Source organism: Neolewinella antarctica (genome assembly GCF_011927835.1).
Classification (GTDB): domain Bacteria; phylum Bacteroidota; class Bacteroidia; order Chitinophagales; family Saprospiraceae; genus Neolewinella; species Neolewinella antarctica.
Genome location: NZ_JAATJH010000003.1, coordinates 1 through 230,686, shown reverse-complemented (window position 1 = coordinate 230,686; position 230,686 = coordinate 1). Strand labels below are relative to the sequence as shown.

Sequence of the window (230,686 nt, the reverse complement as noted above, 5' to 3'; positions counted from 1 at the left end):
GGACACGGCAACGTCGGTGCGCCCGCCAGTGGCGGTTCCCCAGCGAACGTAGGACACGATGGCGTCGGAACTTCCAAAACTGTTCGTGGTGTACAGCCCGATTTCCCCCTCGGTAGTACTGTAGTTAAAACCACTGACTGCGAGTACTTCGCCCGGTTGGAGCAGCAGGTCGCCGCAGTCGAGCGTGAGGCTACTTAGTTGCTGGTAGTTCGGGCGGTTACACAACCAGTAGCTAGAAACGTCCACCGCTTCGTCGGTGCCATTGAATAACTCCACCTGACCGTCGGCGGAAAATTCACTGATGATCACGTTCGTCAGCGTAAAGCCAGTAGCGGCTTCCCGAACAACGGTGACAAAGTCAGCGGAAATCGCCTCACAGCTGTCGTCGGTCAGCGAACTGATGTTGGCACCCACGACGGGGTCACCCAGCCCACGGTAACTCCAACCCCAGATCCGGCAGGTGCCGGCGGGCGCGCCACTCAGGTCGAGCGTATCCGTCTCCGCACTGTTGGCAAAGCCGAGAATATTATCATCGCCATCGGTGATGATGTACCAGTAACTCAGTGCGGTAGCCGTTGTCGTGTGGCTCACCCCGAGGAGGATATTACCCGCGGTCGCGGTCGTATCGGTTGCGCCACCAAGTAGGGTGACCGTTCCGCCGTCGGGAGACTGGCGGGTCACGACAACTGGGTTAGAGAAGTCGAAACATCCCGCCAGGTCGCTCACGTTGCTTCCGACCATTAGCCCCTGCAACCCGGTATTGTAGGCGAGGTACCAGATCTGGCAGACGCCGTCACCGGCTCCGTCCAGGTCGAACGGGCCGTTGTTGCCCGGGATACCGAGAACGTTGCCGGCATCGTCCGTAATGACGAAGGTGGTACTGTCACCGACGACATCACCGGTTCGAGTGACTTCCAGCGGATCGGCCACGCCGTCGACGCAGATAGAAGTTTCCGTAGCTCCGTCGGCCAACGCAATGGCACCGGCCCCGGCTGGCTCCTGACGAATCACGGATATGAAATCAGCGGAAATCGCTTCGCAACTGTCGTCATTTAGCGAACTGATGTTTTCACCCATGGCGGGGTCATCCTGCCCACGGTTACTCCAGCCCCAAATGTGGCAGGTGCCAACCGGTGCGCCGCTCAGGTCCAGCGTATTTGTCTCCGTGCTGTTGGCGAAGCCGAGGATGTTGTCGTCGGCGTCGGTAATGACGTACCAATAGCTCAGCGCGGTTGCCGTCGTTACGTGCGCAACCTCGACGATCACATCACCAGCGCAAGCGTAGGCACTCGTGCCACCACCGGCGAGCGTTACCGTTCCCCCGTCGGGAGACTGGCGGGTTACGACGATTGCGTTGGAAAGATCAAAGCAACCCGTCAAAGCACTAACGTTATTACCGGCCGCCAAACCCTGAAGCCCGGTACCGTATGCGAGGTACCAGATTTGGCAAACTCCTTCACCAGCACCGTCTAAGTCGAACGGACCATCGTTGCCCGGGACGCCGAGAATGTTGCCCATATCGTCCGTGATGATAAAAGTGGTACTATCACCGGTAACGTTACCGTCGCGGGTGATTGCTAGCGGGTCACCTACGCCGTCCACGCAGATGGTCGCTTCCGTAGCTCCGTCACCGAGCGCGATCGTGCCCCCGTCCGCCGCACACTGGGCGCGTAGTGAAGGCGAAAAAGATAGCAAAATGATGGTATAAATACTGAGGGAATAAACACACTTTTGAATCCAGTGTCGATGATTAATTGGTACGTATTGGTGCATAAAAGGTGGATTTGGTGCGTACCGGTGTTAGGCCACCGTACGGAAGCAACGGCACACTAAGCGATTAAAAGAAATTAAAAGTTGGTCAGACAGCGAGCTCGTGACCCGCCGATATTTCCCATACTCCCGTTGTTGCCAAAAGGCTGCGTTGGTACGTAAAGAAATAGCTACGTAGGACGAAAGTGTCGTAATGCGACGCCAATCTCAGAAAGCGTCAAAGCTAATTACCTCAACGCGGGATAATTGCCGCCGCCGCACGAGCCTGGCGGCAGGTAACAAGGCAGTTTTTGACGGTAGAATAAGGGCACTTGCGATTGATCTTCCAGTAACGGTCGTATGCAGCTCTTTTACCGTGCCCTGAAGTCAAATTGGTAATTCAACGACACCCCGGTCGTCAGCAGGCGAACGTTCCCGTGGCCAATACCCCGGAGCGGAGCCTGAACGAAGGCTTCCAGCTTGAGCGCGGAGCGGCCCCTGAGCTGGCGCTGGTAGCCCAGGTTAAAGTGACTCATGCCCAGTAAGTGTTGATTTTCCCCGGTAACGGACCAAGCGCTTTTGAGGCCGGCGGAGGGGCCATCGTAGAAGTAAGAAAAGTCTTCCTTGAGCAGGAGGTAAGTAGTGGCTCCAGCGGCTGCGTAGAAGGTGTTGTTTGCACTACCGTTCAGGTAGTATTTTATGGATAGGGGAATCTCTACGACTTCACAATCACCGGCTACTTCAGTCGGCGTGACAAAATTATTTGGTTCCCAAAAACCCTCTTTTGGGGAGTAATTTTCTCCACTGGTCCGGTAACAGACTTCATTGTAGAATGCGCCGGTTGCTACGGCAAATTTCTTACCGATGCGGTATTCCACTTCCAGGCCAACGCGGGGCCGGCGCTGGTCAAAGTTACCCGAACTGACCTCCCCGAGAATAAATCCACCGCTGGCGACGAGGGCGAAGCCGTTGGTAGTAATCGTTTTACCGAAGGGTTCGTCGGTTCGGCGGATGGCGGATTTAAGCTCTTCCTCCGGTATGATAATTGGGTATGGTTTCAGCCCAACCAGAATAGTTGAGGGAAGTAGCTCCGTAACTTTTTGATTGGCCCCGGAAGGCGGTCGTGCGCCCGGTCGGTTTTCCTCGTTGGAAGGGACAAACTTATTCTGCCCACTAATTTTGTCGGTACCAGCGGGCAAATCACTGCTCCCCCGCAAATACTCGGCACCAGCGTCCGCGCCGCTTGCGCTACCCTCATTAATTAATCTGTTGTTTAGCGGGGCGGAGGTAATTATGATTTTATCATCCCGCAAGCCATTTCTCGTGATAACCGGTGCTGTTCTGTTTGTTGAAACCTGGCGTTCAGGCGGAAAATTTTGGTTCAACCTGGTAGCTTCATCGCTCACTTTATCATTCACTCCGCTAGCCGCCGCCGGGAAAGGTTCATCCTCCCCGGTCGTGACGGATTCAGCCTTCTCGGTGGCGTAAGTATTGTTACTTGCGGTGGGTAGGTTATCGGGGGTAACGAGGAAGAACCACGCGGAGAAGGCGAGCAGGATAATGACTAGCAAAACCCCGATGGCCCACTTTCGGCGCGTTTTGCTGATGTCCGCGTCTAGGAGTTTTTCCATCCCCCCCCAGGCAGCCTCGTTGTACTCGAAGCCGTGGCGCTCGGCGCCCGCCTGGAATAACTCGTCCGTTTGTCGGTCGTTTAATTCAGGCATTGTTGATTGATAGTTGTTCCCGTAATAATTCGCGCAGTTTGCGGCGGGCACGAACGAGGTTTGATTTAGAAGTGCTCACCGATATACCCAGCGTTTTTGCAATTTCGTCGTGGGGGAACCCATCGATTACGTACATATTAAAAACGGCGCGGTAGGCGGTGCTGAGCGATTGCACCAGGGCGACGAGTTCCCGATAGTTTATCTGGCTGAGGATATTTTCCCGGTCCGCGATGTCACCCGTCTCGTCCATGCCCGTTTCTAATTGGTACTTCTGTTGTCGCTTCAATTGATTGATGGCGGTATTAACGACAACCCTGCGAAACCAGGGTTTGTAAGCTTGGCTGCGATCGAATGTTTTAAGGCTTTTGTAGACTTTCATGAAAGCATCGTTGACGATGGAAATAGCTTCACTTTCGTCATTGACGTAGCGGATCGCCACGCTCATCCCGTACCCGTAATAGAGTTTGTAGAGCTCGTGTTGGCTTGCCCTACGTCCAGTCAGGCAGCCATCGAGTATCGACGGTAAATGTTCATCGAGGTTGGCGGGCATGGTGCCGGTGGCTGTCGTTTGTGGATCCTATCATTTGCCTTTACACCGATTCGGCGCGTAAAGCTGCGTGGTCGGGTAGTTAATTCTGGGTTACGCCATTAAACTACCACTTTTGGCTGATTCCTTTCCGCAAAGTTCCCGTCAGTTCACCGCAGGCGGGGCCGTGGCCGCGGGTGCAATGCTACTTCGAGGAAGGCGATATTGATTTAACGCTCGTTACCGAATCGATCGCTCGGGCGGGCCGGAATCAGTTATCAGCCACTTGTTGAACCACTTTTGCCAGAGGAATACATTGGACCGACGAGTCAGTTAGAAACACATATTATCTAAACCCAGCCACAATTATCCGCTAAACTCCAAACCACCCGGGCAACTCATCAAACGCTCCAACCATTTTCTCCCACGACGTCACCAATAATTATTTACTCCAGTGACCGCTCCCGCAGCACCGCAGCTAAAAGGCCCGTGTCCTGTGATAACATCTTGGCTCGGGTGCCCCAGGGGGAAACAACATAAACCCCAAATACTACTCGCAACAAGACGTAAACGTACGGGATAGCGTGGTTGAGAAAAACGGGAAGGCCCCGCCATTCGTGCATGTTAAGCTGGGGAATAAGCAAGTCAGGGGGACCAAAGCTAATCCATTCCCCAATGAGAACTAGTGCGTAGAAAGCCGACACAGCGGCCAGTTTCTTGGGGCTCGGCAGGTTAAACCGCGCTGTGATCAACAAGCCAGCCGCCGTTACGAGGCTAGCCACCCCGTGGCCTAAATTTTCCGCTGCAATCAACGTGCTGGCAAAGAGCATCCCCGTAAAAATTAGGTGAGCCAGTGCAGGTATCCGCAAGTTCTGAATGCTCTCCTGAAAATCGTCAACGGCGTACACGACTTGGTTTCTTTTCCTTTCCGCAATTATTTCTGATTGGGGTCTCATCGATACTTTCTTTCCAATCCAAAATAGCGTAGCCGTACAGTGGCACAAAAGATTCTGGTAGTACGGTTTGGCGTCACTCTTTGAAAATTATTACCAGACGTACAGAAGAATTAAAGTATCACTCAACATTCCCGTCAGGAGCCGCCAACTTCCCCTCCCACAAATCCACAATCCGAAAAGCCCCCCCGTCGAACAGCCCCCGGTCACTCAACTTCAGCTCCGGAATAACCAACAAAGCCAGAAAACTCAGGGTCATAAACGGGGATTCTACTCCACAGCGCAGCTTCCGCCGCGCAAACCCCGTCAGTTCCGCATACCGAGCCGCCACTTTTGGGCCAGAATCATTTGACATAATACCCGCCACCGGCAGCGGCAGCACTTGCAACTCTCCCTCCCGGCCCGCCGCAATACCCCCGCGCTCGGCGATAACGGCGTTGGCTACGCGGCAAATGCTTTCGTCGTCAACACCCACCACGACAATGTTGTGGCTATCGTGGGCGACTGAGCTGGCGATCGCACCGCGTTGAAGTTTCATTCCGGTAACGAAACCCACCGCCGGCGGCGCGTCCTCGTAGCGGTTGATGACGGCGATCTTAAGTAGATCCCGCTCGGGGGCGCCGACGGGTTCGCCGGCTTCGTTTAGGGCAGGAGTCATTAGTTTCTTTCCCGTCACCAACTCACCATCGAAAACTTCAATGACGCGTAATTGAGCGCCTTCCGGGCCGGGGGCGACGCGAAAATCTTCCGGTTTCTTAGGGCTGCAGTTGAAGCGGTTAATCGGCTCGGGACGGTAGTCAGGCAAATTGTGGTGACCGGCTTCGGCAACCATTTCGCCCTTGATGTAAGTAGCGTAGACGGCCATGAACCGCAGGTCGTCAACCAGGATGAAGTCCGCCCGGTCCCCCACCCGCAATTTACCGATGTCGAGATTATAGTGCTCCACCGGGTTGCGGCAGGCGGCGGTGAGCACGTTATAAACGTCGTGGCCGTCACGGATCGCCCGCATAACGAGTTGGTTGATGTGGCCGGCCATGAGATCGTCCGGGTGGCTATCGTCGGTACAGAACATGACGCGGTCGGAGAACTCGTCAATGAGACCGTGCAGAGCTTGGTAATTTTTGGCGGCGGAGCCTTCGCGGATGAGGATTTTCATGCCGGCGGCGAGTTTATCACGGGCTTCCTGCTCGGTCGTGCACTCGTGTTCCGTGGAGGGGCCGGCCTTGGCGTAGCGGAAGGCTTCTTCGCCGAGCAGGCCGGGGGCGTGGCCGTCTATGGGTTTATCGCGGTCCACGGCCGCGGAGATCTTGGCGAGCATGTCCAGATCCCCGTTGAGGACGCCGGGGTAATTCATGACTTCGGAGAGGTATTTGATGTCGTCGCGGTCGAGCAGGGCGGCAACTTCCGCGACGTCCAGGATCGCGCCGGCGGTTTCAAAGCTCGTGGCGGGCACGCAGCTGGGAGCACCGAAGTTGATGCTCAGGGAAGTCCGGGCGGCGTTGTCGAGCATGTATTCCACGCCTTCCATCCCCATAACGTTAGCGATCTCGTGGGGGTCGGAGACCGTCGCCACCGTACCGTGGGTGACGGCGAGTTTGGCAAATTCAACCGGCAGGAGCATGGAAGATTCGATGTGGACGTGCGCGTCGACGAAACCGGGGAGTATGTAGTGACCGCGGCGGTTGCGAGTCTCGTCGCGCACAATGGACTCGATGTAGCCGGCGTCGTTAACGGTGATGATGGCGCCGTAGGTTTCGCGGGCGTCCAGGTCCACTAGGCGGCCTTTTATTTCTTGCATGTTTTGGTCTGGTAGGGGTTCGGGATAAAGTTTGCGGACTGGTTTGCGGCGTATGCCCGCGTCACGTCGTACGTAACAACCGGACTACGCGCGGGGGGTTGGCCAAAAGGTAGGAAAGAGGTTTGGTTTCACTACCCACTCACTTGGCCTCCACGTCCGCGCCCGCCGCCTTGCGGTATTTCCCCGGCGTGGTGCCGAACTCATCGCGGAAGGATTTCACGAAATAACTAACGCTGCGGAAGCCGACCGCGTCGGTGATGGCCGCCACGGTGTCCTGGGTTTTGTTCAGGAGATCGGCCGCGCGTTGTAGCCGGATGCCCCGTAAAAATTGATTGCTCGACTGATTGAGCAGGGCCCGAAACTTCCGGTTGAGGTTCGGCCGGCTGACGTTGAGTTCCTGCGCCAGCCGGTCGATCCCAAAATCCACGTCTTCCATGTGGTCCTCCACGGCCTGGATGGCGGCGCGCAAGAATTCTTGATCAATGGAGGTAGCCGCTACTTCCTCGGGCTTCAGTGTGACCGCGCTCGCAAAACGTTGGCGCAACAGTTGCCGCGACTGCACCAGGTTACGCACGCGCGCCCGCAATTCCGGCACTTCGAAGGGCTTCGTCAGGTAGTCGTCCGCCCCCGTATCGAGACCTTGTATCCGGTCCCGCCCGGCGGAACGGGCGGTGAGCAGGATGACGGGAATATGGCTGGTGGTGATGCTTGTTTTCAGGTCTTCGCACAGTTCGAACCCATCCATTTCGGGCATCATCACGTCGCTGACGACCAGGTCCGGCATCAGTTTGCGGGCCTGCGCTACGCCCTCGCGTCCGTCTTTTGCCAGCGCGGTGCGGTAGCTTCCGGCCAGGCCCATCCGGATGTAGCTACGCATGTCGGCGTTGTCTTCCACGATCAAAATGAGGGGTTTCTCGGTGTTTGACGCTTCCCCCGTCTCCTCGTCGTTTGGTGAGTAAATTGACGTGGTTAGTAGTGCACTGGGCGCGGACGCGGGTGCAGTGGTGCACACCAAGACGCCCGGCACGTAGGGCAAACTGACCGTAAAGACGGTTTCTACGTTCGGGACACTCGTTACCCCGATGGCCCCGCCGTGGAGCAGCACTAATTCTTTCGTCAGGGCCAGCCCGATACCGTTTCCGACCGTTCCCTCCCTACCCTTCCGGCCGTCCGAGTAGTACCGGTCAAAAACTTTCTCCGCGGCGTCGGGCGCAATGCCGCCGCCCGTGTCCCGCACGCTGATCAGCGCGGTATCCCGTTGCAAAGCTAACCGCACGGTGATCTCCCCACCGTTGAAGGTGAACTTGAAAGCATTCGTAAGCAGGTTATACATAATGGTTTCCAGCTTTTCCCGGTCAGCCCGGAGCGGCAGTTCCGTCAACTCCGTCACAAAACGCAGGTCGATCCCGTGCTGGTCCGCCAGAGACGCGTACGTGTAGGTGAGCCGGCGCAGAAGCGGGACGACGTCCAGCACCTCGGGGTTCAGGCGGAGCCCCGTGGTGGTCGATTCCGAAAGGTCCAGAATTTGGTTGACCAACTGCAACTGACGCTGGGCGTTGCGGTGCGCAATGTCCAATAGGGCTTTGTCTTCGTGCGACTGAGAACGGTCCAACAACTGCCGAATGGGGCCGAGAATGAGCGTTAGCGGCGTGCGAAACTCGTGGGTGATGTTGGCGAAAAAGCGGGAGCGGAATGCGTACTGGCTCTTCAGCTGCCGGGCTTCGCTACTGACCATGCTTACTTTATCGTAAACACCGTAAAACAGTAGGCTGGTGAAGGCGAGCGTACTCACCCCGAACAACTTTCGAAAAGAGTCGGATTCGTAATCCATAACCACACTTACGATGAAGAACAGACTCGCAAAGGCCAGCAGTACGGTCGACCCCAACAAGACGCGCTCCAGCCGGCCACCATTCCACGCCACAATCCCCACCAAGCCCAGCGTGGCGACGATCCACACTGCGGTCACGAAATTTGCCAGGTAAAAGAGTGGATCGGTTTCCAGCGCGTTGAGCATAAACAGGACACCCACCCCGATGGTGACGCCCGTTAACGCCAAGTACCAGCGGCTGAAGCGCCCAAATCGTTTGGGTAAATCCAGATAGTAGTACAGAAAACCCGTCATCCCGGTGACGGTCAGCGTAGAAGCAAGGTTCACGGCGTTGAGGCCTACCTTACGCAACGCATCGTACTGAGGGAAGATACCGGTCAACTCGCCGTGGTAGAAGAAGGAGCCGCCAAACCCGAGCAGCAACAGCGCGAGGAAGCCCACCTCTTTTTCCCGAAATAGCAGGTAGATGATCAGACTGAAAACAAGTAGGCACGCCAAAAATCCAATTGCGAAATAACCGTTCCGGTACCTAATAATGGCTAATTTGGACAGCTGATTGGCGTCCCTCACGTAAATGGACGAGGCCTGATAGAGCGATAACCGCTTTTCAACCCGCGCCCGGTAGATAACCGTTACCTGCTCGCCCGGTCGCAGGTGAAGTGGTGCAGCGTTTGGTTCACCCATTAAGCCCCGCAGCGCCTCCCCGTGCAGCAGGGCGTCTACTCGGCCGTCGCGCAGTATGGCCACGGCCGCATCCTGACTACAGCAGGTGAAGATGAGGTAATCCGTGCGTGCCCGGGTGCCCGTGTTTTTAAAGACGGTCTTCGTCCAGAGGTAATAATTACCGTCCGGCAACTCGGTGGTAAAATCATTCTTACGCCAGTCAATCGTACTGCCGTCGCCGATTCCCGCGAGAGAGTACTGGCCACCGTAATCCACGAAGTGGACCTGCTTAGAAAAGATTTGCGCGTGGAGATGCCGTAAAGTCTCACTCGTCAGCAGAACGATTTCCGGAGTTGCCCGGGCGGTGACGGCAGCGCAGCCGAGTACGCTGATCAGCAGGCAAAGCAGCCTCATTACGCGGTAATTCATGCTCAGGCTGGTGATGTTAGTCAGTGAGAGAAAGAAGACTTGGCTTCGGCGGTTCAGGCGTCAAGTAGACGTTAGGCCGGAGCTCAAGATAGGGAGTGGGCCGGGAGCAAAAAACGTACGCCCCCGAAAGTCGGAGGCGTACGAACAATTAAAGGTTGTTCAAGCATTCGCACGGTAAGCCGCTTCGGTTGTTGAAGTCCATACGTTCAGGTGCTGTAATAGTACCCCGAAGCGTTTGCCGTGCCTAAAAGAAAATGACCAAAACTTAAATGTAACGGGCGACTACCGCCCGCGCCGCCGTTGCGGTGAAGTGTGTTTTCCGAGTTGCGTTGTTAAATCAAGGGTGAGCCGCGGCCGGAAATTCATTCCGGGTGCCACCCACTAAGCGTAAACTCAGGTGCGCCGCCGGAACAATAGCAAAGATGAGGGCCGGGCAGACCAGTAGGGTAGCAAAATTGGTTGATAAAGTAGCACAATCGGCTCACGGGGCGCACAAACGCTGGGTTAAAGCGAAAACCGCTGAAGTATGGGTGGCTATTTTTGATCACGACTGCCAGCCCCAGTTGCACTCTCAGCGTGAACCGGTACCGCGCTACAAACCTCCCGCCCACTCCGCTTTGGGGTAATCGAGCTTCGTTGTCGGCGGGTAGCAGCTGGGATCAGGTAGGTAGTTGCCGGGGTGGCAACGCCCTAAGAAAGCACCTGATACACCACCATCGCGCTGACGTAAGCCAACACCGTCATGAACGTGAACTGGATGATGGGCCACTTCCACCCGCCCGTCTCCCGCTTGGTCACGGCCGTCGTGGCCATGCACATCATCGCGAAGACGTAGAAAACCAGGAGGCTCCACGCCGTAGCCTGGTTGTACACCGGCTCTCCCGTACGGGGGTTGATCTCTTCGGCCATGCGGTCCTGGATGCGCAACTCGTCGTCGGTGCTGCCGATGGAGTAGATGATGGCCATCGTGCCCACGAAGACTTCCCGGGCGGCAAAGCTGGAGAACAGCGCAATTCCGATCTTCCAGTCGTAGCCAAGGGGCCGAATGGCCGGCTCAATGGCCTTACCGATGTGGCCGGCAAAACTGGCTTCGAGCTGCTCGCTGGCCAGTAGGTCGGCGGCCTGGTCATCGTCCAAACCCTGCGTTTCCACCTGACTTTGCACCTGCGTCCGCGCCGCATCCATTGCCCCCGGAGGACCGTACGTGGACAAGCCCCAAAGCACGACACTGATGAGCAGAATAATTTTACCCGCCTCGACGATGAACGTCTTGACTTTCTGCCAGACCGTGACGCCGACGTTGCGCCACACGGGGCTGCGGTACTCGGGCAGCTCGAGCATCAGGAAGCTGCGCTCCGGTGATTTGAGCACCAATTTAAAGGCCAACGCCGACAGCATGGCCGCCGTAATGCCCAAAAAGTAGAGCCCGGTGAAAGCCAGCCCCTGCGCGCCGAACGGGCCCCAGGAGACGTCCGGCACGGCAAAAGAAATTAGGATAACGTAGACCGGAATCCGCGCCGAGCAGCTCGTAAGCGGCGTCACCAGGATGGTCAGCAGGCGCTCCTTCCAGTTCGCAATCGTCCGCGTACTCATGATGGCCGGGATCGCGCAGGCGTGGCCAGAAATTAGCGCCACCACGGACCGGCCGTTCAGCCCGAACCGTTGCATGATGCTGTCGAACATGTACGCCGCACGGGCGAGGTAGCCGACTTCTTCGAGTAGGGCGATGAAGAAAAACAGGATCGCAATCTGCGGAATAAACACCAGGACGCCCCCGAGCCCGGCAATCACGCCGTCGACCAGTAGGTCCGTCAACCAGCCCGGCCCCAGGATGGCGCGGACGCCGGTGCCGAGGCTCTCGAAAATCCACTCGATGCCGTCCATCGGCCACGCCGACCAGGCGAAGAGCGCCTGAAAGAGGAACACCATGATCACGACAAAAATCAAGGGGCCGAAGATTTGGTGCGTCAGTACGTTGTCGACCTTGTCGGTCAGGCTGGATTGATTGGTCCCCCGACGCACCGTATCGCGCACAATGGGCTCGAAGGTATCGTAGCGCTCCATCGTTTCCTCCACCTGCGCGCGGAGGCTGTGAAATCCGTGTTTCACGCGGCTTTCCTGCACGAGGTGGCGTGTTTTTTCGGGGATGTGCTTGAGCCAACTCGCGTGGTGGGCCAGCAGCAGAGCGTGGTAGTTGTTGCGGGCGGGTAGGACACGGCGGAGCTCGGAAAGGACGTCGCGGGCGCGGGTGCCGGGTTCGTAAAAAGGCTCTTCGGGCCGGTAGGCTTCCGGGTTGCGGAGCAGGTCGGCGATGACTTCTTTTAGCTCGTCTACGCCGGTCCCCTGCCGCGCGGACACCGGAACTACGGGGACGCGCAGCCGCGAACTGAGGCGTTCTACGTCCACCTTCAGGCCAGTTTCTTCGATCAGGTCGGCCATGTTGAGGACGAGGACCATCGGCAGGTCGAGGTCGCGTAATTGCGTGAACAGCAATAAGTGTTTGTCGAGTTTCGTGACGTCGGCTACGTAGACGATCGCGTCAGGGTAGAGGTCGCCGGCGGGGTTGGTGAGTTCCTGAACGACGAGCCGCTCGTCGAGGCTCGTGGGGTAGCAAGAATAGGCGCCGGGGAAGTCGATGATCTCTACTTCCCGCACGCCGCGCACATCTTCGGCGATTTCTCCGTCCATCGTCCCGACGGGTGTACGTATTTCGGCTAATTTGAGCTTACCGGATTTTTTCTCCACCGTCACGCCGGGGAAGTTGCCGATCCGCTGGCGCAGCCCGGTCAGTAGGTTGAATAGCGAAGATTTACCGCTGTTGGGGTTGCCGACGAGGCCGACGACGGCCGTGCGCGCCGGGGCGGTCACTTGATTAGAATGCATGCGAGCTCTTGCTTGCGGAGGGCGAGGCAGTGGCGGTCGATCTTAACGTACCAGCAACTACCGAAGGGAGATTTACGAATAATACTGAGCCGCGAACCGGGGCGGACGCCAATGTCGAGTAGCTTACCAGCGAGGTTTTCGTTGGTGAAGCGATCGATCACGCCGGTCGTGCCGATGGTATAGAGAGCGGCGGTGGTGGTTCTGGGAAAAGGCATGCGGTTAGCGGTTAGTGATAGCCGGCCCGGAATCGGGTGACTCGCTCATCGGGGGCAAAGATAAGACACGAATCCTTATTTGGACGTGGTCTTAATAGATTGTTGCGGTGGCGCGACTGGAAAGGGGGTTTAAGGTCTTTGGTCTTTGGTCTTTGGTCTTTGGTCTTTGGTCTTTGGTCTTTGGTCTTTGGTCTTTAGTCTTTGGTCTTTGGTCTTTAGTCAAGTGTCTGTGGAGCAGAGACTATAGACCACAGACTTTAGACCGGAGACTATAGTCCACAGACCGACCTACCCCCGCAGATCCAACATATTACCCATTCCGTAGCAGCGGCGGCAGCGGGCTTCGTAAGCTTCTTTCTCGCCCAGGACTACGGTGTTCTCGTCCTGCACGAGTCGGTAAGAATGTGTAGCGAGGTTGCCGCAGTGAGAACAGATGGCGTGGACTTTGGTGATGTATTCCGCGACGGCGAGCAAACTACACATCGGCCCGAAGGGTTGGCCGCGGAAATCCATATCCAGCCCGGCGATGATGACGCGGCGGCCCTGGCTGGCTAATATCTGGACGTGGTCGACGACGGTGGCGTCGAAAAACTGAGCTTCGTCGAGCCCGATGACGGTGACGTCCTTCGGCAGGTCAAGCAATTGTTTGGTATTCGTGACGGGGATAGCCGCTAGGGAATTACTGTCGTGGCTAACTACTTCGGCTTCGCCGTAGCGGGTGTCGATGGCCGGTTTGAAAATCTCGACGTGCTGGCCGGCGATGCGGGCACGTTTAATGCGGCGGATGAGTTCTTCCGTCTTGCCGGAGAACATGCTGCCGCAGATGACTTCCAGCCAGCCGCTACGTTGGCCACTAAAATGAGGTTCTAAGAACATGAGGACCCGTGTTTTGCGTTTCCCGCCCGGACGGTGGTTAGGGAGTGAAAGCCGCGAAGATGCCCCTACCCGGGCCGCAATGCCAAGTGTAATTGACCGCGCGGTAATTTCTTACGCGTTATTTACGTTGTGTCCACGCAACGCAAGGTGTGCGACCGCGCCCAAAAGCTCGTCCAAAATTGATGCTTTAACTTTACCGCGGGCCAAGCTAAAAATTGGTCCCCTTCAGCGACCTCAGCCCAACCGACCAGAAACCAAGTTACATGCCACAGACGAACGCCGACCGTCTCCTCAGACGCATCACCGCCCTCCACAAATCGCTCCACCTCGAAGAAGGAGGCCACGTGACCAGCATGGAGCGCGACCTGATGTTGAATTACCTACGTGACCTCCACGAAATTTACGCATCCGGTTCCGTCGCCTCGCCGGTGCCCGGTTCTGACAAACTTACCTTCGCTACGCCACTGACGCCCGCGAAAAACCACCGGGCGGACCAACCGTTACCACCACCGGCTCCGAAACTAGTACCGCAAACGCCAGCCGTCCCGGCTTCGGTTACCGCCCCACCCAAAGTAAGCGTCCCGCCGCAGCCACCACAGATTCAGCACCGGCCAGCGTATAACGTACATACCCAGCCCACGGAGACACCGGCCCCAGCCCCGGCCCCACGCGAAATGGAGCGCGCACCGAGCGCACCGAGTACCACGCCGGTGGTAGCGCAGACCAGTGATGCCTCCGCCCCAAACATTGCGAGCAGCTCTTCCGCACCAGCCGTAGTTTCTTTTGCGAAGGTTGCCGAATCGACTCCGACACCGACCAGGCCCGCGCAGGCTGCCGCTACTACTAAGGATGGCGACAAGAAACTCAAGGTGCTTTTCGAAAGCCGGGGCCCCACCAGCCGTTTCGGCCGCCAACCCATCAGCGACCTCACCCGTGCGTTGAGCATCAACAACCGCATTTTGTTTTCTCGCGACCTATTCGGTAACGATAACGAAATGCTGAACACAACCCTGGCACAACTTAATACCTGCCAGGATTTGGCCGACGCTAAGCCACTCGTCACTAGCCTCGCCCGGCGTTTCAACTGGACGGAAGAGAAAAGGATGGAAACCGCCCAGGAGTTTATTGAGATTGTCCGTCGGCGGTATGTTTAAAAAAATCGCCACCGTCTTAATCGTATTTGCCCTGGTTTTCACCGGCTACTTGTTCCTGCAGGCGAACCAGTCTGCTAAGCCGAGCTTCGCTACGTCTAATCTTCCAGTTTCAACCACCCAAGCTATGCCCCACCAACTCAAGCCCTGCCCCGACAAGCAAAACTGCGTCAGCACCCAGGCCACGGACGATAAAAAGCGCGACCCCATCAGCTACGTCGGTAGCCAGGAAGACGCCAGACAAAAGTTACTGACCGTACTGGACGCCATGCCCCGCACTACCCGCGTTGCCGCCGACGAAGACTACGTCCACTACACCTTCAAAACCTGGCCCATCCCCTTCACCGATGACGTAGAGTTCGTATTCGACGATGCTAAAAAACTGATCCACTACCGCAGCGCTAGTCGCGTTGGGTATTCTGATCTGGGCGTCAACGGTAAGCGTATGGCCAAGATCGTGGCAGCTTACATTAAATAATATGAGCCTGAAATTGCACAATGGGCAACGGCTAAAATCTCGTAAAGAGATCGGCCGCTTGTTCAGTAAAAATGCCAAATCTGCTAATAGTTATCCAGTTCGTGCGGTCTACGCCGAAGTGGAGGAGCCGAGAAACGCCTTTCCCGTACAGGTAACTTTTGTCGTGCCCAAGCGCCGGTTCAAGAAAGCCGTTGATCGCAATCGAATCAAGCGACAGATGCGGGAGGCTTACCGCTTGCATCAGGATATTTTGGCGCGGCCGCCCCGACAAAGTACGGGACTAACTGACGCGTCGCGGGTGCAAGGTGAATCAGGACAATTAGCGATGCTCTTTATGTACACCGGTAAGGAGATGATGGAGTACGGGTATATCGAACGGAAGGTGAAAAAGGTTTTGGAGGCGGTAGGCGCGTAGGCGGTAGGCGGTAGGCGGTAGGCGGTAGGCGGTAGGCGGTAGGCGGTAGGCGGTAGGCGGTAGGCAAGTACGATTTCCATTCACCGTGTTCCCATATTTTGGGTCAAAAATTATGAGATAAATTTACAAATGAATTTATTACTCTACCGCCTACCAGCCTACCGCTTAACAACTTAATCCCTAACCAACGCCACCCGCATCCGCTTAATCCGGTCCTCCAGTTTCTCACTCGTCATTTTCTCCCGGAGGCGATCGACGATGAGGGCGAAGCTGAACGGGGTCGCTTTGGCGGGCTGCTCAAAAAGAATGGTTTGCCGATTAATTCGGTCCAGTGCTTCCCGCAGTCGTGACTCCTGCAGTTGGAAGGTCATGATCTCATCGTAAGCCTGGGTGAGGAGCAGATTGGTGGGCTCGTAGTCAGTGAAGACGTCGAAAAAGAGCTTGCTACTACTCTGTAGGTGTTTCTCTTTTTTCTGCTTACCCGGGTATCCTTTGAAGATCAGTCCGGAGATGGCGGCAATATCCCGGAAGCGGCGGCTGGCCATTTCGGTGGCGTTGATGCCGGCTTCCAGGTCTTCGGTCAGGCCGTTCACGTCGAACAGACCGCTGCCGAGCGCTTCCTCGATCGGGATGGGCTGGTCACTGAGTAGTTCGAAGCCGTAATCGTTGTTCGCAATCGTGAAGGTGAGGGGCGCGAACTGGCCAATCCGGTAGGCAAACAAACTAGCTAATCCTTCGTGAATGCCCCTACCCTCGCACGGGTAGATCAGTAAGTGGTAGCCTTCCCGGTCGAGAAAGTATTCGATCAGCAGTTCGTCCTGGGCGGGGATGGCGGAGCGGCGGGCCTGGATGTCGCGCAAAGGTTTCAGTTTGGCTAATTCGGCATCGTGGTAATTTTCGACTTTTAAAAACTCCATCGACTCACGCAGTCGGTGGGCTAACTGACCGGAAAGCTGCATCCGCCCGCCCCGCCAACTCGGAATTTTGCCGGACTTAGCGTTGCTCTTGCGCACGAGCGCTTCCGTGCCCTTCACCTTAACCAGCTTCAGCGACCGGCCGGCAAACCAGAACGTGTCGCCCGTTTTGAGGCTGGAGACGAAATATTCCTCGATCGTACCAATGTAGCCACCGCGCAGGTACTTGACCATCATTACCTGCTCGCTGACGATGGCGCCGATGCCCATCCGGTGCATCATCGCGACGCGCCGGCTGGTGACTTTGTACAGGCCGTCTTCCACGACAACTTTATGGTATTCATCGTAGGCACCCAGGCTGTTGCCTCCGGTGGTGATGAATTCCAGGCACCAATTCAGTTCTTCCCGGGTGATGGAGGAGAAGCAATAGGTTTTTTTGACCTCTTCGAAAATCTCGTCAGGCCGAAAGCCGTCACTAACCGCCAGGGTAACTAAGTACTGAACGAGCACGTCAAAACTTCGAATATAAGGAATACGCTGCTCGATTTGCTCACTATCGATGCACTGACGGATAGCGGAGGCTTCGAGCAACTCCAAACTGTGCGTCGGCACGAAATGGATAACTGACTTAGCCCCCGGCCGGTGACCGGAGCGACCGGCGCGCTGCATAAATCGAGCGACGCTCTTCGGGCTACCGATCTGTACGATGGTTTCGACCGGTCGGAAGTCCACCCCGAGGTCGAGGCTGGAGGTACAGATGACGGCCTTGAGCGTTCCCTCGTGCAGGGCGTTTTCTACCCAGTCCCGCAACTCCCGGCCAATACTACCGTGGTGCATGGCGATGGCACCTGATAAGTTGGGGTCGGCGTCGAGAATGCGTTGGTACCAGATTTCACACTGGGCGCGGGTGTTGGTAAAGACGAGCGTCGAGCCGGAGCTGTGAATGATGGGGATCACCTTTTCCAGTAGCTTAATACCCAGGTGACCCGCCCAGGGGAAGGTTTCGATCTTGTCGGGCATGACCGTCGTGATTTCGATTTCTTTGGCGGCCGCCGCGCGAATCGTCACGCCCCGGGAGCGACCGTCTTCCAAACTGGTTCCCTTCTTCAAGTCAATTTCGCTCGGGATGCCCTGAAGCACGTCCATCGCTTCGGGTAGGTTACCGATTGTGGCGGAAATGCCCCAGGTGCGGAACTCTTTGCCACGGAAGCCGCGGAGGCGGGACAGGGCGAGTTCCAGCAGTACACCACGTTTGGTGCCGACCAATTCGTGCCATTCGTCGGCAACGAGGACCCGTAGGTTACCAAAATAGTCTTCGTAGCCCTTGCTGGCAATAAGCAAGTGCAGGGATTCGGGGGTGGTAATGAGTATTTCCGGTGGTTTCTTCTTTTGTTTGGCGCGGTCGGAAGTGGAGGTATCTCCGGAGCGGATGGCAACTTGCCAATCGAGGCCGAGATCGTCGACGGCGCGTTGGGCGGCACCCTGGATTTCGCGGGTGAGGGCGCGAATCGGGGTAATCCAGATGGCTCTTAGGCCTGATTTAGATTTTTTGGGTTTGCTCCCGTCTACCTTGCTCCCTTTTTTCTCCTCTGCACCCGCGACCTCGCCCTTATCCAACAAGCCTTCCAGCAGAATAGGGATGATGAGCGAGTACGTCTTGCCACTCCCCGTCGGTGCGTTGACGAGGCCATTGTGGCCGTCGAGGTAGGCGTTCCAGGCGGCAAGCTGAAAGGGAAAGGGAGTCCAGCCCTGGTCGGTGAACCACTTTTTGCCGACGTCAATGAGCGACTTGCGGGAGGGGGAAGTTTTTTTGGTTGCCACTGCTGGATGCAACGGGAGTGAGGCTTAGATGGTTCTTAGGAATTCGTTGTGGGCGGATTTGGTCCAATCTTCCAGAACAAGTGGTGTGATGTTCTTAAAGTCTTTCGTATTGTTCGTGACTAGGGTCAGGTTGTACGAGATGGCGATGGCTGCAATGAAGAGGTCGTTTGAGCCAACCATGGGAATCTTCCGCTTACGCAAAGAAGCTTTTTCTATACCGTAATTTTCCAAGCAATTAGCGATGGGAAGTATTGTAAAGTCGGCTACTGTTTTCTCTATCTGTTTCAGGTTGTGTTCAATTCGAGTACCAAAATACGTACCATAATACAATTCGGCGATGGCAATTTTCGGAACATAACAATTTTCAATCCCTACTTCAAATATCTTATCCGGAACTGACTTATGATCGTGCAAATAAGCCGCAATAATATTAGTGTCGAGCAGATAGCTATTCATGGGGACTAAAATATGGGTGGCTCTCGCTCTGGGCCTGTTCCATCATCAATAATTGCCATCAATTCATTATACGTTTCCCCCTGCCAACTGCCGGCTAAATCTTTCCAGCTATCATCCCTTGGATATTTCTTAGGTGGAAGTTCCTGATGCTTGGGTCTGTTGATGGACTGCCCAGAAGATTCTCCGTTGACCTGTTGCTGTAAGGCAGTCAATACCTCGCTTTTTTCACTGCTACTGTATGCAGAGAAGGCCTCAATAAATTCATCAATGGAGAGCTGGATTCCCATTTTTTTAAGTTTGTTAAACGTAACGAATCAGGATAAACCAAAGTTGCCACCTAATCACACCCCATATCCACCCTACTCTGTGCATCACTATTCGGAAAACACGCACCCGAAAGCACGGCCTCGGGCACGTAACGACTAAGATTAGCATCGTACAGGCCCTCCGCCAAAAACTCCGTTAACTCGTCTATCTCCACCGCCGATAGGTTCAGGGGTTGGAAAAAAGCAGCCACGTTAGCGGCCGGCACCCGCTCGTTTTCGATTACACCGTCGTTGAAATACGCCACCACCTCGCGGAGATTTTGCTTGCTGCTACCGTGAAAGTAGTAGGGCATATCCTTCGTGTTGTACAGCTGCGGCACTTTGAACTTGTACAGATCATCGGCCCGCCGCGTAAAGTCGCCACGGCCCAGGTTACGCGTATCGTTGAGGCCAGTCCGCCGCACGCCGGGCACGTCACAGAGATCGTTGACGCCAAGGGCATAAAAAGCATTACCATTCAGCGCCGGCCCCTGGTGGCAACGGTAGCAGCCCGCCTTTCCGAAGAAAAGTTGGGCACCGCGTTTCTGCGCTTCGGTGAGGGCGTTCCGATCTCCCCTGAGCCACTGCTGCCAGGGGGCTTCGTTGGGAAGGATCGTCCGGATGTAGGCAGACAACGCGAAGCTTAAGGCCACGCGACCGTATTTGGCATCGCCCGTAAATTCCGGAAAAGCGCGGTCGAAAAGTGGTCGGTAACCCAGCGTATCGAGCAAAAATTCGTCCGTGCTCATCCGGTGAGTAACCGTTCCTTCGATGTTCTGGGCTTCCAGTCCGTCCAGCCCCAGGTGGTTGACCTCCGTGGCGGGGTCGAAGACGCCCCAAACCTCCTCGACTTCGGCATTCGCCCCGTGGGCACCGAAACGGCCGGCCCACATGGAGTTGGTGACGTAAGCGACGCCGAGCATGGAAAGCGGTCGTGCGCCCTGGGCGTCGATATCGTTTTCGGCGTAGTCCGGGTTCATCGTGCGGCCCGCGCCAGACACGCCGAAGCCCCGCCCGCCGTCGGCAATCCCCTGCGCGGAGCCGGCGGTGAAGGCTGCCTCGGGAACGTGGCAGGTCGAGCACGAAAAAGTACGTACTTGTTCAGGGTCGATGGCGTCCCGACCCAGCGCCGTCTCGTAGAAAAGTAACTTGCCGAGGGCTACTTTTTCCTGGGTGAGGGGGTTACTGACCCCGGCGGGAATTCCGGATAAATCACTGCCATCTGGCAAAACGAAATCCCGCAAACTTCCGCTAGCGCTCAGTCGAATCAACGTCCGCTCCAACTCGGCGTCGAGCGGAGATAGTGCTTCGTCCCTCACGCACCCGGCCGTTGAGAGCAATAGCACCGCAAGGATAAGTAGGTGATGAAAAGACAAGTGCATAAACAAAAAGTAGGGTAGAAGGGTATTTGTGCGGCACGAACTGCAATAATGCGCTGTGCAAATGGGTACCGTAAATATAGGGCTGGGAGGCCGATAGCTAATTATTGCCGGCATCGCTCGGTTACGCTGCGGATGCCAAAAAGTCAATGCTAGCCGCACATTACAAACAATTTGACAAAACAATGGGCAATACACGACACAAATTGTGCCTTTTACCCTACCTTAGCCGGTAGCTACGCCCGAGGCAGATACTCTAGCAAGAGTACTTGCTTCTTCCCCCCTCCTATTTCTTAGCGCCCCCGCCCGTTTTTCTTCTCCCGTAGTGCTCGTTGACAAATCAAGCATTCCCCCATGCATTCGGACACCCTACCCCGGGTAGCCCTCAGCCGCGTACCCGGCATCGGCGCAAAATTATTCCGTACCCTCCTTCAACATTTCGGCTCCGCGGAAGAAGCGTTGCGGGCGCGGCCGCAGGAGCTGTGTCGTGTGGAAGGCATTGCGGAAAAGACCGCCAAAGCTTTCGCCCGGGAGCGGCACCACCGCGAAGCCGAAAGTATTCTCCACCACGCCGATAAAAGCGACGTTACCATCCTGTGCTGCGCCGACGACGACTACCCCTACCGGCTGGCAAAACACCTGACCGCAGCCCCGGTGCTGTACCATTTCGGCAATACCGACTTACAAAGTTCCCGCTCGGTGGCCATCGTCGGCACCCGGGAGATGAGTAGCCGGGGCAGCCGCCAGGTCGATATGCTGCTCGATCCGTTGGCGGAATACAGCCCCCTCGTCGTTAGCGGCCTGGCCTACGGGGTGGATATTTACGCCCACCGCCGCTGCCTACAGACCGGTATACCAACCCTGGCGGTAATGGGTTCTGGCTTCGGCCACGTCTACCCCGCCGCGCACGCCCGCACGGCCATGCAAATGGCGGATAACGGCGGCGGCGTCCTCACCGAATATCCTTACTGGCTCAAACCGGAGCGGGAGCACTTCCCCGCCCGCAACCGCATCGTTGCCATGCAGAGCGACCTCACCGTCGTCGTAGAGTCCGCCACCCGGGGCGGCTCCATGATTACCGCCAACATGGCCCACGAATACGGTAAGAAGGTGGGTGCCTGCCCGGGGCGCGGGGGTGATCCGCTTTCCGCCGGCTGCAACAAGCTCATCAAAACGGGCAAGGCGCACTTGATCGAACGGGGGCAGGACATTATCGATTTGCTGAAGTGGAAAGGGCTGACCGCCGGCCACCAACGCCGCCTCTTTGACGACCTGGACGCTGGCGAGCAAGCCGTCGTCCACCAACTACGCGACCGGCAGGGGGTCGACATTGACGAACTCCACCTCAGTCTGGGCGAACCGCCGGCCAAGCTCGCCAGCACGCTGCTGATGCTGGAGATGAAGGGAGTGATTGTTTCTTTACCCGGAAGGAGGTACCGTCTGGGGGGAGAGTAGCGGACGATAAATTTAGGGAGTAATGGTTTGAATCATACTATTGGATATTTTCCCCGGACGCTTGGAGGACCTCAACAATTTCGCCTTCGGCTTCACGGCAGAGGATGCTCCAAGGTCCTCAAGTAGAATTTTAGAACCTTGGAGCGTCTCGAAACTAAAGCGTAGCGAAGGGTTTCGAGTCCTCCAAGCGTCCGATTTGAAAATGTCCAGTAGTGTGGGTTTGGATTCAATGGTGCCAGTGGTACTCATTGGTGTAATAATGATTGCCCGCCGGCGTCCTTTTCCAAAGAATCCACCAGTCGATTTACCTTTTTACCCGGCACGTTTAAAATTAATCTTCGCTTAAGCCACCGCATCGGTTCGGCCCCTATCTTCACCCCATGAAGCCACTTACCGTTTTATTCATCAGTCTATCCGTTTTACTCTTTACGGCTTGCCCACCCGCCCCGACCGACACAATCGCGGTTAAGCCACGGGTGAAGGTCAGTAAGGTCGAGAAAGCGGCACCGACGTACGATGGTGTACGGCCAAAGAACATCATCCTGATGATCGGGGACGGAATGGGCATAACTCAGATCAGCGCGGGGATGTACAGCAACGGTAATCGATTGAACTTAGAACGGTTCCGGTCGATCGGCCTGCATAAATCATACAGCGGAGACAATTTGGTCACCGACTCCGCCGCGGGCGCTACGGCCTTCAGCACGGGCGTCAAAACTTATAACGGAGCGATTGGCGTAGATATGGATACACTACCCGTCACGACCATCCTCGAACTGGCGGAAGCGGCGGGGATGCCAACGGGTTTGGTCGCGAGCAGCTCGATCGTCCACGCCACGCCGGCTAGTTTCGTAGCGCACAACTCGGCTCGTAAAAATTACGAGGACATCGCTAGGGGCTTCTTGGATACCGACGTCGACCTCATCATCGGCGGGGGCGCCAAGTTTTTTGAACGCCGCACCCTCGACATCCGAAACCTTTCCGACGAGCTACGCAAAAAAGGCTACACGGTGGATAACTTCGTGACGAAAGATATTAAGGACGTGAAGCCCGACGTAAAGGGAAACTACGCTTACCTGACGGCCGACGCCGAGCCCCTCCCCTTCTCCCAGGGCCGCGACTACCTGGTGGCCGCCGCGGACATCGCGCCGGAATTTCTCAACCAGCGTGACGTAGAAAATAAAGGCTTTTTCCTCATGATCGAAGGCTCCCAGATCGACTGGGGCGGACACTCGAACGACAGTGACTACATCATTTCGGAAGTGATTGAGTTCGACAATGCAATTGGCAAAGTGCTCGAATTTGCTAAGCGGGACGGGGAGACCCTCGTCATCGTCACCGCCGACCACGAGACGGGCGGCTACGCCATCCAGTACGGGTCGGAAATGGGCCGCATCGACGGCGCGTTTACCTCCGACTACCACACGGCCGACCTCATTCCCGTCTTCGCCTTCGGGCCGGGTGAAGAACTATTTCGGGGGATCTACGAGAACACGGCGATTTTTGACCGCATGAAGTCACTGTACGGTTTGTAGAACACGCTCACGATCGCTCTTCGGCCGGTTAGCTCGACCCAACTCACCTTACGCGTGGTTCCTTTCTGGTTTCGCTTAGCTAGTTTGGCCGAACGGGTGCGATGCCACGGTTAAAATTTTAACGAATCCTTATTTAATTGGTGCCCATCATTGTCTTGCCGCGCACTGTTTAATTAAGCACTACGTTGATTGCTGAGTATAAATCTCGTCAATCGCGGGTCAACGTTATTGCGAGGACAAAACTCAATGCAACTACTTACGTTCAGACTTTGCCCCACGCAATCATACTGACTTAAGTATCGTGCGCTATGGGTATATTTTAGTCAGCGGATAAACGTATCCGCCAACCAGCCATAACAAACCGATAGTCCTTATCTTGCGCTCCGGTAATCGATCCGCTAGATACATCTGGGTTCCGTTAGCCATCCATCACTACATTTTAAACTCTCCAGTCTTGAACACCTCCTCCGGTCCTTCCGTCGAAGAAATTAACGACAACCTCCGTCACTGGAAGACCATCGTTGCTAAGTACCAGCAATCGAATACACCACGGGCGATCGGTCAGATCTTTAGCAGCTTCGGACCCTTCATCGCGCTGTGGATAGCGATGTACTTTAGTGTTGACTATTCCATCTGGTTGACGCTGGCGCTAGGTGCGGTCAACGCTTTTTTCCTGGTGCGGATTTTCATCATTCAGCACGATTGCGGCCATTACTCCTTCCTCCAGAAGCGAAAATTTAACGACGTCGTCGGTTTCGTTTGCTCTTTTTTCAGTTCGATCCCCTACACGTACTGGGCGCGGGTACACAGTTACCACCACGGTCATACAGGCCAGCTTGAGCACCGGGACATTGGTGACATCGACTTTCTTACCGTCGGTGAGTACCGGGACCTGACGAAGTGGGGCCGGTTCAAGTACCGTATTTTCCGCAGCCCGGTGGTTCTGTTCGTGATTGTTCCCCTGATCTACATGGGTATCGTGCTCCGTATTCCCCGCATCACTTTCGACGGCTGGGGCAAAGTACACGTCAAGCAACACCTCAACAACATCGCCATCGCGCTGGTGTACGTTGCGATGGGCTTCATCCTGGGTTGGAAGGCATTCTTGATCGTGCAGGGGTCCATCATCTTCTTTTTCGGTATCATTTCTTTTTGGTTCTTTTACGTTCAGCACCAGCACGAGCATACCTTCATGCAGTGGACGAAGAACTGGGACTACCTCACCGCCGCCATCAAAGGTGCTAGCTTCTACAAGCTACCCCGCTGGTTGCACTTCCTGACGGGTAACATCGGCTACCACCACATCCACCACCTGAGCAGCCGCATCCCGAACTACAACCTGCGTCAGTGCGCTAAGGAGAACCCTGTGCTTCAGAAATACGTGACCAAAGTGACCTTCTTCCAGAGCTTGCCCATGATGTTCCATAAGTTATGGGACGAGGAGAAGCAACGCATGATTAGTTTTAAGGAATTCTACCAGAACGAAAGCGGCACCACGGTCGCATAAAATACTGCTCCGTGCCCGCGAACACTGCTATTTATTGGCTCCGTAACGACTTGCGGTTCCACGACAACGAAACCCTGGTGCGTGCCCTGCAAGGCCACACCAGGGTTTTGCTCGTTTACCCCCTCGATCTTCGCCAGTTTGAGCAGCTGCCCGGTCAGGAATTTCGCAAGACGGGCGTCCACCGAGCGGTTTTTTTGTTACGAGCGCTGCAAGATCTTCGTCGGCGTGCACATGATAAGGGGACTGACATTGCCATCATACCAACTTCCGCACCCGCGACCGCGCTAAAAAAGGTGTTTGATCAGATAGAGGCCGCTGCTATCTATACGCAAGCGGAGATCACGAGCGAGGAGACCGATGATGAAAAAAAGGTAGCGGCGGCGCTGGCGCAGGATGCCAGGACCGGGGGAAAAGCAAAGTTAATTAGCGTCTGGGGTAAGTCCTTATACCACCCGGAAGAGCTTTCTTTCGCGCTAAATGAAGCTCCGGAACCCTTCCGAGAATTTCGCCGTGCCGTCGAGAAACTCCCCATCCGCGATGTCCACGGAGAACCCGCCGGCATAGAAAGCCCGCCCTACTATTATCCTCCCACGCCTACCCTCGCCGATCTTGGCTTTACGGAAGCGGGCAATCCGGCCTACCCCGGTGGTGAGTCAGCCGGTCTGGAGCGCCTTAACTATTACCTTGCCGGTAGCCACCTCGTCCAACGCTACCGCTCCACGCGCAACAAAAGCCTGGGGGCGGACTACTCCTCTAAGTTCTCTCCTTATTTAGCGCTCGGCTGTCTTTCCCCCCGCGAAATCTACCGGCAAATCACGGATTACCACCTCAACCACAAGAAAAGCGCAGGTAACGGCATACTTTTCGAAATGCGCTGGCGCGACTTTTTTCTCTACCTCGGCGTCAAGCACGGTAACCGCATTTTCCGGCCCGGAGGTTTCAAGGATAAAGCCCACGACTGGACGGAAGATCATGACCTTTTCGAACGGTGGACGCAGGGACGTACCGGCCTTCCTTTCGTGGACGCTCACTTGCGCGAATTGCGCCAAACCGGCTTCATGAGCAACCGCGGCCGCGTTAACTGCGCTAGTTTCCTCACCCGCGATTATAAAATCGACTGGCGCTGGGGAGCGGCCTGGTTTGAAAGCTGCCTGATTGATTACGAAGTCTGCGCCAACTGGCTCAACTGGCACACCCAGGCACTGGATATCTACTACACCAGTGCGCCGTGGCAGGGCCTCAAGTACGACAAAAAGGGAGAGTACGTAAAAACCTGGTTGCCGGAACTCAAGGAACTACCGGCACCCCTCGTCCACGCCCCGTGGAAAATGGATGCTGAAGGGATGCTAAACGATCTCGATTTTGACCTCGACCGCGACTATTACCGCCCCGGCATCGAAAACACGAAATGGGACTGGGCCTGGAATCGCCTGAAGACCGGGGATAGTTCGAGCCCCCGACGCAAAAAGAAAGCAGCAGCAGCTGTGAAGAAGAAAACGTAATTACTCCTCGTTGATGATCGCCGAAATCCGTGCCGCACGGCGCGCCGGAAGAAGAGATGCGATCAGCCCGATCAGGAGCACGGTAACGGCTACCACCAGGAAGTCGAACCAGCGGAAAGAAATCGGGTAGGCTTCCGTCATCATACCGGGGAGGTTGATCAACCCGTAGTATTTCTGTAGCACGTAGAGGATGCCCGCGATAACGAAACCAACGCACAGCCCGATCGTGCACAGCAGTAGACCGACGCGCAGAAAGATATTCCGCACGTCCGCGCCCGTCATTCCCAGGCTACGGAGAATCGAGATATCTGGTTTTTTTTCCAGGACGATCATCCAAAGCGCACCCACGAGATTGAAACTAATCAGGATCATCATCAGAATGACGATGGCAAAAGCCACAAACTTTTCGATCTGCATCAATTTCAGCAGGCTGTTTTCCTGTTGGAATCGGTTTTTCACTACAAACGCTTCCCCGACGTAATCCTGGATCGCTCGGTAAGTCTTTTCGTTATTTTGCTCCGGGTCGAGTTTCATTTCCAGGGAAGTGACCGTAGCGTCCGTTACACTCATCAGATCGCGCGCGCGCTCGAGTGGGATGAAAACACCCTGGTTCTCCAACGCCTCCTGGCTACGGATGACGCCGGTGGGCTGAAAATCGCGCGTCAGGTACGAAGACCGCCCGGTCGTCAAAAAGCCGCCGCCACGCGGCTTGGGGCGGGCCATGTAAACCCGGAGTGGGGTGAACTGATCGAGGGGGTCGACGCCCAGGGCCAGGGCGAGCTGGTTACCGATGACGGCGCTGGTCGCTTGGTCGTCCGTCGCGTAAAGACCGTAAGTGCCATCCCGCACCATTGTGTCGATGCCATTCATCTTAGCGTATGACTCATCGACGCCCTTGATTCTTCCGGGGCTGCGCTTGTCGTTGTAACTGAACATGGCTGTTTCCTCGAGCGTCTGTGAGACTACCCGCACGCCGGGGATGGCGTACAAACCCGCGAGCGTTTCCGGGTCGACGTCAAACGTCTTACCCTTGCGGGCGGTAATGCGTACGTCGGGGTTGAGGTTGTTGAACAAGTCCACGAACATGTCTTCGAACCCATTGAAGACACTCAGTACCGTAACCAACGCCGCCGCCCCGATCGCCACGCCGAAGGCCGCAATGAAGGTGATGATGTTGATGGCATTGGTAGACTTCCGGGCAAAGAGGTAACGCCAGGATATTTTGTTCGGAAGGTTCATGCTCGGCAAAGGTAGCGGGTCGGGAGGGAATGGGAATAGCTCAGTCAAAAGACGAATATTCTCCCCCCGTATTATCTACCCCCGCTTACTTTAAGCGAGCCAGTAGGCCATTGAGCTGAATAATTTCATCGCTATTCAATCTCTCCGAAATCACGGCTTCGACTTCCAACCGGCTCTTGGCAATGGTGGTCAGCAACTTCAAACCTTTATCCGTTATGCGGGTGCGGTTACTGCGACGATCAAAGTCAGAAGGAAACTTTTCCAGCAGGCCTTTCTTGTCCAGCCGGTCGATGAGCCGACTAGCGTCAGACATCTTGTCGGCCAGGCTGTTCCGCACGTCCTGAATGGACATGGATTCAGGATTTCTAGCCGCTAGCGTTGAGAGAATGTTGTACTGTTTCGGTGTGATCCCAAAAGGGGAGAGGAAGTTGCGCGAGAGATTATTTAGCCAGCTACAGGACTGCAAAAGGTGGTACCGAAGCTTTTTAATGTCATTGCCGCCACTAGCCACAAGGCCAGACTGGCCAGGTTGGTTTGTCATTGGGTCTAATTAAATAGAGGTGAAGTTGCGGTTGTCAATCGTTAAGTAAAGCCCGGAAACAAATTCCGGGAAGTCACATCCGCACGAATTCACTCAAAAGAGGTTGAACACGTATAAATCAAGGAGTAGATAGCCTTGTAAAGGTACTAAACTGCACTACAAGTAAGTCGCATAATGTTAGAAACAAGCAAGATAACCAACACTTTGTTGATGCTTAGACATATGCAGCAAACCCTTGTTCTATCACAACTCACTTTCAGGCTTCAGAGTTTGGCTACCCGCGCAACTAACCCGTTAACGTTAGTTTAACCGCTTACTACCATCAATTTCGCGCCCTTTGGTGTTTATCTAGCAGACTCAACAACCCACGTATGAAACTCGGTTTAACGACTATTTTGCTTCTATTCCTCACCGTTTTCACGCTCCAAGCACAGGATAATCAGTACCGCAGCGCTAAGGACAGCGACCCCCAAGCCGTTAAGCTGCTGGAGAACTTGCGCACGAAGTACGATGCTTTTGCCACCCTACGCGCGGACTTCCAGCTGGACATTGCTTTTCCCGGCCAGCCAATTGAGTCCCAAAAGGGACAGATCAGTCGCCGGGGCGACAACGTTCGCTTTAAGTTGGGGGAGCAGGAGGGTATCATTAATAAGGAGGCCGCTTACATCATCCAGCACGGCAACAAGGAAGTCATGATTAATAACCTTCCGGAGCCGGGGGAATTGTCCGGCGTACTAACACCACAAACCTTGTTCAGCTTCTACGAAGGGGACAAGTACGTGCTGGCCATCACCGGTTCGGAAACCGTAGGCGGGCGTACCGCCAAGGTGATCGAGTTAAAGCCCGTCGACCGCAACGCGAGCGAATTCAGCAAGATGCGTCTGCTGGTGGACGCCACTAAGAACGAGATCGTCAGCATCAAAGCATTCGCGGCGGACGGTAGTCGCTACGCCTTTACGTTGAATAATACCGAAGCAAATCCGGTACTACCCGCCAGTACGTTTAAGTTTGTCCAGAGTGAATTTCCCGGTTACCACGTCGAAGACCTTCGTTACTAACCCTTGTCGCTACGTAGCTTATTACGAGTTTTCAATTTCGGAAGATAACGACAATGCAGGGTACGGATTAATCCGTATCCTGCATTGTCGTTACGGTCCTTCAACTACGTGACTCACGACATTCTCAGCTAGCCCATCAACTTTACCATCGGCGCGGAATGACCCGGCACCCGCGACGCGTCAGTTAGTCCCGTACGTTATCGGGGCGACCGCGCGAATCCCTATTCCGGCACAATTTGAAACACCCACCGTGCCCGTCGGTTACAGCTACATCAACCACCCAAAGACCACCCAGCTATGAGCCTCCCCACCATTGTCATCGCCGGTGCCACGGGCTTCATCGGTCGCTGGTTCATCGAGCGTTTTCACCAGGACTTCAACATCATCGCCCTCAGCCGAAGTGAGATGGAACCGGACCCGACCTACGATCACGTGGACTGGCGGCAGGTAGAACTGTATTCGTTGAGCTCGTCCGAAGAAGCGATGAAGGGGGCAGATTACGCCCTCTACCTCGTCCACTCCATGCACCCCACGACCCGGCTCCACCAGGGGACGTTTGAGGATACCGACCTACTCCTCGCCGATAATTTCGGCCGTGCCGCTAAGGCCAACGGTCTCAAACAGATCATCTTCATGGGTGGCCTGCTGCCCTACAACGAGACAAAAGACCAACTCAGCCGCCACCTGCGTAGCCGGTGGGAAGTAGAGCAAACACTGGGTAACGCCGGCGTCCCCGTCACCACCCTCCGCGCCGGCATCATCGTCGGCCCCGGCGGCTCTTCTTTCGACATGATTAAAAAGCTCGTCGAGCGGCTGCCCGTTATGATCTGCCCCAGTTGGTGCCAGTCCGAGACCCACCCGATCGAGCTGGAGGATGCGCTGAAGATCATCCGCTACTGTGTCGGTCAGGAAGATACCTACGATCAGCATTTCGATATTGGCGGTGGTGGCACGACGACGTACATGGAAATGATGCGGACGGTGGCGGACCTGATGAACAAGAAGCGCACCATCCGGCCGGTCCACTACTTCAGCCCCGGTTTTTCCAAAATGTGGGTAGCGTTGTTTACCAACCAGAGTCGTGAGTTAGTGTCACCCCTGATTGAGAGCCTGCGTCACGACATGGTCGCTACGCCCAACTCATTCCTGGAGCAGTTCCCGGACCGGGCGGATTTTCGCGCCGCGGCACACCGTGCCCTCTACGGCAAGGAAAGGTTGCCGGCGTTACCCAAAAGGATCCCGACCGAGAAGAAAGAAAAGAACACCGTGCGCAGCGTTCAGCGCCTGGCTAACCCGGAAGGGCACACCGCTACTTACGTCGCGAGGATCTACCAAAAGTGGCTCCCAATCTTCTTCCGCACCCTCATCCGTGTACGCACGGAGGGCGACGTGTCGGACTTTACGGTAGCCGGTGTACCGTTGCTGCAACTCACTTTCATCTCCGACCGTAGCGACGAGGAACGTCAGTTGTTTTACATCACGGGTGGCAGGCTGGTAAAGCGCCGCGATTACGGCTGGTTGGAGTTTCGGCGCGTGCTCGGCGGGCGCTACGTGATTTCCGCCATCCACGAGTTCGTCCCGTCGCTACCCTGGTTTTTGTACGTCGGTACCCAGGCCCGCGCCCACTCTTTCGTGATGAATCGCTTCGGCAAGTACCTCGCCGGAGACTAGTTTATAAGTCCAGCACCATTTTCATATTCTTCCCGTCGAACGCCACGGTGCGGAACCCCATGCGCCGGTACCACTGCGCGGCGTGGTTGTCACCGTTTACGGAGAGGGAAACTTGTTCGTCGCCGCGTTGGCGCAGGGCATCGAGGAAATGGTTCATCAGATGATTACCGATTCCTTGGCCCCGGTGGCTTTTCTTAATGGCCAGGCCGAGTTCCGACACCTCCGGGCTAATGAAGCCAAACCCCGGCTCCTCCTCCGTAAAGCGCCTGCTCCAAATGCCTCCCACCTCTTCACCGTCCCGCAGAATAATGAAGCCGAGATCGTACTCCTGCCCCCAGTACTGATAATAGCGGCGCAGTTCCGGCTTACGGATTACTTCAAAGGGAATGGCCGGTTCACCCGGTGGCTTGAACAAGGCGGAATGAAAAAGTTCGTGAAAGAAAGCCGTTGCCGTGTTCTCGAGCGGGCGGAAGGTATAGATCATGGGGGCGAAATCTGTGGTCGGAGTCGGCGAGCAAGGTAAGCTAGTTTACCTGATTTGGCCGTACTTAAAAATCAAAGTCGTGCGGGTCCGGCCCGTACCGGTGGCCACGTTCGAGTTCGTCGATGGCGACCAGGTGCTCTTCCGAGAGTTCGAAACCAAATAGGTCGTTGTTCTCCCGGATGCGCCCCTCGTTCACACTTTTTGGTATGACGATGATGTCATTCTGTAAGCACCAGCGCAGCACGACTTGTGCGGCCGTCTTGTCGTAATCCTTGGCGATCTTCGCAAACAGCGGTTCGTCGAGAAACTTCCCCTGCATGAGCGGACTCCACGCGGTGATGGCGATGTTGTGTTCGTCGCAGGCGCTGATCGTCTCGGCCTGCACTAGGTAAGGATGGTATTCAATTTGGTTGACGGCGGGGACAATGTTGCCCACCCTGAGGATGTCCTGCAGGTGCTCGTCCATAAAGTTACTCAGGCCAATGGATTTCACCTTACCCGCCGCGAGGGCAGTTTCCAGTTCGGCCCAGGCCCGCTCGTAACCGTCGACGGGCCAGTGCAGCAGGATGAGGTCGACGTACTCCACACCAAGCCGGGCGAGGGATTCGTCGAGCGCGGCGGTGGTGCGGCCTTTACGGATATCGTCGTTCCATATTTTGGTCGTCAGCCAAACGTCCGCGCGCGGCACGTCGCTGCTGGCGAGCGCCTTACCGACGGCCTCCTCGTTTTTGTAAATCATGGCCGTGTCCACGTGCCGGTACCCCGCTGCGAGTGCCCAGTGGATGGCGTTGATGACTTCTTCGCCGTTGCCACTTTGCCAGACGCCGAGGCCGACCTGCGGCATCCTCAGGCCATTGTTGAGGGTGATGTGTTTCATGTTGCCGCAACGTCAGTTACGAGCTCCGGGTTCTGCGCGCTTCCGTCGGTTTAGCGGCCCATCACTTTGTGCACATCTTTGGCGCGGTCGCGGGTGCAAACGTAGTTGGGAAAGAAGCCGGGAAGCCGCCCCTCACTACCGAACCTGCCCTTCCCCACGGACGAGCCACTTATAGCTGGTCAGGGCAGCGAGCCCCATGGGGCCACGGGCGTGCAATTTTTGCGTGCTGATGCCGATCTCGGCACCCAATTCGAATTGCCCGCCGTCGGTAAACGCGGTGCTCGCGTTGGCGTACACCACGGCGGCGTCAACCTCCCGCAGGTAGCGCTTGACATTACCCGGCACGTCACTGATTACGGACTCACTGTGCCGACTCCCGTACTTATTGACGTGGGAGATGGCCTCGTCCACGGCGGACACGGTTTTGATGGACAGCTTCATGGACAGAAATTCCGTACCGAAATGCGCTTTCGTAGCGTGGTGCAGCTGATGCTCCGGAAATTTACCTTTTAGAGCGGCATAAGCGGCAGTATCGGCGAACACGTCGCACTGATGTTCATTACCGAGCCTGGCCACAAGATTGGGTAGTACCGGTAATTGAGCCTCGTGCAGGACGATACAATCCAAAGAATTACATACGCTCACCCGCCGGCTTTTGGCGTTGGTGATGATGGCTTCCGCCCATTCAAGGTTGGCCTTTTCGTCCACGTAGGCGTGACAAATACCCGCGCCCGTCTCAATTACCGGTACGGTGGCATTAGCCCGCACGAAATCGATCAAACCCTGGCTCCCACGGGGGATGATGACGTCGACGAGTCCATCGGCCTTTAATAATGGTTGCAATGCTTCCCGCTCGGCGGGGGCTAAGTAGCATGCTCTGGGTAAGCCCGTCTGGAGAAGTGCACGGTCAATCAGGTTTTTGATCGCAATATTACTGTGCCGCGCATCCCGGCTCCCCTTCAGGGCGGAGGCATTACCGCTTTTTAAGTTCAGGGCAAATACGTCGAAAGTAACGTTCGGTCTACTCTCAAAGACAACACCCACCACCCCGATCGGCACACTGACCCGGCTTAAGTCTAAACCATTCACCAGCGTCCGCGCCTCCAGGCAAATCCCCAAAGGACTAGCGAGAGCAGCGACCCGACGCAAGTCGGCAGCAATGCCCAGCAACCGGCTCTCCGTAAGTAAAAGACGATCGTACTTGGGGTCATCCGGATGCATACGCGAAAGATCCTGCGCGTTGGCGGCCAGCAGATCGGGTACGTTAGCTTCGGTCAGGTCAGCCAGCGTAAGTAGGCAGGCGTTGAATCGTTCCGCCGGCTGGCGGTTCAATTCGAGGGCGGCAGCGCGGAGTTGCACCAGGTCGAGCTGCACACGTTCGGATAGCGTGGCGGGGGAGCTTGTCATCCGGCAAAGATAATGACGCAATTTTGTGGAGTGACCACTTTACGGCACGGGCTCCTGCACTAATGTATTGGCCCCGTGAGGAAGCGAGCGGATACGGTATTACGGTGCGGAAGGAACATTGCCCCGCCAGCGCGAGACGTTGGCGAACAGCAACAATGGTAAATGTGCGAATCGGGAAAACCAATAATTCAGGCTCCAAAACGACGGTGCAGTAGACGCAGCGTCTTTAGCTTTTTCCCCCGGTCGTCGTAGATCGAAATGAGGTAAAGCCCGTCCGGTAACTTCTCGATGTCGTAGCCTTCCTTGCCGGAGGGTTTCGGAAAACTCAGCAGACGCTTACCGAGGGTGTTGGCTACGTCGACGCGACCGAGGTTCGTGCCGGCGGGCGACTCCACGAAGAACCGTTCCCGGGCCGGGTTCGGGTAAAGTGCGACGGAAGTAGGGTTTGGGCGGCGCGCAGCCGGGCGGCCGTTCTCCGTACTGGCTGCGTTAGCGCGGCGGACGATGCGGGTCGTAAAGTTACCCGTCCCCAAAATTACCCCGGGCAGATTTGCATCGGTAAATATCACCCCGACGGTACCGGTACCGGTGCTCCCGCCACTGCTGAGCACGACGGAAAAAGTGGCCATCTCGCCCGGGCCCAACCGGACGGGGGCGGCTTCTTGTACTTTGTTGCGGGGGACGATAAAGGGAGCGGTCTCGGTCCGGCGGCTAAACGTGCCGTAAGTCCAGTTGGTCGGCATCGTACCGTCCACTTGTTCCTGCACGAGGTCTATCGTACGGTTCGACCTGTTGGTTACGGTCACGTTCGTAATGTCCTGATACCGTTTGTCAAGGTCGTCCACGGTAACCTCTTTGGTCACGTTCGCCGGTTCGATCAGCAGGTCGATGTCTTGCGCGTGGCAAAACAAACTGAAAAGCGTCAAGAATAGGGTGATGGCGGTGCGCATAAGAGGAAAAAGGTCGTCGGGAGCTGAAGGACTCCAATAAAGATGATCGCCTGAGCACCACCCGGTCAAGGGTACTAACCCAGCGAGGGACGTTAATGTTAACAAATATGCACCATTATCTCCAAGTGTTACGGAAAACTCGGTGCCTTACACAATAATTAACGCGTTGCTGCCGGGCGTGTGGCACGTCTCTCCTGGGGGTTTCCCAGGAATATGGCACCCCCGATAGCTATCGAGGCCGCGCCCTCCACCACAAAAAACCAGGGATATAAGTCGTCTGCGACGAACTCATACCCCTGGTTGGTTAGGATACCCATGAACTTCGCTGCTACCTTAAGCTAGTCAGACCAAGTCGATTACCGCTCAATGACTGGCGGCACGGGTGGTGTAGGCGGAGTAGGCCGTGACGGTTTAGTGGGGTCAGCACTATCCGTCGTTGCTTTGTCCTTATTGAACTTGTCGAGGATGCGTTTCATCTGTTCACCGGCTGCTTCCCGACCACCGAGTCCAAAGGAAAGCGCAACGGCAACCGCAACGGCACCGAGGGTAAGGCCGAAGGCCAGATTAACGATGTCGTCCGCAATGCCCATCGTCCGCAGCGCAATGGCGAGAAAAAGGCCAAGGATCACGACGCGAGAAATGGAGGCAATAAACGTTTCCGTCCGCCCAGCGCTCATCGTGCGGTAAGCGATGTTGGCCAGGTAGTTACCGAGCGCAAGGATGACGAGCCCGAAAGCGATCTGCCCCGTCACTTCAAAGATCTCCGCCAACACGTAGTTGAGCCGTTCGAAACCGAGCCGCTCGACGCCAGTGATGATGCCAATAAACATCAGGAAGAAAAAAGCGACGTTAGCGAGCAACTTACTCAGGGAGGTACCGTGACCGATGACGCCACTGATCTCTAAGCGGTTTGCCAGGTTATCCGTACCCATGCTACGGAGAAGGTTCTCCAGTAGCCCGGTGATGAACTTACCACCAATGTAAAACAAGCCGATGATGAGTGCGGCGGCAAAAATGCGCGGGATGGCTTCCAGGAAGCTTCCCAACATTTCGTTGGCCGGTTGGGTAATCGCGTCGAGGCGCAGGGCGTCGAGGGCGGCAATTAAGAGAGGAATAAACACGAGAATGAATACGACATTCTTAACGATACTCGTCAGGTTGATTTCTTCGCTAAGGCCGGCTTTGTGGCTGATGCCTTCAAAGAACCCGGCGGCCATGCCCACCAAGCCCGAGGCAATCTTGGCCAGCACGTAACCGATAAAACCGATCAGTAGAGCACCGACAATGTTGGGGATGAAGCCTACGAAGCTGTTTACCATGTTGTTCAGCGGTGCCATTACGCTGTCGAAGCCGAGCACGTCCAGGGCGGCCAGTAGTACGATGACCATGACGACGTAGTACACCAGTTTGGCCAACGCGCGTTCCGGTCTTACGGTACCCGTAGTGGAAGCAGCGATGCGATTGTCCAGCCCAGTTTTGCTGAGGAGCTTCAGGACGATACTTTGCAGCAGCTTAGCGATGAAGTAGCCGATAATAAGGATCAGCAGGGCAGCGACGATGTTGGGGACGGCATCGCCGAGGCGGTCGAGCCAAAGCTCAAAGCGTTGAGATAGATTCATAGTAGAATTTTAAATAGTGGATGAAAGAAAGACCCGGTAGCGCTACACCGATTGGTGATGCGCACCGTATCACAAAACGGTGCGGCGGGCGCCGTGTTCGGGTTTTAAACCTTGTGTCACAAAAAGACCATAAATAGTTCGTGGATTTGAGAAAACCGCCGCACAGCAATACACCCCCGTCTCGCCAATTTCACGAGTGCCGGCTACCAACTGACGGCACGCCCCCAACTCCCGCCCAATTACATACCTTTGGCCACCATTTAGCTTACACCCTATGAAAGTTTCCCTCAACTGGCTCCGTCAGTACCTCGCTATCGACCTGGACCCCGCAGCCGTCGGCCAGATCCTAACCGGGACGGGCCTGGAAGTTGAAGGCATGGAGAAAATAGAATCCGTCCCCGGCGGCCTGGCCGGGCTGGTCGTCGGCCACGTAGTGGAGTGCGGCAAGCACCCCGGTGCAGATCGGTTAAGCCTCACTAAGGTGGACATCGGACGCGAGGAACAGGTCACCATCGTCTGCGGCGCACCAAACGTAGCTAAGGGGCAGTACGTAATTGTCGCAACCGTCGGGGCGGAGTTACACCCCACGGCAGGTGAGCCTTTTAAGATCAAAAAGGGTAAGATTCGTGGTGAAGTATCGGAAGGCATGATTTGTGCCGAAGACGAGATCGGCCTCGGCGCGAGCCACGACGGTATTATCGTCCTTGAAAAAAAGTACCAACCCGGTACGCCCGCCAAAGAGGTTTACAACCTTGAAGAAGACCACGTCTACGACATCGGCCTGACGCCCAACCGCTCTGACGCGACCAACCACCTCGGTGTCGCGTTCGATTTGGCCGCTGCACTCAACGTGCTGCACGACAAGCCTGTGCACGTGAAGCGGCCCGACGTTAGTAGCTTCCGGGAAGGCACCGCCACCGCCGTACCCGTCAGTGTTCAAGACCCAACGCAAGCCCCCCGCTACGCCGGCCTGACCATCGAGAACCTGACCGTTGCCCCCAGCCCCGACTGGCTCCGACAGCGGCTGCTGGCCATCGGCGTTCGGCCGATCAACAACGTAGTCGACGTAACCAACTACGTGCTGCACGAACTCGGCCAACCCCTCCACGCCTTCGACCTTGACAAAATCGCCGGTGGCGAGATCAACGTTGAAAAACTTCCGGAGGGCACTAAATTCCTGTCCCTCGATGGAATGGAACGGTCCCTGAGTGATGACGACTTGATGATCTGCGACGGCAACCACGCCCCCATGTGTATCGCCGGGGTCTTCGGCGGTGCTAATTCTGGCGTTACCGACGCCACCACGCGCATTTTTCTGGAGGCCGCCCACTTCGAAGCCGGCACCACCCGCCGCAGCAGCATGCGCCACACCCTGCGCACGGACGCGGCCCGCGTTTTCGAAAAAGGCAGCGACCCGAACGTGACCGTGTACGCCCTTAAGCGTGGGGCGCTTCTGCTCAAAGAACTCGCCGGGGGCAAGGTAACGAGCAAGTTATTCGACCACTACCCCACCCCGGTAAAGCCGCTGGTGATCAAGGTGCGCGATCAAAAAGTGCGCGACGTCATCGGGGCCGATTTGGCGCGGGCGCAGGTGCAAAGTATTCTCGAAAGCATGGACATGACCGTCACGCCGCTTGACGACAATGCCATCGCGGTTTCCGTACCCACCAACAAGACCGACGTCACGCGGGAAATCGACGTGATCGAAGAAATCTTGCGCATCTACGGTTTCGACAACGTGCCCACCCCGCAAGAGATCACGACGGCCATGATCGTAGCCCCGAACCCGGACCCGAACTACATTCGCGAACTCACCGGCGACTTGCTCGTCGCCAACGGCTTCCACGAAATGATGGCCCTTTCCCTCGACGAGAGCCGCCACTACCGGGAGGAAGGCGAAGAAGGCCAACTCCCGGGCGTCGTTTACATCAACAACACGTCCAACGTCCACCTCGACGTCATGCGGCCGGGGATGCTGCAGAGCGCCCTGGAAGCCGTAGCCCACAACCACAACCGGCAACAGCAGGATTTACGCCTCTTTGAATTCGGCCGCACCTACCACCTCGACCGGGAGGCTAAAACGCCCTACCGGGAAGTCAACCACCTCACCCTGACGCTAACCGGGCGCAAGCAAGCGGAGAGCTGGCACGTCGGCGCAAAAGGGGATAACGAAGCTGGCTTCTATACCATAAAGGCTGCCGTGGAACTCGTCCTCCAGCGCTTCGGCGTAGACAACTACCGGACGTCCGAAGTGGACTCAGCGGATTTCCAATTCGGCTTGCGTTACCACAAAGGCCCAATGGTGCTGGCGGACTTTGGCCTCGTGCACGCCAAGCAACTAACGAAGCGGCAGGTCAAAAGCGCCGTGTACTTTGCCGATTTGAACTGGGACAGCATTCTGAAAGTCCTACCGAAAAAACCAGTACGGGTGAAGACGCCGGGTAAGTACCCCTCGCTACGGCGCGATTTGGCGCTGATCGTCAACAAATCCGTTAAGTTCGCCGAGATAGAAAAGGTAGCGCGGAAGGCAGAGAAGAAGATCCTAACCGACGTCAATCTCTTCGACGTCTACGAGAACGACGACCAGCTCGGCGCGGACAAGAAAAGCTACGCGGTTAGTTTTCAACTAGAAAGTGACGATAAGACACTTTCGGAGAAGGAAGTAGATAAGACTATGCGGAGCATTGAGGGGAGTTTGGTGAAGCAATTGGGGGCGGAGGTTAGGCGGTAGAGGTGGTCTGGGGTCTGGGGTCTGGGGTCTGGGGTCTGGGGTCTGGGGAGATAGTGAACCACTTCGAAATTGTCGGGCTGCTGCATTTTTGAAAATTATCAAATAAATAAAGCTTGATAAGTAGCTAATATTCTTCCGAAAGCGTTCTGTGTGATACAACATTGATCACTAATGAAAATTATCGTATTCGCTTTTTTCGCCTGCCTGTTAGCCCTGCCACTTAGCGCGCAGACCTGGACCAAAAGTTTTGCAGAGGCAGAAACGCTCGCGGTCAAAAACGGTAAGAACATCGTCCTCGTTTTTGCCGGCTCGGACTGGTGCGCGCCCTGCATGCGGTTGGACCGGGAGATCTGGTCGGCGGAGGGTTTTGCGGATGCAGCCGGTAAGGACTTTGTCTTTTACAAGGCTGATTTCCCCCGCCGCAAGGCAAATCAACTCCCGCAAGAAATAAGCGACAAAAACGCGCAACTCGCCGAGCGGTACAACACGGTCGGCTCCTTCCCCCTGGTCGTTATCCTCTCGCCAACGGGCAAGGTACTCGGCCAGACCGGCTACAAGGACGTGCCCGCTACGGAGTACCTCGGTTTACTGAAAAGCTTCGGTCGATGAGGTTTATCTCTCTGATCATTCCACTGATTCTGCTCCCATTTCACCTAATCGCGCAATCCGCCAGTTTCCACCGTACGGATAAGCTCATGGGCTGCCGTTTCGACCTGACCGTGGTGGCAGAGGGCGCGGACGCGGGTGCAGGGTTTTTGGCGGAAGCGGTGGCGGAGATTACCCGTATCGAACGGCTTATTTCCAGTTGGAACCCCAACTCGCAGACCTCGGCCATCAATCGGGCGGCGGGCGTTGCACCGGTCGTGGTGGACGCCGAGCTGTTTGACCTCATCGAGCGGTCCATTAGCCTTTCCAAACTAACCGACGGGGCTTTCGACATTTCCTACGCTTCCCTGGACCGCGTGTGGCAGTTCGACGGATCGATGACCGCCAAGCCGAGCCCGGAAAGCATCGCCGCCTCGGTGGCAAAAGTGGGCTGGCAAAAGATCGTTCTCGACCGCGAGCAATCTACGGTCTACTTGCCGGAAACCGGCATGAAAATCGGTTTTGGCGCTATCGGTAAGGGATACGCGGCGGATCGGGCGCGGACGTTGCTGGAAAGTCGCGGTGTGCCGGCCGGCATCATCAATGCCTCCGGAGACTTAACTGCCTGGGGAAAACAACCGAGTGGGGAAGACTGGCGGGTGGCCATCACTAATCCGCTCAACAAAGAAAAAGCATTCGCCTGGTTACCGGTGGACGGCCGTGCGGTCGTTACTTCCGGGAACTACGAGAAGTTCGTGCGGTTCGACGGTGTCCGCTACGCCCACATCATTGACCCGCGCACGGGTTACCCCAGTACGGGGATCGTTAGCGCGACGGTTTTTGCCCCACGGGCGGAACTGGCTGATGCGCTCGCCACGTCTGTTTTCGTGATGGGGACGGAAACGGCCCTCGATTTTATTAATCAACTACCCGGCGTCGACGTAGTCATCGTCGACGAAGCCAACAAAGTCCATTCCTCCGCGGGGCTGGACGTACAAACGAGCAACTGATGAAAAAGCGATTACTTTCCGGATTCCTGATCTGTGGCTTGTTTCTCGGCCTGACCTCTTCCTGCGTTGCCGTCAAGGGTTACGAGCGGGTGAACCTGAACGACCCGGATATGGCCCTCTCGCCTTCCGGGGCGGAGGGGCAGCAGAATACCTTTCAAAGTTACCGGGAAGGAGCCTCGGGGGCGAACGGGGGGCAGACCGGCGGTGGATGTGGGTGTAACTAGCCCAGCATAAAGCTGGTGTGAACTCGGCTTACCCGTTTTGGGGTGACTAATTTATCTGATGCTTTACGTAAAATCTGTTTCGTGCGCTACATTTTCCTTGCTTTTACCGTCCTGCTTTGCATCTGCGTCCGCGCACAAAACGAAGACAACTCGCTCACTTACAAAAAGCGGGTACTCGAGAATACCGAACTCCAAATCCTGACCAGCTACTACCAGCAAAGCGGTGACTTCGCGGCGGTGACCGGCGGCACGGGCACCGAAGAACTGACGGACCTCCACCCGACCGTGATCGTGGCCGTCCCCCTCAACGAGGACGCCGTGCTTACGGCCAGCGTGGGCATTTCCGCCTATTCATCGGCCAGTTCCAGCAACGTGAATCCTTTCGACGGCAGTGGGCGCGCGGACCCGTTTCAGGCCAGCTCGGGCGCTTCGCAGAGTGACGCCTGGAAGAACGTTGCGGTGACGTACACCAAGAGCGCCGACGACCGCAACACCGTTTGGTCCGCCTTCTTCTCCGGCTCGACCGAATACGATTATACGTCGGTGGGTTTTGGTGGCGGCTATACGAAACTCTTCAACGAAAAAAACACCGAGCTGACCCTGAAGGCGAGCGCTTACATCGATGGTTGGAGCGCCATTTACCCCAGCGAACTACGGCCGTTTTTCGGCGACGGGGCCGGGCTCAATGCTTCCCTCTTTGACCGGTACGAAGTGACCGGTAACGCCAATTACGCACCGAACTTCACCCCGTTGGAAGGGACCGGTCGCCAGAGTTACAATGTTGGCGCGAACTTCTCTCAGTTGCTCTCTCGCACACTACAGGGTATGTTATCGTTCGACTTTGTTCAACAAAACGGCCTTCTTTCCACGCCCTTTCAGCGCGTCTACTTTGCGGACGTAGAGAACAGCTTCATCGAAGATTTCGCCCTGGCGGACGACATCGAGCGCTTACCGGACACCCGCACGAAATACGCCATCGGCGGCCGGCTTCACGCTTACCTGAGCGAGCACTTCGTCGTGCGAACGTTCTACCGTTACTTCACCGATGACTGGGGGAATATTTCACACACGCTGAACGTCGAGGTACCCATCAAGCTAGGGACTAAACTTACCCTCCGGCCCGCCTATCGCTTCTACACGCAGACGGCCACGGACTACTTCGCACCCTACGACGCCCATTTATCCACTAGTCAGTACTACACATCGGACTACGACCTGTCCGACTTCAACGCCAACCAGTACACCATGGGACTGTCCTACACAGACGTGCTGACGGGTACGCGGTTACTGGGTTTCGGCCTAAAAAGCATCGAGGTGGACCTGAGTTCCTACGGGCGGGACAACGGCTTCGCGGCTTTCCACGGTAGCCTGGGCGTAAAGTTGGTGCGGGATTAACTTTACGCCATGCAAACCGAAGAACCCCACTACCAAAATCGCAGCGCCTGGTTGCGCGCGGCCGTGCTCGGCGCCAATGACGGCATCCTGTCTACGGCCAGCGTCGCCATTGGCGTAGCGGCGGCAAGTACTACGCGCGACCCAGTCGTGCTGGCTTCAGTGGCGGCCCTGGTGGCGGGTGCCCTTTCAATGGCGGCGGGAGAGTACGTCTCGGTGAGTTCGCAGTCGGACATCGAAAAAGCGGACTTGAAGCGGGAGCAGCAAGAACTGGACGAAACACCGGAAGAAGAATTGCGGGAATTGGCCGCCGTCTACGTCGGGCGGGGACTGCGGACGGATACGGCGCTAGAAGTCGCCCGCCAAATGACGGCACACGACGCGCTGCTGGCCCACGCGCGCGACGAGTTGGGCATCAGTGAATTGACGGAGGCGAAGCCGCTGCAGGCCGCACTCGCTTCGGGGGCGGCGTTTCTGGCGGGCGGCACTTTACCGGTGTTAGTATCGCTTTTCCTGCCATTTAGCTGGTTGGTGCCGGGCCACTACTTTTTCGGGCTGGCGGCCCTGGCGCTCCTGGGCTACTTGGCGGCGGTAACCGGTGGCACCTCTATTTGGCGCCCGATTTTGCGCATCACGTTCTGGGGGACAATGGCGATGGGACTGACGGCGTTGGTGGGGTATCTTTTCGGGGTGCAAGTTGACTGAAGGCGTCCTAATAGCTATCGGGAAAGATACTGGTTAGCCTGGATAAGGCAGGGTTTGTACGACGAGCAATCGGGAGCATCTCCGGATGACTTTTCCGTTCGGGGCATCTCTACTTTTATAAAGCGCCTTCTTCCTCCCCCTCGGCGATGTTGACTATCGTATTGTAGATACAGCGAATGTCGAGCAATAGGCTCCAGTTTTCCAAGTACCACACGTCGTGTTCCACGCGCTTTTCCATTTTCCACAATTCTTCGGTAGGGCCCCGAAAGCCGTTCACCTGGGCCCAGCCCGTTACACCCGGTTTGACCTTATGGCGAATCAAGTAGGGCCTGATCAGCTCCGCGTACTGCTGCGTGTGCGCCACCATGTGGGGGCGTGGTCCGACGACCGACATCTGCCCCTTAAAAACATTGATGAACTGGGGGAATTCATCGAGGCTCGTTCTCCGGAGAAAGGCCCCGATTCTGGTCACCCGCATGTCCCCCTTGGTCGCCTGCCGGGTATCACTGGCGGCATTAACGCCCATGCTGCGGAACTTCTTGACCATAAAAACGCCATTCCGATAACCGGTCCGCTCCTGCTCGAAAATAACCGGCCCCTTACTTTCGAGTTTGATAAGGATGCCGATCACGACGTACATGATCGGATACAAGAAGATAAGGACCATACCGCTGAAGACAATATCGAAGGTGCGCTTGACGACTTTGTTACGCAGCATGACGAGCGGCTCCTCCTTGATGGTGAAGATGACCATTTCACCGTGCCGTTGCGCCTTATATCCCCTGGGAAAAATGGTGGTTTGGCGAGGTGCGATCTCAACGTCGATGTACTGATTTTGGCAAAGACGCATAATTTCTCTTCCCTCCTCTACCGAAAGGTCCGAGTAGAATAATATCAACTTATCGATATCGGGCTGACCCTTGAGAAAAGGTATGAGGTCGACGTACTTACCGATGTTGGTAACGTTCTTGTACGTCGTTTTACCAAAACGACCGACCAGCCGCGCGTTTCCCTGAAAAGAATAATCAAATGCGGTAAAGAGCGCCGAGAACTGAGGGGGGCGCCCACCGACGATCACGTACCGAAACCGCCCGGAATCGCCCGTCTCCCGGGTGCGTCGGTAGATCCGCCCGACGGCCACCAGCATGATGGATAGCGAATAGGCAAGCGTGATGAACAGCGTCGTTGGTGGGTCCCCCAGGACGTAGTAGTAGAACAAGGTGAACAAAGCAGCGTGGAAGAGAAACATTTCCAGCAGGCGCCGGAGCTGCACCTCCATCCGAATTTTTTCGTACCAACGGTAAGCTTCGTAGTAAAACCCCAGGGCGGCCCAAATCACGTTGACGAACACGACAAGTTCTAGTTGCCGAAACCCTACGTCGGGGACGTCTATACTGGGGTAGACGATCTTCGCGGCAATGTAGAAGCCCACGTTGATCAATAAGAAATCAGTAACGATCAAATCGTATCGGTGGGGTGAGCGGCGCAGACGCCGCTGGTAACTCTGTATCTGAGGCACGCTCGACGAGGTTGTTTTGCGGGGCTGCGGTGTTGTGTCCATCGTTATCTAAAGCTAAAAAAATGCCTACTGGCGAGCGCTACCAGTGTGCTTTCGCAAAGCGCTGGCTAAGTTGTCTGGCAAAAACCACCATCAATCACTACTTGATCCAGGACGAATACCATCCGGCGACCAGGCATAATAGCGGACAACTAACAATCTGGCCATGCTTTAAATCGGTACAAAAGGTCTGCGTACATCACCTCGTAAGCTCAATGTTGTTTGGTCTTTCGACGTAGCTACCAGCATAAAGTCAAGTGTCAGTCGAATAGTCTTCGAAAAAATCTGCGTTACAATACTTTATATAAATGCTCTGGGCACCATAAACAGTCGCTCCGGTAGGTAGCGGATCGCTCCGTAAACCAACGCCTAGTGATTAATACCAGGGCTGGGTATTTAACGCTCCATAAACTTTATTGATTCCAGTGCGCAGTTCAGTGGTGTGTGCCCAGCCCATGCTCTTGAGCTTGTCGACGTTCATCAACTTCCGTGGCGTCCCGTCGGGTTTGGTGAGGTCGTGCGTGATTTCCCCTTCGTATCCGACAACTTCCTTGATCGTTTGCGCCAGTTCGAGAATGCTCACGTCAGTGCCCGTCCCAATGTTGACGAAGCCGAAATCGCTGAATGTTTCCATCAGAAACACGCAAGCATCGGCCAAATCATCAGCGTGGAGGAACTCCCGTTTCGGAGACCCCGTACCCCACATGACTACTTCTTTTCCGCCATTCTTCTTGGCTTCGTGGAATTTCCGGACCAACGCCGGTAATACGTGGCTGGACTCCAAGTCGTAGTTATCGTTCGGACCGTACAAGTTGGTCGGCATCACGGAGATGAAGTCACATCCGTACTGACTCCGGTAGGCGTCACACAGTTTAATACCGGTGATCTTGGCGATCGCGTAGGGTTCGTTGGTTGGTTCCAACGGCCCCGTCAGCAGGGCGTCCTCCATCATCGGTTGTTCGGCCAACTTGGGGTAAATGCACGACGAGCCAAGAAACTGAAGTTTCGTGACGTCGTGGACGCGGGCCGCCTCGATCACGTTTGCCTCGATCATCAGGTTATCGTAGAGGAATTCACCCCGGTAGATGTTATTCGCCAGGATGCCGCCGACCTTGGCTGCCGCCAGGAAAACGTAATTCGGTTTTTCCTTAGCGAAAAAATCGTTGACGGCCTGCTGGTTACGCAAGTCGAGCTCCCGGCTCGTCCGGGTCACGATGTTGGTGATTCCCCGTGCGTTTAAGTTGCGAACGATGGCGGACCCGACCATTCCACGGTGGCCGGCTACGTATACTTTATCATTGTTGTTCATGGCAATCAGTTAGCTGATGGCCTCCCGACCGATGCTGTTGTATTTAAAGCCGGCTTCCTTCATGCGCTCGACGTCGTACAGGTTACGCCCGTCAAACACGACCGGCTCGTTGAGCAAGCTGCTCATGTAATTGAAATCCGGCGTGCGGAACATGCTCCACTCGGTCATGATGGCCAGGCAGTCCGCGCCCTTTAGGGCTTCGTACTGGTCTTCGCAGAAAATAACTTTGTCTCCGTAAACGGCCTTAACGTTGTCCATCGCTTCGGGGTCGAAGGCACGGATCGTCGCGCCGGCTTCAATGAGGCGATCGATGGTATAGAGCGCGGGTGCTTCGCGGATGTCGTCCGTATTGGGCTTAAAGGCCAAGCCCCACATGGCGATCGTCTTATTCTTAAGATCGTCTCCGTAAGCTTCTTGTAGCTTATCGGCGATCCGGAACCGCTGCCGCGTGTTGACGTCCATGACGGCATTGAGAATCTTAAATTCGTAGTCGTACTGGTTAGACGTATGTGCCAGGGCCTGCACGTCTTTCGGGAAGCAGCTGCCACCGTACCCGACTCCGGGAAACAGGAAGCGTTTGCCGATCCGAGTATCACTGCCCATACCCTTACGCACGGCATCTACGTCCGCGCCCACCTGCTCGCAAAGATTAGCGACCTCGTTCATGAACGTGATACGGGTTGCGAGGTAGGAGTTGGCCGCGTATTTGGTCATTTCAGCTGAACGCAAGTCCATAAAAATAATGGGGTTGCCAGAACGCACGAAAGGCTCGTAGAGGCGCCGCATCACTTTTTCAGCCCGTTCGGTGTCCGTCCCAATCACTACCCGGTCGGGCTTGAGGAAATCGTTTACGGCTACGCCTTCGCGCAGGAATTCGGGGTTGGAAACAACGTCGAACAGACTTCCGTCGAGGTGCTCCAGCAAAGCGGCGTTTACTTTTTCGGCCGTACCAACCGGGACGGTACTCTTGTCGACGATCACCGTGTATTTGGTGACCATTTTCGAAAGGTCCTTCGCTACGCCAAGAATATACTTTAGGTCAGCCTGGCCATCTTCACCCGGGGGGGTGGGCAGCGCCAGAAAAATGACTTCAGCCATATCGACGGCTTCCTGAAGATCGGTCGTGAATTTAAGGCGACCCTGACGCTGGTTTCGCTCGAAGAGAATTTCAAGATCGGGCTCGTAAATGGGTACCTTGCCGGCACGCAATTGATCGATCTTGTTGGCGTCGATGTCGACACACATGACGTTATTTCCGGTTTCGGCGAAGCACGTTCCGGAAACGAGGCCGACGTAGCCGGTTCCAACTACTGCGATGTTCATAGTGTAAGTTTTTGTAGGTTCTTTGGTTGAGAAATGACAGTTTTTGGCGCGATCGCGGGTGCAATGTTCATGGGTTAGACGCACGACCGTGATGCTCCTTCCGGCCATTAGCAACGTAACATCAAGCGGGGTGCCCTCGGGGGGACACTTAACGGTTTTATGATTTGTTTACGGCCTCGAGGAAGTAAGGAAGCGTCCGACGTAAGCCCTCCTCGCGGGAAACTTTTGGTTCCCACCCCAGTATTTTCTTCGCCAGGGTGATGTCTGGCTGGCGAACCTTGGGGTCGTCGGTTGGCAAGGGGCGCTGGTCGAGGTACGCCTTTTCATTACCTACGAGCGCGAGTATTTCTTTGGCAAAATCCGTCATCGTGATTTCGGCCGTATTTCCGATGTTTACCGGTTGGGAATAGTCGCTCATCAACAAACGATAGATGCCGTCCACTAGGTCGTCGACGTAGCAGAACGACCGCGTCTGAGAGCCGTCACCAAAGACCGTTAAGCCTTCGCCACGGATAGCCTGGCTAATGAATGCCGGCAAAACACGTCCGTCGTTGATGCGCATTCGTGGACCATAGGTGTTGAAAATACGTACGATCCTAGTTTCCAGGCCGTGGTAGGTGTGGTAAGCCATCGTCATTGCTTCCTGAAAGCGCTTCGCCTCATCGTACACGCCCCGTGGGCCGATGGGGTTGACGTTGCCCCAGTAGTCTTCCGTCTGGGGGTGAACGAGGGGGTCGCCGTAAACTTCACTGGTGGAGGCGATAAGCATGCGTGCGTTCTTGGCCTTGGCGAGACCGAGCAGATTGTGGGTCCCTAAGCTACCGACCTTGAGGGTCTGAATGGGCATCTTGAGGTAGTCGATCGGGCTAGCGGGGCTAGCGAAATGTAGTATGTAATCTAGGTTACCGGGCACGTGCACGAACTGACTAACGTCGTGGTGGTAAAAGGAGAAATCTTCCCGTGGCATCAAGTGCGCGATGTTCTCGATATCCCCCGTGATGAGGTTGTCCATACCGATCACCCGAATGCCTTCGGCAATGAAGCGATCGGAAAGGTGAGAACCCAAGAAGCCAGCGGCGCCGGTTATCAGGGCGGTTTTACGTGTACTATCGGCCATAAAGATGATCTTGGGGGGTAGGCAACTTGCCTACGTAGAAAAAGGGTTAACTACAGAGCGTTCGTAGTTGTCGAATTGAGTGCTGAACTAAGGTATGATATCCTAAGCCAGCTATTCGTGCTGCGCCTTGACGGCGAAGCCTTCCCGCTTGAGAACCTGGTCGCGGCGGAAGAGCTCGATGTCCGCCTGCACCATTTCGGCGCACATGGTCGATAAGTCGTATTCGTGTTTCCAACCCATTTTTTCGAATGCTTTACTGGGGTCGCCGAGCAACAACTCTACCTCCGTGGGGCGGAAATAACGCTCGTCTACCGCAACGACCGTAGCGCCAACGGGAAGGGGAAAATCGTCGTTTTTGACGGAGGCAATCTTACCAACCTCCGCTGCACCCTCTCCTTCGAAAGCAAGCTCTACGCCCACTTCACGAAAGCTCATCTTAACGAAGTCCCTTACGCGGGTGGTTTTGCCGGTGGCCAGCACGAAATCTTCGGGCTCGTCCTGCTGTAGCATACGCCACATGCCTTCTACGTAGTCCTTGGCGTGGCCCCAGTCGCGCTGGGCGTCGAGGTTACCTAAGTAGACCATATCCTGAAGACCCATGGAGATTTTGGCCACGGCCCGGGTAATCTTGCGGGTTACGAAAGTTTCTCCCCGCAGTGGGCTTTCGTGGTTGAAAAGAATACCGTTGCAGGCGTACATACCGTAGGCTTCGCGGTAATTGACCGTAATCCAGTAGGCGTACATTTTGGCTACTGCGTACGGGGAGCGGGGGTAGAACGGGGTAGTTTCGGATTGGGGCACCTCCTGTACGAGCCCGTAAAGCTCGGACGTAGATGCCTGGTAGAATTTAGTTTTTTTGGTTAGCCCCAGCAAGCGAATTGCTTCCAGTATTCTGAGGGCGCCAATGCCATCAGCGTCGGCTACGTACTCGGGCATGTCGAAACTTACCTTGACGTGGCTCATGGCGCCGAGGTTATAAATTTCGTCGGGTTGCACCTCCTGCACGATTCTCACCATGTTGGTGGAGTCGGTCAGGTCACCGTAGTGGAGGACGAACTTGCGATCAGAAACGTGGGGGTCCTGGTACAGGTGGTCGATCCGGTCGGTGTTGAATAGGGAAGATCGGCGCTTGATGCCGTGGACCTCGTATCCTTTGTTCAGTAGTAATTCGGCGAGGTAGGTACCGTCCTGACCGGTAATTCCGGTGATGAGTGCTATCTTCTGCATTTTCTTAAATAAAGCTGGTGAACCACTTTCGACGTTTTCCCTACCGGGGTCTAAGGCCAAATATGATTAACGGAGAGAGAATAATTAATTTTCATGACTTCGGCTCGTGCGACTAAGTGACGAATCAATTAACACGAGGTCGAGATAGTGTGTAATCTACGGAAATATGTTAATCTAGCTCGACGCTAAAGACCATAAAGGGCCCACAAAAGTCTACAAATAGTCACTGCCCTGCAAGTTTTCCGTGACATTTGTGGTTCAACCTGAGAAGTTCAGCAGCATTGTTCAAGAACATTCGTACGGGTAAGTTCCTGAATAATGTTTACCGAAAAATCGGGCGGTTATCATTTAGGTACAACGGCAATGTACAACCCGGTGCCATTTTCTTAGTAGGTTTGCCTTTCCTTTCGATTTATTTAACCTCCCACATGATTCTTTTTAGCCACCCCACCGGTAACGCAAACGTACGAGCCGCCCTGGAGGGCATTAATGATGCGAATCTGTTACAGAGTTTCTATACCACCATTGCCACGTACCCGGGCAACACCTTCGATACCATAAGTCGGTTTGGCCCCCTAAGTGAATTTAAGCGCCGGGCCTACCCCCCGGAACTAGAAAAGCTAACGCACATCAGACCGTGGAAGGAGTTGGCCCGTGTCGCCGCAAAAAAGGGAAACCTGAATAACTTAGTCACCCACGAACACGGAAGGTTAAGTGTCGATGCGATCTACCACGACCTAGATCGTCACGTTGCGGCGTCACTCACCAAGGAAGAGCCGCAAGCCGTGTACGCCTACGAAGATGGAGCACTGGAGACATTCAAGGCCGGTGCTAAGCTAAATATGAAATGCCTGTACGATTTGCCAATTGGCTACTGGCGCGCGGCGCGCAGGTTATTACGGGAAGTAGTGGAGGAGCGCCCGGAGTGGGCGGAGACAATCGCCGGTATGAAGGATTCGGAAGCGAAGCTAGCCCGTAAGGACGAAGAGATCAGGCGAGCCGACCGCATCTTCGTGGCGAGTTCCTTTACCAAAACTACGCTGTTGGATTACCCGGGAGAATTGCCCCCAGTGGAGGTCATCCCTTACGGGTTTCCTATTCCCACCACCAATAGGGTGTACGATACCATTTTAAACCGGCCCCTACGGCTACTATTCGTCGGTGGCCTCTCCCAACGAAAGGGAATTGCGGAGATGTTTGAGGCCGTTGCCGCCCTGGGAAAAGAAGTTGAACTTACGGTCGTCGGAGCAAAACCAGCCGGAGTAACTTGCACGGCGCTCGACGAAGCACTGACCAAGCATCGCTATATCCCGAGCCTACCCCACGGGGACATTCTCCGGCTGATGCGTGAGCACGACGTTTTCTTGTTTCCTTCCCATTTTGAGGGGTTTGGTTTGGTCATCACCGAGGCCATGTCTCAGGGCACACCCGTAATCACGACGGACAGAACGGCGGGCCCGGACCTGATTACCCACGGGAGGGATGGATTCCTTATTCCCGCCGGTTCGGCAGCGGCCCTGGAGCAGCAAATTCGGGAGTTGATTGCAAACCCGGCCACGGTTGAAAAAGCCGGTCGCGCAGCCATCGAGCGAGCGGGTCGCAGGCCCTGGGAGGTTTACGGGCGCGAGCTAGCGGGAGCTCTGAACGCTTGTCTGTAGACGTAATCCACGCTTTTCACTGGTAAGGCCTCACTACGTTAGACCAAGCACGTTTGAGGATTTTTGTACGCAAAAGCACACGAAGCGTAGGATAATTAGGGGGCGGTAGCTCACGACATCCACGCCACTAATTAGGCACGGTAGCGGTATCCTTGATTAGTAACGTGCGGCAGTATCAAGCCTTTTACTCCCAGTCTAATTTTAGACCGCTCAAGGACTCCAGCTCCTCCCGTTGGCCCAGAAAATGGTCCCGCAAATAAGCCTCGATCGCTGGCGGGATGGGTTTTTGCGCGCGGGCGTTGACCCTTCTCGTCAGGTTAGGGGGGGTGAAGTGAGCAACGCCGATAAAATCTTGGATGCCGTGCAGTAGCGCTTCCGGCTCGGTGACGATCTGTTCGTAGGCCATGCACTTGATGCGATCCTCGGGAAAGACCGCTTGCCACTTCTTCAGAATCTTGACGTAGCTGGATCGCTCGACCACCGCCGGCAATTCTAACATGGCGATAATCTCTTTTTCCGAAGCATCTTCCAGCGGTCTGCCGTACAGTGTAGTGAAGTCCTTTCTGGCGTGGGACCAGGTGCGGGGGACGGGGTTACGCACGGAAAAAATAATCTTAACGTCGGGCATCCAGCGGGCGACCATTTTGACGTCTTCCAGCGGCATTATGCCGTAGGCTGGCGTGATCTCTCCGATCGTTTCCGCCGTCGAGCGTCCCCAAAAATAATGAGAGTAGGCGGCTTTGCTTAATAAGGGAACACTTCGCAGCAGCGGGCCAACTAACCGTTCATTGAGTTTACGGTCAAAGTAGTGTACCTCTTTTACCGGCGCCATGTGTACATCCGGATGTTGCCGAAGCTGCTCCCAGAGCCAAGTGGAGCCACAGCGGTGGCCACCAATGCCAATGAAATCGGGAAAGTAGGATGAGAACATCTTGTGGAATTGAATAAAGGGTGTATGTCCTTCAGGAAAAACGCATAATTTGGCGCAGACGAAGTCCACTTAGCATTCGATACCAAAGGTTAAATGAGTCATAATCGCCCCATCACGTGGTCAAGTTCACCCGAACTGGCCATCAATTACAAGGCAGTTATACCCTGAAACCAACCTATACCGTTAGTCGAGTTGCTTGACAAATTTAAGCGCCAGCGCAAGCCCTAAAGGTAAGAACTTTAAGACATCGCTTACGAATACTGTGTTCGCGACGGATCGTTCCTACCGTGGCATTTTAGCAATGGATAGGCTACCATTTACTTTTCGTCGCACGGAAAAACTTCCAGCGTGCCTCATCAGCCTACACTTTCACGTTAGTCGTAGGGGTGTGCCTCGGTACACTAAGTGCAACTGCAGCGGCAGTCAAGCTCGGTCAGTCTCGAGTCAGAGGTTTGTATGGGGGACCTGAGGCCGAACACCATCCGTGCCGGGAATACTCGACCAGATGTTTATCCTTATTTTTGTGTCTGAATATGAAGTGGAAGTCGAAGGATTGCGCGCTCACAGACATTTGTTTATGTCCTACTGAAGCCCCGGACTTATTGGAACCTTGACTTATGGTTCATTCGCTGGTGCCCGAGAAGCTCCACTTAAAGTAAATTACTGCATGAAATATCTGATTGCTGGCGCTAAAAGAACCGGCACTACCCTACTCTGCGCGGTGCTGGCAAACGCCGGGGCTAACTTTGGTTTTCCCAGAAATCGGGAATGGTTTCGTGGGTCCGGCGATTACGAGCACCAGTTAATGCTCGACAACTACAAGCACTTGAAGCGCGCCAGGTCGGTAGCGGCCATCTCGGACCGGCTAGCCCGCAGGGAGCACAATACGATCGAAGCGAACCTACGTACGCTGTTGGAACAAGTGGATTACATCAAGTACCCACCACTATCGGAGTACCTGCCCGTGCACGTTAAGCGTACGGGAAACGACCTCAACCTAATCGTGGTCATCCGGAAGTTTAACGACTTCGCGCTCAGCTCGATCAGCAAGGGTGGCGGGGTGGCCAGCGACCTTTCCTCTATTTATCTAGACACCTACCGCACGCATTTGCTCAACCTCCACCTGTACGGCGGCTGTGTATTGTTCTACGAACAGATTGTGGACGCGCGGGAAACGGCCTGGACGGCGCGACTTTCTGAAGTAACCGGCATTGATGCAGCAGCGCTACTGCAGGCCCGGGCTGATATTATCAAGCCTACTACATCGTCTAACAAAATTGGGGAGGTGATCATTAGCGAGGAATGCGACGAACTTTACCGGACCTTTCAGCAAATCGCTACGGAAATATACTCTTCGGATAAGCGTAAGCAACACAAGTCCTAACCACGCGGCGGTGCACCTACTCGCGGTTTTGAGGATGAGAAATGGTGGATCATTTATGGCCGGCAGTACTTAGAAGTAAATAGGTTTGGTGTGTTATTCTTCCGGGAGTGCGACAAATCGTCCTTCTTTTAAGTGGAAAAGCACCGTGTCGGTCGGGTGCACAATCTCCTAACCAGGTAAAGTTTGCTAATTCTTCCACCCATGACCCTGCACCCGCGACAGCGCCCACTACTCCCTATCCGTTGCCATAGTTACACTAAAATTATCCCGCTGCGTCAGCACATTCGTTTGCGGGGGGGGGGGTAGGAACGGTTACTAACTGGACGTAGCAGCGTGAACGCTAGGGTTGAACACTCACAAAATTTTGCTAAACCCAGGTCCGTCCGCGCTACACCTAAAACTAGCCGTTGTGACTGCCCGCGCCAAAACAGCTAGCTAGTATTCTTGTTACCTTTGCCGCGCCAAGCGATAATAGTTGGACGGGTAGCTACGCTAAACGATTGAAATGATTACGTACAGAACTCAACACCGTTAATGATTCCAGCAAGCAAATCGAATGGTGTCATTTGCACACTTTTCGAGAAAACTTATCATTTAGGACTCGCCGTATTCGTCAACTCTTTAGCAAAATGTGGTTTTGAAGGAGACGTCTACGCAGGGTACCGGGGTGAGCTGCCGGACTGGTCGAATGCCCGAGTTACCCAGACCGACAAGCACAGCGTTTATACGGTCAATCCGACCATCCAGCTACACTTCATCAGACTAACGACCGAAGAGCACCTGACGAACATCAAGCCGGACTTCATGCTGGACCTCTGGGAGAATTATTGCCCCGAAGCCGCGTACCTCAGCTATTTTGATCCCGACATCGTACTCAAAACGGCTTGGGTAAACATACTTAGCTGGATGGATTTGGGCGTGGCTATGTGTGAGGACATGAACTCCCCCATCCCCCGAAACCACCCGTTGCGGTTGAAGTGGAAAAAATACTACTCGGGCTTTGGTATTTCCCTGGACGCCAAAGATGACATTTACGTTAACGGAGGCTTCGTCGGCGTAAAGAAGGACCAAATAGAATTTCTCAAAACCTGGTGTCTCATCCAGGAAAAAATGAAGTTGGATACGGGCAACTCCAGCACCATCGGTATCGCCGACCGCTGGAACATGTTTCACTTCACCGACCAGGACGCCGTCAACATTACCAAGGATATTCATCCGGATACCACCGTGATGGAGAAAGGGGCAATGGACTTTGGCCGGGTCGGGTACGTGATGTCCCACGCCGCGGGAAAGGGGAAGCCGTGGAACAAGCAGTACTTGCGGCAGTGCCTCACGCAAGGCTCCGTACCAACCACCACCGACAAAATTTTCTGGAAGACGACCCAGCATCCCATTCAGGTGTATCCGCCGGGCTTAGCGCGACGGAAAAGGATTACGATTAAATTAGCTTCGCTAATCGGCCGGTTTATGCGTAGATCGTAGTCAATAATGGTAGCCAACCCGTCGGAGACTATCGTTTGCTTAACCTTTGCTAGAAACGGTTACCCCATCAATCCGAACCATTCACTAGCCAAGCTTTAGCCACTTAGCTAATTGCGCGCTACGTACCTTCATCCATCATTATGAATAGTTCTCTCAAATACGCCTGTATAGGCTCCATTTACGCTCCCTTCTCAGATGAACAGTGTGCCGAAAAACTAGCAAGACTGGGTTGGCATAAATCCTCCGTACTGGCCGCCGACGTGTTGTTCTTTAGAACGCTGAAGCTAGCCAAAAAAGCTGCGGTGGGTTTTCCCCTGAAGCGATTGGTGGTGTGGACAAACGAGCCCGCTTACGACAACACTTCTACGTTGTTAGTCAAAGGCACCTGGGGCAATAATATCATCGTCCTTAATGTATTCACCGGTAATGTATTCTGGCACAACTACCATTTTTTGGGTAGCTATCATTACTTGGAGACCCAGGACCTTGGTTTAACGAAAGCGGAGTTACTTAGTGAGTCGATTATCGTGGACAGAACGAGCCACGCGAAGAGGAAAACAGCGGTAGCTGTGTTCGCAAAGAAAACCGTGCCGAACGGTACCTACCTCGTTGCGGGTAAAAACGTCGACCTCAATCTTTACCGCCAGGAAGTAGCCACTACTGGCCGGGAAAGGGGCAGTTGTGACATAGCGGGTAAAGATTGGCCAGCGGGAACGGTCGTCGAAGAATCTGGGTACAGTGGCAAGGCCAAAGTACACTGGTGGACGCGAAAGATCGAGTTCATGCGGGAGTATAACTTCAACGTAGCCATGGAGAATAACCTCTGGCCATACTACGTGACCGAAAAGATTTGGCAAGCCATCCGAGCCGGCTGCCTACCGATTTATTACGGTCAGGGTAGTTCTATTTACGAGGCATTCCCGGAGAATTCATTCGTCGATGCTTCACAATTTGACGCCCCCGCCGCACTGTGGGATTTTATCGATGACATGTCCTACGACGAATGGCGCCGCCGCTTGGTGCTTTGCATTCACGCCTACAACCGGGGAATTAAGGAAATGCAAGAAAGGAGGCACCCCTTTTTCGACGAAGTGATTATGAGGACAAGAGAAGTTATCACGAAGAACTAGTTTTGCTTGTTTCTTGCGGCTAATCTCCTGGGGGTAGGTACACGTCGAAAACAAATCACCTAAGTTGCACTTCAAGATGCAATGATTGCAAGGGTAAGCAAGAATTATTAGAGCCCCTAGCGTGCAGTTGCTTAGTGAGATTGATGCTATTTTACGGATTACATTTCAACTATGGCCGTCGATATGACCACAAGTTTGTGCAACAATCACTTAGAACCGCCAATCCAATAACTGACCGATTTAACTACGTTGCTGCTTCGCGGTGCAGCTTGGTCCTGCGGCACTGCTCTTCCTATCCTGAAAACCACCGTCCCGACTAAGTCGGGATGCAGGCATCCAATCGGCTCGATCAGCACCTCAATTCCGGCGCTTCAATCAGGACAATTATTACATCGACGATATCTGAGTGCACTGATCAATTAACTTTCTTGATTTAATTGCTTCCAGAAATAAGCACAGATTAGTTAAAAAGAATAGAAGTAAAACATAGATTTACTGGTCTGGTTTTAACCTGACGTGGGCATTGTTGCCTCACTGCATTAATAATGGAGCCCCGCTAGCAAGATTAGTTGATAGTTTATCTTAATGACTAAGTACGGGTATAAAATCTTCCGATCAACGTTGCCAAGTTAATTGCCGTTCTTTTTCGCCATAAAGTAGTACTAGAATACAGCTTGATGGGTGAGGCGACGTTGGCCCAGTATGCTTTATCCGCATTTCCGGGTCGTAACCCGCCCGTTAGTACCCCTTTCAGGTACTGCTTCGTCCATGGCTTCTTACTTCCCGCAGCGTGGGACATCACGTAGCCGATTTTACCGAAATCCATTGCTTCTTTGCCCATTACGCTTACTTGAGGCGACAAATCCTTTGCGACGTTCAGTGCATCCTGGTCCATCAGGTGAAAAGGATTCCACCGATCCGCAATACCAATTCGGTGTTGCTTTCCAGTGTATTCTACCATGTATTCCTGCAATTGCCCCCACAAATCAGCGAACGATTTATACTTTCTATTGATGCCCACAAACCCTCCGTTCACGTAGGTATCATCCTTCGGTTCGTAATTGACGTCAAAGCCGGCGTAATAAGCCTTCCACTGCATTCTGAGTGGGTGGGTGCGGTGGAAAGGAGAATTGATGTCCTCACAAAGCGCGATACCGAAAGCAGCCCAGGTTTCAAAATGAAGCCACTTACATTTAACAACGATGTCGCAATCAAAATAGAACACGTTGTCGATCTGCTCACCATAACACGCCCAAACCTGATTTATGATTTGTGGCTTGATGTTGGCCAACATTTCGTCAGTGTCCTGCCAGACGAATCGAATGGAAAGATCTTCAGTGACTCGATGGACGAGGGTACCCCCGTCACTTCCACTTTCAATAGTCACCCACGGGGGCAATGCACCACGGTAGGCTGCGTAAACCTCACCTCGGTAGCCACATTTGTGAAGTGAGTTTACGAGTGCACCAACACCAAGGTGATAGGTATTTTCGAAGACGGTACAAACGATACTCCCGTTACTACTATCTAATGCGAGTGCTGATTGGGTCATAGATTGGTTAGGACATGGCTGATACAGTTTATCCTTAGCTACTGTGACTAACGCTACTTATTTCACCATGTTTCAAAGTGTCCGCAGAAAAGGACTCCTCTTCAAGGAGCTAACCGCGATGACTAGTTTAAGCTATGACCTTACACCGCCAGATGACACCGCATAAGCACAGAACCGCAAGAGCTCGGGTAAAATGTGCTGCGGCGTTTCTAAAAAGAGCTTTTCTGTGCTTTTGCGTTTTACTTCGCACTGCTTCTTGCTGTGCAGCCAAAAAATCTGCGTAACGTTGGTTGAACATTAACTAATTACCCGGACCGTATTAAACAGACATTCTGTAACCCTCTCCCCCAACTCCTTTCACTTTGTGGCAGCTTCGCTGCTTCCTGCGGTGGTCCGAAGGCAGAGGGGAGTAAAGGCTGCCTGCTTCGCTCGTCAAAAATGTTATTATAAAATTATCAAAGTCCTTTCAGTGACCAATTCTTATTTAGGAGCGGTATTGACTCAAGAAGAGGTTAACCAAAACAAAGAAGCCTGACGTAAGGAGTCTTACGTCAGGCTTCAACAATTTCAAAACTCTCAGTCACGCATTATTTGGTAAAAATTAACGCCTCGGTTGAGTCTTCCGACTGAGCGTCACTTGACCTTGATAAACAGTTTTCTGTATTGCTTATCTCCCGAGATGAGTTGGATTACGTAAGGCCCAGACTCAAAGTGTGACACCTCAATTACGTCAGACACTCGAGAATCCGTCTTATCATAAATCCGCCTTACCATTACTCGGCCACTCACGTCGGTGATCGTCACTTCGCACTTACCCGTAAATCCACTGGTGAAGCGTAAGTTAACTTCTTCAATCACGGGGTTAGGGAAGACTGTAAACACTGCACTTTCATCGAGGGCAGCCTTAATGCCTTCGTTACGTGCATTCGGCTGCTTGCTTGATGCTCCATTACTATCAGTATCGCATACGTCCCCAATGCCATCTTTGTCCGTGTCGGTAAGATTAGATGACTGAACAGCGGGACAATTGTCTAATCGGTTAATGACATAATTACGGGGTTGCTCGCAAGTTACAATTGAGTCATTTGGATCACCAAAGCCATCTCGGTCAAAATCAGCATAATAGACCGGAGTGAGTTGGTCCGCATTAAATACTGTGGGGCAACTGTCAGCATTGTCGGGGATATTATCACCGTCTGTGTCCACTAAGCTTAGATCACCACAGTTTTCACCGATCGGACCGTCTGCGGCAGGGATGGTACCGTCAGTCGATAAATAAATTTTATCCAAGCGTGCGTTCGGTTCGCGGAAAGCAAACGTGATCGTATTGACACCATCAGGAAGCGTAAAGCTATCTCCAAAAATATCATTCCATGCGTACCTATTAGTATTAACTAGGTCGTTACGCTCGAACCACGGGCCGCCGTTGACCCGGATATAGTAAGAGTCAAACGATGAGTTCTTGCTTTTTACGCGGGCGAAGAGGTAGTAGTCTCCCTGCTGAACGTCCATGATTCTGAAAGTGACGTGGTTGGAAGCCGTATCCGCCGGAACTACTAGCGAAAGTTCACCTTGGTACCTAACGGCACCGTCGTTTGAAGCAGTAAAATCCTCCTCGCTACTCCAGCTCGATCCAACTTGCGCACACTCGCTCTCTAGCCAAAAATCAGTTCGACCGTTGATGGATGCATCACAAACATCTCCTTTTCCATCCTGATCCGAGTCTAACTGGTCACGGTTGTAGATGTTGGGACAATTGTCCCCCCCTACGGTAACGTAATCCATTAGTGGAGTACAACTTACAATAGCCGTAGCATCATCGCCGAACCCGTCGCCGTCCAAATCATCATAGTAGGTTAAAGCTTCGTTTCCGACGTTGTCATTCAATGGCTCGCAATCGTCAACGTCAAGCACTCCGTCATTATCATCATCTTCGTCACACAGATCACCCACGCCGTCACCATCAGTGTCGGTATTGTCAAGGGAAGCTACTTGTGGGCAATTGTCAGTGCTGTCAGCTACGTAACCGTCGGGGGCTACACAAGCCTGTATCCACGTCAATGGATCACCCAGACCGTCTTCGTCTAAGTCAGCGTAGAAGATTGGAATTATTTGATCCGGGTTAGCTACCGCTGGGCAGTTATCAACATCGTCGTTAAATCCATCATTATCCGTATCTGAATCCGGGTTTAGTGCCTGTACGGTGATTATCGTATCGGCAGTTGCCCCCTCATTGTCCGTCACGGTGAGGGTAATGTCGTAAAAACCCGTAGTAAACGTATTGGTTACGGTGATTCCATCAGCGCTACCGCCATTCCAATTCCATGAATAAGATTGAATTGTTCCGTCTGGATCAAAGGAACCACTTGCGTCGAGTTCCGTGAACAACGGTGCTATGCCACGATTGGGGGTAGCGACCGCAGCCAGTACGGGTACTTCATTCGGGCGGTCCACAACCGTGATGGTAATAACATCCTCGTCGACGGCAAGGCCATCGTCAGTTACCGTTAAGGTTACGTCGTATACCCCAGCGGTGAGAAAAGTAACCGCAGGAGTAACGCCCACGGCGGAGCCTCCCGGCCACGTCCAATCATAACTAATGATTGAACCTTTAGCATCTGGATCGTAGGAAGCAGTACCGTCGAGCGTCACTGAAAGTGGCGTAAACCCAAACGTGTCGGAAGATGAAGCAATCGCAATTGGTGCCTGATTAGGCGCCCCACCGCAATTCTCTCCAACTGGACCAGCAGCAGTCGGCACGGTGTTACTAGTTGATAGATAGATTTTATCCAAACGGGCATTAGGTTCGCGGAACGCAAACGTAATCGTGTTGACGCCATCGAGAAGCGAGAAGCTTTCCTGGAAGATATCGTTCCACTCGTAAGTATTCGTGGTGATGAGCGAACTGCGCTCAAACCACAAGCCATCATTGACGCGAACAAAGTAAGAATCAAAGGATGCATTCTTACTCTTCACGCGAGCGAAAAGATGGTAATCTCCCTGCTGAGCGTCAGTGATGTCGAATCGAACGTGATTAGAAGCAGTATCCGCCGGTACGGTCAGCACAAGATCTCCCTGGTACCTTACCGCACCGTCATTCGAGGCGGTGAAATCTCTCTCAGTAGTCCAACTGGACCCAACCAGAGCGCATTCACTCTCTAACCAGAAACTCGTGCGGCCACTAACCGAAGCGTCACACACATCTCCCGTTCCATCTTCGTCCGAATCTGACTGATCCGGATTAGAAACATCGGGGCAGTTGTCTCCCCCCACCAGCACGTAGCCAGTTATTGGGCTACAACTCAAAGTCGCCGAAGCATCATCACCAAAGCCATCGCTATCGATGTCAGCGTAATAGATGGTTGCCCGTCCGACATTTGCATCTAAAGGGTCGCAGTCATCAGCATCAAGTATCCCATCACCGTCATCGTCTTCATCACACTCATTGCCTACACCATCGCTGTCAGTGTCAGTGGTATCTAAAGTAGCAATAGTGGGGCAATTATCCGTGCTGTCAATAACGTATCCATCCGGAATTTCACAGCCGGTTATCCACGTCAGGGGGTCGCCAAGACCGTCGTTATCAAAATCAGCGAAATACTTTGAAGTTATTTGCTCGGGATTGAAGATGGTCGGACAGTTGTCAACAGCATCGTTGACGCCGTCATTGTCCGTGTCTAGGCTTGGGTCAATTGCCTCTACGGTAACGGTAGTGGTTGCCTTGTCTCCGTCGCTATCCGTGACGGTTAGCGTAATCTCGTAGCTACCGACGGGGAACGTAGCGGATATTACGTCGCCAGAATCAATCATTCCGGGTAGGGTCCACTCGTATACCTCGATCGTGCCGTTGGGGTCATACGAACCACGACCATCGAAGACCACCTCTAATGGAGCTGCCCCACGTTCGGGTGACGCGGTAGCCACCGCTACCGGCAGCACATCCGCAGCACCTTGTGCTGTAATGAAAATAGTGTCAGTACCGAAGGCACCTTCATCGTCGGCAACGGTAAGTACTACGGGGTAAGTACCTGGTGTTGTAAACGTCAAATCTATATTCGCACCAACATTGTCACCGACGGGAGATGTCCACGCGTAGCTGACAACTCGACCGGCTACGTCTGGGTCGAACGAGGCGCTGCCGTCAAAGCTGACGGTTAGTGGCGTTTCTCCTGACCTCACCGTTGATTTGGCAATAGCGATTGGGGACTGGTTGTTTCCGTTCGTACAGTTCGCGGCCTGCACGCCCACAACGGTGGGTAGTTCCGAATTAGTAGACAAGAGAATCTTATCCAGGCGCGCATTAATTTCCCTGTACGAAAAGGTGATTGTGTTCTCACCGTTTTCAAGATAGAAACTCTCTTGCAGCATGTCATTCCAAGCGTATTGGTTTGTTGCGGTCAAATCATCCCGCTCAACCCAAGGGCCATCATTAATGCGTACCCAGTAGGAGTTGAATGATGCATTCTTCGCCTTTACGTGGGCGAATAAATGGTAGTCTCCCTCTTCCACATTATTTAGGAAGAATTTGATTTCACTACTAGGATCTCCTCCCGGTGTACTATAAGCAGATGAACCCTTACGAATAGCGTAAGCACTATTTGAAGCTTCGCTTTCTCCTCTTATCTCCCACTGGCTGCCAACAACTGCGCATTCAGCTTCGAGCCAAAAGTCAGTCTTACCGTTAGGGGAAGAATCACAGTAGTCACCCTTACCATCTTGATCGAAATCACTCTGATCAGGATTATAGGCAGTAGGGCAGTTGTCGCCACCGACAGCAACGTAGCCAGTCGGGGGCGTACAAGCGATTAGCTCAGAATCGCTATCCCCTATTCCATCTCCATCCACGTCGGAAAAATATGAAATAGGTCCGCCAACGGCATCATTCAATGGCTCACAGTCCTCTGTATCCAGGATGCCGTCATTGTCATCATCGTCATCGCACGCATCACCCAGGCCGTCACCGTCCGTGTCTCTGTTGGACGACGAAAATACCGTTGGACAGTTATCTTGATTATTCGCTACGTATCTGATCGATGCAACACACCCTGCAATGCTATCAGTGGGGTCGCCAAAACCATCGAGATCGTTATCCGCGTAGAAGAAAGTAAGAGACTGATCCGGGTTGAAGACGGTGGGACAGTTATCTACGTCGTTTTGAATATTGTCATCATCATCATCTGACGAAGCATTCAAAGCAACAATATTTACCGTTGAGGTGGATGAGTCATCATCGTCATCAGTTACCGTAAGCGTTACGGTATAATTACCTTCTGGAAAGGATACGTCAGCGAATTTACCAGTCGTGCTTCCCGTTGACCATGACCATTGATACGATATAATTGACCCATCAATATCGCTCGACAGGCTACCATCTAAAGTTGTACTCAGTGGAGCAATTCCGTAAGTCGGCAAACTACTTGCAATCGCTACCGGTGGGATATTTGGTGGCTCGTTTACTCTGACCCTTACGGTATCGGTATCACGGTCACCAGCATTATCCGTTACGGTTAGGACAATATTGAAAAACCCAGTGTCCGCAATCACTGCGGTGGTCAGGTCACCCACTACTGCGCCAGACTCCCACGTCCAGCCGTAGCTCACGATAGAGCCGTCCGTATCTAGATCGAAAGATGCTCGCCCGTCTAAGTTTACGGTTAGTGGTGCAAAACCTTGCAGTGGGGAGACATCCGCAACGGCAATTGGAAGTTTGTTGGCTGCGCCAGCACAGTTCTGTCCGGTACCGCCAATTGTAGTCGGGACGGTGGGGTCCATTGATAGATAAATTTTATCCAACTTGGTATCACGTTCCCGGTAGGAGAAGTCAATCGTGTTGACCCCATCGTTGAGTGGTACGCTGCCTTCCGCAATGTCGTTCCATTCGAAGGTATCGTTTGCAATCAGAAAGTTCCGTTCAAACCATACTCCCCCGTTGATTCTCACCCAGTATGAGTCTCGTTTGTCATCTCTAGCCGATACTCTGGCAAAAAGATAGTAGTCTCCGGCTTGGACTTTATCAACGGTAAATCTAATTCTGTTAGATGGGACGTCTTCAGGTACGGTAAGCGATTTGGGCTCTACATATACTGCATACTCACCGTTTGAAGCCAGGCTGTCCGTCTGTAATAACCATTCGGAGCCTACGACCGCGCATTCCGCTTCCAGCCAAAATTCAGAAAGACCTGCCGGGGAAGCATCACAGACATCTCCAACGCCGTCGTTGTCAATATCGGTCTGATTCGGATTTGAGATAGAAGGACAGTTATCGGTTGAATTCAATACGTAATCAGCTGGCGGTACACCACAAACTTCAATTCGAGTGTTGTTGTCTCCCAGGCCATCTCGATCAAAATCGGCATAGTATGTTGTCGTTCCTCCAATGTTCTTATTGAAGGGGTCGCAGTCTAAGTCGTCCGGTATCCCATCATTATCGTCGTCATCATCACAGAGATCACCCGTGCCGTCATCATCAAAATCTGCCACGTTAGTAGATCCGTTATTTGGGCAATTATCCAAATCATTGTCTACGTAGCCGTCCGGTGGCGAACAAGAACGAAGTGGTGAGCTAGGATCTCCCAAGCCATCAAAATCTAAATCGGCATAATAGGTAGTCGCTGGATCAATCGTCACAGAGATGATGGCGGTGTCGGAAGAACATCCGTTTGATCCACCAACGACGTACAGGTAATCTCCTGACGGAGCTTCACTAGGATCGATAACCTCGAGGGTAGGCTGGCCATTTATCATCCAAGTTCCAAATTGGTAAGGCTGACCTCCCTGAGCAACTAAGTAGGTATAGAGATTGACGGGATCGGCAGACTCACACAACGTAATGAAACCATCATTACCCGCAAATTGCGGTGATAAATCTAGGTCTATGACAATTGTATCTTCACCAAAGCAGCCAGCATTGTTGGACCCTACTAAGCGGTAAGTACCTGCCGCACGGACGAAGAGTGAAGGACCAACACCAACTAGGTTGTTATTCTCATCATACCAAGTAAAAGTATTGTTTTGATCGTCCGAAGCCGCTGTGAGCTCGAGAGAATCCGCTGAACAGGTCACCGTCCTTCTGGGGGCAATGATTGCCACTTCAGGGTTCAATTGACCCTGCACGATAATCACGTCACTCGTCAGTGGGCAATTGTTTGCCTCATTTGGATCAGATAAAGTATAGGTTCCCGGTAGACTCACGGTTGGATTACTAAGCATGGAGGTGAAGCCACTGGGGCCCGTCCAGAGATAGTCGCCGGAAGAAGTGAAACCGTTTAGCGTGACCGAAGGATTAGCACAATTAATGATCATTATCGCACCGCCTGAATTGGCCTCGACAGTACAGTTTATTGATGTCGGATTGACGATTATTTTGAAAGTGTCCTTGACTTCTAACAGGTTGTAATCAACTGCAGTTATGACCAATTCAAAAGTCTGGTCAGCAACCTCGTACGGCGGATTTACCGTTATCATTCCCGTGAGGGAATCAAGGCTAATCCAAGATGGTGTCAACCCTCCAGTACTTAAAGACTTACTAAACACTAAACGGTTACCCGGGTAACCTTTGTCGAAGTATATTCCGAGTGTATCCCGGAAGCTGGTTAGAATATCAACGGACTTATCTGGAATTCCGAGTGCTTCCGGCTTATTCAGCGGTCGTGCATTGTAGACAATATCGATATTATCGTTAAAATCACAGTTTCCCGCCCCGGTGTCGCATCCGTTACCGACGTAATCTTGAATTAACAGGTAGGCGTTGGGTACGTTATTTCCGGCTCGATCGAGTACTCGATAGATACGCATACCCATAACCGTTTCCTTCAGTTCTTGCCTGGCGTTTCCTCCGGTAGTATGATAGTCAGCAATTTCTACTTGGAAGGGACGTGGTATGAGATCGACGGACTTTCCAGCAATGGTTTGATTCTCAAAGTTTGTTTTTGGAAAAACACTCTGATTTTGATTACCTAAGTGCGTAAAGTTAAGGCCGCCATTAAATTCATCGTTCTCATCAGTGAATCGAGTGCGTGCGCCACCCGGTCCGTGGAAAGCAGCAATTCGCATAGCCTGTACTGGTTTCGTCACGTCAGCCTGCTCAAACAGCTCGGCAAATATGGCATCACCAAAATAACCACTGTTGATATCTTCCGCCGATGGTCGGTTCGAATCAAACTTAACGAACCTACCATCCGGCCGCCGCCCGACTTTGGTCCCAAAGCCAAAATTGGAAAAGATTTGCTCTACGTTTGCTTCGTTAGTTCCTTCCGGTCTCCTGCCAATGATACTACTGAAAGTAGCCTGCACCTGCTTAGAGTTATCCGCATTCGATGAAAACATCAGCTTAGCTACGTCGACACGTGTGTTCCCACCGACGCTAACGGATTTAATTTCTACCTCAACGTAATCACCGGGCGCAATTGAGATTCCATTTCCGGAAACAGTCGGCTTAGTAATTATAAATTTCTTCGTGTCCGACGTCGTTAGCTCGTCAATCACTAGTGTCTCGGTTCCATCATTGTGAATACGCATCAACGTAGTCAGGTGGTTATACACGGTATCACCCCTAAAATCAACCGGCCCCAAAATTTTATTGAAGGAATAAAAATCATCGCTCGGGAACCCGATATCGGTGCCCGGTATTTTTATCATGTTCTCGATTCGAGCTATGGCTCCGGATTGTGGCTCAATACGGATTGTGGATTGGCCATAGCCGGTGTTACCCGAGCCATCAGTCGCATCATACTCAAGCCGGTACTGCGTGAAGCTGTCGCTATCGCCAGTTAGGGTGAAAGGGCCGGTATATAGTTGGTAATTACCACCGTTGATCCGGTATCTTATACCAGCCACTCCTCCACTACCGGAGCGATCGAAGGCATTAAGGGTAACCAGGACTGCACCGTAGTAGCTTCCGCTCAACGATTCGTTTCCAGTGATATCCGCTACGATAGATGGAGCAAAACCGGTGCTGTCAACTGGTACTGCTTCAACAAACAACAGCTTAGTGACTCCGTTGAGCCCATCGTTACCGTCACTCAAGGTTAGCTTACCATCTTGCACACGAATTGTGTCGTAACCAATCTGGAAAAAGTTATCAACCGTAGGGTTGAAGTTACTCACCATCGGTACGCCTTCAGCCTTTATGGCATAGCTTTCCGAGTCTCCCTCGTAATTACCCACAGCCAGCCGAACGGCCCACAAGCCATTTCTGAGATCAACCTCCCAGTCTCTGGACGTAAAGAACCCGGGGATATTGAATCGGTTAGACGATTTAAGCAGCTTCTCCTGTTTAGGACTGTCGTTTGTCAGCCCAGCTTTCACACCTGATCTACCTGAATAATTATTACTTGGCGTCCCGGTAAAGGGGTCAACCCAGCCGTAATTGAACTTACCGGCGCGGTTACCAAAAGCATCTCCGTAATCAGCAAAGTATCCTACCGGAGGGGTGAAGGAGGGGTCCTGAAAATTAACCTTAATGGAACCATCGAGGGTCTCTACTACTGCTAGAGAGACGGTCAACGTATCATTAGTTAGGTCGGTACCACTCGCGACTATGCGTCCGGCGTACATACCAAGCTGTAATCCCGCGGCATCGATTTCCAAGGCGAAAGATTCACCAATTTCTACGGTAACGGGAGCCGCAAGCCAGGCATCAAGTGAAGTTAAAGCAACAGTGCTTTGGTTAGCTGACGCCAAATTATCTACCCGAACAGTGAGGCTATCGGAGATTACGGAGCCATCTTCTGATACAGCCAGCGTAATTTTTGCCGGATCGAAAGCAATTGATGGCATTACCGGAACGTATTCTCTTGCATTTTTTAAGAGAAATACATAATCTTGGTAATCTCCGTTCAGCGCATCTTCAAACGCCACTAGGTATTGATTGCTGATCGTGTTACCAAAAGTGTCTTTAACTGGATAAATCCTTGCTCTCCGGTAAACAGGAGGTGCATTGAGTGAATCCTTAGTATGGATCGTGTGGTTAAAAATATTTGAAGTAATATATATTCCAAAGGGTGTTCCTTCATAATCGAAACTTGAAGAACCAGATGAGATGGAGGGGAATAGCGTTTGACTTTCCGACATTTCGCCCGACATGACACCTACTTCAGTAATGTTAGCTACATCGTTATCATCGGTGTACCATCCGTACTGAATGGACTCGGTTGGGGAGTATCTCGCAACTGGCAATAAAGTAACGGGCCCGGGGCCAGCTGCTTCGAATGAATTGATTAGTACCTCTTCTCCCTTGAGAGTAGGTTCGGTATCACTGCTTACGGTGGTCCAACCTACGTCAATACCTAAACGAAGCACGTCAACTACGGTTTGTAGTGATGGCTCGTTGCCACCGCCGTTACCTCGCTTAGTCAACGCGTCGATTGGGAGGATGAAAGTTCCACCGCTCGTATTAACGTTGAAGATCATCCTTGAAGGCCGGTGGCCAAGGTCATTTGTCTGCATTGACGGCCGGTAGATCACCTCGTAATCAAGCGCGCCGCCGGGCGCAATGCCAACGGTATCCGAGCCACGGTACAGTTCAACTAACTCAGCGTGCTGGCCGGCAAAGGAGATACCTCTGATCTGCAGTTCAGCCGTTCCCGTATTTTGTACGGTAAAACTGACCGTGTCGGGGAAGTAACCCTGTTGACCGTTCCTTCCTTCTGGGTAAAGAACACCTGGGTTTACTACCATGACGGGCCGGAGTGGGGCCGCCACCGTCTCTACGTTACGGACCAACAGGACAATATCCTGATAATCTGCTCCATCGACTTGCCCCTCAAATGCGATGGCAAAAGTATTATCCTGGTTTGGTACTTCGTAGACCCGTGCGTGGTGCGTTAACGTGCCGGGGAATGCATTTAAAAAGTCTTCGGTGTACACGTAAGTGTCCCCTCCGGCGGCCATCGGCCATCGGTTATAAAAGCCAAATTCATTCAAGCCCGGGTCAAAGGATAGTGAACCACTGATGACTGGGTTCAAAGTTTGACCATTACGTACGGTGCTATTATCGACCGTGAATAATTCCTCAGTTGCGTTACTTATGCCACCCTGATACCAGCCAAAACCGACGATCGGGCTGGCATCCTCCGGGCTAAATACGCCAAGGACTTCAATGGTGACTGGGTCGGGGGTTGCACGTTGGAACGTTTGCCCGAATAATTCGTCACCAACTAAGTCAGTATATTCAGTGCCGACTGGCAAATCAAGGATGGTTGAATTCTCATCTTGGTCCGCTACACGGACGTTGAGTTCGTAGACATCCAATACCTGCTGTAGCGAAGGTTCTTGATCACCGCCATAACCTTTCGTACCCATGCCATTGAGAGTAATAGAAGCCTCCGTACTAGAACTTCCGCTCACAATTAACTTTGCCGATTTAGGTCCCACCGTGTCGGGGTTAAATCTAATGGTGATGGACGTTGAGCTGTTAGGGTCCAACGTTTCCGGCATGTTAGATTCATCGAGCTGAAACAATAAGGAGTCTTTCCCGGTGATGAACGCAAGTGGATTCGTGAGGGGCGCGTTACCGGTGTTAACGATAAATATGGGGATCTCGGCACCCGGACCAAACCCTACGACATCCTCCGTTACGATATTTTCAGGAAATATCTCGATACTAGCCTGAGGAGCTGCCTGTGCACTAGGCTTGAGCAAGACAATCGTCTGCTTCGCTAAATCAGAAACGTAGAGATTACCAGTGGCTGGGTCTTCGGTAATATCTAAAGGGTCGCCGAAGCCACGGAAGCCAGGGATTCCAATTTTCGAAGTAAGAATGTCACCATTAGGTCCGTTAGGAATTAATGCAATAATATCACTACCACCGGAATAGCGACAGACCAACAGGGCTCCGCGAAGATTACCTCCTTCAGCGCCACTCTGGTATTCGATTATTCCGTTCGGTGACTTATTAAATTCAAAGTCGAACGCAATACCACGGAAATCAACGTCGGTAGAGACGTTATTATCGTAATTACGCACGTCTACGGGCCCTCGGTTAAGTACATAGTGCCCCAGCAGCGGATTGGGATGACCGTAGTAGCCAGTGGGCTCGTTCGGGTCGACGCGGAACAGAAAGTCACGTTGCGTATTATTACCAAAAGTAGCTGGAATAGGAGGGTACCGTTCGGCGGGGTCATCATGATCGTAAATCACTCCGTCGAGCCGGCGGGTGCCGTCTACCGATGCGGGGGTGTTGCTACCTCCGGCCGTGCCGTTGTTGGGAATGTAAAGCTGGCCATTACTGTGCCAAACTAAATCGTATGCGTTTCTGATGCCCGTCGCAAATATTGTCAGGGGAGCATTAACGTAAAACGGATTGTAGGTACCATCATCGGGGAAGTCCCGGTTACTCTCCCGGTAGGTGCCACTACCGGTACCGAGGGTCGGAGACGCCGGATTAACATTGTTAATGGCGCCTTGGTCCATGGTCGTCTTAGCATCGAGGGGCCACTGAGCTTCAGGAAGCAAGTTTAGATCCAAGCGGAGGGTAGCCGCGGTGAGCAGACGCTCTTTCCGGTTGCCCCAGGAATTATCGGGCGCTCCACCGGCGGAGTTACTACCCTGGTTGAAATATAAGACACTTCCCTCCCCTCTCCGGAAAGCAATTCCGTTCGTGAGGTGATCCCGGCGGGAGCGCGGTAGCCGAGTTACGACTAGATCTTCTACTTGCAAGAAAGGACCGGTGAGGCGGCTGATTTTTCCGTCCCACGGCTCACCGTTGTTCAGTACGCCTTCGGCGTGGCTGACGTAAACGATTAAATTCGATTCCGTGGCCGCGGGATCAAAAGCTAAACCGATAGCGGAACGGGCGCCATAAATGTCGGGGAGCGTAGAGAATTCTTCTTTTTCACCCAGTTTACCGTCGGGTGCGATCGTCCAACGGTCCACGTTACCGGTTAGCTGCAATCCGTACAATTTGCCGTCGGGGCCCACCGAAAGGGAGGAATACAAACCATCCGTGGCAACATCGCCGGCGTTGGTGAAGGACACATTGTCAAGCGCGCTACCCGCACTCGTGTTGTCCGCAGCGGTGGTAAACGTTGCGGTATAAACTTCAAAGGATACACCGGTTAAGTCTTTTACACCGTCAATGACGAAGCGGTAGGTGGTGTTAATCTCCAGTGGTATGGTCGGGGTGAGGTTGATACCATCACCGCCTCCCGTTCCATTGACGGTAGCGGGAATCTCTAAATTATTGGATACTTTAAATAGCTTGACGGTCTGGTTGGTGATCGAAGAATTCTCGACGCCGAAAATACCATTCAGGCCGTTCGGCAGGAAAAGATCATTACCCGAAAGAGACGTGCTGAGGGTTACGTTGATTGCACCGTCCGCCGGCGTACTAGCCAGGACACGAGGAATGTTATCCGCCGATGAAACAACCAAATTGACGACGAGCTCGGCGGCTAGGAAGCCAGGAGAAGTAGCAAAGATGGTCGTGCTGTAGCGGCCCTCCGCGAGTCCTGACTGAATACCGAAGGTAACTTCTCCAGTCGTGGGAGTGCTAGGCAGAATCAACCACGCAGCGGAATGCGGGTCATCGGACAGGGTGATCACCGGGTCCGTACTGTTGTTGGTTATCAAGGTTACGACACTGGTTTCCGGTGCCTCTCCCTCCAGTACGCTGATATTTAATTCGCTCTTGTCAAAAATAAGGGTAGGCGTAAAGGGCTGTACTTCTACGTCGAACGACTTAAACTGAAACAAAGTCGGGTCACTGACCGGCGCAAAAAACTGGGTAGCGAACACACCACCGTAAGAGATGGGAGCGGAGGATGCGTCCAGATCGTGATCTACCCCTAAACCCAGCACCTGCGGCAGCGCCAAACTATCCACAAAGTCTTTCTCAATCACGGCCTCGGTGCCACCATCGAATGCATAATAGCCACGTACACTACGGTAAACCGGGTCAATCTCCAAACGTAAACTGATGGAATTCGGAATGATGGAGTTGAACTTAAAACTATTCAAATTCTCCGTGACAACCCGGGTGGGGTCGTTGGGGTCGGTAGTTTCTACGGTCAGCCTGATGCGCTGGCTATTTTCGGTCGATTTCTCCACCACTAGCTTCACGTAGTTGTCCTCGTCTAAACCATACCACAGACCACCTTCCTGAGAGTCGTTGCCGGCATTCAGCTCAAATTGTGGCTGATCTAATTCCGTTCTCAGCTCAAACACGCTACCGGGGGCTTGAAATCCTGCGCCGAGCATGTTGACTTGATTATTCGTCCCGGGCGTAGTGGCGGGGCTCAACGCCGCGGTGCCTTTCGTCGTAAATAGCTCTAAATTTCCGGACGTGACGCTTAACAAAGACGACTCAAACCCGGGCACCGAAGCGTTGCTCGGCACGGCGGGGTATTCGTTGAAGGAAGGAGCCACGGCCATGGTGAAACCAGTACCCATGTTGAATCGGTCCGTCAGCCCACCTTCGGTGCCATCGAAGACCAGACTGAAGGGTAAAAGCTTAGTAATTTCGCTGCAGGGTAGCGTGCTGATGGGATCACACCCAGCAGTCAATAAATTTGCCTCCTCCTCGCACGCCATTAACTCATTGGGGTCAGTTTCTCCATTCCCGAAGCTAGACCGATCATCATTGTGGGCAACGTCTGCGAGAATGGTGTGAGGGGCGCCGTCGACATCACTGAAAAAGTCGGAAGCCAATAATGGCCCGGTGCACAACATCATCACGAATATCAGTGGCGTGCAGACGGAGACGTCCATCTTTGGGGTGTGAAAAAAGTCCATAACGTGTTGTTTAGGTTGTTGTAGAAAGACAAAAATTGACAGTGAAAGAGGAACAGTGCGAAGCCCGTAGGCTCGTTGTAATGCTGAAGTAGCTATCGCTAAATAGCGTTGTTTCTGAAGTAATCCGTGGGTGTAAATTGTGTGATTAGTGTACTAATCGTTCGTCCCGCAAAGGTAAGATTATGTGCTTGTTCGCCAGCTTCCACGGCCTTAAAAATTGCTTAAAATGCAAGGTGCGGACAATTGAACTGGGTTCATTTATTTTCTAGTTGGAAAGAACTCGTATGCATGAATAATAACATCGGTAAGGCCGCTAAAGTTTCTTGAGTAGCGACTAGCCTCCGGGCGCCACCGAAGCTACGGCCCCTAACACCGTGTTCAGCAATGAACTTTTTGATCAACTAGTCTCTTAAAGCTTATTTGGTGGCTAAACGGATTGATTTATCTGATAAAGATACAAATTGGGGTAGTATTGTACTACGGTCACCTACTACTCAGGCGATTCAGTGCACCGGGTGCGTCATTTTAACATAAACCCAGGCCATGTTGTGAGAGACAATTACCTTTACGTCACCGTGCGGACTGTGCGTCACCACGCAAAAGCTTGTTCTTAACGAACCACTCATTCCAGAATCTTTCCAAAAACCACCACCCTTACGCGCTGAATTTGATCAGAAATCGGGTCATCCACTTTGATTCTCTTTGCCCCGCCATCAGTACGCTCACGGTCGCCCTGGGCTTACCGGAACAGCGCCTGAATGTCAGTGCATCAGCCACACATTTCACCTGTTGTGGGGTGTCCGCGAGCATTTTCAGTAGTGTACAACACGGTCGGCTCACTTGAGCTGATGTTACAGTACTTCAGTACTCCAGTACCCCGAAAAAAAGCTCTTTTAGTACTCCGTAAAGGGGATCACCCCATTCGTCTTTGTGAATAATTTGTTAAATAAATTCGGCGAGAAAGCGCCCATGCTTGCCAAGTGGGGGAAGCTGCTCACCATTACCGGTGGCGCTCAGGTAGCCATTCAGGGTATCGGGTTCGTAAGTGGCATTTTGATTCTCCGCTTTCTATCCGTTGAAGAGTACGCCTATTACACGCTACTCAACAGCATGCTGGGTACCATGACTAACCTAGCGGACGGAGGAATTTCCACGGGCGTCATGTCAGAAAGTGGCAAGTGCTGGCGGGACCGCGAAAAGCTGGGGCGGGTGTTGGCAACGGGAATGAAACTGCGCAAGCAATTTGCCATCGCTAGTCTACTCGTCTCACTACCAATCCTGTACTACTTACTGCAGGACAAGGGCCTACCCTGGTGGCAATCCCTGCTAATGATCCTGAGCGTCGGCCCGGCTTTTTGGGCTGCTTTGTCCGGCTCACTACTGTCGGTAGTACCTAAGCTTCACCAGGACATTGATGACCTCCTAAAAATTAACGTTTCCATCAACGTGGTACGGCTACTGGTGACCATTCCGGCCATTCTCATCTTTCCACTCTCCGGCGTCGCGATTTTGGGGTCAGGCGTTGGCCAGGTGTTCGGCAACTTCAAGTTACGCAAGCTCAGCGCGGAAAAAGCGGACTGGGATAGCCCCTCCGACCCGGAGGCCCGCAAGGCCATCCTGAACACCGTAAAAAGAATTCTACCGGGAACGCTTTACTACTGCATTTCGGGTCAGATCGTAGTTTGGCTGGTGGCGATCTTCAGCACGACCGAGTCTCTGGCCCAGATCGGTGCCCTCTCCAGGCTCGTCATGGTGCTCACGCTGGTGAAAATGGTCGCTAACATGCTCATCCTCCCCAGGTACGCCCGGTTACCGGACGTAAAGCGCCTGGTAGTCCCCCGTTTTTATCAGGTGATGCTGATCCTGGTCACCATCTGTAGTTCAATCGTACTGTTCGCGGGCTTCTTTCCGAACGTATGCCTGTGGATTCTCGGAAAAAACTACGCGGACCTTGAATATGAGTTGGTACTGATGATAACCAGTGGGTGCTTATCCATGCTTAGCGGAATGGCGTACCACCTGACTTCTTCGCGCGGTATTATTCCTAATCCTTACGCCATCATTGCCAGTACCATTGCTATACAGGTAATTACTTTAGCGTTTATCGTAGATTTTACTACGCTTGCCGGGGTAATTAGTTTTTCCATAATTTCTTCCGCCGGGAACCTCATTTACCGCCTCATTCATTTCATTTACTACACTGAATTTAAAAAGGACTGGTCAGCAACCATAGATAACTAGTCCGAGATACCCCCCAGAGCGCTACACTGTTGGCCATTAACCTGAATTAACACCCAAACCTCATGACTGTATTAACCTCCCTTGCGGAAAATGACTACTTTTTAGGACTTGCAGCACTGTTGAATTCCGTAGCGGAGCACGGCAAGTACGTGGACAGAGTGATCGTTGGGTACCGCGGAGAACTACCCTCCTGGCTACCAGAACTCACCGCCACCGAGCACGGATATTCCTTCGTGAGCAAAAGTGGGTTCCAGGTAGATTTGATCCGAATGGAAGGGAAGTACCACATGGTGCACGAAAAACCAAAATGGCTTTGGGAAGTAACTGAGGTGCTCGCACCGGGTGCGGACGAATATTTTTTCTTCGACAGTGATATCGTTATTAACTGCCGGATGGAGTTTTTTGGCGAGTGGGTACGCCTCGGGGTGGCTTTGTGCGGGGACGTCAACTTCGTGTTCGACGCCACCCACCCCCACCGCAGGGTATGGGCGGGGTTTGCCGAGAAGGAGGGGCGGAAAATTCACAACCAATTGAACGGCTACTACAACAGTGGTTTTCTGGGCTGGACGCAAAAAACCAAAAGCTTCGTCTCCGACTGGAACGACGCCTTTCAAATGATGGTCCCCCACAGCGGCAACATGCGGGAGTTCAGGGTGTACGATCGCACGCACCCGGTGCTAACCACCAATCAGGATTCGTTCAACCTAGCGGCAATGATTACCACCCAGCCGCTGTCCCTGGTCGGCCCGGAAGCGATGAGCTTTTCGGATGGGATGAGACTGATGCACCACCCCATCGGGCCAAAACCCTGGCGCAGAAATTACTTTTTGGGGATGCTAAAGGGTAAACCACCCCGCGCCTCGGACGTCGCATTTTGGCGAAGCGTAAACGGCAGTGAATTTTCTCCGGTAAGTCGCCTCAAACAACAGTGGATGATTTTCATTTGCCTCGCATTCCGGTTCCTTGCCCGGTTTTACAAAGCACTGTAGACGGCCGGCTCAGCTAAAGACTCCGCTCATAACAATCACGCTACTGACCGGGGGTGGGGGCGCGTGTCCTTAGCTTCATAAATGGGCTCCCAGGGCACCGTGCCCGGATCCGTGCGTATGTTCTGACCGGTACAGTTCTATAACCCGTGCGGGTTTCTCACTTGACCAATCTGCGTGAAAACCCGAATGACGGCAACATCCACGAACTTTATATCTTTACGGCAACCAGTCCGTGTCTAAGCATTGCCCCGCCACCTCAAGTAACTGAGGCGTACTTACCCAAGACTACCTGAATCTACCTCCATGCAGCTTACCGGTTCAGCGGCTCCCGTTAGCGGCGATCTTAGTTCGGCGACCAGCCGTGACGAGACTACCAGGCGGTTACTCTACTTATACATTGCGCTACTCATTTTTGAGGGTGCCTTGCGGAAATGGTTCCTACCCGCCCTGTCCCAACCCCTTAGCTTGGTCCGGGATCCGATTGCAATCCTCGTGATCATCAATTACTCCATAATGGGGCGGAACGTGCTGAACGCCTACACGATTCCACTGCTGGTCGCTAGCCTGTTTTCGGTCTGCGCTTCGATCGCCTTCGGCCACGGTAGTGTAATCGTAGCCCTTTTCGGCCTGCGAACGATGGCACTGCATTTTTTACTCATCTTCATCATCGGGGCCGTGTTCACGCGCCGGGATTGTGAACGGATTGGCCGCTATATCTTAATCTCGGGCATAGTCGGCGCCGTACTAGTTGCGCTACAGTTTTACAGCCCGCAGTCCGCCTGGGTTAACCGGGGGGTCGGGGGAGACATCGGCGGTGCGGGGTTCAGCGGTGCTATGGGTTACATGCGCCCGTCCGGCTACTTTTCTTTTTCCAACGGTAATACCCTTTATTTTGGCCTGGTGGCCGCCATCGTTGGCTACTTCTGGACGGCCAGGGACCGCTGCCCGAGTTGGTTGCTGTACGCCGCCACGGCAGCGGTTATTATGGTTTTGCCGCTGAGTATTAGTCGGAGTTATGTTTTACGGGTTGGGCTCACACTCGCTTGCGTTCTGGTCGCCAGCTTGCGTAATGGCAAAGCCCTGGTTTCCCTGCTCGTTCCAATCTTTGCACTTCCCTTGGTTGTCGCCGTGCTTAGTCAGTTTGAATTTATGCAGACCGCCATCGAGGTGATGTCCGCTCGGTTCACGACCGCGGCGGCATCGGAGGGTGAATTAAGCGACTCCATATTTGACCGAGTTTTCGGTTCCATCTTTTCCGCGCTGACGGGTCACGACGGTGAGCCCACCCCTTTTTGGGGCCAGGGGATTGGCCTGGGCACCAATACTGCCGCATTTTTCCTCAGTGGCAAGCGCGGGTTTTTGGTTGCCGAAGGAGAGTGGGGAAGAACAATTGGAGAAATGGGCTTTCTGCTGGGCGCGGTCATACTGCTCGTTCGTTTGCTACTTACGGCCCAGATGGCGACGATGTCGGTCGTGGCGCTCCGCCGTGGGAATACCTTTCCTTTACTCCTCCTCAGCACCAGCCTCATCCTCATTCTGCTGGGTGGTTGGGCACAACCTACCTCACTGGGTTTTGGCGTAGTAACGAGTGGGCTGACAATCGCCAGCATGAACGATTACGCCTCGGAGGAGACAACCTAGGGGCGGACCTCGATCTTTTCGGTAGTGAAGGCAGATTAAGAACCGCTAGCCGGGCACCTTCGGGGTTATTGGAAAGGTCCGACAACCCAGTCGAGCAGTGGCATAATTACGGCTTAATTTCCTACTTTTGTGGCGGATGCAATTACTACTCTTTTACCGAAAAAGGTACCCATCGGCGTTTAGCATCGAGCGATTGTTCGAGCAACTCACCGGCGTATTTCGGGGTAGCGGATTGGAGGTGTCTACCGCAGAGTTGCCTCATTACAATAATACGCCCGGTAATGTAGTCAAGAACGGCACCTGGGCGCGGTCGCGGGTGCAGGGTGTGTTGGGGGAGCGGGGCCCGGATGATACCGGAGCGCCACGCAAACTCATTAAGCACATCACGGGAGACGTTACTTCTATCCTTTTTTGGTTCTCCGGGCCGACCGTGATGACGATTCACGATTGTAATCCCCTCCTGCGTTACCCACCATCTCACCCCCGCCACTGGTTTTACCGCTGGATGATCTTTGAATGGCCCGCACGAAAAGCGGATGCCGTCACCGTGATCAGCGAAAAGACAAAGCATGAGCTCCTGAGCCTGACGAACTGCAAGCCGGATAATCTCCACGTGATTCCTAACTTTGTCGACCCCGCCTTCCGGCCCGTAAGCCATACCTTTAATACAGCCCGCCCGGTCATCCTGCAGGTCGGCGTCAAAGAGAACAAGAATATTGCCCGCTTAGCGGAAGCCCTGCGGGGAATTCCCTGTCGGCTAGAAATTATTGGCGAGCCGTCTCCGGCCGATGCTGAATCCCTACGTGTCAATGATGTCGACTACAACTGGTTGTCAGCCCTGACCGACGAAGAGCTACGCCAACGTTACGGTGCGTGTGACCTACTGAGCTTCGTCTCCACCTACGAAGGTTTCGGTCTCCCCATTTTGGAGGCTCAAGTCACTGGCCGGCCCGTCATCACGAGCAATATTTCTCCGCATAAAGATGTCGCGGGCGAGGGTGGCGCGTCATTGGTTGACCCCACCGACGTCAGTGAAATACGCGCGGGCATCCTCCGCATCATCAAAGACGGGGTGTACCGAGACCAATTGACTAAAGCCGGGGCGCAAAACGCGGCTAAGTACGACATCGCCGCCGTCGCCAAAAAGTACCTGGACCTCTACGAAAGTTTACTGTGAAAGACAAACTAAAAATACTCTTCCCGACCGGAAGCTTCTACCCCGCGCAAACGGGCGGGCCGGATAATACCGTTTACTGGTTGACCAAAGCCATGAAGCGCAAGGGGTTCTCCCCCGTAATCTCAACAACCGACGTGGGCCAACCGGCGACTACCCCCATCGGTGCTTGGCTGACCACGGATTACGGCGAGGTCATCTATACGCATAACCTGATTCATTACTTACCCCTGCGGGTATTGGACAAAGCGTTCAGCAGAATCAAAGAGGCGGATATTCTTCATTTATCGATGATCTTTTACCCCGCCTCCTTCCTGTCCGCCATTGTGAACTCTTGGTTCTACGGTAAGCCCATGGTCTGGTCGTCGCGCGGAGACCTTGACCCGCCGATGCTCCTACGGTCCCAGACCAAGAAGAAATTCGTACGGTGGTTGATCAACACATTCGTGAAAAAAGAATTGGTTTCCTTTCACTCTACCTGCGATGCGGAAACCGCCTACATCAAACACAACTTTGGCGCGGAATCGAAGATCATTCAGATTCCTAACTACATGGAGTTACCGGAGCGCGTAATCGTACCCAAACGAAAGAACCTTCTCTACATCGGCCGGATTGACCAAAAAAAGGCCATCGAGAACCTAATCCAGGCCCTCGACGATTCGACCATCTTCCGCGAATCCGAATTCACGCTGCAAATTGTGGGCGGTTACGATAGTCCCTACGGTCGAGGCCTAGTAAAGCAGGTAGCGACGGCGGGGCTCAAGGATAAAGTCGAATTTCTCGGTCACCGTGCCGGCCACGAAAAAGAAGAGATTCTTTCCGGTGCCTGGTTCGCAATCATGCCATCGCACACGGAGAATTTTGGAATCGTAGTGCTCGAAGCGATGGCCCAGGGCACGCCCGCCGTTGCGAGCCTGGGGACGCCCTGGGAAATTCTGCGGGAAAAAGACGCCGGGTACTGGGTAGATAACTCCCCCGCTACGCTGAGGAGCACGGTCGAAGAAATTATCGAGCTCCCCCCGGAGCGGATGGAAGCGTTACAAAACAATGCGTTCGCGCTGGCACGCAGCCGGTTTAGCATTCACGCTAACGCGGAGGAATGGACGACTGCCTACCAGGGCGTAGTCGCCAGTGCCAGCTAGCGAGCTGAAGTCATCTTACCAAAAAGTATTGGGAGCTACCAAGCCTCCAGCGTGACGGAGCTGACTTCACCGTACGGTAAGGCACGCATAGATCTGCCCTCGGTAGGCGATATGAATCGAGGTAATCCTGTGCCGTGAAATCAGAACAGTGGTGGACGAATGTTCCGGTAAACCGAGCTCTGTCACCAATTACTTCCCCGCCTTACCAGCCTTGCCGCTAAAATCTACCGGCGTACTTCAACTAAGCTAAAAAGCGACCATGTCTACTTTTAACATAGTTGAAGTATGCTAGCGTTGACGGCTCGTGGGGGTACCTATTCTAGTGCAGTTTTGATCTGGGTAAATTCCCTACTGCGCAGCAATGATCACGCGCCGGGAAAAATCACCATCACCCTCGGTGCTCAGGGAAAGGTTATACATGCCCACCGGTAAGCGCTGTAGACCGATCCTGATGGCGTTTTCCCGCCCCCCGTAAACGGTGGCGCTGTCGGAGATTACCATCCTGCCGGTAGAATTGTACAGCCTAAAAATGACGCTGCCATCCACGGGAGCGTAACAATCCAGGGTAACGAAACGGCTAGCTGGGTTTGGGTAGGCAGAGCTGAAGCCCCATGCCTTGGAATCTTTACCCGTAATAAACACGGACCGGACTGGTGAGTAGGTTGCCTCCCCGTCGTAAGCGATGGCCTTTACGCGGTAATAGTAGGTTACGCCCACGCTAAGTGGCCCGTCAGTACTCTCATAACTATTGATAGCCGTCTCGGAACGGCTCGTAGAACTTACCCAACTCATGTACGAGTAGTTGATACCGTCCGTACTTCTTTCGATTTCGAATCCTTTGTTGTCTACTTCTTCAGTTGTTCTCCACGATATCTCCGCATTCTTACCTTCAGTTCCTACGACAAAATCAAACATGTCCACCGGGAGCGCTCTCGAGCAGACGCCGGCCAGTGGCAGGTAAGTGTAATTTGGGTAGAGAATATCTCGAATCCTCGCGTCCCTGACGTCAAACCAATCTCGCAGAATGGATCCGTAGATGTCTCGAAAGTCATACTCCATCTTCAGGCTATCCGATTGCAGAACCTGAGTGTCGATTACCGGATTGTTACCGAGAACGGATTGCTGTAGGCAGGGGCCGAACAAGAACATGCTGTTGGCCGCACCGTGGTCAGTTCCCTTACTCGCGTTTGACCGTATCCGGCGCCCGAATTCACTGTAAGTGAGTCCGAGCACGCGATCTTCATTCCCCTGTGATTTCAGGTCAGCGTTAAAGGCGGTGATTGCCTCGCTAACTTGTTTCAGCAACAAGGCTTGTTTACCAACGGTACCGTTACCCTGCACTTGGTCGGCGTGGGTGTCGAAGCCGTTTAGTCTAACGGTGTACACACTGGTCTTCAGGCCTCCATTTATTAATCTGGCAACCGTACTGAGTTGATCGGCCAACACGGAAGATGGGTAGGACGAGCTGTTCTTACCTGCGGCGTAAGCTGTATCGATCGAACTTGCGTAATCATTGGTTTGCTCCGCGATAACGCGCAAATATTCCATTTCCCGGCCGTAGTTATCTCTGGGCAGTTTAGCTCCGTCGTCGCCGGTAAGCGGAATAGAAGTAGGCTTCGTCTCAACGGTCTGACCAAAATTAATGCTGGGCCCTTCGCAAGAGGGGTGAGTTAGCTTACCAATGCTTATTGAAGTTGGGTGGGGATTACTGTCGTTTGGATAATTTGCGGGAAAACCTGGCAGGTCTCCGTGAAAATACCGGCCCAGCCAACCGGTGGGCAGCACGTTAGTGACGTTGGACCCCGTATTCCAAATATCCGTTGACCGGAAGTGACTTTTGCTATGGTTTGCGTACCCCACATTCTGGAGAATGGACAAAGACCCGGCGGTAAACATATCCCTCATGCCACCCATGTTTGGGTGCATAGCAAGCGTATCCGTAATCGGGAGCATGCTCTTTTCCGGCATCAGGATATTACCCCTTACGCTCTTGAGGCTGTCGTACTGATCCAGCGGGATCACCGTATTGAGCCCGTCGTTACCTCCGTTCAATTGAATAAGCACCAAAATTTTGTCCGACGTCTGATCAAGCAGACTAGTCAATTTTGCGTTGGATTCCGCCTTGAGATTGGGAATTGAAAAGACACTGGCAAGACCTAAGGCTCCCGTGTTGCGAATAAAGTTTCTGCGCTTCAAACCGTAAGTGTTTTAGTGTAATTGAAATTCCAACATGCCGAACATGGCTCTAAAAAAGTCGTACAATCTCTGTTCGAATGAAGTGGCCATAGAACTATCGTCATCTTGTACGTACTGATCGTATTCCATCGTCCAAACATCATCATCCGTGCCTTCGCCAAGAATCACGTCCTTCAGTTCAGCAACCTGGCTACTAGTAAGCTTCCTGGACAGGAACTGAATGGAAGCGTCAGAAATAACATCATCTAGAATGCTGGCGTCCGTCAGGGTCTCCAAATAGTTGCGCCAGTTAATTGGGGTGCGGTGCTGGCTGATGTGGTAGTAAGGATTGATGATTTGTAACATCGCGTCCTGACGAAACTTGAGCGAGGCCGGTGAGATCCACAATCTATAGTACGTGGGCGCCTGGTAATAGGCCGCCCAGCCGGCTACTTCGGGGATGCCGTTAAAGTCCATCTCCATGTCCGAGCAAAAATTAGCCTGCTTGACCGACGCGGTGTACTCCTGCTGTAAGGATTCAAACGATACGTGTCGCGGCCATTCGAAAGACCTCAGCATGCCGACAATGAACTCGTTAGGGTTCTTTATTTTGACGCCGCTAACCGAGTGGTGGTAAAAGTGGGAAGAAGAAAGTAACCGCTCGATTACGGGAGACAGTTCGAAATTTGAGGCAATCAGCGTGTCGGTAAGCGGTTCAATAACATTCTTTTCAATGTTCTTGCTGATGTCAGAATGCACGAAAAAGCGATAGATCTGTCGACAAAACGCGCGCGAGGTTTCTCTTTTGGAAAAGATAATGTCGATGATCTCACTGTACTCATTTTTCCCTGAGCCTTTGGATGAAATCACGGCATTATCAAAGTGACGGCTCAACTGTTTGTCGTCGGTGTCGTGTAGGACCGGGTCGAAGTAGCTGGCAACGGGGGTGTCGTCATCCGCGAATTCGAATTTTTCGTTCGTCCACCCCGTCAGTGCCCGGGCAATCTCGATTACGTCCTGTTCCGTGTAGGTAGAGTAATCACCCTCACTCCGCTGTTTTCCTTTTTGTATTGTAAAGAGTTCCAGAAGCTCCCTTCCGTAGTTCTCGTTCGGGCTGCGTTTAGAATTCTCTTCACCGTCAAGGAATTCAAGCATGGCCGGCTCGATGGTCACCACCTTGATCATTTTTTTGACGTTGCCCAAATAATCAGACTGCAACATTTTAATGAACCGGTACATGGAGCGGCCGTCACGCACGCCATCCATACCAAAGTGGTTCAGCCAGAAAAACACCATTTGTGATTGAAGCGAAAAGGGGGCGTCGGTCAGCCAGCCATAAAACCAACCGTCAAGCGACTGCCCTCGGTAAGCTCCGCCACCGGATGGATGTGGCCGGTCCACCCAGGTTTCGCCAACTTTTACGTCGGGCTCCGTTTCCGGGCGGTGCAGTAAGGGCGGCGGGGGTGGGGCCTGGACGTCGAGTAGCCGGGCAACCGTCTTCTGCAGGCCATCATCTACCGCGGATTTGATCTCTGAGAAAGTAGGCCCCAGTATCGTACGGCGTAGAAGATGCGATGCGGCACGCGCATCCCAGGGCCCTGAGTAAGGGGCTAATAAATTTTTCATTAACATTGGTTTCTCGAGTGTAAAAGGCTGTAAGACTCCACAATAAATTACTCCGGTACTCTCCAAAAGTGCAAATTGAGGAGGACCGCAAAAGGGGTGTTAAACGAAGGGGGGCGCCAGGACAAACGTCCAAGACGAAATTATGCATTTCACCAAAAGAGGAAAGTAGGAGTAGGTCTATTCTGAGAGAGAACGAAAAGCAAAAGAGGTAAGAAACCGGACGACAAAGGTCAGTGAAAATAATACGGTTGCAACGTATTATGGACTGTCAAGAAGGTGCCCAATTCGAATAAAGTGGGTCCACCAACCTGCTGCCTCCAAGCATCATACCACCGCAAATATAACCGTTAGTGCTCAAAAACAGGCCAATTCGCTAACATTCCGTTAAGAATGTTACTCCCGATGCGGATGAAACGCGCGAATGTAGCCGGTGCATACGCCTCACATTAGCTCCGCGATCTTGCCCGTAATACTTCCTCAATTAGAGCAACGTACTGGTCGATCAAACGAATTTCGTCAAAGTCCTTCAGGCGTACCGCCGCATTCTTAATCTGCGTGCTCCGGAGGACTTCATCCCCCGCCAAGCGCAGCATGGCCGCAGCCAACTGCTCGACGTCACCATTTTTAAAGGTCAGACCACCGTCCGCCACAATTTCCGACAAGGCACCGTCGGAAGATACAATCATGTTCTTACCGGCGGCCAGCAGCTCAGTCGATGCCCCGCCAAAGGGCTCCTCCCAGGTCGAGGGTAGCACGGCAATTTTACACGACCGAACCTTTTCGATGAGTGCCTGCCCCGTCTGCATGCCGGCAAACGTCACGAATGCTGACTTGCCCGTGCACTGCGCAATACCTTCCAACCGGCCACGATCCGGGCCATCACCGATGATGCACAGGGTGTAAGCGTCCCCCGAAGATTGCTGCACCAGTTTGAAGGCTTCCAGCAAGACATCTACCCCTTTCTCCGTAATCAACCGACCCAGGTAAAAAAAATCGTACTCGTAGTTACCACCGTGGTTGATGGCTTCGACGAATTTTACAATTGGAAAAGGGTTGTGGATTCTCACCTGGTTGGGTAAGGGGTGGCGCTTCATCATCCAGTCGGAGATCGCTACGTTGCGCGCAACAAATTTCTTGGCAAATACCCTCAGTGAAATGACTTTAGCCGCCCCCCGCACCGCGCTACCGAGCTTATTGTGGCGAAAATGGTGGACGATGGACGCCCCGGGGGTCAGCGGCGCGAGCTTACCGTCAAACCAACCCGCCCCGTCCACGGACGAAACGACGTAGTTCGTGTGTCGCATAATCACCGGTTTGCCCGTGAGGATTGCGTAAGGTGCTGCGTACAAACTCGCTCCGTTCGAAAAAATTAAATCAGTCTGCCGGGCTAGTTCGAGGAACACGCTAAAGGATGGAGCTCTGACAATGCGGTAAGGTAACTCGTCGGGTTCTTTTGACCGAATCGGGGTGACGAGGGTCACGTCATAACCCCGCTCGGTAAAGTGAATGGCTAAGTTGTTTGCCATCGTTTCCATCCCACCAACCATGGGCCGGAAGACGGGCGTCGAGAGTAGAATTTTGACCATTTTCCGGGGGTGGTTACCAGTGCTAAAATGAGTAATTGAGTCGGTTTAAATCACCGATTTAACGGCCGGTGACCAGTGCTGGCAGCCCAGGCCTACAGAACCAAACCAACAAGGCGAAAGTGATTACGACTGGACGATTTGGCCCTCCTGGTCCGCCAGCGAATCGCCGGGTAACCGATCGCGAATAACTTTGGCTGGGCTACCGACACAAATTTTACCCGCGGGTAAGTCCTTAAATACGGATGACCGGGCCCCAACAACCGAGCCCCGGCCAATGGTGACGCCGGGCCCGACGTAAACGTCCGTTGCAATCCAGGCTTCGGGCTCAATTAGGATCGGCTCGGCGTAGATGGTAAACGACCGGTCCGTAGCGAGGTGGCTGCCGGTGCAAAGGTAACTTTTCTGGGAGATGACGGCGTGCTCCCCGATGGTGATTGGGCCAAGGCTGTAGAGCACTACGTCGTCACCGATCCAGGCGTAGTCACCGATGCTCACCTTCCAGGGGAACTGCACCCGCATCGTGGGCCGTAGGATGACGCCTTCCCCAATCGTAGCACCGAACAACCGTAGCAACCAGCGCCGCCACGCGTACATAAACTGAGGGGAGGTACTAAACAACAGGGTCTGGACGATCCACCACAACTGCACGGTTACGGCGGAGCGGCCCCGAAACCCCGCGGGCATGGTAAAAGTCGAGAGATCTTGGTAGCGCAACTTCGGCATAGTATCGGGTTTGAGCACGGCGGTTACTCACCGTCGTCCGGTCCGGCGTGATTCAGAAATACGTTTACGTCCAGGCCGTACTTATCCATCACGACCTCCGCCAGGGGTTTGGTCCGCGTCTCCAGCTTGATCTCGTAAATGGTGGAATCCACCAGGAAGCGGAACCAGAAACCCTGCAGGAAATGGAAAATTAGCCCCTCCGTCCCGTCCAAAAACCCGAGCTTGATGAAATAACGGTAGAAAAGGTAGAGGAAACTACGGACGAAAAGCGGGACTTTTTGGAAGACGTTGTTCTTTAACCAACGCGTCCGCTCGATGGGCGTGCCCATAAAGCGAGCCTCCACCTCGCCGCTATCTTCCTCGGAGAGGATGAGCTCTACGGCCTCAAAGACTGCCCAACGGGCGTGCGCTACGGTAAAATCCCGCAGACTGCTCATCACGCCGTCTTCCATGTCGGCACCCTTGGCGGCTATTTTCTTGACGCCATCGACGACGAAGTGCTGATCGTAAACCTTTGCCTCACAGTGGCCGAGCGACCTACGGTACAAACGCAGGTGGTAGATGGGATGATAACCACCGTACTTGATCCACCGCCCGAGAAAGATCGCTCTGCGGGCAAACATGTAACCGTCCACGTCACTGCTTTCGGGTGCGAAGGAGTTGTTGATCCAGTTCACCATGGCGGGGGTCGCCGTCTCGCCGGCGTCCAGGTGAAGCACCCATTCGGTTGGGGACGGGATGTTGGCCTGCGCCCAGTTTCTCTGCGCGGAGTAATTGCTGAATGGGTGCTGGACGTAGTTAATGCCCCGCTGCTCCAGGATGTCCAGCGTCCGGTCCGTGCTGTAGGAATCCACGACGAACACCGGCGCTTGCAACTGTGCAATCGAGTTGAGGCAGTTTTCAATATTTGCCTCCTCGTTGAACGTGAGGATGACGACGGTGTACTTTGACATGAGTAAAATTATTATCACCCCGGTTTACCCACTTTGGCAATTCTGCGGGTGCAGGGGTAATGGGTTGAGCGCCGCGTAACCCACTACTGGAGAGCTAAGTGTACGATCGACCGCAAAAGCAAGTTTTGCAAAACGCTAACAAAGGTAATGACACCCAACGATCACGCAAGCATTTACCGGCCAGGAAATGACGGCGGTAAATTTTACCGCCGTGGCCAAAACACTCCCCGCCAGTCAAATCAACCGGGCTCCCATCACCAAAAAAACACGGCACCGGCGGCCGCGCCCAACTCCCGCTGCCCGTCCCCCACTACGTTCAAATTCAGCGACACAGCGGCATCTGGCTCAATAATCTATTGAAAATAGTACTACGCACTCCCCAAGTATTGCTCCGGGGGCCATCACAAAAAAAGGTCGCCCGTAGACACCCGTACCGAAGTACTGCATCCACGGGCGACCTTGTAAATTAGCATCGTTGGCTACCGGGTGGCGGCGAAAACCGCACCAACGGACGGCCATGACCGATGATTAGCGTGACACCTTGACGAACAGGGACTGCTGAACGGAATGGCCTTCAGCGATGATGCGCATAACGTAAGTACCGGGGGCAAAATCCGCCGTTGGCACCTCGCCAGTCAGTAAGGAACTTTCCTGATTGAACGATAGTCGGCGCAACTCAGCACCCTGCATGTTGATGATCTGCACGGTCACCTGGCCCCGGTGATCGCCCCGCAGGCTAAAGTTCAGCCGATCGACGGTCGGGTTGGGGTACACCTTCAGCGTAGCCTCGTTACGCAGTGAACGACTGACTGGAGAACCGCCCGTAGTAGACGTGCCCGAGTTAAGATCATCGTCATTTGCCGTCCGTATCGTCGACTCAGAGCGTAACGGCTCCTGGTTCGTTGATTCCAAGTGGAGGCCCTGATCGATTACGGATCCGTCTTCACCCGGCGCTTGGCTAAATACTTCTGAATCAGTACATGATTGATCCGTTTCACCCAATCCAACCGGTTCGGCTCCTCCCTTGGTGAGGTAAATTTTGTCAATGATGGCTCCGTTTTCACGGTGCGCAATGTCGATCGTGTTCGACCCTTCGTCTAAGCCGAAGGGGCCGCGTGTCAGTTCGTTCCAGTAGTAGTCATCCCCGTACTGGAATCCACTTTTCCACTTCAACCAGCCCTGACCGTTAACTCTGACCCAAAATGAATCATCACTCGTCGTCGCCGTCAGCATACGCACGTAGAGGTCGAAAGATCCCGACTCCGCGATGTTGATGACAAACCTAATCCGATTAGCCGCAATGTCGGCCGGGGGCGAGGTTAATGATTCGGCGGATCCATCGTACACAAAAGCCTGGCCACCGGATGCGGCGGGGCTGTTGACGGTTTTCCAGGCACTACCCACCGCCGTGCATTCGGCTTCCAGCCAAAATTCCGTCCGGGGGTCGGTATCGTCGCACTGCGCTCCTTCGTCGACCAGATCGTTACAGTTGTTATCGATTCCGTCACAACGCTCTTCGGCGCCCGGGTTTACTAATTCGTTAGTGTCATCACAATCAAAAGCGTTGGTCACGAAGCCCGTGGGCTGCGTGCACGCAACGGTGGCGTTGTTAACGTCGCCGAATCCGTCGCCGTCGGTGTCAGCGTAGTAAGTGTCGCCGACAACTTCTTCACCAAGGCCCTGCGGCAAGTCGCCACTCAGGTTGAGGTGAATTTTATCCAACTGCGCGCCGTCCTCCCGGAAAGCGAAATCGATCGTGTTGACTCCTTCGGTGAGTGAAAAAGTTTTGTTAGTTGCTTGGTTCCACCGGAAATCACTGCCCCGAATCAGGCCGTTTTTCCATTTCCGCCAGCCTTCACCGTTGGTTCTCACCCAGAAGGAATCATCATCGGTCGTGGGCGCTAGTACGCGAGCGAACAGAAAGTAATCGCCGGCGGTGTCGTTGTCTAAGTTGAAGCGAACACGGTTGGCGGGCACGTCGGTGGGGGGCGATTTTTCAGCATTGCCACCCAGGAAAACGACGTACTGCTTGCCCGAGGCATCATCACTACTGGCCGTCGTCCATTTGGACCCGACTTGTGCGCACTCGGCTTCCAACCAGAATTGGGATTCGACGTCGTCGCCCCGGCATTCAATGCCGTCATCGACCTTGCCGTTACAGTTGTTATCGACACCGTCACAGAGCTCCGGGGCTCCCGGGTACACGGTGTCGTCGGAGTCATCACAGTCGTCGGCGTTGGTCACGTGCCCGTCGGGCCGGGTACAGGCAACGACGGCGTCCGTTGGGTCACCAAATCCGTCACCGTCGGCGTCGACGTAAAAGGTTTCCCCCACGGCTGGCTCACCGAAGTTTTTGGGCACTTTTTTGTCCTCGTCGAGGTGGATTTTATCCAGTTGTGTTCCCGCTTCGCGGAAGGCGAAATCGATCGTGTTGATTCCCTTGCTGAGCGGAAAGGTGCTGCCGGTAGTCTGGTTCCAGCGGAAGTCCGTATCGAGGATTATGCCACTTTTCCAGTTCCGCCAGCCCCCACCGTTGGCTCTTACCCAGAAGGAATCGCCGTCGGTGGTTGAAGCTAATACGCGTGAAAACAGGAAGTAGTCACCGGCAGACTCAATGTCGACCGTGAAGCGAACGCGGTTGGCGGCAACGTCGTTGGGTGGGCCGTTAAGCGCATCCGGTCCCTGATAAACGACGTACTGCCTGCTGGAGGCATCGTCGCTGTTGACCGTCGTCCATTTCGACCCGACCTGCGCGCACTCGGCTTCCAACCACACGCCACTCGGCGCATCGGTACCGGAGCCACGGGCCGTCATGACGAACGACGACTTTGTGGTGAGTGAGTTGTCGTCCTTAGCCGTAACTACGATGTCGAATTTTTTGCCGCCCGTAGCTTCCGGAGCGATGATCGTGAACCGACCCGTTTGAGCGTTGATTGTAATCCATCCGGGTAGCGGCCCGCCGTCTAGCGTAGCGGTGTAGTTCAAGCGGTTGCCGGGAAAGCCGCGGCTGAAGGATTTAGACACATCGTACCGTTGCTGACGTTCGGTGGCTACTTGCAGATCATCGATCGACCGGGAGGTAGGTACGCCCGTGGGCCGGGCGTTGATCATGTAGGCGACGTTGTCGTTCCAGTCACAATTATTGGACCCGACGCCACAACCTTTACCAATGTAATCCTGCAGTAAAATGTATTCGTTGGGAACCACGTCACCGTTATGATCGAATACGCGGTAGGTACGAACCGCAAGCAGTTTTTTGTCGCCTTTGCCCTGGAGGCCACCCCCTTTGGTGTAGTAATTGGCCATTGTCACGTAGAAGGAATCAGAAATGATGCCCCTTCCGCTGGCTATCTTAGTGAGGTCGTCCCTTAGTCTTGGGAGCAGTGTCTGGTGACTCAATTTGTTGTGCGAAAAGCCAATGGCGGTGGGGACGTTTCTACGCAATCTGGCGGTTATGCCGGCTCTGCCCGGGCTGTGGAAAGCTGCCAGTTGGAAAATCTGGACGGGTTTGGCTGGATCCGCCGCAGTGTAGTATCCGGACAGGATCAGATCGCCCTCATCTCCGTCGTTAACCTTCTTGTCGGAGGGGATCTTAGAGCCGGGCCGGGTGATTAGTTTTCCACCTTTATCACGGCCCATTTCGGTTTTGAATCCGTAAGAATCCATTATTTGCTGGGCGTTGATCTCGTTTCTGCTCTCCACGCGTAGCATGAAGGCACCCCGCAGGGTGACTTTCACGCTGGCGTTGTTTTGCGCGTCGGACTTGAGGACCAGTTGTTCCGTAATTACGGACCTAGCCGGTGCATCGTCGGTGATGAAGATGACCATAGCGTCCACGAATTTACCCGCCGCGACTTTGAGGCCACCGGAAGGAATATTGACACCGCTGATCTTAAAGTTGGTGGTATTGGTGGTCGTCAGTTTCGTTATGTTCAGGCTAGAGTTTCCATCATTGTGGATTCTGATGACGTTGCGGTCGTTCACCTGAACGACTTCACCTTTGGTGTTGGTAAGTTTCTTCGTGCGGTGGAAAGTTAGGAAGTCATCGGCCGGGAAGCCCCGGTTCGTCCCGGGTACTTTGGTCATATTCTCAACGCGGACGGATGCCGCCATTAGGGTTGCATCGCTGTTTCCGGAACCCGGCACGGAAGATTCCGTAGGGTCGCTTGTCGTGAAAGAGTTGGTGTCGGTGGCGGAGAGAACGAAAGCGGAGAGTAGGCAGACGAGGACCCAGGATAGCTTTGCTACCCAGGTTAGTTTGTAATAATTCATCACTGGTTGAAAAAGTTAGATCCAGTTATCAAAGCAAAATTGCTAAACTGAAAAGCCCAAGCGTGCAACTTAGCTTTTCAGTGGTGGGGCTGGTAGTGGAGGGCTAGTGAGTGCAATTACGCCAGGTACCTCTTCCCCTAATATGGTCGTAAATATAGCCCGAGATTTTTGGGTAGCGCCACGTCTTTGGCGTGCATTCTCCGACCGGAGGGTAATTTCTGTGCGGTAAATACCGCACCAAAAGCTTGGTGGAAGGTGCACGGTGGGTACGTGGGGACGAGGCCAAAATACACGAATCGTATATTTTTTGTGACGTGTCGTCTTTTATGGTCCGTGAAGTCCGTAGCGGTCTAATTAAAATGATACTGGTAACCAGCGGAGGTAGCCAACATTTACGGCGTGTTGGCTCGGCCTTATTTCCACCTTGTAGTCACTTGATCTTCGGCCATTCTAGCGAACATCAGCACCCACGTAGGGGGGCTGCCCCCGGAGCTGACCCATCGTTGCTTACGCACTCACATTTATTACTGATTCTTAACCAAGATTTTTAACCACACAGAATACAAAGATCACAAAGGGTAGCCCTGCTGTGTGTTCCCCGTGTCCCTCGGAAGGAAAAGAAGATGCTACGTAAGATTTAGTGGTTTGTTGGCCATGCAGCTCGTTATCTCGGTACCGTAAGTTGTTCGCGATACCGATTACGCGGCGTCCAGGTCATGCAAAAGCTTGCGCGCAATGAAGGGGAGCGCAATTGAGGCCTTGGACGCTTTTTCCAATTCATCCAGCATGCGCAAAAAGTCAGCCGGGTCGAAAGCAGTCCTGATGAACTTCGCCAAAGTATCGTCGAAAAAGCCAACTTCGGCACGCCCGGACGGCATGGGCGCATAAACCGGCAGCCCGTGAGACAAAAACGCGGCCACCGTACCGCTCTTTCCCAGTACCCAACTCGGCACCGGCGTCAGCGCCAAATGGCACGCGGCAAGGTGCGCCGAGACCTCGCTTGCGGGCAGGTGCCCCGTTACGTTGACTTGCACGCCCGCTACCTCCGTTTCCAGGCGAGCTTTGAGTTCCTTAGCAACCTCTGCGTTGCCGCCAATGAGGTCTACCCTACCCTTGCCGAATTCCCCGATGGACCAATTCAATGCAGCCTTCAGGACATCCATAATCGGTTCCTTAGTGGACAACTTGCTGAATAGCGCGATGCGTAATCCCGCATCTTCAACCTTTGTTTTGACAATAGTATCGTTAACCGGCACAATGTTACTGAACAACGGAAGGGGGCTCGCCGGCACGCCCAAACTCTTGAGCCGCCGTTGGTATTCCGGGATGTGCGTGTGAATGAGGCGCGGCCGCAGGTGCAAAATCAATTTGTGAATAGCGTACTTCTGGGATGCACTGGTTACGTACCTTTTGGGGTCAGCGACGAGGCCTTTTTTCGTCAGCCACAACTCGTGGAACATAATGTGTACCGGAATATCGCTGAAGGCTGCCTTAGCGAACTTAGCTAACCCGAGTGGGATGCCTTTTTTGCTAAATGAGTACGGCACGAACTGCAAACTCACGTACGTTGGCCGCGTAGCTTTCAGGCATTTTTGCAGCGCTGCCATTCGCCGCTCATCGCTTAATTTCCGGGGGATCCGCCAGGTAGCTACCGAGACGGAGGAGTCGGTAGCCTGCGCTTCCCTCGTCACGGCATCGACTGCTTTATCGTGCGTACTGACCAGACTACAAACCCCTCCCCCGCGCAAGATTTCGGCGGCCAGCGCCCGGGCGTAATCCCCGACGCCGTCTTTGCCCGGCTCCAGAGAACCGCAGACGAACAGGATGTTTTTAGAACTCATGGTCTGCTACTTGTAATAACCCTGCGCGTAACCGTGGCCGTAATCCCGTTTGGGCTGGAGCCCGTTAAGCACGATTCCTACGTTCGGCAACTTTTCGTTGTCCGCCACGTCGTTGAGCACTTCAAGACTAGTTTTTGGCGTGTGGCCCAGCCGGACGACGTAAAGGCTGATGTCGATAAAGTTCTTGAGTTGTAGTGCGTCGGTCACCAACCCGACGGGTGGCGCGTCGAGAATGATCACGTCAAAATCTTCCCGGAGTTTCTCAAACAACTGAGCCATTCTGGGCTGCAGCAGTAACTCAGATGGGTCGGGCGGGATGGGGCCGCTCTCGATGATGAATAGATTTTCGTTGATGGTGGGCCGGACGACTTCCCCGTAATCGGCGGTCTCCGTCAGGTAATCGGATAGCCCCGCATTTATGACGGGCTTTTCCTTGCTGGGTGCCGCAAAGATGGCGGCGGACAGCCTCGGTTTGCGCATGTCCGCACCGACGATGACCACCCGGCGGTTACCCAGCGCCATGGTGTAGGCCAAGTTAGAGGCAACAAAGGATTTCCCTTCACCGCTGACGCTGGAGGTCATCAGGATGACGGGCGTTTTGTCCTGCGGAAGTAAGAAGGTCAGATTCGTCCGCAGCAGACGGAACATTTCGGCGACGCCGGAGCGGTTGCCGGGGGAGATAACGATGTTCTGACCCTTTTTGGAGGCCGCGATTCGCCCGATGATCGGTTGGCTCGTGCGTCGCTCGACGTCTTCTTCTAACTGGACTTTCGTGTTGAGTACTTCGCGCAGGAAAAAGAAAAGGCCGGGCAGCAGCAGCGCCAGCCCGATGGCGGCGATGTAGTTCTGCGCGGGCTTGGGATAGATGGACGTCAGGTTCGGCCGCGCCGCGTCCAGAATGCGGGTGTTGGGTACTTGGGCGGCTACGCTGATGGCCGCTTCCTCCAGCTTCTGTTGCAGGTAAATGAAAAGATTCTGCTTGATTTGCTGTTGCCGCTGGACTTTGAGCAAACGCCGCTCGTCTTCCGGGATGCTCTGCATGTTGTTCTCGATCGGCTGGATCCGCTGCTCGACGCGTTCGATGCGCGCGTTTGTCTCCCGGTAGATGGTATTGATGCTCGTGATGAGCGTCCCCTTCAGTTCATCGAGCTGCGCGGATAGCGCAATAACCAGCGGGTGGACCAGGGTCGAGCTCGCCAACTGTTGCTCGCGTTGGATGACCAACTCATTATACCTCGTAACCAACTGTGCGAGCGTGCCGTCAATTATTTCCGAAGCAATGGAGACGCTGCGGTATTCTTCGGTGGCTACCTGGTTGCGGATCTGTTCGATCAACGACTTGCGAACCTGCAATTCCGAAAGTTGTGCGTCCGCGACGTTAAGCTGTGATAAATAATCTGACCCCCGGGTCGAGTTGTCAACGATGAGTCCTTCTTCCTGCCGTAGATTGGATAGGTTAGCTTCTACGTTAAAAAGATCCCGGGTCACGTTATTCAGCCGCTCGCTGATAAAAGCTATCGTCTGCTTCCCCGTCTGGCTACGTTCCTCGATGATTTTGATACTGTAAATGTTGAGTAGCTGGTTAACAACGTCCGCCGCGCGGTAGGGGTTGCTATCCTCGTACCTCACCATGACGGTGTTCGAATTACCGAGTTGGCGCACGGAAAGCCGGCGACCCATCTCTTCGGCGACTAAGCCCGGGTCGACGTTAGCGATGATCAACTTGCGATCTTTTTGATCTTCAGCGCTGTGCTTTGAATAAAAGGTGAAATGCTGGTTCCCGATCTCAATTGGGGACCCCGGAAAGTAGGTAGTCGTGTCCTTCCCCTTAATCAAAAAATTCTTGTTGCTCGACGTCGTTATCAACTCTACGGAACCGTACTCCACCTCGCTTTCGTCGAGCTCGGCGGTGTCCATCCGCATCAGTTCGAACCCATCCTGCTCGTATAAATCCGAATTGCGAATATCACCGACGTAGGTGATCCGTAGGCCCAAGTTCAGCTCCCGGACGACGTCGGTCAGCAGCGACCGGCTCTTCAAAACGTTGAGCTCGTTTTCAATGCTCTGCGTCTCTGCGTAGCCAAACTGCCGGGTAAACTCGCGCGCCGTTACGCCTTCACTCGAAGAAGGATCTTCCAGAATGAAACTTGCGGAGGTGGCGTACTGGGGGGTAGAATACTTTATCCGCAAGTAAGCCGCCGCACCGAACAGCAGCATGGCCAGGACGAACCAGTACCAGTTCTTCTTGTACCGGTACAGCAATGCTCCGTAGTCGATGGAAATAGAAGGCACGAACTCCTGCTTTTTCTCACTCGCCTTCAGTTGATTTATTTGTGTGGACAATGTTGTGTTTTTTGGAAGTCAGTATTCTGGCGATGCGCGATAAGTAGCTACGGGTGAGAGGTAGTATTCTTAAATTCGGAAAATTAAGGGAGCCCCCGGGGTCCAAACCTACCTACCCAAAGTAATGATGAGCGTGATTATTGTCAGCAGGGCCGAACCGTAGCTTACGAGCCGCTGACCGGGGTCGGCGACGGTGGCGACCTTAGCCCGGATGGGCTGGACGTACACCACGTCATTCTGTTTCAGGTAAAAGTATTCGCTGTCGAAAATATCACTGCGCCGCAGGTTGAGCTCCACGAAGGAGCGCTGATTATCTTCCTCCCTGATGATCGATACCGACCGGCGGTCAGCGTAATCGGTCAGGTCGCCCGCTAAACCGAGGGCATCGAGTATGGTGACCCGAGAATTAGTCAGCCTGACTACCCCCGGGGTATTCACTTCCCCCAGCACGGTGACTTTGAAATTGAGAAAGCGCGTGGTCACTACCGGGTTCCGCAAGTAGGTGCCCAACTGAGTTTTGATGAGTTCCTTCACCTGTTCCGTCGTCAGCCCCTCTACCCTAACGCTACCGAGGTAGGGTAGATCGACGTTTCCCGATCCGTCAACTAAATAACCACTGAACAGTTCGAGCGCCGTGACTGAGATTTGACCGTTGCCCTGGCCGGCACTTTGTTCCAAGTTGAACGGGGCGGCGGCCTCTGGGTCCGCACTGGAGACCGTAATCCGTAACAGGTCATTTGGCTGGACGGTAATGTTGAGTGCATTCTCTATCGCACGAGTTTGGCCGAAGGGAAGCGGTTTTTCGTTAAAATTAACGAGCGCTTTATGGGATACGCAGGAACTTAAAGTCACAATAGTCAGGACAAACGAAAGGAGCCGAAAAATCATTCTTGGTGCTTATTTTGTTTTCACGTCACTGAGAGACACTTAGACCGATACTCTTCCGGTACTCCGTTGTTGAGCTCATCCGTGATGAGTCGGTGCGGGCGCGTTGTACAGGACGGTGGCCGCAAAGGTAACCAACCGTACCGCAACTTTGCGTGAGGTTCCCCAACGTCCATACCATACTTAACCTACTTTGGGATGGGCCTGATCACTGAGTTTGCAGCGCCTAACGCCGCCGCCTAAGCGCTGGTAACAAATCGCACAAACATAGCCGAATCGTCATGAATGTGTCAGATATTTGTCTTTGCACCACATTTATCCGTAAATACGGTTACACTTTGTGGCTCCACGTGACAGTCAATTGATTCAGTACGGTGACCTCAAAATGAGTAGCTCCGAAGTTCTCTCTCCTAGGTAATTAGTCTCTCGCTAGCCCTAGCCCCCGGCAATTTGCATAACACCATGATTACCCTCCCGCACGCGCCTATGAAATTACTCATCTACGGCATCAACTACGCGCCCGAACTTACCGGAATTGGAAAGTACACGGGAGAAATGGCTAAGCACTTCGCCAAGCAGGGCCATCAGGTAGAAGTGATTACGGCGCCGCCGTATTACCCGCAGTGGAAGGTTAAAAAAGGCTACGCCAACACCTGGAAAAAGGAAACTATTGATGACGTGACCGTACTGCGTTGTCCGCTGTACGTCCCCCGCAAAATCAACGGCGTCAAGCGGATTCTCCACGAGGTTAGCTTTCTGCTGAGCTCCCTCTGGTACTGGATCCCCCGATATTTCCTTAGCTACGACGCCATTATCTGCGTGAGCCCACCTTTCCATCTGGGCTTCATGGCCCTACCCCACAAGTGGTTCTGGGGCACTACGGTCATTAATCACATTCAAGACCTACAGGTAGACGCGGCGCGCGACCTTAAAATTATTGAGAGTAAATGGTTGCTCTCCGTCCTGGAACGCTCCGAAAAATGGTTGTTGAAACGCTTTACGCGTGTCTCCACCATCAGCAAAGGCATGGAGGCAAAACTGCAGGAAAAATTTAGTGACCCCCTGGAAACGATTATGTTCCCCAACTGGGTGGACAGTAAGATGATCTACCCCGTCAGCAAGGAAGATTCCATGCGGGAAGAGTGGGGCATACTGCCGGCTGATAAGCTGGTCCTGTATTCCGGCAATCTGGGAAAAAAGCAGGGGCTGGAAGTTGTTCTCCACATTGCCAATAACCTACGCGACCGGAAAGGGCTGCACTTCATCATCGTCGGGGAGGGTGTTTCCAAAGAGACCTTGATGGAGCTTAAAGAATCGCTCGACCTCACTAACGTAAGGTTCTTACCGCTCCAGCCCCTCGACCGCCTGTCCGAAATGCTTGCTTCGGCCGACGTGCACCTCGTGCTACAGAAAAAAGCGGCCGCCGACCTGGTCATGCCGTCCAAACTGACCAACATCCTCGCGGTCGGTGGCCACGCGCTGGTCACTGCGGATGCTGGTACTACACTCCACGATGTCGTGTCGGAAAACGATCTGGGCACCCTCGTTCCTGCGGAAAACCAGGCGTTGCTGCAGGACAAAATCGATGCGATCCTCACCGGTGATCTGGACGGTAATATTGCGGGGGCTACCGCGTTCGCCGCTGATCATCTCGACAAGCAAGCCATTCTCTCTACTTTCCTTACCAACATTTCGGACGTTAACAACGGCCAACAACAACCTGATACCCCAACGATCCATCAGGTGACCACCGCTAAAGTCCTTTCACCGTCCACTGAAATGGACGCGTAGATGTTGAGCCTCCAGTAAGCAAAACAGCCAGGTGAAAAACGAATGCGTTGCTTAATTCGTGCTGTGACAGTTGTGCCCAACACTACTCGAGAGTTAGCACCCTAGTCCTCCCTGCGGCGTTGTCTACATTTCCTATGGTAACGGAAATAGTAACGTCAGGTAATGGCTAGTAAATATTTGCGAATTCCGTGGTGGCCGATGCCGCGGTCACTAACAAAACTGCCCCCTCCAACGCACGTCGGAGGGGGCAGTTATTGTCCCAAGAGTTTTGCTTCGCTTAAGCAGAGCAAGCAATACAATCCGGATCGTCCAAAGAACAACTATCACCAACATTCTTCACGTCAGCGGCGCTCAGTTCTTCGAACCCTTTAACATCTGCTTTCGCAGCGGCATTCGCAGTAGCAGTTTGCGCAGTCGCGGGTGCCGGGGAGATGGCAGAAGCAATGGCGGTGGCCGTAGCCACTCCGGCTCCTTCCGTACCCGACCCGGCTTCTACTCCGGTCCCGATAGCTATCGGGATCGGGGCGCCCCCTGGCCGACGCTTACCCTGCACCACCTGACCGGCACCTTCCTCACTCTGCTGTTGCAGTTTTGGCTGCTCCAGTTGCGTCTTATCGACGGTAAACTGAATGGCGTCGCGGGCGGCTTTCGTACGGAGGTAGTACATGCCCGTTTTGAGGCCTTTCGACCAAGCGTAGAAGTGCATGCTCGACAGCTTGGAGAAGTTGACGTTCTCCACGAAGAGGTTCATCGACTGGCTCTGGCAAATGAATGCACCGCGGTCGGCCGCCATGTCGATGACGACTTTCTGGCTGATTTCCCAGACCGTTTTGTAGAGATCGCGCAGGTGCTGTGGTACGTCCTGGAAATCGGCGATGGAACCGTTGCTGGCCATCAGGCGGTTGCGCATGGCGTTGTCCCACAGACCGAGACCAATTAAATCGTGCAGCAAGTGCTGGTTGACCACGACGAACTCTCCGGAGAGCGTACGGCGGGTGTACATGTTGGAGCTGTACGCCTCGAAACACTCATTGTTACCGAGAATCTGGCTGGTGGAAGCCGTCGGCATCGGCGCGACGAGGAGCGAGTTACGCATTCCGTGCTCTGCGAGATCTTCTTTGAGACCGGCCCAATCGTAATTCTCCGATGGCGTAACGCCCCAGAGGTCGTACTGAAGTTTACCCTCGCTCGTTGGCGAACCCGGGTAGGACTGGTAATGCCCTTCCCGCTTGGCAATCGCAATGGATTCCGTACAGGCGGCAAAGTAGATCGCCTCAAAAATGTCCTTGTTCATCTGCCGCGCCTCGGGTGAGTCGAACGGCATCCGCATCATGATGAAAGCGTCGGCCAATCCCTGCACTCCTACACCGATCGGACGGTGGCGCATGTTAGAGTTCCGGGCTTCCTCGATGGGGTAGTAATTCCGGTCGATGACCTTATTGAGGTTGCGCGTCACGACGCGGGTCACCTCGATGAGGCGGTCAAAATCAAAGGTCTTGTCTTCCTTGACGTACTTCGGCAGCGCGAGGCTGGCGAGGTTACAGACGGCCACCTCGTCGGGGCTGGTGTACTCCATGATCTCCGTACAGAGGTTGGAGGAGCGAATCGTACCGAGGTTTTGCTGGTTGGATTTCTTGTTGGCCGCGTCCTTATATAGTATGTACGGCGTGCCGGTTTCGATCTGGCTGTCGAGGATGGCGAACCAGAGGTCCTGGGCCTTGATCGTTTTGCGACCTTTTCCTTCGGCTTCGTACTGGTGGTACAGTGCTTCAAACTCGCCACCGTAAGCGTCAAACAAGCCGGGGGCTTCGTTGGGGTCGAAAAGCGTCCACTGGCCGTCATCCTTGACGCGCTGCATGAACAGGTCGTTCATCCACAAAGCGTAGAAAAGATCGCGGGCGCGCATTTCTTCCTTACCGTGGTTCTTCTTGAGGTCGAGGAAATCAAAGATGTCCGCGTGCCACGGTTCGAGGTAGACGGCGAACGCACCTTTACGCTTACCACCACCCTGGTCGACGTAGCGGGCCGTGTCGTTAAACACCTTCAGCATCGGGACGATACCGTTGGACGTGCCACCCGTGCCTTTGATGTAAGAACCCGTCGCGCGGACGTTGTGGATACTTAGACCAATGCCACCGGCGGCCTGGCTGATGCGGGCGCAGCGGCGGAGGGTTTCGAAAATGCCTTCGATGGAGTCGTCCGTCATGCTGAGCAGGAAGCAGGAGCTCATCTGAGGCTTCGGCGTGCCCGAGTTGAAAAGCGTCGGCGTAGCGTGGATGAACCACTTTTCGCTCATCAGTTGGTACGTCTCGATAGCACTGTCAATATCCTCGTGGTGAATACCGACGGCGACGCGCATCAGCATTTGCTGTGGGCGTTCGACGACGGAACCGTCCATTCTTAGCAAGTACGACCGTTCGAGGGTCTTGTAGCCGAAGTAGTCGAATTCGAAATCGCGGTCGTAGATGATCGCGGCGTCGAGACGGGACTTATTGGCGTTGATGACCTCCATCGTGTCTTCACCGATCAGACCAGCGGCTTCACCGGTTTTCGGGTCGACGTAGTTGAACAGGCCTTCCATCGTGGCGGAAAACGACTTGTCGGTTTCCTTGTGCAGGTTGGAGATGGCGATGCGGGCGGCTAGTTGGGCGTAGTCCGGGTGGACGGTGCTCATGCTGGCGGCTGTTTCGGCGGCTAGGTTGTCTAGTTCTACGGTTGTTACGCCGTCGTACAAGCCTTGAATGACTTTTTTGCTGACGTTGATGTGATCGATGAAGTTTTCATCTAGGCCGTAGCATAGTTTTTTTATGCGGGCGGTTATTTTGTCGAAGGATACCTCCTGGGCGTAGCCGTTGCGTTTTAATACTTTCATCCGTATGCTAATATTTTAATAAACGAAAACGTGGGGAAGCATCCCCACGCTACGGTAGACGACCCTCCGGGCCTAAGAAAGCCTTCACATCAAGGCCCGGAGGGTCGTCTTTTGTTGCGAGGGGATGCTTCCCCTCGTTTGTGATTGATGATTACTGACTAGAAGTCCTCATCCAAGCTAAACATCTGCTTAGATTGATCAGCAGTAACCCCAGCCTTCTGGTACTCTCCCACCCGCTTCTCAAAGAAGTTGGTCTTACCCTGGAGGTTGATCATATCCATCCAAGGGAATGGGTTTTCGACGTTCCATTCTTTCTCCTGGCCCAGCTCGACGAGCAGGCGGTCGGCGACGAATTCGATGTACTGGCACATCATGTCGGAGTTCATGCCGATTAGGTTGACGGGCAGTGAATCGCTGACGAATTCCTTCTCGATCTCAACGGCATCCTTAATGATACCGGTTACGACGCCGGGGGCGAGTTTGTGGACGATGTGGTTGTTGTAGATCATGCAGGCGAAATCGCAGTGCATGCCTTCGTCGCGGCTGATGAGCTCGTTGGAGAAGGTAAGTCCGGGCATCAGGCCACGCTTCTTGAGCCAGAAGATGGAACAGAAACTACCGGAGAAGAAGATACCCTCTACTGCTGCAAAGGCGACGATGCGCTCGGCGAAGGTGCCGTTGTCGATCCAGCGAAGGGCCCAGTTGGCTTTCTTATGGACGCAGGGCATCGTTTCGATGGCGTTGAACAAGTAGTCTTTTTCTTTCGGGTCGCTGATGTAAGTATCGATCAAGAGCGAATAAGTCTCGCTGTGGATATTCTCCATCATGATCTGGAAGCCGTAGAAGAATTTGGCTTCGGTGTACTGGACTTCGGCGACGAAATTCTCGGCGAGGTTCTCGTTCACGATGCCGTCGGAGGCGGCGAAAAAGGCCAGGACGTGCTTGATGAAGTGGCGCTCGTTGTCGTTGAGTTTATTGTTCCAGTCGTTAAGGTCGGCGCTGAGGTCGACTTCTTCGGCGGTCCAGAAGCAGGCTTCGTTGTCCTTGTAGTACTTCCAGATGTCGTCGTGCTCAATGGGGAAGAGGACGAAGCGGCCGTCGTTTTCGGCCAGGATGGGTTCTAATTTTGCGTTCATAATATCTTAGATTAAGGAGAGTAAAAGAAAGGGTAGATACAGTTGCTGATCAACCGGAAAAGGCTCGGAAAAGTCGTAGAGGGTCCGCTCGGTTCGTAGCTACGAGAGCCAGTGGAAGACGAGAAAAACAAGCTAACGGCGTGTGTAATTTTCTGAAGTCTGGTTAACAAGGCGTTGCCGCCCGCGTGCCCCAGGCTTACTAAGGCGGCACCTCCGAAGAGATCCCGCCCTAGCCTAAGTGGTATCAACAAATTGGCGCGGGGTTCATCAACTAAAGAATTGTTGTTTTCTTCCGTGCAGTGGCTAAGGTAAGTGCTCTAATGGCGCGAGAACAGTTTAGTTTTCCACAACGTGTGGAGTAAAAATTACAACTTACTATTAATCAGCTAATTAACAACAATTGCTAAGTTATCCACACTGTGGACAATATGCACACAGATGTTAATAAGTATTATTAGGGTGTGGAGAACCTCAAGTATAGATCGGCGAAACCCCGGTATTCACTGATATTTGAGCGTTACTGTGGACGTGGAAAACGTTTTCCACACAAATAAGAAGGTGCGTGGAAAGAAATAAACCCTTTCTTTGAAGGGAGCGATTCCACTACCTGCCGTACTCGATTGATGTTTACCTACCTCCCCCAACAGATGACAACCAAACACTACACCTGCCCCGCCTGCCACGAAGAAAACCGCTACAAAACGTTCGTGACGGACCGGGTGGAGCTGGAGCGCGCGCAGGGCGAAGCCATCCGCGTGACCTGTAAGCACTGTCACGAGAGCCGGACCATTCACCCCAATGACGTGTTTGCCAAGCCCAGCTTGCTGCCCCCTGTAATCGTGGCCATCGTCGTGGCTATTCCCCTGATCATCCTTTTTCGTCTTGGCTGGATCGTTTTTTCGGTGGCCCTGATCGGTGCGCCGTTTGCCGTTTGGGCGGCGCAGCAGCAGGCCGCCACGAGATTTAACGGCTATCGCATCCGCGAACGGCAGTAGACTGGTCCGCCTCGCTCTTCCCGAAATTACCCCGCACCCGCGACCGCGCCCATTCCTAACGTGGATTGGGTGCTACAACTAGTTAGCGCCAAGTCAGACGCAGCTACGTAGGGCCGGAGCCAGCACGACGGACCATTCTTTAACACTACCCCGCTCGCACAAGCCCTCCCGTTTCCCGGTTTAGCTAACAAACACCCTAAACTATGAGTAAATTTTTCTTTTGCTGCTGCCTCGCCATCACTCTTGCCGCCTGCGGTGACGTGGACGATTCCATCGAAGCCACGGCCGTCCCCGCCGCCGTAATGAGCGCCTTCAACACCGCTTACCCCAACGCAACCGAAGTTCACTGGGAACGCGACGGTGACGGGTACGAAGTCGACTTCGAATACAACGGAGAAGAAATGGAGGTCGATTACGATAGCCAGGGCACGGCGCTGGAAGTAGAAGACTAAACCCACGCGTGAAACGGCGCTTTAGGAGATGACCAGCCCCTTGTTCCGCTGGAAAAACTTAGCGCACGTTCATGAAAATCGCCATCCTCACCCACGCCAACTTCCCGATAGCCGAACCCTTCGCGGGTGGGCTGGAGATGATTACTTTTCATCTCGTACGGGCGTTGCGGGGACGGGGGCACCGGGTTAGCCTGTTCGCGCACGCAGATTCTGATCCGACCTTAAATGTTTGGCCGTTACCCAGCCGTGAGGAGATCCTTAAATCAACCTCGGCTAGTGAACTGACTTCCGAACAGTTGGGCCAAACCGAATTCATTTATCAAGAGCAGTACGCCCGAGCTATGACCAGCATAGTCTCGGGCGATTTTGATGTGGTGCATAACCACACCCTTCATCACTTACCGATTCTGCTCGGGGAGCAACTCGGTAGCCGGTTCATCACGACCATTCACGCGCCGACCGGTCCGCGTTTCAAGTTGGCCTTCCGTGCCCTGCCCCACCCCAAGCAAACCATCACCTGCGTCAGCGCCCACCAGGCGGAATACTGGAAAGCATTTACTCAAGTAGACCACGTCATCCACAATGGTATTCCGGTCGATAATTGGCACCCCGTGGATCGGCCCGAAGATTACGTTTTCTGGATGGGCCGCATTTGTCCCGATAAAGCGCCCGGCGATGCAATTCAGGCTTGCCTAATGACTGGCGACCAACTGCGGTTAGCCGGCCCCATCCACGACCAAGCCTACTTTGACGCGACCGTAGCGCCCTACCTCCACCACGAAAATATCACTTACCTGGGCCACCTCACCCACGCCGAGATCGCGCCGGAACTCGCTTCCGCCCGCGCCTTCTTATTCACCAGTGTTTACGCCGAACCCTACGGCCTAACGCTCGCCGAGGCACTGGCCTCCGGGACGCCGGTAATCGCTTACGCCGCGGGTGCGGCACCGGAAATTCTTAGTAGCGAAGTCGGAATCCTGGTGGACGTCGGAGATGTGGATGGGCTCCGCGCAGCCCTCAGTTCCGTAAAAAAGATAGACCGGACGAAATGCCGTGCTTACGCGATCGAGCATTGTTCCATCACGGCGATGGTAGACAAATACGAGGCGCTTTACGATAGTGCTTTAGCCCGGGAAAATATCCATAGCTGATGGCCACACTCGCCTATTACGCACATTACTACGGTAGTGGGCACTGTCGCTACGCCGATTTTGCCGCTTCGGTTGTTCCCAACGGAATACCCGTTTTTTCTTCCCGCGATTTTGATTTTCGCTACGCCAACCCCGTTATCCGGATTCCCGACGAAGAGTTCGACCACGCGCTCCGGGAGCACCACCTGATCACACTCCCGAATTACCTCCACTATTCGCCCGTTGGGGTAGACAAAGTCCGCCAACGCTCACTGCAAATCCTGCAAACGGTGGAGGAGCTAGACGTTGAGTTAGTCATCGTCGACATCAGCGTGGAGGTGGCCGCGCTGCTGCGCGCCAGCTCCGTACCCTACCTCTACGTGCGCCTGTTCGGCGACCGACGGGACGTGGCGCACGAGGAAGCTTTTCGGGGAGCAATGGGGTTGATCGCTTACTTTCCGGAGGCGCTGGAGTCGGAAAGTACGCCGGACTGGGTACGTAAGAAGACAGTTTATATAGGTTTTAAACCCTCACCCACTAAGCCTTCACAATTAGCTGAAGAGCCGAACTTGCCGGCGGACGCCATTCTGTTCGTGCGCGGTTTCGGTGCGGCGGAGGAACTAGAAGGGGCGCTGGCGCGGGTGCAAAGAATTTTTCCGGAAAGACCGTTGATTGGTATCGGAGACTTTAGTCCTATGGCAACGGCGCTGCTGGATTGGTCTTTGGGTGTCGTCCAAGACATTACGCCGTACCTCCGGCAAGCGTCCGTTGTCGTGGCCGCGTGCGGGAGTAATTTAACGGCCGAAGTTTTGCGGGCGGGCAAGCCTTTCGTGCCCGTTCCCTGCCAGCGCCCCTACCGGGAGCAGGTTGAAATCGCGGAGGCACTTTACCGGGCGGGGCTTTGTGTGTCGTTGGAAGACTTTCTGGCGGGGGCCACCCCTCCCGTGCCTTACTTTGCACGGGTAGCGGAAGAACGGTACGCAGCCTATTTCGGTGGCCTGGCGGCTACGGACGACTGGCGGACTTACCTGGGGGTGGAGCTGAAGTACGTACCGATTCCGGGGCATTCGCTGTAAGCTCCAAGGTTATACCGACCTCGATTACCTCAACCTAGCGGAGCCGCTAAGCACTCAAAGTGCCGCTTACCAACATTTCCCCGTCACAGAAACAACCCGATTACGCCCTCCGCGTTGTCCGTTAATGGAGATGGTACGCCATTCCCCCCAAAGCACAAAAAATAACTACCCATGGAAAATCCCCACGGCGATAAAGGCGCCGAAAACTCCAATGTCTGGAACGTAAATGATTCCACCACCTGCCCTTTCCTGGCCGGTCAACATAACCAAGCCGCCGGCGGCGGTACCACCGTTACCGACTGGTGGCCCAACATGCTCAAAGTGAGCCTGCTCCGCCAGCACGGTATCGAATCCAACCCCATGGGGGAGGAGTTCGACTACGCCGAAGCATTCAAGACCCTCGATTTTGCAGCCGTCAAAAAAGACCTGACGGACCTCATGACCGACAGCCAGGACTGGTGGCCCGCCGACTACGGCCACTACGGCCCCTTTTTCATCCGGATGGCCTGGCACGCAGCCGGTACTTACCGAATCGCGGACGGCCGCGGTGGCGCCGGCTCCGGTGACCAACGCTTCGCTCCCCTCAACAGCTGGCCCGATAACGCCAATCTCGACAAAGCCCGCCTCCTTCTCTGGCCCATCAAGCAGAAGTATGGCAAGAACCTGAGCTGGGCCGACCTCCTCGTCCTGACCGGTAACGTAGCCCTCGAATCCATGGGCTTCCCCACTTTCGGCTTCGGCGGTGGCCGCGCGGACATCTGGGAACCACAAAAAGATGTGTACTGGGGCAGCGAGACCGAATGGCTCGGCAACGAAGAACGCTACGCCGAAGGCACCCTCGAACAGCCCCTCGGCGCGAGTCACATGGGCCTGATTTACGTCAACCCCGAAGGCCCCAACGGCAATCCCGACCCAGAAGCTTCCGCACACAACATCCGCGAAACTTTCGGCCGGATGGCCATGAACGACTACGAAACCGTCGCCCTCATCGCCGGTGGTCACACCTTCGGTAAAACGCACGGCGCAGCTGAAGCCGGCAAGTACGTAGCCGAAGAGCCCGCAGGAGCAGGCATGAACGAAATGAGCCAGGGTTGGATGAACTCTTTCGAGAGCGGCAAAGGTGAGCACACCATTACCTCCGGCCTCGAAGGCGCGTGGACGACCAAGCCCGCCCAGTGGACGCACGACTACTTCACCCACTTGTTCAAATTCGAATGGGAGAAGTACAAATCACCGGGTGGTGCGTGGCAGTGGCGCCCAGTCGATAACGGCGGTGCGGGAACAGTCCCCGACGCCCACGTCGAAGGCAAAACCCACCAACCTTTCATGCTCACGACGGACATGGCCATGCGCGTGGACCCCGAGTACAACAAGATCTCCAAGCACTTCCTGGATAACCCTGAAGCGTTCCAGGACGCCTTCGCCCGCGCCTGGTTCAAGTTGACGCACCGCGATATGGGACCCAAAGAACGCTATCTCGGCCCCGAAGTACCCGGTGAAGATCTCGTCTGGCAGGACCCCGTCCCCGCCGTCGATCACGAACTGATCAACGACGCCGACGCAACCGAACTGAAGCGCCGTATCCTCGCCTCCGGCCTGCAGAACTCAACATTTATCTCCGCCGCCTGGGCCGCCGCTTCCTCTTTCCGGGGTACGGACAAACGTGGTGGTGCCAACGGTGCCCGCGTGCGTCTTTTCCCGCAGAAGAACTGGGAAGTCAACAACCCGAGCCAGTTGGCGAAGGTGGTTAGTACGCTCGAAGGTGTACAGAAGGAATTCAACGACGGACAGTCCGGTGGTAAGCAAGTTAGCCTGGCCGACCTGATCGTCCTGGCCGGTGCCGCCGGTATTGAAGCTTCCGCTAAGGAAGGCAATCTTGACGTCACCGTTCCCTTCACCCCCGGCCGCACCGACGCGACCCAGGAGATGACGGACGTAGATAGCTTTAACGCCATGGAGCCCGTCGCCGATGGTTTCCGGAATTACTTCGGTGTCCAGAATCACCGCGCTAAGGCGGAAGAATTACTGATCGACAAAGCTTGTCTGCTGGAATTGACGGCACCCGAAATGACCGCCCTCATCGGTGGTATGCGCGTGCTCGATACGAACTACGACGGTTCCAAGCACGGCGTTTTCACGGAAAACCCCGGTACGCTAAGCACTGACTTTTTCGTCAACGTCCTCGACTTGGGCACGAAATGGTCCGCTACGGATAACACCGAGAAGACCTTTGAAGGTCAGGACCGCCGCACGGGCGAAGTCAAGTGGACCGGTACCCGCGCCGATCTCGTTTTCGGCTCTAACTCCGAGCTCCGCGCTATCGCGGAAGTTTACGCTTGCAACGACGGTAAGGAAAAATTCGTCAGCCACTTCGTACAAGCCTGGAACAAGGTGATGATGGCGGATCGGTTTGAGCTTGCTTAATCGGTAGGACAAGTACCTAGAAATTACGGCCCGAACGCTCTTGCGAGTGTTCGGGCCGTTTTTCGTTTGGGCGCGGTCGTGGATGAAAAGTAAAGTGACTGAGAAGCAGTATCTGTGGGGCGAACCCCTGCTCTTTTAGTGTATTTTATTGCACCCGCGACCGCGCGAAAGATTTCCCCTAATTTAGGAAGCCAAGCGCTTACATCGCCGAGATATTCATCAGCAGCAACTCAAACGTTTCCGCCTTCTTGTTACCGATCAAAATCTGAATCTCCCGGATATCTTCCCCGGCGTAATTAGGTACGTCGACCGATTCACCGTGGAAAGTCGCTTTCATAGCGTCGAACGGAATGAGCACTGTTTCCCACTTATCACCCTTCGTCTGGAAAGTGTAGTTATAAGCGTGACGGCCGTTGGGGGTACGAACCCGGAAGTTGTAATCTTTACCATCACCGTTGACCTGCACGGAAAAGGCTGATTTTCCTTTCACCACAAACGGGTTATCGTTGGTAGTGTGCTGTACGGAGCAAAAACCACCGTTGTTCTCCAGGGACACTTTCCCGAAGAATCGACCGTTGCCGTCGTCCGTCATGACGAATTTGCTATCGGAGCGCCCGCCCATGACGACGTCATCCTGAACGCGCCACTTGCCACGGCCCTGCTCGGGGAAGTCATAGATGGTTTGGAGGGCCGAGGTGTCTTTGGTGCCGTTAGCGTCCCCGGGCGTGGGGTCGTTCTTAGGGTCGGTGGGGTTTTGCACGATGCAGCTACTTAAAAAGATAAAGAGTACGAATATTCGCATGCTGCTATAACCGGATTTTTCTGGTTCCGTTCAGAGCCGCCGTGGTGGCCACTGGTAGCGAACGTCTGAGATGTCGGAATACCGTTCGGGTAAAATAACGGCGTAGGCTAGCCGTCGATCCAGTCCATTATTAGCCCTTCACGGAAAAGGGCCACCCGCTTCCGCGAATGGCCCTTAAAAAATTTATCACCTTTATGTTAAAGACTAATCAGTGCGATTAGAAAACTAATCAGGACGGTTCCGCCCATAAAGGCAGTAACTAAGTCTGACTTCTGCGCCGCGGGCAGGGTGCTCCGGTGGGCGGCGTTCTTCAGTCCGGCACGATTAGCTGAACCCGCAGTGAGGCGGCGTTCAGCGGGGGTCAGACGGTGACTGAAGTTAGGGGAAATCGTTTGTGAAGTATACATGTTGTTGTTGTTTAAAATTGATAGAATACTAAAGCGGACGTTAATTCGAGAGGCGTCCGTTTCGGGCTGCAAAGGTCGGGGTATTCTGGGTCCCGGGCAAGGTGTCGCGCAACATCGTTTCGTTGAAATGGCGTACTAGAGTGGCAAACAGAATTAAAATTTGCACTATTTAGGAATTGCGGCTGCCCCCTGCGGGTACACCTTACTTCTTGGAAGATAATATTTGAAAAGATTGTGTTAATTATTATAACTGAAAGCAGGCAGTGTTCAGCATGAATCTGTTCGGACCCATAAGTGAAAGTTGGTCGCCCGGAGCACAGTCAAATCTCCGTTTCCTGAACCAAAACCGGAGCTACTGAGCCATTACACAACCGGGCTTGATGAGAAATCGTAACGGGCCACCGAATCGGACTGATTGCGAAGTACTATTCGTCCTCTGAATACGGAACTAACCTGTACCGTAGCTTCCCCGCGCGACTAACCGGCGTCCCCTAGTTACCTTTCCGGCGAATCCCGTAGTTCATGCCCACCAACCGACCGCCCTGGTATTACCTATTGCTGCTAATCCTGGCCGGCGAGTCCGTTTTCATTCTTCCATTCGTCCTCCCCCGCGTTTTTCGCCCAACGGTGCTGGATGTATTTGGCCTCGACAATACCCAACTCGGCCTGTGCTTCTCCGCCTACGGCGTTGTTGCCCTGGTTTCCTATCTCTTCGGCGGGCCACTGGCGGACCGCTTTCCACCCCGCAAATTAATGGCGGTTGCCCTCTGGCTGACAGCAATTGGCGGCGTTGCCATGAGCACTTTCCCGACTTACGGAGAGCTACGGTGGCTGTACGGATACTGGGGGTTCACGACCATCTTTCTGTTCTGGGCGGCCATGATCAAGGCGACCCGCGTTTGGGGCGGCGGCGATTCACAGGGTAAGGCTTTCGGGTTTCTGGACGGCGGGCGGGGTTTGGTCGGGGCGCTGTTCGGGGCAGCGGGGGTGCTCGTCTTTTCTCAGTTCCTGGCGGAAACTGCCCTGACGGGTTCCGCAGCGAGTGGTGGTTTTCGCGTCGTGGTCCTGGCTGCCAGTGCCGTAGTGGCGTTGGTTGGCGTGCTGGTCTGGCTATTTTTACGGGCCGACCGGTCGCTAGAGGAAGAAATTCTACTCGATCGAATTACCGTCGCCCAGATCGGTACGGTGCTCCGCCTCCCTTCGGTGCTGCTACTGATGGTCATCATCCTGTGCGCCTACACCGGTTACAAGGTGACGGACGTGTTTTCGCTCTACGCGCGCGACGTACTCGGTTACGATGAGGTAGCTTCCGCAAAGGTGGGAACTGCACTACTATTTATCCGCCCCGTCGTGGGCGTTGTAATTGGTATTCTGGCGGATCGGAGCCGGACGACGTTGTGGCTTTTTGTCGGGTTCGTGCTGTCCGCACTGGGTGCGTTATTTTTTGCTGCGGGCTTCGTCGCCACCGCCCCTACCCTGTTCGTATTTGCTACTTTGACGGTCGCCGTGGGGGTGTATTCTTTGCGCTGCCTGTATTTCGCGGTGATGGATTTAGGTCAGATCCCGCTGGCGCTTACGGGGACGGCCGTCGGGCTCATCTCGCTGATCGGTTACACGCCGGACATCTTTGCCGGTCCGCTGATGGGCTACTTTCTGGATAGCTCGCCCGGCCTGGCTGGTCAGCAACGGGTATTCTGGATGGTCGTCGTATTTTCTACCGTGGGTGGCCTAGCCGCCTGGTGGTACCACGTGCTGTACGGGGATAAAGGGGCGCCCCGATAGCTATCTGGGCGGGTACAAGGTTAATTGATTGGAGCGGCGCAGCCGCCCGGCAAGTACATTCCCGCGGAATTACCCGGCACCCGCGACCGCGCCCTATTTCTTGTGCTAAAAGAAACAAGCCTTAAGACTAGTTGGCACACTTGAGAATAAAAAACAGAACATCACTCTAACGTAAAAAGCCCCCGCTACCTTCAGGGGCAGCGGGGGCTCAGTAACGTAAATCGTACGAAAGCTTACACCAAAGTAATGTGCTTGAAGCCGGTGGCCGCAAGTCCTTTCTCGGTGTCGTTCAGGTACTGCTTGATCGTCTTTTTGTTGTCCTTCACGAACTGCTGGTTGACCAGCGTCTGCTCCTTGAAGAACTTATTCAAACGACCCATGGCGATCTTTTCGAGCATGGCTTCGGGCTTGCCTTCCTGGCGAGCGAGTTCCTTGGCGATGTCTACTTCTTTGTCCTGCGTTGCCTGATCGATGTCACCTTTATCAAGTGCAATCGGCTTCATGGCAGCAACCTGCATGGCTACGCTACGGCCAGCATCGTAAGCGTCATCGGATGACTTACTCAAGCCAACCAGGACACCGGCGCGGTTACCGCTGTGAATGTATTCTGCAACCAAGGGAGCGCTCATTTGCTCGTAAGCCGTCACGTTGATCTTCTCGTTGATCTTACCGACCATCTCCGTCACTTTATCCTGGATGGTGTGGCTGCCTTCCATGGGTAGCGCCAAAAGAGCGGCCAGGTCGGCGGGCTTATTCTGGAGTGTGATGTCCGCGATTTTGTTAGCGAAGCTTACAAAATCGTCATTCTTCGACACGAAGTCCGTTTCGGAACTCAGGCGAATGATAACGCCGTAGGTCTTGTCGTCGCTGATTTTAGCGATGACGGCACCTTCGTTGGCGTCGCGGTCACCACGCTTAGCGGCTACTTTTTCACCGCGTTTGCGGAGGAGCTCGATGGCTTTGTCGTAATCACCGTCGGCTTCCGCCAGGGCTTTCTTACAGTCCATCATTCCGGAACCGGTCATGTCCCGTAGTTTCTTTACGTCTTGGGCGGAAATTGCCATTTGTCTTTTATTTTTTAGTTGGGAAAGGGGGGGAAGAGAGGAAAGAAGTTGGAGTAAAGAATAAGGACGTTGGAGTCGTTCGCTTCGCTCACTCATCCAGACGACTTTACGCTCTGTTTACTTACCTTGGATAGCAAGACACTTGGCGGCGTGTACCTATCCAATGCAAGATCGCCAAAGGCGAGTGAGTGGTAAGCCGGGCCGGAGCCGTCCTTATTCTTTCCTCTTTATTCTATACTCAGTCTTAAGCAGCAGCAGCTTCTTCACCACTACTAGCCTTCTGCTCCTTCTCCTGGTTGCCTTCGGCCAGACCTTGCTTGATGCACTCGGTCAGGTAGTCGATGACGACCTTGATGGACTTAGAAGCATCGTCGTTTCCTGGGATCGGGTAGTCGACGCTGGTTGGGTCGGCATTCGTATCAACGATACCGAACGTACGCATACCGAGCTTCTTAGCTTCGGCCACGGCGAGATGCTCGTGCACGATGTCCACTACGAAAATGGCGTTGGGGATACGGCTCATGTCCGCGATACCGCCGAGTACCTTGTTCATCTTGGCGTGGGCGCGGGTTGTGTCGAGGCGCTCCTTCTTGGTTACGCTGTCGAGGGTACCGTCACCGAGCATCCGTTCGAAGTTCTGCATCTTGCGGATGGAACGGCGGATGGTGTTAAAGTTGGTGAGCATACCACCCTGCCACCGGTCGGTGACGTAGGGCATGTTCACTTCCTGGGCGGCGGCGGTGACGATGTCACGGGCCTGCTTCTTGGTGGCGACGAAGAGGATCTTCTTGCCCGCCTTGGCGATCTGACGCATGGCGTTACCGGCGCGGTCGAGGCCCTGGAGCGTTGCGTTCAGGTCAATGATGTGAATACCGTTCTTCTCGCCAAAAATGTAGTTCGACATTTTTGGGTTCCACTTGCGGCGGAGGTGGCCGAAGTGCACGCCGGCTTCGAGGAGCTCGGCTGGTGTTGGCTTAGTTGCCATGGTTTTTTATTGTTAGCCCCGGTTGACCTGGGTCGGTGGGGTAGTTTTGTAATTGAAAGGAAGAAGTAGAATGGTCTAAGGTCTTTGGTCTGTAGTCTTTGGTACTTGTTACTGAAGACCATCGCCCCATGACCACAGACCCAAAACTTATCGCTTAGAGAACTGGAAGCTCTTACGGGCCTTGGGCTTACCGTACTTCTTACGTTCCACCACGCGGGCGTCACGGGTGAGCATTTTCTGCGACTTAAGCGGTCCGCGGAAATCTTCGTTCAGTTTGACGAGGGCGCGGGAGATGCCTAAGCGAATCGCTTCGGTTTGTCCCTTGATGCCGCCGCCGGAAACGTTGACTTTGATGTCGTAGATACCGTTGTCCACGTCGATGATCGTGAAGGGCTGGGTGATGCTGGGTTGGAGGTGCGTCTGGGGGATGTACTCTTTGTAATCCTTACCGTTGACGATAATGTTGCCGGTGCCCTGGGTCAGGTACACGCGGGCAACGGATGCTTTACGTCGCCCGAGGGCGTTGATCATTTCCATTTATGCTGGATTGAAGCGTCCTATTAGTATATAAGGTCGCTGATTTTTAAATTGGCGCGGACGCCCCGACTAAGTGTGAGGACTCGCTACGGCTTCGCGGGTACGGGGTGAGAACTACCTCCTACCGGCCTACCGCCTATAATTACTTAAGCTCAGTGGGCGTCTGCGCAGCGTGCGGGTGGTCCGTTCCGGCGTAAATGTGCAGCTTCTTAATCTGCGCACGTCCGAGCTTGGTTTTGGGAAGCATACCACGGATGGCCATTTCCAGAACGCGCTCCGGCTTGCGGGCCATGATGTCGCGCGGGGTAGTCTTCCGTTGTCCACCGGGGTAGCCCGTGTGGCGGAGATAGACCTTGTCCGTCATTTTCTCCCCCGTAAAACGGACGAGAGCTGAGTTAAGGACGATCACGTGGTCGCCGTTGTCGAAGTGGGGGGTGAAGTCGGGTTTGTGCTTGCCACGGAGGACGGCGGCGATCTTGGAGGCGATGCGGCCCACAATTTCTCCTTCCACGTCAATCACGAGCCACTTGCGCTCTACCGATGCGGCGTTGGCCGACTTCGTCTTGTAGCTTAGTGTATTCACTTTCTTGCTTGATTTTGTTTACGTTATGCTGGGTCCTAACTTGTCTTTGACGGCAAGCGAGGCTTAAGCGGCTGCAAAGGTAAGACGGTCCGTTACTACCTCCAAGCATTTCTTCAGGTATTTTTCACGGAAGAGCTTTGTAACTTACTGAAAAACAGGGTCATTTTCGCGTTGAGCTAAAAATGCGGACCTTCCCGACCGGTTTCTTAGCCTTACGAACCCTACGATTATTCGCCAGTTTATAGACGTGGCAGCCACTTCCGCCGCGGCTGTGCCCCTAACTAGCATTCGTTCCATCTGTAATCACCCCGCTTATGCGTTTTCTACTTCTCTGCACGCTCCTCTGCACCACGTTTTCCGCGGCCGATGCCCAGACCCTCCCCATCTCCTACGAGCAACGATTTTTGCACCCCGTATTCCGCTACGATAATCTGGTAGTTACCGACCAAAATTTTCGCAATGCCATGTTTCAGGATAACGAAGCACTCGACATTCTCAGAGGTAGTGGTGCCATTGAGGTTGCAGCCCTCGCCTTCAGCGTGTTGGGGACGATCTCCATTTTCGAAGGTGTATTTGCGGACGATGACGACGATCGCATCTTCGGTAGTAGCGGTACCGCGATTGGTGCCGGCGTGGGCCTTACGGCGCTCGGGCTTGTCGTGCAGGGCTTCGCCAATCGCAAGCGCATCCGCGCCGTGGACATTTACAACACCAACCTGGGTTACGACGGGTCACTCGGCCGACAACTCGAACTGGACTTCGGCCCCACCACCCACGGTATCGGACTCACCGCAACTTTCTGAGCACTCACCAAACATATTGCCGGTTTCTCACCTTTTAGTGTATGTACATTGATTGTACGGAAACTAAATAATATATCATGGCTAACGTCCTCCTCTGCCTCACCCACCCCAACCCCGACAGCCTCAACGGGGCCGCCGCGAAATCAATTAAAGAAATTGCGGAAAAGAAGGGACACCAAGTAAGGTTCAAAGATCTCTACCGCATGGATTTCGATTCCATCCTCGGCATGAAAGACTTCACGGCTTGGGGCAAGGGCGAAGTGCCCGCCGACGTAAAAGCCGAGCAAAAAGACTTCGACTGGGCCGATAAGCTCGTCTTCCTCTACCCCATCTGGTGGAACGAGCGCCCCGCCAAACTGAAGGGCTATTTCGACCGCGTCCTCACCAAGCCGTGGGCCTGGGACATGAACGAAAAAGGCCTCGTCCAGAACATGACCGGCAAGTCCGCCATGGTCGCCGTCACTTACGGTAGCCCCGACGGTCTGTATGATTTCCTAACGATCGACCAGAATCACATCATGGACAACATGAAAAAAGGTACGCTTCGCTTCTGTGGCGTCGACGTGCAGGAGATTGTCGAGACGTACGGCGTGCTGGCTGAAGAAAGCAAGCCGGATGCGCACCTGACCGCCGTGAAGGAGGCTGCCGAACGCTTCTTTTAAGCGTAGTATTTAAGGCGAAGTATTTCTTTGCTCTTCATCGAAACTACTTGGCACCCGCGACCGCGCAAAACAATCATGCGTGGCCGCGGGTGCCCTGTTTTCACCTTAGGCGACCGGGACTGTGAAGCGAAACAGGCTTCCTTCCACCATTTCACTTTCAACGGATAACTCGCCGCCCATCGCCTTGACGAGCTCACTTACAATGGACAGGCCGACACCGTGGCTTTCTTCCGAATGCCCGTTTTTGGCCGCCGTCGAATAAAAGAGGCTGAAAATGGATTTCCGCAACGGTTCGGGGATGCCCGGGCCGTTATCCCGCACCGTAAATACGTACGCTTTCTCCGTCCGGACGCAGCTAACGGTGATGATCGCACGGTCCTTATCGCAAAACTTGATCGCATTACCGATCAGGTTTTGCAGAATTTGGCGAAGGGCTGTTTCCGGGGCAAACACCCTTTTTACGGGCCCAACGTAGTTGATCTGGTAGGGCGTAAGTTCTTTAAACAACGAACCGAAGCTCGTCAGTAAATCGGCTACCGGAAACTCATTGCGCTCGCTGCCGATCTGGTGCACGGAAGAACTGTAGTGCAGGACGCCCTGCACGAGCCGGTTCGCATCCGCCGCCACCGCGCTCAGCATGTTCAGCACTTCCACACCATCAGCGGGCAGCAGCGTGCGGTACTCGTCCAGGGCGATGTTGACGAGTTGGTTGATGTTGCGCAGGGGCGCTTTTAGGTCGTGGGCGATGACGTGGTTGAAATCAAGCAAGCGCTTACGAAATAACTCCATGTCCACCAGCCGCTCTTCACTTAATTTACGGGCGCGGCGCAGTTCGAATAATTTGATCGTCTGCCGCCCCAAAGCCTTCAGTGCCTTGAGTTGCGCTGACGTGAGTTCCCTGGGGACGGTGTCGATTACGCACAAGCTACCGAGCGCAAACCCTGCATCCGTTACCAGGGGGACGCCTGCGTAAAAGACAATATTCGGGTTGCCCGTCACGAAGTCATTATCCGCAAAGCGCTCGTCCTGATGGGCGTCCGGGACGATCAGCATGTTTTCGGGGTCGAGGATATTGTGGGCGCAGAATGCGTTTCCCCGGGAGGTTTGTTTTACCCCGTCCAGCCCGTGGTTGGCTTTGAACCATTGCCGGTCTTCGTCCACCAAACTGATCAGCGAGATTGGCGTGCCGCAAATTTCCGCGGCGATCGTCGCGAGGTCATCATATTCATCTTCCGGCAGCGTATCCAGTAAGGCATAGTTACGTAGCTCGGCCAGTCGTTCTTTTTCTTGGGTGGGTAGGTCGGCGATCATGGCGGCAAATATAGGGAGGGGCCGGAAACCAACAAACGTATTCTCCGAAAACGTGGCCGTCGGCGATGCCGCGCTACCGGGTGTCCGGATGACATTCGCTCGCCCGTGGAATCGAGGTGGTTACTTCTTCTTGACGTACTCCGTCAAAATTACAATCTGCTGATCCTCTACCCTTCCTTCGATCTGTCCGGCATTATCGGCCACGAGACGGATGTTGCGTACGGCCGTTCCGCGCTTGGCGGTGAAGCCTCCACCCTTCACTTTTAGGTCCTTGATGAGGACAACCGTGTCGCCAACCGAGAGGACGTTGCCATTCGCGCCCAGGTGGACGACGGCATTCTCATCCGGCAACCCGGCTTTGGCCCAGGCGAGCGTTTCTTCCTCCAAGTAGATCATATCCAGTAAATCCTGCGGCCACCCTTCGGCTTTCAACTGGTGCAGCATCCGGTAGCTGACGACTTTGACGGCGTCGTTTTCGCTCCACATCGCGTCGTTGAGGCAGCGCCAGTCGTTGGGGGCTACTTCCGTTTCGCCGGTGAGCTGATCGTGTAGGTTCTGCGTGAGGGTAATTTCTACGGGCGCGCGGCCGGGGGCGTCGGGGCCTACGGCGAAGGTGGTTAGGTTTTCGGTGGCTCCGGAGAGTTGGCAGGTGGTGGTCATGGGGTGAAGGTAATGTTTGGTCTGTGGTCTTTTGGTTCCGTACGATAATCCATCAAACGGTCTATCTTCGGCCCATGCCCAATCTCGGTAAGTATTTCGGTCCGTCAACGCTTGTTGCCGCTGCTTTCATCGGCCCGGGGACATTAACAACTTGCACGCTCGTCGGTGTTCAGACGGGTTATTCACTGCTGTGGGTGATGCTACTGGGAATTCTGGCGACGGTGGCGCTCCAGGAGATGGCCGCGCGGCTCGGCCTCGTGACCGGTAGCGGTTTGGGGGAAGCGCTCAATCGACAGTTCCCGACCGGGCTGGCGCGGTATCTGATCTTTTTCCTGGCGATCGGGGCGATTTTAGTAGGTAATGCCGCTTACGAGGCGGGGAACATTGCGGGGGGCGTTTTGGGGTTAGACGTCCTAATCGGCGGCTCCGCCTGGTGGCCGGTAGTGGTCGGGTTGGCGTGTGTGGGGTTAATCTACTTTGGAAATTACAAATGGGTGGAGCGCGTACTTATTACTCTAGTCCTGGTAATGAGCACTTGCTTTTTGATCACGGTGGTCCTGATTCAGCCAGATTTGAGTGCGGTGCTCAGCGGATTCATTCCGGGTGGTATCACGACGGATAATTTACTGCTGGTGACGGCAGTAATTGGTACGACCGTGGTTCCCTACAATCTTTTTTTACACGCTTCGACGGTCTCGAAAAAATACGCCAGGGACGCGTCACTACGGGATTTACGCATTGAGAACGCCGTCTCCATTTGCCTCGGCGGGATGGTGTCTTTACTAATCATCATCACGGCGGCCGGGGCGGGTGGTTCCGGGCTGGAAGTACGTTCCGCGGTAGACATGGCGGTGCAGCTGGAGCCATTATTCGGCTCGGCGGCGAAATACTTGATGGGAGTTGGTTTACTAGCCGCCGGGATCAGCAGCGCACTGACGGCCCCGCTGGCTGCAGCCTACGCCGCCCGGGGCCTATTCAACTGGCCGGCGGACGACCGCGACTGGCGTTTTCGGACGACGTGGCTCGTAGTGATATTAATCGGTATCGCCGTGGCGGTCACGGACGTGGAGCGGGTGGCGATTATCAAGTTCGCGCAGGTGACGAATGCGTTGTTGTTGCCGTTGGTGGCGGGGTATTTGTTGTGGGTCTGTAATTCGCGGGCGTTGCTGGGCGGGCGGGTGAACTCGGGGTGGGCAAACCTCGTCGGAGGCTTAGTAATTTTGGTGGCGCTGATACTTTCGGTGCGGAGTTTAGTGCTAGTCTTTGGTTAGTAGCGCGGGCGATAGAAAGGAAGACTAGACCTACAGATTCAGCCAATTCCGCCGCCCAGGTGCGTACTCTCGGATGATTGCACGCCGAGCCTGACCGGGCAATTCTTGCATCGCCCGGCGGAGCATTGTCTCGAAGCGCGGTGGAGATTGCCGGAACCCAGAATTGGCAAAGGCCGGTAGCGCCCGTCTGTCTCCAGACCCGGATCGATAAGTATTACTCCAACTCTCCACGCCCCGCAAGTCCTTTTGGTAACGCAGCTCATCGCCGCCGTGCGAAAAAACATTCACGAAACCCAGGGCGCAAACCATCGCTTCTTGCTCGCATTCCGTGACGGTGGCGTAGACGGTTTTGAAGTGTTTGATCTCGATAATCTTTTCTACGTAAGTAGAGTCGTTGACCTTCTCTTTCACCTTTTTACGCTCGATGTGATCCAGCACTTCTTCCTCGTGCTCGGTAGTAGCGCACCTTTCGGTTAATCCGCTTTCTTGGTAGCTGTCGTACACGACTTCTGCTTCCAGGTCGACACGTTCGTCGGTGGGTTGTGTTCGCAGATCCGTCCAGCCGCGAGCAAGGGGTTTCAAGTTTTGGAGGGCCGTCGCCATTTCCCGATCGCCGTCGCCGCGGGGGACGTAGAGCTCGATGCGCAGCGTACCAACGTCGCGGAAATGGCTTCTTTCGGGGATAAACTCTACATCTCGCTCCGGGAGGTATTTTGACACCAGTTGGTGGTCATAGAAAGCAGCGCGGGCGGCTGTTTTATCACCGGTGGCGATGGCGGGGCGGAGGACGTCGATGCTGGTAAGGTAATGTGCACCGGCTCGTTTGCGGGCGTGTTCCCGTTGTTGTTCGAGGGTGGCGGGGGCGAGGGCTGGGTAACGGGTGAATTCGGCCTCGTGCGGAGCGACCGTAAGGAGATTAAGACTACGCTGGTAAAGATCGCCGTAGCGCTGGTGAAGTTGGACGTATTTAAAGGTCCCGGCTTGGCGCTCCAGGGCGCGGGTGATTTCTAGGTCGCGGCCCTGAATTTGCTGGTAGGCGGTGAGGTAGTCTTCCAGTACTCTTGGTTTGAGCGGTCTTCGGCTGCGTCCGGTCCGGCTAGCGCGTTTGTGCGCTACGGCGTAGGCTTGGTCGGATTTTCGCTGGTCGAGGAGTTTCGGGACGGAGGCGCAACTGGTGAGAAGGAGTACTAGCAGGGCTAAAGGGTAGACTTTCTTCATCGGTATCGGTGTTACGTGTTGCCGAATCGCGGCTAGGAGATGAAGGTAGCGGGTCGGTGCGGGTGGTTTTCTTAGCGGCGGGTTAAGGGGTGTTAGGGGGGTATTAAATGTTGGGCGCGGTCGCTGGTGCCGGGTTTTCTTGATAAAGCTCGCTTCCTCCAAACCATCCCGCACGCCCGACAATTATTGGGACCCCGCTCATTTTGGGCTGGGAAATCCTCAGTAATTGTATCTCGCTAACCTTAACCCATCCAAAGCTGGAAGCAAATCAAAAGCAGCAGAACGTACATCTGGATATAGTTCAACCCGTCGCTTCGTTCGGCACCTCTGCCGATTCCCAACGTGCAGTGAAGCGAACTTCGTCAAGGCGAAGATCTGCTGCGAAGCGCTCCACACGATAGTATAAACTACGACCCTACAACTCGACACAAAGGATACGCTCCTGGACATTTTCTCCGGACGCTTGGAGGACCTTAGCAATTTCGCCTTCGGCTTCACGGCACAGGACGCTTCAAGGTCTTCAACTAAGATTTTAGAATCTCGGAGTGTCCTGAAACCAGCGTAGCGAAGGGTTTCGAAGGGTTTCGAATCCTCTGAGCGTCCGATTTGGAAATGTGCGGTAGTGTGCACAAAAGAGATCAATTATTGTGCATTTCACTCAAAACCCAGCAATTCATGAAAGTAATATTATATGGTATTTCAACTGACATAAACCTGGGTTAGCACTGATTTTAACAGTGATTGACCTTAAAGTTTAGAACTTAAAGCTGTGTTTTTGATGACACAATCTGAATCTAAAACCCAATCACGACGGAAATAATCATCCGTCACTTTAAATCAACCCAAACATGCGTTTACTTCAACCACTTTTGTTCGCCCTACTGCTAGCCATTGGCGGCTCACTCAACGCCCAGACGGTCGTCGGGGTGATCGTTAACAGCGAGGTCCACAACACACTCGAAACCGCGGTGATTACCGCCGGCCTCGACGATGACCTGAGCGGAGACGGTCCCTTCACCGTCTTCGCCCCCACTGACGATGCCTTTGCCGCCCTGCCCGCTGGCACGCTGACGGCCCTGCTGGCCGATTCGGCCGGCCTGGCCCAGATTCTGCTGTACCACGTGGTGGGTGATTCCGTTCCTTCCACCGACTTATCCAACGGTCAAGTTGTAGCCACGCTACAGGGTAGCAACGTGGTCGTAACCATTAACGACGACGGTGTATTCATCAACGATGCCCGGGTAACGGTAACGGATATTACCGCTGATAATGGCGTAGTACACGTTATCAATGCCGTCCTTTCCCTGCCGCCGGCCACGGTGGTCGACGTAGTAGTCGATAGCGACATTCACAACACCCTTGAAACCGCCGTGATCACCGCCGGGCTCGCCGATGACCTGAGTGGCGAAGGCCCTTTCACGGTTTTCGCGCCCACCGACGCCGCCTTCGCCGCCCTACCCGATGGTGTACTCACCGGCTTACTCGGTGATTCCTCCGCCCTGGCCGACCTACTGCTGTACCACGTATTGGGTGCTGAAGTTTTCGCCAACCAACTCGTCAACGGAGATCGCTTCACCGCGCTATCCGGTAACCGTGGCCGCATAAACATTACCGACGACGGCGTATTTATCAACGACGCCGAGGTTACCGTGACCGACATCATCGCCGGCAATGGCGTCGTTCACGTTATCGACGCCGTTTTGAGCACGCCACCAGCTACGGTCGTTGAAATCATCGTAGAAAGCGACGTGCACGAAACGCTGGAAACGGCCGTAATCGCCGCCGGACTTGCCGACACCCTGAGTACGGCGGGCCCCTTCACCGTATTTGCTCCGACGGACGACGCCTTTACAAATCTACCCGACGGCGCGCTGGACGACTTGTTAGCGGACCCTACCGGCGCGCTGGCCAACGTCCTGTTGTTCCACGTAGTCAACGCCGATGCCTTCTCCACCGATCTTACCGACGGTATGCGAATCTCTACGTTGCAGGGTGGAACACTGACCATCGACTTTACCGACGACGGCGTGACCGTGAACGGCGTAGCCATCATCATCACGGATATCCTGGCCGATAACGGCGTCGTACACGTCATCGACGCCGTACTGACCCCACCCCCCGCTACGGTAGTCGATATTATTGTGAACAGTGACGTTCACACTACGCTGGAAACGGCCGTAATTACCGCCGGGCTCGCCGACACCCTGAGTAGTGACGGTCCCTTCACCGTGTTCGCGCCCACCGACGATGCTTTCGCCGCCTTACCCGATGGTGCGCTTGCCGACTTATTAGATGACTCTACCGCCCTGGCTGACCTATTGCTGTACCACGTTTTGGGTGCTGAGGTATTTTCGGAGCAACTCGTTAACGGCGATCGCTTTACCGCCCTGTCGGGTAACCGTGGCCGGATTAACATCACCGATGACGGCGTATTCATCAACGACGCCCGGGTGACGGTGACGGACATCGATGCCGCCAATGGCGTCGTCCACGTTATCGATGCCGTTTTGAGCACCCCTCCCGCTACGGTTGTGGACATCATCATTACCAGTGAGGCGCACGACACGCTGGAGGCCGCCATCATTGCCGCCGAACTTGACGACGACCTGAGTGGTACCGGACCTTTCACCGTGTTCGCCCCGACCGATGCCGCCTTCGCGAATCTGGACGACGGCGTACTCGAAGACCTGCTAGCAGACCCCACCGGTACGTTGGCCACCATCTTGTTGTTTCACGTTGCGAATGCCGACGCATTTTCGACTGATCTATCCGATGGACTCACGCTACCGAGCCTGGAGAACGAACTATTGGAGATCAACATCACCGACAGTGGCGTAACGGTGGAGGGTGTAAACATCAGCGTTACGGACATCTTAGCGGACAATGGTGTCGTACACGTCATCGATGCCGTGCTGCTACCGACGTCGGTGTCTGCCCGCGAACCCGCGTTTGCCGCCGAAGTAAGTATTGCCCCCAACCCCGTAGCCAATTTCGTTCGTGTTCAATTACCCGCGCAGATCGTCGGTAACACCGAACTGACCTTGCGAGATATTGCCGGCCGTACGCTGCTGCGTCGCGCCGTGACGTCCGTTACGGAAAACCTGAACCTGGGTGGCTACGCCAATGGTACCTACCTGCTCGAGATACGTGCCGCCGCTGGTACCATCCAGCGACGGATAATGGTGCAGCATTAATTGAGGATCGCCGTGGCTTAGAGCATGCTGGAACTTTGGGTTCCTGGCCGGTTTTGAGGCAGTTTTGTGATGGTTAAGGCAGCAAAACCGGAGTTTAGCCGTAGCTAAATGAGGATTTTGCTAACGAAGACCACCGTAAAAGTGGCCAAAACAAGGCCGGAAGATAAAGTCCCAACATGCTCTTAATCTTGTCCTGAACTAACACGTGTAATACAACCCGTCCGAAAACACTCCTGGTTTTCGGGCGGGTTTTCTCGTTTGCCGCGTGGGCGGCACGCCCAAAGCGGCTCTTCCATTTTATCTTTACGTACGGACCACGGTTTGCCCCCAGTGCGTATCAATCGTGCAAAGCACGACCACTATCCATGCTCAGCATGAAAGAAAAAGAGCTGATCGAAGGAGCCCTGCGGGGCGACGAGCGGGCTTCACGCCTGCTTTTCGAACGTTACGCCCCCCTGCTCATGGGCGTTTGCCAACGCTATTGCCGTACGCAGGCCGAGGCGGAGGACGTACTTCAGGATTCGTTTGTCCGCCTGTTCCAAAAGCTCCCTAAATATGGATTTCAGGGTAGTTTCGCCGGTTGGGCGCGACGGCTGACGGTCAACGTCGCCCTCAAAACTTACCAGCGGAAGCGTTTTCAGATGGAGCAATCTGGCCTAGAAAACATCACTGAGGCCGGTGGCGCGCCGAAAGCGTACGCCGAACTGGGCGAGCAGGAGCTACTCGACTTGATCCAACAATTACCGGATGGCTACCGCGTCGTCTTCAACCTCTACGCGATCGAGGGCTACAGCCACAAGGAGATTGGCGCGATGCTCGGCATCCAGGAAGCCAGCTCCCGGTCTCAATTACTCAAAGCCCGCAAGGTTCTCCAGGCCCGCATCGTGGCCCGCCAAAAAATAGCCATATGAAGCACATCGACGATCTTTTTCGGGATGGCCTCTCCGGCCGCAAAGGCGACGTCCCCGCCGATCTTTGGGCTAAGATTCAGGCGGCGCGGCCAGCCGTTCCCGCCGGTGAGGCGCTCGATCAGAAATTTAGCGATGCCCTCCGCGACCGGGAAGCGCCCGTGCCCATCGGCATGTGGGGTCGCATCGTAGCGGCCCGGGCGCTGCCGCGCAAGAGAGCGCTTTACGCCCTGGCGTCACTCGCTCTGCTCCTGCTGATGGGCGGGTTCCTGTACCTGAATCAAGGGCAGGCACCAGTTACGCCAGCGGCCACCGCACCCGCCGTAGCGCAAGTCGATCCGGCACGTGACCTCCAGCTAGCAACGACCGAACGGACCTCCACTTCCGAGGCTGTGGGTATTGACCAAGGGGCATTATCGGAACGCCCCGCCCCGTCCGCCAACGCAACCGCGGCAAGGAATACGTCAAATAATTTGGCGCGGAACGCGGGTGCCGAGTCATCGGGCACGCAAACTTTACCGGGCGCACCCGTCGGGATGTCGGCCAGCGAAGCAGCGACACCGCCACCTACGTTAATGAACGAACGAAATACGGCGGTCACTTCCCCCTTACCGTCCATCGTCAATTTTTTACCGGTAACAACCACCCTACCGAAAGAGCGCAAACAAAAGTTCCGTCTCCAACCCACCAAAGGCACGTCCTTCAGCCGCGCCCCGCGTCACCGTAGCCAGACGGAGATGCTTTTCGGCGGCGCCTACGCCAACCAAGTACTCACGGCCAGCACCCCGGAGGATCGCGCCCTGCTCTCCGCCCGGGAGAACTCCGAATTCCCCGAAGTCAGTTACCAAATCACGCTGCGCCAGTCCTACCGATTCACCGACCGGATCGTGTTACGCGGTGGCCTAACCTACGTCGACGTCCGCAACCAGCTCGACTACGAAGAAATTGTCGACAACGAACTCGTCTTTACCAGCCGAAATAACCACCTGCGGATGCTGGAGGTACCGGTCCTCGCCGGCCTCACCATCCCCGGGAAGCGGCTGAGCGTCTCGATCAACGCCGGCCCGGTTTTCAACCTAACCACCGCCGTCCAGGGTAGCTACCTCGACCCGGACACCCCGGAACCAATTGATCTGCGAGAATCCGGAAATTACCGCACTTACACCGGTGTGGGTTACATGACCTCGCTGACGACGACTTACGCGATTGGCAAGAAAGAACCCTTCGTGCTGGTGCTGGAGCCCTTCTTTAAGCACTACCCCGGCTCGTTTACGCGTCCCGGCGCACGGATTCAGGAGAGTTACTGGTTGGCGGGCTTGCAGTTGGGGATTCGCAAGGGGCTTTAGGTTTTTAGGCGGTAGGCGGTAGGCGAATATTAAGTATTTCGTTTGACGTTATGTCTTGAATTTGTCGGGCGCCGACTCAATCATTCGTGCGGGCTAACCCAATGCCACCGTTGTACGTTATGCCTAGCGTAAATACAATGACATGAAAATTTTCGCATTCCCACTTTTACTTATTGGCTTTTTCGTTAGCCTGAGCGCTTGCGACAGCCAGAAGACTAACGCCACCAACGCTACCACTACCGAGACGAGCACCCCTTCCACTAACCGGGCCTCTCAGCCTGATCTGGCCGGTGACGTCACCATTGAAGAGCTCGACGCAAAGTATCCGGGTATGGAGAAAGCCTACCTCGCCGGTGGTTGTTTTTGGTGTACCGAGGCTAGTTTGGACCGGATTCAGGGCGTTGCCGACGTGTGGTCGGGCTACGCGGGTGGGCCGGAAGACAACCCGACGTACCGGCAGGTAGCCGGCGGACAAACGAAGCAGGCCGAAGCCATCGTCGTTTATTTCGACCCGGCGGTCATCGATTACGAAACTATTCTCGACGTGTTTTTCGTCGCCCACAACCCGACGGAACTCAACCGCCAGGGCCCGGACGTCGGGACGCAGTACCGCAGCACCATCTTTCCCCTTAACGACGAGCAACGCCGTACCGCGCAGCTCAAGATCCGCGAGCTCGACGCGAGTGGCCAGTTCAGTAGCAAGATCGCCACAACCATTGAGGACCCGATCAAATTTTGGGTAGCGGAAGGGTACCACCAGGATTACTACGAAAACCCCAACAACCCCAACTGGAGCTACGTCACCAACGTGAGTAAGCCGAAAGTGGAAAAGGTGATGAAGGTGTTTCGCGATCGTCTGAAGCCGGCGTTTCTCTAGTTCCTCTCCATTCAAAATTAATAAAGTAGCCCGGGGTACAAATTCGTCACGGGCGATTTGTACACCGGGTTTTGTTTGAAGTATCCCTCCGAAATAACCACGCACTGTTTTTATAAAGTTAAAGCGCCCCCGGGACTACCGCGCGATTGCTATATTTACGCCATAAAACAACATCCCGCGTTGCACCGCCGTTGTTTTTTCACGCTGATCTGGACTTTTTACTGCTTTCAAACAACCAACATGCGCTTTTCTCTCACGCTGGCCCTGGTGGCTATTGGCACGGCCCTCTTTGCACAGAACCCCGCCGACATTTTTCACAAAACGGTCGACTTGGATGCCGTAAACGAGGTTAGCCTCGACGTGTACGCCAACGACAATTACGAAGTCCGGCAGTGGCCGGGCGATGACATTCTCGTGGAAACGAGCGTCAAAATCACTAACGCCAAACCGTCTCTGCTCCAGTTCTTTCTGGAGAACAACCGCTACGATCTCGGGGCCAACGTCACCGGCGACCGGATGCAGTTGATCAGTACGGACAAAACCCGCCGCCAAATTCAGGGCCGGGAAGGCACCACAACTGAAGACGTCGCCATTGTGGTCTACATGCCCGAAGAGTTTACGGATGCCGGTAGCAATACTTACCGCCGGAAATCGAAATAGCGCACGGCGGCGGCTACGTAACCTAGCTTCTTCCGTGTTTTCTCTGCACCCGCGACTGCGCCCTTGAAATGCGCGGTCGCGGGTGCCTTGTTTTTTTGGTGATGCTGACCAGCTTAGAACCATAAGCCTGGGCCATTTTGTTAGAATGACCACGCTGCGTCCGAAGGATAAACTCCGGCGCTTCCTACCCAGTATCTTTGCCCCCGATGACCGCCACCACCGTAGAAATAAAACTTCCCCCCACCGAGCTCCACGACCCCGCCGCCCTCGCGCGTGCCCTGGACCGCCAGACCAAGCTACGCCCCGACCAGATCGGCGAAGTCCAAATCGACCGGCGCAGTATCGACGCTCGTGGTAGCCGGCCCGTCTTTCGCCTGCGGGTCAACGTGCTCCCCCCCGGTGAGGCCACCACGCCGGAGTCGCCCTACCTCGCCGGTTTGCGGGACGTTGCCGCCGCCACCCCCGTCACCATCATCGGTTGCGGCCCAGCCGGCATGTTTGCCGCCCTGGAGCTCATCGAACTCGGCCTTAAACCCATCATCATCGAGCGTGGGAAAGACGTGCAGCAACGTCGGCGGTCGCTCCGGGCCATTCAGCAGTTCGGGGAAGTCGACCCGGAGTCAAATTACTGTTTCGGCGAGGGCGGCGCGGGCACTTATTCCGACGGCAAACTCTATACCCGCAGCCTCAAAAGAGGAAACTATCTCAAAGCGCTCCACCTGCTCGCCGAGCACGGTGCGCAGCAGGATATCCTCATCGACGCTCACCCGCACATCGGCTCCAACAAACTTCCGAAGGTGGTCGCCAACATGCGCCAAACCATTCTCGACCGGGGCGGGGAGATTCGTTTCGGGCACAAGCTCGTCGATCTCGAACGTACCCCGGGCGACCTCAAAGCACTAGTTATTCAGGATCCTGACGGCGCGACTTACCGCCTGGAAACATCCGCTTACATCCTCGCAACCGGTCATTCCGCGCGCGACGTCTACGAGCTACTGCACCGGCACGACGTCCGGATGGAAGCCAAGCCTTTCGCGCTCGGCGTGCGCATCGAGCACCCTCAATCCTTGATCGACCAAATTCAGTACGGACAAAAAGAAAGGGAGGAAAACCTCCCGGCGAGTAGCTATAAATTGGTTTCGCAAGTGAAGGGGCGGGGCGTCTTCAGTTTTTGTATGTGCCCGGGTGGGCTAGTTGTCCCCGCCGCTACGTCACCCGGAGAATTGGTCGTAAACGGGATGAGTCTTTCCCGGCGAGATAGTCCTTACGCTAACTCCGGAACGGTCGTTGCCGTAGAGATGGAGGACCTCCAACCTTATGCGAAGCACGGCGTATTTGCCGGTCTGGCGTTGCAACGACACGTAGAACAGACCATGTTCGGAGCGGGCGACGGCACGCAAAAGGCACCAGCGGCCCGGCTGACTGATTTTGTGAACCGGAAGGTTTCTTCCAGCTTGCCCGCGACCAGTTACATCCCCGGTCTGCTGGCCGCACCGATGCACGATCTGCTCCCGAATGACATCTACGGCCGGCTGCAGCAAGGCATCAAAGACTTCGGACGGAAAATGCACGGTTACTACACCGAGGAAGCGAACGTGATCGGCACGGAAAGCCGGACTTCGAGCCCCGTCCGCATCCCCCGCGACCGGAAGACGTATCAGCATCCGGATTTACCGGCGCTTTTCCCCTGCGGTGAGGGGGCTGGCTTCGCCGGCGGGATTTTGAGCGCGGCGATGGACGGGCAGAACGTGGCTAAGTCGGTGGCGTTGGCGTTAAGCGCCAGGTCTGGAAAATAGGACAGGAACGGTTAAATCATGGACGCGAAACCATCACAGCTATTAGTTCGCCTCCTTAGTGGATTAGCGTTTGTGTTGGGGATATTCTACTTAGGCTATTTCGTTGACCGAACTCAGTCTTGGGCCTTAATCGGTGCTTTTTCTTTAGCTTTTGTGAGTTTCTTCGGCTTGGTCTGGCGCGTGCGCGACCGCGAGTTATTCTGGTTGATGGGTTTGGGAATCGTTGCGCGGTTGCTGCTGGTGTTTGCTTTTCCCCTGCTGAGTGACGACGTCTATCGGTTCATCTGGGATGGTTTGCTGATCAACGACGGCAGGAACCCTTTTACGCACGTTCCAACCTATTATCTAGCAGCGGGAGAAATCATTCCGGGGATCAATGCTGCCCTGTACGAGCAACTAAATTCCCCCGATTACTTCACCATTTATCCCCCGGTAGCCCAGGCGGTTTTTACGCTAGCTACTTGGCTTAGTCCGGAAAGTTGGTACGGCGCGGCGGTAGTCATGAAGCTTTTTCTGTTTGTCTGTGAGGTGGGAAGTTTGTTTCTGCTCTACCGCCTGCTCACCGAATTTTCAATCCCGGGCAAAGCCCCTTCTGCCCTACCAAAAAGCAATTTACTCCTCTACTGGCTCAATCCACTGATCATCGTCGAGATCACCGGCAATCTGCACTTCGAAGGCGCCATGGTATTCTTCCTGCTACTTGCGCTTTACCTACTTACGCGCAGTCAGGTGGCTCGTGCGGGGGTCGCCATGGCGGCGGCGGTGGCGAGCAAATTGTTACCGTTGTTGCTGCTGCCCTACTTGATTCGCCGACTTTGGGGCCGGCCGTTTTGGGTGTTCTCCGTTGCGTTCGGAGCAAGCTTACTACTCTTCTTTGCGCCCCTGCTATCTACTGGTTTTCTGGATGGTTTCGGGAGTAGCCTGGATCTGTATTTCCGTGACTTTGAATTCAACGGCAGCCTGTATTACTTAGCTCGAGCCTACGGCTACTACGACGTCGGGTGGAACCAAATTGCAGCCTTCGGACCGGGCTTGGCGATATTCGCCGCCGTCAGTATTCTGGTACTTGCTTTATTAGACGGACGCTCTTCGTGGTGTTCGCTACCGGAAGGGTGGCTGTGGGCTTTTGTCATCTATTTACTTTGCGCCACCACGGTGCACCCCTGGTATTTAAGCGTACCGATCGTGCTTTGCTGCTTCACCCACTGGCGTTTTCCGCTCGTCTGGAGTTTTTTGATTACGTTGACTTATACGAGCTATGCGTCCGATCCTTACGAGGAAAACCTTTGGCTGGTAGGATTGGAATACGCGATCGTGCTGGCCTTTGCGATCTACGAGTTTCGTGGGCGGAAACGGTTACCAGCTCAGTCAAAGTTGACGTAACCGTATTCGCCACGCTCCGTCAGTACGCGGTAGAAACGGCCGGTGACGCTTATTCCGGTGACGGGTTCTTCGTTTTCTAGCTGGCGGAGGACGGTCCCCTTGCGGTCGGGTTGTTGGCGGAGGTAATGGTTGCCACGCTTGGGTACCGCCAGGGTAGCTTGGCCCGTGTTAAGTCGGTATTTAGGTTGCGGCGGGGCGGGGTCGTCATTCCTCAGTAGAGGATTAGGATCGTAGGCACCGCCCGCGTACACGCCGAAATGGAGGTGTGGTGGCGTCGTCCGGGCATTCCCCGTGTTGCCGACCGTGCCGAGGGTATCGCCGCGCCGGACGTTCTGCGCACGCCGCACGTACTGACTATCGAGGTGAGCGTAGTAGTAGCTTTGGTTGCGCTTTCGGTCGTAGAGCCAAATAGTTTTCCCGCCGAGACCACCGTTGGCCACTTTGCGGATGCGTCCGTCCGCCACGGCAAGCAATGGCGTGCCTTTCGGGGCAAAAATATCGTTGCCTTTGTGGGCGCGTTTACCGCCAGCGCGTGAATCCCCCCAGAAGCTTTTGATGGCGCGCTGGTCTTTACCGGCCACGGGGAAAAGTAGGGCTGCTTTCGTAGTTAAAGCAATTTGGGCGTCCACGCGGGTGCCGGGGGCGGACTGTAGGAGAAAAATCATTCGTTCCGAGCGACCAGCCGGTTCGTAGTCGAAAGACAGTTTACCCTCCTCCCAACTTCTTACCGGGCTGTTGCTTCGCCGACCGTCGTCCATTACTCGGTAGAGCTCCCCAAACACCTTCCCGGAATCGACTTCACCCGTCACCCGTAAAATCCGACCGCCCGGGAGGGTAAAGCGAATGGCCTGGGCGGATGTTGCTACCGGGCCATCCAGCGCGAATATTTCCCGGTGAGGTAGGGTAACCACCAATTGCTGGGTATCGGCGTTCGTAAAACTTTGCTCCCACTTTTCTAACACGGCACCCGCGACCGCGCCCTCCTTTTCCAAGCGACTTAAGTACTTTTCACGCGCCGTCTTGGGCTTAACCAGCTTTTCCACCAATGATTCCGCCCGTTCGAAAAGGCCTCGCCAATTGCAGGAACCGTAGGACATGACGATGGCCAGGAGAATGAGCAGTAGCAGGTTGAACCTGATGGTAGATGATCTGGGCATGTAAGTGAGCGCACGGCTTGCAGGCAAATTTACCTAACTAATTTGAAGAGTAGCGGTGTTGAATATCAGGCTGATATTCGGCAGAAGAACGCGCGAAATCGTGTTTCAGCCGAGTATTAATAGCCAGTAAATCCATGCACATCGGCCCCGAAACAAGAAAGCCCCCGCCAGTTGAACTGACGGGGGCTTGTTACTTTGAGCGTGGCTTGGGAGACTAGAAACCTTAAACCTCGGTAGCCATGTCTTCCTCGATGTTGTGGTCGACGAGAATACGATTACAGTGCTCACAGATCATAACGCGCTTCCGCTGGCTGATCTCGAGTTGCTGCTGGGGCGGGATGGAGTTGTAGCAACCACCGCAAGCGTTCCGCTCGACGGTGACGACGGCCAAACCGTTGCGGTAAGAAGTGCGGACGCGGTCGTAACCCCGGAGGAAACGGGCGGCAATTTCCTTGCGCTGCTTATCGGACTGGCGGCGAAGCTTACGCTCTTCCTTTTCCGTTTTGGCGATGATCGTTTTGAGTTCCGTCTGCTTAGTGGTAAGCAAGGTTGTCTTGGCATCACGCTTTTCGCGAGTGGTGTCCAGCGTGGCCTGCTTGGTGTCGAGGTCGCGCTGGCTGGAGCTGGATTTCTTGTCGGACAACTGAATTTCCAGGCGCTGCATTTCGGTTTCCTTCATCAGGGCCTCGTACTCGCGGTTGTTCTTGACGTTGTTCATCTGCTCCTCGTAGCGGAGGATGAGCTGCTCGGATTCGGAGACGTTGGCGCTGTGGCGGCTGATCTCGGTTTGGAGGTCGTTCACTTGGCTTTCGAGGCGGGTGATGCGGGTGTCGAGGCCGACGATCTCGTCTTCGAGGTCGGACACTTCCATGGGAAGTTCGCCTTTCAGGATTTCGATCTGGTCGATCTTCGAATCAATCTGCTGTAGACGGAACAGCTCGCGCATTTTCTCTTCTACCGTCTTTTCGGTTGCTACTGCCATCGGTCGGGGGGTATTTTATCGGGGTGGGATTACGGATGCTCTGCTTCAGGTGAAATACTGAACGGGGTTCGTATTTCGCTCCGTGCAAAGAACCGCAAAGGTAGGGAATTTCTTCATTAACAACTCCGCAAGTAATTGGGTTGTAAACTGTTCGCTTTCGTAGTGGCCCACGTCGCAGATGACGATCTCCCCGTCGGCGTCGAAGAATTCGTGGTATTTGTAGTCGGCGGTGACGAAGACGTCGGCACCGGCGGCTTTAGCCTTGTCGAGTAAGAAGCCTCCCGCGCCGCCGCAGAGGGCTACTTTTTTGATGGGTTTGCCGGCGAGGGCGGTGTGGCGGATGGCCCCGGTCTTCAATCTTTCTTTGAGTCGTTGGAGAAAATCACGCTCGCTCAGCGCTTCCGGTAACTCACCGACCATCCCCGAACCGACCGTTCCGTCGTCGTTCTTCGGGCTGAGAATCCGTAAGTTTTCCAGGCCCAGCGTCTGCGCAATTCGCTCGTTGACGCCCTGGTAACGGACGTTATCGAGATTGGTGTGAATGGCGTAAATCGCGATGTCCTCTTTAATGGCCTTGATGACGGTGCGCTCGACGTAGTTACTGCCGTTGAAGCGCTTCAGCCCTTTGAAGACGATCGGGTGGTGGGCTACGACGAGGTTGCAACCGCGGGCTTTGGCTTCAGCGATGATTTCTTCGGTGCAATCCAGGCTGGTGAGCACACCCGTTACTTCGGTTTGGGGGCTACCCACTAGGAGGCCGGCGTTGTCGTAGGCTTCCTGGAGGTTGGTGGGGGCTATGGATTCTAGGTGGGTGGTTATTTGGTTTATGGTTGGCATGGGGGGGATGACTTGAAGTCGCTAAGTTAGTGTCAACTTTTTAGGAAGGCTCAAGACTCACTCACAGATTGGACCTCGTTTAGTTGCACCTCCCACCTAAGTGACGCTACCCGTCAAGCGCCAGAGGGCCTGCGGGTAGCTCCTCATTGGGCGGGGGAACGTAAATGATCATTTTTCAGGTGAAATATTATCACAAACAGTGGATCGTATACGGATGCAATCTTCGCTATTCCACAAATCTTGCCTGTGTTTGCGATCAAACATATCGAATTTGATCGAACCTTTTTCGTTAAAGGATTCTCGAACACATTTTACTTCGATTCTATTAGAAGATAGAATAAGAGTATCTGCTTGAAAACTATAGAAAAGGGTAGAATCAAAATAGCACTCGTTATTTTGTGATAGTTGAACCAAATCGCCGGCCACAACGTAGTCAGCTACCATAACAGACGCTAAGAATCCGGGAATAAATACTTTACCCCTTTTATTAAATGCAATTTTATTCGACTTTAGACAGTCAACTAAATTGACGAGATCGCTCCCGTCTTTTATTGTAAACTTTTCAATACAATAAGCTCCGACCAACTCATCTCTTGAATTCAAACACCCATGTAGGCTAAACCCAAGTACACCGAACAATATCGGCAACATCTTATAATAGACTTGGCTCACTATTCCTTTTTGTTTTGCTGCGTTTCTATGAATTTATATAGATTTTAATTTGACAAAGAGACTCTCTCGTCCCTCAATATTATCTTCACTCCAGTTTCAAAGACTGAATTATATAAGCTTTCATTCATATTATTCGGCAATTCAATTACTCCCTGAAAAATGAAGTTGGTGAGAATGGCTTTTCCTTGGTCAGTTTGTAACTCAGCAGGAATAATGTCAAGATTATCTTCAACTATTATCGTAGACATAAGTCCTTGGTCCAAAAATTGGTCTAGTCCAACTTCGTAATCATTATTGATTTTGTACTCATGAGCTTTTTCCGAGATCAGTAATAGTGCTCTCACAGCAGCAGCGGCCCCAGCGGCCCTTCCAGCGGAGGGGCTCTTAGCAAGTGGCCCAGTATTTCTCCTTCTCTCTCGGGCCTTCCTCTGTTTTCTTCTTTGAGCAGAATTGCCACTAAATTTAGTCTTGTTCCAAAGGTGTAAGTTAAGCTTTAGCTCCTGTCGGGTAATTGGTCCAGCGAAACCATTTCTTGCTACTTTTATCTCTTTAACGATTGCTTTGATTGATGTGGCGTCGCTAATCGATAAAGAGGCATTCATACCTATAGTATTATTTTCCGTATCGATATTAAGTCCGCTTTGTCTGTAATAATTTGCAGTAGAATTTGATACATGTGACAATTTTAGTGAAGCACCACCAAAAGTCATATTGATCATAGCTTCATCGGAATCAAAGTATTCTAGCCCATCCAAATCAATTCCATCAATCGGCCGATTACTGGCGAACTGATATGGCGTCAACATAGGATAGATCTTCATCAACGGATCCACACTCAAAAACCGAGCAATTCCCGGATTATAAATCCTAAACCCATAATCATACTGCGTCAGGTCACCCCACTCGCCGTCGTCGTCTTTCTCCTTGCCGTTGAAGCCGTAGCGGTAATTTTTACCGGACCGGGAATCGGGGTCGCGGTTCATTGCCAGGCCGAAGGGCAGGTAGTCCGCTGCCGTGATGATTTCAGGAATGGTGTATTCTACGCGATCGGCCGTGCTGGTTTTTTCGTAGGCTGTCGTTATGTTTTCACTGAAGGTTACCATGACGTTGCCCAGGTGGTTCTTTAGCTCGTAGATGCGTCGACCGAAGTCCGAAACGACCGGGCCGGTATTTTTGTTGGGGAGAACTTTAGCGCCTAGTATTTCGGTATTGGGCAAGATATCTTCATTCGTTACATCTGCTTCGTCCGTTTCTTCTCCATCGGCGGGGCAGTCCTCGCAATCGGACGGCAGTTCCCGGTCGAAGGTAACTTGTCCCAAACGGTCCGAGCCGTAGAGGTATTGTTGTTTCCAGGGTGTAGGCGGAAAATATCGCCACGTCTTTCTTAGTAGCCTTGATGACGGAGCGTTCGACGTAGTTGCTCCCGTTGAACTTCTGAGGTGGTCGAGTATTTTGCTGTGTGACGATACCTCATGCTTAATTATTCAATTTATTCTTTAGATCAAAGATACACGTGCGCAGCTTTAACTAAGCTTATCGATGATGATCTGCGGATTGCGTCGGTCGTGATCGATGTCGACTACGGTTACCGTAACTGACTGCTCATCGATCGTAAAAACTATACGGTAAGGTTTGCTCATGATGCGTCGGTACATCGTTCCCCGGCTACTTACCAACGGTACCGGAGGATGACGGGTAGGCATCTCACTCAGGCTGTCGATCGCTTCTAGGATCGCCGTTAATGTACGTGTCGCTTTCTCGTATGATTGATGCTCGCCCAGTAATCAACGATTTCGTGGATCTGATCCCGCGCCTCGGGCGTGACGATTACTCGGTAAGTGATAGCCACGACTTCGCTTCTTCCTTAAGTGCTTTGATGGTTACGTATTCGCCCTGCTTTGTCCGCTCGACGCGTTGTTCGTACTCATTCATAGTAGCTTCGGCGTATTTAGGGTTGCCCTGCAGGTCAAAACCCATGATTGGATCGCTTCGCCGCTGCTTAGCTACGTAGTTGCCGATGATGGTATGAACCGCCGCCAAAAACTCATTGTCCAGGTCCTTCAGCCAATCGGACACCTCACTGCGCATATCGATGGTACTCATCAGGATTCGTTTTAATTATAAGATTACAAAAGTAACGATTTAAAGATTATCCAAGTTGCCTGCCAATGGGTAACACCGCGCCTTCCCGTCCCGCAACCGCAGGTCCGTCGTCGGGTGATCGGCTTGCCGCCCCGTCTCGAACAGATACCTAAAGTAACTAACCTTACGTAACCGGATTGGACCACATAAACACAAAAATACAAGCAAATGGTGATTCGGGGCAGCTGAACACCACTGTTGTGTGTTTATGTGTTTTGCTTCGCAATACTTCGTGCTATGTGGCGAGAAATCTGCGCAAAGTCAGTTAAGTACTCATCAACCCAAACCCCGAATCCGCCCAATAACCCCCGAAGTACTCTCCCCTTCCCGAAAAGAAAGCACCCGCACCACCCCACCCCTGGCCTGCACTTCCTCCGCCCCGACGATCGTATCGACCGTGTAATCTCCGCCCTTGACCAAAATATCCGGATTCAAAACCTTGATCAACTCAAGCGGCGTATCCTCGTCGAAAGCGATAACCCCGTCTACGTAAAACAGACCGGCCAGCAAACGCATTCGGGCTTCCAGTGGCATGACCGGGCGGCTGTCGCCCTTGAGCCGCTTTACGCTGGCGTCGGAATTAACCCCCACGATCATCCGCATGCCCAGGCCGGCAGCTTCTTCCAGGTACTGTAAATGCCCGGGGTGAATCAGGTCGAAAACGCCGTTGGTAAACACCGTCGGCTGGTCGTAAACCCGCCAGCCGCAGCGGCGCATGGAGAGGTCCTTGAGGGATAAAAGTTTGTCTTGTACGAGTTCAGCCGGGGTCATTAACGGCGAAGGTAGGGAGGCAAATTCACTCCGCCAATTCGCGAATTTTCGCTAAAATAAGTAGCTGTAAGTCAATCCTTTAGCCACCTAATATTTAATTCCTTCGCCACCTCCCTTCGTCAAACAAAGCATAGCCGCTCCTATAAAAATTCCACGGCTAAAAAGTGGTTGGGTTCAAAAGCGGACGCGCTCCAGTTCCTTCGTTTGCTTGGCCAGGTACAAATCCCCAAAGGTCAACGTAGCGGTGACCGTGCCGCTCCGCTCCGTCTTCGGGCGCAGGGCTACGCGTCGTACTTCGCTACTATTTTCCAGTTCCAGCAACTGACGGCCTTCGGGCAGCTTGGCCTGGCCGTGGCTCAGGTTGAATTCGTAGGCGAGGCTCTCCACGCCGAGTGGCTCGTAGATGTAGACGTCCGATTTGTCGGCGGTAATCCGCAAGTCGCGCATCGCCAGATTAGGGCTGAGTTTGAGCACGCCGTACTGCGCGTTGATCGTAAAAGTGCCGCCGATATCGACTAGCCGGATGTCGGACCGGCGGGAGTTGATGACGACGTTGCCATCGATCCGTTCGCCGGAAATATCCCCAAAGCGCGTCCGGATGTCGAGCAGCCCCTGGACGTTGTCGATGTTAATGGCCGAGTATTCCCCAACGATGCGAAGTTGATTTTTGAGGTTGGAGATCGTCGCGCCGCCAAAGTGGCTTTTGAGGTACACGGGGCATTCCTCCGGCAGCGTGATGTAATAGTGGATAGTCAGTTCCGATGCTGCTCGGTAGCTTTTATCGATGAGTTGGTTCTTGAGAAAAATCTTCTGCCCACCGGTTTCGGCGATGTATTCCAGGTTAGCGAGATCTTGCTCGGCTCTTTCCAGATTGGCGTGGCGAGCCGTCATCACGACTTTGACTTCGATGAGTTGTTTGTCCCAAGTTTCGACGAAAATCTCGGCCTTTTCCCCCTCCACGGCCAGTTCGCGCCCGGGCGTGTATTTGTAGGTATCCTCGATTGTCTTACTGACCACTTCCCGGTAGGCGTCGATGGTTTGGGCGCGGACGCTGGTGCCGGGTAGTAGGAAGAGGAGCAGGGTTGTTAAGGTGAGTACGCGCATGGGGAGCTTGGTATTCTTGGTGGTTTATGGCGTTTTTGTAGGCGGTAGGCGGTAGGCGGTAGGCGGTAGGCGGTAGGCGGTAAATTTTGGGAGTCTACCGCCTACCGCCTATTCTTCCTACCGCCTATTACTTACAACAACACGATAATTCTACGGTAAACGTCACTCCGTTCCCGCTCGATCTTTACCAGTTGGCGGACGACGGTGGGGTCATCTCCGTAAGCCAGCAGCATGGCTTTTACGTCTTCCTTGGCCGCCGTCAATTCTTCGAGTTCTATTCGCATTGTGTTGAGCCCCGGCTCATTGATCGTTTCCAGTTGGGCGAGGATGCGGTCGAAACTGCCTTCTTCTTCGTCCCAGTCGGGTAGCGTCGTTGCCGGAATAACTTCCTGCGTCCGGGCGTAGGTAACCTTTGGGCCTTCGTCGCGACTACTTATTCCGTAACCGGCAAAAAGCAGTACTAGCACCGAGGCGGCAACGGCGAGCCAACGGTAAGGAAGCCGGCGAGTACGGGTACTCTGCTCCTTTCCCAATCCGCCCGGCACCCGCGACCGCGCCTCCGTTTCTAACTGCTCCGACAAACCATTCCACACCGAAACCGGCGGTTGGTAGGAGGGCAGCCGCTCCGCCAACGAAGGCTTGAGATCGTGCTCGATCGCTTCCCAAGTGGCGGAAGATGGATCGTGAGCGGGCAAGCGCGAAATGGCCTCCCGCAAAGTATTTTTGTTCTTCTCCTTCATACGTAGTGGCGCAGGGCCTCGCGCAGTTTTTTCTTGGCGTAAAAGAGCTGGCTCTTGCTCGTCCCCACCGTGACGTTGAGCATGTCGGCGACCTCCTGGTGCTTGTACCCTTCTACTTCGATGAGCACAAAAACCGCCCGGTAGCCATCCGGCAGTGCGGCAATCGCTTTTTCTAAGTACTCGGTATCCAGCGCGGTCGTCCCCCAATCTAGTTCCTGGTCGGCGTGGTTGAGCGGCAGGTCCACCGTCGGTTTGCGCGCCCGTAGCTTGTTGAGGGCCGTGCGGACGATGACGACCTTCATCCAGGCGCCCACCGTAGCGTCCCCCCGAAAGGTATGCAGCTTCTGAAATACCTTCAAAAACCCTTCCTGCAGCGCATCATTCGCCGTCTCAAAGTCACCGCAGATCCGGTAACACGCCGTGTACATGGCGCGCGAGTAGCGGTCGTAAAGTTCCTTCTGCGCCCGGCGGTCCTGGCGGCGGCAGGCGGCCACGAGTTCTTTTTCGGTCATGCGGGCCGGGGGCGTTGGGGAAGTGATTAGCGGCGGGTCAAACTTCAGGTTCATGGCTAGGACGTGTGGACGAAGGAGTACAAAACAACCCAAAGGGTTGGGTGGCGGACCGTGACTTTCGAACTACGCCCCACCGTCACGCTATCTTAAAGGAACGATGCGCACCTGAAAGAAGGGTGTGTTCGGCTCACGGTCGTAAACCTCATCACGTATTTAACGCATTCGCAACTATGGCTACGCTAACGATAACGTACGATGTCTTCGAAGGACCGGAAGCCCTCGGGGCGGCGGACCGGGAACTGCTCGCCGCGGCGCGGGCGGCCCTCGAAAACAGTTACTCGCCTTACTCCAACTTCCGCGTGGGTGCGGCGGCGCGGTTGCGGGGCGGGGCGATCGCCCGGGGGTGGAACACCGAAAACGCAGCCTACCCGATGTGCCTCTGCGCCGAACCCGCCGCGCTCGCCGCCGCGGCCAACTTACAACCGGGCGTGCCCGTAACGACGATGGCCATCACGGTAAAGAGCCCCAGCCAGACGGTCGACTCACCCGCCAGCCCGTGCGGCTCCTGCCGCCAGCAATTGACCGAGCACGAGACCCGTTTCGGGGTGGACCTGCGAATTATCCTACGGGGGGAGGCAGGCCCTATTTACGTATTTCACTCCGCCAAGGACCTACTGCCCTTCGGCTTTGCCAGCAATTTATTGTAGTGTCCTATAATTAGCACGGAAAAAAACCCAACAAATGCGCTCGATTCTGGGTTTTATTGCCGGCCAAGCGTCTCACCGCCCTTCCCTACACGCACGATTACCGCTACTTTATGAAACCAAGAATTACCGTACTCGCCCTTTTATTACTCTTCTGCATTGGACCGATCAGCGCCCAGCAGGACCTCGCGCGCGGAGAGGAGATAGTTATGTCCACCGAAGAGCTAACGTCACTCGCCCGCAAGATGGCCCAACTCCGCGCTCAACGTATGGCCCTGTACCAACAGCGGCAGGCACAGTGGCAAGCATATTACGCGCAGCAACAAACTGGCGTGGACGCGGGTGCCAGGTCAAACACCCAGGAGACACATTACCGCAGCGAGACGGAATACCGCAGCGAGATCAATAGATCGGACCGGAGGGACAATTCCGCATCCCCCTACGACAATGCCGCGGAATTGGAAGAACTACGCCGCCGCCTCGACCGTCAGGAGCAACTCCTTCTGGAAATCCGCGATAACGGACAATTCAACGCCGTAGCAAAGTCCGCCGCCCCCGCACCCCGCGATACCGCCATCCAACGCATCCTCGGCAACGAAGATCCCAATCGCCTCACGCGTGACGATTTACGCCGCCTTACGGATGAAGTGAGCGACATGAACGAAGAAATGGCCAGATTGCGCAGCCAGGTCGAGCAGGAGGAAAACCGCCGCCAACGTGCGGAAGACCGGATGAACGACGTCCTACGGGACGACCGCCGCCGCTATGACAACGACCGGGACCGCAGAATCGGCCTCGGCCTACAACCCGTTATTCAGCTCGGCAATCAGGACCGTTCACAGAGCCCGGCTATCATCCGCGATACAGTTTTTGTGGATCGTAATTCACTCGCCAGAACGGACACCGTGGTGAAAATTCAGGAAGTTCTCCTACAGTCGGAGCCGGAATACATCCGCGACACGGTAAAGGAGGAAGTCGTGCGTACCGAAACCGTACAACTCGCCGCCCAGGAGCCCATTGGCTTCCCCACCATTTTTTTTGACAACAACTCCGCCACCCTTAACGCCACCCACCGCAACATTCTGTTCAGCATGCTGGAGGAAATGCGCAGCAAGGGCAGTTACAACGTCCGTCTGACGGGTTACGCCAGCAAGAGTGGCAATGCGGCTTACAACCAGGAGTTGTCCGCCCGCCGGGCGGAAGCCGTCAAGCAAGGTCTTGCGGAAATGGGTATTTCCGCGGATCGCATCCGGATGATCGGTGGGGGGATTGATTTCCAGGCCGCCACACCCGCAGGGGGCCGTCGGGTCGAGATCCAGGCGATTCCACAATAAATAATCAACTAACAATAATATTAGAATTTACTTCTACGATCTGAATCACCACATTATGAAAATAAATATTTTACCTAAAACGCTCTTAATGCTGGTGGCTTTCGCTACTTCAGCGGGCGTAAGTGCCCAAGTTAGTGGGCTCTCTTATACACTCCAACCGACGGCGAACTACAACTGGTTCGACAATCAATCCGGGCTCGACGACGCTTTCATGTACGGCGGCCGCTTGGGCCTTGGCTTCGGTGAAAATGTCGAATTGCGGGGTCTTTATATGCAGTCGCTTTCTTCGAGTACTAACTTTGGAGATTTCGATTTTGGTACGGATGCGTTTGATGACCTGGGTGAAAACGATGTCGACATCACCCGCTACGGCGGTGAGGTTAAGCTGAATCTTTCCCAGGGTCGTTTTCTTCCCTACCTCACGCTGGGTGCCGGCATTCAGGAATTTGAGCTGGACGGTGGTGATAGCCCCAACCTACAGAGCGAAACTATCTACGCTGCCGCTGGCCTGGGTGTGACCCTCAGCATCTTCGACCGGCTTACCCTGAACGTTGAAGCGCGCAACACCTCTTTTAATCAGAACGCCATCCAGAATTTGGTCTCGGCGGACGATCGCGATCGCATCAATCTGGACCCGACCGATTTCACCAGCGACCGCCTGTACAACTGGTCCCTGGGTGCCGGTTTACAATTTTACCTCGGTGGTCGTCGCCCCGGAACACTTTCCGACGTCGACCGCGCTTACGCGGAAACCTTCAACAGTGGTTTTCGCAACGTCAGCCTCTTAGTAGAGCCGACGCTGAGCCGGATCAACTGGGATGACGCCATGCCTTACCAGGACACTTACCTGGGCGGTGCTAGCCTTGGTTTAGACTTCGGCCCCCTCGTCGGTGCCCGTCTATTCTACTACCGTTCCATGGAAGATGACGAAATCAATCTCGACTTTGATGACTTGTCCATGTACGGAGCCGATTTTCGCTTCCGCCTCACGAGCGTTACGACCGGCCTTTCCCCCTTCCTGACCGTTGGTGGTGGTTACATCGACGTTCAGGACGATTACTTGGATCGCAACGGTGAATTCGGTTTGGCCCCGAGCCAAGCTTTTGCTACCGGTGGTGGTGGAATCTCTCTCAACATTACCCCCAACTTCCGTCTGACGGGCACCTACCGTGCACTATTAACTTCCGCTAGTGACGTGGAAGACATTAACGGTACGGACCAAATTCGGGTATCCAATCAGTGGAGCGCTGGCGTAAACCTTGCCTTCGGTAAGCGCGCGAAGCGTCCGGATGCAGTCTTCGCGTCCACCGCCGAAGCTCGCCTGAAAGCACAGCAAACGGAAGATCAGATCAAGATGCAAGCCGCCATGGCCGAGCAAGCGCGTAAGAACGCCGAGGCGACCAACCAGTTAAAAGCTGATTACGAAGTACGCTTGATGGAGCTCAACGACGATCTTGACCAAGCACGCATCAACCGCGATACCGCCCTCATCGCTTCGTTAGAAAGCGAACTCGAGGAAACGGAGGAAGTCATCGACGAACTCGGTGACCGCTCGGAAGATTACGTGAAGACAATTGAGCAAGCACAATCGGACAGCATGAGCCTGCGCGTCCGGGCCGATTCGGAAAACCTCGCTGCTTCCCGTCGAATAAACGCCGCACCCGCAACCGTGCAAAGCCGCCAAAACTTTAACGTCAACAACGGTGGAAATGGCCGTATTAGCCTGACACCAGCCGAGCTAGAAGGCCTGATCGAAGAGATTTTCGAAGGCATCAACGACGGCATGCAGATGCTGCCCCCACCACCGGGGATGTCGGGCCAGAACTTCCAGTTCCGTGCAAACGGTACGGGAACGGACAGCACGTCGGTCCGGCAAATGGAACGGGATATCGCCAACTTGCGGTCTTCCATCGATGAGCTTCGGAAAGAATCCGCCAGGGCGCGCGAAGACGACAAAGCGAGCATCCGTAAGGAGATGAAGCAAAGCACCGATGAAATCTTGAAGGAGATTCGCGACATGCGCTCCGACGTAACCCGCCAGATGGACAGCAAGCTCGACATGACGGACAAAGAGCGGAAACGAATGGACAAAGAAGCAGCCGATGACGTGAAGGAAGCAGCCCGCGCCGCCGAAAAGGAAGCGGAAGAAGCCGCTAAAGCCGCCGAAAAAGCAGCGAAGAAGAATCGGAATAACTAATAAGCTCCGATTTGATAACGTACGTCCTTTACGAGAGAACGGCCGACTTACTCAGGTAAGTCGGCCGTTCTCATTTTGGCTCGCTTGGTTAGTAGCAAACTCCGCGAAAGCTAAGAGCATGTTGGGGCTTTGGGTTCCTGGACGGTTTTAGCTACGCTGCTACTGCGTGGTGAAACAGTTTTGTGATGGTTGAGGCAGTTAAACCGGAGTTTAGCCGCCCCGATAGCTATCGGGGAATGAGGATTTTGCTCTTCAGTAGTCTGGGTAAAGGGTCCTAGACTACTGACTAACCACCGCAAAAGTGGCCAAAACAAGGCCGGAAGCTAAAGCCCCAACATGCTCTAAGAGTCAGTCACCCTCAACCGAAGTGGCCGATGATCTTTTCCGCTAGCTCCGTACCGATGTTGTACTGCGCCTCCCCGGTGGCCGCGCCGATGTGTGGCGTGACGCTAATCTTAGGATTTTCCAGTAATTCGCGGCGGGGGCTGGGCTCGCCGACAAAAACATCGAGGGCGGCACCCCGGACCTTGCCAGATTGTAACGCAGCCAGCAGCGCGTCTTCGTTGATGACGCCGCCCCGACTGGTGTTGGCCAGCACGACGCCGTCTTTCATTTTGGCGAGCTCGTCCGCACCGATCAGGTTACCACCGGGCACGTGGATGGTGATGTAATCCGCTTCGGCGAGCATTTTTTCCATGGTCACGACGGGTACGTTGACGGTCACCTTTTGGCCCATCAAGTCCAGGACCACGTCCTCGCTTTCCTTGTGGGGGTCGACCGGCAGAATGGTCATACCGAGACCAAGGCCCATACGTGCGGCTTCAATGCCAATGCGACCAAAACCGAGAATACCGAGCGTCCGGCCGCGGAGTTGCTGGCCCTTCGCGTAAGCTTTTTTCAGGGACTTGAAGTCACCGTCGGGCTGACGCAACTCGAAGTTGGAACGTTGTACGTCGCGGCTCAGGGAGAAGAAGTGAGCGAAAACGAGCTCGGCCACGCTGGCGCTACTCGCGGCCGGCGTGTTGTAAGTCGGGATGCCCTTGGACTTGGCGTATTCGTGGTCGATGTTATCGATGCCGACTCCGCCGCGGCAGATCACCCTGAGGTTAGGGCTGGCGTCGATGAGTTCTTTACGGACTTTCGTGGCGCTCCGCACGATGATCACGTCGAAATCGTTAAGCTTGGTCATCAGTTCATCCTGTGGGATATGGGTGGTGACGACTTCGTAACCGGCGTCTTCAAGGGCTTTTTTTCCGTTAGGTGCGATGCCGTCGTTGGCGAGTACTCTAATCATAAGGTTAATATTTTTGGTTTGCGTCCGCAAAGGAACGAAATAAGGGTCGCGTTATGCGTTCACGTAAAGCGGGGTTATCCGGTGCCGGAAATTCCGGGCCGTATCTTTGCGCCTCAATTTGTGCTAATGGCTATCGACATCATCTGTCTCATCTTCGCCGCTTACGGCTTTTACGTGGGTTACACGAAGGGCATTATTTCCACCGTGCTGACGTTGGCGAGCTACGTCGTCGGCCTGCTGGCGGCCATGAAGTTCGGGCCCATCGCGGGGGATATGATCTTCGAATCTTTTCCCATCGTCACGAAAGGCGGCGGGTTCCTACTGGGCGTCGTCCTGGTGTTTTTCCTGATGCTGTTGCTGTTCAAACTGGTCGCGCGGGGTCTGACGGGGTTCATGGAGACGATCAACATCAACATCGTCAATCAGCTCCTCGGCGGCATCGTCTCGGGCATTTTCTTCATTTTCGTTTTCTCCGGTTTCGTCATGCTGGGCGACGGTAGCCGTATCATCACGGAGGAGCTAAAGGAAAAAAGCATCACTTACCAGCCGGTGACGGAGCTGCGGGAGACGATCTGGGAAAAAGGCAAGGGGCTCTTTCCGGTTTTCCGCGATTTCTACGACAAGGCGGTGGATTCCATGGACCGGGTGCGGGACGGTATCGAGCGGGGGGAGGAGGATAGTATTTACGATTTGGAGGAGTAGAAGTTTGCGCGGTCGCGGGTGCCAAGCAGTGAAGAGAAGAGCAATGTTTTGTTAAAGTCGTGGCGCTTATTTAACGGACGGACGCTGTTGGCCGTCTTGTGACAACTGGTGCTTCCGTAGCCCTCTCCCCAACTTATTTTGGGTCCCCTCACCCCAAAAACGTGTCTCCGGGGGAGAGAGGAGGAAGCTTTTTTCTGTAAGGGGTTTAAATTGAAGACGGATCTTTAAATTTATCAGAGCAGTCATCATATCAGTTGTAAGTCCCAACTACGCAGTCGATTTTACTCTCCTATCGACAAAGAATCGTCCCTACCCAATGGGGAGGGATAAGAGGGAGAGGGCTACGCATTCACGCTTTCTATTCCTAGCCTTCCTAATCCTACTCTGTCCCGCACTCAGTCGGGACGTCCGCGCCCAAACAAACCAACCCCCGCCCGCGGCGGAAAAAGAAGTCATCAGCATCGACCGGGCCGACGAGCTGCGCATGCTCCAACGCGGAAAAACCCAAGTCCTCGTCGGCAACGTGGAACTGAGTCAGGATAGCATTTTCATGTACGGCGACAGCGTCCTGCTCGAAGGCGAACAACAGGTGTACGCCTACGACAACGTCACGATTCAGCAGGGAGATAGCCTAACCGCTTTTTGTGATATTCTCGATTATAACGCCGCCACGCTGCTGGCCGATCTACGCGGCAACGTCGTCCTGACACGCGGCGAAACGGAACTCTACACCCAGCGCCTCGACTATGACCTGGCCACCAAAACCGCTACCTACCACACCGGCGGGCGCATCGTCAACCAGGAAACCGAACTGAGCAGCCGCCACGGCTACTACTACGCCGACGCCCGCGAAGTCTATTTTCGCGACAGCGTCGTGGTCGTCGACGAACGCTTCGAAATGCGCGCCGATACCCTCAAGTACGACCTCCTGAACGAGATCGTTTACTTCCTCGGCCCCACCGTCATTCGTACCGATACCCACCGCATCTATTGTGAATCGGGATTTTACGACGTGGCGAACGATGTAGCCATTTTCTCAAAAAACGCCCAGTACAAAAGCGGTACCCGCCTGGCCGCCGCCGACACCATCAAATACTTCGGCGAACGGGAGGTCTACGTCCTCGAAGGCAACGCCTACGTAGCCGACGGCGACAACCAGCGCGCGACCGGCGACAAGATCAACTACTTTCGCCGCGACGACCGCTACGTCATCGAGGGCAACGCCTACGTCCGCGACTCTTTGCAAACCGTGACGGGCGACACGATCGACTACAATGCGCTGATCAGCACCTACTCCGTAGCCGGCGGCCGGCCCCGCGTCTCCGCCCCGCCGATGATCGTGGAAGCCGATAAACTGAATTCCGACCCGGTCTCCGGCTTCACCACCGCGCGCGGCAACGTGATTTACCAGGATACTTCCGCCCAGCTCACCATTGAAGCCGAGAACGCCCGTTACAACGAAGCCACCGGCTACCTGAAAGCCACCGGCGGTCTCCGTGGCCGCCCGCTGATGACCACCGTCCTCGAAAACGATACCCTGTGGGTGGCGGCCGATACCCTACTCTCCTACCGCTCCGACAGCGTCAATGCCGGAGGCGACACCATTCGCTACCTCGCTGCTTACAAGGATGTAAGAATTCTGAAAAGTGATCTACAGGCGGTCTGTGACTCGCTCGGGTTTAATACCGTTGACAGTGTCCTAACGCTCTACCAAAATCCGGTGCTCTGGCAGGATACCTCTCAAATGACCGGCGACACGATCGCCATCCTCTTTGACGGAGAAGAACTCGACCGGGTGCAGCTGCGGCGCAACGCCCTCGTACTGACGGGCCCCGATCTGTTGTTTTATAATCAGGTAAAGGGCAAAGACATCGTCGCTATTTTCGACAGCTCAGGTCTCGTGCGGACGGACGTAAATGGTAACGCCGAGGCGGTTTACTACATTCAGGATAAGGTGGGTGCCTACGTGGGCGTCAACAAGACGGCCTGTAGCGCGATGTCCCTGAATTTTGAGAACGGCTCCGTCCGCAAAATCCGATTTCTGGACGCACCGAGCGGCAAGATGGACCCGATGGGGGCGGTGAATCATCAGTCCATCCGGGTGGAAGGGTTTCGCTGGGAGGAGCGGCGACGTCCTCTGCGGCTCGAAGATCTGTTCTCCGTGCTGAAGCGGGAGGCCCCGCCAGTGATTGATGATGAAGCCCCGTTGATCGAAGAAAAGTAGCTAGTACCGGCTACCGGTTGGATTTGACCAGCGCGTGGTTCTCAAACTCCATGATGACCTCTCCGTCCATAGTAGGCGGCCGGGGGCCATCTTCAAATATGTACAGCGTGTAACCGCTCTGGGTTTCCATGTCGACGAACACGTCGTGGTTGCGGTTAAGGTAGGCGGGCACTCCGTTCACGTAAGAATCTTGCAGGTGCTCGTAGGGCCCGCTGACGATCAGCCTGAAAGATGCTCCCTTCAGTGTTTTGGCGACGCGGGCGGCGTTGGCAATCTTCTCCACGTCTCTCCGGTCGGTCGTACCTACGAAACTAAGCGCGTAGAGGAGGGCGGCCGTTACGACGACGAACAAGCTGCCGTTGATGATCCGCGCACGACCTTTCTCCCGCAAGAATTTATTTATTCCCAGCAGCTGTGGCGCGAGTAGCAGGCTCATTCCTAAGTACAGAAAGGGTAACGAGGGCACCTGGTAGTAACTAGCTTGCTTAGAAGAAACCATGATGGGTAGAATAGCACTCAGCCCGACGGCGATGAGGAACCAGCCATCACTCTCACGCAACGCATCCGGCCGTTCCCGCCACCGATCTTTCACCAGCAGCACCAGGGCGGACAACACCAACGGAATGGCGCTACTTTTTAACAGCGCAAAGACGATCTTGAAGCGCGTCCCGGCCATGTGCTCCGTCCGCTTGCCCTCCAGCGCCGCGATCACCTGCACATCTACGTACCGTTCGAGAAAAGTGTAAGACGCCGGGGCAATCAGAAAAAGCATCCCAAAGGCGGCCCCGCAGAATACGAAAGGTAGCACCCCACGCAACAGGCTAAACTTCCGCTCGACGATCAGGTGATGAAGAAAAGGCATCCCCAGCGGAAAAAGACCAACGGGGCCCTTAATCATGAAGCAAATAAAAGCCCCCAATCCGCAAACGGCGGTTGCCAGAATGGGTCTGTCCCTGAATTTCAGCAAGGCGTAAGTTGCCCCCAGCGCAATTAGGGTGAGCGAACACTCCAACATGGCGTTGGGGTACCGCAACTGATTCTCCTGGTTGAGCACGAATAGGAGAAAAGGAAACCAAAACAGCCGGTTGCCGGCCGGCCCCAGTAGGTGGAGCCAAATTTTGTAGCAGCACCAGAGCGTCAGGCCCAGCACGACCATATTGTAGATATCCTCCGTCCACAGGTGGTTACCGAATACCCGAAAAAAGAGGGACTCTAGCCAAAAACCGAGCGTCGGGTGACCGTAAAAGACAGGGCCGTTTGGCTCCAGCAGCGGGTTCCAAATGCTCCCGATGCCCCGGGCCATGTTTTTGGCCAAGTTGGTGTAGGCCAGTCCGTCGATGAAAATTCCGTTGCGCAGGATGGGACCGACGAAGAGGATCAGCAGCGGGGCCAGGGGGAGCAGGTAAAGTTTTGGGGGGTTCTTCATGGTAGCTGGGCGGCAAAGGTATTGCGCGCACCGTTCTTCCGGCCCGCTAAGCCACGTCGTGTCGTATTTTTGCTAACCCAACTCCCCCGTATGCTCCCCCTTTTTCCCGGCGTCAAGTTTCCGCGCCTACTTTTTTCCCTGTTGTTCCTGGTCGTAATGAGTAGCGGGGCGCGGACGCAGGTGCCAGGTAACGGGCAAGAAGCGGAGTCGGTTGGGCTGGCGATCGTACCGGATAGCTCGACTACCGGAGGAGCGTCACCGCTCGGATACCAGTACCGCGGTAACATCCACTACGAAAATGGAGAATACGGCCGTGCTATCCTCGCCTACGAACGCGGCCTCCGCTTGGCACCGGGTAACCGAGCCCTTCTCAATAATTTAAAATTCGTGCGGGGCGAAGCCGCCATCGAACGTCCCGAAATACGGGATTTTTTCCTCGTCCGCTGGTGGCGAGCGGCCGGGGCCTGGTTCGGGATCGCTACGGCACGGTGGTTCGCACTGGTCTGCTGGGCCTTGGCCGTCCTGGGGGCAACAGCTTGGTTCCTCCGCCGGGAGGGGATGACGGAAAAACGCCGTTTTGCCCTCCTTCCGGTATCCGGATCTCTTCTTGCGCTGGCCCTGGTGTGCTACCTACTCGGCAGTAGCCGCCTTGCCTATCTGGACAACGACCGCGACGGCATCCTCATCGCCCGCAACGTCGAATTACGCGTGGCGCCCGGCCCTGAGGCTACGCTGGAAGAAGAGCTTTCTGAGGGATTGAAGTTGCGGGTTCTGGATGAATTCGGGGCGTACGTAAAGATATCTTTGGAAAACGGACGCCAGGGGTGGGTACCTAGTACGGCGGTGGCGCGTATCTAGCATCGACGAGCCTTTTGTCCGAAGTAATAAATACGTTCGCGCTGCTGAACGAAGGCAGACTTTCTTCCGAAAAAACATCCCACACGAATGTTTACCGGCGCGGGGCCTAATCCATCAACCCCCACCCCCAATCCCGCGTTACTCCACCCAATGCGCGAACTCAAATTTCTCAATCAATTCTTCTGGAACTACCGGGGCCGTCTCCTCCTAGGGGTGGTCTTCATCTGCCTGTCGAATTACTTCCAGGTGCTTCAGCCACAGGTCATCCGCGAAGCGCTGGATCTGGTGATCGAGCAATTGAATAACTACCGTCTTTACGCAGGTTTCGGCGACGTGCGGGACGAGTACTTTGGCATCCTGAGCTATACGCTCATGTTTTTTGGTGGCCTGGTGTTGCTCCTCGCACTACTGATGGGCTTCTTCCTTTTCCTTACCCGGCAGACGATCATCGTCATGTCGCGCCTGATCGAGTACGACCTGCGGGAGGTAATTTTTGACCACTACGAAAATCTGAGCCTGGATTTTTACAAGCGCAACAACACCGGCGACCTGATGAGCCGCATCACGGAGGACGTGAATAAGGTAAGAATGTACCTCGGCCCCGCCGTGATGTATTGCGCTAATCTAATCTCGACTATTCTGCTGGTTGTCCTTGCGATGCTAGCGGTAAGTCCTACTTTGACGCTCTACACCCTGATTCCGCTCCCATTGCTGGCCATCAGCATCTACTACGTAAGTAACGTCATTCACACGCGCTCGACCTTCATCCAGCAGCAGCTATCGAAGTTGACGAGTATCGCCCAGGAAGTCTTCAGTGGCATCCGGGTCGTAAAAAGCTACGTGCGGGAAGAGCAGCAGGTAAATTACTTCGCCGAAGAAAGCGACCGCTACAAGAACATGAGCATGAACCTGGCAAAAGTCGATGCCTGGTTTTTCCCCCTGATGGTCTTTATGGTCGGTGCGAGCACCATCATCACCGTTTACGTAGGTGGTTTACAGGTCGTGGCGGGCAACATTTCCGCGGGCAACATCGCCGAATTCGTTATTTACGTGAACATGCTGACTTGGCCCGTGACGGCCATCGGCTGGATCGCGAGCATCGTTCAGCAAGCCGCGGCGAGCCAGAAACGGATCAACGAATTCTTGACCACCGAAACGAGCATCAAGGACCCCGCACCCGACGAGCGCCGCGCCCTCCGTGGCGAAGTCACGTTCGAACACGTGGCCTTTACTTATCCGGATACCGGCATCAAGGCACTCAAAGACGTCCATTTTCACCTTAAGGCGGGAGAAAAAATGGCCATCATCGGTCGAACGGGCTCCGGTAAAACGACCATCGCCGACTTGCTCGTAAGGATGTACGACGTTACGGGCGGGCGCATCCTGATCGACGGAAAAGACATCCGGGAGGTCGGGCTGTCCAATCTCCGCCGACGCATCGGCCTGGTTCCGCAGGATGTCTTTCTGTTCTCCGATACGATCCACAACAACATTGCTTTCGGTGCGGACCACGATCCTTCGCGCGAGGAAGTGGAGCAATTTGCTAAATACGCGTCGGTCTACGAAGATATTCAGGACATTACCCTTGGTTTCGACGCCATGGTGGGTGAGCGGGGCGTCACTCTTTCCGGCGGCCAGAAGCAGCGCGTCAGCATCGCCCGCGCCCTCATCAAACACCCCGACATTGTTATTCTCGACGACTCCCTCTCCGCCGTAGACACCAATACGGAGCAACGCATCCTCGGCTACTTCAACGAGGCACTGGCGGACAAGACGAGCATCATTATTACCCACCGCATTTACGGTCACCTCAAATTCGACAAAATCATCGTTCTCGAAGATGGCGGCATCGCCGAGATGGGCACCCACGAGGAACTCATCGCCAACGGCGGCTACTACAGTGAAATCGTGGAGCGGCAGATGGCGGAAGAGGTTTAGACGGCTGCGCCTGGTTAGACGCTGCGCTTTTGGGCGGCTTCGCCTTTTAGGGCGCTTTGCGTTAGACGCTTCGCTTTTAGTCTACCGCACGTGGTTGCTACACGTCGGAACCGTGGAGCAGCTTAAAAAGCGCCGTGTTCAAAAGGCCAAAGGCCATCTAATGAGCGCGGCGACCCACCAAAAACCGAAAACGCCCACCAGACAATGTCCGGCGGGCGTTTCTCTCTATCCTTATGCTATGTCATAAGAAGCGGTGCTTTTTACTGCTCCACTACTTTGACTTCGACGGCATTGAGGCCTTTACGTCCCTCTTCGACGGTGAAACTTACCTTGTCACCCTCGCGGATGTCGTCGATAAGATCGTTAGCGTGGACGAAGACGTCCTTGCTACCATCATCTGGGGTGATAAAGCCGTAGCCTTTGGAATTGTTGAAGAATTTAACGGTTCCCTCGCTCATTTCAATGATATTTAGGGGGGTGACTAAGAAGCCGCAAGGTAGGTGCATTCTTGACAATAAGTCGAAAAATTACCGTTGCGGTAAAAATTAACCCCACAAAGAACGATAATAATGATCGATAGATCAAGCAGCAGCAGGGATGTATCGGCACTGAGGGTTAGTAAAAACAGGCTTTTACACTTTTTGTATTAAGCAGGTGACGAATTATCCGTGTGACCAAAACTAAATTTAAAATTCTTTTCAAAAAGTCTTCAAAACGCCGAAGAACACGCTTTCTCCCGCTCGTTATCTCACTTTATCGCGAGTTGCGGCCAGCGTACGGAAGGTAAATCTGATCAATTCGGCGTCGAGTGTTGTGCATTTAAGCTACGTAACGTATATTTACGTTAAATACCGTAATATGCAAAAACTAACCGCCGCCCAGGAAGAGATCATGAACCACGTCTGGGATTTGGGAGAATGCACGGTTGGCGACGTTCGCAAATCCGTGGCAAAGCAAAGGGGAGGGAAGCTACCCGCCCACAGTACTGTCTCGACGGTGATGGCAGCCCTCAAGGACCGGGGCTTCCTTACCCACAAGGCGTACGGGCGCACTTTCGTCTACCGGCCGGCGCTCGGGCGGGAAGAATACGGCAGTCAGTCGCTGGTTGGCCTGATCAAAAGCTTTTTCGGCGGTTCGGCGTCCCTGGCGGTCAGCCACCTCGTGGAGCGGGAAGACCTAAATCTGGAAGAACTGGGCGCCCTCGTCCGCAAACTGGAAGAAGAATGATGGACTACGCTGAATACCTTCTGCGGCTATCAGTTATTTGGTCGGTGCTCATCGCCTACTACTACTTAGCCCTGCACCGGAAGGCGCCGTTTGCATTCAGAAGGGCTTATCTGATCGCCACAATTTTGGCGGGGCTCGCCATTCCACTTCTCCCTGCTCTGATTTTTGGGTCACGGGCCATTGTCCTGGAGCCGGTCCGGGCCACGTTTAGGGCCGTGCTAGATTTACGGGGTGCGCCCGGGGTTACCGACGGTGGTTGGTCAGTCTCCGTTCCCTCGTTGCTTTATTTCATCGGTCTGGCGGCGTTTCTTGCGCGGTCGCTGGTGCAGGGGTGGTTGGTTTGGCGGTGGAAGCGGGGCGGCGTCAGTGGGGAGTACACGGGTTTTCCGCTGGTCACGGGCCCGGCGATACCTACTCCGTTTACGATCTACGGCTACATATTCCTACCGGCTTCACTCGTTGATACGGATTTAGGCCGGACGGCGCTCCTCCACGAATCCGCGCACCTGCGCCAGCGCCATCACTACGATGCCTTTGCGCTCGAAGTACTGTGTCTGTTGCTGTGGTTTCACCCCGGCGCTTGGCTGCTCCGGCGAATGCTGCGGGACGTACACGAGTACCAGGCTGACGCGGCGGTCGTCGAAACTATCCCCAGAAAAACTTACGGCATGCAGCTACTGCAAGCTTCACAAACCCCCTTTGCCGCACTGGGCCTTTTCTCCTCACCCATCAAAAATCGTATTAACGTGCTCACCTCCTCTGCTTCCCGCCGCTTTCACTTTGTACAGGCTTTACTCCCCCTTTTGCTTCTCGGCGTACTGAGTTTCACTTGTAGTGATTTACTGGCGCAGGTCGACACCCAACGCGCGAGACACGTTAGTGCCGGAGGATCACCCATTCTGACGACCTTACCCGATGGCGCAACTAGGGAGGAAATTATGAGGGCATTCCTAGTTGAGGTTTACGGAGAGATCAAATACCCCAAAGCCGCCCGCAGCAGCAGGACCGAAGGTCTCGTCTTCCTGAGTATGAGTATCGACCCCGACGGCCAGTGCCGCAACTACGAAACCCGCTACCAATCCAAACTTGAAACGTTCGGCGGAGCCAACATCATCGTCGTTGGTTACGGAGCCGGCAAAGCTACCGGTGGAAAGAACGCCCCCGCAGCACTTGAGAAAGAAGTAGTGCGCATGGTCGAGCACCTCAACAAAACCGGCTTTAAGTACGAAGACAGCGGTTACCCCGGCGTGCCCGTCACCTACGGGCTTACTTTCAAGTTCGTGCTTGAGTAACAAGGCTCGTTAAAGGATTCGTTAAGCACGCCGGCCTACCTAGTCTTCGGCCCCGTGCCAGCGTACCTTTGGGGGCCAGCATTTACAGCCTCCATATGTACTTAATATCTCTGCTCCTCTTCCTGTCTAACCTGGCACCCGCGACCGCGCCCTTACCAGTGCACGAATATCATATTTCTAAAACCAACGTCCGGTACGTGGCCGAGCGCGAACAGGTCCAAATAGAGATGCACCTTTTCGTCGAGGACTTAGAAAAGGACATGGTCACCCTCGGTGCGCCCGGTAACCTCGAACTCGGGACCGAAATCCAGCACGCGGACGCCGAGCGCCTCCTAACTAATTACCTAGCCAATCACTTTCGCCTCAATTGGAACGGCGAACCCCTACCCCTCGCGGTGATCGGCTACGAACTGGAAGACGACCTCCACGGCTTCTGGGTCTACCTCGCCGCCACCGACGTTGCCGCCCCCACCACCATCGACGTCACCGCTACCCTACTGACCGAAACTTTTGCCGATCAGAAAAACATCGTTAAAATCTACAACGGCGAAAAACGTGGGGCGACTTTGTTGATGTCGAAGCAGCGAACTACGGGGAGTTATGGTCAATAATTCGTGGTCTGTGGTCTGTGGTCTGTGGTCTGTGGAGATAGGTAGCAGACTCTAGACCACAGACTTTAGACCGAATACTCACTAGTTGACGGCTAGATTGGCATCGATAATACCCCAACCGAAATCACCATCCCGCCCCGGATAAACGGAGGAAGCTGCTTTCATTCTGTCCAAAACCTGCTCCCGTGTTTGACCGGGGTTCGTCGCCCAGACTAGGGCCGCAACGCCCGCCGTAGTTGCCGTTGCCGCGCTAGAGCCACCGACGTAACCGGGTGTAGCGTCGTAGCGACTGAGGGTGAGCGTTAACCGATCCGTGTCGTCGCGCCGCTGCATGACGGTGACGAAATCAACTTGGCTGCCGTCGTGACAATTATCGCACCGCTTGAAGGGTAGGCCTTCGCGGACGCCCGTCACCGCCACCGTGTTATCGAGGTTGGCGGGGAAGATGACGCCGTACCAACTCGTCCAGGTCAGGGAAGTACCGGCCGCGCAGAGAATCATTTTGCCCCGGTTGTGGGCGTAATTAATGCCGTCTTCAACGGTGCCACTACTGAATACGTCGCCGATACTCATGCTGATGACCTGGGTGCCAGACTGCCGGCCAGCATCGATCAGCGAATTTTTCACGCCCCGCTTTTCGCGGCTAGCGTTGATGATCACGTCACTCGTGGCGCGGTAGGTACGTAAGTTAGCCTTGTAGGCGACGCCGACGGTGGCACCGGTGTTGGTGCGGGGCGCGGCGGCGAGGCCGGACATCTGGGTGCCGTGGCCGCACTGATCGTCGGGTCCGTCGGTGCGGCTGCTCCAGAAACTCGGTGCGTAAAAGCCGAGTTTGTCGATGCTCCGGTTAGTGGAAAATCCACCGTCAAATTCGTCGCTAAGATTATCCTGCTCGGGGTAGACACCGCTGTCGATCACGGCGATGCCGATACCCGCGCCCTGGCTGCTGTTCCAGGCCTGCTCGACGTTCATGGTGGCATAATTCCACGGAACCTTTGCGCCGGGAGTGATCGTTGTAAAGTCAGCTGGGTCGACCGAACTGCTCGGAGCTTCGGAGCAACCGGAGCCGGAACGGAGGGTAATCTCACCGGCGGTATAATTACTTGGTTCGAGGTAGCGTACGTCCGCGCGGTTACGGAACTCGGCCAGGATGCCGGGGTGGAGCACCTTGATTTCCAGGATCGGTAGTGCGCCGTCGTCGGCGACCAGTAATAAGTCATCTTCGCTAACGGTTTCGCCGGTCAGTCGTTCCGTGGCGGTGCGGAGATCGGTGACGAGTTCGTCGCGAACGGTTTTCCATTCGCCGGCCATCACGTCGATTTCGTGGATACGGTCGTCGAGGTTCTGGAAGCCGGCGGGCTGGTAGCCGAGTACGGCGTGGTTTTCGCTGGCGGCCAGGGCGCTCCAGACGAAATTATCGTCGGCGGCGGCCCAATCGAAAGGTGTGTCGGTCTGCTGAAGATGTGTTTCGACGGCGAGGTCGATTGCCGTACGGGTGAGAGGCGTTTGTTCGGTGGTGGGTTGGCTGATTTGCAGGTCGTCCTGGCAGGAGAAAGCCGTTAGCGCCAGCGCGCCGAAAAGTATAATTCGCTTCATGAGAGTATGGTTAAATCTGGTTGGGTAGATGAGCGGGCGTGGCCCCGGTCCCTATCGGGAGTGCCAGGTAGATTGGTCGGAAATATTCAGTAGTTTCTTCTGACAGGTTAATTGCACGGGCAATTTAATGTGCTTCGTCGTCCGAAAGTAGCGAAAATTCGCCACTTGGACAATCTACAACCCGATCACACTGCCGTAGATAGCTGGATAGACAACTATTTGCCACCTAACTCCCTCGTCCAAAAAGATACCACTACACTAACCTGAGAATCAAGTAGGCCCGACATTATTTGCTAAGTAAACCAAGCGTATCGTCCCCCCCAGGGCCGGAGTAGGCAGACCGGCGGCGCGGTACCGTCCGGAGCGGTCTCGAACCCGTGACGGCCAGAATCAGTTTTTAGCATATGCACCAACACCTCGCTTTACCCGTGGTCTTCTTGATCCTACTGGCAGCTTCTTGCCAGCGAAAGGCTCAGCCGAACGATTTCCCTACCCCGGTGGACACCAGCACCAGACCCATCGACCGACAAGTCGCGCAGGCGTGGACCTTCCCCAATGGTTTAAAACTCGACAATCAATTCCCCGCCGCCAGACTCTCCCGGGTAACGGACCAGGGCGACCACTTGGCAGCCTGGACGGAACCGGAGAATGCCCCCATTAACACCAGCCCCTGGTACGCCTTCCGCGTAGTAGCCCCGCGGGATACGACCGTGACGGTCCAACTCAACTACCCCGCTCACGCCGTCCACCGCTACTGGCCTAAGTTAAGTACGGACCGTACGGAGTGGACGCGCCTCGATAGTTCCGCCCTCAGCGTAGATTCGAGCGCCCGGGTAGCGACGCTACAATTGCAACTAGCGGCACGGAAACCACTCTACGTTTCCGCGCAGGAGATTATTGATTCGCGGGATGTCCGCGCGTGGGCCGACGGTCTCACGAAAAACGCCAACGTTAGCCTGGGCGTGATTGGCCAGAGTTTGGAGAACCGCCCGCTTTTGCGCCTGACGATTAAAGCACCGGGCGCGAAAAAGAAATTGCCCACAGTCGTTCTGCTGAGCCGCCAGCACCCCCCGGAGGTTACCGGCTTTCTGGCCCTTCAGGGCTTTCTGGATGGCCTGCTTTCCGACCCCCGCCTGTCCGAATTTCTTCAGTCCTACCAACTACTCATCTACCCGTTGCTCAACCCCGACGGCGTGGACCGGGGCCACTGGCGCCACACCGCCGCCGGCATCGATGGCAACCGCGACTGGGCGTACTACCGCCAACCGGAGACGCGGCAGGTGGCGGATGACATCGTCGCCACCACGCGTAAACGCCGCACGTCAGTGGTGCTCGGGCTCGATTTCCACTCTACCTGGAAAGATGTTTATTACACCCACGACACCTCCGTACGGCCCCCTTCGGTGCTCGGTGACTTTAAGGGCCGGTGGCTCGCCGGCATCGAGCGGGAAATTGGTGGTGACTTTCGCATCAATGAGGAAGCGGAACCGATCGGCAAGCCGACGACGATGAGTTGGTTTCGGACACAGTTCGGGGCGGAGGGGATCACGTACGAGATAGGTGACAACACGCCCAGGGATTTTGTCGAGCGGAAGGGGCGGGTTTCCGCGCGGGTAATGATAACAGAATTACTAAGTGCAGCGCAGTGAATACTAATGCGTACTTCCACTAATCAGTACGTGAGGGCTGCGATTTTACGGAGGTAAATACGGAGACAATGTGCGCACGGCAAGCACCGTGCTTAGTGACGCCAAGGTCGTAATCGGAGCTCACCAAATTATAAAGTGACTACGCGGAACCTAATTACCGATCATCGCATTAAGTCGGTCACGGGTGTAGTCACAAATTGGTCACGTCAGAAATTAAACGGGGGCATTCATCCAAACCACCTGGCACCCGCGACCACGCCCACCTTTATCCGTTTAAAAATGCCCGCGAGAGGTTGTCAGAAAGCGGGAATCACCGTACCTTTGCCGACCGTTGACAAAACCGACCGCCCCTTCAGGGAGGAAATCGGTACTACCATTCACCAAGATAATTTGTCCTTATGCCAGTTCGTCTCAGACTCCAACGCCACGGTCGCCGCAAGCGTCCTTTTTACCACATCGTCGCTGCTGACGCCCGCGCGCCCCGCGACGGTAAGTTTATCGAAAAGCTCGGTACTTACAACCCCATGACCGTCCCCGCGACGATCGACCTCGACCGCATGGCCGCCTACAACTGGCTGACCAAGGGCGCTCAACCTTCCAACACCGTTGCCGCCATTCTCCGCTTCAAAGGCGTGATGTACTACAAGCACCTCATGCGGGGCGTTTCCAAAGGCGCTTTGTCGCAGGAAGACGCCAGCGAAAAGTGGGTAGCTTTCATTGAGAACAAAGAAGGTTCCGCCGAAGCCGCCCGCCAGCGTGAAGACCAGAAAACCGCTGATTTCCACAAAGCCGTCGGTGGCACCGCCCCCGTCATCGTGGAGCCGGAGCCGGAGCCAGAACCGGAAGTCGTGGAGCCAGCAGCCGAAGTAGCCACTCCGGAGCCGGAAGTGGCCGAAGCTCAAGTCCCCGCCAACGCTGAGGACACCCTCACTACCGCCGACGACCAGCCCGAGGAAGCCGCCGCTACCGAAGCCGCCGTTGCTGAGGCAGCAGGTGAAGGTGTTGCCGCCGCCCCCACGGAAGATGCTGAAGTCGCCGCCGCTAAGGTTGCCGGTGAAGCCATCGCCGAAGCCGAAGCCGCCACCGCAGCTGAAGAAGGCCTTAAAGCCGCCGAAGAAGTTGCCCCCGAAGGTGCTTCCGACGTTGAAAAGACTGCTTAATTCTGATTAAGCTTTTTGAATTTGAAACCCCGTTCATCGCTTTGGTGGACGGGGTTTTGTGTTTTTATTCAGTTCTATCTCAGTTGCGAACTTTCCTTAAACAACGTAAAAACGAAAACGAGGGGCTGCGCACCCTCGCTACGAGAGACGCCCCTCCGGGACTCGTTTGAAGCCATCGTACTAGCTTGCACAGAGTCAATTACGAAGGACTCAAGGTTATTATAGGATTGGTCTCTGCTCTGCTTCATTTGTCTAGGAATCGTTCAATCCCTACTTCTACCGGGATTTCCGCGCCCTCCAGTAAATGCGCCACCAACCACTTCGACCCCATTGGGGCTAGCGAAGCGCCCTTCGTTCCCAACCCGTTGAGGACCGCCAGCCGGGGTTCCGTCGCGTGCGTCCCGATCATCATCCGCCGGTCGCGGGAAGTTGGGCGGACGGCAGCTTCGTGTGATTCGATGACGTAAGGAACGGTAAGTACCTCCCGCAAACGGTCCTCCAGAAAGGTGCGGTTTTCTTCCGAAGGTTGATCATCCGCAAATTGATGCTCGCTAGTCGCGCCAACCCAGTAGAGGTCATCTTCTACCGGAACCAGGAAGACTCGGTGCTTAAACATCCGGTCGAGTTGTTTGGCTTCGGTACGGACGAAGAGCACTTCGCCTTTATTTCCGCCGTGGCCCAGGTCGGCGAAATAGGGATTGTAGCGGCCGCGCCAGCCTTCGCAGAAAATGATCCGGTCGTAGGTGGGTAGCATTCCGTTCGGCAAATTGGTCGTGGTTCCGTCACCGAGGAGGGCAGGTACGGTTGTGTAGTCGAACGCTAATCCAAAATATCGCTGCTCGGTAATCAGCTTTATTCGGTAATCCGCCACCAGGTTTTTTACGTCCACCCGTCCGGCGTGCTTGACGCCCGCGTAAGCGAAAACGGGTTCCGTAATTTCCGTGATACGCCCCGGGGCGGGTTGGTCTTCCATATACTCAGCGTAGCCCGCGTCGGCGGAGCGTACTTCCCAGTCGTTGAGGTCGCCTCGGTTGTACAGCGTCCGGATCAGCGGCTGCGGGTGCCAGTATTTGTGCCCGAGAAGTTTGCCCATTCGGCCGTACAAGTCAATCGTCTCCGGAATCAACTCATCGATCAACCAACTCTTCACGAACCGCCGGCCGGTGATGGGGTTAACGATGCCCGCCGCCACGGAACTGGCCGCCGTTTGCTCCGGCGCGTCTACGTAATGTACGGTGTGCCCCGCCGCTTCCAGGCGAAAGCCCGTCACCGTTCCGGCAAGTCCCTGGCCGACAATGAGAATATCCATTCGGCAAAGGTAGTGCCCCGTACCCACGCACCGTCCCGGGCTTAGCCCACGTATCCAATTACCGCGATTGCCAGCTAACCCATACCGCAAATCAGGTTGATATGAACCGCAGGTTTTCGCCAATCCGGCTGCCCCTCCCCCGCCGGCACCCTACCTTCGCCCCCATGAAAACCATCACCCTCCAAAAAGGCAAGGACGGAGCCATTCGCCGCCGCAACCCCTGGATTTTTTCCGGCGCCGTCAAGCGCGAAGAAGCCGGCCTGGAAGACGGCGAACTCGTTGCCGTCGACGCCATCGATGGCGACCGCCTGGGCTACGGCCACTACGCTACCGGCGGCATCCGCGTTCGCTTGCTGGAGTTTGGAGACAACGAACTACCCGTTGAGGAACTATTGCGGGACCGGCTCACGCAAGCGATTGCACTACGCACACAACTTGGCTTGAGTAACGATCCGCTAACGAACGCCTACCGGTTGGTCCACGCCGCGGGTGACGGCCTGCCGGGGCTCATCGTCGACCGTTATGCTTCCGTAGCCGTCGTCCAGTGCCACAGCGTGGGGATGCACTTGCTGCGTGACACCATTGCTCAGCTACTGATGGAATTGATGCCGGAAGTAATCACCACGGTTTACGACAAAAGCGCCAGCGTTCTCCCGGGGCACTACGTCGCTGAAAACAGCATCCTGGCGGGCGAAGCGGTGACGGACGTAGTTATTATCGAGAACGGCCGTCGTTTTCGCGTCGACGTAGCGAATGGTCAGAAGACGGGCTTCTTCCTCGACCAGCGGGAGAATCGTTGGTTGCTCGGTAGCTATTCAGCTGGCAAGAAAGTGTTGAATACTTTCTGTTACACGGGCGGCTTTTCCGTTTACGCGCTTTTGGGCGACGCCGCGCGGGTGCAGAGTGTGGACCTAAGCGGCAGTGCGGTGGAGCTCACCACCGAAAATGCGGGCCGCAACGGTGAATTTGCCGACAAGCACGCAGCCTACGCCGCCGACGTGATGGAGTGGCTCAAAGAGAATGCGGACGAGCAGGATTACGACATCATCGTCGTCGACCCACCCGCTTTCGCGAAGAATAAGCACAAGCGGCACAAAGCCGTCCAGGCCTACAAGCGCCTCAACGCCCGGGCGATGAAAGCCATCAAGCCCGGTGGACTACTCTTTACGTTCAGTTGCAGCCGGGTGGTGGACCGCCAACTTTTCTACGATACCATCGTGGCGGCGGGGTTGGAGGCAGGTAGAGATTGCCGAGTTCTCCACCATCTATCGCAAGGCCCGGATCACCCCGTGAATCTTTACCACCAAGAGGGGGAATATCTGAAGGGATTAGTGGTTCGGGTGGACTAAAACGGGTAAAGCGTTGGCTACAAAAAGCACTGTGCACAAAGTGCTGCGAAGCAAAAAACGACAACGTCTAGCACATAACGTAAAAATGCGAAGTCTGGTAAGTGAAGCCTGCTCTGCTAATTTTGTGCTTTTGTGCTTTTGTGCTTTTGTGGCTAAAAAAAACTGATAATTAATCCAGAAAGTAGGTAAGCATAGCTTCCAGTTCCTTCCCGATCGTCGTACCCGGTGCTTGCCTACCGGAGCGCGCGTACCAGTATTTGGCGTTAGCCTGGTCACCGTCCATCCGGTGCATGAAGGCGTGGACCCAGGCGATGTCGACGCCCGGCTCTTTATCGATCAGGTCGTGGGCTTTTTGCCAGTTGGAATTGCAGACCCACCACAGGGCGGTGACGGCCAGTGAGGCCTCCGGCGGTGGCGTGGCGTGTTCTTTCAGCGACTGGTCGAAGGCGGATCTTTGCAAGGGAGTGTGGGAACCGTTTCGTTGTACGGTTGCGGGTAAAGATAAAGACCAACAAACTGTTTTAGTTGTTCGCCCCACCGAACGAATGAACCCTGCTTCCACCCCGATGGCTAACGGCGCACCCACCACCGGAAGTTATTTGTGGACAAATATTCTGTGGCTACCGGGCCTTTACCCACGCGCAGCCGGTCACGGCACAACCAATTAAGCCCACGAACCTTATTTTAATCGGAAGCGTCTTTCTCGTTCCGGGTTATCGGTAACACTAGCGTATGTACGAAATTGGCGGCTTGATCATTATCGGTATTCTGGCCCAGTGGCTGGCCTGGCGGCTGCGCGTTCCGGCGATCCTTCCCCTGATTCTTGCTGGGCTGTGCGTGGGCCCGGGGTGGGAATATTATACCGGGCACTCCCTGCTGAGTCCCCGTTTTGACGCGGACGCGGGTACCGGGTTGTTTCCGGGGAACCTCCTGTACAGCTTTGTCTCCCTCGCTATTGGCCTAATCTTGTTCGAAGGCGGTCTTACCCTACGGACGGGAGAGATCAAGGGGCTCACCAACAGTATTTTAAAACTCTCTACCTACGGGGCGTTCACGACGACCGTCGTCGCCGGCTTTGCGGCGCACTTCATCATCCCCCTACCCTGGCAAATCGCCTTTCTGTTTTCGACGTTGATCGTCGTTACCGGGCCCACCGTTATCGCGCCGATTATGCGGCAGATTAACGTGAAGCGACAAATCTCGACCATCCTCAAGTGGGAGAGCATTGTCATCGACCCAGTCGGCGCGTTTTTGGCCGTACTCTTCTACAAGTTCATCATTGCTTTCTACGAGCCGGACGCCACGGTCGGCGAAGCCATTATTCAATTCGTGCGGTCCGGTCTGGTCGGTATCGGGCTGGGGGCGACGCTGGGCTACGGCTTGTACTTACTGATCACCCGGCTCTACGTGCCTAAATTTCTGCTGAACGTCTTCATCCTGGCGGCCGTAATTGGGGCTTTTCTGATGTCGGATGCCATTGCGCACGAGAGTGGTCTGCTGACGACCGTGGTAATGGGCGCTTTCCTCGCTAATCGCGATGTCCCTTTCCTCCACGACATCCTGGACTTCAAGGAGAGCCTGACCATCTTACTTATTTCCATGCTTTTCATCCTGCTATCCGCCAACATTACCGTGGAGCAGATCGAGTTGGTTATGGACTGGCGGGTGCTTGTTTTGTTTCTCGTGGTGGTGTTCGTTGCCCGCCCACTGGGCGTTTACTGGAGCCTGGCCGGGGGTGAATTGAACTGGCGGGATAAAGCTTTCATTAGTTGGGTCGGCCCGCGGGGCATCGTCGCCGCCGGTGTGGCATCGCTCTTCGGGCTTGAATTGGAGGAACGGGGTGTCCCCGGCGCGGAATACATCACCCCCCTGGTTTTCATCATCGTGCTCGGCACCGTCCTGCTCAACGCTACCCTCGCCGGTTTCGTAGCAAAACGGTTACGCGTCAGCCTACCAAAAGGAAGCGGAATCGTCATTTTTGGTGGTGGTGAGGGTGCCCGGGAGATCGCAACCGCCCTAAAGACGAGCGGCCGCGACGTAACGATCGTGACGAGTAACCAGTCCGCCGCCGAAGCCGCGCGGGAAAGTGACCTGAACGTCGTCGAGAGCATCGTGAACACCGACGACTTGGATAAGGTCCTGGACCTCACCGATGTCGGTTACATTCTGGCCATGACCAGTAGTGATGAAGACAATTTTTACGTCGTCAACAACTACCGTTCGCGGGAAGGGCTGCGGGGCATTCACCGCCTACTCACCCGTAAAGAGGTACTCAACCAACGATACTCGAAGCGGTCGCTCTTCAGCCACTTTGCTAGCTACCTGATCCTCAACCGCACGGCCAGGACGAACCCTGGCTCCCACAAGTACCTCATTCACGACGAAAACCTGATCGACGAAGCGCTGGAAGCCATTCGGGAAGTAAAAGCAATCCCAATCTTTCTACGTTGTGCCGTTTCCGGAGATATTACTTTCGTCGGTGCCGACACCAACGACATGGAGGCAGCCGTCAACGACGAACTGTTTTACATCGGCCCCGAAGTTAAGCTCGACGGCTTGGTCGACACGAGTGAAAGTGACGCCGGTGGCGAGTCCAAAAACGTCGCGGAAGTAGTACCGGAGAAAGCAGCTGATCACGTTGTTTCGGAGGACTCTACGGGGGAGAAGATATCCTAACCTGCTACTTATTGACTTACCGGAGCCCCCTGCAGGATACGCTCCAGCTTGTTTCCCCTGCTGCCCTTCACGAACACTGTCCGCCCGCTCCAGTCCTGTTGCCAGAACCAATCGGTTAAACCAAAGGAGTCCGCGAACCAAGGTCGCTGAAATTCCCGCGCCGGCTCCCGCATGGCTTCGCCGACGAACACCACCGTGTCGGCCGCTTTGCCGGCCTGGAAAGCGACCTCTCGGTGTGCTACCCCGGCGATGGGGCCCAACTCAAGCATTTCGCCCAGGATAACTACACTATCCGCGGGTTTGTGATTCGCGGAGAAACTTTCCATGGCGGCCACGACGCTACTGGGGTTAGCGTTGTACGCATCCCAGAAAAACGTCACCGCGCCGGTTTCGAGGTACTGACTCCGGTGATTTGTGGGCTCGTACGCTCGCAGCGCGGCCGCTATATCGAGCGCGGGCACTTTGAAATATTTGCCGATACAGATGGCCGCCTTCACGTTCTGTAAATTATGCTGGCCGCTCAGGTTAAGCTTCGCCTCAATCAATTCACCCGTGCTACTCAGGAACCCTACGTGGATACGTGGGTGGACGGAAAATACTTTGATCTCGATGGCGGCCACTTCCTGGTCCGGGACTTCGCTATCCTGAAAATAGATGACGCGACCGTTCTTGCTGGCCATTTCGGATAGATAGTCCTCGTTGGCATTAACGAAAGCTACCCCACGGTTGGTGGACAGATAGTCGAACAACTCTCCTTTGCCCGCAATCACACCGGCTATCCCACCAAAACCTTCGAGGTGGGCTTCGCCAATATTGGTGATCAACCCGTGCGTCGGTCGACCGATCATGCAGAGTTCCGCAACTTCACCCTGGTGGTTAGCCCCCATTTCCAGCACTAGTATATCGGCACCCTTTGGGGTACCGAGTACCGTCAGGGGCAGACCCAAATGGTTGTTGTAATTGCCCGGGGTAGCGTGAACGGTGTACTGGCGGGCGAGCACCGCGCGGGCGAGTTCCTTCGTGGTTGTTTTCCCGTTGCTTCCCGTAATGGCCAGCGCGGGCATGCGCTGGTTTTTCCGGTGGCTGATCGCCATTCCCTGGAGTGCCACTAAACTGTCCGGCACGAGCAAAAATCTTTCATCCCCGGCCACGACGACCGTGGGGTCGTCCACGATCACGAACCCCGCACCCCGCGTCAGCGCCTTATCCGCGTAAGCGTTGCCGTTAACTTGCGTACCCACCAGCCCGACGAACAGGTCGCCGGGTTCTACCGACCGACTATCAATCCGTACCCGTGGGTGCTGTCGATAAATTTCGTAGAGGCGCGCCTCACTGGTGTATTTCATTACGCAAAGATAGATAGCTTAGTATGGAACAAAAGCACCTATACAACAAAAGTCCCCTCCGGCAAGCTTGCCGGAGGGGACTTTGATCAGTACCTCGTCGATTAACGGCGCGAGCGGCGCTTTTTAATCTTTTTGCCAAAGCGGTTTTTCTTCTTGCCGTTGGAAGCGACCTCCGCCTCACTACCGAGGGAAATCATCGCACAACGGAAACCGACGGTCCGGCTACCCTTATCCTCGTCCATGAAGCGGCGCGTACCGGGGCTAAGCCAGTAGGCCCGGTCGGCCCAGCTACCACCTTTGTAAACGCGGGCCTTGTCGGAGATTAGCGTGTGCTCGTTGGTTGCGTACTCCGCTTCGGATTGCTCATCGCCATCGAGGTAATTATAGACGCGGCCTTTTTTGTAATTATCACGCTGCGCGGCTTCCTCGTCGGTGACGTACTCGTACTTTAGGCGGCCGAGGCTATCCTTTTCAACCGGCTGGCCCGTAACCGGGTCGCGTTTGATGTTCTTGAATTCGTTGCCACGGAAGGAGTTCAGGTCGTGATTTTCGAAGTCGTTCAACGTCTGTGTCGTCAGTGGACGGTAAAGGTCGAGCACCCACTCGTTCACGTTACCGGCCATATTGTACAGCCCGAAATCGTTCGGGTAGTTCTCCGTGACGGCGGAGGTAATGGACGCGCCATCGTTTGGCTTACCGGCGATGCCCATGTAGTCACCACCGCGGCGCTTGAAGTTAGCGTACATCTGTCCCTGGTACTTGTCGTGGCGCTGGTAGCGCATACCCGTACCGGACCAGGGGTAAATACGGCGGTCCGTATAGTTTTCGTCTTTTTCGTTTTCCTGAAGGCCCTGCAGCGCCAAGGCGGCGTATTCCCACTCCGCCTCGGTTGGCAGGCGAAATTCCGGCTGAAGAATACCGTCCATCATTTTCACCTGGCGGTCACCACCCGTGCGGTAGTCCTTGACGCCCTTGCGGATCGTCGGTTCGTACTGCCCGTTTGTATAAGCGTCGGTCACGAAAACGTTTTCGTCCTGCGGTGCCGGGTTCGGCTCGATGATGCCCTTGTCGATGAGGATGGCCTCGTTGACGCGGTCCGTCCGCCAACGGGAGAACTCATTTGCCTGCGTCCAGGTGACGCCAACGACTGGGTGGTCCTTGGTCGCTGGGTGGCGCAGGTAGTTCTGTACGTAAGGTTCGTTGAAGGAAAGCTCATCACGCCAAACTAGCGTATCGGGCAGCGCATCGCGGTAAACTTCGGGATAGGACTCTCCGTAGGCTAGGGCGGTCCAGGACATGTAGAGAAGATAATCATCGTTGCTGATCTCCGTCTGGTCCATGTAGAAGGTAGAGACCGTGACGCGGCGGGGAATGTTATCCCAGTCGTAAGGCACGTCCTCTTCGGTGAAGCCCATGACGTAAGAACCACCGGGGATCAGCACCATATTTGGTGGCGTTTCCTGGCCATCGTACCCATTTTTGGATTCGAAGCCACCCCACTTAGTGTCGTTCATTTTCCAATTGGTGGCGGAGTTGCGATCGTTGCGACCACAGGAAGAGATGAGCAGCATTGCCAGTGCGAGCAGGGGCGTTGCTTTGAGCCAATATTTCATAGAGCTGAAGTAAACCGGGTAATTCGTTTTTCGGAGAGTAGCGCAAATATACTGCCTGGCGAATTGACCCGAACAGTAGCTAACTACTGCGCGGGGTCGAGTTCGTTTGGGGCACGCTGACGCTAAGGTAAACCCCCGTAAGGCGCGGCGTATTGTGTAAGGAATCTTAAAAGTTTACCACACTTTTATTTAACCAAAAGGGTCAGACGGGCGCGGACGCGGGTGCGGAGAAGATTCGTTCGGCTACGCCCGCAAAGAGATGGTTATGAAACACTAATCGCGCCTACCCCCGTCTGTTGAGCTCATCCTGTAACTGCCGGCGGAGGTTCTGCTCGATCTCCAACCGTCGGCGCTTGCTCAGTTCAAGTTCTTCGGCCAACTTAGTGGCGTTCACCTTTGCTTCCTTAGCGGTACTGGACGCATAACGCATCCTGCTGATCGCTAATACCAGCGCGACGAGAAGACCAATGATGGTGGACCAGACGACGGTACTGTACGTTTCCTTCGACAGCTGCATACCCAGCAGGTTGATGCTTTGGTTATCCTGCTCCAGGGTACTGATCGCGCGGTCCCGATCGGAAATGTACGTCGTTTGCTCCTGCACCTTGCTGGCCTGGGTAGCGATGGTCGCGTTAAGTTCTTCAATCTCGCTGGTGTAGATAGAGATGGAGTCATTAACGTTATTCATGAAAGCCTGCAGGAAGGGCTCCCGGACGACTTTGTAGAACTGGAATTTATTCGACACACGCAGCATCTCGTCGAATTGCCCCCGCAGGGAAACGGAATCAGCGCGGGCGGGGTCACCAATCTGCGCTTGCAGCGGCGTGGTGGTGAAGAAAGCTAAAGCAAGAAAAATGATAACCGAAATACGCATCAATGATTGTCTTTGGGGGGTCTAGCGGCGCGAGTTGTCGCTGCGCGCAAAGATAGAGGACACCGCCCCGGATTGTTGTTTTCCCGCTGAGTTAATTAAACACGCAATGAATTTTCGCACGACCAACAACCAGCGTTTCGCTTTTGGTTTCTGCGAACACCTTACCTTACCCGGCATGAAAATCGGTTACCTGTTCACGTCCGCCATTCTACTGATCCTGTGGGTTTCTCTGGGGAGCATCACCAACCCCTTTGGCAGCCCACTACCCCGGCTCGGTGCATTTTTCAACCCCGGAGAAGGGTTTTGGTCGAACACGGAAAACATCGACCGTGACCGCCGGGCGATTTGTAGCAAAGTCCTGAACGACCCGCGGGCGAACGGGACGGTTTTTTTCGATGACCGTAACGTACCGCACGTATTCGCTAGCAACCTGGCGGAAGCAAGCTACTTGCAGGGCTACGTACACGCCGCCGACCGCCTCTGGCAAATGGACGTAAGCACCCGCGCCACGGAAGGCCGCCTGAGCGAAGTACTCGGCCGCCGTACGTACGCACGCGACCTGAAGCAGATCCGCACGGGCTACCGCCGCAGTGCTCAACTAGAATTGGACACCATCCGGGAACACTTCCCGGAAGACTACGCGATAATCGAGGCCTACAGCGCGGGCGTGAACGCTTACGTTGATCAGCTAACACCGAAGGACTATGCCGTAGAGTATAAGATACTCGGCCACGAACCGATCCGCTGGTCACCCTACCGCAGCATTTTGCTGATGAAGGGCATGTCGCAGGCCCTCAGTAGTCGTTACCGGGACGCGGAAGAAGCTACGACGCGGGATAAGCTGCCCGAAGACTTGTATCAACTACTTTTCCCAAAACACCAGGCCGGGGAAAGCCCCGTGGTACCGGACGGGCCGATCGCTGCAAAAAAGGGGAAAGCGCCCCGGCCGCTCCCGGTAATGAGTGCTACCGGAGGGTCCTTCGCCCCACCCACTTCCTTTGCACCCGCGGCCGCGCCTACACCCGCTAATCCCCCACTAACCACCGAAGGCTTGCCGGCATCCATTTCCGCGCTGGAAGAACACCCGGATGCCTTCACGCTCCTGCCCCCCGACCCCGGCAACGGGTCCAACAACTGGGCGGTTAGCGCGAACCACTCGAACACCGGCTACCCAATGCTCGCCAGTGACCCCCACCTGGCGCTGACGCTACCCAGTATCTGGTATGAGATTCAAATCCACCTCCCCGAAGTAAACGCCCGGGGGGTGAGTCTACCGGGCGCGCCGGGCATCATGATCGGCTACAACGACCACGTTGCCTACGGGGAAACGAACGTTGGGCAGGACGTGACGGACTGGTTCAAAATCACCTGGGTCGACGTCGACCGGCGAGAATACTTGCTCGACGGGGAACGAATAGCGGCTGATTACGCCGTGGATACTTTAGTCATCAAGGGCGAGGACGCGGAAGTGATCAGAACCCCCTGGACCGTATTCGGCCCCGTGCCCGAGCAAACCGGCCCCTACGCCGACCACGCCATGCGCTACCTCGGCCACGAAGCCATCGGGGGCAGCTTGCGTAGCCACAGCACCATTGGCACTTTCATGAAATTGATGCGCGCCGAGAACCTCGGCGACTACGAAAACGCGCTATCCGGCTACGTCGACCCCGCCCAAAACTTCGTCTACGCCGACCGCCACGGCGAAATTGCCCTCCGCCCCAATGGCTTTTTCCCCGTAAGGCCCACCGGTGACGGGGGCCTCCCCTACCCGGGCGACCGCCGGGAATACAACTGGCGCGGCTACGTTCCCTTCGACCAACGACCGATGCAACGAAACCCCGAACGCGGGTTCGTAGCCTCCGCCAATCAAATCACCACCGGCACCAATTTCCCGTACGCCTACAATGGCTCGTTCGACGAGTACCGGGGCCGGTTCATCAACCGCCGGCTCGAACGTGAAAGCGTAATGAACCAACGAACGATGAAGGAACTGCAACTTAACAGCTATTCCCTGCAGGCCGAAGAAATCACGCCGCTACTACTGGCCAGGCTCAACCGGAATCAACTGAATGAGGAAGGCACGCAAATCCTCCGCCTCGTTGCGGACTGGGACTACCGGCACGAAGGAAATAGCCGGGCGGCAACTTTTTTTCAGCAGTGGAAGGATAAAGTCTACGAGCTGACCTTTGACGAACTGAGCAGCGACAGTATTAACTACCTCCAACCCGACGACCGTGTGTGGACGGAACTGATCCGTAAGTCACCGGGCCACGTCATATTCGACATTGTGGCCACCACTAACTTTCGTGAAACGGCCGCTACCCTGGTGCAAAGATCATTTGAGGAACTCCTCGACGACCTCAATGGTCAGTTACCCGCCCCCTGGGCAACGGCACGTGACAGCCGCGTCCGTCATCTCGGGGCGATCCCCGGGCTTGGCTCGGGCCTCATCACCACCGGCGGTGGGCGCTCCTCACCGCGCGTCCTGATGGGTGGCCACGGCGCCAGTTGGCGGATGGTTGTCGAACTCGGCAAACACCCACGGGCGTGGGGCGCGCTCCCCGGCGGCGCGTCGGGGCACCCCGCCAGCGAAGCTTACGATAACGGTTTGGAAAACTGGACCAACGGCCGCTACCACGAACTAGACCGGTGGCGCGACTGGGAGGAGGCAGAGGTAAAATCCGCGGGGCGGTGGGAATTTCGGAGCGAGTAGCTCTACAACAAATTATTTCAGAAACGGAAGCTTCACCACTTCGGCGTCCATCGTTTTCCGCCCGAGGTCGACCTTGATCTTGGTACCGACGCGGTGGTTACCGCTGGCGACGTAGCCCATCCCGATCGGGTAATCCAGGCTGGGTGAGTGCGTGCCGCTGGTCACTTCGCCGATCGCCCGACCATTTTCGTCCCGTAGACCGTGGCCGTTGCGTGGCGCACGCCGCCCGTCTACTTTGAAGGCAACCAGGCGACGGCCGACACCGGCTTCCTTTTGCTCGACGAGGTGTTCGCGGCCGACGAAGTCTCCGGCTTCCAACTTAGTAATCCAGCCCAGCCCGGCCTCCAGGGGCGTGGTGGCGTCGTTGATGTCGTTGCCGTAAAGCGCGAATCCCTTCTCAAGCCGGAGCGTATCGCGGGAACCCAGACCGCAGGGGATCAAACCATGTTTTTCACCCGCCGCGAGAATCTTGTCCCAAACCTCCGCGGCTTTGTCTGCGGCCAGGTAAAGCTCGAACCCTCCCGAACCGGTATAACCCGTGGCGGACAGGATGACATTGTCAACCCCCGCCAGCGTACCACGGACGAATTGGTAGTAAGGAATCGCCGCAAGGTTTTCGTCCGTCAGTTCCTGAAGTATTTCAACCGCCTTCGGCCCCTGCACCGCCAGGAGTGCCGTACGGTCGGAAATATTGAGCAGCTCAGCTCCGAAAGTATTGTGGCTACTGATCCAGTCCCAGTCCTTCTGAATGTTACTGGCGTTAACGACCAGCATGTACGCCGGAAATTCGCCCGACATACCCATCGCGGGGTTGGGGGGAAGCCGGTAGACGAGCAGATCGTCCACGATACCCCCGGCCGGGCGTGGGAGGCAGCTGTACTGTGCCTGACCTTCTTCCAGGCGGTCTACGTCATTACTCGTTACGTACTGGACCAGGTCCCGCGCGCCTTCGCCCCGAATGATGAACTCTCCCATGTGCGACACGTCGAACACGCCGGCGGCTTCCCGGACGGCCTGGTGTTCTTCTTTGAGGCTGGTGTAAGTGAGCGGCATCTCGAACCCGGCGAAATCGACGAGCTTGGCGTTGAGGTTCCGGTGGGTCTGGGTCAGGGGGGTCGTTTGCATGGGCCGAAGATAGCTGGATCTTGCGTTACGAGCCGCCAGTGAAGAACGACGAACCGTAAAATTTACGCTGCCGGGAGGAAAATCCTGAAAATGGTCCCGCCACCGGGGTTGTCGGCCAGTTCCAATTGCCCACCGTGGAGCGTCACCAGTTGGCGGACGATGAACAGCCCGAGGCCGGTACCCTTGGTCGTGCGGGTGTCTTCGTTCCCGACGCGGTAGAATTTGGTGAAGACTTTATTCTTTTCCCGGTTCGGGATGCCCATGCCATTATCCCGCACCTCCCAGATGAGCTCTTCTGATCCGCCGCGGAGCAGTGACGTATGAATTACGGGAGCGGGTTGACTGTATTTCGCGGCGTTTTCGAGCAGGTTTACCGCTACGCTCATCATGCCCATTTGGTCGCCGGTAATGGTGGGCAGCCCCGGTTCGATGTCCACGTGGACGTTGGCGGACTGGTACTTCATGGCCACCCGTTCGGCGGCGTCCTGGATGATGGCGCCGAGGTCGAGGTCTTCTTTATTGAGCTGATAGGCGTTCTCCAGTTTGGCACTCAGCAGGAGGTCGTTAACCAGTGCGGTGAGGCGGTCCGTTTCCGCCAGGGCGTTCGTGCTGAGTTTCTCCTGTAGTTCAGGTTTGAGTTGTTTCCGTCGCTGGAAAGTTTCCAGGATGAGCCGAATGCCCGCCAGGGGAGATTTTAGTTCGTGGGTGATGCTCAGTAAGAAGTTACGCTGCTGCTCGGCGGCGCTGATCTCCTTGTTCAAGTTTCGGTACAGCACGAACAGACCGGTAACGAACAGCGTCATCAGCAGCGCGGCCTCCCCCAGTACCATGTACTGCTGGCGTTCGAGCTTTTTGGCGCGTTGCGCATACTCCTCCGTCTGCTTGAAGTCCGCCGGTTGTTCGATCTGCTGCTGGAGGGCCATTCTCAGTGCCAACTCCTTGACCTGTGCGTCAAAAACCGCCGTATTCTTCTGCATCAGCAGTACCGTCCACCAGCCAAAGGCGAGGAACATGTAAACGACGATGACGTAGATGACAATCGGGTGGCGGCGCATGGGACACTAAGCGAATTTACAAGATTGAGTTCACCAGAAACACCGGACCCGGAAGGAACCGCTACGGGTCTCTTCCGGGTCTGGAAACGACTGGCTTAGCCAGTACTAGTCAAAGAAAGAATCGTACTGATTTTTGGAACCACTCTGCCGCGCGCGCTCGGGCACGGGGGCGTCGAGGTCCAGGACGTCGTTGTTGGATTCAGCCTGGAGCAGAAGTGTTCCCTTTTCCTCACCGAGCAGAAGACTGGTGGATTCTTTCTCCCACTGCTCCAGCATCTCCATGCCTTCTTCCTCGAAGACGCCATTTTGCAGGTCGACGGAGTCCATAAAGTTGGAAGACATTTCCATGAAGCGCTCCATCTCGCCAACCTTGCTGGCCACGTCTTCGGTAATATTCTCCATCGCCATGTCGAACATGGCCCGCTGGTCGGGGTCGCCGTTGATGACGCTCATGGCCGAGGTCATGGCACCGTGGCTGGCGTGGATGGCCTTACGTTCCTGCTCTTTGACCATGACCTGGTCCTTGATGTCTTCGGAAAGGATCTGGCTATTTTCGTACATTTTGGTTAGCACCCGGTAGAGCACTTCCATTTTTTGGTACAAGGTTTCCAGGCGCATGTTACTATCCTTCAGGCGGCCGGCGCGGCGGCTTTTGAGGATCATCACGTTCCGCTTGTTAGTGTCTTTGGCCCGTCCGGCGAGCTTCAGGTTGTTGCTGATCTCGCGCTCGTTATTGACGATGAGTTCCTTCAGCTTGTGCATCTGCGCGCGCAGTTGAGAAATCTGCTTGTTCATCTTCCGCAGATTATTCTGAAGCTCGTCGACGTATGACTTCAGGATACCGATGGGGTCGATCTGCACGAACATCCCAGTGATGGCGCGCATCACGGACTTGTACATGTAGAAAACGAGATTGCGAACCTTGGGGTCCAGCACCATGTAAACGATGATACCGAGCACGGCAACGACGCCAGCTAAGTATAATGTATTCGCTAAAATGGCGGCCCAGGGTAAAGAGACGGCCAGGAAACCGACGGCGCCCAGAATAGCCATCAGAAAGAGTAAGCCCGTAACGCCTTCCGGTCTTTTCCAAAAGGATTTTGGTTTCATTTGTGGTGCCTCCATAATTTATGCGCTTTGTAAGGGGTAGTTGCCGGGTGGGTTCCAAAGATAAGGAACTTGGCCGGCCCAGTTTAAAAGGATGAAGCCTTCTTTTGTTATCGGTTCATCGACGAACGCCCGGTGCTTATCGACTACTTCAGATATTTCTTGATGTTGGTCACGTCGGCCGTGATGCTTTCAGCGATTACTTGGTAGGTGGTTTCGAAATCGGCCTGCGTTTTCGACAGTTTGCCCATGCTGTTTTGTATGGAGGTGCGGAGTTGTTGCTGCTCCGTTTTTGTCGCGGCGATCTTCTCCTGCCACTCCTTGATTTTGGCTTCCTGTGCCTGCACGCTCTTATCCAGTTGCTGCAACCGCTGTTGTTTGTCGTTTACCTGTTGTCCTTTCTGGCCTTCGAGCGCCTGGTCAAATTTGGCTTGTTCCTTTTGCAGTGTTCCGAGGTAATGCTCCGCCGACTTTTGCAAATCCGGTGCCGTTACGCCCATACTTTGCGCGGCTGCAAATGCCGTCTGGTAACGAATGTCCTCCGTGAAGTTCATTTTCTTCAGGTTCTGCAGGCTTTTCTTGTATTCCAGATAGTCGAACCCCGGGAGGTTTGCCCTTTCCATGGACTCCATCAAAATCTTGACGAATTTGTCGTCCACCACGCCGTTCGGGTCAGGGGGCGCGGACGCCGGTGCAGGGTTAGTGCCAGCGGGAGCAGTGGTTCTTACGACGCCCGGCCTGGACACTTTGCTCGCTTGTTTGCCCTCTTCGTCGTCGACGATGAAATAACCCTTCAAATTCTTCCACATAGTTAGCCGGTCTTTAAAGAAGTTAAGCTAAGAACCCTAGCATTTGTTCTGCTTAGCTAGCGGGTGCTCCCGGCAAAAGTAAAGACCACGCAGTTGACGTCGGTAGGTGTACGGTTAGCTATTTGACCCACTTACCTTTGCTTACGTCATGACCCGACACCCGCGACGTGTTAGCTTGTCCCACACTTAGTCGGTGCGCCCGTGCCCCACCAATCGGTTACCACCAAAAAAACGGGCCCGCCCGGAATATCCGAACGAGCCCGTTACGATCAAAACCAATTACGCTAGAAACGAAGCGTCACGGTCTCGTTGATTCCACACCCGACGGTCAGTTTCTGACCTTCCTTGTGGCTACGGCTAAAGGCGTCGGCCTTAATCGGCATCGAGCTGCTGTAGTTGCTGATGCGGCGGTTGGCATCACCAGCGGACTCTCCGTCGATGCTACGGGCGTACTGATACTTGTCGATTGCGGCGAGGACGGCCAAACGCTGATCGTAAGAGTCACCACAATTGCGGCTCATCTTTCCGTAAATATCACCGATGAGGATGTAGGGCTTACCCCAACCAGAACGGAGTTGCGCGGCCTTGTTGGCGTTTCCGCGGGCGGCACCGTACTGTCCGAGCTTGGCGTTCTGGATCTGCGCGATCTGGTAGTAGTAAACGGCCTTCTTCTCGTCGTCCGTAGATTTGGCGATGGCATCTTCGTAACCCTGGACGGCACCGGCGAAGTCGTCGTTATTATAAGCTTCCTGGGCGGCGTAGGCGGGGTTGTTCGCGCGGCGGTCTTCTTCGTACTGCTCCACACGCTCGGAGCGGACTAGGTCGTAGCGTGCCTGGACTTCCATGACGAAAGCATCACTCTCGGGGCAGCCCTGGTTCTTGGCCTTGGCCACTACGTAAAGCAGCATCTTCAGGTCGTCCTGGTTTTCTTCGAAAGTAGGTAACAGGGCCTTTTTGAAGTACTCACAATCGAAGATCTGGTCTTCGTACTCGGAAACCGAGGAGACGAGGTTCGCCTTAGCGTCTTCGTAGTACTGTGCGTAGTCACCACCGGCGGCGACGTTTTTGTCGGCCAGCGCGACACCTTTTTCGTAAAGGCTACGAACCCGTTCGGCGTCGATCTGCTCCTTACCGAAATAGTAACTCAGTAGCTGGCCGAGGGGTGGCAGCACGATGTACTCCGTCTTGTCACCGCCTTTCTCCATGGCTTGCTCCAGTACGTCAATGGCCTCAATGCTGTAACCATTTACGTAGAACATATCGTAGCCCTTGCGGCCGAGTAGGTAAGCTTCACCGTCGGGGTAACAGCCCATTTCCTCGTCGTAAAGGGCAACGAGTAGATCACCGTACTCCTTCTTCTTGGCGGCGTCGGTTTCCTTACCGGCCAGAGCGCGGTAGAACAAGCGCCCGTCGCGGTAGTGCGTGGCCCGTTTGCCGTCGGCGGCCGGGGCAATGGTGTAGGCGGTTTTCCAGTTTTTGAAAGCGTTGTCAAACTCTCCCTTAGGGAGGGCGGCTACTTCATCAGCTGTTTTGTTTTTGACAAAATTACGGTAGGACACGTGCGCGTCCGTTGCCTTGGTTTCCTGAGCGGAACCCACCCAGTTAGCACACTGGGCGGTGGCCGGAGTGGCTGCGGCGCAGAGAATCAGCAACAGGAAAAGATTGCGAAATAAAGTTTGCATGTTGGTTTAGTTTAATTTGCGTTTAAAGAACCAGGAGTTATCGTTGAGCGAAAAACCCACGGTGAGTTGTACATAGTTTTCGTCGAGGACGTTGGGGACACCGAACTGCCCGAACTCGAGCGCGAAGTCCAGGAAAGAAACCTGGTTGCGTGGCAAACGGAGCGGGAAACCAGCCCCCAGGGTGATGGCATTACGCCGGGCCTGGACGCCATTCACGGCGCGGGGGTCGTCTTCTAAACGAACGCCAAAACGATACCGTACCCTCTTCAAATAACTATTGTAAGAAGAAATGTTCGGTATGTACTGGATGCCAAAAGCGATGCGGTTGGCGTCCATCAGTTCGTCCGGCTGGGCGGAGTTAGCGTAGTTACTCGTGTTCTGCATACCTACTTCCACACCGACGTAGAGGCGATTAATGTCCTCGAAAGCCACCCCTGCCGTTATCGATGACGGGAGCGTCACCTTTCCGGTTTGACCCTCCACGAAGCGGATGGTATCGGAACTACTGAATTGGCCGGTGGGGCTGAACCGTCGCAGGGTCTGGTTGGACTCCGACTCGATGCCGCCGCCAATCTGGCCACTGACACCGAGCAAAATGCGTTTGCCGTTAGGCGCCAACTCACCGGCCTCATTAACAGATTTGAAATCATACGCGTACTGCAGGCCGTAGCCAAATGTAGCGCCGCTGATGGAAGTTTCTTCGAGTAGCTCACTGGCTAGTGACTCGGGCAACTCGTTAAAAAGTACGAGCCGGCTGTTGGTGATCTTGCCGAAGTTATAATTGAGGTTCACCCCGGCACTCAGCGCCCGGTAGCGAAACCCATTGGACCAAGAGAAGCGATACGCCCCCCCGTTGCCTTTGAGCACGTTGGAGGTCTGGCCGAACTCTTCGTCACCGCCCTGCAGGAGCAAATCGTAGCCTACCACCGAAGTCGGTGCAAGGCTGAAGGCCATGCCTGCGTTCCAGCTGTCGTCTTGCTGGTCCAGGTTGAGGTTAATTGGGTTCCGCAACGGAAACCCGAGGGCTAGGTAGCGTAAGTTTCCTTGATTCGTCTGGATTGACCCGCTCTGATCTTCCAAGTTAGAAAGCCGCCCGTAAAGACCGAGCTCGAAACTAGTAGCGGTCAACGAAGCGAGTGAAGCCGGATTCTGAATGTTGAGGTGGTAGCCATCCTGATAGGTGGAGAACATACCCCCCATGCCGCCATTTACGGCGTGGGGTTGGTCCAGGGCATCGCCGAGGCCAATCCGCGAAAGGGGGCTGTTAAGTTTGGGGCGAATGTCGACGAAATCCGAGAGCAAACTCTGGGCGTATAGCCCCGCACCACCGCTACAGAGTAGCAGGGCCAGAAGGAGTAAGCTTGGTTTACGATTCGTTGCGTACATAAATTGACGTTAATTGTAAAAGGCCACGCAGGACCAAATCAGGGCGAAGAGAACAGGGGACGGACAATTTTTCGGCGAGCCACTCACCATCTCCCCCCGTCAGGACTAATTCCAAACCGGGATGAGCGGGTAGTAGCCGGAAGTACAAACCTTCCAGTTCGTACACCAGACCGAGTTGGGCTCCGTGGCGCAATGCACTTACCGTCGTACTGCCGACCGCACCTTCTACCGCGGCGGGCTCGGGCTCGGGCAGCTTGGCCGTGAATTCGTGCATGGCGCGCAGCCGCATCCGTACGCCGGGGCTGATGTTGCCCCCCAGGTGCGTGCCGGTGCCGTCTAGTAGGTCGGTCGTCACGCAGGTCCCCGCATCCACGATTAGTTTGGCTCCACTGTCTCTTGCGGGGGTAGGCGTGGTCGCGGGTGCAGTGTTCGGGGGGAACGAGGCCAGGCAACCCAGTACCGCCGCAATCCGGTCCTGACCCAGCGTCTCCGGCGTGGCGTACCGCGACGGGAAAGGCAGGGGGTTTCCGGCTTGCAGGCTGATCACTCGGCGCTGCGCTTTTGTCCATTTGTCCATCAACTCTCGTGGTGGCACGTTTGCCACCGAGGAATAGACGATGTTCTCGACACCGTGGTTGGTTACCAATCCATCCGCTACTTCCCAATTAGGGTATTCGAAGCGGACAATCGGACCGGCCAGTGCTCCTCCCACAAACACGGCCGCTTTTGCGAACGAGTTACCCAGATCGAGGGCGAGGGTGGTGGACCGGACGGGCGTTTCCATATCACGTTAGTCGCCCATAAGACGCGGAAAAAGGCTTCCGGGGTTCTTAAGCGGGCGTTAAATATTTGGCTTAGTGTTTAAAATGGCGAATACCCGTTGTGACCATCGCCATTCCACGGGTATTTGATGCTTCGATCGAGTCTTTATCCCGAATCGACCCACCTGGCTGCACGACGGCGGTGATGCCGGCTTCGTGCGCAATTTCCACGCAATCGCTAAAGGGGAAGAAGGCATCGGACGCCATGACGGCACCCTCCGTAGAGAAGTTAAAGGCGGCAGCTTTGTGAATGGCCTGCTTCAGTGCATCCACCCGGCTGGTTTGTCCACAACCCATCGAGATCATTTGGTTGTCCTTCACCAAAGCAATCGTGTTGGACTTTAAGTGTTTAGCACACTTATTCGCAAAAACGAGATCAATCACTTCCTGCTCGGTGGGTTCGCGCTCCGTTACCGTGGTAAAGTCCGTAGCCATCTCCGTTTTCCGGTCCGTATCCTGGGCGATGACGCCGTTCAGTAAGGTCTTGAAGCTGCGCTGCTGCTGCTCGAGGTGATGGTACTGCAACAGGATGCGATTCTTCTTCTTACTGAGTAACTCCTTAGCCGCGTCGGTAAAATCAGGCGCGATGAGAACCTCGTAGAACAGCTTATCGATCTCCAGTGCGGTCGTTAACTCGACGGGCTTGTTGGTGATGAGGATGCCACCGAAGGCGGAAACATTGTCAGAAGCCAGCGCAGCCTTCCACGCCTCCACTTGCGTGGGCCGCACGGCAATGCCGCAGGGGTTGGTGTGCTTGAGAATGACGAACGCGGGGTCACCCTCGGTAAACTCGGCCATAATACCAACGGCGGCGTCGATGTCGACGAGGTTATTGTAGCTAACCGCCTTGCCGTTGAGCTTGGTGAACATCTGCTCGAACCGTCCGTAAAAAGTCGCTTCCTGGTGGGGGTTCTCTCCGTAGCGAAGTGAAGTGGCGTTAAGTTCGCTGACCTTTAGTACGTCGAGGCCACCATCTTCATTAAAATAGTTGAAGATCGCGGTGTCGTAGTGGCTACTGATGGCAAACGCGCGGCGAGCGAGCAATCGGCGTTCTTCAAGACTGGATTCTCCCTTTTTCTCGGTGAGTATTCTCAGTAGGGTCGCGTAATCATCCCGGCTGGGGACGATGACGACATCGTTGTAGTTCTTCGCGGCGGCGCGGATAAGGGCAATCCCCCCGATGTCTATCTTTTCGATGATGAGCGCCTCTTCTTCCGTGTTCGCAACGGTTTCCTCGAAGGGGTAGAGATCGACGATGATAAGGTCGATTTCGGGGATGTCGTACTGCGCAAGCTGGTCACGGTGGTCGGGCTCGCGGCGAGCGAGAATGCCGCCGTGCACTTTGGGGTGGAGCGTTTTGACGCGGCCGTCCAGAATGGAGGGGTAGCCAGTCAACTCTTCCACGGGCACAACCTCGGCACCGCGTTCACGGATAAAGGTTTCCGTGCCACCAGTACTATAAATGATTACGCCCTGCTTACTCAGTGCGTCCACGATCGGGCCGAGGCCGTCTTTGTGGTATACGGAGATGAGGGCTGACTTAATTTTCCTTGCGGTCATATAGCCTTGGGGTTTAGCTTCGCTGCTACTTTGTGGTTAAGGGCGCGAAGATACGGCTTTGGGATTAAGCGGGAGCGCCGCCGGTGCCCATCGGTTGTGGTAGATAAGCCTAAACCGGCGCTGAATTTGCCTAACTCTCTTTGCTCCTTCATCGATCTACCCGGCACCCGCGACCGCGCCCCTTTGATCATCGCCGTATTGATAATTATTCGATGCCCAGCACCCAGCCTTCGTGCCCGAGGATTTGCCCGCGCTCCCGATTGGAAATGTTTATGGGCCCCGTCAGCCAGCGCTCGAGTTGCCCCGTTTGCTGCTCCGCCCGCAACCACTTTACGTAAGTGCTGACCTGTTCGCGATCCAGTATTTCGTCTTCCCGCGGCACAACTAGGTGGCTAGGGTAAATTTCCGCGTGCAAAACCAGGGGGCCAGTGGCGGGGATTTGCGCGAAAAAGTCCGTCTGAAACGGCCAGATGAGGGATGTCACACGGAGCATTTCGTCCGTAAAAGCCAGATCGTGCAACCGCGGAATACCGACCAGGGACTGCCCGCCGACGCTCCCCGTGTAAGCGAGTTTCCACGGCGGCTGCATTTTTTTGGCGCGCAATTCTACCAGCCGCCGCTCGGCCAGGCGGACGTGCTCGGTTACAACCGGATAATCAAAGTCCTTGCGCGCGCCCAGGAAGGGGCCCGCCTGGCCCCGCGGGACGCCCCAAAAAGGACCGTTCCGCCCCGTGATCCGGCCGTTGAGTTCGTTACCGACGGCAAAACGATTGTTGTCGTTGTCAGCCCGGTCAGTAATTAGCTGATCTAGTAATTCCCAGACGCGCAGCCAGGGTTGTTCCCGCCCCAGCCGTAATGCCTCCGCCAGTCCCGCTGGGTACCCGAAGGCGAAATCCCACCCCACCAACGTGCGCCGTTGTCGCTTCACCATCTCGCACAAACGTAGCTTCAGATACAATTGCACGCCCTCCCGCGTACGAAAATACTTAGCCGTGACGCGCCCGGTGGCACGCCCCTCCCCCACCCAGATGGCGTCGCGCGAAGGTTTTTTGGGGCTCGGCGTAGCCCGGGAACTCCAGTCGATGGCGATAAAGTAATCGAATGGCTGCAAAGAGAAATTAAGATTTGGGGTGGAATCGTGGCCTACTGGCCCTTAAAGACTACTAACCCGTGGCTATGATAAACAGAAAACCCGGCAGGCCCTCGCGGGGCTCACCGGGTTTTCTCGTGTGCTTTTCGGGTTGAAACGCCTTAACTAACCGGCTCACCGTGCAGCGTGCTCCGCTTTTCGGCAATTTCTGGAGACATCAGGTAGTCGTCGTACTCCATCAGGCTATCGATCACGCCGCCCGGGCCGATTTCGATGATGCGGTTGCAGGAGGTCTGCACTAGTTTGTGGTCGTGGGAGCTCATGATGAGGTTGCCCTTAAATTCCGTGAGCGAGTTGTTGAGCGCGGTGATGGATTCCAGGTCGAGGTGGTTCGTCGGCTCGTCGAGCAACAGGAAGTTGGGGCTCTTCAGCATCATCTTACTGAGCATGCACCGCACTTTTTCGCCACCGGAAAGCACGCTACTGTTCTTATGCACTTCTTCGCCCGTGAAGAGCATCCGACCGAGGAAACTGCGGATGAATTGCTCGTCCTTGTTCTCGCTGTACTGGCGCAGCCACTCCACCAGGTCGAGCTGGTCGGCTTTTTGGAAATACTCGGCGTTTTCGTTCGGTAAGTGCTGGGGCGTGATCGTCTGGCCCCACTCGATGGTGCCGCCGTCGGCCTCCGCGTCGCCGGCGAGGATCTCGTAAAAGGCCGTCAGGGCGGTGGCTTCACCCGCCAGAAGGGCAATTTTGTCGCCGCCGTTCATCGTGAAACTCACGTTATCGAACAGGACGGTGCCTTCGGGGGAGCGTTTGCTGAGGTTGCTGACCTTGAGAATCTGGTCACCCGGCGCGCGTTCCGGCTGGAAGGCGATGAACGGGTACTTGCGGGAGCTCGGCTTGATGTCGTCGATGTTGAGCTTTTCGAGGGCTTTTTTGCGACTCGTTGCTTGCTTTGACTTGGAGGCGTTAGCGGAGAAGCGCTGGATGAATTCCAACATTTCGGCGCGCTTCGTCTCCACTTTCTTATTCTTGCTGGCCTGTTGCTGGAGGGCGAGCTGGCTGGATTCGTACCAGAACGTGTAGTTACCCGTGTAGATGCTCGCCTGCTGGCGGTCGATGTCCACGATGTGGGTACAGACCATGTCGAGGAAATAGCGGTCGTGGCTCACGATGATGATCGTGTTGGGGAAGTCAGCAAGGAAGTCGGCCAACCAGTGGACGGTCGGCGCGTCCAGGTCGTTGGTTGGCTCATCCAGCAGGAGGATATCGGGATTACCGAACAGCGCCTGTGCCAGGAGCACCTTTACTTTTTCCGGGCCGCTGACTTCACCCATGGCCTTATAGTGCAGGTCTTCGGTGATGCCCATGTTGGACAGCAGCTCGGCGGCGTCGGAGTCGGCCGTCCAGCCACCCATTTCACCGTAAGTGTTTTCGAGTTCGGCGGCGCGCATCCCGTCGGCGTTGGTCGCCTCGGGGTTCATGTAGATCGCGTTCTTTTCTACTTCGATGGCGTAGAGTTCCTCGTAGCCCATCTTGACGGTGTCGAGCACGGTGTGTTCCTCGAAACCGAAGTGGTTCTGGCTCAGGACGGCCATCCGATTGCCGGGTTCGAGGCTGACGTGGCCGCGCGTGGGGTCGAGTTCGCCGGCGATGACGTTGAGAAAGGTCGACTTGCCCGCACCGTTTGCACCGATGATGCCGTAGCAATTACCGTGGGTGAAGCGGACGTTGACTTCGTTAAAGAGAATACGTTTACCGAATTGGACGGTCAGGTCGTTGACGTTCAGCATAAAGGATAGGGATTACGACCGCAAAAGTAAGAAATACGGGGTTGGCGGCGGATGTTGTTAACAGCTCAATTTTGGGTTTGGTTGAGGGCGGCACTGGTAGGCGGTAAGCTGGTGGGCGGTAGGGCTCCGCTTGCTGTCCCCCGTGAACGCCAGGGCGCTCGCCCCACTAATTATCGGAGCGCCCAACTGCGTCAGGTGTGTAGTAAGCCGCACGCATTAGCGAAACGAAGCCACTCTGGGTTGGTGAAGTGCTGCCTGGTTCGGGTTTTTTGCGCGGTCGCGGGTGCAGGGAAATACGTGAGAAGGCCGACGTGCGTTACGGAGCGGGCGGTTGAAATCACCCCTCTTAAGGGGCCGTTAAACCGCGGCTGGCTTACGGCGCTACGCAACCACATCCCCTCCCCGATCATTTAAGAGGGGAAACCCGCCCCGGCCAACAAAAATCGGCTTGACGAGCGGTCGCATAATGCTTAAATTTGCTGGCCCCGCTACCCCACCGAATAAGTAGCCAGGCAAACGCGTTAAACCTTTCTACTTCCCCCACCTCCGGTCCAACACTCCTCTACATGAAATTTCGTGGCGCCCTATACCTAGTTCTTCTACTGATGACCAGCGGCATCTTTTACGCCGCTTACTCACCGGAGGACTTTCCGCCGGGGGACAAGGATTCCGTCATCATCCAGACCATGATGCGCAACCTGGAGAAATACCACTACAAGCCGCTGAAGATCGACGACGATTTCAGTGAGCGGGCCTACGATTTCTACCTCAACGACGTCGATGGCAGCCGCCTCTTTTTTACCCAGGAGGACGTAGACCAACTCGCGCCCTACCGTTTGATGATCGACGACCAGATTAATGCCGGCACTTACGACTTCTTTAATGCCGTCCAGGAACGCATGACCGCCGCCGTCGATAAAACGGCGGGCATCTACACCGAAATCCTTACCGCCCCCTTCGCCCTCGAGCGCGGTGGCGACATCACCCTGCGGGTGGAAGACGACTCGGAATGGACCAAAAACGACCAACAGCTGCGTCAGTACTGGGAAGACTACCTCAAGCGAGACATCCTCAACCAGATCGTCAGTAAAGTAGAGGAGAACGAAAAAAACGATTCGCTGACGGTCAAACCTACACCGGAGGAACTGGAAGTCGACATCCGTGAAAAAACGCTCGAACGTTACGTCAAGTGGACGAAACGGATGCGGGAAGGTAAACTGTCCATCAAGCGCAGCCAGTACCTGAACGCACTGACCTCCATGTTCGACCCGCACACGAGCTACTACCGCCCGCGGGATAAAGAATCTTTCGACATTCGCTTCAGTGGTCGCCTCGAAGGCATTGGCGCTACCCTACAGACGGACGACTCCTACACCAAAGTTACCAGCCTGGTCGTCGGCGGCCCCGCCTGGAAGGGCAAGGAACTTGAAGTCGACGACATGATCATGTCCGTCCGCCAGGGTGGTAAGGACACCATTACGGACATCAAAGACATGGCCGTAGAGGACGTGGTTACCTACATCCGCGGTAAGAAGGGCACCACGGTAGTTCTGAAGGTCAAGAAGCCGGACGGAGCAGTCCAGGAAATTTCCATCGTGCGCGACGTGGTCGTCATCGACGACAGCTACGCGCGCTCGCTCATCGTATCCGGCAAAACGGAAGAGGAGAAGATCGGCTACATCAACCTGCCGAGTTTCTACGCTGACTTCCAAAATAAAGATGGCCGCTTTTCCGCAAAGGACATCAAAGTCGAGATTGAGAAACTTAAAGAGCAGCGCGTGGATGGCATCATCCTCGATCTGCGTAATAACGGCGGCGGCTCCCTACGCGACGTAGTGGACATGACTGGATTCTTCATTCCCGAAGGCCCCGTCGTCCAGGTGGCTGGCCGTGGTGGACAGAAAGAAGTGCTCCGCGATAAAGACGATGACGTCGTTTACGACGGCCCGTTGGTCGTGCTCGTCAATCAGTACTCCGCCTCCGCCAGCGAAATCATTGCGGCGGCCCTGCAGGATTACAACCGCGCCGTCATCGTCGGCAGCACGAGCACTTTTGGCAAGGGCACCGTTCAGCGCTTCATCGACCTGGATCGCACGATCCCCGGCCGCTCGGAAGTTAAGCCGCTCGGTTCCGTGAAACTGACGATGCAGAAATTCTACCGGATCAACGGTGGCTCTACGCAACTCCGCGGCGTCGTGCCCGACATCATTCTTCCCGATAGCCGTTCCCTCCTGGAGACCGGCGAACGGCAACAGACGGCTCCCCTGGAGTGGACGAGCATCGACCCCGCCAAGTACAGCCAGGACGTCTACAACATCAATTTTATGGATGAGCTGAAGCAACGCTCCGCCAGCCGGGTAGCCGATAACGGAACCTTCCAACGGATCGAGGAGAACGCCAAGCGCGTAAAAAAACAGAGCGACCGCAACACCTACCCACTCGCGCTTTCCGAATACCAAACCCTAATCCGCGCCGCCAAAACGGAAGCCGAGATGTACGACGATCTTTTTGACGACGTCGTCAACCCCGGTGTGCTAAACCTGGAGGTAGACCTCGAACCGATCATCCAGGACGAGAGCAAGACGGCCCGCAATGATGACTTCAAGAAGGGCGTCGGCAAAGACGTTTACATTCAGGAAGCGATTAACATTCTGTCCGACATGCAGGAGTTGGCGAAGTAGTCACCTGAGTTAAAAGTAAAAGCCCCGATGCGCAGGATGCGCGTCGGGGCTTTTTGTGTGTGCTTCACCGGTTGATTAAGGTGCAATTATCCATTAGGTTGAAGCGGGATTGTACAAAACGTACTTTCGGGATGCGTTGCTTTACTATTGGTCAGATCGTAACCATCGTGACGTTCGCCCACCAGCGTACCGGCTCTCAAACCCGACGCTACTCCACCACCAAACCGTATTCCTGCAGCAGGCCTTCCAGCCCAGCTCTGCTAAATTTTGTGCCCCGCAGGCGGTTTTCTTCCGGAGAAATTTGAAAGTTGAAGGCGGTACGAAAGTCTGCCTTGCGCAGATCGGTCCGTTCGAAAACGGCGCGTTCGAGGTCACATTCGGCGAAGGTGGCGTCCTGGAGGTTACAGCCCCGGAAGTCCGTTTCAATTAGTTTACACCGCTTAAAGCTGATGCCCTTTAGTTTGCGGTCGTTGAACGAGGCGAGTTCCAGGTTGGAGTCCCTGAACTTGACGTTGAAGCCGAATTCCTTCGTGTCTTCAAAGTGGACGCCGATGAGTTTGCAGTCTTTGAAGTTAACACCCTGTAGCCCGGTCTCCTTGAGTTTAGCGTTACTCAGGTCGCAGTTGCTGAACGTGCAGTTTTCAAAAAGACTTTCGTTGAGTTTCGATTTGGTCAAGCGGCAACCCTCGAACCGGCAGTTCTCGTAGTGGCCCGTGGCGAGGGCCGTAACGTCGGTATAATCCTTATCCGAGTGGTATTTCTTGGCCATGTAGCGCTGCTGCTCTCTCCGCACCGGGCAGGACGACACCGTCGCCCGCGTGCTTAAAATGAATACGGGGCAAGCCCTGAGCGACTTACCTACGTCCGCCCCGCTGGGTGACCAATTTGGGCCAGCGGGATGGATACGGGGCGAATATAGGGTAAGCGGTTGAATGGTGTTTGTTTTACTTAGTCACTGTGGAGATAAAACCTCCGGTCGCTAAGCGCAGCAGTGTAAGTCTGGCGTACCGATTTCCGCCAGCTATTCAGCATCGCACCTCCACAAAAAAAAATCGTGAGCGGCCCGTTTGGCCCGCCCACGATTTTGCTCGTGCTGATTCTTTTGCTGCGTTACTTCTTTTTCTTCTTGGTTGCGTCGGAAGTGTCCGCTTCCCCAACCATTTCGAAATGGCTAGCCTCGGTGATGGTTTTCTCGTCGCCCGTTTCCGGATCGGAGTAGGTACGCTCACCCACTTCAACGCTGAGCTTTTTACCGACGAGGTCTTCACTGTTCAACTTACCGGCCTTCATGCCAACGGCCTGCATCAGTGCCGCGAGGATGGGCTTGCTGGGCTCACTATCGTAGAAGCGTTGCTCCACGAAACCGTCTTCGTTCTCCATCCGGGCGTTAAAAAAGGGGACATCCTTGTATTCGCTACGGCCGTCGGTCACTTCGACGATGGTGACGGTGTGGCGGCCGTCCTTAAGGCGGGGGGATTCGTTTACGTTGACTTTCATAAGACTTCTGTTTTATTGTTTGTTAGTTAATCGCAAATAATAAACAAATTGTTCTTTATGGGTTGAAGTTATTTAGTCGTTCGTCGAATAGTGAAGTGATTTATTACTGATTGCAGCTATTTTCACGCACCAACTACAAAACAAACTATGGCAAGCGGATCGGCAACCGGTGCTATTCAGACCATCAACAACAACGCCAAACTTCGCGGGCGGAAGTTTGGCGTCGTGGCTCGCAAGCGGCGGAAGGATTGCTACGTTAGGAAAGAGAGCAACCCTGGAAATGGAGCTACTCTAGCTTCGCAATTAAGATTCAGCCAAGAAAACAGAAAAAGGAAGATATCAACTCAAGCAAGCGGAATAGCCGTACTACTCATAATCTGCTGCCTCTCGTGCGTACTGTTCCAACACATCGTGCGATAGCATACTCAATCACGGTACTACCGCCTACCCACCTACCGCCTAATTCCTATCGCCTAAACTCCTACCGTAGGTTCACGCTAGCCGCCCCCAGGAAACCAATATCCGTAAAGATCTGCGCGCGGTAGATGCCAGCCTCCAGCTTATCGTCTAATTCGTGAGTAAAACTCAGCCGTTGGCTGCGTTCGATGTTTACGTCACGGCCTTCGAGGGCGATGAGGTCCATTTTGGCACCGTTGACCGTCGCTTTGGCGCGTACCGGGTTCTCACTCATCACGGGCGTGCCGGACTGGTCGGTCATGACGAGGTAGATCGGGCGGACGCCGAGGTATTTTTCGGGGACGTCGCTCAGGTCAAAACTTACGTTGACGCGGCGGGCGCGGCTGGCGTTGGCGGTTACTTTCGTGCCCGAGCTTCCGCGCAGCAGATCGACCTGCATGGCCGTCGCCTTGAAGTTACCCAGACTGAGGGCTTCGATCTCGGAAGCCATGGACCGGTTCATCGTTTCCATGTTGTCGGCCGTTTTCTGGGCCTGGTACGCGATGGTTTTGGTTTCACTGAGGTCGCGGCGTAGGGTGACGTTTTCCTTGCGCAGGGTCTGGTTTTCGGTTTCGAGCTCGGCGAGGTTGGTCTCAATCATGGCGCGGGCGTTGATGAGGTCCTCGATCTGGAGGCGCATCTGGTAGGCCACGTCGGTGTCGTTGGTGGATTTCTTCTGGGCGCGGCGCATGTCGGCCAGGGCGTTTTTGGTGGTTTGTTGAGCCGTGGAGAGTTGGCCTTTGAGTTCGATGTTGTCGGCGGCGGCGGCTTCGTAAACTTCGCCAATGCTGTCTACCTGGCTCTCGAGGCGGGCGCGGAGGATTTCCAGTTGGTCGACTTCGGCGCTCATCGTCAGGTTGTCGGCCTCGTATTCGGTGGCCGCGCTGTTACGGGTGATGCCCCAGATTAGGCTTGCCAGAAAGAGCAGGCCGAGGATCACGGCGATTATGGTGAGGTTTTTCTTGTTCATACTAGTTTGGTAATTATGACAACGAAGATACTGCGCGGACGCAGGTGCCGGGTAATCGGGTTCGGAAGCAGCGGTACTTGGGCTAACCCACGCGAAGGCCACACCGGCGAAAAAAACCCTGCACCTGCGTCCGCGCCCTACTTCCCTTTCCCCTGCAGCAAAACGACGACGGTGTAGAAGAGAATCTTAAAATCCAGTGCCAACGACCGGTTCTCGATGTAAAGAATGTCGAATTTAAGCCGCTGGATCATCTCTTCCACGTTACTCGCGTAGCCGTATTTGACCTGCCCCCAACTCGTGATCCCCGGCCGGACCTTGAGCAAGTGCCGGTAGTGCGGCGCCTGGGCGCTGATCTGGTCGATGAAAAATTGTCGCTCCGGGCGTGGCCCCACCAGCGACATCTCCCCCCGCAGGACGTTCCAGAACTGCGGCAGCTCATCCAACCGCCATTTCCGCATAACCGCGCCCCACACCGTGCAGCGCGTATCCGTGTCGCTACTCAACTGCGGGCCGGCTTCCTCCGCGTCCGTGTACATCGACCGGAACTTGATGATCTCAAACGGCTGGCCATTGTGACCGATCCGCTCCTGCCGGTAAAAGATCGGCCCGGCACTGGAAAGCCGCACCCGAATCGCTACATAAATCAACACCGGCGAAAGTACCAGCAGCATGGCCGCCGACGTAACTACGTCCAGCACCCGTTTCGCCAGCCGCTGCCAACGCGGCATCATTTCTTGCCGCACCTCGATGAGAATGGCACCGAAAACCTGGTCCATCTTCACCGTGCCCAGCATGATGTCGTACATGTCGGGGATGACCTTGACGAGGACCCGGTCTTCGTAATCGAACAGCACGTTCATCACCTCCCGCAGGCGGTTGTGTTGGTCCGTTTCGATGGCAATAATCACTTCCTCCACGTTGTGCTCCTCAATGACGTTGGCGAGCACCTTCAAATTCCCCAGTAGCGGCAATTTCGTCGACAGCAAAGGCTGCACCTTACTCTTAGCGTCCACAAAACCGATGAACCGGTAGCCTAACTTTTTTCGCGCGCCGTCGATCTCCTGATGCAGCTGCAGGGCGGCATCGGCTCCGCCGACGATGAGCGTGTTGAAAGTAACCAACCCGTTTTTCAGCTTGCGACTCGCCCGCGTTAGCAAGATCATCCGCACGAAGGCCGTCAGGCTAAAGTGCAGCACGAACAGCGCGATCGGGTTCTGGTAGTAATCGTGTAAATCCCCCGCCGCATCGTTCAGCAAAATTGTGAAGAACAACACCACTACGCCAACGAGCGTAATCCCGAAGGTTTGCAGCAGCACGCTCAGGCGACTCAGGCGGTAGATGTCACGGTACTGGTCAAAAATAGCGTACGCCAGGCACCACCCCGTTGCGATGGCCAGCCCCCCGACCCAAAAGTTCTCCTCCGCCATTAGGGTGGCCAGGTCCGTTCCCTTGCCTTCTTTGATGTTGCGGCTGACGTAGAATAACGACCAGGCGAGCCAGGCCGCGAAAAAATCAACGGCCACGTAGACGCGCCGGTCCCGCTGGCGAATACTGAGTGTATCCGGCCCGAGTTTGGCGGTGATGTCCGGGATGGCGGTGCTGATCATGTTGGCTAAAGGTGGGCCTAAAAGTAAAGCAAGCGAACGTTATCCAGGTAAATTTCCGCGCGTTCGTTGTCACCGAGCAAGACGGAAGACAGATAGATTTCCAGCTCGTCCAGGTTAGCTACGGCAATCAACTCACTCAGGTCGAAGTAAATTTTCGTCCACTCGTCACGCGGTGCGGAAGTCGGGTCGAAGCGTTTGAACGTCACCCCGTTCTGCTGGCCCGTCACCCCCCAGGCGACGGGGGCATCACTCCGAAAGTCAACCTCCAGCCACACGTAGGGCCGGTTAGTGAACAGGTCGCGTAGTTGCTCGTTGGAGGCGATCTCCACCACGCGGCTGTCGGCGTCCACCGTCAGCTTACCCGAAAAGGCCCCGCTACGTACGAACTCCGTGGTGGGAAGCAGTTGGTTTTGCCCTTCCAGTTGGGTAACGAATACGCGGTCGCGGTTGTCCTCAAAATTCTCGATAAATCCGAACTTTACGTCCGTACGGTAGCCAGTCGTCAACGTACCCAGGTCGAGCACCTGCTCCGCCGCGAGGTCGACTTGCCGCTCGATGGGTGCGTAAAACTCGTAGACGTCCGGCGTCGCGCTTATCCCGTTACGCCGCACGCCCGCTTGAAACCGTAGTTCCGCCGCCCCGATGCTGAAGACGGGAATACGGGCCGGAAGCGGGTAGGCACCGATGAAGTCATTCCCGTTGAACGCCCAAACTTCGGAGACCGCGCTGGTGGAGCCGCCGAGGTCGGGCGTCACGATCTCAATACCGCCAATGAGTACGTAAGCGGGCGCGTTGGCCAGGTCTTCCTGGCAACCCGTCAGGCCAAATACGGCTAAAAACGCAAGAAGGATGGAAACTCTCATTGGTGACGAACTTGGAGATAATCCAACGTAAGTAATGACGCTAAATTACTTTTCGGGCGGCAGCTTACCCGCGTTGGCGGCCACGGCTTCCGAAATGCGGTGCGCCAGCTCCAGGGCCTTGTACCCGTCTTCAATGCTCACGGCGGCGGGCCGGTCATTGACGATGCTCTCGGCCAGGCTCTCTAACTCCATTTGAATGGCGTTGATGGGGCCGCTGTCGGGCTGGTCGACGTGAATGATGCGCTGGCCCTTGGGCGTATCGAGCGGGAACTGCTGGCCCTGCTCGGGAATATCGGTCGCGTCCGGATTGTAAAGCCGGACGATCTGGCTTTCCTTTTCGAGGAGATCCAAACTGATGTAGGCGTCGGGCTGAAAGAGCCGGACTTTGCGCATGTTTTTCAGACTGATCCGGGAGGCGGTCAGGTTGGCAACGGCGCCGTTTTTGAACTCGATGCGGGCGTTGACGATGTCGGGTTTGTCGCTCACGACGGCCACGCCGCTGGCCCGCACGTCCGTCACTTCGTCGTCGGCTAGTTTAAGGATGATGTCGAGGTCGTGGATCATCAGGTCGAGCACGACGCTGACGTCGACGCCCCGGGGGTTGAACATCGCCAGGCGGTGGGCTTCGATGAAGTAAGGCTTGACCTTTAGGTCGCCGAGGGAAAGTAGGGCCGGGTTGAAACGTTCCACGTGGCCCACCTGCACGGTTTTCCCGGTCTTAGTAGCTAAGTCGATGAGTTCGCGGGCCTCGTCGAGCGTCTCCGTCAGTGGCTTCTCCACAAAAACGTGGCACCCGCCATTCAGGGCTAGTTTAACCATCTTGTAGTGGCTCGGCGTGGGGGTGACGACGTCGACGACGTCCGCGGCGGCAATCAGGGCCTCCGCCGTTTCGTACCGTTCGAGCTTGTATTCTTTGGCAACCGCGAGCGCGTTGGCTTCATCCGTGTCGTAAAACCCAATCAAGTCGTAGTGCGCCCTGGCGAGGCGGATGCATTTGAGGTGAATTTTGCCGAGGTGGCCGACGCCGATTAGTCCCATTTTTAGCATGGGGTGAAGGTACGGAGTGTTTTGGTCTGGGGTCTGTAGTCTAGGGTCTTTGGTCTAGGGTCTTTGGTCTAGGGTCTTTGGTCTGAGGTCTACAGTCTATGGTCTGGGGTCATTGGTCTGTAGTCTAGGGTCTATGGTGACTAGACTACAGACCTGAGACCTCAGACCTCAGACCTCAGACCTCAGACCTCAGACTACCTACTCGATCGTTGGTCAGTACTTTTTCCACCAGGTACTGATTTCGATCCGGGCTGGAGCGGGCGACTAGTTCGGCCAGGAAGCCGGTGACGAAAAGGATCGTGCCGAGGGTCATACACGTGAGGGCGATGTAGAACCAGGGATTTTGCGTCACTAACTCTTTAGGTAGGTTATTCGCTAACGCATAAAGCTTTCCGCCCCCGATCCAGAGGACGCTGGTGAGGCCGACGACGAACATGAGCGTGCCCAGCGTCCCGAAAAGGTGCATTGGGCGTTGGCCGTATTTCCCGACGAACATCAGACTGAGTAAATCCAGAAAACCCGTCACGAGGCGGCTGAGGCCGAATTTCGAGTAGCCGTATTTCCGTGCCCGGTGCTCGACAACCTTTTCGCCGATGTTCTTGAACCCGGCCCACTTCGCCAGCAGGGGCATGTGGCGGTGCATGTCGCCATAGACCTCGATCGACTTGACGACGTTGAGCCGGTAGGACTTTAGCCCGCAGTTAAAATCGTGGAGCTCGATGCCACTCACCTTGCGCGTCACGGCGTTAAAAAACTTGGACGGCAGTGTTTTACCGAGCGGGTCGTGCCGCTTTTGCTTCCATCCGGAAACCATGTCAAAACCATCTTCCACGATCATGCGGTGGAGTTCGGGAATTTCGTCGGGGCTGTCCTGGAGGTCGGCGTCCATCGTGATGACGACGTCGCCGGTGGCGTGTTTGAAGCCTTCGTAAAGGGCGGGGCTTTTGCCGTAGTTGCGTTGAAACTTGATGCCCTTGAGTCGGTCGTTTTTAGCGGCTAGTTCCTGCACGACCCGCCAGCTACCGTCCGAGGAGCCATCGTCGACGAGCCAGACTTCGTAGCTCAGCTTGTGTTCCCGCGCGACGCGGTCGATCCAGGCCGTCAGCTCCGGCAGGCTCTCTTCTTCGTTAAATAAGGGTACGACGACGCTGATGTCCATGCGACAAAGTTACTCCGCGGGGTGAAACTTCCCGTTGTTGACCACGCCGTGAATCTTCCCGGGCAGGTTGTGGCCCAGCAACGGGTTGTTCTCCGTTTTACCCAACAGGTCTCGCTTCGTGAATTCACGGTTGCCGTCGGTAGAAAAAATAACCAGTTCGGCTTTTTGGCGCGGTCGCAGGTGCAGGGGTGCTTGGTTGAGCAAGGTGCGGGGGCCGGCTCCTAGTTTCCCGACGATTTCGGTGAGCGACAACGCTCCCGACAAACACTCAAGGCACTGCCGAAAAGTGGTTTGGAGGGCGAGCGCACCGAAGTCCGCGTAAAAAAACTCCAGGTCTTTTTCTTCCCCGTGTCTTGCGACGTGGTTGGTTACGATGGCATCGATCGTCCCGTCGGCGAGGCCGGCGATGAGTGCTTCCCGATCGGCTTCCTCGCGGAGGGGTGGGATGATTTTAAAATTGGGGTCGAACCCAGCCAGTTCTTCCACGGTAAACTGGAGGTGAAGTGCGCTGACCGTAGCCCGGACGTTGAGCCCGGTGGCTTTGGCTTTCCGCACCTCCTCCACTCCGGCGGCGGAAGAAAGTAAGTGGACGATCAGGGTTCCTTCGGTATAATCTACCAACTCGATGGCCTGTTTCAGCGCAATCGTCTCACTCATCACCGGGATGCCCGGCAGGCCGAGGCGGGCGCTGATGGCGCCTTCGTGAATTTGACCTTCCGGGGCGAGGGTTTCGTCGTAGGGACAGATCATCACCAGACAGTCGCCCGCCTTTGCGTACTCTAGCGAGCGCTTGAGCAGGCTACCGCTGATCCTTTTTTTGGCTCCGTCCGTGAAGGCCAGCGCGCCGGCTTCCTGGAGTTCGAGCATTTGGGTGAGGTCCTTCCCGGCTAAGTCCTGACTCATGGCGGCGAGGGGAAGTAGATCGGTCGGTCCGGTCCCGTTGCGGCGCAGGAGGTAGGCTACGTCGGGGACGGCCTGGCGGGGCGGGTCGGAATTAGGCAGGACGGCCACGGAAGTGTACCCCCCCGCGGCGGCCTGGCGGACCAAGCTAGCGTAATCTTCCCGCTCCTCGTGGCCCGGGTCACCAAGGTAGGCGCCGACGTCGAAAAAGCCGGGGGCTACGCACGCACCTTCCTCAAAACTTTGCTCCTCCTCCCCACTACGCGGCTCCAGCGACCGCGCCACATCTTGAATCTCCCCGTCTTGAATACGGATGTCGACCGTCTGGCCGTCGTAAGGGCTACCGGCGTCGATGATGGTGAGTTGGCGGAGGAGCATGGGGCAAAAGTACGTTTTTTGCTAGCGATTAAACTGGGTTTTGTCACCTACACTGATCAGATCTATGTTTCTTTGATTAGTACGTACTGTGTGCTGCGGCCACCCGCCGGGCCTTTACGCAATAGCCCGTGGGCTATCAAGTAGTTTATGTCACGAGCAGCGGTATCCTGGCTGGTGCTTGTGAACTTGGCGTAATGCGAACTGGTCAATTTCCCCGCATAACCGTCCCAAAGCTTGTTTAAAATCACTCGCTGCCGATCGTTGAGCCGAACATCCTGGTGCCGTTGCCAAAAGTTCGCTTTCGCGAAGGTGTTCGTCATTACCGTTGAAGAGCCCTCAAGTGCGGTGAGCAGTGTTTTGAGAAACCAAAGTAACCACTCGGTAACGTCGAGTCCGCCCTTTTGTGAGCTTTCCAGTGTTCGGTAGTAGTATTTTCTTGCACTGAGAATGGCTGAAGACATGCTGTAAAAGCGTTGGTTGAATCCGTCGGCTCGTGCCAACATCATGTCCGTGACCGCTCGGGCAATACGACCGTTACCGTCGTCAAAGGGGTGGATTGTCAGTAACCAGAGGTGGACGATGGCAGCCTTTATGATCGAGTCATCGCTGGGTTGGTCTTTGTTGACGTAGTTAATTAAGGCAACCATTTCGTGCTCAATTATTGCCGAGGGCACCGCTTCAAAATAAACTTTCGGCCGGCCGAAAGATCCGGAGATCACCTGCATCGGATCATCGGTAGTATTGTCTCGGTACCGCCCTACCACAATTTTCCCCAGACCGCTTCTTCCGGAAGGGAAAAGGGACGCATGCCAGTTGAATAGTCGCTCGTGCGAAAGCGTTTGACGGTAATTCTGCGTAGCATCCAGCATCATCTCTACCATACCATCAACGTCGCGACCAACTGTAACCAGACCCGCCTTGGGTAGACCAAGTTTGCGGGCGACGGAAGATCTCACCTGCGCCAGCGGTAGTTCTTCTCCTTCAATTTTACCGTTAGTAATTACGTCCGTAACAATTGTCTCCATGCTGGCTTCTTGCCGGGGGTTAAAACCCCAGTCACTCACCCTGCCCATCAGGTATCCTTGAGCGTAGCGCACCTCCGCCAGCAGTGGCCCCACCCGGGCGGCTTCCCAGGTAAAACTTGGCCAATTTTTAAGTTGATGGACGTACATGAAGAGGTTTGCGGAGATTAAACCCGTTATTCTCCGCAAAAGTTGCGGAGAATAAGCTCGATATTCTCCGCGTCAAATAATTATGTAAATCTAGTGTAACACATCCGTCATTCCCTGCATAAACCAGGAAACCACAACAATCTAATGATGTACAAAAAAGCACTTAGCTTACTCCTCCCCCTACTTGTCTTCACCGTTGCCTCCTGCGACCTCGTCGACCCCATCTCCTTCCTTCTCGACGGCGGCGAAGTCATCTTCGACGTACCCGAGCAAGCCGAAGCAACCGAACTTAGCTTCGCCGAAAACAACGTCGAAACCGGCATCGCCGCGGAGTTAGACGATAACAACGTAGAGGTCGATCGCTTGCAATCGATTAAGCCGGAAACAGTCACGCTACGGCTGATCTCCCCACCCGATGGCGTCAGCTTCGACATCATCGACGAAGCTACCGTCAGCATTGGCGCCGCCGGTCTTTCCACAATTTCGTTTTCGCAGGCGGACCTGACGTCCGTAAGCGGCACGGAGGCAACGCTTAACGTCCAGGACGTCGAGATGCTGGAGTTGCTCAAGAAGGACAGGATAAATTACTTACTTACCCTGACGACCAATGCCCCCGTCCCCGCCCCCTTTCAGGTTGGCGTGACGGTGGAGTTTACCGTCGACGCGGAGATTCTGTAAATCGACTCAGTCTTACGCCCTCCAGAACCGGAGCAATAGCACCTCCACCAGGAAGAAAGCCAGGGCCGCCCAGATGAAGTAGCGCCAGAGCGGCGTCCCTTCGTTCCGCTCCCGAATGTCGCCGATCAGCGTTGCCTGGTTGGCGGCATTCAGGAGTTCGACGTTGGGGATGTCCGCCAGGCGTTCCAGCTCCGCTTCGTCGAGGTAGGTAAGGTCGGATTCGGCGCGGTCGTAATTAAAGGCGAAGGCGTCGACGGCTTCGTCACCCAGCAACAAATCGTAAACGCCGGCCTCGGGGACCTGGCCGCCCAGACCGATCAGTACCCGGTTGTCCACTACCCGCTGCTCGGGAATGAATTCACCACCGGGGCCGCGGAGCTTGTAGACCAGTTCGGCACTCGCGCTACGCCGGTTGGTTTGGATGACTTCGTCCCGGCCAATCGTGTAGGCCACCGGGCGGCGGCGACCACTGCTGATGCCCATTTTATAGAGCATGGGGATGAACACCTCGGCGTTGAGGGCGAGGTTGCTGACGTCACCGTCGAGTGGAGAACTACTGAGGTAGACGTTGCCTTCACCGAGGGGGTATTTTGCGAGCGCTGCGCTACCGTCGCGGTAGGTCAGTAACACTTCCTGGCGACCGGACCGCCCGACGGGGAAATTACCCTGGGTGACGGGGAGCCGGAGGCTGGCGGCGCGGTTACGGAAAACATCGCGGAAGATGAACTCCTCGGCGTTGAGGCGGCTCACTTCGCGCTGCTTCTCGTCGAAGGGTTGCAGGCTTCCCGCGCCCACGCGGCTGAGGAAAGTATTGTAGCTATCTACGTCGGCCACTTTTGGTGGGAAGACCAGCACGTTGCCGCCATTTTCGACGTACTGCCGCAATTGCTCGGCCAGCCCCGAGCCGATGCTGGGTTGCTCGCTCAGTACCACCAAATCATATTCCCCTACGCTACCGTAATCGATGTTGCGGCCGCTCACGTAAGTCGGGGCAAACACGCTCAGCCCGCCGAGGGCGGCGCGGAGGTTCCGGATCGGGGTGCCGTCGTCGTCGATGCTGAGCACACGGACCTTATCGGCGGTACGGAAAGTGACGTAGTAGGTATCGTCGAAATTAACGGGAAAGTCTTTGATGGCCAACGTAGCGCGTCCGACACCAGGGGTCGTGATGTTGAGGTAAACGCTGTCGACGACGTACTCGCCGGCCCGGACTTTCAGCGTCCCCTCCGGTTTGTTTTGCCCACCATAGTTAAGCGTCAGCCGGACGTTGTCGAGGTCTTCGGTGCCGTAATTGCGGACGCGGACGAGCAGCAAGTTATTTTGATTGAGCTGTGGAACGGGCGCTTCGAACCATACGGAGTCAATCGCTACGTTACGCTCCCGCACGGCCCTGAGCGGCACGAGATTGACGGCCACGTTCGTGTCCAGCCGCTCGGCGGTCAGATCGACGACATTGCGCTGAAAGTCGGAGACCAGGTAAGTTATCCGGTTGTCGATTTGTTCGGTGTTCAGCGCGGACCGCTGGCGGGCGTTCACGACGGACAAACGGCGCGAAGCGGGGCTACCCACAATTGCCTCCACCAGTTGTAACGCTTCCTCCTGCCCGACCAGACGTTGATTGCGTCCGGAAAAGTCGTTGTCCACCACCTGAAATCGGTCCTCCACGCCGTAAGCGTTGATGATGTCCCGCGCCCGGTCCGCCGCAATCTGCCGTAAAGAAGCCACCGAGCTTTTTGCCTCCATACTGAAACTGTTGTCGACGTAGACGCTCACCGCTTTTCTTCCCTTCAGTACCTCCCGGTCCGACGGTAAGAACGGTTGGGCGAACGCAAACACTAGGGCGGCTAGCGCCAGGCACCGCATTAGCAGCACCAGCAGATTCCGCAGGCGCGACCGCATGCTCGTCTCCTCCTTCACCTCGCGTAAAAACCGGACGTTGCTGAACGCTACCTTTTTGAAGCGGCGGAAGTAGAAAAGATGGATGATGATCGGGATGGCGAGCGCGGCCAGGGCCCAGAGGAAAGACGGATAGAGGAACTGCATTTTTGGTCTTTGGTCTGGGAGAGTTGGTCTTTAGTCTGAGGTCTAGGGTTTGACTAATCTTTTTATCGTCAGTTGATGATCAGACTTATTTCCTGCAATAGTCAGTACTAACATCCGCGAAGGTAGCTAATGGCACCCTGTTTTCTGAATGACCCGTCGCTCTTGATTGTTGTGCGCTGCTGAGCGGGTACCGCAAAATTTCTACTACCCAAACTACGGAGCCAGCGACTTACGGACCGCAGACCTAAGACCCTAGACTCTAGACCCAAGCCTAGTCAACGTTACTATTCAACACGGCCGTACCGACCAACCGATCGTAGCGCCCACCAAAAGGCCGCCAATAGATGAGGGCGAGGTAGTCATTTTCCGTCTCGTCGAAACTGCCTTCGGTGAGGGAATAATCCAGCCGGTCCGCCGGGTGGGGTTTTTTGCCGCCGGGTTTCGCTTCGGTAACGTAGTGGTAGTTATAGAAACCCTGCTTGAGTAGCGCCCGACCTACGTAAGCGCCGATGGTTGGGTTCCAAACCATTCTAAATTCAGGTTTGAGTTGGTACTCCGTGAGGCCACCGATAATGTACACGTCTTGGTCCAGCTCACCTTCCGTATCCAGCACGAAGGTCATCTGCACGTATTCCCCGTTGAAGTCAACTTGGAAGCGCGAGAAATTCGCCTGCAGAACGTCGTCGGCGATGTTGATTTGTGCCTGATCGTCACGGACGTTGATGAAATCACCGTTCAGGTCGAAATAATTAAGGTAGCCGCCGCCACCCCGGGGCAGATCCCGTAGCAGCATCATGCTGTAGTGTTCCGCTTCGTTGGTGATGCTCGCCATCCGGGTGCGTGGGGTGCGAATGGAACGAATGTCTAGGTTCCGGTATTCGTTCAGGCCACGGAAGGAGACCTTCCCCTGATAGTCAAACCTGACGGATTCGCGACCCAGGAAATTAGGGCGGATGCCGATCATGGCGTTATCCCAGCGGTTATTCTGGATGACGGTAGCGCTCAATTCCTGCAACGGTGCCCGCAGTTGCATTTGCTTGGTACTTACGCTCAGGTCTATTTCCTGGTTAGTATGGATCTTATCGATATCCGCCGCCCGCATTAGATTACCACTCACGCCGGCTACCGTTTCCTGCACCATGAAGCGGCGGGTAATGACGGGAAACTCGTCGTCCTCGGCGTTGTAAACTGCGAGAAGATAATTACCACTCACGTCCAGTTTCATGTTTCTGTTGGGGAACACGAGGTCGTAGTGCACGTAGTTTTTCAGGGTCCGGAGGCTGAAATCGTACGTTTCCAGGTAATCCACCGTGAAGCCGGAGTTGAACTCCAGCGGGCTCAGGGAGGAAGGCTGCCAGTCCTGATTACAGTGAATAAACCGGTAGCTGTAGCGTACGACCTCGTCACTCGTATCGTCAAACGAGAGCTGCAACTGTGCACTACCGCCGAGTTCGATTAGCGGATAGCTGTGCGGAAAACCCCTGATGTTTAGTCGCACGCTGCGCACGTTTTCTACGTACGTGTTGTCGTAAAATTTCAGGTTCTCATCCTGAGCCCCCACCCCCAGGGTCAGCAATACGCCAAAGATTAGGGCGACGGAGCGCAGGTGCCGGGAAATGGGGTAAGAGCGGAAGATCTTGATTGGCATACGAGTGGTGAATATAAATTTTCCCCGGGGGAGATAGCTAACCCGAGCGCTTTGGAGTACGGATTCACAATAGTCGCCCTACCCCAGGAGCCTATTAAACGCACAACGGCAAGGAATTACGCACCCGGGCACCAAGCTTTAGCTTTCTTTAAAGGCATTTAACCGGCTTACGAACGAATTTCCCCGCAGGAAGAGCCGCCACGGCTTGCTCACCCAGGGCTCCCCGGCGTAATCAATCCCGATGCGCGGTGTGGCCACGATGTCTTCCTGCGCCACCGGTTCATCCGGTAAGATCAAGCGGATTTCCCCCGCGGGGTCGAATAAGTTCACGCCGTTGAACCGCCGGTCGATGCCTAGTGCCTTCGTCAGCACCCCCGGCCCGCTGCTCAGGCGGGGTGTCATCCCCGTTAGCTTTCGCCGCCGCCGAATCACATCGAGGCCCCGCACCGGTTCCCCCGCACGAATGAGTACCGCGTGCGGCGTTCCTTCCGGCCCCGTCACGACGTTGAACATCTCGTGAATGCCGTAGCAGAGGTAGACGTAGGCCGTGCCCGGGGGGTGGTAAAAGACTTCCGTGCGTTTGGTTTTCTTGTAACCCGCCGCGTGGCTGGCCAGGTCGTCGGGCGCGAAGTAGGCTTCTACTTCGGTGATCATCACGCTGGTGGTTTCGCCGTTCGTGGTGGTCATGAGTTCGGCACCGAGCAAGAGCTTGGCGGCGGTCACGGGGTTGGGGGCGGAAAGCGGCACGAATATTGGTTTTATTGGAGATACAACCTCATGTTTCATCAATGTGTGGTTATGAGAGTTCTTCAGACTCGTCAGTTACACATCTGATGAACTTTAGTAAGTCGCTACTGCGTAGCGAATTACTAATGATACAGCCGGTGAGAACTGACTAGAATTTAATCAGGAGTCCAAACTCAAATGATTAGTTCACACCCGGCAGAAAATTGCCGGCAGCCACAGCTTGGTGATGGAAAGTGGGGTTCATATTGGTTTTCCGAACATATAGCTTCATTTCTCATCGGATGCACCTTACTATGCTTCCGCGTAGCGGAGAATAGTAAGATGGCTTCGCTGCTGCCAACGGCGGTCATCGGATGCGTAAATGAAGCGGGCACTCGCCCATAAAAAAGGCGTTCCCCAGCCTGGAGAACGCCTCGTTTTATCCTGTTGACAAACAACGACTACTAAAACTCATTTACCTTCTGCTTCGCCACTTCCACCTCTTCGATCTGCCGCTCGATCTCCTGGGTCTTGTTTTCCTGGTCGATGAGGTTACGGTCGATCTTGGCACGGGCTTCTTCGATGGCTTTCTCGGCGTTGCGAATGTCCTTTTCGTAGCCTTCCTTATCTTTTCCGAGCCGTTCGAGCTCCTTTTCGAGGTCTTTGAGGGTATCCTCTTCGTTCTCCACGTCCGTTTCCATCTGCTGGCGGCTAACGGCGAGGCCGAAGCGCATCAGGGATTTCTCCGCCTCGTAGTATTCCCCGCGGTCGAGCTCGGGGCTGACGTAGCCGTCCGGGGTGGCTATCCAAACGATGATTTCGCTACCTTCTTTACCCGTGGCGTTGATTTTACTGTACAGGTCGACCTTGCCCCCGGGGCTGACGCCGGGCATGGAGAAATTAAGGCTTTCCATCTCGCCTTTTCCTTTCTTGACGTTTCTCGTTTTCACGTCGTAAGTATCCTTGAGCCAGTCCGACCACATCTTGTCGACCATCTTCTCGTCCGCCGACGGCAGTTCCAAAATGATGGCGTCGTTGTTGCCGCGGCTGTGCGACAGCCGTTCGCTACTCACCTGCGCGTCCAGTACTTGCGAGCCGGCCAGGAGGGCCAGCAGTAAAAAAATTGTCGTAAAAAAGAGTTCACGTGTTTGCATGTTGGGGTTGGTTGGTACGCTACTTGAACGCTTACCAAAGATACACGTCACACCACAAACCGTTAAATTTTGGGCGCGGCCCCGGTAGCCATCGGGGGTGCGAGGGTTTATTTCGCAGCGAGCACCGCGGCAATAGCCCCTACGGGTCCCGTACCGCCTTACCTTTTTGCCGTTCGTTCCGGTCAGACCACCGCGATGGGGGCGCCGAGTAGCTGATCCGGGATCCCGAACCCATCCACTAAAGAACCGACTTCCGGCCGCAACTCACCACACAGCACATCGACTGCCGTCCGGATGGCCTTTGACTTATTCCCCAGAATGTAGCCACTTTCCAGGTACCAACCCCGGTGACCTTCGATCGTGTGCAAAGCAAAGAGCTGAATCACTTTCTTCAGCACGGCTTTGGCGGCATTGCCATCCGATAAGCCCTGCACCCGCGCCAGCGCCTTCTCCAAAACCAACGCTTCCACGTAAGCTTCGGCGGCCTCGATCATGTGCGTTTGGCACTGCAAACCCGCCTCGTGAGCGCTCATTCCGTTCTTGATGTAAGCCCGCAACCGCTGCGCCAGCGTACTCGTCAACCGCCGCTCGCGGAATTCGAAAGCCGACTGAAAAAAGGCCCGCGAGGTCAGGTGATCCCGATCCGTTTGCCGCACCGTGTAAGCGTTCTGCTCCATCACGATCGTCTGCATCCGCCGGCCCATGTAGCGAAGCACGGCGTAGTTGCCGTCCTCCTTGAACGACTTCTGGAAGTCCGATAAGAGTGACTTCGCGACGAGCTGCATCAGGACGGTGTTGTCGCCTTCGAACGTGGTGAAAATATCCGTGTCGGCCTTCAGGGCCGCAAACCGATTCTCGGATAGGTACCCCTTTCCACCGGTCGCTTCCCGGCATTCCTGAATCGCCGCCGTCGTGAACCACGTTGCGTAAGACTTCAGCCCCGCCGCCATCGCCTCGATTTCGCGCATGTCTTCTTCCGTGCGGTCGACGTAGCGGTCGAGCAGGTAGTCCAGCCCGAATTGCACGACGTAAGCCTTAGCGACCAGCGGAATTAACCGCCGTTGTTGGTTGGGGTAGTCCATAATGATCGTCTCCGCCTTCAGCGGATCGGCCGCGAACTGCCGCCGCCGCAACCCGTAGCGCACGGCGATGGCGAGGGCCGATTTCGCGCCGCTCATGCCCGCCCGGGGGACGCAAACGCGGCCGCCCACGAGCGTACCCAGCATCGTGAAGAAGCGCCGGCTCGGGTTTTCGATCTCGCTGTGGTAAGTACCCGTTTCAGTGACGCCGCCGAACTTGTCCAACAAATTGTCGACGGGCACGCGCACGTTGGTGAACCACAAACGACCGTTGTCGACACCGTTCAGTCCCATTTTGTACCCATTGTCCTCGACCCGAATGCCGGGTAATGTTTCTCCGGCCTCGTTACGAATTGGGACGACGACGGCGTGTACCCCCTGGCTTTCCCCGTTTACGATCAATTGGCAAAATACCGCCGCCATCCGGCTGTGCATGGCGTTACCGATGTATTCCTTCCCGGCGGCGACGCTCGGCGAATGAACGATCAGTTCTTTGGTTTCCGGATCGTAAACGGCGGTGGTTTCCAGGCCACGCACGTTGGAGCCGTGGCCCGTTTCCGTCATCGCGAAGCAGCCCGGGAGCGTCATATCGCCGGTGTCGTACAGGTACTTATCGTGATGCCGCTTTGTACCTAGATTAGCGATCGCCCCTCCCCAGAGGCCGAACTGCACACCGAATTTGATGGTCAGGCTGAGGTCGTGGTAACCGAGCGCTTCGAAGGCGTAGGCGTACTCTCCCATGTCGTCCTCCCCGCCGTACGCCTTGGGAAAGGCCAGCGCGCCGATGCCTTCCTGACCGAGGATCTTACACCACTCGAGCACCCTCAGGCGGTATTCCTCCTTGACCGGCAAAGTCTTCCGCTCGAACACCGGGCGGGTGAGGATGTCCTTCATTTGCTTCAGGATGCCGGCGTAACCTCCGTCGAGAACGGCCTGAAATTCAGCCGGATCGACGGAGGCTTCTTCGATAGCCTCGTCCAGTTTTTCGCGCTCGTCGTAGCGGGGGAAAAGCCCCCGATAGGTATCGGGTTCGACACCGCCGAGACCACGCTCGATCTCCAGTAGCGGCTCAATTTGTTCTTCCCAGTAACCAGCCCGTGCGGTATTTTCTCCAGCGGCGGCCTGGCCGAGAATAATACCAAGCTCGGCGAGGCTGGCGGCCTTATCGGCGGGAAGTTGTTCGGCAGCGTTGCGGCCGAGGGTTTGCCACTGTTGGAAAGTTTCGCGGCTGGGTGGAACGGCGGGGTCTGACCAGCGCAGGAGAATGCCCTTGTCGTCATCGGTCAGAAAGTCGAGTTTACCGGCCCGCTTGCGTAAGGAGTAGATTTCCTTGACGTTCAGGTGCCGGTCCGCCCAGGCGGCGTAGAGAATCGGGAGCATCGCCTGAATTCCGGGCGAAAGTTGTGTGTTTGATTGGAGGTCGGCACCCATGGGCGAAGCTTGTTTTGTTTGCCTTTTTAACGCCAGACCGTTACGAACGGTTGCCTTCTGTGTTGACCAAACCGTCAGTGGGGTTTATTGTATTTCCTGGCCGGATAAAAATAGGTTAGCCAAACTAAAGTAGTCCGGCCGGCCACTAGCTCGAAAGTTGTTTCTTTCGATTACCACCAGGGGAATCAACCTATTTAGGCGGTAAAGCGGGCACCGATAACTGACGGGCTAGTTTTACCCGACGGGTTTCCGGTGAGCTTATTCCACGACGATCCAGCGAGTCACCGCGCCCCGCCCGTCCGTGTCCAGTTTGAGCAGGTAAGCCCCAGCCCGTAAATGGCTCACTTCAAGCTGCATCACACCAGCAAGACCGGCACCCGCGAGGACGCGCCGACCGGTAGCGTCGTGGAGTGCGTACCGGTAGCGCCGCGCACTCTTAATCGTTAGTTGCTTACCGACGGGGTTGGGGTACAACTCGAATTCCGCGGGGGACAAACCCGGCGTTACGGAAGTAAGGCTACTCCCCCACCGCGCAAGGCCCGTAGCGTTGGCGGTACCGACCCGCCCGAAACTTCCCCCCGCGTACAGACCCGATCCGTCCGGCTGCAAATACAGGGTACTGACCTGATCGTCGGCCCCGACTGCCCGCTGCTGCCCCAGTGGTTCCCACTGATTCTGGGTACTCCACCGGGCGACGTTCTGAACCACATAATTCTGATCGTCCGAGCGCGTAGCCGTCGCAAAATTGCCGCCCGCGTAGAGATAATTACCGTCGTGGACCAGCGTACTGACGGTGCCACTCACGCCCCGCCCGAGGGGTTGCCAGATTTGCGTAGCTCGGTCCCACTCCGCGACCCGGTTGACCGTGCGGTCTCCGGCGATAACGAAGTTTCCGCCGATGAACACAGAAGCGTCCGTTACGGCGATCGCCTGCACGAACCCGCTCGTGCCCGCGCCCAGCGTTCCCCAGGTCGCTCCGTCAAAAGTGGCAATTCGGTTGGCTGACTTCCCTCCCGCACTGGCAAAGTTACCGCCGACGTACAGTACTCCCGTGGCGTCGAAGGCGAGGGAACGAACTTCGTTGTTGGCCCCCGGCTCACCCGTGCCGACGTCGGTGAGGGATTCCCAGTCGGTCCCGTTCCACTTGGCGATATTATTGGCGGTCAACCCGCCGGCGGTGACGTAAGCACCTCCCGCGACTACTTTATTGTCAGCGTCGACGCCTAGCGCCAGTACTGGCCCGCTCGTCCCAGTACCCAGCGCGGACCAGTTGCTACCGTTCCACACGGCCACATTACTGGCGAGTACCCCACCGATCGTGGTAAAGTCACCGCCCGCGTAGAGCAAACCGTTTCCGTCGCGGACCAGCGCGCTGATCTTTCCGTCGGCACCACCCGCCAGTGCTTCCCAACCCCGCTCTTCCGTATAGGTAGCAACGTTATTGGCGCCGCTGCCACCCGCCGCGGTGAATTCACCCGCCACGTACACCGCTTCCTCCGCGGCAACGACTGCTTCCACCACGCCCGTCACCCCGCCGTTGATGGCCGACCAGCTCCCGACACCGTCGATAGCGATGGTGGTGGGTCCATCATCGGCCGTGTCGACGAGCTTGAACAGGCTGGCGTTGCGCCCGTAGCTGCTGAAGTATATTTCCCCGGCTTCGTCCAGCCCGAAGCTGGATACGTTTTCTCCGGCGGTCCGAAAAAGTAAGGTCGCGGAACCACTACTCCCTTCCGCAGCGTGCGTGAGCGCCCACACCCGCCCGCTCGAGTAGTCGCCGAAGATCAGCTTATCCCGGATGACGGGGTTTTTCAGTCGGCCCCGGTAAACGTAGCCCAGCGTGATTGATCTGTCACCGCTGTCGTGGTTGTAAGTGTGGATTGGTTTGACGTCCGGGCCGGTAACCAAATCCGTTCCACCGCGGTACGTGGCGTTGCCTTCGAAACGATTCCAGCCGTAGTTGCCGCCGCTTTGGATCAGGTTGATTTCTTCGTGTTCGCCCTGGCCGACGTCACCACCCCACAGCCTTCCGTTGTCGAAAGAGAATTTCCAGGTGTTGCGGATGCCCCAGGCATAGAGTTCGTCTAGCCCGTCCTTGCCTACTCGGGGGTTATCGGAGGGAATCTCGTAATTTCCGTCGGGGGCGTCGGCGTTGTTTTCCAGCGGGTTGCTTCCATCGAGGTCTACGTCGATCCGGAGTATGCTACCGAATACGGTATTCAGGTTTTGGGCATTCCCCTGCGGGTCGCCACCGCCGCCGCCATCCCCGATGGAAACGTAGAGGTAACCATCCGGGCCGAAGGCAATTTTACCTCCGTTGTGGTTAGACTGCCGCTGGTTCTTGTCAAAACTAAAAATCTCCAGTCGGGAGGATTCGTCCGCGCGGTTGGGGTCGTCACCCGTCACCTGGTACCTGGCTAGCACCACTTCTACGTTTACGCCAGTGACCTGGCTCCGTCGCGTGTGGTAAACGTAGAAGTAGCCGTTGTCGGTGAAGGCGGGGTGAAACGCCAAACCCAGGAGGCCGACTTCCTGACCGGCGGAAAAATCGACAGTCCCGGATAGGTCGAGAAAAGTCGCCTGGTTGTTGGTCGCTCGATTGTTGGTGAACACTTTGATTTTGCCGCCTTGCTCCACGACGAAGAGCCGGTCCGAACCGTCCCCGGCGTGCTGAATCTCTACCGGGAAATCAAATCGCAAATTGGTAAAAGCGTTCTCGTAGGTTATGCTTTCTTGCCCGGTGAGTGAGAAAGATAGGAGGCAGCAATTGAGGAGAAAAGCTTGTAAAAAATAGTGTGCTGGGCGCATGAGCGTTTGAGTTTTCACCAAAGTTTGTCGGTCGTTCAACTTGAATAACTTGCTTAATCAACTCGCAGTTGTGCTGATGCTTTTTATTTGGGCGCGGCCGCCGGTGCAATGACTTCGGGGAGGAAGAGCCAGGGGAACTGGCTCATAACTTGAAATACCGGGGGGGTTACGAAGACGTAGCTAAGCCTACGCTAAGAAAAGCAACGCCGTACACCTAGTGAAGCGTGCCATTCAAATGATTATCCGAACGGTTGAACCCGGGGCTTGGTCTGGTGCTTATATGGTGCGTCTCACCACCAAAGGTTGAGGGCATCCTGCCCGACCCCGATAGCTATCGGGGGTGCGGTAGCGCTGCCGCCGTTACGTTCGGGCAGGATGCCCTCAACCTTGCACCCGCGACCGCGCCCCTAAGTTAGTCCCGTACTTTGTCGGGGCGCCCCTAAATCCCCCGCCCCTTGTCCAAGAACACCGACCTCTCCTCCGCCGACCTCCGCACCTCCGTTTACATCAAGGGTGCCCGGGCCAACAACCTCAAGAACGTCGACCTGGTGATTCCGAAGAACCAGCTCGTCGTCGTGACGGGCGTTTCGGGAAGCGGCAAGTCGAGTATAACGATGGACACGCTGTTCGCGGAAGGCCAGCGGCGCTACGTGGAATCCCTGAGTTCCTACGCCCGGCAATTCCTGATGCGGATGAAAAAGCCGGACGTGGACTACATTAAAGGTATCTGCCCAGCCATCGCGATCGAGCAAAAAACGACGACGGCCAACGCCCGCTCGACGGTGGGGACGCTGACGGAAATCTATGACTTTTTACGGCTACTCTACGCCCGCGCGGGCCGCACTTTTAGCCCCGTCAGCGGTGAAGAGGTGAAGCGCCATACGGTGACGGACGTGGTGAATCACATCCTCAGCCTACCCCTCAAGAGCCGCGTCTACCTCTACACGCCCCTCCCCAGTGAATACGACGACCGGACGGTGCACAAGGAGCTCGAAATGCTCCAGCAGAAAGGCTTTACGCGCATCCTGAAAAATGGTGAGGTGAAGGACATCGGTGAAGTACTGGAATCGGGGGAACATATGCTTTTTCAAACCCTACGCGAGCTGACGGAGGAGGATGACATCAAGGTCCTGATTGACCGTTTCGTCGTCACGGAAGAAAACGAGGAGAACGAGCAACGCATCGCCGACTCCGTTCAAACAGCTTTTGGCGAGGGCGGCGGCGAGGTGATCGTCTGGCTCGACAAGGATAATTTTACCGCTTGGAACAACCGGTTCGAACTCGATGGGATGACCTTCGTGGAACCCAACCCGAACCTGTTCAACTACAATAACCCCTTTGGTGCCTGCCCTACCTGCGAAGGCTTCGGCCGCACGATGGGCATCGACGAGGATAAAGTGATTCCCGATCCGAGCAAATCTGTTTATGACGGGACGGTGGCGGCCTGGTCCGGCAGCACTTTCGGGCAGTGGCAGAAAGACTTCGTACGCCAGGCCAGTAAGTTCGAGTTCCCCGTTCACACTGCCTACGCTGACTTGACGCGCGAGGAGAAAAGAACCCTTTGGGAGGGTAACCGCCACGTTGGCGGCATCACTAGTTTCTTCGACGACCTCGGTAAGAAGCTCTACAAGATCCAAAACCGCATCATGCTCGCTCGCTACCGGGGCCGGACGATTTGCCACACCTGCATGGGCGGTCGCCTGCGCCGGGAAGCCGATTACGTGAAAGTCGGCGGCTTCGCCCTGACCGATCTGTTGGAGCTACCAATCGACTTGCTACAAAAGCACTTTCAGGAACTCAAGCTAAACGAGCACGACGCGACGATCGCCCGCCGCCTCCTGCTGGAGATCAACAACCGTCTCCAGTCCATGATGGACCTCGGCCTGAGTTACCTCGACATCAACCGCCTGAGCAACACGCTTTCCGGCGGCGAAAGCCAGCGCATTAACCTAACGCGGACGCTGGGTAGTAACCTGACGGCCTCCATGTACATTCTCGACGAGCCGAGCGTCGGTCTCCATCCCCGCGATACGGAGCGGATGATTGCGGTACTGCGGCGGTTACGGGATTTGGGTAATACCGTTCTCGTCGTCGAGCACGAAGAGGGGGTTATCGCCGCAGCGGATTATCTGATTGACGTCGGCCCGGCCGCCGGTGTCCACGGTGGTGAGATCATTTTCGCCGGCCCGTACGAAGACATTTACGAAGACGCTTCGGAAAGTTACACCACAAAATATATGACCGGGGAGATGAAGATCCCGGTTCCGGAACAACGTCGTAAGCTGACCAACTGGCTCGACATCAAGGGTGCGCGGATGCACAACCTGAAAAAGATCGACGTGCGCATTCCGCTGAACGCCATGACGGTGATTTCCGGTGTTTCCGGCTCCGGTAAGACTAGTTTGGTGAAGGGTATTCTGCATCCCGCACTACGGCGCCAACTTGGTGAAGGGTCCAGCCAGGCACCGGGTGCGCACTCTGAGTTAAGTGGTGATTTGAAGCTGCTCACGCAGGTAGAAATGATCAACCAGAGTCCGATCGGTAAGTCGAGTCGGTCGAACCCGGTGACCTACGTCGGTGCTTACGATACGATCCGTGCGATGATGGCGAGTCAACAATTATCGAAGATCCGGGATTACAAGCCGGGTCATTTCTCGTTTAACGTGGACGGCGGTCGCTGTGATGTTTGCAAGGGGGAAGGGGAGCAGACGGTAGAGATGCAGTTTTTGGCGGACGTGAAACTAGTCTGTGAAGAATGTAACGGCAAACGCTTTAAGCGGGAGTTGCTGGACGTGCTTTACAACGGTAAGAACATCGCCGAAATACTTGGCCTGAGCGTTGACGAAGCGGTAGAATTCTTCACCGATGACGAAGGCATCAGCAAGCGGTTGAAGCCTTTACAGGATGTCGGTCTTGGCTACATCACGCTCGGTCAGTCCTCCTCTACCCTATCGGGTGGTGAGGCACAACGGGTCAAACTGGCCAGCTTTCTGACGCGGGAGAAGGCGGGGGAGCACATCTTCTTCATCTTCGACGAGCCGACTACGGGCCTGCACTTCCACGACGTCGCCATTTTACTTGACGCGTTAAATGCCTTGGTGGAGCGGGGGCATACGGTGCTCGTAGTGGAGCATAATTTGGACGTGATTAAGTCGGCGGACTACGTGATTGACCTTGGTCCGGAGGGGGGACGGGATGGGGGGCACGTGGTGTTTCAGGGGTCGCCGGAGGGATTGGTGGAATCTGGTGCTGGGTATACGGCTGGGTATTTGGCTCCGCTGTTGGCATAGTTGATTGTACACGCGTGGGTGATGGGCGACACTACATCTTCTAGACTGCGGGAATGCGTGGCCGTATGACGCACTTACCGTTAACGCTCGTTCCGCCCTGTTCCAGCGGTAGATCGCGAGCAGTGCGCTCGCGACAAGTGATTTCTCCGGCAATTGTGATGACCAACTAGCTTCTCAGCTCAGAGCACACAACATTTTGATGCCGCGTTTCGACGATGTTCTGGGTATCTCCCGGAATTATTAGGGTGAGGATTGGCCGGGCAGCGCTTTCTACCCAATGCCCCCCCCCAGTCCCGATCAATGGCAGCGGGGCCGTGCTAATTGCCCCTGCTCTTCACCATAAAACACCGCACCCGCGACCGCGCCCCTCTCCTTCAGTAAGGTGGGCGCGAACGCGGGTGCGGGGGAAGAACAAGGAGCAAGGTTGGTGATGGCTTACCGTCCGAACTTCCTTTGCCTGTCCAAAAACTGCTTGGCACCTGCGTTCTCGCCCATCTCTTACTTCAATACTGCCGCTAAATTTCGGCGCACGATCTTCTCCATCACGTCCTTGCGCAGGTCTTTACCGATGAACACGAAGTGGCTCCGCCGGCGCTCTTCGCTTTCCTCCCAGTTCGGCCCGTCGGTCAGCGTGACGGTGGAGCGGACGGATTGTAGGACGACCCGGCTCGGATGGTTAGCGATGGACACCACGCCCTTGATGCGGTAGATTTGGTGATAGTACAACTTGACCAGTCGGAGCATTTCGTGGGAGAGCTTGTCGAGGTCAAAAGGCTCCTCAAAGGTTAAGGTGAAGGGTTTGATGTTCCCGTGTGCGTATTCGTGTTCGCGGGCCAGACTGATGCGCTCGATCAGCACTTCGCCCGTCACGTGCTTGCCGTTGAGTAACTCACTGACGTCGAATCGGCCGAACTCACCGGTACGTACCACCGCCGTCGGGTTGACGCCCCGGATGGCAGCGCGCAGTCGTGCGGCGTAGCTCGGGCTAATGAGGTCAGCTTTATAGAGGAAAATGAGGTCGGCGGACACTAGTTGGCGACGGGCTTCGTCCGTCTCCCCAAGCCAATCTTCGAGTAGGCCTGCATCGGCGAGGCAAATGACACTGCGCAGCTCGAAAACGCGGCCGACACGCCAGTCCGCCAGAAAAGTTTCCACAATGGAGGAAGGGTCGGCTACACCGGTAGTTCCGATGACCAACAAGTCGAACTCCTCCCGTCGCTCGCTCACTATTTCGAGCGCGTCGAGCAACTCGTCGTGCAGCGAGCAGCAGAGACAGCCGGCGCTGAGGGGGATGACGTCCTCTACCCCGTCGATGACGAGGCCGCCGGCGTCGACGTTGATCTTACCCATCTCATTTTCGATCACCATCACCCTTTGGGGAAATACCGCCTGGATGAAGTGATTGAGAAAAGTAGTCTTGCCGGAACCCAGGAATCCAGTGATGAGGTATACGGGAATTTTTCCCATGATTATGTATGTCTCGGTACCCTACACTGTCGAAAATTGACCAGGTGGGTCACGACCAGAATTATCGAGCCCGCGTACATTGCCCACCCGACCATACCAAACCGCTCCATCAACAAGCCGGCCGCAAAGAGGACCAAGCCGGCCCACAGCCACGCGCGAGTTCCGGCGTGCTTACTCGCATTGCTGGCGTAAACAACGGCGAGTACACTAACGGCAAAAAAACGAAATCCAGGCTGCCCCAGAGGCCGTGACCGTGCTCATGCCCGTGGTGATCAGCTTCACCGATCACCCCGTGCACCAGCGGTTGGGCAGCAAAGAAGATCGGGGCCGCCGCACAGTGGATGGCGCAAAGGCCACTGGAAAGCATACCTACGAAGTCCGGCTTTTGTATCAGATAACTCATAACTATTTATTGCTGTTTCTGGGCAGTAAGCGGATCGGTAAAGGCTTCCCCTTCGTGGAACATTTCTATTTCCCAATCCCGCAAGAGGCAACGTTCCAGCCCCGCTGAAATACTCGCCTCGTCTACGCCCTGGCCAATAAAGACCAACTCCTGCTTACGGTCGCCCCATTCGCCGTGCCACGTCTTTTCAATCAGTACTCGTTGCTGCTGGAACACTGGGTGCAGACTGAGTTCAGCCGTCGTTTTGCTGGCCCACCAGGTGCCAATGCTTTCGTAGCGTAGGGAACCACCGGCCTGGCTCCAGATCAGGGCATCGTCGGGCCGGGAAGCCAGCCAAAACAAGCCTTTAGAGCGGAAGACGTTGCCGGGAAACCCTTCGTGAATAAATTTGAAGAAACGCTCCGGATGAAAAGGCTTATTGGCCCGGAAGATGAAAGAGTTGAAGCCGTACGTTTTCGTCTCGGGGGTGTGTTCTCCTTCCAGCTCCCGGAGCCACCCGGCCGACTGCTCCGCCGTATCAAGGTCGAAGCTTCCGGTATTCAGTAATTCTTCCAGTGGCGCGCGGCTCATCTCCGTACCGATCAGTTTAGCCGTCGGATTCAGTTTTTTGAGCAGCCCCTTGAGTACTTCCATCTCTAATTCGTCGACCAGGTCCGTCTTGTTAATCAGGATCACGTTGGCGAACTCCACCTGTTCGGTGAGTAGGTTGACAATGGGCCGCTGGTCCTGCGGGTCGTCGGTCATTCCGCGATCCAGGATGGTTTGAGCGCTACCAAAATCATCCAGGAAGTGGCGGGCGTCCACTACCGTTACCATGGTATCGACGTAAGAGAAGCGGCTGAGGTCAATTCCGCTTGTTTTACTAATGAAGCTGAAGGCTTGGGCAACGGGGACGGGTTCGCTGATCCCGGTGCTTTCAATAAGCAAATAATCGAAGCGGTCTTCCCGGGCGAGGCGCTCCACTTCCACCATTAAATCTTCGCGCAGCGTACAGCAAATGCAGCCGTTCGACATCTCGACCAGTTTCTCTTCCGTCTGAATGAGTCCGCCCGACGCTTCCACGAGTTGCGCGTCAACGTTGACTTCGGCCATGTCATTGACGATCACCGCAACGCGCATCCCCACTTTATTGTGGAGTACGTGGTTAAGTAAGGTGGTTTTCCCCGCTCCGAGAAACCCACTTAAGACGGTAACCGGTAATCGCTCCTTCATCGCTTATTATTTTCGATAAAGATAAGCCAAATTCCGTAAATGCAACTTGGTTGCATTAAGTATTTTTTTGTAGATTTACTGCACATGAGGCCTACGAGCGAAAAAGCAACCGAATGATTACGGGGAACGTTGGCCACATAGAACTTACCTAACAGCAATCACAAGCAAAGCCATGCCGCGCCGCCAGACAAAATCTCAGACGATCATACTTAACTTGCTACAACAAGAGCAAGCTGCCCTGAGTCACGATGGCATCACCGCGAAACTTGAAAAAGAACTGGATCGGGTGACGATCTACCGCATCCTCAATCGTTTTGTGGAAGATGGGCTCGCCCACCGCATTATTGCCGATGATGGTCGCCAGTACTTCGCGATTTGCCCCAAGGAATGTGCTCACGACCACAAGGCGCACGGCCACTTACACTTCCGCTGCGTTAGTTGTGATCGGGTGGAATGCGTGCCCGGGGAAGTAGGCTATAACTTACCAAAGGGCTACCGGGTGGATAACCACAACATCATTCTTTCGGGAAACTGTAACGCTTGTAGCAAGAAGTAATACAGAACCCCCCGTAAATCAGGCAGTTACACCACTTAATTTGCCTTGATGAACCGTTTACTGACGATCGCCTGATCGGTTTGCAACTGAAATATGTAGGTGCCAGCGGGTAAACGGCTAACGTCGATGATCGGGCTCTGTGAAGTATGCAGTTGCATTACTTGCCCGGTAATGCTGAGGATACGCACTTCAAGCTGATCACCTCCTGGCTGCCCGTCCAGGGTCCAGTTCAGCTGGTGCTGGGTGGGGTTGGGTGCCAAAGTTAACTGCTGGCGTAACGCATCCCGCAGGTCATTAACGTTAGTCACTGTATTCAGGGTAAAGGTCAAATCGACATCGGTACCGCCATCGTCGGTGGTTGAAGTGGCGGATTTGATACCGGGTTGGTGCTTCAGTACGACTCGGAATTCCCCACCGCCCATGGAGGCCTGAGTAGTCCAGTTAGTAGAAAGACCTACCGGAAAACCGTTCTCGTCCACATCTTTGTAGTTCACCGCGTCCGCACGGTTATCAATGTTGCCATCACCGGTCGGATCGGAAAACACACCTTCGGCAAAAGCGAAGAAGAACAAGTGCTCATCGTCCTCCTCCATAATTTCCGTGGTGATGTCTTCGCCCTCGATTGAGTTAGTCAGGGTCATCGTCAGCGTGTATTCAGTGTTTTCAACCAGATCGATGGCATCGAGGATTTCGAGATCGAAGGGACCTTCTCCGTCTGGGTCCTGGCACGGGCCACGATGGTGTCACCACCGCCAACCGGGGCCCAGGTCAGGACGACGTCGGTGATGATCTCTTCTTCGTTTTCACAGGGAGGGGCGTTAACGTCGTCCGCTACCGTCACCGTCCAACTCAGGTCGAAGAGGGCGGTGCCGTCGGCGATGGTCGAAGCAGCGGATTTGATGCCGGTGAGGTCGGTCAGTACTACCCTTACCACACCGCTCACATCACCCGCTGCGGTGCACTCCGTTGTCCACTGGTTACTCAGGCCCAGCGGCAGGTTCTGGCCATCCGTATCCAGGGTCGTGATGTCACTACTGAAAACGCTGCCCGTAGGCTGAAAGAAAACTTGGTGGTTGTCAGCCCCGGCGGTAATTAGATTCGTAATATCGTCCATTCTGCTCCGCACGGTTACGGTGATTCCGTACTCGGTGCTTTCCATGAGGGCGATCAGGCCGTCGACGGCCAGGCCACTATCGTTGAACAGGTTACGTGCTTCGATTCGATAATGCAGCTGTTTCCACCGGTTCGACAACTGGATGTTGGTAAGCAGATAAGCGGGCGGAGGCGGCAGCAGGTCGAAGTCGAGGGCACTGTCCGCAAAGCGATCGATCCCCTCCCGCGCGGCGAAGAGGAAATCTTCTACCGTAATGGTGCGGGGGTGCTGAAACTACCGGAAGGTGTAGTCAAAATCAATTCCAATCTCCGCTTCGGCCAATCCGAGAATTTTCGGTCGATAATTGATGCCGTACGCCAACTGGGGAGGTGGCTGCGCGGCGAAAAAATCAGCCGGTGAAAGCTGCTTCGACCACAAAAAACTGCCCTTCGCTTCCGAAGTGACCCGCGGAGAGTGCGTCCAGCGCGTGTTCAGGTCGAGCCCCCACAGCAAAGCGTCGGTCTGATCGTAAACGAAAAAAACGAACGAGCCGCGCGGTGTGCCGGTGATGCCGGCCGGCTTCGAATAAATGAAATTATCAACGTAGTTGACGTAGCCCGTTAGTTCTAACTGAAATTTCTCTTTTCCCAGGCTGTAAGTGTTGATCCATTTGTAGCCTTTTTCCGAGGGCACCTCCCGGTCGGTTTGGTCCAGGATACCCTGGCTGGTAGAAATAAAATCAGACTCCTCGTTGACGGTATAGCGCCACAGACCGTACTCCAGGAAAAACGCGTGTTGGCCGAAGCGATAAAGCTCGGCTACGTCGGGTGCGCGCCAGGCGGTCCCCAGATTAGTACGGAAAGTCGCGTGTTGCCCGATCGGGTGCTGCCAGCCCACGGTGCCCGACACGTTTCGATACAATATCTTATTGCGGTAAATGGTGTTGTCCGGTTCCCGCCCCGTTATGTCCGATTCCAGCAAATCAAAACGGATCCCGGCCTCCAGTACCCCCTTACCCACGGTTAGCGATTCGATTAGGTACACACCTAATCGCTGTTCGTCGTAGTTCGGGATGAAAGGTACCGTATTCGTTCCCGGCTGATTGTCGTTGGCTTTTTTTAACCACTGCGCGCCCAGCTTGCCGGATAGGGAGCCGAGGTCAGGGTGGTTCCAGTCGAGGTCGATGCTTTCGGTGCGCAACACCAAGTCGATGTTGGGGGCATCCGTCCGCCGGACCCCGAACTCCTGCCGGAAGTTATCCTGGCGTCCGTACTAGACGTGAAGCGACTGGTGCTCGCCGACGTACCGTACGCTGGCTTTGTACAGGTCATGTTGTACCACCTGCTTGGGCTGGTCGATATCGTAACTAAAGGGTATCGTGTACAGCGGGGTGTCGACTGCGAGCGCCCGGCGTAAGTCGTCGAGGTTACCAAACACGGAGCCACTAAGTATGCCTAATTCTTGTTCGAAGCGACTGTAACTCACCTCGACGTCCAGCTTTGAAAAAGGGTGCAGGTGCAATTCGCCAAAATAGCTACTTTCTTCCTTTCCCGTGTTCGTTAACTGGTATTCAGCCGCGCGCAAGTCACCCTGCTTCGCCCACGATCCGCCCCCCAGGATACTCCACCGTTTGAATCCCTTACCAAGCTTGACGGTGCCTTCCCCGGCCTGGCCGTTAGTTCTTCCGTGGAGGCGCACGCTGCCCTGCCACGGACTAGATAATTCTACTTTGGCTGGATTAACCAGGATGACCCCACCGAGCGCGTCGGGCCCGAAGCGAACGGTAGCCGCCCCCTTTACGACTTCAATGTTATCAATTAACGAAGCGTCAATTTCCGGGGCATGGTCCTCGCCCCAGTTTTGAAATTCGTGGCGTAGCCCGTTATTTATGATCAGGACGCGGTTGCTATGCAAACCGTGGATGATGGGTTTTACGATGTTTTGCCCCGTCTTCAGCGTACCTACCCCGGCAATTTTGCTAACGGCATCACCGAAGGACTCCGAAGCGACCGCCGCTAATTCTTCGCCGGATAGTCGGCTGCTAGTCAGTGTCGACAGGCCGCTCTGCAGAGCAGTGGCTTCGACGACAATACTTTGCAGAAGATACTCATCCGGCGCAAGGAATATTTCCAGAAAGGGGTGATGAAAATCGTGGTGATGCACAATCGACTTGTACCCCAAGTAATTAAAGGTCAGATCATAATCTTCGTCACAAAGGGATAGTATTTCAAATGATCCGTCGTCGCCGGTACTGATACCCTTCGTGGTGCCCGTCAGCTGAACGGCTACGAAGGGCAGTGGTTCCTTCGTTTTTGCGTCGTAGACCTTCCCCCGAATTGAGTATGGACAGTCCGTTGAGACCGCATTTTGTGCAGACACCCTACTCGCTACAAGGCAAAGACAAATCAACAAATAAGAGTGTAACCGCATAGTTTTCTTCGTGCTTGGGAAAACTCCCCCTGCGAAGTTACGGATTTATTTCACTATTGCAATTTTGTTGCATTAACTACAGAAAATAGAAACAGCTTAAGGAAGATGGCGCACCAAATTTGCTTACCCAAAAGATAGCAGTGAGTGGACAGAATATTGAACAAGAATGACAGCACGGATCGAATAGCTCGTAGGGCTCGAATTCTAAAGTACTACGGTGAGGGTGGTGTCATGTACCGGGTCAGCGGCGAGAGTGGAGAGCAGTTGTTTGTCCATATTTGAGGTTGGTGTGTGAAGAATGCAACGGCAAAAATTTCAGGCGGGAGTTGCTGGATGTACTTCATAATGGCAAGAACATTACGGAAGTACTCAGTCTGAACGGCGAAGAGGCGGTAGAATTCTTTGCTGGGCGTAAAGTCATTAGTAAGCGACTAAAACCACTACAGGACATCGGCCTCGGTTAGATTACCCTCGGTGAGTCCTCCTCTACCCTCTCCAGCGGTGAGGCGCAGCGGGTTAAGCTGGCTAGTTGCCTAATGCGGCAGAAGGCGGGCGAACTCATCTCTTTCATCTTCGATGAGCCGACTACGGGTTTGCACTTTCACGACGTGGCCGTTTTACTTAACGCGTTAAATGCTTTGGTGGAGCTGGGGCATACGGTGCTGTTGGTGGATCATAATCTGGGCGTGATCAATTCGGCGGATTATGAGATTGATCTTGGTCCGAAAGGGGGGATGGGGGCACGTGGTGTCTCAGGGGACGCCGGAGGGGTTGGTGGAATCAAGGGCGGGGTATACCTCGCAGTATTTGAAGGAGTTAATCTAATATTAATGCATTGGCGCGGTCGCGGGTGCCGTGGATAGTTGGACGTAGCGATGCTAGCGAGTAATCGACTTAATGTATCGCCATAGTTACCTGCTAGATCAGGTTACCTACTAAAATAGGCGCGTCCTAAGCTAGTGCACAACCGGCATAATTTTGCTGTAGCGTACTACAATATTACCATCGCTTCTGCAGTCCAAACTGGAGGTAGCCCGGTATATCCATAAAACTCGTGTTGCTAACCCCCAAGTTATCCAAGTCCGTTTCTTGCTGGCGCCGGGGATTATAATTAATTAGATTATTACCGCGAAAGATTAAGTTGGGGAGATTAGCTTTTTTGAATTCGTAAATCAATTCCAACGTGGCGGGATAATTTTCCAGAGCGGTTCCTCCGGTGAAACCCATCGTGCTGGTACGGCGGTAGCCAATCTCAGTTGAAATCTCCAGTCGATTCTCCAGTTTATACCGCACGGTAGCGTTCCAATCATTGGTATTAAAATTAATATCGTTGCTAATTCCGGATCCTAGGTTTATCGTTTGCTGAAGTCGATCTGCTTTATAAGAAAAATGCAGTTCGAAATTACCTAGCCGCTTGATCCGGGCGGATACATTAAAGCTTTGCTGACTCAATCGGTAGAACTCTTGGGTAATTGGGCTTTCCGGCTGGCGGGTGTGGATCAGGGAAGCCCCCGCCGAGATGGATAGTCGTTTCGACAACGGAAGTTGCCCCCGCATTACGACCGACGTGTTAACGGACCGGCGTAAGGGCAGAAATGAAGTTTCTACCCAGCCCCGCTCACGGGTCATGAATATTTGCTGCTGTCCGTCCTTGATCCAACTGCGATTCGCGGTGAAGATGATCAGTGCCTTTGTACCCCGAATGTCACGATCGAAGTAGTCCGCCCCGACGGTGTACACGCGTGACCGTAAAAATGGGTCCGCATTATTGTTATTGACCACGAACGGGCGGGGGCTGGCCGGGAGACCGCTGGACTGCTCCAGGCCGGCGGACATACTACTAGCGGTAAGCGCCCGTACTTGCGCGAATCGTGCGGGGCTGCCCCCCCTTTTGAATACGACGAGCGCCCGATAGGGAAATTGGACCTCAGTTTGATCACTCACCGATCTACGTAAGGCTTCCCCGTTGAGCACGACCCGAGCGAGATACTGACCAAAACGATAATCGTTGGCCAAAGCGACTGGCAGTGCGGCATCCCATAACTGTCCGAATTCTCCCCGGATCGCTTCCGTCGAGTCTCGCTGAACCCGTGTGGTTAGTTGGTGTACGTTGCCGGCTATTTTCAGGTAGCCCGAGGCGCGGTCACGGTCGTACTTCATGGTGTGCAGAAATCCAGCCCGGTTTTGCCGGGCGGCGTATTCAACGTTTTCCACGCCACCGAGAAAGCTAGGGAGCGAACCTACGTCGGCTGCTTCCAGGCTACTGACGTCGAGGTCGTACTGCCAGCTGAATTCCGATTTGTGGCTAAAAAGTCTGCCGCGGGTAGGATAGATACGGAAGCCATGTAAACTACCCGATCCATTAATGACCCGGTGAGCTAGCGGAACGTCGGTGGCTTCTCCTAAAGCCGTCCTGCTTACTCTGGACCTGCCGCGCACGTAGCTAAAGTCAGCGTTCAGCCCACCCCGGCTCCTGGTCGTGTCCGAAATATTCCCGATGTTTAACTCAATGCTACCTACCGCTAGGCGCCGTTCGAAGTCCTCCTCATCCAACACCCGGGACACCGCAGCGTCATTACCTACCGTAGCTACGGAGCTCAGCGCTTGAAAACGGGTAAAGTCATGGCTTTCTTCATTAATGAGTCCACTAATTCGGATAGCTTTTCGCGCGTCGATGCGCTGGTCGTAGCCAACTCTACTCAAGAGCGCGCGCGACCGTTGTAATCCTTGCGCTAACCGCAGGGGAGCCGGGACGAGATCGTCGAGCGTAAAACTGATCTGCTCCTGCTGGTCGAACATCTTCCTGCCGCCGCTATTTGATTTTGCGTTCAAAAAATCACGGGTCGAAAGCTGGGAGCCCGGCGCGGTACTTACGTTGACGATGCCGTTGAATCCCTTTCCGTCGCTAACGCGACTGAGGTTGGTCGCCAGATCGTGTGCCCCGCGCGTCCCGACGAGTGCTTCAGCGGTGCCGAGCCAACGTGCTTTAGCGGACCCCTTCAGTTGTACGTCTACCGCGACTTCTTTGGAGAACCCGCCGATCACGTCTCCGAATCCCTGGTAATGTTTGAAGAGTCGGATTCCGGCCACGTCGGCAGCGGAGATTCCGTCCGTCACGCTCCGTTGGCGGCCACCGAAGATGTCTTTCCCCTCCACGAACAAATGATCGATCGTCTTACCCTCAAACATGATGTCTCCGTTGTCGCTGAGTGATAAGTCAGGGATACGGTTGATCAAATCCCCCAGTGTCGTTTCGTTACCCAACCGATAGGCTTCTACGTCGAAGAACATGGTATCTCCGTGTATTTCTACGGGGCTTTTTTCGGCATTTACCGTGATTTGCGTCAGCTCCAAGGCCAGGCGGTCGAGTACGTAGGTGGTCGAATCTACATCTGGGGTAATTGTGATCGTAGCTGGCAGGAAACGGTAATCGTCGATTTGTAGATACAGGGTATCGCCGTAGTACAAAGCAAGAAAACGAGCTACCCCATCGGGACCGCTTGTTGATTCCGCATAGAGCAGCTTTTGTGCGGAGACTAATAGGTCGACCTCAACGGCAGCGGCTGGTTCGTTGAACTGGTCCTTAAGCAATATCCGCAGGTCGCGTTGTCCGTAGATAGAACCGGTAAGTAGCAAAAGCAGGAATACCGTACTTAACCGAATGAGTGCGTTGTGGTGAAGCACGAGTAATAATTTTCTATAAAATGACAAATCCGAGTTTTAATAGCTTCCCCTCATTAAATTTGAAGATAAACGCTCATCAGATGCTGAGTTGACCCAAGTTGACGTCCAGCGATTTCAGCAATTAATTAATTAGCTATTTCTTTCGTCTTTCCATTATTGATTACCCCGCCCCGCAGCACATTCCGGCCTCACGATACTGGGTACCAAATCACCGTCGATTTCTTCGATGGCGACCATCACTATTCGGTGGGAACTATTAACTTTTTGAATGACCAAACCCGGAAACCCAGCTTCCTGCTTGGGGCCATCAGATATGGGTATACGGGGAGCAAACCAAACGTAGCTATCTGGAAAGTCTCGGTTTACTGCTTTTTGCGTTAGTAAGTTGCCGATTATTTTGGTGGAGTCCGTTAAGTCGTACAGTTCCGATCTAAAGGTGGTTTTTCGTGCGCACCCCCTCATCTTACTTACTTCTAACATTTCCAGATCATTCACCGATCTCATATCCTTATAGTGCACCGTACTGGTGCCGGCATAATACTGCTCTCCGGTGTACATTGAGTCATACTGCGTCGAGACGTAACTGTATAAAGAGACACCGTTTACGTGGAGTAATTGAAAGGTTCTGGTTAGATGATCTACGGAAGCCATTTTTGCACGGTCCTCACCCGTAAACTGTTCGGAGAGCTTAGTGTAAGTGTTATTAACACTTCTTACTTCGTAAGTGACTTTATACCCCGTCTGGGCCATGAGGGCACTGGTTATTAGAAAAACTATAGTGAATATAAATAATTTCATATTAAAATCTTCTCAAAAAACCAATAGGCCTCACCTTAAACTGATTTAGATTGACGTTCGGCGACCTCAAAGGCAGTTGCTCTAACTCTATTCGTTTACTTACTTACCCCGCCCCGCAGCACATTCCGGCCTCACGATACTGGGTACCGAATCGCCGTCGATCTCTTCGATGGCAACCATCACTATCCGATTAGAACTACTAATGTATTGAATGACCAAACCCGGAAATCCGGCCTCCTGCATGGGGCCGTCAGATATAGGTATACGAGGTGTAAACCATATGTAGCTATCCGGAAATTCTCGGTTTACAGCCTTTTGCACCAGTAGATTATCGATTATTTTGGTAGAATCGGTCAGGTCATACAGTTCCGCTCTGAAAGTGGTTCTTCGCGCGCATCCCCTCCTGTTACTTACCTCCAACATTTCCAGGTTACCCTTCGATCGCATATCCTTGTAGTGCACCGTACTGGTGCCAGAAGGATATTGCTGCCCGGTGTACGTCGAATCGTACTGAGTGGAAAGATAACTGTACAACGACATACCGTTGACGTGGACTAATTGAAAGGTTCTGGTCATATGATCTATGGAAGCCATTCTTACACGATTTTCACCCGTCAACTGTTCGGAGAGCTTTGTGTGAACATGATTAACACTTCTTTCTTCGTAAGTTACCTTATACCCCGTCTGGGCCATGAGGGCACTGGTTATTAGAAAAACTATAGTGAATACAAATAATTTCATATTGAGACCATTTTTAGTGGATAAGTTATAAGTAAAAAGGCCTCGCCTTGAGGCGAGGCCCATAATCTGTTAGCAATCACCTACGTCTTTCCAGTTGCCATCGGCGTCCTCGGTCATCGAGCAATTGCTACCGTCAATAATCGTAGTACACGTACCGTCGTTGGTACACGTTGTGGTTAGCACCTTATCTTCGGCGGGGGCGCTGAGTTTGGCGGGCAGTTCCGTACCGGTTGGTGCCCAAAGGAAGAAAACTAAAAATAATATACTCGTCATTGAATAATTTTGAGGAATGATCCTCGCGTCTACTCTTTTCAAGATTTCGATTTTCGACTACCTCGGTAGTAGAGTGGCCACTCGTACTTGGTTATACTAAAGTAGCGCGTTACGGACGTATTGCAAAATAAATTATATCAAAAGTTGACTGGTTAAACCCATACATTCTGCAGTTTCAAAATCAAATTGGGGTGATTAAACGTCAGGGCAACATCAATCGCCAGTGAGAGGCCACCTGCGGACTAGTTTTTCCACGCTCCCTCAAAATTTACTCCCTACCGGTGGTGGCCCCGCGGGAACCATTGCTTCATACTCATAATCCCCTAAATCCTCAGCAAACTCAGCCTTGATTGAGGCTCGTAAGTCAGCGTCATCAAACAAATCCACCATCGTCCGCGCCATCGCCTCGGCCGCGTACTTCATTCCTTTGTGGCCAATGCTCATACCACCGCAGGCGACAACGGCCCAACTGTGCCACGGGGTGCCACTCGGTGCGGTAGTGGCGCGAAGGCGAATAGTGGGAACGACGTAGCTGACGTCTCCCACATCCGTAGATCCGCCGCTCGGCGTTTTCTGGGTTTCCTCCAGCGGCTCAATCTTACTTTCGATACCAATCTCTGGCTTACTGACGGCCTGCTGGATGGACTTGGCAAAATCTTGCTCAGCGTCCGTATAGGCGATCGCGCCCATCGCTTCCAGGTTGCGCTGAAGCGCTTCGGCGCCCGTAGTATTGACCAGTACTTCGTGGATACCGGAAATGAGCGTTAACTCGTATTCCACATTAGCCATCATGGCAGCTCCCTCGGCAATACGCTTTACCTGTTCGTAGACAGTCATCATCCCGGCACGGTCACCGTCGCGGACACGCGTCCAGATGCGGGCGTAGTCGGGGATGACGTTGACTACTTCGCCGGCATTTTGAATATCGTAGTGGATGCGGACGCTGGGTTTGACGTGCTCGCGGTAGTAATTGATGCCGGTGGTGAATAATTCGAGGCCGTCAGAGGCATCGCGGCCGTTCCAGGGGTCGGCGGCGGCGTGGGCGGCCTGGCCTTTAAATTCTACTACGAAGTCGATCAGAGCGAGGCCGGTTTGTACGGACACTTTTGTTTCGGCGGAGGGGTGCCAGTCCATGACCACGTCCACGTCATCGAAGGCGCCGGCACGGATCATCCAAAGTTTACCGAAGAACTTTTCCTCCGCCGGGGTGCCGTAAAAACGGATGGTGCCTTCAAGCTCTCCGCTTTCAATCAGTTCTTTGATGGCGGTAGCCGCGCCAAGGCTGGCCGTTCCGAAAAGATTATGTCCGCAGCCGTGGCCCGCGCCACCTTCGTTGAGGGCTTGTTTGTAGGGGACGGTTGCCTGGCTGAGCCCGGGCAGCGCATCGAACTCACCCAGGATACCGATGACTGGCTTACCGGAACCAAATTCAGCGGTGAAGGCGGTGGGGATGTCTCCAATATTCTCGGTGACCCGAAACCCATTAGCGCGGGCGTAAGCTTTAAGTGCTTCGGCCGATTGGGTTTCGCGGAAGGCAATTTCTTCGTACGACCAGATCTTGTCGCTTAAATCAATGAGCTGCTCGTACTGCCGGTCGATCGAAGTTTTCACCTCGTTTTTCATATTATTCTGGGCGCTCAGCGCGGGTGCCAGGATGGTGGACAGGAGCAGTGAGATGAGAATTCGATGGAGCATATTGGAAGGTTTGGGAACTAAGATACTAAATGGCTTTGAAGGTGCGTGCGCGCATAAACGCAGATCTAAATTAGGAAACACACCTTGTTTGTAACGAATCAAGTAGAGACGGATGCTTCGGTAATGACGGTGAACCAGTCTGTTTTCCAGTATAATCCTTGCACCTGCGGCCGCGCCCCGAGTCTAAAGATATCCTTGTTAAATCGTGAATAAGTTAAAGTAGCCCAGGCGACCAACAGTTACGGGTTTACGGTCTTTTAAACCGTGAACTAAGCGACCCCGCTACTTCATTTAACATGTCCTATCGCTTTTGCGAGCTTCTACTGACCGCCACTTTTGTGATGGCTTCCCTGACCCTCTCTGCCCAGCCCCCCCAAACAAGTGGCGAGCAAAGAATCTGGCACCGAACTACGCTAACGTTCGACGGGCCGACGACCTCCGAGAAGGCTACGCTAAACCCCTTTGCGGATTACGCGCTGGACGTCACTTTTACCAATGGCGACCAGGAATTCGTAGTCCCCGGCTACTACGCAGCTGACGGAAATGCCGCCGAAACAAGCAGCACGCAGGGTAATAAATGGCGGGTAAATTTCGCTCCGAACCGCACGGGCACTTGGGAATGGACCGCTTCTTTCACTACCGGAACCGACGTAGCCGTTGACGGAGGAGGAACATCGGCAGCCTTCATGGACGGTGCCACTGGCTCTTTTTTCATTGCGGAATCCGACAAGAACGGCCGCGACCACCGCGGAAAGGGCAGGCTAGAATACGTCGGTGAGCATTACCTGCGCTACGCCGGCAGCGGAGAGTGGTTCGTAAAAGCAGGTGCCGACGCACCCGAGAATACCTTAGCTTACGAAGACTTCGACGAAGTGCCTAATTTCGGCAACGGCCGAAAAAACTGGCAACCTCACCAGCAAGATTTCGTAGCGGCGGAAGCAGCCGAATACACCTGGCAAAATGGCAAGGGATCCGAATTACTCGGTGTAGTGAACTACCTCTCCACGGTAGGCGTAAATGCCTTCAGCTTCCTAACTTTTAACACCGCCGGAGACGATAAGAACGTATACCCACACCTGTACAAAGGAGATTTTAGCGCTGAAGGAGGCGAGGTGACCTGGAATGAAATTTTTCACGATCGCTTCGACATTAGCCGTCTGGCGCAATGGGAACGTGTGTTCAGCTACGCCGATCAAAAAGGGGTATACCTCCACTTCAAAACGCAGGAAACGGAGAACGACGACTTGATGGACGGCGGAGACGTAGGACGTGAACGTAAGTTGTACTACCGCGAACTGATCGCCCGGTTCGGCCATCACTTGGCCCTGAACTGGAATATGGGAGAAGAGAACAAGCAATCTTCGCAACAACGTATAGAGATGGCCGCCTACTTCGCCGCCATCGACCCCTACAACCACCTTCGCGTAATTCATACTTATCCCGCTCAAAAAAACAGCGTCTACACTTCACTATTAGGCTCGAATTCAGCCTATACCGGAGTATCTCTGCAAACTGCTAATAGTGGGCAAACCGAGAACTACGGAGATACATTCGATTGGGTCGACCGCTCGAAAAGTAACGGTAAGAAGTGGGTCGTCGCGGTTGATGAACCAGGAAGCGCCAATATCGGCGTGGACACGGACCCCAGAGCCCGGAAACTGACCCGGCACCGCGTGGTCTGGGCTAATCTCATGGCGGGCGGCGGCGGAACTGAATTTTACTACGGTTACGAATCCGGCTGTGGCGACCTGAACTGCCAAGACCACCGTTCCAGGGGGGAGAAATACGCCGATGCAGCCCTCGCCCTGAAGTTCTTTCAAGTACACTTTCAACCTTATTTGCCTGACGTAAGCCGCGACAATGACGTCACCGATGACAACGATGATTACGTACTGACGAATCCTGGATTTGCTTACGCTATTTACCGCCCCGACGGCGGCAGTACGTCGATCAGCCTTCCGGACGGAGCGTGGACGGTTCAGTGGTATAACCCCAGGAATGGTGAGATGAACACGCCCAGTTCAATTACCCCCGGAACACTGGTCGCCCCGGATACGGAAGACTGGGTAGCCCTGATCGTCCAGTCGTCCGCTCTGCCCGTCGAGTGGCTATCTTTCACGGCCCGGGCGGAACGCAAGTCAGTCCGGTTAGATTGGAGCGTTGCGAAGGAAGAAAACAATCAGCGCTTCATCGTAGAGCACATGGGCGCTGACGCGGGTGCCAAGTTTAGTTGGATTGCGGACCTGCCGCCCTCGACTTCTCCGGGTGAGCATAGTTTTGAATTTATCCATAAAACGCCCGCCTCGGGCTCCAACAGCTACCGAATCGTACAGGAGGATACGGATGGATCCAAGAATTTCAGCCCCGTTCGTACGGTCACGTTCGCCGGAGTCTCCGTAGCCATCAGTCCCAACCCATTCACCGACTCTGTCCGTTTGAGCTACCCCGGGTCACTGAACCGACTGCGTGTGTACGATACGAATGGTCGAGTAGTTTACAGTCATTCGACCACAGCCACGGATGGAGTCGATTTAAATCTATCCGCACTTCCCGCGGGAGTCTATTGGCTGAAAGGAGAATTGAACGGTACGGAATGGGAAAGTAGGATAGTCAAGCGGTAGGTTGCGACCGTTTAAATAACACCTGCGCCCAATTTAGTTAGAGGCGGTTCAGTACTTCTTTTTTCAGTTCACGATAGTTACGGTACCGACTATTATCGACCAGGAGGAACAACCGCCCTTTACCAAGCTCAAAGTCTGGTTCTGGAATAACGTAACGCTTCCCACCTCGCTCAAAAGCCAGGGCGAGGCCGGAAGTGTACAGTCTTTCGCTCAAGGTTCCCCAACTGAGTTGCGTATCTAATTCGATACTGATTAGTTCGTTTGACCCGAAACTGCCGTAAAGGTCGTCGAGAATCTCCTCCGCACCGGTGGCGATACAGCGAGCTAGAATTTCGACGTTCCGTACAGCCGGTCGAATTACGTCCGTAGCACCGGCAGCTTCAAAACGCTGTAGGTTTTCCGGTAAGACGGCCTCCGCAATGATCCGCCCCGTGTAGTGTAATTGATTCCTCAAGTGACGGATGGTGAGGAAGGTTTTTGCATCGGACACGGGATTGGTCGGTTCCGTAGCGAGAAGCACCAACACGTCAATTTGATGCCAGACACCGTAAACCCGTTCTTGCGTATCCGTACTACCATCCCCAAGGTAGGTGACATCAATATTTTTCAATTCACTCCTGAAGCCATTCAGGTAATTACTATTAGCACGCTGTTCGGAACCGATGATACCAACGCTGGTCGGCTCCTTGAATAGCGTGATTTGTCGATCTTGAATTAGTGGGGTTAAGGTGTCTACCAATTCCTTCGCTGCGGCTTCGTTTGAACCGAAGGCATCCGTGTCGGCGAGGAAGACCAGTCTTTCATCTTGTAGCTTTCGGTTCCTGGGTGGATGAAGTTCGTACCTGTCATCAATGGTACGAATACCCAGTAGCGTCGCTTTGTCCTTCGTCAGCGTAAGTACATCTTCAACTAAGCAGCCGAGCGGTTGATGGATTACCAGAATTCCAATACCATCACGGTCGATCAACTCGTCAACGATGTTTTCCGCGCCGACCGTTAAAATGGCGCGGGAAAAGACATCTGGGTAGTTCAGATCGAAAAAGAGGACGTCGTCCGCTCCTAGCTCTTCCGCCATGCTTCGACCATTGCTGCTTTGCGCCGCTAAAATGATGGGGGTATCTTTTGTCTGTTCCCTTAACCGCAAAATGAGTTCTAAGTCACTGAAGGCAGTTTCCTCCCCGTCCGTTTCCGGAAGGATCGCCAGACAGGATGCCTGCGCTACGTTAGCTAGTTTAAGTGTCTCGGTTTCGTACAGGAATCCATTAACGTGCTGTACGTTCAGTCTGATTAGGTCTTCGGGCAGGATCTCTAAGTTGGGGCTCACGACCACAATTTCCTCCCGGTTTAGCGACGTAATGCTCCTCCGAATCTCCTTCACTACACGCCTGATGTATTCTTCTCTCCAGCCAAAGATGACAATATGGCCAACTGATTTGATGGGAACTTTACCATAACGTTGCTGCTCCAGGCGACTCTGTGCGGCCTCGAAGATTAGTCCGGCCAATTGAGCCAGCACAAATATTCCACCCACGTACATCAACACGACCGTTGCCCAGCGCCCGCCCGGCGTTGCGGCGGAGATATCCCCGTAACCTACGGTTGTTGCCGTTGTGATCGTTAACCAGGCAGCGTCCCCCAGCGACAGACCCTCTAGGAGTACCATCGCTACTATGTGCAGGAAGAATAGTAAGAGTAGAATGCCCGCCAGGAGGAGGATACGAAAAATCAAATCTCCACCAACGGCACGACGGGCATTACGTCTGGCTTTGCGCAGTAAGTAGAAAATTTGCATGTACGCTTATGTGTGTGAATGTCCGTAAGTACTACCAATGTAACACTTTCATTCTAAGAACGTCTGCCTCTTTCGGGTCTTCCCCCAACGAAGAAAGCCCCACCGCGGTTAGCGATGAGGCTCTCATAAAATTGGCGGCGACCTACTCTCCCGGGAGCAATGTCCAAGTACCATCGGCGCTGGGCAGCTTAACTTCTCTGTTCGGAATGGTAAGAGGTGATCCTGCCCGCAATAGCCACCAAAGTCTTTTGATCCCCTCGCCCCAACCCTCTCCAAAGGAAGAGGGAGTAAAAAGGTAGATCGATTTCTTTAGTGAACGATCAACAAGTATGATAAGAGATGCAAGCAATAATCCATTGCTGGCGGGTTTTAAGTCACAAAGACCTAGTTGTTAAATTAAAATTATTCCTGTCAAGCGTCAGTCTTACAATTTTCAACTACTCATAAGCTCGAGGTATACATATAGCATACTACCAATCTATTTTGTAGATAACTTTTTCCTAATCACGCTTACGCGCTTTTGGTAAAAGATAAAAAAGGAAGCTGTCGGGCGATTAGTACTACTCGGCTCCATACATTACTGCACTTCCACCTATAGCCTATCAACGCAGTAATCTTCTGCGGCCCTCAATGGAATACTCATCTTGGAGTTGGCTTCGTGCTTAGATGCTTTCAGCGCTTATCCATTCCGCATATAGCTACCCAGCGGTGCAGCTGGC

Annotated in this window: 168 protein-coding genes and 2 rRNA genes (1 of these 170 cut by a window edge); 62 read left to right on the top strand and 108 right to left on the bottom strand. The window is 54.8% G+C overall.

Features of this window, described 5'->3' with window-relative positions; genetic code table 11:
• The 9 genes from GGR27_RS10830 to GGR27_RS10790 all read right to left on the bottom strand — a co-directional run.
• Window positions 1-1,773 carry the 5' portion of a T9SS type A sorting domain-containing protein gene (locus tag GGR27_RS10830; RefSeq protein ID WP_168037467.1) on the bottom strand. The gene continues 396 nt to the left of window position 1, outside the view, so only the first 1,773 of its 2,169 coding nucleotides appear in the window; the start codon lies at window positions 1,771-1,773; the stop codon falls past the left edge of the window.
• Window positions 1,774-2,120: 347 nt separating this feature from the next.
• The gene (locus GGR27_RS10825; protein WP_168037466.1) at window positions 2,121-3,473 is read right to left on the bottom strand and encodes a porin family protein; all 1,353 of its coding nucleotides are present in this window, start codon (window positions 3,471-3,473) and stop codon (window positions 2,121-2,123) included.
• A complete protein-coding gene (locus GGR27_RS10820; protein ID WP_168037465.1) occupies window positions 3,466-4,023 on the bottom strand; it encodes an RNA polymerase sigma factor in 558 nt (185 codons plus the stop codon). Before GGR27_RS10820 ends, GGR27_RS10825 begins: the two co-directional genes overlap by 8 nt.
• A gap of 422 nt (window positions 4,024-4,445) precedes the next feature.
• Window positions 4,446-4,955: a hypothetical protein gene (locus GGR27_RS10815; protein ID WP_168037464.1), complete on the bottom strand. Its 510-nt coding sequence runs from the start codon at window positions 4,953-4,955 to the stop codon at window positions 4,446-4,448.
• 118 nt (window positions 4,956-5,073) lie between these two features.
• Window positions 5,074-6,750 carry an adenine deaminase gene (gene ade, locus GGR27_RS10810; RefSeq protein WP_168037463.1) on the bottom strand — a complete coding sequence of 559 codons (1,677 nt, stop codon included), beginning with the start codon at window positions 6,748-6,750 and terminating at the stop codon, window positions 5,074-5,076.
• A gap of 139 nt (window positions 6,751-6,889) precedes the next feature.
• On the bottom strand, window positions 6,890-9,673 hold the full coding sequence (locus GGR27_RS10805; protein WP_168037462.1) for a response regulator: 2,784 nt from the start codon (window positions 9,671-9,673) through the stop codon (window positions 6,890-6,892).
• 690 nt (window positions 9,674-10,363) lie between these two features.
• Window positions 10,364-12,556 carry a ferrous iron transport protein B gene (gene feoB / locus GGR27_RS10800; protein WP_168037461.1) on the bottom strand — a complete coding sequence of 731 codons (2,193 nt, stop codon included), beginning with the start codon at window positions 12,554-12,556 and terminating at the stop codon, window positions 10,364-10,366.
• Window positions 12,538-12,771, bottom strand: coding sequence for a FeoA family protein (locus tag GGR27_RS10795; protein ID WP_168037460.1), 234 nt, complete (start codon window positions 12,769-12,771; stop codon window positions 12,538-12,540). The genes feoB and GGR27_RS10795 overlap by 19 nt, the downstream gene beginning before the upstream one ends.
• A gap of 288 nt (window positions 12,772-13,059) precedes the next feature.
• Window positions 13,060-13,647 carry a thymidine kinase gene (locus GGR27_RS10790; protein WP_168037459.1) on the bottom strand — a complete coding sequence of 196 codons (588 nt, stop codon included), beginning with the start codon at window positions 13,645-13,647 and terminating at the stop codon, window positions 13,060-13,062.
• Between the two features lie 263 nt (window positions 13,648-13,910).
• On the opposite strand from GGR27_RS10790, the gene GGR27_RS10785 reads away from it, so the two are divergent.
• The 3 genes from GGR27_RS10785 to GGR27_RS10775 all read left to right on the top strand — a co-directional run bounded on the left by GGR27_RS10785 (window position 13,911) and on the right by GGR27_RS10775 (window position 15,691).
• Window positions 13,911-14,801, top strand: a complete 891-nt coding sequence (locus GGR27_RS10785; protein WP_168037458.1) for a hypothetical protein — start codon at window positions 13,911-13,913, stop codon at window positions 14,799-14,801.
• Window positions 14,802-14,925: 124 nt separating this feature from the next.
• Window positions 14,926-15,276 (top strand): DUF1499 domain-containing protein, encoded by a 351-nt coding sequence (locus GGR27_RS10780; protein WP_168037457.1) that lies wholly within the window; start codon window positions 14,926-14,928, stop codon window positions 15,274-15,276.
• 1 nt (window position 15,277) lies between these two features.
• Entirely contained in the window at window positions 15,278-15,691 is a 414-nt protein-coding gene (locus tag GGR27_RS10775) for a ribonuclease P protein component (protein ID WP_168037456.1), read from the top strand.
• Window positions 15,692-15,864: 173 nt separating this feature from the next.
• Here GGR27_RS10775 and GGR27_RS10770 read toward each other — a convergent pair whose 3' ends face one another.
• Genes GGR27_RS10770 through GGR27_RS10755 form a run of 4 tightly spaced genes read right to left on the bottom strand, consistent with a single transcriptional unit; the run spans window position 15,865 to window position 20,533 of the window.
• Window positions 15,865-18,426 carry a ligase-associated DNA damage response DEXH box helicase gene (locus GGR27_RS10770; protein WP_168037455.1) on the bottom strand — a complete coding sequence of 854 codons (2,562 nt, stop codon included), beginning with the start codon at window positions 18,424-18,426 and terminating at the stop codon, window positions 15,865-15,867.
• Between the two features lie 24 nt (window positions 18,427-18,450).
• The gene (locus GGR27_RS10765; RefSeq protein ID WP_168037454.1) at window positions 18,451-18,882 is read right to left on the bottom strand and encodes a PIN domain-containing protein; all 432 of its coding nucleotides are present in this window, start codon (window positions 18,880-18,882) and stop codon (window positions 18,451-18,453) included.
• Between the two features lie 5 nt (window positions 18,883-18,887).
• Window positions 18,888-19,169, bottom strand: coding sequence for a hypothetical protein (locus GGR27_RS10760; protein ID WP_168037453.1), 282 nt, complete (start codon window positions 19,167-19,169; stop codon window positions 18,888-18,890).
• A gap of 50 nt (window positions 19,170-19,219) precedes the next feature.
• Complete coding sequence (locus GGR27_RS10755) at window positions 19,220-20,533, bottom strand: cytochrome-c peroxidase (RefSeq protein ID WP_320060352.1); 1,314 nt, start codon at window positions 20,531-20,533, stop codon at window positions 19,220-19,222.
• Window positions 20,534-20,920: 387 nt separating this feature from the next.
• Here GGR27_RS10755 and dprA point away from each other — a divergent pair, with 387 nt between their 5' ends.
• The 4 genes from dprA to GGR27_RS10735 all read left to right on the top strand — a co-directional run bounded on the left by dprA (window position 20,921) and on the right by GGR27_RS10735 (window position 26,565).
• Window positions 20,921-22,021: a DNA-processing protein DprA gene (gene dprA, locus GGR27_RS10750; protein ID WP_168037451.1), complete on the top strand. Its 1,101-nt coding sequence runs from the start codon at window positions 20,921-20,923 to the stop codon at window positions 22,019-22,021.
• A gap of 380 nt (window positions 22,022-22,401) precedes the next feature.
• Window positions 22,402-23,556, top strand: coding sequence for an alkaline phosphatase (locus GGR27_RS10745; protein WP_245184612.1), 1,155 nt, complete (start codon window positions 22,402-22,404; stop codon window positions 23,554-23,556).
• A 454-nt stretch (window positions 23,557-24,010) separates the two neighbouring features.
• On the top strand, window positions 24,011-25,063 hold the full coding sequence (locus GGR27_RS10740) for a fatty acid desaturase (RefSeq protein WP_168037450.1): 1,053 nt from the start codon (window positions 24,011-24,013) through the stop codon (window positions 25,061-25,063).
• 11 nt (window positions 25,064-25,074) lie between these two features.
• Window positions 25,075-26,565 carry a DASH family cryptochrome gene (locus GGR27_RS10735; RefSeq protein ID WP_168037449.1) on the top strand — a complete coding sequence of 497 codons (1,491 nt, stop codon included), beginning with the start codon at window positions 25,075-25,077 and terminating at the stop codon, window positions 26,563-26,565.
• Here GGR27_RS10735 and GGR27_RS10730 read toward each other — a convergent pair whose 3' ends face one another.
• Window positions 26,566-27,804, bottom strand: a complete 1,239-nt coding sequence (locus tag GGR27_RS10730; RefSeq protein ID WP_168037448.1) for an ABC transporter permease — start codon at window positions 27,802-27,804, stop codon at window positions 26,566-26,568. It lies immediately after the preceding gene.
• A gap of 85 nt (window positions 27,805-27,889) precedes the next feature.
• Complete coding sequence (locus tag GGR27_RS10725) at window positions 27,890-28,345, bottom strand: MarR family winged helix-turn-helix transcriptional regulator (protein ID WP_168037447.1); 456 nt, start codon at window positions 28,343-28,345, stop codon at window positions 27,890-27,892.
• Window positions 28,346-28,716: 371 nt separating this feature from the next.
• Between GGR27_RS10725 and GGR27_RS10720 the strand changes: the two genes are divergently transcribed.
• On the top strand, window positions 28,717-29,403 hold the full coding sequence (locus GGR27_RS10720) for a LolA family protein (RefSeq protein WP_168037446.1): 687 nt from the start codon (window positions 28,717-28,719) through the stop codon (window positions 29,401-29,403).
• 297 nt (window positions 29,404-29,700) lie between these two features.
• Entirely contained in the window at window positions 29,701-31,074 is a 1,374-nt protein-coding gene (locus GGR27_RS10715; protein WP_168037445.1) for an NAD(P)H-binding protein, read from the top strand.
• Between the two features lies 1 nt (window position 31,075).
• On the opposite strand, the gene GGR27_RS10710 is transcribed toward GGR27_RS10715, so the two are convergent.
• The 5 genes from GGR27_RS10710 to GGR27_RS10690 all read right to left on the bottom strand — a co-directional run bounded on the left by GGR27_RS10710 (window position 31,076) and on the right by GGR27_RS10690 (window position 36,411).
• Window positions 31,076-31,558, bottom strand: coding sequence for a GNAT family N-acetyltransferase (locus tag GGR27_RS10710; protein ID WP_168037444.1), 483 nt, complete (start codon window positions 31,556-31,558; stop codon window positions 31,076-31,078).
• 64 nt (window positions 31,559-31,622) lie between these two features.
• Window positions 31,623-32,435, bottom strand: a complete 813-nt coding sequence (locus tag GGR27_RS10705; protein ID WP_168037443.1) for an aldo/keto reductase — start codon at window positions 32,433-32,435, stop codon at window positions 31,623-31,625.
• Between the two features lie 135 nt (window positions 32,436-32,570).
• Window positions 32,571-33,842 (bottom strand): glutamate-5-semialdehyde dehydrogenase, encoded by a 1,272-nt coding sequence (locus GGR27_RS10700; RefSeq protein WP_168037442.1) that lies wholly within the window; start codon window positions 33,840-33,842, stop codon window positions 32,571-32,573.
• 188 nt (window positions 33,843-34,030) lie between these two features.
• Complete coding sequence (locus GGR27_RS10695) at window positions 34,031-34,792, bottom strand: T9SS type A sorting domain-containing protein (protein WP_168037441.1); 762 nt, start codon at window positions 34,790-34,792, stop codon at window positions 34,031-34,033.
• Between the two features lie 356 nt (window positions 34,793-35,148).
• Window positions 35,149-36,411, bottom strand: a complete 1,263-nt coding sequence (locus GGR27_RS10690) for a mechanosensitive ion channel (protein WP_168037440.1) — start codon at window positions 36,409-36,411, stop codon at window positions 35,149-35,151.
• 274 nt (window positions 36,412-36,685) lie between these two features.
• Between GGR27_RS10690 and pheT the strand changes: the two genes are divergently transcribed.
• The 6 genes from pheT to GGR27_RS10660 all read left to right on the top strand — a co-directional run bounded on the left by pheT (window position 36,686) and on the right by GGR27_RS10660 (window position 43,058).
• Window positions 36,686-39,142: a phenylalanine--tRNA ligase subunit beta gene (gene pheT, locus GGR27_RS10685; protein ID WP_168037439.1), complete on the top strand. Its 2,457-nt coding sequence runs from the start codon at window positions 36,686-36,688 to the stop codon at window positions 39,140-39,142.
• A 171-nt stretch (window positions 39,143-39,313) separates the two neighbouring features.
• Complete coding sequence (locus tag GGR27_RS10680) at window positions 39,314-39,751, top strand: thioredoxin family protein (protein WP_168037438.1); 438 nt, start codon at window positions 39,314-39,316, stop codon at window positions 39,749-39,751.
• Window positions 39,748-40,737: an FAD:protein FMN transferase gene (locus GGR27_RS10675; protein ID WP_168037437.1), complete on the top strand. Its 990-nt coding sequence runs from the start codon at window positions 39,748-39,750 to the stop codon at window positions 40,735-40,737. The genes GGR27_RS10680 and GGR27_RS10675 overlap by 4 nt, the downstream gene beginning before the upstream one ends.
• Complete coding sequence (locus tag GGR27_RS10670) at window positions 40,737-40,961, top strand: DUF4266 domain-containing protein (protein ID WP_168037436.1); 225 nt, start codon at window positions 40,737-40,739, stop codon at window positions 40,959-40,961. The genes GGR27_RS10675 and GGR27_RS10670 overlap by 1 nt, the downstream gene beginning before the upstream one ends.
• An 81-nt stretch (window positions 40,962-41,042) precedes the next feature.
• Window positions 41,043-42,356: a DUF3570 domain-containing protein gene (locus GGR27_RS10665; protein WP_168037435.1), complete on the top strand. Its 1,314-nt coding sequence runs from the start codon at window positions 41,043-41,045 to the stop codon at window positions 42,354-42,356.
• 9 nt (window positions 42,357-42,365) lie between these two features.
• Entirely contained in the window at window positions 42,366-43,058 is a 693-nt protein-coding gene (locus tag GGR27_RS10660; protein WP_168037434.1) for a VIT1/CCC1 transporter family protein, read from the top strand.
• 115 nt (window positions 43,059-43,173) lie between these two features.
• Here the strand turns inward: GGR27_RS10660 and GGR27_RS10655 are convergent, their stop codons facing one another.
• The 5 genes from GGR27_RS10655 to gmd form a co-directional block, all read right to left on the bottom strand.
• The gene (locus tag GGR27_RS10655) at window positions 43,174-44,577 is read right to left on the bottom strand and encodes an exopolysaccharide biosynthesis polyprenyl glycosylphosphotransferase (RefSeq protein ID WP_168037433.1); all 1,404 of its coding nucleotides are present in this window, start codon (window positions 44,575-44,577) and stop codon (window positions 43,174-43,176) included.
• A 415-nt stretch (window positions 44,578-44,992) separates the two neighbouring features.
• Complete coding sequence (fcl, locus tag GGR27_RS10650) at window positions 44,993-45,925, bottom strand: GDP-L-fucose synthase (protein WP_168037432.1); 933 nt, start codon at window positions 45,923-45,925, stop codon at window positions 44,993-44,995.
• Window positions 45,926-45,934: 9 nt separating this feature from the next.
• The gene (locus tag GGR27_RS10645; protein WP_168037431.1) at window positions 45,935-47,248 is read right to left on the bottom strand and encodes a UDP-glucose dehydrogenase family protein; all 1,314 of its coding nucleotides are present in this window, start codon (window positions 47,246-47,248) and stop codon (window positions 45,935-45,937) included.
• A gap of 157 nt (window positions 47,249-47,405) precedes the next feature.
• Complete coding sequence (locus tag GGR27_RS10640) at window positions 47,406-48,365, bottom strand: UDP-glucuronic acid decarboxylase family protein (RefSeq protein ID WP_168037430.1); 960 nt, start codon at window positions 48,363-48,365, stop codon at window positions 47,406-47,408.
• A gap of 111 nt (window positions 48,366-48,476) precedes the next feature.
• Window positions 48,477-49,592: a GDP-mannose 4,6-dehydratase gene (gene gmd, locus GGR27_RS10635; RefSeq protein WP_168037429.1), complete on the bottom strand. Its 1,116-nt coding sequence runs from the start codon at window positions 49,590-49,592 to the stop codon at window positions 48,477-48,479.
• Between the two features lie 428 nt (window positions 49,593-50,020).
• On the opposite strand from gmd, the gene GGR27_RS10630 reads away from it, so the two are divergent.
• Window positions 50,021-51,250: a glycosyltransferase family 4 protein gene (locus GGR27_RS10630; protein ID WP_168037428.1), complete on the top strand. Its 1,230-nt coding sequence runs from the start codon at window positions 50,021-50,023 to the stop codon at window positions 51,248-51,250.
• A gap of 184 nt (window positions 51,251-51,434) precedes the next feature.
• Here GGR27_RS10630 and GGR27_RS10625 read toward each other — a convergent pair whose 3' ends face one another.
• Window positions 51,435-52,181, bottom strand: coding sequence for a sulfotransferase family protein (locus tag GGR27_RS10625; protein WP_168037427.1), 747 nt, complete (start codon window positions 52,179-52,181; stop codon window positions 51,435-51,437).
• A 667-nt stretch (window positions 52,182-52,848) separates the two neighbouring features.
• Between GGR27_RS10625 and GGR27_RS10620 the strand changes: the two genes are divergently transcribed.
• The 3 genes from GGR27_RS10620 (at window position 52,849) to GGR27_RS19820 (ending at window position 56,177) form a co-directional block, all read left to right on the top strand.
• Entirely contained in the window at window positions 52,849-53,565 is a 717-nt protein-coding gene (locus tag GGR27_RS10620; RefSeq protein ID WP_168037426.1) for a hypothetical protein, read from the top strand.
• Between the two features lie 534 nt (window positions 53,566-54,099).
• Entirely contained in the window at window positions 54,100-55,047 is a 948-nt protein-coding gene (locus tag GGR27_RS10615; protein ID WP_168037425.1) for a hypothetical protein, read from the top strand.
• Window positions 55,048-55,187: 140 nt separating this feature from the next.
• On the top strand, window positions 55,188-56,177 hold the full coding sequence (locus tag GGR27_RS19820) for a glycosyltransferase family 10 domain-containing protein (protein ID WP_209037919.1): 990 nt from the start codon (window positions 55,188-55,190) through the stop codon (window positions 56,175-56,177).
• A gap of 589 nt (window positions 56,178-56,766) precedes the next feature.
• Here GGR27_RS19820 and GGR27_RS10605 read toward each other — a convergent pair.
• Both GGR27_RS10605 and GGR27_RS10600 read right to left on the bottom strand, forming a co-directional pair.
• Window positions 56,767-57,729 (bottom strand): hypothetical protein, encoded by a 963-nt coding sequence (locus tag GGR27_RS10605; RefSeq protein ID WP_168037424.1) that lies wholly within the window; start codon window positions 57,727-57,729, stop codon window positions 56,767-56,769.
• A 633-nt stretch (window positions 57,730-58,362) separates the two neighbouring features.
• A complete protein-coding gene (locus GGR27_RS10600) occupies window positions 58,363-72,258 on the bottom strand; it encodes a PKD domain-containing protein (RefSeq protein WP_168037423.1) in 13,896 nt (4,631 codons plus the stop codon).
• Window positions 72,259-73,389: 1,131 nt separating this feature from the next.
• On the opposite strand from GGR27_RS10600, the gene GGR27_RS10595 reads away from it, so the two are divergent.
• From GGR27_RS10595 to GGR27_RS20450, 5 genes are all read left to right on the top strand, one after another.
• Window positions 73,390-74,700: a lipopolysaccharide biosynthesis protein gene (locus tag GGR27_RS10595; protein ID WP_168037422.1), complete on the top strand. Its 1,311-nt coding sequence runs from the start codon at window positions 73,390-73,392 to the stop codon at window positions 74,698-74,700.
• A 62-nt stretch (window positions 74,701-74,762) separates the two neighbouring features.
• Window positions 74,763-75,689 carry a hypothetical protein gene (locus tag GGR27_RS10590; RefSeq protein ID WP_168037421.1) on the top strand — a complete coding sequence of 309 codons (927 nt, stop codon included), beginning with the start codon at window positions 74,763-74,765 and terminating at the stop codon, window positions 75,687-75,689.
• 303 nt (window positions 75,690-75,992) lie between these two features.
• Window positions 75,993-77,330, top strand: coding sequence for a hypothetical protein (locus tag GGR27_RS10585; RefSeq protein WP_168037420.1), 1,338 nt, complete (start codon window positions 75,993-75,995; stop codon window positions 77,328-77,330).
• Window positions 77,331-77,466: 136 nt separating this feature from the next.
• On the top strand, window positions 77,467-78,507 hold the full coding sequence (locus GGR27_RS10580) for a glycosyltransferase family 4 protein (protein ID WP_168037419.1): 1,041 nt from the start codon (window positions 77,467-77,469) through the stop codon (window positions 78,505-78,507).
• Window positions 78,504-79,646 (top strand): glycosyltransferase family 4 protein, encoded by a 1,143-nt coding sequence (locus GGR27_RS20450; protein WP_168037418.1) that lies wholly within the window; start codon window positions 78,504-78,506, stop codon window positions 79,644-79,646. The genes GGR27_RS10580 and GGR27_RS20450 overlap by 4 nt, the downstream gene beginning before the upstream one ends.
• A 348-nt stretch (window positions 79,647-79,994) precedes the next feature.
• Here GGR27_RS20450 and GGR27_RS10570 read toward each other — a convergent pair whose 3' ends face one another.
• The 9 genes from GGR27_RS10570 to GGR27_RS10530 form a co-directional block, all read right to left on the bottom strand.
• Window positions 79,995-81,842 (bottom strand): DUF1501 domain-containing protein, encoded by a 1,848-nt coding sequence (locus tag GGR27_RS10570; protein ID WP_168037417.1) that lies wholly within the window; start codon window positions 81,840-81,842, stop codon window positions 79,995-79,997.
• A 12-nt stretch (window positions 81,843-81,854) separates the two neighbouring features.
• Window positions 81,855-83,447, bottom strand: coding sequence for a DUF1800 domain-containing protein (locus GGR27_RS10565; protein WP_168037416.1), 1,593 nt, complete (start codon window positions 83,445-83,447; stop codon window positions 81,855-81,857).
• 446 nt (window positions 83,448-83,893) lie between these two features.
• Window positions 83,894-85,033: a glycosyltransferase family 4 protein gene (locus GGR27_RS10560; RefSeq protein ID WP_168037415.1), complete on the bottom strand. Its 1,140-nt coding sequence runs from the start codon at window positions 85,031-85,033 to the stop codon at window positions 83,894-83,896.
• A 123-nt stretch (window positions 85,034-85,156) separates the two neighbouring features.
• Entirely contained in the window at window positions 85,157-85,756 is a 600-nt protein-coding gene (locus GGR27_RS10555) for a putative colanic acid biosynthesis acetyltransferase (protein WP_168037414.1), read from the bottom strand.
• Between the two features lie 23 nt (window positions 85,757-85,779).
• Window positions 85,780-86,709: a glycosyltransferase family 2 protein gene (locus GGR27_RS10550; protein ID WP_168037413.1), complete on the bottom strand. Its 930-nt coding sequence runs from the start codon at window positions 86,707-86,709 to the stop codon at window positions 85,780-85,782.
• A 528-nt stretch (window positions 86,710-87,237) separates the two neighbouring features.
• Window positions 87,238-90,981, bottom strand: a complete 3,744-nt coding sequence (locus GGR27_RS10545; RefSeq protein ID WP_168037412.1) for a MopE-related protein — start codon at window positions 90,979-90,981, stop codon at window positions 87,238-87,240.
• A gap of 698 nt (window positions 90,982-91,679) precedes the next feature.
• Window positions 91,680-92,822, bottom strand: a complete 1,143-nt coding sequence (locus GGR27_RS10540) for a glycosyltransferase family protein (protein ID WP_168037411.1) — start codon at window positions 92,820-92,822, stop codon at window positions 91,680-91,682.
• A gap of 6 nt (window positions 92,823-92,828) precedes the next feature.
• Entirely contained in the window at window positions 92,829-95,165 is a 2,337-nt protein-coding gene (locus tag GGR27_RS10535; RefSeq protein WP_168037410.1) for a GumC family protein, read from the bottom strand.
• A gap of 108 nt (window positions 95,166-95,273) precedes the next feature.
• Complete coding sequence (locus GGR27_RS10530) at window positions 95,274-96,053, bottom strand: polysaccharide biosynthesis/export family protein (RefSeq protein ID WP_168037409.1); 780 nt, start codon at window positions 96,051-96,053, stop codon at window positions 95,274-95,276.
• Window positions 96,054-96,536: 483 nt separating this feature from the next.
• Between GGR27_RS10530 and GGR27_RS10525 the strand changes: the two genes are divergently transcribed.
• Window positions 96,537-97,841 carry a WcaI family glycosyltransferase gene (locus tag GGR27_RS10525; protein WP_168037408.1) on the top strand — a complete coding sequence of 435 codons (1,305 nt, stop codon included), beginning with the start codon at window positions 96,537-96,539 and terminating at the stop codon, window positions 97,839-97,841.
• 277 nt (window positions 97,842-98,118) lie between these two features.
• Here the strand turns inward: GGR27_RS10525 and GGR27_RS10520 are convergent, their stop codons facing one another.
• Window positions 98,119-100,713, bottom strand: coding sequence for a ribonucleoside-diphosphate reductase subunit alpha (locus GGR27_RS10520; protein ID WP_168037407.1), 2,595 nt, complete (start codon window positions 100,711-100,713; stop codon window positions 98,119-98,121).
• A gap of 158 nt (window positions 100,714-100,871) precedes the next feature.
• Window positions 100,872-101,849 (bottom strand): ribonucleotide-diphosphate reductase subunit beta, encoded by a 978-nt coding sequence (locus GGR27_RS10515; protein WP_168037406.1) that lies wholly within the window; start codon window positions 101,847-101,849, stop codon window positions 100,872-100,874.
• Between the two features lie 647 nt (window positions 101,850-102,496).
• Here GGR27_RS10515 and GGR27_RS10510 point away from each other — a divergent pair.
• From GGR27_RS10510 to katG, 5 genes are all read left to right on the top strand, one after another.
• On the top strand, window positions 102,497-102,844 hold the full coding sequence (locus GGR27_RS10510) for a hypothetical protein (RefSeq protein ID WP_168037405.1): 348 nt from the start codon (window positions 102,497-102,499) through the stop codon (window positions 102,842-102,844).
• A 203-nt stretch (window positions 102,845-103,047) separates the two neighbouring features.
• A complete protein-coding gene (locus GGR27_RS10505) occupies window positions 103,048-103,296 on the top strand; it encodes a PepSY-like domain-containing protein (protein ID WP_168037404.1) in 249 nt (82 codons plus the stop codon).
• A 71-nt stretch (window positions 103,297-103,367) separates the two neighbouring features.
• The gene (locus GGR27_RS10500) at window positions 103,368-104,447 is read left to right on the top strand and encodes a glycosyltransferase family 4 protein (RefSeq protein WP_168037403.1); all 1,080 of its coding nucleotides are present in this window, start codon (window positions 103,368-103,370) and stop codon (window positions 104,445-104,447) included.
• Window positions 104,447-105,502 carry a hypothetical protein gene (locus GGR27_RS10495; RefSeq protein WP_168037402.1) on the top strand — a complete coding sequence of 352 codons (1,056 nt, stop codon included), beginning with the start codon at window positions 104,447-104,449 and terminating at the stop codon, window positions 105,500-105,502. Before GGR27_RS10500 ends, GGR27_RS10495 begins: the two co-directional genes overlap by 1 nt.
• A 171-nt stretch (window positions 105,503-105,673) precedes the next feature.
• Complete coding sequence (katG, locus tag GGR27_RS10490) at window positions 105,674-107,926, top strand: catalase/peroxidase HPI (protein ID WP_168037401.1); 2,253 nt, start codon at window positions 105,674-105,676, stop codon at window positions 107,924-107,926.
• Window positions 107,927-108,125: 199 nt separating this feature from the next.
• Here the strand turns inward: katG and GGR27_RS10485 are convergent, their stop codons facing one another.
• Together GGR27_RS10485 and GGR27_RS10480 are read right to left on the bottom strand one after the other, a co-directional pair.
• Window positions 108,126-108,728, bottom strand: a complete 603-nt coding sequence (locus GGR27_RS10485; protein WP_168037400.1) for a CIA30 family protein — start codon at window positions 108,726-108,728, stop codon at window positions 108,126-108,128.
• A 197-nt stretch (window positions 108,729-108,925) separates the two neighbouring features.
• The gene (locus GGR27_RS10480; RefSeq protein WP_168037399.1) at window positions 108,926-109,135 is read right to left on the bottom strand and encodes a hypothetical protein; all 210 of its coding nucleotides are present in this window, start codon (window positions 109,133-109,135) and stop codon (window positions 108,926-108,928) included.
• A 522-nt stretch (window positions 109,136-109,657) separates the two neighbouring features.
• Between GGR27_RS10480 and GGR27_RS10475 the strand changes: the two genes are divergently transcribed.
• The gene (locus tag GGR27_RS10475; protein WP_168037398.1) at window positions 109,658-110,917 is read left to right on the top strand and encodes an MFS transporter; all 1,260 of its coding nucleotides are present in this window, start codon (window positions 109,658-109,660) and stop codon (window positions 110,915-110,917) included.
• A gap of 233 nt (window positions 110,918-111,150) precedes the next feature.
• On the opposite strand, the gene tsf is transcribed toward GGR27_RS10475, so the two are convergent.
• From tsf to rplM, 4 genes are all read right to left on the bottom strand, one after another.
• The gene (gene tsf / locus GGR27_RS10470) at window positions 111,151-111,981 is read right to left on the bottom strand and encodes a translation elongation factor Ts (RefSeq protein ID WP_168037397.1); all 831 of its coding nucleotides are present in this window, start codon (window positions 111,979-111,981) and stop codon (window positions 111,151-111,153) included.
• 244 nt (window positions 111,982-112,225) lie between these two features.
• Window positions 112,226-112,966, bottom strand: coding sequence for a 30S ribosomal protein S2 (gene rpsB, locus GGR27_RS10465; protein WP_168037396.1), 741 nt, complete (start codon window positions 112,964-112,966; stop codon window positions 112,226-112,228).
• 147 nt (window positions 112,967-113,113) lie between these two features.
• Complete coding sequence (rpsI, locus tag GGR27_RS10460) at window positions 113,114-113,503, bottom strand: 30S ribosomal protein S9 (protein WP_168037395.1); 390 nt, start codon at window positions 113,501-113,503, stop codon at window positions 113,114-113,116.
• Between the two features lie 142 nt (window positions 113,504-113,645).
• Window positions 113,646-114,086, bottom strand: a complete 441-nt coding sequence (rplM, locus tag GGR27_RS10455) for a 50S ribosomal protein L13 (RefSeq protein WP_168037394.1) — start codon at window positions 114,084-114,086, stop codon at window positions 113,646-113,648.
• A 314-nt stretch (window positions 114,087-114,400) separates the two neighbouring features.
• Between rplM and GGR27_RS10450 the strand changes: the two genes are divergently transcribed.
• Complete coding sequence (locus tag GGR27_RS10450; protein ID WP_168037393.1) at window positions 114,401-114,889, top strand: hypothetical protein; 489 nt, start codon at window positions 114,401-114,403, stop codon at window positions 114,887-114,889.
• 77 nt (window positions 114,890-114,966) lie between these two features.
• Window positions 114,967-115,551, top strand: a complete 585-nt coding sequence (locus tag GGR27_RS10445; protein ID WP_168037392.1) for an NAD(P)H-dependent oxidoreductase — start codon at window positions 114,967-114,969, stop codon at window positions 115,549-115,551.
• Window positions 115,552-115,656: 105 nt separating this feature from the next.
• Here GGR27_RS10445 and GGR27_RS10440 read toward each other — a convergent pair whose 3' ends face one another.
• Both GGR27_RS10440 and GGR27_RS10435 read right to left on the bottom strand, forming a co-directional pair.
• Entirely contained in the window at window positions 115,657-116,862 is a 1,206-nt protein-coding gene (locus GGR27_RS10440; RefSeq protein ID WP_168037391.1) for a sensor histidine kinase, read from the bottom strand.
• A gap of 120 nt (window positions 116,863-116,982) precedes the next feature.
• Window positions 116,983-117,522 (bottom strand): alkylphosphonate utilization protein, encoded by a 540-nt coding sequence (locus GGR27_RS10435; protein ID WP_168037390.1) that lies wholly within the window; start codon window positions 117,520-117,522, stop codon window positions 116,983-116,985.
• Between the two features lie 74 nt (window positions 117,523-117,596).
• On the opposite strand from GGR27_RS10435, the gene GGR27_RS10430 reads away from it, so the two are divergent.
• Window positions 117,597-118,793: an Nramp family divalent metal transporter gene (locus tag GGR27_RS10430; RefSeq protein ID WP_168037389.1), complete on the top strand. Its 1,197-nt coding sequence runs from the start codon at window positions 117,597-117,599 to the stop codon at window positions 118,791-118,793.
• A 30-nt stretch (window positions 118,794-118,823) separates the two neighbouring features.
• On the opposite strand, the gene GGR27_RS10425 is transcribed toward GGR27_RS10430, so the two are convergent.
• The gene (locus GGR27_RS10425; RefSeq protein WP_168037388.1) at window positions 118,824-120,011 is read right to left on the bottom strand and encodes a hypothetical protein; all 1,188 of its coding nucleotides are present in this window, start codon (window positions 120,009-120,011) and stop codon (window positions 118,824-118,826) included.
• 848 nt (window positions 120,012-120,859) lie between these two features.
• Between GGR27_RS10425 and GGR27_RS10420 the strand changes: the two genes are divergently transcribed.
• The 7 genes from GGR27_RS10420 (at window position 120,860) to GGR27_RS10390 (ending at window position 130,175) form a co-directional block, all read left to right on the top strand.
• A complete protein-coding gene (locus tag GGR27_RS10420; protein ID WP_168037387.1) occupies window positions 120,860-123,205 on the top strand; it encodes a fasciclin domain-containing protein in 2,346 nt (781 codons plus the stop codon).
• Between the two features lie 374 nt (window positions 123,206-123,579).
• On the top strand, window positions 123,580-124,116 hold the full coding sequence (locus tag GGR27_RS10415; RefSeq protein ID WP_168037386.1) for an RNA polymerase sigma factor: 537 nt from the start codon (window positions 123,580-123,582) through the stop codon (window positions 124,114-124,116).
• Window positions 124,113-125,459: a PorT family protein gene (locus GGR27_RS10410; protein ID WP_168037385.1), complete on the top strand. Its 1,347-nt coding sequence runs from the start codon at window positions 124,113-124,115 to the stop codon at window positions 125,457-125,459. Before GGR27_RS10415 ends, GGR27_RS10410 begins: the two co-directional genes overlap by 4 nt.
• Window positions 125,460-125,601: 142 nt before the next feature.
• Window positions 125,602-126,336 carry a peptide-methionine (S)-S-oxide reductase MsrA gene (gene msrA, locus GGR27_RS10405; RefSeq protein ID WP_168037384.1) on the top strand — a complete coding sequence of 245 codons (735 nt, stop codon included), beginning with the start codon at window positions 125,602-125,604 and terminating at the stop codon, window positions 126,334-126,336.
• 240 nt (window positions 126,337-126,576) lie between these two features.
• A complete protein-coding gene (locus tag GGR27_RS10400) occupies window positions 126,577-126,996 on the top strand; it encodes a hypothetical protein (RefSeq protein WP_168037383.1) in 420 nt (139 codons plus the stop codon).
• 206 nt (window positions 126,997-127,202) lie between these two features.
• The gene (locus GGR27_RS10395; protein WP_168037382.1) at window positions 127,203-128,792 is read left to right on the top strand and encodes an NAD(P)/FAD-dependent oxidoreductase; all 1,590 of its coding nucleotides are present in this window, start codon (window positions 127,203-127,205) and stop codon (window positions 128,790-128,792) included.
• Between the two features lie 153 nt (window positions 128,793-128,945).
• Window positions 128,946-130,175 (top strand): glycosyltransferase 87 family protein, encoded by a 1,230-nt coding sequence (locus GGR27_RS10390; RefSeq protein WP_168037381.1) that lies wholly within the window; start codon window positions 128,946-128,948, stop codon window positions 130,173-130,175.
• Here GGR27_RS10390 and GGR27_RS10385 read toward each other — a convergent pair.
• The 11 genes from GGR27_RS10385 to GGR27_RS10335 form a co-directional block, all read right to left on the bottom strand.
• On the bottom strand, window positions 130,157-131,332 hold the full coding sequence (locus tag GGR27_RS10385) for a peptidoglycan DD-metalloendopeptidase family protein (protein ID WP_209037918.1): 1,176 nt from the start codon (window positions 131,330-131,332) through the stop codon (window positions 130,157-130,159). The two genes, GGR27_RS10390 and GGR27_RS10385, sit on opposite strands and share 19 nt — an antisense overlap.
• Before the next feature lie 223 nt (window positions 131,333-131,555).
• A complete protein-coding gene (locus tag GGR27_RS10380; protein WP_168037380.1) occupies window positions 131,556-132,314 on the bottom strand; it encodes a zinc ribbon domain-containing protein in 759 nt (252 codons plus the stop codon).
• Window positions 132,315-132,359: 45 nt separating this feature from the next.
• Entirely contained in the window at window positions 132,360-133,151 is a 792-nt protein-coding gene (locus GGR27_RS10375) for a Nif3-like dinuclear metal center hexameric protein (RefSeq protein WP_168037379.1), read from the bottom strand.
• A gap of 168 nt (window positions 133,152-133,319) precedes the next feature.
• The gene (locus GGR27_RS10370) at window positions 133,320-133,823 is read right to left on the bottom strand and encodes a hypothetical protein (protein WP_168037378.1); all 504 of its coding nucleotides are present in this window, start codon (window positions 133,821-133,823) and stop codon (window positions 133,320-133,322) included.
• 44 nt (window positions 133,824-133,867) lie between these two features.
• Window positions 133,868-135,142 (bottom strand): RHS repeat domain-containing protein, encoded by a 1,275-nt coding sequence (locus GGR27_RS10365; RefSeq protein ID WP_168037377.1) that lies wholly within the window; start codon window positions 135,140-135,142, stop codon window positions 133,868-133,870.
• Window positions 135,143-135,346: 204 nt separating this feature from the next.
• Complete coding sequence (locus GGR27_RS10360; RefSeq protein WP_168037730.1) at window positions 135,347-135,604, bottom strand: type II toxin-antitoxin system RelE/ParE family toxin; 258 nt, start codon at window positions 135,602-135,604, stop codon at window positions 135,347-135,349.
• Between the two features lie 46 nt (window positions 135,605-135,650).
• On the bottom strand, window positions 135,651-135,926 hold the full coding sequence (locus tag GGR27_RS10355; RefSeq protein ID WP_168037376.1) for a hypothetical protein: 276 nt from the start codon (window positions 135,924-135,926) through the stop codon (window positions 135,651-135,653).
• 315 nt (window positions 135,927-136,241) lie between these two features.
• On the bottom strand, window positions 136,242-136,736 hold the full coding sequence (gene rfaE2, locus GGR27_RS10350) for a D-glycero-beta-D-manno-heptose 1-phosphate adenylyltransferase (RefSeq protein WP_168037375.1): 495 nt from the start codon (window positions 136,734-136,736) through the stop codon (window positions 136,242-136,244).
• Between the two features lie 174 nt (window positions 136,737-136,910).
• Window positions 136,911-137,840 (bottom strand): DUF4097 family beta strand repeat-containing protein, encoded by a 930-nt coding sequence (locus GGR27_RS10345; RefSeq protein ID WP_168037374.1) that lies wholly within the window; start codon window positions 137,838-137,840, stop codon window positions 136,911-136,913.
• Between the two features lie 131 nt (window positions 137,841-137,971).
• Window positions 137,972-138,580, bottom strand: a complete 609-nt coding sequence (locus GGR27_RS10340) for a hypothetical protein (protein WP_168037373.1) — start codon at window positions 138,578-138,580, stop codon at window positions 137,972-137,974.
• Complete coding sequence (locus GGR27_RS10335) at window positions 138,577-139,146, bottom strand: RNA polymerase sigma factor (protein ID WP_168037372.1); 570 nt, start codon at window positions 139,144-139,146, stop codon at window positions 138,577-138,579. The genes GGR27_RS10340 and GGR27_RS10335 overlap by 4 nt, the downstream gene beginning before the upstream one ends.
• Window positions 139,147-139,322: 176 nt before the next feature.
• Here GGR27_RS10335 and GGR27_RS10330 point away from each other — a divergent pair, with 176 nt between their 5' ends.
• From GGR27_RS10330 to GGR27_RS10320, 3 genes are all read left to right on the top strand, one after another.
• Window positions 139,323-139,799, top strand: coding sequence for a cytidine deaminase (locus GGR27_RS10330; RefSeq protein ID WP_168037371.1), 477 nt, complete (start codon window positions 139,323-139,325; stop codon window positions 139,797-139,799).
• A gap of 110 nt (window positions 139,800-139,909) precedes the next feature.
• Window positions 139,910-141,130, top strand: a complete 1,221-nt coding sequence (locus GGR27_RS10325) for an OmpA family protein (protein ID WP_168037370.1) — start codon at window positions 139,910-139,912, stop codon at window positions 141,128-141,130.
• Between the two features lie 55 nt (window positions 141,131-141,185).
• Window positions 141,186-143,327 (top strand): outer membrane beta-barrel protein, encoded by a 2,142-nt coding sequence (locus GGR27_RS10320; protein WP_168037369.1) that lies wholly within the window; start codon window positions 141,186-141,188, stop codon window positions 143,325-143,327.
• A 358-nt stretch (window positions 143,328-143,685) separates the two neighbouring features.
• Here the strand turns inward: GGR27_RS10320 and GGR27_RS10315 are convergent, their stop codons facing one another.
• Window positions 143,686-144,621, bottom strand: a complete 936-nt coding sequence (locus GGR27_RS10315; protein WP_209037917.1) for a D-2-hydroxyacid dehydrogenase — start codon at window positions 144,619-144,621, stop codon at window positions 143,686-143,688.
• Between the two features lie 126 nt (window positions 144,622-144,747).
• Here GGR27_RS10315 and GGR27_RS10310 point away from each other — a divergent pair, with 126 nt between their 5' ends.
• Together GGR27_RS10310 and GGR27_RS10305 are read left to right on the top strand one after the other, a co-directional pair.
• Complete coding sequence (locus GGR27_RS10310; RefSeq protein WP_168037368.1) at window positions 144,748-145,323, top strand: CvpA family protein; 576 nt, start codon at window positions 144,748-144,750, stop codon at window positions 145,321-145,323.
• Between the two features lie 316 nt (window positions 145,324-145,639).
• Window positions 145,640-147,547: an OstA-like protein gene (locus tag GGR27_RS10305; protein WP_168037367.1), complete on the top strand. Its 1,908-nt coding sequence runs from the start codon at window positions 145,640-145,642 to the stop codon at window positions 147,545-147,547.
• Between the two features lie 10 nt (window positions 147,548-147,557).
• Here the strand turns inward: GGR27_RS10305 and GGR27_RS10300 are convergent, their stop codons facing one another.
• Entirely contained in the window at window positions 147,558-148,973 is a 1,416-nt protein-coding gene (locus GGR27_RS10300) for an ArnT family glycosyltransferase (RefSeq protein WP_168037366.1), read from the bottom strand.
• A 90-nt stretch (window positions 148,974-149,063) separates the two neighbouring features.
• On the opposite strand from GGR27_RS10300, the gene GGR27_RS10295 reads away from it, so the two are divergent.
• Window positions 149,064-149,831 carry a tetratricopeptide repeat protein gene (locus GGR27_RS10295; RefSeq protein ID WP_168037365.1) on the top strand — a complete coding sequence of 256 codons (768 nt, stop codon included), beginning with the start codon at window positions 149,064-149,066 and terminating at the stop codon, window positions 149,829-149,831.
• A gap of 150 nt (window positions 149,832-149,981) precedes the next feature.
• Window positions 149,982-151,769, top strand: coding sequence for an ABC transporter ATP-binding protein (locus tag GGR27_RS10290; protein ID WP_168037364.1), 1,788 nt, complete (start codon window positions 149,982-149,984; stop codon window positions 151,767-151,769).
• A 260-nt stretch (window positions 151,770-152,029) separates the two neighbouring features.
• On the opposite strand, the gene GGR27_RS10285 is transcribed toward GGR27_RS10290, so the two are convergent.
• Complete coding sequence (locus GGR27_RS10285) at window positions 152,030-152,227, bottom strand: cold-shock protein (RefSeq protein WP_168037363.1); 198 nt, start codon at window positions 152,225-152,227, stop codon at window positions 152,030-152,032.
• Window positions 152,228-152,627: 400 nt separating this feature from the next.
• On the opposite strand from GGR27_RS10285, the gene GGR27_RS10280 reads away from it, so the two are divergent.
• The 3 genes from GGR27_RS10280 (at window position 152,628) to GGR27_RS10270 (ending at window position 154,899) form a co-directional block, all read left to right on the top strand.
• The gene (locus GGR27_RS10280; protein WP_168037362.1) at window positions 152,628-152,996 is read left to right on the top strand and encodes a BlaI/MecI/CopY family transcriptional regulator; all 369 of its coding nucleotides are present in this window, start codon (window positions 152,628-152,630) and stop codon (window positions 152,994-152,996) included.
• Entirely contained in the window at window positions 152,993-154,288 is a 1,296-nt protein-coding gene (locus GGR27_RS10275; protein ID WP_168037361.1) for a M56 family metallopeptidase, read from the top strand. Before GGR27_RS10280 ends, GGR27_RS10275 begins: the two co-directional genes overlap by 4 nt.
• Before the next feature lie 95 nt (window positions 154,289-154,383).
• The gene (locus GGR27_RS10270; RefSeq protein WP_168037360.1) at window positions 154,384-154,899 is read left to right on the top strand and encodes a DUF6702 family protein; all 516 of its coding nucleotides are present in this window, start codon (window positions 154,384-154,386) and stop codon (window positions 154,897-154,899) included.
• 81 nt (window positions 154,900-154,980) lie between these two features.
• Here the strand turns inward: GGR27_RS10270 and GGR27_RS10265 are convergent, their stop codons facing one another.
• Window positions 154,981-156,495 carry a S8 family serine peptidase gene (locus GGR27_RS10265; protein WP_168037359.1) on the bottom strand — a complete coding sequence of 505 codons (1,515 nt, stop codon included), beginning with the start codon at window positions 156,493-156,495 and terminating at the stop codon, window positions 154,981-154,983.
• 404 nt (window positions 156,496-156,899) lie between these two features.
• On the opposite strand from GGR27_RS10265, the gene GGR27_RS10260 reads away from it, so the two are divergent.
• Both GGR27_RS10260 and rpsP read left to right on the top strand, forming a co-directional pair.
• The gene (locus tag GGR27_RS10260; protein WP_168037358.1) at window positions 156,900-158,144 is read left to right on the top strand and encodes a M14 family metallopeptidase; all 1,245 of its coding nucleotides are present in this window, start codon (window positions 156,900-156,902) and stop codon (window positions 158,142-158,144) included.
• Window positions 158,145-158,542: 398 nt separating this feature from the next.
• Window positions 158,543-159,304, top strand: a complete 762-nt coding sequence (rpsP, locus tag GGR27_RS20585; protein ID WP_168037357.1) for a 30S ribosomal protein S16 — start codon at window positions 158,543-158,545, stop codon at window positions 159,302-159,304.
• A gap of 244 nt (window positions 159,305-159,548) precedes the next feature.
• Here the strand turns inward: rpsP and GGR27_RS10250 are convergent, their stop codons facing one another.
• Window positions 159,549-160,613, bottom strand: a complete 1,065-nt coding sequence (locus GGR27_RS10250) for an NAD(P)/FAD-dependent oxidoreductase (protein WP_168037356.1) — start codon at window positions 160,611-160,613, stop codon at window positions 159,549-159,551.
• Window positions 160,614-160,777: 164 nt separating this feature from the next.
• Here GGR27_RS10250 and GGR27_RS10245 point away from each other — a divergent pair, with 164 nt between their 5' ends.
• Window positions 160,778-161,962 carry a class I SAM-dependent rRNA methyltransferase gene (locus tag GGR27_RS10245; RefSeq protein WP_168037355.1) on the top strand — a complete coding sequence of 395 codons (1,185 nt, stop codon included), beginning with the start codon at window positions 160,778-160,780 and terminating at the stop codon, window positions 161,960-161,962.
• 169 nt (window positions 161,963-162,131) lie between these two features.
• Here the strand turns inward: GGR27_RS10245 and GGR27_RS10240 are convergent, their stop codons facing one another.
• Entirely contained in the window at window positions 162,132-162,422 is a 291-nt protein-coding gene (locus GGR27_RS10240; RefSeq protein WP_168037354.1) for a hypothetical protein, read from the bottom strand.
• Window positions 162,423-162,694: 272 nt separating this feature from the next.
• Here GGR27_RS10240 and GGR27_RS10235 point away from each other — a divergent pair, with 272 nt between their 5' ends.
• On the top strand, window positions 162,695-164,638 hold the full coding sequence (locus GGR27_RS10235) for a cation:proton antiporter (RefSeq protein ID WP_168037353.1): 1,944 nt from the start codon (window positions 162,695-162,697) through the stop codon (window positions 164,636-164,638).
• A gap of 8 nt (window positions 164,639-164,646) precedes the next feature.
• On the opposite strand, the gene GGR27_RS10230 is transcribed toward GGR27_RS10235, so the two are convergent.
• The 3 genes from GGR27_RS10230 to GGR27_RS10220 all read right to left on the bottom strand — a co-directional run bounded on the left by GGR27_RS10230 (window position 164,647) and on the right by GGR27_RS10220 (window position 168,471).
• Complete coding sequence (locus tag GGR27_RS10230) at window positions 164,647-165,984, bottom strand: UDP-N-acetylmuramoyl-tripeptide--D-alanyl-D-alanine ligase (protein ID WP_168037352.1); 1,338 nt, start codon at window positions 165,982-165,984, stop codon at window positions 164,647-164,649.
• A 101-nt stretch (window positions 165,985-166,085) separates the two neighbouring features.
• Window positions 166,086-167,597, bottom strand: coding sequence for an SUMF1/EgtB/PvdO family nonheme iron enzyme (locus GGR27_RS10225; protein WP_168037351.1), 1,512 nt, complete (start codon window positions 167,595-167,597; stop codon window positions 166,086-166,088).
• Between the two features lie 283 nt (window positions 167,598-167,880).
• The gene (locus GGR27_RS10220; RefSeq protein ID WP_168037350.1) at window positions 167,881-168,471 is read right to left on the bottom strand and encodes a hypothetical protein; all 591 of its coding nucleotides are present in this window, start codon (window positions 168,469-168,471) and stop codon (window positions 167,881-167,883) included.
• Between the two features lie 106 nt (window positions 168,472-168,577).
• Between GGR27_RS10220 and GGR27_RS10215 the strand changes: the two genes are divergently transcribed.
• Window positions 168,578-171,184, top strand: a complete 2,607-nt coding sequence (locus GGR27_RS10215; RefSeq protein ID WP_168037349.1) for a penicillin acylase family protein — start codon at window positions 168,578-168,580, stop codon at window positions 171,182-171,184.
• A 12-nt stretch (window positions 171,185-171,196) separates the two neighbouring features.
• Here GGR27_RS10215 and gcvT read toward each other — a convergent pair whose 3' ends face one another.
• From gcvT to GGR27_RS10165, 10 genes are all read right to left on the bottom strand, one after another.
• A complete protein-coding gene (gcvT, locus tag GGR27_RS10210) occupies window positions 171,197-172,309 on the bottom strand; it encodes a glycine cleavage system aminomethyltransferase GcvT (RefSeq protein ID WP_168037348.1) in 1,113 nt (370 codons plus the stop codon).
• A gap of 62 nt (window positions 172,310-172,371) precedes the next feature.
• The gene (locus tag GGR27_RS10205) at window positions 172,372-173,364 is read right to left on the bottom strand and encodes a sensor histidine kinase (RefSeq protein WP_168037347.1); all 993 of its coding nucleotides are present in this window, start codon (window positions 173,362-173,364) and stop codon (window positions 172,372-172,374) included.
• 105 nt (window positions 173,365-173,469) lie between these two features.
• Complete coding sequence (locus GGR27_RS10200) at window positions 173,470-174,474, bottom strand: hypothetical protein (protein WP_320060351.1); 1,005 nt, start codon at window positions 174,472-174,474, stop codon at window positions 173,470-173,472.
• 143 nt (window positions 174,475-174,617) lie between these two features.
• Window positions 174,618-175,280, bottom strand: a complete 663-nt coding sequence (locus tag GGR27_RS10195; protein WP_168037345.1) for a coiled-coil domain-containing protein — start codon at window positions 175,278-175,280, stop codon at window positions 174,618-174,620.
• Window positions 175,281-175,564: 284 nt separating this feature from the next.
• Window positions 175,565-176,962 (bottom strand): tetratricopeptide repeat protein, encoded by a 1,398-nt coding sequence (locus GGR27_RS10190; RefSeq protein ID WP_168037344.1) that lies wholly within the window; start codon window positions 176,960-176,962, stop codon window positions 175,565-175,567.
• A gap of 6 nt (window positions 176,963-176,968) precedes the next feature.
• Entirely contained in the window at window positions 176,969-178,348 is a 1,380-nt protein-coding gene (locus GGR27_RS10185) for a hypothetical protein (protein WP_168037343.1), read from the bottom strand.
• Window positions 178,329-179,132, bottom strand: a complete 804-nt coding sequence (locus tag GGR27_RS10180; protein WP_168037342.1) for a type III pantothenate kinase — start codon at window positions 179,130-179,132, stop codon at window positions 178,329-178,331. Before GGR27_RS10180 ends, GGR27_RS10185 begins: the two co-directional genes overlap by 20 nt.
• A gap of 70 nt (window positions 179,133-179,202) precedes the next feature.
• Entirely contained in the window at window positions 179,203-180,729 is a 1,527-nt protein-coding gene (gene purH, locus GGR27_RS10175) for a bifunctional phosphoribosylaminoimidazolecarboxamide formyltransferase/IMP cyclohydrolase (protein WP_168037341.1), read from the bottom strand.
• Window positions 180,730-180,934: 205 nt separating this feature from the next.
• Window positions 180,935-181,840, bottom strand: a complete 906-nt coding sequence (locus tag GGR27_RS10170; RefSeq protein ID WP_168037340.1) for a hypothetical protein — start codon at window positions 181,838-181,840, stop codon at window positions 180,935-180,937.
• A 140-nt stretch (window positions 181,841-181,980) separates the two neighbouring features.
• Window positions 181,981-183,615, bottom strand: a complete 1,635-nt coding sequence (locus GGR27_RS10165; protein ID WP_168037339.1) for an ABC-F family ATP-binding cassette domain-containing protein — start codon at window positions 183,613-183,615, stop codon at window positions 181,981-181,983.
• Window positions 183,616-184,181: 566 nt separating this feature from the next.
• Between GGR27_RS10165 and GGR27_RS10160 the strand changes: the two genes are divergently transcribed.
• Window positions 184,182-186,296 carry a carboxy terminal-processing peptidase gene (locus GGR27_RS10160; protein WP_168037338.1) on the top strand — a complete coding sequence of 705 codons (2,115 nt, stop codon included), beginning with the start codon at window positions 184,182-184,184 and terminating at the stop codon, window positions 186,294-186,296.
• Window positions 186,297-186,504: 208 nt separating this feature from the next.
• On the opposite strand, the gene GGR27_RS10155 is transcribed toward GGR27_RS10160, so the two are convergent.
• From GGR27_RS10155 to GGR27_RS10115, 9 genes are all read right to left on the bottom strand, one after another.
• Entirely contained in the window at window positions 186,505-187,065 is a 561-nt protein-coding gene (locus tag GGR27_RS10155; protein WP_168037337.1) for a pentapeptide repeat-containing protein, read from the bottom strand.
• 341 nt (window positions 187,066-187,406) lie between these two features.
• Window positions 187,407-187,793 carry a hypothetical protein gene (locus GGR27_RS10150; RefSeq protein WP_168037336.1) on the bottom strand — a complete coding sequence of 129 codons (387 nt, stop codon included), beginning with the start codon at window positions 187,791-187,793 and terminating at the stop codon, window positions 187,407-187,409.
• A gap of 481 nt (window positions 187,794-188,274) precedes the next feature.
• Window positions 188,275-189,219, bottom strand: coding sequence for a hypothetical protein (locus GGR27_RS10145; protein WP_168037335.1), 945 nt, complete (start codon window positions 189,217-189,219; stop codon window positions 188,275-188,277).
• Window positions 189,220-189,356: 137 nt separating this feature from the next.
• A complete protein-coding gene (locus GGR27_RS10140; RefSeq protein ID WP_168037334.1) occupies window positions 189,357-190,826 on the bottom strand; it encodes a sugar transferase in 1,470 nt (489 codons plus the stop codon).
• A gap of 17 nt (window positions 190,827-190,843) precedes the next feature.
• Window positions 190,844-191,689 carry a hypothetical protein gene (locus tag GGR27_RS10135; protein ID WP_168037333.1) on the bottom strand — a complete coding sequence of 282 codons (846 nt, stop codon included), beginning with the start codon at window positions 191,687-191,689 and terminating at the stop codon, window positions 190,844-190,846.
• 45 nt (window positions 191,690-191,734) lie between these two features.
• Window positions 191,735-192,736 carry a Gfo/Idh/MocA family protein gene (locus tag GGR27_RS10130; protein WP_168037332.1) on the bottom strand — a complete coding sequence of 334 codons (1,002 nt, stop codon included), beginning with the start codon at window positions 192,734-192,736 and terminating at the stop codon, window positions 191,735-191,737.
• A 175-nt stretch (window positions 192,737-192,911) separates the two neighbouring features.
• On the bottom strand, window positions 192,912-193,895 hold the full coding sequence (locus GGR27_RS10125; RefSeq protein ID WP_168037331.1) for a glycosyltransferase family 2 protein: 984 nt from the start codon (window positions 193,893-193,895) through the stop codon (window positions 192,912-192,914).
• Window positions 193,896-193,904: 9 nt separating this feature from the next.
• The gene (locus GGR27_RS10120; RefSeq protein ID WP_168037330.1) at window positions 193,905-195,173 is read right to left on the bottom strand and encodes a dihydroorotase; all 1,269 of its coding nucleotides are present in this window, start codon (window positions 195,171-195,173) and stop codon (window positions 193,905-193,907) included.
• 62 nt (window positions 195,174-195,235) lie between these two features.
• A complete protein-coding gene (locus tag GGR27_RS10115; RefSeq protein WP_168037329.1) occupies window positions 195,236-196,345 on the bottom strand; it encodes a Fic family protein in 1,110 nt (369 codons plus the stop codon).
• 144 nt (window positions 196,346-196,489) lie between these two features.
• Here GGR27_RS10115 and GGR27_RS10110 point away from each other — a divergent pair, with 144 nt between their 5' ends.
• A complete protein-coding gene (locus GGR27_RS10110) occupies window positions 196,490-197,023 on the top strand; it encodes a hypothetical protein (RefSeq protein WP_168037328.1) in 534 nt (177 codons plus the stop codon).
• 12 nt (window positions 197,024-197,035) lie between these two features.
• Here the strand turns inward: GGR27_RS10110 and GGR27_RS10105 are convergent, their stop codons facing one another.
• The 6 genes from GGR27_RS10105 to GGR27_RS10080 all read right to left on the bottom strand — a co-directional run bounded on the left by GGR27_RS10105 (window position 197,036) and on the right by GGR27_RS10080 (window position 207,912).
• Complete coding sequence (locus GGR27_RS10105) at window positions 197,036-199,066, bottom strand: BatA domain-containing protein (protein ID WP_168037327.1); 2,031 nt, start codon at window positions 199,064-199,066, stop codon at window positions 197,036-197,038.
• 271 nt (window positions 199,067-199,337) lie between these two features.
• The gene (locus GGR27_RS10100) at window positions 199,338-200,714 is read right to left on the bottom strand and encodes a type IX secretion system plug protein (protein WP_168037326.1); all 1,377 of its coding nucleotides are present in this window, start codon (window positions 200,712-200,714) and stop codon (window positions 199,338-199,340) included.
• A gap of 138 nt (window positions 200,715-200,852) precedes the next feature.
• Window positions 200,853-201,461, bottom strand: coding sequence for a DNA-3-methyladenine glycosylase (locus tag GGR27_RS10095; protein WP_320060350.1), 609 nt, complete (start codon window positions 201,459-201,461; stop codon window positions 200,853-200,855).
• A 443-nt stretch (window positions 201,462-201,904) separates the two neighbouring features.
• On the bottom strand, window positions 201,905-202,594 hold the full coding sequence (locus GGR27_RS10090; RefSeq protein ID WP_168037324.1) for a ValS family protein: 690 nt from the start codon (window positions 202,592-202,594) through the stop codon (window positions 201,905-201,907).
• Between the two features lie 182 nt (window positions 202,595-202,776).
• On the bottom strand, window positions 202,777-205,104 hold the full coding sequence (locus GGR27_RS10085) for an acyl-CoA dehydrogenase family protein (RefSeq protein WP_168037323.1): 2,328 nt from the start codon (window positions 205,102-205,104) through the stop codon (window positions 202,777-202,779).
• A gap of 258 nt (window positions 205,105-205,362) precedes the next feature.
• Window positions 205,363-207,912, bottom strand: a complete 2,550-nt coding sequence (locus GGR27_RS10080) for a PQQ-dependent sugar dehydrogenase (RefSeq protein WP_168037322.1) — start codon at window positions 207,910-207,912, stop codon at window positions 205,363-205,365.
• A 455-nt stretch (window positions 207,913-208,367) separates the two neighbouring features.
• Here GGR27_RS10080 and uvrA point away from each other — a divergent pair, with 455 nt between their 5' ends.
• Window positions 208,368-211,202, top strand: a complete 2,835-nt coding sequence (uvrA, locus tag GGR27_RS10075) for an excinuclease ABC subunit UvrA (RefSeq protein WP_168037321.1) — start codon at window positions 208,368-208,370, stop codon at window positions 211,200-211,202.
• A 498-nt stretch (window positions 211,203-211,700) separates the two neighbouring features.
• On the opposite strand, the gene GGR27_RS10070 is transcribed toward uvrA, so the two are convergent.
• The 3 genes from GGR27_RS10070 to GGR27_RS10060 all read right to left on the bottom strand — a co-directional run bounded on the left by GGR27_RS10070 (window position 211,701) and on the right by GGR27_RS10060 (window position 214,284).
• Complete coding sequence (locus tag GGR27_RS10070; protein WP_168037320.1) at window positions 211,701-212,669, bottom strand: CobW family GTP-binding protein; 969 nt, start codon at window positions 212,667-212,669, stop codon at window positions 211,701-211,703.
• A gap of 109 nt (window positions 212,670-212,778) precedes the next feature.
• Window positions 212,779-213,072: a MerC family mercury resistance protein gene (locus GGR27_RS10065; protein ID WP_168037319.1), complete on the bottom strand. Its 294-nt coding sequence runs from the start codon at window positions 213,070-213,072 to the stop codon at window positions 212,779-212,781.
• A 6-nt stretch (window positions 213,073-213,078) separates the two neighbouring features.
• The gene (locus tag GGR27_RS10060; protein ID WP_168037318.1) at window positions 213,079-214,284 is read right to left on the bottom strand and encodes a GTP-binding protein; all 1,206 of its coding nucleotides are present in this window, start codon (window positions 214,282-214,284) and stop codon (window positions 213,079-213,081) included.
• Window positions 214,285-214,456: 172 nt separating this feature from the next.
• Here GGR27_RS10060 and GGR27_RS10055 point away from each other — a divergent pair, with 172 nt between their 5' ends.
• A complete protein-coding gene (locus GGR27_RS10055) occupies window positions 214,457-214,840 on the top strand; it encodes a Fur family transcriptional regulator (protein WP_168037317.1) in 384 nt (127 codons plus the stop codon).
• A gap of 35 nt (window positions 214,841-214,875) precedes the next feature.
• Here GGR27_RS10055 and GGR27_RS10050 read toward each other — a convergent pair whose 3' ends face one another.
• From GGR27_RS10050 to GGR27_RS10035, 4 genes are all read right to left on the bottom strand, one after another.
• Window positions 214,876-215,481: a T9SS type A sorting domain-containing protein gene (locus GGR27_RS10050; RefSeq protein ID WP_168037316.1), complete on the bottom strand. Its 606-nt coding sequence runs from the start codon at window positions 215,479-215,481 to the stop codon at window positions 214,876-214,878.
• Between the two features lie 2 nt (window positions 215,482-215,483).
• Window positions 215,484-216,092, bottom strand: coding sequence for a hypothetical protein (locus GGR27_RS10045; protein ID WP_168037315.1), 609 nt, complete (start codon window positions 216,090-216,092; stop codon window positions 215,484-215,486).
• A 135-nt stretch (window positions 216,093-216,227) separates the two neighbouring features.
• Window positions 216,228-217,136, bottom strand: a complete 909-nt coding sequence (locus GGR27_RS10040) for a TonB-dependent receptor domain-containing protein (protein ID WP_168037314.1) — start codon at window positions 217,134-217,136, stop codon at window positions 216,228-216,230.
• Window positions 217,137-217,205: 69 nt separating this feature from the next.
• Entirely contained in the window at window positions 217,206-218,312 is a 1,107-nt protein-coding gene (locus tag GGR27_RS10035) for a TonB-dependent receptor (protein ID WP_168037313.1), read from the bottom strand.
• 377 nt (window positions 218,313-218,689) lie between these two features.
• Between GGR27_RS10035 and GGR27_RS10030 the strand changes: the two genes are divergently transcribed.
• A complete protein-coding gene (locus tag GGR27_RS10030) occupies window positions 218,690-218,827 on the top strand; it encodes a hypothetical protein (protein ID WP_168037312.1) in 138 nt (45 codons plus the stop codon).
• A gap of 535 nt (window positions 218,828-219,362) precedes the next feature.
• Here the strand turns inward: GGR27_RS10030 and GGR27_RS10025 are convergent.
• From GGR27_RS10025 to GGR27_RS10005, 5 genes are all read right to left on the bottom strand, one after another.
• On the bottom strand, window positions 219,363-222,047 hold the full coding sequence (locus GGR27_RS10025) for a hypothetical protein (RefSeq protein WP_168037311.1): 2,685 nt from the start codon (window positions 222,045-222,047) through the stop codon (window positions 219,363-219,365).
• Window positions 222,048-222,200: 153 nt separating this feature from the next.
• The gene (locus GGR27_RS10020; protein ID WP_168037310.1) at window positions 222,201-222,845 is read right to left on the bottom strand and encodes a GLPGLI family protein; all 645 of its coding nucleotides are present in this window, start codon (window positions 222,843-222,845) and stop codon (window positions 222,201-222,203) included.
• 99 nt (window positions 222,846-222,944) lie between these two features.
• Window positions 222,945-223,586 (bottom strand): GLPGLI family protein, encoded by a 642-nt coding sequence (locus GGR27_RS10015; protein WP_168037309.1) that lies wholly within the window; start codon window positions 223,584-223,586, stop codon window positions 222,945-222,947.
• A 69-nt stretch (window positions 223,587-223,655) separates the two neighbouring features.
• Entirely contained in the window at window positions 223,656-223,859 is a 204-nt protein-coding gene (locus tag GGR27_RS10010; RefSeq protein WP_168037308.1) for a hypothetical protein, read from the bottom strand.
• A gap of 261 nt (window positions 223,860-224,120) precedes the next feature.
• A complete protein-coding gene (locus tag GGR27_RS10005) occupies window positions 224,121-225,554 on the bottom strand; it encodes an amidohydrolase (protein WP_168037307.1) in 1,434 nt (477 codons plus the stop codon).
• A gap of 296 nt (window positions 225,555-225,850) precedes the next feature.
• Between GGR27_RS10005 and GGR27_RS10000 the strand changes: the two genes are divergently transcribed.
• The gene (locus GGR27_RS10000; RefSeq protein ID WP_168037306.1) at window positions 225,851-228,175 is read left to right on the top strand and encodes a DUF5060 domain-containing protein; all 2,325 of its coding nucleotides are present in this window, start codon (window positions 225,851-225,853) and stop codon (window positions 228,173-228,175) included.
• Between the two features lie 37 nt (window positions 228,176-228,212).
• Here GGR27_RS10000 and GGR27_RS09995 read toward each other — a convergent pair whose 3' ends face one another.
• From GGR27_RS09995 to GGR27_RS09985, 3 genes are all read right to left on the bottom strand, one after another.
• Complete coding sequence (locus GGR27_RS09995; RefSeq protein WP_168037305.1) at window positions 228,213-229,967, bottom strand: potassium channel family protein; 1,755 nt, start codon at window positions 229,965-229,967, stop codon at window positions 228,213-228,215.
• A 129-nt stretch (window positions 229,968-230,096) separates the two neighbouring features.
• A 5S ribosomal RNA gene (gene rrf, locus GGR27_RS09990) occupies window positions 230,097-230,210 on the bottom strand.
• A 290-nt stretch (window positions 230,211-230,500) separates the two neighbouring features.
• A 23S ribosomal RNA gene (locus GGR27_RS09985) occupies window positions 230,501-230,686 on the bottom strand; the annotation flags it as partial.

Bases quoted from the DNA above. Each gene is read 5' to 3' on its own strand.
- GGR27_RS10825 (WP_168037466.1), bottom strand. From the start codon at position 3,473: ATGCCTGAATTAAACGACCGACAAACGGACGAGTTATTCCAGGCGGGC.
- GGR27_RS10820 (WP_168037465.1), bottom strand. From the start codon at position 4,023: ATGCCCGCCAACCTCGATGAACATTTACCGTCGATACTCGATGGCTGC.
- GGR27_RS10815 (WP_168037464.1), bottom strand. From the start codon at position 4,955: ATGAGACCCCAATCAGAAATAATTGCGGAAAGGAAAAGAAACCAAGTC.
- ade (WP_168037463.1), bottom strand. From the start codon at position 6,750: ATGCAAGAAATAAAAGGCCGCCTAGTGGACCTGGACGCCCGCGAAACC.
- GGR27_RS10805 (WP_168037462.1), bottom strand. From the start codon at position 9,673: ATGAATTACCGCGTAATGAGGCTGCTTTGCCTGCTGATCAGCGTACTC.
- feoB (WP_168037461.1), bottom strand. From the start codon at position 12,556: ATGCATTCTAATCAAGTGACCGCCCCGGCGCGCACGGCCGTCGTCGGC.
- GGR27_RS10795 (WP_168037460.1), bottom strand. From the start codon at position 12,771: ATGCCTTTTCCCAGAACCACCACCGCCGCTCTCTATACCATCGGCACG.
- GGR27_RS10790 (WP_168037459.1), bottom strand. From the start codon at position 13,647: ATGTTCTTAGAACCTCATTTTAGTGGCCAACGTAGCGGCTGGCTGGAA.
- GGR27_RS10785 (WP_168037458.1), top strand. From the start codon at position 13,911: ATGCCACAGACGAACGCCGACCGTCTCCTCAGACGCATCACCGCCCTC.
- GGR27_RS10780 (WP_168037457.1), top strand. From the start codon at position 14,926: ATGCCCCACCAACTCAAGCCCTGCCCCGACAAGCAAAACTGCGTCAGC.
- GGR27_RS10775 (WP_168037456.1), top strand. From the start codon at position 15,278: ATGAGCCTGAAATTGCACAATGGGCAACGGCTAAAATCTCGTAAAGAG.
- GGR27_RS10765 (WP_168037454.1), bottom strand. From the start codon at position 18,882: ATGAATAGCTATCTGCTCGACACTAATATTATTGCGGCTTATTTGCAC.
- GGR27_RS10760 (WP_168037453.1), bottom strand. From the start codon at position 19,169: ATGGGAATCCAGCTCTCCATTGATGAATTTATTGAGGCCTTCTCTGCA.
- dprA (WP_168037451.1), top strand. From the start codon at position 20,921: ATGCATTCGGACACCCTACCCCGGGTAGCCCTCAGCCGCGTACCCGGC.
- GGR27_RS10745 (WP_245184612.1), top strand. From the start codon at position 22,402: ATGAAGCCACTTACCGTTTTATTCATCAGTCTATCCGTTTTACTCTTT.
- GGR27_RS10730 (WP_168037448.1), bottom strand. From the start codon at position 27,804: ATGAACCTTCCGAACAAAATATCCTGGCGTTACCTCTTTGCCCGGAAG.
- GGR27_RS10725 (WP_168037447.1), bottom strand. From the start codon at position 28,345: ATGACAAACCAACCTGGCCAGTCTGGCCTTGTGGCTAGTGGCGGCAAT.
- GGR27_RS10720 (WP_168037446.1), top strand. From the start codon at position 28,717: ATGAAACTCGGTTTAACGACTATTTTGCTTCTATTCCTCACCGTTTTC.
- GGR27_RS10715 (WP_168037445.1), top strand. From the start codon at position 29,701: ATGAGCCTCCCCACCATTGTCATCGCCGGTGCCACGGGCTTCATCGGT.
- GGR27_RS10710 (WP_168037444.1), bottom strand. From the start codon at position 31,558: ATGATCTATACCTTCCGCCCGCTCGAGAACACGGCAACGGCTTTCTTT.
- GGR27_RS10705 (WP_168037443.1), bottom strand. From the start codon at position 32,435: ATGAAACACATCACCCTCAACAATGGCCTGAGGATGCCGCAGGTCGGC.
- GGR27_RS10700 (WP_168037442.1), bottom strand. From the start codon at position 33,842: ATGACAAGCTCCCCCGCCACGCTATCCGAACGTGTGCAGCTCGACCTG.
- GGR27_RS10695 (WP_168037441.1), bottom strand. From the start codon at position 34,792: ATGCGCACCGCCATCACCCTATTCTTGACGCTTTTCAGTTTGTTTTGC.
- GGR27_RS10690 (WP_168037440.1), bottom strand. From the start codon at position 36,411: ATGAATCTATCTCAACGCTTTGAGCTTTGGCTCGACCGCCTCGGCGAT.
- pheT (WP_168037439.1), top strand. From the start codon at position 36,686: ATGAAAGTTTCCCTCAACTGGCTCCGTCAGTACCTCGCTATCGACCTG.
- GGR27_RS10680 (WP_168037438.1), top strand. From the start codon at position 39,314: ATGAAAATTATCGTATTCGCTTTTTTCGCCTGCCTGTTAGCCCTGCCA.
- GGR27_RS10675 (WP_168037437.1), top strand. From the start codon at position 39,748: ATGAGGTTTATCTCTCTGATCATTCCACTGATTCTGCTCCCATTTCAC.
- GGR27_RS10670 (WP_168037436.1), top strand. From the start codon at position 40,737: ATGAAAAAGCGATTACTTTCCGGATTCCTGATCTGTGGCTTGTTTCTC.
- GGR27_RS10660 (WP_168037434.1), top strand. From the start codon at position 42,366: ATGCAAACCGAAGAACCCCACTACCAAAATCGCAGCGCCTGGTTGCGC.
- fcl (WP_168037432.1), bottom strand. From the start codon at position 45,925: ATGAACAACAATGATAAAGTATACGTAGCCGGCCACCGTGGAATGGTC.
- GGR27_RS10645 (WP_168037431.1), bottom strand. From the start codon at position 47,248: ATGAACATCGCAGTAGTTGGAACCGGCTACGTCGGCCTCGTTTCCGGA.
- GGR27_RS10640 (WP_168037430.1), bottom strand. From the start codon at position 48,365: ATGGCCGATAGTACACGTAAAACCGCCCTGATAACCGGCGCCGCTGGC.
- gmd (WP_168037429.1), bottom strand. From the start codon at position 49,592: ATGCAGAAGATAGCACTCATCACCGGAATTACCGGTCAGGACGGTACC.
- GGR27_RS10630 (WP_168037428.1), top strand. From the start codon at position 50,021: ATGATTCTTTTTAGCCACCCCACCGGTAACGCAAACGTACGAGCCGCC.
- GGR27_RS10625 (WP_168037427.1), bottom strand. From the start codon at position 52,181: ATGTTCTCATCCTACTTTCCCGATTTCATTGGCATTGGTGGCCACCGC.
- GGR27_RS10620 (WP_168037426.1), top strand. From the start codon at position 52,849: ATGAAATATCTGATTGCTGGCGCTAAAAGAACCGGCACTACCCTACTC.
- GGR27_RS10615 (WP_168037425.1), top strand. From the start codon at position 54,100: ATGATTCCAGCAAGCAAATCGAATGGTGTCATTTGCACACTTTTCGAG.
- GGR27_RS19820 (WP_209037919.1), top strand. From the start codon at position 55,188: ATGAATAGTTCTCTCAAATACGCCTGTATAGGCTCCATTTACGCTCCC.
- GGR27_RS10605 (WP_168037424.1), bottom strand. From the start codon at position 57,729: ATGACCCAATCAGCACTCGCATTAGATAGTAGTAACGGGAGTATCGTT.
- GGR27_RS10600 (WP_168037423.1), bottom strand. From the start codon at position 72,258: ATGGCGTGCGAGGAGGAGGCAAATTTATTGACTGCTGGGTGTGATCCC.
- GGR27_RS10590 (WP_168037421.1), top strand. From the start codon at position 74,763: ATGACTGTATTAACCTCCCTTGCGGAAAATGACTACTTTTTAGGACTT.
- GGR27_RS10585 (WP_168037420.1), top strand. From the start codon at position 75,993: ATGCAGCTTACCGGTTCAGCGGCTCCCGTTAGCGGCGATCTTAGTTCG.
- GGR27_RS10580 (WP_168037419.1), top strand. From the start codon at position 77,467: ATGCAATTACTACTCTTTTACCGAAAAAGGTACCCATCGGCGTTTAGC.
- GGR27_RS10565 (WP_168037416.1), bottom strand. From the start codon at position 83,447: ATGAAAAATTTATTAGCCCCTTACTCAGGGCCCTGGGATGCGCGTGCC.
- GGR27_RS10560 (WP_168037415.1), bottom strand. From the start codon at position 85,033: ATGGTCAAAATTCTACTCTCGACGCCCGTCTTCCGGCCCATGGTTGGT.
- GGR27_RS10555 (WP_168037414.1), bottom strand. From the start codon at position 85,756: ATGCCGAAGTTGCGCTACCAAGATCTCTCGACTTTTACCATGCCCGCG.
- GGR27_RS10550 (WP_168037413.1), bottom strand. From the start codon at position 86,709: ATGTCAAAGTACACCGTCGTCATCCTCACGTTCAACGAGGAGGCAAAT.
- GGR27_RS10545 (WP_168037412.1), bottom strand. From the start codon at position 90,981: ATGAATTATTACAAACTAACCTGGGTAGCAAAGCTATCCTGGGTCCTC.
- GGR27_RS10540 (WP_168037411.1), bottom strand. From the start codon at position 92,822: ATGAGTTCTAAAAACATCCTGTTCGTCTGCGGTTCTCTGGAGCCGGGC.
- GGR27_RS10530 (WP_168037409.1), bottom strand. From the start codon at position 96,053: ATGATTTTTCGGCTCCTTTCGTTTGTCCTGACTATTGTGACTTTAAGT.
- GGR27_RS10525 (WP_168037408.1), top strand. From the start codon at position 96,537: ATGAAATTACTCATCTACGGCATCAACTACGCGCCCGAACTTACCGGA.
- GGR27_RS10520 (WP_168037407.1), bottom strand. From the start codon at position 100,713: ATGAAAGTATTAAAACGCAACGGCTACGCCCAGGAGGTATCCTTCGAC.
- GGR27_RS10515 (WP_168037406.1), bottom strand. From the start codon at position 101,849: ATGAACGCAAAATTAGAACCCATCCTGGCCGAAAACGACGGCCGCTTC.
- GGR27_RS10510 (WP_168037405.1), top strand. From the start codon at position 102,497: ATGACAACCAAACACTACACCTGCCCCGCCTGCCACGAAGAAAACCGC.
- GGR27_RS10505 (WP_168037404.1), top strand. From the start codon at position 103,048: ATGAGTAAATTTTTCTTTTGCTGCTGCCTCGCCATCACTCTTGCCGCC.
- GGR27_RS10500 (WP_168037403.1), top strand. From the start codon at position 103,368: ATGAAAATCGCCATCCTCACCCACGCCAACTTCCCGATAGCCGAACCC.
- GGR27_RS10495 (WP_168037402.1), top strand. From the start codon at position 104,447: ATGGCCACACTCGCCTATTACGCACATTACTACGGTAGTGGGCACTGT.
- katG (WP_168037401.1), top strand. From the start codon at position 105,674: ATGGAAAATCCCCACGGCGATAAAGGCGCCGAAAACTCCAATGTCTGG.
- GGR27_RS10485 (WP_168037400.1), bottom strand. From the start codon at position 108,728: ATGCGAATATTCGTACTCTTTATCTTTTTAAGTAGCTGCATCGTGCAA.
- GGR27_RS10480 (WP_168037399.1), bottom strand. From the start codon at position 109,135: ATGTATACTTCACAAACGATTTCCCCTAACTTCAGTCACCGTCTGACC.
- GGR27_RS10475 (WP_168037398.1), top strand. From the start codon at position 109,658: ATGCCCACCAACCGACCGCCCTGGTATTACCTATTGCTGCTAATCCTG.
- tsf (WP_168037397.1), bottom strand. From the start codon at position 111,981: ATGGCAATTTCCGCCCAAGACGTAAAGAAACTACGGGACATGACCGGT.
- rpsB (WP_168037396.1), bottom strand. From the start codon at position 112,966: ATGGCAACTAAGCCAACACCAGCCGAGCTCCTCGAAGCCGGCGTGCAC.
- rpsI (WP_168037395.1), bottom strand. From the start codon at position 113,503: ATGGAAATGATCAACGCCCTCGGGCGACGTAAAGCATCCGTTGCCCGC.
- GGR27_RS10450 (WP_168037393.1), top strand. From the start codon at position 114,401: ATGCGTTTTCTACTTCTCTGCACGCTCCTCTGCACCACGTTTTCCGCG.
- GGR27_RS10445 (WP_168037392.1), top strand. From the start codon at position 114,967: ATGGCTAACGTCCTCCTCTGCCTCACCCACCCCAACCCCGACAGCCTC.
- GGR27_RS10440 (WP_168037391.1), bottom strand. From the start codon at position 116,862: ATGATCGCCGACCTACCCACCCAAGAAAAAGAACGACTGGCCGAGCTA.
- GGR27_RS10435 (WP_168037390.1), bottom strand. From the start codon at position 117,522: ATGACCACCACCTGCCAACTCTCCGGAGCCACCGAAAACCTAACCACC.
- GGR27_RS10430 (WP_168037389.1), top strand. From the start codon at position 117,597: ATGCCCAATCTCGGTAAGTATTTCGGTCCGTCAACGCTTGTTGCCGCT.
- GGR27_RS10425 (WP_168037388.1), bottom strand. From the start codon at position 120,011: ATGAAGAAAGTCTACCCTTTAGCCCTGCTAGTACTCCTTCTCACCAGT.
- GGR27_RS10420 (WP_168037387.1), top strand. From the start codon at position 120,860: ATGCGTTTACTTCAACCACTTTTGTTCGCCCTACTGCTAGCCATTGGC.
- GGR27_RS10415 (WP_168037386.1), top strand. From the start codon at position 123,580: ATGAAAGAAAAAGAGCTGATCGAAGGAGCCCTGCGGGGCGACGAGCGG.
- GGR27_RS10410 (WP_168037385.1), top strand. From the start codon at position 124,113: ATGAAGCACATCGACGATCTTTTTCGGGATGGCCTCTCCGGCCGCAAA.
- msrA (WP_168037384.1), top strand. From the start codon at position 125,602: ATGAAAATTTTCGCATTCCCACTTTTACTTATTGGCTTTTTCGTTAGC.
- GGR27_RS10400 (WP_168037383.1), top strand. From the start codon at position 126,577: ATGCGCTTTTCTCTCACGCTGGCCCTGGTGGCTATTGGCACGGCCCTC.
- GGR27_RS10395 (WP_168037382.1), top strand. From the start codon at position 127,203: ATGACCGCCACCACCGTAGAAATAAAACTTCCCCCCACCGAGCTCCAC.
- GGR27_RS10385 (WP_209037918.1), bottom strand. From the start codon at position 131,332: ATGCCCAGATCATCTACCATCAGGTTCAACCTGCTACTGCTCATTCTC.
- GGR27_RS10380 (WP_168037380.1), bottom strand. From the start codon at position 132,314: ATGGCAGTAGCAACCGAAAAGACGGTAGAAGAGAAAATGCGCGAGCTG.
- GGR27_RS10375 (WP_168037379.1), bottom strand. From the start codon at position 133,151: ATGCCAACCATAAACCAAATAACCACCCACCTAGAATCCATAGCCCCC.
- GGR27_RS10355 (WP_168037376.1), bottom strand. From the start codon at position 135,926: ATGAGTACCATCGATATGCGCAGTGAGGTGTCCGATTGGCTGAAGGAC.
- rfaE2 (WP_168037375.1), bottom strand. From the start codon at position 136,736: ATGACCCCGGCTGAACTCGTACAAGACAAACTTTTATCCCTCAAGGAC.
- GGR27_RS10345 (WP_168037374.1), bottom strand. From the start codon at position 137,840: ATGCGCGTACTCACCTTAACAACCCTGCTCCTCTTCCTACTACCCGGC.
- GGR27_RS10340 (WP_168037373.1), bottom strand. From the start codon at position 138,580: ATGAAGGAGAAGAACAAAAATACTTTGCGGGAGGCCATTTCGCGCTTG.
- GGR27_RS10335 (WP_168037372.1), bottom strand. From the start codon at position 139,146: ATGAACCTGAAGTTTGACCCGCCGCTAATCACTTCCCCAACGCCCCCG.
- GGR27_RS10330 (WP_168037371.1), top strand. From the start codon at position 139,323: ATGGCTACGCTAACGATAACGTACGATGTCTTCGAAGGACCGGAAGCC.
- GGR27_RS10325 (WP_168037370.1), top strand. From the start codon at position 139,910: ATGAAACCAAGAATTACCGTACTCGCCCTTTTATTACTCTTCTGCATT.
- GGR27_RS10320 (WP_168037369.1), top strand. From the start codon at position 141,186: ATGAAAATAAATATTTTACCTAAAACGCTCTTAATGCTGGTGGCTTTC.
- GGR27_RS10315 (WP_209037917.1), bottom strand. From the start codon at position 144,621: ATGATTAGAGTACTCGCCAACGACGGCATCGCACCTAACGGAAAAAAA.
- GGR27_RS10310 (WP_168037368.1), top strand. From the start codon at position 144,748: ATGGCTATCGACATCATCTGTCTCATCTTCGCCGCTTACGGCTTTTAC.
- GGR27_RS10305 (WP_168037367.1), top strand. From the start codon at position 145,640: ATGGGGAGGGATAAGAGGGAGAGGGCTACGCATTCACGCTTTCTATTC.
- GGR27_RS10300 (WP_168037366.1), bottom strand. From the start codon at position 148,973: ATGAAGAACCCCCCAAAACTTTACCTGCTCCCCCTGGCCCCGCTGCTG.
- GGR27_RS10295 (WP_168037365.1), top strand. From the start codon at position 149,064: ATGCTCCCCCTTTTTCCCGGCGTCAAGTTTCCGCGCCTACTTTTTTCC.
- GGR27_RS10290 (WP_168037364.1), top strand. From the start codon at position 149,982: ATGCGCGAACTCAAATTTCTCAATCAATTCTTCTGGAACTACCGGGGC.
- GGR27_RS10285 (WP_168037363.1), bottom strand. From the start codon at position 152,227: ATGAGCGAGGGAACCGTTAAATTCTTCAACAATTCCAAAGGCTACGGC.
- GGR27_RS10280 (WP_168037362.1), top strand. From the start codon at position 152,628: ATGCAAAAACTAACCGCCGCCCAGGAAGAGATCATGAACCACGTCTGG.
- GGR27_RS10275 (WP_168037361.1), top strand. From the start codon at position 152,993: ATGATGGACTACGCTGAATACCTTCTGCGGCTATCAGTTATTTGGTCG.
- GGR27_RS10270 (WP_168037360.1), top strand. From the start codon at position 154,384: ATGTACTTAATATCTCTGCTCCTCTTCCTGTCTAACCTGGCACCCGCG.
- GGR27_RS10265 (WP_168037359.1), bottom strand. From the start codon at position 156,495: ATGAAGCGAATTATACTTTTCGGCGCGCTGGCGCTAACGGCTTTCTCC.
- GGR27_RS10260 (WP_168037358.1), top strand. From the start codon at position 156,900: ATGCACCAACACCTCGCTTTACCCGTGGTCTTCTTGATCCTACTGGCA.
- rpsP (WP_168037357.1), top strand. From the start codon at position 158,543: ATGCCAGTTCGTCTCAGACTCCAACGCCACGGTCGCCGCAAGCGTCCT.
- GGR27_RS10250 (WP_168037356.1), bottom strand. From the start codon at position 160,613: ATGGATATTCTCATTGTCGGCCAGGGACTTGCCGGAACGGTGACGGGC.
- GGR27_RS10245 (WP_168037355.1), top strand. From the start codon at position 160,778: ATGAAAACCATCACCCTCCAAAAAGGCAAGGACGGAGCCATTCGCCGC.
- GGR27_RS10235 (WP_168037353.1), top strand. From the start codon at position 162,695: ATGTACGAAATTGGCGGCTTGATCATTATCGGTATTCTGGCCCAGTGG.
- GGR27_RS10230 (WP_168037352.1), bottom strand. From the start codon at position 165,984: ATGAAATACACCAGTGAGGCGCGCCTCTACGAAATTTATCGACAGCAC.
- GGR27_RS10225 (WP_168037351.1), bottom strand. From the start codon at position 167,597: ATGAAATATTGGCTCAAAGCAACGCCCCTGCTCGCACTGGCAATGCTG.
- GGR27_RS10220 (WP_168037350.1), bottom strand. From the start codon at position 168,471: ATGCGTATTTCGGTTATCATTTTTCTTGCTTTAGCTTTCTTCACCACC.
- GGR27_RS10215 (WP_168037349.1), top strand. From the start codon at position 168,578: ATGAATTTTCGCACGACCAACAACCAGCGTTTCGCTTTTGGTTTCTGC.
- gcvT (WP_168037348.1), bottom strand. From the start codon at position 172,309: ATGCAAACGACCCCCCTGACCCAGACCCACCGGAACCTCAACGCCAAG.
- GGR27_RS10205 (WP_168037347.1), bottom strand. From the start codon at position 173,364: ATGCGCCGCCACCCGATTGTCATCTACGTCATCGTCGTTTACATGTTC.
- GGR27_RS10200 (WP_320060351.1), bottom strand. From the start codon at position 174,474: ATGAAACCAAAATCCTTTTGGAAAAGACCGGAAGGCGTTACGGGCTTA.
- GGR27_RS10195 (WP_168037345.1), bottom strand. From the start codon at position 175,280: ATGTGGAAGAATTTGAAGGGTTATTTCATCGTCGACGACGAAGAGGGC.
- GGR27_RS10190 (WP_168037344.1), bottom strand. From the start codon at position 176,962: ATGCAAACTTTATTTCGCAATCTTTTCCTGTTGCTGATTCTCTGCGCC.
- GGR27_RS10185 (WP_168037343.1), bottom strand. From the start codon at position 178,348: ATGTACGCAACGAATCGTAAACCAAGCTTACTCCTTCTGGCCCTGCTA.
- GGR27_RS10180 (WP_168037342.1), bottom strand. From the start codon at position 179,132: ATGGAAACGCCCGTCCGGTCCACCACCCTCGCCCTCGATCTGGGTAAC.
- purH (WP_168037341.1), bottom strand. From the start codon at position 180,729: ATGACCGCAAGGAAAATTAAGTCAGCCCTCATCTCCGTATACCACAAA.
- GGR27_RS10165 (WP_168037339.1), bottom strand. From the start codon at position 183,615: ATGCTGAACGTCAACGACCTGACCGTCCAATTCGGTAAACGTATTCTC.
- GGR27_RS10160 (WP_168037338.1), top strand. From the start codon at position 184,182: ATGAAATTTCGTGGCGCCCTATACCTAGTTCTTCTACTGATGACCAGC.
- GGR27_RS10155 (WP_168037337.1), bottom strand. From the start codon at position 187,065: ATGGCCAAGAAATACCACTCGGATAAGGATTATACCGACGTTACGGCC.
- GGR27_RS10150 (WP_168037336.1), bottom strand. From the start codon at position 187,793: ATGAAAGTCAACGTAAACGAATCCCCCCGCCTTAAGGACGGCCGCCAC.
- GGR27_RS10145 (WP_168037335.1), bottom strand. From the start codon at position 189,219: ATGAACAAGAAAAACCTCACCATAATCGCCGTGATCCTCGGCCTGCTC.
- GGR27_RS10140 (WP_168037334.1), bottom strand. From the start codon at position 190,826: ATGATCAGCACCGCCATCCCGGACATCACCGCCAAACTCGGGCCGGAT.
- GGR27_RS10135 (WP_168037333.1), bottom strand. From the start codon at position 191,689: ATGAGAGTTTCCATCCTTCTTGCGTTTTTAGCCGTATTTGGCCTGACG.
- GGR27_RS10130 (WP_168037332.1), bottom strand. From the start codon at position 192,736: ATGCTAAAAATGGGACTAATCGGCGTCGGCCACCTCGGCAAAATTCAC.
- GGR27_RS10125 (WP_168037331.1), bottom strand. From the start codon at position 193,895: ATGGACATCAGCGTCGTCGTACCCTTATTTAACGAAGAAGAGAGCCTG.
- GGR27_RS10120 (WP_168037330.1), bottom strand. From the start codon at position 195,173: ATGCTCCTCCGCCAACTCACCATCATCGACGCCGGTAGCCCTTACGAC.
- GGR27_RS10115 (WP_168037329.1), bottom strand. From the start codon at position 196,345: ATGTACGTCCATCAACTTAAAAATTGGCCAAGTTTTACCTGGGAAGCC.
- GGR27_RS10110 (WP_168037328.1), top strand. From the start codon at position 196,490: ATGATGTACAAAAAAGCACTTAGCTTACTCCTCCCCCTACTTGTCTTC.
- GGR27_RS10105 (WP_168037327.1), bottom strand. From the start codon at position 199,066: ATGCAGTTCCTCTATCCGTCTTTCCTCTGGGCCCTGGCCGCGCTCGCC.
- GGR27_RS10100 (WP_168037326.1), bottom strand. From the start codon at position 200,714: ATGCCAATCAAGATCTTCCGCTCTTACCCCATTTCCCGGCACCTGCGC.
- GGR27_RS10090 (WP_168037324.1), bottom strand. From the start codon at position 202,594: ATGCAAACACGTGAACTCTTTTTTACGACAATTTTTTTACTGCTGGCC.
- GGR27_RS10085 (WP_168037323.1), bottom strand. From the start codon at position 205,104: ATGGGTGCCGACCTCCAATCAAACACACAACTTTCGCCCGGAATTCAG.
- GGR27_RS10080 (WP_168037322.1), bottom strand. From the start codon at position 207,912: ATGCGCCCAGCACACTATTTTTTACAAGCTTTTCTCCTCAATTGCTGC.
- GGR27_RS10070 (WP_168037320.1), bottom strand. From the start codon at position 212,669: ATGGGAAAAATTCCCGTATACCTCATCACTGGATTCCTGGGTTCCGGC.
- GGR27_RS10065 (WP_168037319.1), bottom strand. From the start codon at position 213,072: ATGAGTTATCTGATACAAAAGCCGGACTTCGTAGGTATGCTTTCCAGT.
- GGR27_RS10060 (WP_168037318.1), bottom strand. From the start codon at position 214,284: ATGAAGGAGCGATTACCGGTTACCGTCTTAAGTGGGTTTCTCGGAGCG.
- GGR27_RS10055 (WP_168037317.1), top strand. From the start codon at position 214,457: ATGCCGCGCCGCCAGACAAAATCTCAGACGATCATACTTAACTTGCTA.
- GGR27_RS10050 (WP_168037316.1), bottom strand. From the start codon at position 215,481: ATGACCCTGACTAACTCAATCGAGGGCGAAGACATCACCACGGAAATT.
- GGR27_RS10020 (WP_168037310.1), bottom strand. From the start codon at position 222,845: ATGAAATTATTTATATTCACTATAGTTTTTCTAATAACCAGTGCCCTC.
- GGR27_RS10015 (WP_168037309.1), bottom strand. From the start codon at position 223,586: ATGAAATTATTTGTATTCACTATAGTTTTTCTAATAACCAGTGCCCTC.
- GGR27_RS10010 (WP_168037308.1), bottom strand. From the start codon at position 223,859: ATGACGAGTATATTATTTTTAGTTTTCTTCCTTTGGGCACCAACCGGT.
- GGR27_RS10005 (WP_168037307.1), bottom strand. From the start codon at position 225,554: ATGCTCCATCGAATTCTCATCTCACTGCTCCTGTCCACCATCCTGGCA.
- GGR27_RS10000 (WP_168037306.1), top strand. From the start codon at position 225,851: ATGTCCTATCGCTTTTGCGAGCTTCTACTGACCGCCACTTTTGTGATG.
- GGR27_RS09995 (WP_168037305.1), bottom strand. From the start codon at position 229,967: ATGCAAATTTTCTACTTACTGCGCAAAGCCAGACGTAATGCCCGTCGT.